Annotated in this window: 238 protein-coding genes, 1 tRNA gene, 2 pseudogenes and 2 riboswitches (2 of these 243 running past the window's edge); of the genes and pseudogenes, 66 read left to right on the top strand and 175 right to left on the bottom strand. The window is 36.5% G+C overall.

Annotated features, from left to right (window positions below; all coding sequences use genetic code 11):
- The 3 genes from HCB38_RS02865 to HCB38_RS02855 form a co-directional block, all read right to left on the bottom strand.
- Positions 1-1360, bottom strand: partial view of a 2-hydroxyacyl-CoA dehydratase gene (locus tag HCB38_RS02865; RefSeq protein WP_185607605.1) — the start only. Its footprint begins 3068 nt before the window's first position; only the first 1360 of its 4428 coding nucleotides appear in the window; it begins with the start codon at positions 1358-1360; its stop codon lies beyond the left edge, outside the window.
- Between the two features lie 262 nt (positions 1361-1622).
- Entirely contained in the window at positions 1623-2999 is a 1377-nt protein-coding gene (locus HCB38_RS02860) for an amino acid permease (protein WP_185318236.1), read from the bottom strand.
- A gap of 194 nt (positions 3000-3193) precedes the next feature.
- Positions 3194-3829, bottom strand: a complete 636-nt coding sequence (locus HCB38_RS02855; RefSeq protein ID WP_185318235.1) for an FMN-dependent NADH-azoreductase — start codon at positions 3827-3829, stop codon at positions 3194-3196.
- A 193-nt stretch (positions 3830-4022) separates the two neighbouring features.
- On the opposite strand from HCB38_RS02855, the gene HCB38_RS02850 reads away from it, so the two are divergent.
- The 5 genes from HCB38_RS02850 (at position 4023) to HCB38_RS02830 (ending at position 9919) form a co-directional block, all read left to right on the top strand.
- Positions 4023-6839, top strand: coding sequence for a sigma-54-dependent transcriptional regulator (locus HCB38_RS02850; protein WP_185607604.1), 2817 nt, complete (start codon positions 4023-4025; stop codon positions 6837-6839).
- Between the two features lie 288 nt (positions 6840-7127).
- Entirely contained in the window at positions 7128-7562 is a 435-nt protein-coding gene (locus tag HCB38_RS02845; protein ID WP_185318233.1) for a mannose/fructose/sorbose PTS transporter subunit IIA, read from the top strand.
- The gene (locus tag HCB38_RS02840; RefSeq protein WP_185318232.1) at positions 7562-8047 is read left to right on the top strand and encodes a mannose/fructose/sorbose PTS transporter subunit IIB; all 486 of its coding nucleotides are present in this window, start codon (positions 7562-7564) and stop codon (positions 8045-8047) included. The genes HCB38_RS02845 and HCB38_RS02840 overlap by 1 nt, the downstream gene beginning before the upstream one ends.
- A 161-nt stretch (positions 8048-8208) precedes the next feature.
- The gene (locus tag HCB38_RS02835) at positions 8209-9021 is read left to right on the top strand and encodes a PTS mannose/fructose/sorbose transporter subunit IIC (RefSeq protein ID WP_070753454.1); all 813 of its coding nucleotides are present in this window, start codon (positions 8209-8211) and stop codon (positions 9019-9021) included.
- Positions 9022-9040: 19 nt separating this feature from the next.
- Positions 9041-9919, top strand: coding sequence for a PTS mannose transporter subunit IID (locus HCB38_RS02830; RefSeq protein ID WP_003761108.1), 879 nt, complete (start codon positions 9041-9043; stop codon positions 9917-9919).
- 175 nt (positions 9920-10094) lie between these two features.
- On the opposite strand, the gene HCB38_RS02825 is transcribed toward HCB38_RS02830, so the two are convergent.
- Positions 10095-10442 (bottom strand): hypothetical protein, encoded by a 348-nt coding sequence (locus HCB38_RS02825; RefSeq protein ID WP_185607603.1) that lies wholly within the window; start codon positions 10440-10442, stop codon positions 10095-10097.
- Complete coding sequence (locus tag HCB38_RS02820; protein ID WP_185637495.1) at positions 10439-10711, bottom strand: hypothetical protein; 273 nt, start codon at positions 10709-10711, stop codon at positions 10439-10441. Before HCB38_RS02820 ends, HCB38_RS02825 begins: the two co-directional genes overlap by 4 nt.
- A gap of 114 nt (positions 10712-10825) precedes the next feature.
- Here HCB38_RS02820 and HCB38_RS02815 point away from each other — a divergent pair, with 114 nt between their 5' ends.
- Positions 10826-11293, top strand: a complete 468-nt coding sequence (locus HCB38_RS02815) for an Lmo0779 family protein (protein ID WP_185637493.1) — start codon at positions 10826-10828, stop codon at positions 11291-11293.
- Positions 11294-11344: 51 nt separating this feature from the next.
- On the opposite strand, the gene HCB38_RS02810 is transcribed toward HCB38_RS02815, so the two are convergent.
- Entirely contained in the window at positions 11345-11728 is a 384-nt protein-coding gene (locus tag HCB38_RS02810) for a hypothetical protein (protein WP_185318229.1), read from the bottom strand.
- A gap of 156 nt (positions 11729-11884) precedes the next feature.
- On the opposite strand from HCB38_RS02810, the gene HCB38_RS02805 reads away from it, so the two are divergent.
- Positions 11885-12751 carry an ROK family protein gene (locus HCB38_RS02805; protein ID WP_185318228.1) on the top strand — a complete coding sequence of 289 codons (867 nt, stop codon included), beginning with the start codon at positions 11885-11887 and terminating at the stop codon, positions 12749-12751.
- Between the two features lie 38 nt (positions 12752-12789).
- Here HCB38_RS02805 and HCB38_RS02800 read toward each other — a convergent pair whose 3' ends face one another.
- Positions 12790-13122 (bottom strand): hypothetical protein, encoded by a 333-nt coding sequence (locus tag HCB38_RS02800; RefSeq protein WP_185323125.1) that lies wholly within the window; start codon positions 13120-13122, stop codon positions 12790-12792.
- 24 nt (positions 13123-13146) lie between these two features.
- On the bottom strand, positions 13147-14076 hold the full coding sequence (locus HCB38_RS02795) for a diacylglycerol/lipid kinase family protein (protein WP_185618506.1): 930 nt from the start codon (positions 14074-14076) through the stop codon (positions 13147-13149).
- Positions 14077-14253: 177 nt separating this feature from the next.
- On the opposite strand from HCB38_RS02795, the gene HCB38_RS02790 reads away from it, so the two are divergent.
- The gene (locus tag HCB38_RS02790; protein ID WP_185318225.1) at positions 14254-15243 is read left to right on the top strand and encodes an NADPH:quinone oxidoreductase family protein; all 990 of its coding nucleotides are present in this window, start codon (positions 14254-14256) and stop codon (positions 15241-15243) included.
- Between the two features lie 33 nt (positions 15244-15276).
- Here the strand turns inward: HCB38_RS02790 and HCB38_RS02785 are convergent, their stop codons facing one another.
- Both HCB38_RS02785 and HCB38_RS02780 read right to left on the bottom strand, forming a co-directional pair.
- A complete protein-coding gene (locus tag HCB38_RS02785) occupies positions 15277-15927 on the bottom strand; it encodes a GntR family transcriptional regulator (RefSeq protein ID WP_185318224.1) in 651 nt (216 codons plus the stop codon).
- 34 nt (positions 15928-15961) lie between these two features.
- Positions 15962-16714 (bottom strand): hypothetical protein, encoded by a 753-nt coding sequence (locus tag HCB38_RS02780; RefSeq protein WP_185318223.1) that lies wholly within the window; start codon positions 16712-16714, stop codon positions 15962-15964.
- A 159-nt stretch (positions 16715-16873) separates the two neighbouring features.
- On the opposite strand from HCB38_RS02780, the gene HCB38_RS02775 reads away from it, so the two are divergent.
- Complete coding sequence (locus HCB38_RS02775) at positions 16874-17992, top strand: GntR family transcriptional regulator (protein ID WP_185318222.1); 1119 nt, start codon at positions 16874-16876, stop codon at positions 17990-17992.
- Positions 17993-18004: 12 nt separating this feature from the next.
- Here HCB38_RS02775 and HCB38_RS02770 read toward each other — a convergent pair whose 3' ends face one another.
- The 20 genes from HCB38_RS02770 to HCB38_RS02675 form a co-directional block, all read right to left on the bottom strand.
- Positions 18005-19033 carry a glycoside hydrolase family 76 protein gene (locus HCB38_RS02770; protein WP_185637491.1) on the bottom strand — a complete coding sequence of 343 codons (1029 nt, stop codon included), beginning with the start codon at positions 19031-19033 and terminating at the stop codon, positions 18005-18007.
- 3 nt (positions 19034-19036) lie between these two features.
- On the bottom strand, positions 19037-20290 hold the full coding sequence (locus HCB38_RS02765) for an ABC transporter substrate-binding protein (RefSeq protein WP_185318220.1): 1254 nt from the start codon (positions 20288-20290) through the stop codon (positions 19037-19039).
- 20 nt (positions 20291-20310) lie between these two features.
- A complete protein-coding gene (locus HCB38_RS02760) occupies positions 20311-21186 on the bottom strand; it encodes a carbohydrate ABC transporter permease (protein ID WP_185637489.1) in 876 nt (291 codons plus the stop codon).
- Between the two features lie 11 nt (positions 21187-21197).
- Positions 21198-22088 (bottom strand): carbohydrate ABC transporter permease, encoded by an 891-nt coding sequence (locus tag HCB38_RS02755; protein WP_185318218.1) that lies wholly within the window; start codon positions 22086-22088, stop codon positions 21198-21200.
- 16 nt (positions 22089-22104) lie between these two features.
- Positions 22105-23403: a glycoside hydrolase family 125 protein gene (locus tag HCB38_RS02750; RefSeq protein WP_185637487.1), complete on the bottom strand. Its 1299-nt coding sequence runs from the start codon at positions 23401-23403 to the stop codon at positions 22105-22107.
- Positions 23404-23555: 152 nt separating this feature from the next.
- Entirely contained in the window at positions 23556-24545 is a 990-nt protein-coding gene (lplA2, locus tag HCB38_RS02745) for a lipoate protein ligase LplA2 (RefSeq protein WP_185637485.1), read from the bottom strand.
- Between the two features lie 5 nt (positions 24546-24550).
- Positions 24551-25423: a metallophosphoesterase gene (locus tag HCB38_RS02740; RefSeq protein WP_185637483.1), complete on the bottom strand. Its 873-nt coding sequence runs from the start codon at positions 25421-25423 to the stop codon at positions 24551-24553.
- 65 nt (positions 25424-25488) lie between these two features.
- Complete coding sequence (gene hflX, locus HCB38_RS02735; RefSeq protein WP_185618524.1) at positions 25489-26745, bottom strand: GTPase HflX; 1257 nt, start codon at positions 26743-26745, stop codon at positions 25489-25491.
- Between the two features lie 329 nt (positions 26746-27074).
- Entirely contained in the window at positions 27075-27695 is a 621-nt protein-coding gene (locus HCB38_RS02730; RefSeq protein ID WP_185637481.1) for a flavin reductase family protein, read from the bottom strand.
- 9 nt (positions 27696-27704) lie between these two features.
- Entirely contained in the window at positions 27705-28313 is a 609-nt protein-coding gene (locus HCB38_RS02725) for an alpha/beta hydrolase (RefSeq protein ID WP_185637480.1), read from the bottom strand.
- 6 nt (positions 28314-28319) lie between these two features.
- Positions 28320-29279, bottom strand: coding sequence for a ring-cleaving dioxygenase (locus tag HCB38_RS02720; protein WP_185637478.1), 960 nt, complete (start codon positions 29277-29279; stop codon positions 28320-28322).
- A complete protein-coding gene (locus tag HCB38_RS02715) occupies positions 29276-30166 on the bottom strand; it encodes a VOC family protein (RefSeq protein WP_185637476.1) in 891 nt (296 codons plus the stop codon). Before HCB38_RS02715 ends, HCB38_RS02720 begins: the two co-directional genes overlap by 4 nt.
- 126 nt (positions 30167-30292) lie before the next feature.
- Positions 30293-31273, bottom strand: coding sequence for an ABC transporter permease (locus HCB38_RS02710; protein ID WP_185318209.1), 981 nt, complete (start codon positions 31271-31273; stop codon positions 30293-30295).
- Positions 31266-32171, bottom strand: coding sequence for an ABC transporter ATP-binding protein (locus HCB38_RS02705; protein ID WP_185318208.1), 906 nt, complete (start codon positions 32169-32171; stop codon positions 31266-31268). Before HCB38_RS02705 ends, HCB38_RS02710 begins: the two co-directional genes overlap by 8 nt.
- Positions 32143-32964, bottom strand: coding sequence for an SGNH/GDSL hydrolase family protein (locus HCB38_RS02700; RefSeq protein ID WP_185637474.1), 822 nt, complete (start codon positions 32962-32964; stop codon positions 32143-32145). The genes HCB38_RS02705 and HCB38_RS02700 overlap by 29 nt, the downstream gene beginning before the upstream one ends.
- Before the next feature lie 119 nt (positions 32965-33083).
- Positions 33084-34100, bottom strand: a complete 1017-nt coding sequence (gene add, locus HCB38_RS02695; protein WP_185618535.1) for an adenosine deaminase — start codon at positions 34098-34100, stop codon at positions 33084-33086.
- Positions 34101-34118: 18 nt separating this feature from the next.
- Complete coding sequence (locus HCB38_RS02690; RefSeq protein WP_185618537.1) at positions 34119-34937, bottom strand: purine-nucleoside phosphorylase; 819 nt, start codon at positions 34935-34937, stop codon at positions 34119-34121.
- Positions 34938-34997: 60 nt separating this feature from the next.
- On the bottom strand, positions 34998-36416 hold the full coding sequence (locus HCB38_RS02685; protein WP_069888252.1) for a PTS transporter subunit EIIC: 1419 nt from the start codon (positions 36414-36416) through the stop codon (positions 34998-35000).
- Positions 36417-36434: 18 nt separating this feature from the next.
- Positions 36435-37364 (bottom strand): nucleoside hydrolase, encoded by a 930-nt coding sequence (locus tag HCB38_RS02680; protein ID WP_070006258.1) that lies wholly within the window; start codon positions 37362-37364, stop codon positions 36435-36437.
- 151 nt (positions 37365-37515) lie between these two features.
- Entirely contained in the window at positions 37516-38298 is a 783-nt protein-coding gene (locus HCB38_RS02675; protein ID WP_185618538.1) for a DeoR/GlpR family DNA-binding transcription regulator, read from the bottom strand.
- Between the two features lie 188 nt (positions 38299-38486).
- Between HCB38_RS02675 and HCB38_RS15195 the strand changes: the two are divergent.
- A pseudogene (locus HCB38_RS15195) lies at positions 38487-38558 on the top strand (hypothetical protein); the annotation flags it as partial.
- Between the two features lie 117 nt (positions 38559-38675).
- Here HCB38_RS15195 and HCB38_RS02670 read toward each other — a convergent pair.
- From HCB38_RS02670 to HCB38_RS02650, 5 genes are read right to left on the bottom strand one after another with little or no spacing between them, the layout of a single operon-like run.
- Positions 38676-39179, bottom strand: a complete 504-nt coding sequence (locus tag HCB38_RS02670) for a hypothetical protein (protein WP_003731229.1) — start codon at positions 39177-39179, stop codon at positions 38676-38678.
- Positions 39180-39208: 29 nt separating this feature from the next.
- Positions 39209-41209 carry an ABC transporter ATP-binding protein/permease gene (locus HCB38_RS02665; RefSeq protein ID WP_185637472.1) on the bottom strand — a complete coding sequence of 667 codons (2001 nt, stop codon included), beginning with the start codon at positions 41207-41209 and terminating at the stop codon, positions 39209-39211.
- Between the two features lie 14 nt (positions 41210-41223).
- Positions 41224-41928, bottom strand: a complete 705-nt coding sequence (locus HCB38_RS02660; RefSeq protein WP_003727183.1) for a hypothetical protein — start codon at positions 41926-41928, stop codon at positions 41224-41226.
- Positions 41925-42614, bottom strand: coding sequence for an ATP-binding cassette domain-containing protein (locus tag HCB38_RS02655; protein WP_185607596.1), 690 nt, complete (start codon positions 42612-42614; stop codon positions 41925-41927). Before HCB38_RS02655 ends, HCB38_RS02660 begins: the two co-directional genes overlap by 4 nt.
- The gene (locus HCB38_RS02650) at positions 42598-42975 is read right to left on the bottom strand and encodes a GntR family transcriptional regulator (protein ID WP_185318199.1); all 378 of its coding nucleotides are present in this window, start codon (positions 42973-42975) and stop codon (positions 42598-42600) included. Before HCB38_RS02650 ends, HCB38_RS02655 begins: the two co-directional genes overlap by 17 nt.
- A 263-nt stretch (positions 42976-43238) precedes the next feature.
- Between HCB38_RS02650 and HCB38_RS02645 the strand changes: the two genes are divergently transcribed.
- Positions 43239-43898: a Crp/Fnr family transcriptional regulator gene (locus HCB38_RS02645; RefSeq protein ID WP_185318198.1), complete on the top strand. Its 660-nt coding sequence runs from the start codon at positions 43239-43241 to the stop codon at positions 43896-43898.
- Here HCB38_RS02645 and HCB38_RS02640 read toward each other — a convergent pair.
- The 7 genes from HCB38_RS02640 to glmS all read right to left on the bottom strand — a co-directional run bounded on the left by HCB38_RS02640 (position 43895) and on the right by glmS (position 52418).
- Positions 43895-45784 carry a MucBP domain-containing protein gene (locus HCB38_RS02640; RefSeq protein ID WP_185637470.1) on the bottom strand — a complete coding sequence of 630 codons (1890 nt, stop codon included), beginning with the start codon at positions 45782-45784 and terminating at the stop codon, positions 43895-43897. The genes HCB38_RS02645 and HCB38_RS02640 overlap by 4 nt on opposite strands.
- Before the next feature lie 700 nt (positions 45785-46484).
- Positions 46485-48053: a leucine-rich repeat domain-containing protein gene (locus HCB38_RS02635; protein ID WP_185637468.1), complete on the bottom strand. Its 1569-nt coding sequence runs from the start codon at positions 48051-48053 to the stop codon at positions 46485-46487.
- A 247-nt stretch (positions 48054-48300) separates the two neighbouring features.
- Positions 48301-48696 carry a DUF4064 domain-containing protein gene (locus HCB38_RS02630; protein WP_185318195.1) on the bottom strand — a complete coding sequence of 132 codons (396 nt, stop codon included), beginning with the start codon at positions 48694-48696 and terminating at the stop codon, positions 48301-48303.
- 149 nt (positions 48697-48845) lie between these two features.
- The gene (locus HCB38_RS02625; protein ID WP_185318194.1) at positions 48846-49184 is read right to left on the bottom strand and encodes a GIY-YIG nuclease family protein; all 339 of its coding nucleotides are present in this window, start codon (positions 49182-49184) and stop codon (positions 48846-48848) included.
- A gap of 13 nt (positions 49185-49197) precedes the next feature.
- Positions 49198-49677, bottom strand: coding sequence for a DUF6530 family protein (locus tag HCB38_RS02620; protein ID WP_003765864.1), 480 nt, complete (start codon positions 49675-49677; stop codon positions 49198-49200).
- Between the two features lie 85 nt (positions 49678-49762).
- Positions 49763-50500, bottom strand: a complete 738-nt coding sequence (gene ribC, locus HCB38_RS02615; protein ID WP_185637466.1) for an FAD synthetase RibC — start codon at positions 50498-50500, stop codon at positions 49763-49765.
- A 112-nt stretch (positions 50501-50612) separates the two neighbouring features.
- Positions 50613-52418 carry a glutamine--fructose-6-phosphate transaminase (isomerizing) gene (gene glmS / locus HCB38_RS02610; protein WP_045553507.1) on the bottom strand — a complete coding sequence of 602 codons (1806 nt, stop codon included), beginning with the start codon at positions 52416-52418 and terminating at the stop codon, positions 50613-50615.
- 447 nt (positions 52419-52865) lie between these two features.
- Here glmS and HCB38_RS02605 point away from each other — a divergent pair, with 447 nt between their 5' ends.
- Positions 52866-53078, top strand: a complete 213-nt coding sequence (locus HCB38_RS02605; protein ID WP_185618549.1) for an LPXTG cell wall anchor domain-containing protein — start codon at positions 52866-52868, stop codon at positions 53076-53078.
- 40 nt (positions 53079-53118) lie between these two features.
- Here HCB38_RS02605 and HCB38_RS02600 read toward each other — a convergent pair whose 3' ends face one another.
- The 3 genes from HCB38_RS02600 to HCB38_RS02590 all read right to left on the bottom strand — a co-directional run bounded on the left by HCB38_RS02600 (position 53119) and on the right by HCB38_RS02590 (position 57553).
- Complete coding sequence (locus tag HCB38_RS02600) at positions 53119-53847, bottom strand: C39 family peptidase (RefSeq protein WP_185637464.1); 729 nt, start codon at positions 53845-53847, stop codon at positions 53119-53121.
- Between the two features lie 13 nt (positions 53848-53860).
- Positions 53861-55660: a methyl-accepting chemotaxis protein gene (locus HCB38_RS02595; RefSeq protein WP_185318190.1), complete on the bottom strand. Its 1800-nt coding sequence runs from the start codon at positions 55658-55660 to the stop codon at positions 53861-53863.
- A gap of 162 nt (positions 55661-55822) precedes the next feature.
- A complete protein-coding gene (locus tag HCB38_RS02590; RefSeq protein ID WP_185318189.1) occupies positions 55823-57553 on the bottom strand; it encodes a pyruvate oxidase in 1731 nt (576 codons plus the stop codon).
- Between the two features lie 271 nt (positions 57554-57824).
- On the opposite strand from HCB38_RS02590, the gene HCB38_RS02585 reads away from it, so the two are divergent.
- Positions 57825-58472 carry a FusB/FusC family EF-G-binding protein gene (locus tag HCB38_RS02585; RefSeq protein WP_185637462.1) on the top strand — a complete coding sequence of 216 codons (648 nt, stop codon included), beginning with the start codon at positions 57825-57827 and terminating at the stop codon, positions 58470-58472.
- Positions 58473-58516: 44 nt separating this feature from the next.
- Here HCB38_RS02585 and HCB38_RS02580 read toward each other — a convergent pair whose 3' ends face one another.
- From HCB38_RS02580 to HCB38_RS02355, 46 genes are all read right to left on the bottom strand, one after another.
- The gene (locus tag HCB38_RS02580; RefSeq protein WP_185318187.1) at positions 58517-58840 is read right to left on the bottom strand and encodes a DUF1048 domain-containing protein; all 324 of its coding nucleotides are present in this window, start codon (positions 58838-58840) and stop codon (positions 58517-58519) included.
- Entirely contained in the window at positions 58833-59165 is a 333-nt protein-coding gene (locus HCB38_RS02575) for a PadR family transcriptional regulator (protein ID WP_003765846.1), read from the bottom strand. Before HCB38_RS02575 ends, HCB38_RS02580 begins: the two co-directional genes overlap by 8 nt.
- 119 nt (positions 59166-59284) lie before the next feature.
- Complete coding sequence (locus HCB38_RS02570; protein ID WP_185637460.1) at positions 59285-59929, bottom strand: hypothetical protein; 645 nt, start codon at positions 59927-59929, stop codon at positions 59285-59287.
- 13 nt (positions 59930-59942) lie between these two features.
- On the bottom strand, positions 59943-60602 hold the full coding sequence (locus HCB38_RS02565; RefSeq protein WP_185637458.1) for a lytic transglycosylase domain-containing protein: 660 nt from the start codon (positions 60600-60602) through the stop codon (positions 59943-59945).
- Positions 60603-60618: 16 nt separating this feature from the next.
- Positions 60619-61920, bottom strand: a complete 1302-nt coding sequence (gene fliI, locus HCB38_RS02560) for a flagellar protein export ATPase FliI (protein ID WP_185318184.1) — start codon at positions 61918-61920, stop codon at positions 60619-60621.
- Entirely contained in the window at positions 61917-62609 is a 693-nt protein-coding gene (locus HCB38_RS02555) for a FliH/SctL family protein (protein ID WP_185318183.1), read from the bottom strand. The genes fliI and HCB38_RS02555 overlap by 4 nt, the downstream gene beginning before the upstream one ends.
- Positions 62596-63702, bottom strand: a complete 1107-nt coding sequence (locus HCB38_RS02550; RefSeq protein WP_185318182.1) for a flagellar motor switch protein FliG — start codon at positions 63700-63702, stop codon at positions 62596-62598. Before HCB38_RS02550 ends, HCB38_RS02555 begins: the two co-directional genes overlap by 14 nt.
- Before the next feature lie 2 nt (positions 63703-63704).
- On the bottom strand, positions 63705-65354 hold the full coding sequence (gene fliF / locus HCB38_RS02545) for a flagellar basal-body MS-ring/collar protein FliF (protein ID WP_185637456.1): 1650 nt from the start codon (positions 65352-65354) through the stop codon (positions 63705-63707).
- Between the two features lie 67 nt (positions 65355-65421).
- Complete coding sequence (gene fliE / locus HCB38_RS02540; protein WP_185318180.1) at positions 65422-65718, bottom strand: flagellar hook-basal body complex protein FliE; 297 nt, start codon at positions 65716-65718, stop codon at positions 65422-65424.
- A 16-nt stretch (positions 65719-65734) separates the two neighbouring features.
- Positions 65735-66145 carry a flagellar basal body rod protein FlgC gene (gene flgC, locus HCB38_RS02535; protein WP_003721832.1) on the bottom strand — a complete coding sequence of 137 codons (411 nt, stop codon included), beginning with the start codon at positions 66143-66145 and terminating at the stop codon, positions 65735-65737.
- Positions 66146-66156: 11 nt separating this feature from the next.
- Positions 66157-66558: a flagellar basal body rod protein FlgB gene (flgB, locus tag HCB38_RS02530; protein WP_185618566.1), complete on the bottom strand. Its 402-nt coding sequence runs from the start codon at positions 66556-66558 to the stop codon at positions 66157-66159.
- 20 nt (positions 66559-66578) lie between these two features.
- Complete coding sequence (locus HCB38_RS02525; RefSeq protein ID WP_185637454.1) at positions 66579-66860, bottom strand: hypothetical protein; 282 nt, start codon at positions 66858-66860, stop codon at positions 66579-66581.
- Positions 66832-67218, bottom strand: a complete 387-nt coding sequence (locus tag HCB38_RS02520; RefSeq protein WP_185318177.1) for a flagellar export chaperone FliS — start codon at positions 67216-67218, stop codon at positions 66832-66834. The genes HCB38_RS02525 and HCB38_RS02520 overlap by 29 nt, the downstream gene beginning before the upstream one ends.
- 18 nt (positions 67219-67236) lie before the next feature.
- Positions 67237-68526 (bottom strand): flagellar hook-associated protein 2, encoded by a 1290-nt coding sequence (locus HCB38_RS02515; protein WP_010990566.1) that lies wholly within the window; start codon positions 68524-68526, stop codon positions 67237-67239.
- A gap of 11 nt (positions 68527-68537) precedes the next feature.
- Positions 68538-69413 carry a flagellar hook-associated protein 3 gene (locus tag HCB38_RS02510; protein WP_185318176.1) on the bottom strand — a complete coding sequence of 292 codons (876 nt, stop codon included), beginning with the start codon at positions 69411-69413 and terminating at the stop codon, positions 68538-68540.
- 11 nt (positions 69414-69424) lie between these two features.
- On the bottom strand, positions 69425-70945 hold the full coding sequence (gene flgK, locus HCB38_RS02505; RefSeq protein WP_185318175.1) for a flagellar hook-associated protein FlgK: 1521 nt from the start codon (positions 70943-70945) through the stop codon (positions 69425-69427).
- Between the two features lie 19 nt (positions 70946-70964).
- Positions 70965-71393: a Myocilin gene (locus HCB38_RS02500; RefSeq protein ID WP_185637452.1), complete on the bottom strand. Its 429-nt coding sequence runs from the start codon at positions 71391-71393 to the stop codon at positions 70965-70967.
- 9 nt (positions 71394-71402) lie between these two features.
- Positions 71403-71867, bottom strand: a complete 465-nt coding sequence (locus HCB38_RS02495) for a YaaR family protein (RefSeq protein WP_003721824.1) — start codon at positions 71865-71867, stop codon at positions 71403-71405.
- A 106-nt stretch (positions 71868-71973) separates the two neighbouring features.
- Entirely contained in the window at positions 71974-73140 is a 1167-nt protein-coding gene (locus tag HCB38_RS02490) for a hypothetical protein (RefSeq protein ID WP_185318172.1), read from the bottom strand.
- Between the two features lie 22 nt (positions 73141-73162).
- Positions 73163-74548, bottom strand: coding sequence for a hypothetical protein (locus HCB38_RS02485; protein WP_185638000.1), 1386 nt, complete (start codon positions 74546-74548; stop codon positions 73163-73165).
- A gap of 23 nt (positions 74549-74571) precedes the next feature.
- On the bottom strand, positions 74572-76113 hold the full coding sequence (locus HCB38_RS02480) for a flagellar motor switch protein (protein WP_185637450.1): 1542 nt from the start codon (positions 76111-76113) through the stop codon (positions 74572-74574).
- A gap of 2 nt (positions 76114-76115) precedes the next feature.
- Entirely contained in the window at positions 76116-77108 is a 993-nt protein-coding gene (gene fliM, locus HCB38_RS02475; protein ID WP_185318170.1) for a flagellar motor switch protein FliM, read from the bottom strand.
- A gap of 20 nt (positions 77109-77128) precedes the next feature.
- Entirely contained in the window at positions 77129-77365 is a 237-nt protein-coding gene (locus HCB38_RS02470) for a flagellar motor switch protein FliN (protein WP_003721819.1), read from the bottom strand.
- Between the two features lie 13 nt (positions 77366-77378).
- Positions 77379-78614, bottom strand: coding sequence for a flagellar hook protein FlgE (gene flgE / locus HCB38_RS02465; protein ID WP_003721818.1), 1236 nt, complete (start codon positions 78612-78614; stop codon positions 77379-77381).
- Positions 78615-78633: 19 nt separating this feature from the next.
- Complete coding sequence (locus tag HCB38_RS02460) at positions 78634-79056, bottom strand: flagellar hook assembly protein FlgD (protein ID WP_003760952.1); 423 nt, start codon at positions 79054-79056, stop codon at positions 78634-78636.
- A 1-nt stretch (position 79057) separates the two neighbouring features.
- Positions 79058-80104 carry a flagellar hook-length control protein FliK gene (gene fliK / locus HCB38_RS02455; RefSeq protein WP_185318169.1) on the bottom strand — a complete coding sequence of 349 codons (1047 nt, stop codon included), beginning with the start codon at positions 80102-80104 and terminating at the stop codon, positions 79058-79060.
- A gap of 15 nt (positions 80105-80119) precedes the next feature.
- Positions 80120-80530, bottom strand: coding sequence for a hypothetical protein (locus HCB38_RS02450; RefSeq protein ID WP_185637448.1), 411 nt, complete (start codon positions 80528-80530; stop codon positions 80120-80122).
- Between the two features lie 18 nt (positions 80531-80548).
- Positions 80549-80848: a flagellar motor switch protein FliN gene (locus HCB38_RS02445; RefSeq protein WP_003724429.1), complete on the bottom strand. Its 300-nt coding sequence runs from the start codon at positions 80846-80848 to the stop codon at positions 80549-80551.
- A gap of 12 nt (positions 80849-80860) precedes the next feature.
- Entirely contained in the window at positions 80861-82717 is a 1857-nt protein-coding gene (locus tag HCB38_RS02440; protein WP_185637446.1) for a chemotaxis protein CheA, read from the bottom strand.
- Positions 82718-82736: 19 nt separating this feature from the next.
- Positions 82737-83096 carry a response regulator gene (locus HCB38_RS02435; RefSeq protein WP_003721812.1) on the bottom strand — a complete coding sequence of 120 codons (360 nt, stop codon included), beginning with the start codon at positions 83094-83096 and terminating at the stop codon, positions 82737-82739.
- A gap of 263 nt (positions 83097-83359) precedes the next feature.
- Positions 83360-84223: a FliC/FljB family flagellin gene (locus HCB38_RS02430; RefSeq protein WP_003724427.1), complete on the bottom strand. Its 864-nt coding sequence runs from the start codon at positions 84221-84223 to the stop codon at positions 83360-83362.
- A gap of 237 nt (positions 84224-84460) precedes the next feature.
- Complete coding sequence (locus HCB38_RS02425) at positions 84461-85369, bottom strand: chemotaxis protein (RefSeq protein WP_003760944.1); 909 nt, start codon at positions 85367-85369, stop codon at positions 84461-84463.
- Between the two features lie 12 nt (positions 85370-85381).
- Positions 85382-87295, bottom strand: coding sequence for a transcriptional anti-repressor GmaR (gene gmaR / locus HCB38_RS02420; protein WP_185637445.1), 1914 nt, complete (start codon positions 87293-87295; stop codon positions 85382-85384).
- Positions 87296-87317: 22 nt separating this feature from the next.
- Complete coding sequence (locus HCB38_RS02415) at positions 87318-87818, bottom strand: hypothetical protein (protein ID WP_185318166.1); 501 nt, start codon at positions 87816-87818, stop codon at positions 87318-87320.
- Positions 87819-87827: 9 nt separating this feature from the next.
- Positions 87828-88655 (bottom strand): flagellar motor protein MotB, encoded by an 828-nt coding sequence (locus HCB38_RS02410; RefSeq protein WP_185318165.1) that lies wholly within the window; start codon positions 88653-88655, stop codon positions 87828-87830.
- A complete protein-coding gene (gene motA, locus HCB38_RS02405) occupies positions 88615-89466 on the bottom strand; it encodes a flagellar motor stator protein MotA (RefSeq protein ID WP_185637443.1) in 852 nt (283 codons plus the stop codon). Before motA ends, HCB38_RS02410 begins: the two co-directional genes overlap by 41 nt.
- A gap of 26 nt (positions 89467-89492) precedes the next feature.
- Complete coding sequence (locus HCB38_RS02400) at positions 89493-89828, bottom strand: DUF3964 family protein (protein ID WP_185318164.1); 336 nt, start codon at positions 89826-89828, stop codon at positions 89493-89495.
- A 25-nt stretch (positions 89829-89853) separates the two neighbouring features.
- Positions 89854-90642: a CheR family methyltransferase gene (locus HCB38_RS02395; protein ID WP_185618577.1), complete on the bottom strand. Its 789-nt coding sequence runs from the start codon at positions 90640-90642 to the stop codon at positions 89854-89856.
- A gap of 28 nt (positions 90643-90670) precedes the next feature.
- Positions 90671-91450 (bottom strand): flagellar basal-body rod protein FlgG, encoded by a 780-nt coding sequence (locus HCB38_RS02390; RefSeq protein WP_185318162.1) that lies wholly within the window; start codon positions 91448-91450, stop codon positions 90671-90673.
- On the bottom strand, positions 91447-92670 hold the full coding sequence (gene flhF / locus HCB38_RS02385; protein ID WP_185318161.1) for a flagellar biosynthesis GTPase FlhF: 1224 nt from the start codon (positions 92668-92670) through the stop codon (positions 91447-91449). The genes HCB38_RS02390 and flhF overlap by 4 nt, the downstream gene beginning before the upstream one ends.
- A gap of 21 nt (positions 92671-92691) precedes the next feature.
- Positions 92692-94767, bottom strand: coding sequence for a flagellar biosynthesis protein FlhA (locus tag HCB38_RS02380; RefSeq protein WP_003721800.1), 2076 nt, complete (start codon positions 94765-94767; stop codon positions 92692-92694).
- A gap of 46 nt (positions 94768-94813) precedes the next feature.
- Positions 94814-95860: a flagellar type III secretion system protein FlhB gene (gene flhB, locus HCB38_RS02375; protein ID WP_003721799.1), complete on the bottom strand. Its 1047-nt coding sequence runs from the start codon at positions 95858-95860 to the stop codon at positions 94814-94816.
- A gap of 15 nt (positions 95861-95875) precedes the next feature.
- Entirely contained in the window at positions 95876-96637 is a 762-nt protein-coding gene (locus HCB38_RS02370; RefSeq protein WP_185318160.1) for a flagellar biosynthetic protein FliR, read from the bottom strand.
- A 2-nt stretch (positions 96638-96639) separates the two neighbouring features.
- The gene (locus HCB38_RS02365; RefSeq protein WP_003718817.1) at positions 96640-96912 is read right to left on the bottom strand and encodes a flagellar biosynthetic protein FliQ; all 273 of its coding nucleotides are present in this window, start codon (positions 96910-96912) and stop codon (positions 96640-96642) included.
- Positions 96913-96924: 12 nt separating this feature from the next.
- On the bottom strand, positions 96925-97692 hold the full coding sequence (locus HCB38_RS02360; protein ID WP_185637442.1) for a flagellar type III secretion system pore protein FliP: 768 nt from the start codon (positions 97690-97692) through the stop codon (positions 96925-96927).
- Positions 97685-97999: a hypothetical protein gene (locus tag HCB38_RS02355; RefSeq protein WP_003729398.1), complete on the bottom strand. Its 315-nt coding sequence runs from the start codon at positions 97997-97999 to the stop codon at positions 97685-97687. The genes HCB38_RS02360 and HCB38_RS02355 overlap by 8 nt, the downstream gene beginning before the upstream one ends.
- Before the next feature lie 371 nt (positions 98000-98370).
- Here HCB38_RS02355 and mogR point away from each other — a divergent pair, with 371 nt between their 5' ends.
- Together mogR and HCB38_RS02345 are read left to right on the top strand one after the other, a co-directional pair.
- Positions 98371-99291 (top strand): motility genes transcriptional repressor MogR, encoded by a 921-nt coding sequence (gene mogR, locus HCB38_RS02350; RefSeq protein ID WP_185637441.1) that lies wholly within the window; start codon positions 98371-98373, stop codon positions 99289-99291.
- A 20-nt stretch (positions 99292-99311) separates the two neighbouring features.
- The gene (locus tag HCB38_RS02345; RefSeq protein ID WP_003721793.1) at positions 99312-99521 is read left to right on the top strand and encodes a lmo0673 family protein; all 210 of its coding nucleotides are present in this window, start codon (positions 99312-99314) and stop codon (positions 99519-99521) included.
- 40 nt (positions 99522-99561) lie between these two features.
- Here HCB38_RS02345 and HCB38_RS02340 read toward each other — a convergent pair whose 3' ends face one another.
- From HCB38_RS02340 to HCB38_RS02305, 8 genes are all read right to left on the bottom strand, one after another.
- Positions 99562-99984, bottom strand: a complete 423-nt coding sequence (locus HCB38_RS02340) for a DUF805 domain-containing protein (protein ID WP_185618579.1) — start codon at positions 99982-99984, stop codon at positions 99562-99564.
- 545 nt (positions 99985-100529) lie between these two features.
- A complete protein-coding gene (locus tag HCB38_RS02335; protein ID WP_185637440.1) occupies positions 100530-100706 on the bottom strand; it encodes a DUF2188 domain-containing protein in 177 nt (58 codons plus the stop codon).
- A 17-nt stretch (positions 100707-100723) separates the two neighbouring features.
- Positions 100724-101608 carry an SDR family oxidoreductase gene (locus tag HCB38_RS02330; protein ID WP_185318155.1) on the bottom strand — a complete coding sequence of 295 codons (885 nt, stop codon included), beginning with the start codon at positions 101606-101608 and terminating at the stop codon, positions 100724-100726.
- 263 nt (positions 101609-101871) lie between these two features.
- Entirely contained in the window at positions 101872-102642 is a 771-nt protein-coding gene (locus HCB38_RS02325; RefSeq protein WP_185318154.1) for an ABC transporter permease, read from the bottom strand.
- Positions 102635-103570 carry an ABC transporter ATP-binding protein gene (locus tag HCB38_RS02320; protein WP_003765547.1) on the bottom strand — a complete coding sequence of 312 codons (936 nt, stop codon included), beginning with the start codon at positions 103568-103570 and terminating at the stop codon, positions 102635-102637. The genes HCB38_RS02325 and HCB38_RS02320 overlap by 8 nt, the downstream gene beginning before the upstream one ends.
- Before the next feature lie 113 nt (positions 103571-103683).
- A complete protein-coding gene (locus HCB38_RS02315; protein WP_185318153.1) occupies positions 103684-104061 on the bottom strand; it encodes a DUF423 domain-containing protein in 378 nt (125 codons plus the stop codon).
- A gap of 9 nt (positions 104062-104070) precedes the next feature.
- Positions 104071-104334 carry a DUF5327 family protein gene (locus HCB38_RS02310; protein ID WP_185637439.1) on the bottom strand — a complete coding sequence of 88 codons (264 nt, stop codon included), beginning with the start codon at positions 104332-104334 and terminating at the stop codon, positions 104071-104073.
- Positions 104331-104894, bottom strand: a complete 564-nt coding sequence (locus HCB38_RS02305; RefSeq protein WP_185318151.1) for a maltose acetyltransferase domain-containing protein — start codon at positions 104892-104894, stop codon at positions 104331-104333. Before HCB38_RS02305 ends, HCB38_RS02310 begins: the two co-directional genes overlap by 4 nt.
- Before the next feature lie 173 nt (positions 104895-105067).
- Between HCB38_RS02305 and HCB38_RS02300 the strand changes: the two genes are divergently transcribed.
- The gene (locus HCB38_RS02300; protein WP_185318150.1) at positions 105068-105934 is read left to right on the top strand and encodes a Cof-type HAD-IIB family hydrolase; all 867 of its coding nucleotides are present in this window, start codon (positions 105068-105070) and stop codon (positions 105932-105934) included.
- Between the two features lie 25 nt (positions 105935-105959).
- The gene (gene pdxK / locus HCB38_RS02295; RefSeq protein WP_185637438.1) at positions 105960-106775 is read left to right on the top strand and encodes a pyridoxine/pyridoxal/pyridoxamine kinase; all 816 of its coding nucleotides are present in this window, start codon (positions 105960-105962) and stop codon (positions 106773-106775) included.
- Positions 106776-106833: 58 nt separating this feature from the next.
- Here the strand turns inward: pdxK and HCB38_RS02290 are convergent, their stop codons facing one another.
- From HCB38_RS02290 to HCB38_RS02275, 4 genes are all read right to left on the bottom strand, one after another.
- Positions 106834-108477 (bottom strand): MucBP domain-containing protein, encoded by a 1644-nt coding sequence (locus HCB38_RS02290; protein WP_185637437.1) that lies wholly within the window; start codon positions 108475-108477, stop codon positions 106834-106836.
- Positions 108478-108664: 187 nt separating this feature from the next.
- Positions 108665-109318: a cyclic nucleotide-binding domain-containing protein gene (locus tag HCB38_RS02285; RefSeq protein ID WP_185637436.1), complete on the bottom strand. Its 654-nt coding sequence runs from the start codon at positions 109316-109318 to the stop codon at positions 108665-108667.
- Between the two features lie 195 nt (positions 109319-109513).
- The gene (locus HCB38_RS02280) at positions 109514-112003 is read right to left on the bottom strand and encodes a LapB repeat-containing protein (protein ID WP_185637434.1); all 2490 of its coding nucleotides are present in this window, start codon (positions 112001-112003) and stop codon (positions 109514-109516) included.
- Positions 112004-112283: 280 nt separating this feature from the next.
- Complete coding sequence (locus HCB38_RS02275) at positions 112284-112565, bottom strand: transposase (protein ID WP_003765800.1); 282 nt, start codon at positions 112563-112565, stop codon at positions 112284-112286.
- A gap of 232 nt (positions 112566-112797) precedes the next feature.
- Here HCB38_RS02275 and HCB38_RS02270 point away from each other — a divergent pair, with 232 nt between their 5' ends.
- Entirely contained in the window at positions 112798-113694 is an 897-nt protein-coding gene (locus tag HCB38_RS02270) for an Rgg/GadR/MutR family transcriptional regulator (RefSeq protein WP_185318145.1), read from the top strand.
- On the opposite strand, the gene HCB38_RS02265 is transcribed toward HCB38_RS02270, so the two are convergent.
- Positions 113691-114320 carry an endonuclease III domain-containing protein gene (locus HCB38_RS02265; RefSeq protein WP_185318996.1) on the bottom strand — a complete coding sequence of 210 codons (630 nt, stop codon included), beginning with the start codon at positions 114318-114320 and terminating at the stop codon, positions 113691-113693. The two genes, HCB38_RS02270 and HCB38_RS02265, sit on opposite strands and share 4 nt — an antisense overlap.
- A 165-nt stretch (positions 114321-114485) precedes the next feature.
- The gene (locus HCB38_RS02260) at positions 114486-114902 is read right to left on the bottom strand and encodes a hypothetical protein (protein WP_185318144.1); all 417 of its coding nucleotides are present in this window, start codon (positions 114900-114902) and stop codon (positions 114486-114488) included.
- 120 nt (positions 114903-115022) lie between these two features.
- Between HCB38_RS02260 and HCB38_RS02255 the strand changes: the two genes are divergently transcribed.
- Entirely contained in the window at positions 115023-115586 is a 564-nt protein-coding gene (locus HCB38_RS02255; RefSeq protein WP_003724396.1) for a DUF420 domain-containing protein, read from the top strand.
- Between the two features lie 42 nt (positions 115587-115628).
- Here the strand turns inward: HCB38_RS02255 and HCB38_RS02250 are convergent, their stop codons facing one another.
- Together HCB38_RS02250 and HCB38_RS02245 are read right to left on the bottom strand one after the other, a co-directional pair.
- The gene (locus HCB38_RS02250; protein ID WP_185318143.1) at positions 115629-116336 is read right to left on the bottom strand and encodes a metallophosphoesterase family protein; all 708 of its coding nucleotides are present in this window, start codon (positions 116334-116336) and stop codon (positions 115629-115631) included.
- Between the two features lie 73 nt (positions 116337-116409).
- Positions 116410-116619: an Lmo0654 family protein gene (locus tag HCB38_RS02245; RefSeq protein ID WP_185318142.1), complete on the bottom strand. Its 210-nt coding sequence runs from the start codon at positions 116617-116619 to the stop codon at positions 116410-116412.
- 189 nt (positions 116620-116808) lie between these two features.
- On the opposite strand from HCB38_RS02245, the gene HCB38_RS02240 reads away from it, so the two are divergent.
- Together HCB38_RS02240 and HCB38_RS02235 are read left to right on the top strand one after the other, a co-directional pair.
- Entirely contained in the window at positions 116809-117765 is a 957-nt protein-coding gene (locus HCB38_RS02240; protein ID WP_185637995.1) for a DUF975 family protein, read from the top strand.
- Positions 117752-118288: a GNAT family N-acetyltransferase gene (locus HCB38_RS02235; RefSeq protein ID WP_185318141.1), complete on the top strand. Its 537-nt coding sequence runs from the start codon at positions 117752-117754 to the stop codon at positions 118286-118288. Before HCB38_RS02240 ends, HCB38_RS02235 begins: the two co-directional genes overlap by 14 nt.
- An 8-nt stretch (positions 118289-118296) precedes the next feature.
- Here the strand turns inward: HCB38_RS02235 and HCB38_RS02230 are convergent, their stop codons facing one another.
- The 4 genes from HCB38_RS02230 to HCB38_RS02215 are packed head-to-tail and all read right to left on the bottom strand — an operon-like array spanning position 118297 to position 123337.
- Positions 118297-118944: a GntR family transcriptional regulator gene (locus HCB38_RS02230; protein WP_185637998.1), complete on the bottom strand. Its 648-nt coding sequence runs from the start codon at positions 118942-118944 to the stop codon at positions 118297-118299.
- Positions 118945-118989: 45 nt separating this feature from the next.
- Complete coding sequence (locus HCB38_RS02225; RefSeq protein WP_185637432.1) at positions 118990-121680, bottom strand: YhgE/Pip domain-containing protein; 2691 nt, start codon at positions 121678-121680, stop codon at positions 118990-118992.
- 41 nt (positions 121681-121721) lie between these two features.
- Positions 121722-122363: a GntR family transcriptional regulator gene (locus tag HCB38_RS02220; protein ID WP_185618594.1), complete on the bottom strand. Its 642-nt coding sequence runs from the start codon at positions 122361-122363 to the stop codon at positions 121722-121724.
- Between the two features lie 23 nt (positions 122364-122386).
- On the bottom strand, positions 122387-123337 hold the full coding sequence (locus HCB38_RS02215; RefSeq protein WP_185318138.1) for a magnesium transporter CorA family protein: 951 nt from the start codon (positions 123335-123337) through the stop codon (positions 122387-122389).
- Between the two features lie 96 nt (positions 123338-123433).
- Here HCB38_RS02215 and HCB38_RS02210 point away from each other — a divergent pair, with 96 nt between their 5' ends.
- The gene (locus HCB38_RS02210; RefSeq protein ID WP_185618596.1) at positions 123434-123718 is read left to right on the top strand and encodes a hypothetical protein; all 285 of its coding nucleotides are present in this window, start codon (positions 123434-123436) and stop codon (positions 123716-123718) included.
- Between the two features lie 82 nt (positions 123719-123800).
- On the opposite strand, the gene HCB38_RS02205 is transcribed toward HCB38_RS02210, so the two are convergent.
- Positions 123801-124640 (bottom strand): VOC family protein, encoded by an 840-nt coding sequence (locus tag HCB38_RS02205; RefSeq protein ID WP_185637430.1) that lies wholly within the window; start codon positions 124638-124640, stop codon positions 123801-123803.
- Between the two features lie 88 nt (positions 124641-124728).
- Positions 124729-126120, bottom strand: a complete 1392-nt coding sequence (bcaP, locus tag HCB38_RS02200) for a branched-chain amino acid transporter BcaP (RefSeq protein WP_185637428.1) — start codon at positions 126118-126120, stop codon at positions 124729-124731.
- A 234-nt stretch (positions 126121-126354) separates the two neighbouring features.
- Here bcaP and HCB38_RS02195 point away from each other — a divergent pair, with 234 nt between their 5' ends.
- On the top strand, positions 126355-128175 hold the full coding sequence (locus HCB38_RS02195) for an LTA synthase family protein (RefSeq protein ID WP_185618599.1): 1821 nt from the start codon (positions 126355-126357) through the stop codon (positions 128173-128175).
- A 38-nt stretch (positions 128176-128213) separates the two neighbouring features.
- Here the strand turns inward: HCB38_RS02195 and HCB38_RS02190 are convergent, their stop codons facing one another.
- The 8 genes and pseudogenes from HCB38_RS02190 to HCB38_RS02160 all read right to left on the bottom strand — a co-directional run bounded on the left by HCB38_RS02190 (position 128214) and on the right by HCB38_RS02160 (position 135126).
- Complete coding sequence (locus tag HCB38_RS02190; RefSeq protein WP_185637426.1) at positions 128214-128864, bottom strand: transaldolase family protein; 651 nt, start codon at positions 128862-128864, stop codon at positions 128214-128216.
- A gap of 143 nt (positions 128865-129007) precedes the next feature.
- Complete coding sequence (locus tag HCB38_RS02185; protein WP_185318132.1) at positions 129008-129736, bottom strand: DUF2238 domain-containing protein; 729 nt, start codon at positions 129734-129736, stop codon at positions 129008-129010.
- Positions 129737-129834: 98 nt separating this feature from the next.
- Positions 129835-131712: a heavy metal translocating P-type ATPase gene (locus HCB38_RS02180; RefSeq protein WP_185637424.1), complete on the bottom strand. Its 1878-nt coding sequence runs from the start codon at positions 131710-131712 to the stop codon at positions 129835-129837.
- 265 nt (positions 131713-131977) lie between these two features.
- Positions 131978-132895: an aldo/keto reductase gene (locus HCB38_RS02175; protein ID WP_185318130.1), complete on the bottom strand. Its 918-nt coding sequence runs from the start codon at positions 132893-132895 to the stop codon at positions 131978-131980.
- Between the two features lie 63 nt (positions 132896-132958).
- A complete protein-coding gene (locus HCB38_RS02170; RefSeq protein WP_185318129.1) occupies positions 132959-133492 on the bottom strand; it encodes a DUF3267 domain-containing protein in 534 nt (177 codons plus the stop codon).
- Between the two features lie 259 nt (positions 133493-133751).
- Positions 133752-133965: pseudogene (locus HCB38_RS15140) on the bottom strand (hypothetical protein).
- 162 nt (positions 133966-134127) lie between these two features.
- Positions 134128-134493, bottom strand: a complete 366-nt coding sequence (locus HCB38_RS02165) for a hypothetical protein (protein WP_185538193.1) — start codon at positions 134491-134493, stop codon at positions 134128-134130.
- A gap of 21 nt (positions 134494-134514) precedes the next feature.
- Complete coding sequence (locus HCB38_RS02160; RefSeq protein ID WP_185637422.1) at positions 134515-135126, bottom strand: hypothetical protein; 612 nt, start codon at positions 135124-135126, stop codon at positions 134515-134517.
- An 800-nt stretch (positions 135127-135926) separates the two neighbouring features.
- On the opposite strand from HCB38_RS02160, the gene HCB38_RS02155 reads away from it, so the two are divergent.
- Positions 135927-136016, top strand: a tRNA-Ser gene (locus HCB38_RS02155).
- 63 nt (positions 136017-136079) lie between these two features.
- Here the strand turns inward: HCB38_RS02155 and HCB38_RS15065 are convergent.
- The 3 genes from HCB38_RS15065 to HCB38_RS15055 all read right to left on the bottom strand — a co-directional run bounded on the left by HCB38_RS15065 (position 136080) and on the right by HCB38_RS15055 (position 137111).
- Positions 136080-136406, bottom strand: coding sequence for a hypothetical protein (locus HCB38_RS15065; RefSeq protein WP_260483823.1), 327 nt, complete (start codon positions 136404-136406; stop codon positions 136080-136082).
- On the bottom strand, positions 136396-136770 hold the full coding sequence (locus HCB38_RS15060; protein WP_260483821.1) for a hypothetical protein: 375 nt from the start codon (positions 136768-136770) through the stop codon (positions 136396-136398). The genes HCB38_RS15065 and HCB38_RS15060 overlap by 11 nt, the downstream gene beginning before the upstream one ends.
- 170 nt (positions 136771-136940) lie before the next feature.
- A complete protein-coding gene (locus tag HCB38_RS15055) occupies positions 136941-137111 on the bottom strand; it encodes a DUF4236 domain-containing protein (RefSeq protein ID WP_260483819.1) in 171 nt (56 codons plus the stop codon).
- A 246-nt stretch (positions 137112-137357) separates the two neighbouring features.
- Between HCB38_RS15055 and HCB38_RS15175 the strand changes: the two genes are divergently transcribed.
- Positions 137358-137498: a zinc ribbon-containing protein gene (locus HCB38_RS15175; protein WP_376740668.1), complete on the top strand. Its 141-nt coding sequence runs from the start codon at positions 137358-137360 to the stop codon at positions 137496-137498.
- A 63-nt stretch (positions 137499-137561) separates the two neighbouring features.
- Here the strand turns inward: HCB38_RS15175 and HCB38_RS02140 are convergent, their stop codons facing one another.
- The 5 genes from HCB38_RS02140 to HCB38_RS02120 all read right to left on the bottom strand — a co-directional run bounded on the left by HCB38_RS02140 (position 137562) and on the right by HCB38_RS02120 (position 144642).
- Positions 137562-138155, bottom strand: coding sequence for a class I SAM-dependent methyltransferase (locus tag HCB38_RS02140; protein WP_185637419.1), 594 nt, complete (start codon positions 138153-138155; stop codon positions 137562-137564).
- 13 nt (positions 138156-138168) lie between these two features.
- Positions 138169-138585 carry an Rrf2 family transcriptional regulator gene (locus HCB38_RS02135; protein ID WP_185318126.1) on the bottom strand — a complete coding sequence of 139 codons (417 nt, stop codon included), beginning with the start codon at positions 138583-138585 and terminating at the stop codon, positions 138169-138171.
- A gap of 110 nt (positions 138586-138695) precedes the next feature.
- Positions 138696-139400, bottom strand: a complete 705-nt coding sequence (locus tag HCB38_RS02130; RefSeq protein WP_185637417.1) for an HAD family hydrolase — start codon at positions 139398-139400, stop codon at positions 138696-138698.
- A gap of 183 nt (positions 139401-139583) precedes the next feature.
- A complete protein-coding gene (locus tag HCB38_RS02125; RefSeq protein ID WP_185318124.1) occupies positions 139584-139859 on the bottom strand; it encodes a hypothetical protein in 276 nt (91 codons plus the stop codon).
- Positions 139860-139950: 91 nt separating this feature from the next.
- On the bottom strand, positions 139951-144642 hold the full coding sequence (locus HCB38_RS02120; protein WP_185637416.1) for a Cna B-type domain-containing protein: 4692 nt from the start codon (positions 144640-144642) through the stop codon (positions 139951-139953).
- Between the two features lie 488 nt (positions 144643-145130).
- Between HCB38_RS02120 and HCB38_RS02115 the strand changes: the two genes are divergently transcribed.
- The 3 genes from HCB38_RS02115 (at position 145131) to HCB38_RS02105 (ending at position 148071) form a co-directional block, all read left to right on the top strand.
- Entirely contained in the window at positions 145131-146810 is a 1680-nt protein-coding gene (locus HCB38_RS02115; RefSeq protein WP_185637414.1) for a DUF6044 family protein, read from the top strand.
- A 91-nt stretch (positions 146811-146901) separates the two neighbouring features.
- Positions 146902-147603, top strand: coding sequence for an SGNH/GDSL hydrolase family protein (locus HCB38_RS02110; RefSeq protein ID WP_185318121.1), 702 nt, complete (start codon positions 146902-146904; stop codon positions 147601-147603).
- Between the two features lie 18 nt (positions 147604-147621).
- Entirely contained in the window at positions 147622-148071 is a 450-nt protein-coding gene (locus tag HCB38_RS02105) for a GNAT family N-acetyltransferase (RefSeq protein WP_312025794.1), read from the top strand.
- Positions 148072-148094: 23 nt separating this feature from the next.
- On the opposite strand, the gene HCB38_RS02100 is transcribed toward HCB38_RS02105, so the two are convergent.
- The 5 genes from HCB38_RS02100 to HCB38_RS02080 all read right to left on the bottom strand — a co-directional run bounded on the left by HCB38_RS02100 (position 148095) and on the right by HCB38_RS02080 (position 150487).
- Positions 148095-148370 (bottom strand): DUF3116 family protein, encoded by a 276-nt coding sequence (locus tag HCB38_RS02100; RefSeq protein WP_185318119.1) that lies wholly within the window; start codon positions 148368-148370, stop codon positions 148095-148097.
- Between the two features lie 15 nt (positions 148371-148385).
- Positions 148386-148664: a hypothetical protein gene (locus HCB38_RS02095; protein WP_185318118.1), complete on the bottom strand. Its 279-nt coding sequence runs from the start codon at positions 148662-148664 to the stop codon at positions 148386-148388.
- Positions 148665-148747: 83 nt separating this feature from the next.
- Positions 148748-149488 (bottom strand): sulfite exporter TauE/SafE family protein, encoded by a 741-nt coding sequence (locus HCB38_RS02090; protein WP_185637412.1) that lies wholly within the window; start codon positions 149486-149488, stop codon positions 148748-148750.
- Between the two features lie 96 nt (positions 149489-149584).
- Positions 149585-149977 (bottom strand): DUF1398 domain-containing protein, encoded by a 393-nt coding sequence (locus HCB38_RS02085; protein WP_185607580.1) that lies wholly within the window; start codon positions 149975-149977, stop codon positions 149585-149587.
- 54 nt (positions 149978-150031) lie between these two features.
- Positions 150032-150487, bottom strand: a complete 456-nt coding sequence (locus tag HCB38_RS02080) for a hypothetical protein (protein ID WP_185318115.1) — start codon at positions 150485-150487, stop codon at positions 150032-150034.
- A 106-nt stretch (positions 150488-150593) separates the two neighbouring features.
- Here HCB38_RS02080 and HCB38_RS02075 point away from each other — a divergent pair, with 106 nt between their 5' ends.
- On the top strand, positions 150594-151745 hold the full coding sequence (locus tag HCB38_RS02075) for a serine/threonine-protein kinase (RefSeq protein ID WP_185607579.1): 1152 nt from the start codon (positions 150594-150596) through the stop codon (positions 151743-151745).
- 79 nt (positions 151746-151824) lie between these two features.
- Entirely contained in the window at positions 151825-152325 is a 501-nt protein-coding gene (locus tag HCB38_RS02070; RefSeq protein WP_185318113.1) for a DUF5067 domain-containing protein, read from the top strand.
- A gap of 40 nt (positions 152326-152365) precedes the next feature.
- On the opposite strand, the gene HCB38_RS02065 is transcribed toward HCB38_RS02070, so the two are convergent.
- Complete coding sequence (locus tag HCB38_RS02065; protein ID WP_185637410.1) at positions 152366-154117, bottom strand: glycerophosphodiester phosphodiesterase; 1752 nt, start codon at positions 154115-154117, stop codon at positions 152366-152368.
- Between the two features lie 107 nt (positions 154118-154224).
- On the opposite strand from HCB38_RS02065, the gene HCB38_RS02060 reads away from it, so the two are divergent.
- Entirely contained in the window at positions 154225-154467 is a 243-nt protein-coding gene (locus HCB38_RS02060; RefSeq protein WP_185637408.1) for a hypothetical protein, read from the top strand.
- Here HCB38_RS02060 and HCB38_RS02055 read toward each other — a convergent pair.
- The 3 genes from HCB38_RS02055 to HCB38_RS02045 all read right to left on the bottom strand — a co-directional run bounded on the left by HCB38_RS02055 (position 154464) and on the right by HCB38_RS02045 (position 156485).
- On the bottom strand, positions 154464-154997 hold the full coding sequence (locus HCB38_RS02055; RefSeq protein ID WP_185618629.1) for a GNAT family N-acetyltransferase: 534 nt from the start codon (positions 154995-154997) through the stop codon (positions 154464-154466). The two genes, HCB38_RS02060 and HCB38_RS02055, sit on opposite strands and share 4 nt — an antisense overlap.
- A gap of 94 nt (positions 154998-155091) precedes the next feature.
- Entirely contained in the window at positions 155092-156033 is a 942-nt protein-coding gene (locus HCB38_RS02050; RefSeq protein ID WP_185637406.1) for an NADP-dependent oxidoreductase, read from the bottom strand.
- Positions 156030-156485, bottom strand: coding sequence for a MarR family winged helix-turn-helix transcriptional regulator (locus HCB38_RS02045; RefSeq protein WP_185318993.1), 456 nt, complete (start codon positions 156483-156485; stop codon positions 156030-156032). Before HCB38_RS02045 ends, HCB38_RS02050 begins: the two co-directional genes overlap by 4 nt.
- A gap of 168 nt (positions 156486-156653) precedes the next feature.
- Here HCB38_RS02045 and HCB38_RS02040 point away from each other — a divergent pair, with 168 nt between their 5' ends.
- Entirely contained in the window at positions 156654-157280 is a 627-nt protein-coding gene (locus HCB38_RS02040) for an FMN-dependent NADH-azoreductase (protein ID WP_185318109.1), read from the top strand.
- Between the two features lie 209 nt (positions 157281-157489).
- On the top strand, positions 157490-159214 hold the full coding sequence (locus HCB38_RS02035) for a LapB repeat-containing protein (protein WP_221772784.1): 1725 nt from the start codon (positions 157490-157492) through the stop codon (positions 159212-159214).
- Between the two features lie 45 nt (positions 159215-159259).
- Here the strand turns inward: HCB38_RS02035 and HCB38_RS02030 are convergent, their stop codons facing one another.
- The 4 genes from HCB38_RS02030 to HCB38_RS02015 all read right to left on the bottom strand — a co-directional run bounded on the left by HCB38_RS02030 (position 159260) and on the right by HCB38_RS02015 (position 163681).
- Positions 159260-159559, bottom strand: coding sequence for a rhodanese-like domain-containing protein (locus HCB38_RS02030; RefSeq protein WP_185318107.1), 300 nt, complete (start codon positions 159557-159559; stop codon positions 159260-159262).
- 115 nt (positions 159560-159674) lie between these two features.
- Positions 159675-161492 carry an ABC transporter ATP-binding protein gene (locus tag HCB38_RS02025; RefSeq protein ID WP_185318106.1) on the bottom strand — a complete coding sequence of 606 codons (1818 nt, stop codon included), beginning with the start codon at positions 161490-161492 and terminating at the stop codon, positions 159675-159677.
- Positions 161489-163213: an ABC transporter ATP-binding protein gene (locus tag HCB38_RS02020; protein WP_185607574.1), complete on the bottom strand. Its 1725-nt coding sequence runs from the start codon at positions 163211-163213 to the stop codon at positions 161489-161491. The genes HCB38_RS02025 and HCB38_RS02020 overlap by 4 nt, the downstream gene beginning before the upstream one ends.
- Before the next feature lie 6 nt (positions 163214-163219).
- Positions 163220-163681, bottom strand: coding sequence for a MarR family winged helix-turn-helix transcriptional regulator (locus tag HCB38_RS02015; RefSeq protein ID WP_160465110.1), 462 nt, complete (start codon positions 163679-163681; stop codon positions 163220-163222).
- Between the two features lie 166 nt (positions 163682-163847).
- Between HCB38_RS02015 and HCB38_RS02010 the strand changes: the two genes are divergently transcribed.
- The 3 genes from HCB38_RS02010 to HCB38_RS02000 all read left to right on the top strand — a co-directional run bounded on the left by HCB38_RS02010 (position 163848) and on the right by HCB38_RS02000 (position 166120).
- Complete coding sequence (locus HCB38_RS02010) at positions 163848-165188, top strand: MATE family efflux transporter (RefSeq protein ID WP_185607573.1); 1341 nt, start codon at positions 163848-163850, stop codon at positions 165186-165188.
- A gap of 149 nt (positions 165189-165337) precedes the next feature.
- The gene (locus HCB38_RS02005; protein WP_185318103.1) at positions 165338-165682 is read left to right on the top strand and encodes a magnetosome magnetite crystal formation protein family; all 345 of its coding nucleotides are present in this window, start codon (positions 165338-165340) and stop codon (positions 165680-165682) included.
- Between the two features lie 51 nt (positions 165683-165733).
- Complete coding sequence (locus HCB38_RS02000; protein WP_185318102.1) at positions 165734-166120, top strand: hypothetical protein; 387 nt, start codon at positions 165734-165736, stop codon at positions 166118-166120.
- A gap of 47 nt (positions 166121-166167) precedes the next feature.
- Here HCB38_RS02000 and HCB38_RS01995 read toward each other — a convergent pair whose 3' ends face one another.
- The 4 genes from HCB38_RS01995 to HCB38_RS01980 form a co-directional block, all read right to left on the bottom strand.
- Positions 166168-166668 carry a GNAT family N-acetyltransferase gene (locus tag HCB38_RS01995; RefSeq protein ID WP_185637402.1) on the bottom strand — a complete coding sequence of 167 codons (501 nt, stop codon included), beginning with the start codon at positions 166666-166668 and terminating at the stop codon, positions 166168-166170.
- Between the two features lie 105 nt (positions 166669-166773).
- The gene (locus tag HCB38_RS01990) at positions 166774-167874 is read right to left on the bottom strand and encodes a DUF4097 family beta strand repeat-containing protein (protein WP_185318100.1); all 1101 of its coding nucleotides are present in this window, start codon (positions 167872-167874) and stop codon (positions 166774-166776) included.
- A complete protein-coding gene (locus tag HCB38_RS01985) occupies positions 167867-168457 on the bottom strand; it encodes an HAAS signaling domain-containing protein (protein WP_185318099.1) in 591 nt (196 codons plus the stop codon). The genes HCB38_RS01990 and HCB38_RS01985 overlap by 8 nt, the downstream gene beginning before the upstream one ends.
- Positions 168450-168782, bottom strand: coding sequence for a PadR family transcriptional regulator (locus HCB38_RS01980; protein ID WP_003732635.1), 333 nt, complete (start codon positions 168780-168782; stop codon positions 168450-168452). The genes HCB38_RS01985 and HCB38_RS01980 overlap by 8 nt, the downstream gene beginning before the upstream one ends.
- 192 nt (positions 168783-168974) lie before the next feature.
- Here HCB38_RS01980 and HCB38_RS01975 point away from each other — a divergent pair, with 192 nt between their 5' ends.
- From HCB38_RS01975 to HCB38_RS01965, 3 genes are all read left to right on the top strand, one after another.
- Positions 168975-169523 carry a biotin transporter BioY gene (locus HCB38_RS01975; RefSeq protein ID WP_185318098.1) on the top strand — a complete coding sequence of 183 codons (549 nt, stop codon included), beginning with the start codon at positions 168975-168977 and terminating at the stop codon, positions 169521-169523.
- A 75-nt stretch (positions 169524-169598) separates the two neighbouring features.
- The gene (locus HCB38_RS01970; RefSeq protein ID WP_185318097.1) at positions 169599-170291 is read left to right on the top strand and encodes a Crp/Fnr family transcriptional regulator; all 693 of its coding nucleotides are present in this window, start codon (positions 169599-169601) and stop codon (positions 170289-170291) included.
- 212 nt (positions 170292-170503) lie between these two features.
- On the top strand, positions 170504-171838 hold the full coding sequence (locus HCB38_RS01965) for an LPXTG cell wall anchor domain-containing protein (RefSeq protein ID WP_185637400.1): 1335 nt from the start codon (positions 170504-170506) through the stop codon (positions 171836-171838).
- A gap of 42 nt (positions 171839-171880) precedes the next feature.
- On the opposite strand, the gene HCB38_RS01960 is transcribed toward HCB38_RS01965, so the two are convergent.
- Positions 171881-172408 carry an HdeD family acid-resistance protein gene (locus HCB38_RS01960; protein WP_185318095.1) on the bottom strand — a complete coding sequence of 176 codons (528 nt, stop codon included), beginning with the start codon at positions 172406-172408 and terminating at the stop codon, positions 171881-171883.
- Positions 172409-172646: 238 nt separating this feature from the next.
- Positions 172647-172747, top strand: a riboswitch (SAM riboswitch).
- Positions 172748-172855: 108 nt separating this feature from the next.
- On the opposite strand from HCB38_RS01960, the gene HCB38_RS01955 reads away from it, so the two are divergent.
- Together HCB38_RS01955 and metX are read left to right on the top strand one after the other, a co-directional pair.
- Positions 172856-174133, top strand: coding sequence for an O-acetylhomoserine aminocarboxypropyltransferase/cysteine synthase family protein (locus HCB38_RS01955; protein WP_185618645.1), 1278 nt, complete (start codon positions 172856-172858; stop codon positions 174131-174133).
- A 16-nt stretch (positions 174134-174149) separates the two neighbouring features.
- Entirely contained in the window at positions 174150-175256 is a 1107-nt protein-coding gene (gene metX / locus HCB38_RS01950; protein ID WP_185637398.1) for a homoserine O-acetyltransferase MetX, read from the top strand.
- Between the two features lie 40 nt (positions 175257-175296).
- Here the strand turns inward: metX and HCB38_RS01945 are convergent, their stop codons facing one another.
- From HCB38_RS01945 to secA2, 11 genes are all read right to left on the bottom strand, one after another.
- On the bottom strand, positions 175297-176097 hold the full coding sequence (locus HCB38_RS01945) for a formate/nitrite transporter family protein (protein WP_003760764.1): 801 nt from the start codon (positions 176095-176097) through the stop codon (positions 175297-175299).
- A gap of 223 nt (positions 176098-176320) precedes the next feature.
- A complete protein-coding gene (locus tag HCB38_RS01940) occupies positions 176321-176863 on the bottom strand; it encodes a DUF1269 domain-containing protein (RefSeq protein WP_003765692.1) in 543 nt (180 codons plus the stop codon).
- Positions 176864-176989: 126 nt separating this feature from the next.
- Entirely contained in the window at positions 176990-177760 is a 771-nt protein-coding gene (locus HCB38_RS01935) for a DUF1295 domain-containing protein (RefSeq protein WP_185637991.1), read from the bottom strand.
- The gene (locus HCB38_RS01930) at positions 177760-179526 is read right to left on the bottom strand and encodes a DAK2 domain-containing protein (protein ID WP_185637989.1); all 1767 of its coding nucleotides are present in this window, start codon (positions 179524-179526) and stop codon (positions 177760-177762) included. The genes HCB38_RS01935 and HCB38_RS01930 overlap by 1 nt, the downstream gene beginning before the upstream one ends.
- Before the next feature lie 2 nt (positions 179527-179528).
- On the bottom strand, positions 179529-179942 hold the full coding sequence (locus HCB38_RS01925) for a DUF2177 family protein (RefSeq protein WP_185318092.1): 414 nt from the start codon (positions 179940-179942) through the stop codon (positions 179529-179531).
- A gap of 137 nt (positions 179943-180079) precedes the next feature.
- Positions 180080-181483: a cryptochrome/photolyase family protein gene (locus tag HCB38_RS01920; RefSeq protein ID WP_185637396.1), complete on the bottom strand. Its 1404-nt coding sequence runs from the start codon at positions 181481-181483 to the stop codon at positions 180080-180082.
- Positions 181484-181595: 112 nt separating this feature from the next.
- The gene (locus HCB38_RS01915) at positions 181596-184061 is read right to left on the bottom strand and encodes a hypothetical protein (RefSeq protein ID WP_185637394.1); all 2466 of its coding nucleotides are present in this window, start codon (positions 184059-184061) and stop codon (positions 181596-181598) included.
- A 17-nt stretch (positions 184062-184078) separates the two neighbouring features.
- Positions 184079-185104, bottom strand: coding sequence for a WxLIP family cell surface protein (locus HCB38_RS01910; protein ID WP_185637392.1), 1026 nt, complete (start codon positions 185102-185104; stop codon positions 184079-184081).
- A 70-nt stretch (positions 185105-185174) separates the two neighbouring features.
- Entirely contained in the window at positions 185175-185888 is a 714-nt protein-coding gene (locus HCB38_RS01905) for a WxL domain-containing protein (RefSeq protein ID WP_185318088.1), read from the bottom strand.
- A 270-nt stretch (positions 185889-186158) separates the two neighbouring features.
- Positions 186159-187328 carry an AI-2E family transporter gene (locus HCB38_RS01900; protein WP_185318087.1) on the bottom strand — a complete coding sequence of 390 codons (1170 nt, stop codon included), beginning with the start codon at positions 187326-187328 and terminating at the stop codon, positions 186159-186161.
- Positions 187329-187443: 115 nt separating this feature from the next.
- Positions 187444-189774: an accessory Sec system translocase SecA2 gene (gene secA2 / locus HCB38_RS01895; RefSeq protein WP_185637391.1), complete on the bottom strand. Its 2331-nt coding sequence runs from the start codon at positions 189772-189774 to the stop codon at positions 187444-187446.
- 424 nt (positions 189775-190198) lie between these two features.
- On the opposite strand from secA2, the gene HCB38_RS01890 reads away from it, so the two are divergent.
- On the top strand, positions 190199-191599 hold the full coding sequence (locus tag HCB38_RS01890) for an invasion associated endopeptidase (protein ID WP_185637389.1): 1401 nt from the start codon (positions 190199-190201) through the stop codon (positions 191597-191599).
- A 90-nt stretch (positions 191600-191689) separates the two neighbouring features.
- Entirely contained in the window at positions 191690-192874 is a 1185-nt protein-coding gene (locus HCB38_RS01885) for a class I SAM-dependent rRNA methyltransferase (RefSeq protein WP_185637387.1), read from the top strand.
- A gap of 36 nt (positions 192875-192910) precedes the next feature.
- Here HCB38_RS01885 and HCB38_RS01880 read toward each other — a convergent pair whose 3' ends face one another.
- The gene (locus HCB38_RS01880) at positions 192911-193570 is read right to left on the bottom strand and encodes an alpha/beta hydrolase (protein ID WP_185318990.1); all 660 of its coding nucleotides are present in this window, start codon (positions 193568-193570) and stop codon (positions 192911-192913) included.
- Positions 193571-193591: 21 nt separating this feature from the next.
- Positions 193592-193801, bottom strand: a complete 210-nt coding sequence (locus HCB38_RS01875) for a YdbC family protein (RefSeq protein ID WP_003741632.1) — start codon at positions 193799-193801, stop codon at positions 193592-193594.
- A 164-nt stretch (positions 193802-193965) separates the two neighbouring features.
- On the opposite strand from HCB38_RS01875, the gene HCB38_RS01870 reads away from it, so the two are divergent.
- The gene (locus tag HCB38_RS01870) at positions 193966-194718 is read left to right on the top strand and encodes a threonine/serine exporter family protein (protein ID WP_185318083.1); all 753 of its coding nucleotides are present in this window, start codon (positions 193966-193968) and stop codon (positions 194716-194718) included.
- Positions 194719-194731: 13 nt separating this feature from the next.
- Positions 194732-195190, top strand: coding sequence for a threonine/serine exporter family protein (locus tag HCB38_RS01865; protein ID WP_185318082.1), 459 nt, complete (start codon positions 194732-194734; stop codon positions 195188-195190).
- 105 nt (positions 195191-195295) lie between these two features.
- Here the strand turns inward: HCB38_RS01865 and HCB38_RS01860 are convergent, their stop codons facing one another.
- The 3 genes from HCB38_RS01860 to gmuD form a co-directional block, all read right to left on the bottom strand.
- Positions 195296-197083 carry a MucBP domain-containing protein gene (locus tag HCB38_RS01860; RefSeq protein ID WP_185637385.1) on the bottom strand — a complete coding sequence of 596 codons (1788 nt, stop codon included), beginning with the start codon at positions 197081-197083 and terminating at the stop codon, positions 195296-195298.
- Positions 197084-197426: 343 nt separating this feature from the next.
- On the bottom strand, positions 197427-198155 hold the full coding sequence (locus HCB38_RS01855; protein WP_012681135.1) for a GntR family transcriptional regulator: 729 nt from the start codon (positions 198153-198155) through the stop codon (positions 197427-197429).
- A 43-nt stretch (positions 198156-198198) separates the two neighbouring features.
- The gene (gene gmuD, locus HCB38_RS01850; protein WP_185637383.1) at positions 198199-199593 is read right to left on the bottom strand and encodes a 6-phospho-beta-glucosidase GmuD; all 1395 of its coding nucleotides are present in this window, start codon (positions 199591-199593) and stop codon (positions 198199-198201) included.
- A gap of 121 nt (positions 199594-199714) precedes the next feature.
- Positions 199715-199816: riboswitch (purine riboswitch) on the top strand.
- 93 nt (positions 199817-199909) lie between these two features.
- Here gmuD and HCB38_RS01845 point away from each other — a divergent pair.
- Positions 199910-201205, top strand: coding sequence for an NCS2 family permease (locus HCB38_RS01845; RefSeq protein WP_003765667.1), 1296 nt, complete (start codon positions 199910-199912; stop codon positions 201203-201205).
- Positions 201206-201246: 41 nt separating this feature from the next.
- Here the strand turns inward: HCB38_RS01845 and HCB38_RS01840 are convergent, their stop codons facing one another.
- A complete protein-coding gene (locus tag HCB38_RS01840) occupies positions 201247-202278 on the bottom strand; it encodes a nucleoid-associated protein (protein WP_185318079.1) in 1032 nt (343 codons plus the stop codon).
- Between the two features lie 75 nt (positions 202279-202353).
- On the opposite strand from HCB38_RS01840, the gene HCB38_RS01835 reads away from it, so the two are divergent.
- A complete protein-coding gene (locus HCB38_RS01835; RefSeq protein WP_185318078.1) occupies positions 202354-202650 on the top strand; it encodes an MGMT family protein in 297 nt (98 codons plus the stop codon).
- On the opposite strand, the gene hisJ is transcribed toward HCB38_RS01835, so the two are convergent.
- The gene (gene hisJ / locus HCB38_RS01830) at positions 202635-203462 is read right to left on the bottom strand and encodes a histidinol-phosphatase HisJ (protein ID WP_185318077.1); all 828 of its coding nucleotides are present in this window, start codon (positions 203460-203462) and stop codon (positions 202635-202637) included. The two genes, HCB38_RS01835 and hisJ, sit on opposite strands and share 16 nt — an antisense overlap.
- Before the next feature lie 151 nt (positions 203463-203613).
- Here hisJ and HCB38_RS01825 point away from each other — a divergent pair, with 151 nt between their 5' ends.
- The 10 genes from HCB38_RS01825 to gdhA all read left to right on the top strand — a co-directional run bounded on the left by HCB38_RS01825 (position 203614) and on the right by gdhA (position 211906).
- Complete coding sequence (locus HCB38_RS01825; RefSeq protein ID WP_185318076.1) at positions 203614-204792, top strand: ATP phosphoribosyltransferase regulatory subunit; 1179 nt, start codon at positions 203614-203616, stop codon at positions 204790-204792.
- The gene (hisG, locus tag HCB38_RS01820) at positions 204792-205433 is read left to right on the top strand and encodes an ATP phosphoribosyltransferase (protein ID WP_185637382.1); all 642 of its coding nucleotides are present in this window, start codon (positions 204792-204794) and stop codon (positions 205431-205433) included. Before HCB38_RS01825 ends, hisG begins: the two co-directional genes overlap by 1 nt.
- Positions 205430-206713 (top strand): histidinol dehydrogenase, encoded by a 1284-nt coding sequence (gene hisD / locus HCB38_RS01815; protein WP_185637381.1) that lies wholly within the window; start codon positions 205430-205432, stop codon positions 206711-206713. The genes hisG and hisD overlap by 4 nt, the downstream gene beginning before the upstream one ends.
- Positions 206714-207298 carry an imidazoleglycerol-phosphate dehydratase HisB gene (hisB, locus tag HCB38_RS01810; RefSeq protein WP_185637380.1) on the top strand — a complete coding sequence of 195 codons (585 nt, stop codon included), beginning with the start codon at positions 206714-206716 and terminating at the stop codon, positions 207296-207298.
- A complete protein-coding gene (gene hisH, locus HCB38_RS01805) occupies positions 207299-207925 on the top strand; it encodes an imidazole glycerol phosphate synthase subunit HisH (RefSeq protein WP_185318072.1) in 627 nt (208 codons plus the stop codon). It abuts the gene before it with no gap.
- On the top strand, positions 207904-208626 hold the full coding sequence (hisA, locus tag HCB38_RS01800) for a 1-(5-phosphoribosyl)-5-[(5-phosphoribosylamino)methylideneamino]imidazole-4-carboxamide isomerase (RefSeq protein WP_185318071.1): 723 nt from the start codon (positions 207904-207906) through the stop codon (positions 208624-208626). Before hisH ends, hisA begins: the two co-directional genes overlap by 22 nt.
- The gene (gene hisF / locus HCB38_RS01795; protein ID WP_185608093.1) at positions 208616-209371 is read left to right on the top strand and encodes an imidazole glycerol phosphate synthase subunit HisF; all 756 of its coding nucleotides are present in this window, start codon (positions 208616-208618) and stop codon (positions 209369-209371) included. Before hisA ends, hisF begins: the two co-directional genes overlap by 11 nt.
- Entirely contained in the window at positions 209368-209685 is a 318-nt protein-coding gene (hisI, locus tag HCB38_RS01790; protein WP_185318069.1) for a phosphoribosyl-AMP cyclohydrolase, read from the top strand. Before hisF ends, hisI begins: the two co-directional genes overlap by 4 nt.
- Positions 209686-209997, top strand: coding sequence for a phosphoribosyl-ATP diphosphatase (gene hisE / locus HCB38_RS01785; protein ID WP_185318068.1), 312 nt, complete (start codon positions 209686-209688; stop codon positions 209995-209997). It abuts the gene before it with no gap.
- A gap of 532 nt (positions 209998-210529) precedes the next feature.
- The gene (gene gdhA, locus HCB38_RS01780; RefSeq protein ID WP_185618689.1) at positions 210530-211906 is read left to right on the top strand and encodes an NADP-specific glutamate dehydrogenase; all 1377 of its coding nucleotides are present in this window, start codon (positions 210530-210532) and stop codon (positions 211904-211906) included.
- Between the two features lie 44 nt (positions 211907-211950).
- Here gdhA and HCB38_RS01775 read toward each other — a convergent pair whose 3' ends face one another.
- Positions 211951-212856 (bottom strand): magnesium transporter CorA family protein, encoded by a 906-nt coding sequence (locus HCB38_RS01775; RefSeq protein WP_185318066.1) that lies wholly within the window; start codon positions 212854-212856, stop codon positions 211951-211953.
- Between the two features lie 394 nt (positions 212857-213250).
- Here HCB38_RS01775 and HCB38_RS01770 point away from each other — a divergent pair, with 394 nt between their 5' ends.
- The gene (locus HCB38_RS01770; RefSeq protein WP_185637378.1) at positions 213251-214291 is read left to right on the top strand and encodes a lactonase family protein; all 1041 of its coding nucleotides are present in this window, start codon (positions 213251-213253) and stop codon (positions 214289-214291) included.
- Between the two features lie 42 nt (positions 214292-214333).
- Here the strand turns inward: HCB38_RS01770 and HCB38_RS01765 are convergent, their stop codons facing one another.
- The 4 genes from HCB38_RS01765 to HCB38_RS01750 all read right to left on the bottom strand — a co-directional run bounded on the left by HCB38_RS01765 (position 214334) and on the right by HCB38_RS01750 (position 218616).
- Entirely contained in the window at positions 214334-215029 is a 696-nt protein-coding gene (locus HCB38_RS01765) for a histidine phosphatase family protein (RefSeq protein WP_185618695.1), read from the bottom strand.
- Positions 215030-215737, bottom strand: coding sequence for a histidine phosphatase family protein (locus HCB38_RS01760; protein ID WP_185318063.1), 708 nt, complete (start codon positions 215735-215737; stop codon positions 215030-215032).
- Between the two features lie 127 nt (positions 215738-215864).
- Positions 215865-217382 carry a peptide MFS transporter gene (locus HCB38_RS01755; protein ID WP_185318062.1) on the bottom strand — a complete coding sequence of 506 codons (1518 nt, stop codon included), beginning with the start codon at positions 217380-217382 and terminating at the stop codon, positions 215865-215867.
- Positions 217383-217434: 52 nt separating this feature from the next.
- A complete protein-coding gene (locus HCB38_RS01750; protein ID WP_185618697.1) occupies positions 217435-218616 on the bottom strand; it encodes an iron-containing alcohol dehydrogenase in 1182 nt (393 codons plus the stop codon).
- A 209-nt stretch (positions 218617-218825) separates the two neighbouring features.
- Here HCB38_RS01750 and cbpA point away from each other — a divergent pair, with 209 nt between their 5' ends.
- Complete coding sequence (gene cbpA / locus HCB38_RS01745; RefSeq protein ID WP_185637376.1) at positions 218826-219461, top strand: cyclic di-AMP binding protein CbpA; 636 nt, start codon at positions 218826-218828, stop codon at positions 219459-219461.
- 52 nt (positions 219462-219513) lie between these two features.
- On the opposite strand, the gene HCB38_RS01740 is transcribed toward cbpA, so the two are convergent.
- The 5 genes from HCB38_RS01740 to HCB38_RS01720 all read right to left on the bottom strand — a co-directional run bounded on the left by HCB38_RS01740 (position 219514) and on the right by HCB38_RS01720 (position 224580).
- Positions 219514-220545, bottom strand: coding sequence for a WxLIP family cell surface protein (locus tag HCB38_RS01740; protein WP_185637374.1), 1032 nt, complete (start codon positions 220543-220545; stop codon positions 219514-219516).
- A 76-nt stretch (positions 220546-220621) separates the two neighbouring features.
- On the bottom strand, positions 220622-221464 hold the full coding sequence (locus HCB38_RS01735; protein WP_185318058.1) for a WxL domain-containing protein: 843 nt from the start codon (positions 221462-221464) through the stop codon (positions 220622-220624).
- A 44-nt stretch (positions 221465-221508) separates the two neighbouring features.
- Complete coding sequence (locus HCB38_RS01730) at positions 221509-221802, bottom strand: LPXTG cell wall anchor domain-containing protein (RefSeq protein ID WP_185318057.1); 294 nt, start codon at positions 221800-221802, stop codon at positions 221509-221511.
- A 19-nt stretch (positions 221803-221821) separates the two neighbouring features.
- Positions 221822-223897 carry a LapB repeat-containing protein gene (locus HCB38_RS01725; protein ID WP_185318056.1) on the bottom strand — a complete coding sequence of 692 codons (2076 nt, stop codon included), beginning with the start codon at positions 223895-223897 and terminating at the stop codon, positions 221822-221824.
- A gap of 29 nt (positions 223898-223926) precedes the next feature.
- Entirely contained in the window at positions 223927-224580 is a 654-nt protein-coding gene (locus HCB38_RS01720; RefSeq protein ID WP_185637372.1) for a cyclic nucleotide-binding domain-containing protein, read from the bottom strand.
- Positions 224581-224942: 362 nt separating this feature from the next.
- Between HCB38_RS01720 and HCB38_RS01715 the strand changes: the two genes are divergently transcribed.
- The 7 genes from HCB38_RS01715 to HCB38_RS01685 all read left to right on the top strand — a co-directional run.
- Positions 224943-225890, top strand: coding sequence for a sugar-binding transcriptional regulator (locus HCB38_RS01715; protein ID WP_185608090.1), 948 nt, complete (start codon positions 224943-224945; stop codon positions 225888-225890).
- A 256-nt stretch (positions 225891-226146) separates the two neighbouring features.
- Positions 226147-227397 carry an NAD(P)H-dependent oxidoreductase gene (locus tag HCB38_RS01710; RefSeq protein ID WP_185637370.1) on the top strand — a complete coding sequence of 417 codons (1251 nt, stop codon included), beginning with the start codon at positions 226147-226149 and terminating at the stop codon, positions 227395-227397.
- Positions 227398-227451: 54 nt separating this feature from the next.
- Entirely contained in the window at positions 227452-227832 is a 381-nt protein-coding gene (locus HCB38_RS01705) for a transcriptional regulator GutM (protein WP_185318052.1), read from the top strand.
- A gap of 25 nt (positions 227833-227857) precedes the next feature.
- Positions 227858-228379, top strand: a complete 522-nt coding sequence (gene srlA, locus HCB38_RS01700; RefSeq protein WP_185318051.1) for a PTS glucitol/sorbitol transporter subunit IIC — start codon at positions 227858-227860, stop codon at positions 228377-228379.
- Between the two features lie 20 nt (positions 228380-228399).
- Positions 228400-229386: a PTS glucitol/sorbitol transporter subunit IIB gene (gene srlE / locus HCB38_RS01695; RefSeq protein WP_185318050.1), complete on the top strand. Its 987-nt coding sequence runs from the start codon at positions 228400-228402 to the stop codon at positions 229384-229386.
- Between the two features lie 19 nt (positions 229387-229405).
- Positions 229406-229756, top strand: a complete 351-nt coding sequence (locus tag HCB38_RS01690) for a PTS glucitol/sorbitol transporter subunit IIA (protein ID WP_185637368.1) — start codon at positions 229406-229408, stop codon at positions 229754-229756.
- A gap of 110 nt (positions 229757-229866) precedes the next feature.
- Positions 229867-230686 carry the 5' portion of an ABC transporter substrate-binding protein gene (locus HCB38_RS01685; RefSeq protein ID WP_185318048.1) on the top strand. 101 nt of this gene lie beyond the right edge of the window, so 820 of the gene's 921 nt are visible here — the first part of the coding sequence; the start codon lies at positions 229867-229869; the stop codon falls past the right edge of the window.

The raw sequence follows: 230686 nt of genomic DNA, 5'->3' as shown, positions 1-230686 counted from the left end.
AAGTTTCGAGGAACGAACCACATCCGGCCGAACAAGCCTCATTAAGCATTAAACTATCGAGCGCACCTTTTTTAATTTTCATGCATTTCATATCTTGTCCGCCAATGTCTAAAATAAAATCCACATCAGGCAAGAATTCGCGAGCAGCACGGTAATGCGCCACTGTTTCAATTTCACCAACATCAATTTTAAGTGCGGCTTTAATAAGCGACTCGCCATAGCCTGTAATTCCAGACTGTGCAACTCGAACTTTTTCCGGTAAAATTTCGTATAAATCACTCATTGCATCAATAACAGATTGAAGTGGATTCCCATTGTTGCTAGAATAAAACGAGTACAAAATTTCATTGGTTTGACTCATTAAGATTAATTTGGTCGTAGTTGATCCAGCGTCAATGCCTAAATAAGCATCTCCTTCATAATCTTCTAGTTTCGCCCGTTTTGCTTTCATTTGATTATGACGTGCGCGGAAGGCTTCTAAATCTTCTTCCTTTTCAAAAAGCGCAGGCAAAATCACCGTGTCGGTCGCCATTGTTGTCATATCCATATTGGAAAGTCGGTGAATCATATCATCTACTTTTAAAGGAATATCATTAAGCCCTGTGAAGGCAGTTCCCAGTGCAATAAAATATTCTGCATTTTGCGGCGCAATAATATCGCTATCTTTCATTTTAAGTGTCTCTGTAAAACGATAGCGCAACTGATCAAGGAAAGTAAGTGGTCCTCCAAGAAACGCCACTTTTCCGCGAATTGGTCGTCCACAAGCAAGTCCACTAATTGTTTGCGTCACCACACTTTGAAAAATCGAAGCAGCGATATCTTCTTTTCTAGCACCTTCATTAAGTAGTGGTTGCACATCTGTTTTGGCGAACACACCACATCTAGAAGCGATTGGATAAATTGTATTCGCATTTTGCGCCAGTTCGTTTAAACCTGTTGGATCTGTTTGAAGCAGGGTAGCGATTTGGTCAATAAAAGCGCCAGTTCCGCCTGCACAAGCATTATTCATTCGTTGCTCAATCCCACCACTGAAATAAATAATCTTCGCATCTTCCCCGCCTAGCTCAATTACTACATCTGTCTCTGGAATTACCTGCTCCACTGCTTCCGTACAAGCAATTACTTCCTGCACAAATGGCACATTTAAAAATTTAGAAATGGCTAGTCCTGAAGATCCCGTAATTTTGAATGTCATTTCCGTCATACCACATTTTTTTTGCATATCTTGCATGATTTCTAAAGTTACTTTTTTAATGTCTGAATAATGTCTTCTGTAGGTTTGAAATAAAATATCCCCTTGATCATTAAGTGCTACGGCCTTTGCTGTTGTTGATCCCACATCTAATCCTGCATGAATCATCTTCTCATCCCTTTCGTTACGCGCTACTTAATATGTATAAAATTTCACATATTATCCGTTGATTGTACTTAAATTCACATGAACAGTTGTCATGAAAATGAGTGAGTACTCACTCGAAATGCATGAATGCGACAAATCGCTCTAAACACCTCTCATTCTACACGATTTTTTTTATTTGTAAAGAATTTCGCGGTGCTTTTTTATGCCAAAAAAAACAAGCATTCACTAAAATAGCTTTGTTTAGCGAATGCTTGCTTGATTGTTAATTATGTCGAATTTTTGTCTTTCGATTGGAGGCTTTTAAAATTTGATAGGCGATACCTAAGATTAAGAACCAAACAGGTGTAACAAAGAGAGCGATTCTTGTATCAGCTGCAAAACCAAGGATAACTAATAACCCTCCGAAGAAAATTAAGCTAACCCAGTTCATTAAAGGAGATAATGGCATTTTAAATTTACTTTTTTCTGCGATTTCAGGATGCTTATGACGAAAACGTAAATGTGCCACTAGAATAACGCCCCAAACCCAGATAAAGCAAATCGTCGCGATACTCGTTACTAATATAAATACTTGTTCTGGTAGGACATAATTTAAAAACACACCGATAAGTAAACATGCTGTAGATGTAATTAACGCTGTTGCTGGAACCCCATTAGAGCTCAAATGATGCATTTTTTTTGGTGCTTTTCCTTCTGCTGAAAGAGTATAAAGCATCCGGCTAGTACTGAAAATCCCACTATTACATGAAGACATAGCAGCAGTTAACACGACAAAGTTAATAATTCCGGCAGCTGCTGGAATCCCAATCATTGTAAAGACACTTACGAATGGGCTTGTGTTCGGATCAATATTGCTCCATGGATAAATCGACATTAATACGAGGAGCGCACCAATATAAAAGATTAAAATCCGAATGGGAATATTATTAATTGCTTTTGGAAGTGTCCGCTCTGGGTCATCCGCTTCTCCTGCAGTAACTCCAACAAGCTCAATTCCTACAAAAGAAAATGTCGCCATTTGAAATGCTAATAAGAACCCGGCAATTCCATTTGGGAAAAAGCCACCATAATCTACTAAATTAGAAAATGATGCGGTACTTGTGCCATGTTTGTATCCAATAAATACAAGTACAAATCCAATAACAATCAAGGCAATAATGACAACCACTTTAATAATTGCAAACCAAAATTCAATTTCACCAAAAGCTTTAACAGTTGCTAGGTTAAATAATAGAAGTATTAAAACACAGGCAAGTGCTGGAATCCATTGTGGTAAGTCGGGCACCCAAAATTTCACGTACATTCCGACCGCTGTAATTTCTGCAATACCAGTTACAATCCAGCAGAACCAATATGTCCAGCCTGTAATAAAGCCCGCCCATGGTCCAATAAATTGCTCTGCAAATTCTGTAAAAGATCCTGTTGTTGGGTTATGTATCAACAATTCACCTAAAGCTCTCATAACAAAAAATAAAATAGCCCCAATAATTAAGTAAACTAACATGATAGATGGACCTGCCAAATGAATTGACTTCCCTGCCCCTAGAAAAAGCCCTGTACCAATTGCTCCGCCAATCGCGATTAACTGAATGTGTCTATTTTTCAGCCCTCTTTGCAATTCTTCTTTTTGCTCTTCCATCTCTATTCATCCCTTTCGAGTAACTAAACAGAATAAAGTGCCGAATTGATTCAGCACTTTATTCATCAATCTACTTCTCTACTTTACCAATTTATAAAGGGATTAGCAATCTTTTTATATGATTTTATTGGTCTAGACAGTTGATAATACTATCTTAATATTTAATAGTAAAAATTATTTTTCACAAACTTTTTCTAGAACTCAGCAGCACTTTCATACGCTACCGCTTTAGCAGCTGCCACTATTTCTGCTTCTTTGCTTGGATTGTGGTCAATACCTTCAACAAAAATCGATGGTACCACATCAATGCCGATAAATTGTAAAATTGTGCGCAAATAAGGTTCTCCGTGAGTAAATGAACTTGTTGGTCCAGCAGAATAAATACCACCGCTACCATGAATTAAAATCGCTTTTTTATCTTTTAGAAGTGCTTCGGGACCATGTTCTGTATAGCGGAATGATTTACCAGCAATAACAAAAGTGTCTACATAAGCTTTTAAAAGTGGTGGGATTCCAAGATTCCAAAGTGGGAAAACGAATACATATTTGTCTGCTGCTAAGAATTGTTCTGTAAGCGAATTGTAGGCATTTAATCTTTTTTGTACCTCTGGCGCTAAGTCAGTAAATGATTTACCAGCTTGTAATTCCCGACCAGCTGTCATTAATTCTAAATCTAATAACGGAACTTCTGTATTATATAAAACTAATTCTTCTACTGTATCAGACGGATTTTTTGCTTTGTATTCGTTGATGAAAGTAGCTGCTACTTGAGAACTTCTCGATACTTCATTTGGAAGTGGTGACGCTTTAATAAATAGTACTTTTGACATTATGAACACCTCATTGATTTTATTTGTTCCTTCTATATAATAGTACTATCCGTGCGGGGAGTCAATTTGATTTTAAGCAAATAATCATTGACATTTTCACTAGGAGTGCTAAGATAAATACAGAATTCTAGAGTGTATTAGCATCATTTAATACACACTCCGTTTTTCAATACACTAATTGGAGGTATTATAATTGAAGCGTATTGACCGCATTTATGAATTTATTTTAGAAACCCCTTCAACTAAGTCGATTCGTGAGCAACTAGAAAATAATGAAGGTTTTACTGCAACTACTATTTCAAAAACATTAGATATTTTAAGAAATAACGTCAGCATGGAATTAAATGAACTCCATAGACAAGGAAAAATTATTAAAATCGTTGGGCGGCCAGTGCTTTATTTTCCGAAAAGATCTGTGGAAGAAGAAATTGGCCGTGTGCTTTCAGATAATGAACTAGAATTTGAAAGTTGCGAAGCGCTTTTGAAAATTTTGAAGCCAAGTATCGTTGAAAGAAGCCCTTTCGATGATTTAATTGGCGTAAATGATAGTCTTAAAACCCCTGTCGAACAAGCCAAAGCAGCAGTACTTTATCCACCAAACGGCTTACATACAATGATTCTTGGACAAACTGGCGTGGGTAAAACATTGTTTGCTAACTTAATGTATCGTTTCTCGCAACATGCCAAACGATTGCCGGCTGATGCCCCATTTATTATTTTCAACTGTGCCGATTATTATAATAACCCGCAACTCTTGATGTCTCACATTTTTGGTCATGTGAAAGGTGCCTTTACCGGAGCTGAAAATGATAAAGGCGGACTCGTTGAAAAAGCAGAAGGTGGTATTTTATTCCTTGATGAAATTCATCGTCTCCCTCCTGAAGGCCAAGAAATGATTTTTTATCTAATGGACTCTGGCACTTACAACAAACTCGGTGAAACTGACCGAACACGAAAATCCAATGTTTTAATTATTGGAGCAACGACAGAAAATCCGGAATCTTCCTTATTAAAAACATTTATGCGTCGCATTCCGATTATTATTACTTTGCCAAGCTTAGAAGAAAGAACTGCTTTTGAACGGGTGGAACTACTTAAATACTTACTTTCTAGCGAGGCGCACCGTGTAAATAAACCGATTCGGATTGAAGATGAGGCTGCCAAGGCGCTGATTGGTAATACTACTTATGGTAATATTGGCCAGTTGAAATCTAACATTCAACTCGTTTGTGCGCAAGGTTTTTTAAACAGTTTTGATAAAGACGATGAAATTTTAATCGATTTTAAAACTTTACCGATAAATATTAAAGATGGCTTTTTCCACTTTAGTAATCGACGCAAAGAACTTCAAGCCATCGCGGAATATCTAGAGCCTTACACGACTATTTTCCCTGAGCTAAACAACACGTTAATCACATCTGACGAATATGAGCCAAACTTCAATCTTTACAAAATTATTGAAGATAAAGCTTCTATTTTAATGGATCAAGGTGTTGAAGATGACGATATTAAGAAATTTATCAAGATGGATATTGATATCCACCTTAACAGTTTCTATAACAAATTCAAAAACACCATCCATAATCGCGAAAATATTTTAAAAATCGTGAATGAAGAAATCCTTAATTTTGCAGAAGGTATTGAACAAAGAATCGAGCATCAGCTAGGCAAAAAGTTAAATGAGCGTTTCTTACTCGCTTTTAGTCTGCACTTAACTTCCTTTATTAAACGTATTGAAAGTAACAAACCGTTAAAATACACGAATATCGAAAATGTGGTTAATGATCAACCTGAAGCGTACGAATTATCTCGTGAAATTAAAGATGATATTGAGGCTACCTTCCACATTCGCGTTCCAAATATGGAAGTAATGTATCTAACCCTTCTCATTAGCTCGCTACTCAAAGAACAAGAAAATGCGCGAGTTGCTGTACTTGTTGCTACTCATGGAAATAATACCGCTAGCAGTATGGTTAGCGTTGCCAAAAAATTACTCGGCGAAGGATTAGTCGAAGGAATTGATATGCCGCTTGATCAAAGTCCGAAAATCGTTCTAGATAAGCTGACTGAACGAGCGAAGGAAATGGATATGGGACGCGGTCTACTTCTACTTGTTGATATGGGATCGCTCACAAGTTTTGCTCCAGTTATTTCAGAACGGACTGGTATTCCGGTTCGCTCAATTGATATGGTTTCAACTGCGACAGTTATCGAAGCTGTTCGTAAATCAAACATTCTTGATATGGAACTAGATAGTATTTACGATTCCCTGAAAGATTTCCGCGGCTACGGAGGCTATAATTCTGATGATGATACACTCGATTCTAATCAAAAGCCACACGCTATCGTTACTATTTGTGCGACTGGCGAAGGAACAGCTGAAAAACTTCAACTATTTATCGAAAATATTTTAGATACCATCACAACCGACGCCATTAAAGTCATCCCAATCGGCTTACATGAAATGGACACAAGATTAGAACAGCTACAAGAAGAAAACGATATTCTAATGGCTGTCGGAATTCAAGATCCCAAAATTCAAATCCCCTTCATACCACTTGAACGACTTTTTGGCATTGATGGTGAAGAACAACTAGTTAGCCTTGTGAAGCAACGCAATATTATAGTTAAAAAGGGCGAAACGGGTCGAATCGCAAAAGAAATTATTGAAGAAAGCCTTAATGAATTTCTAACCTATCTTAATCCAAAGAAAACCATCGAAATTCTGAGCTCTTTTGCAAGTGTTTTAGAAAAAAAACTAGGCTACAAACTAGATAATACTTTTAAAATCAATTTACTCATCCATGTTGGTTGTGCCTTAGAACGAATGGTTCTAAATGATGGTTTAACCTACCGTGAACCAAAAAATATGCTAGAAACAGATATTTTCACTGCCTTAGAACAAACAAATAAAGAAGTCATCTATAAAATGAACTTAAAACTTACAAATGATGAACTATGCTATTTATATGATATTTTGAACGAAATTCAACCAGAAGTACTTTCATAAACATCAGAAAGCCAACAAAATTCTTACGTTGGCTTTTTTTATTTTCAACTATTGCGTTTTCTGCTACATTTTTTAGGGTAATGTTGTATGTATGTCTAAGATAAGTATTTAGTGTATTAATGTAGTTATTTAGCGTATTAAGCTCCTATTCACCTTTTAGTACACGCTTACAGAAGCCTTGAACCACTTCTATTAATAAAGGGGGGCGTTTGATACAGAAAAGTTGGCACAGTTTTTGCGTTAGTATTAATGGATGCTTTATATCCACGCTTTAAGGAGGAGATACTTATGCCAGTTGCAATTATTATTGGCACACATGGTGAAGCGGCGCGTGAATTGCTCAAATCAACTGAAATGATTATTGGCAAACAGGATAATGTTGAATTTATTACATTTGTACCTGGAGAAAACACGGATACGCTTATTACCAAGTATAAAGAAAAACTAGATAAATTAGATACTTCAGAAGGTGTTATTTTTATGGTCGACTTATTTGGTGGTAGTCCTTATAATGCATCTAGCCAAATTGCCCTTCCAGAAGAAAATATGGATGTTGTAACGGGCGTTAATATTCCAATGTTACTTGAAACACTTTCCATGCGTGCAGCAAGTAATCAAAAAGATCTAGTAGAGACAGCTTTAACAGCAGGAAGTGATGGCGTTAAGTCACTGAAAGCATCATTACCAAAAAAAGAAACAGAAGTCGGGGAGGACGATTTATAATGGAAATTCGCTTAGCACGTATTGATGATCGCTTAATTCACGGTCAAGTGGCAACAGTTTGGACAAAAGAAACACAGGTAGAACGTATTATTGTTATTAGTGATGATGTAGCAAAAGATGAAGTACGTAAAACCCTTCTTACACAAGTAGCACCTCCAGGAGTTAAAGCAAGTGTTGTCGATGTACAAAAAGGAATTCGTGTATATAACAATCCTAAATACGCTACAACACCAGTAATGCTTTTATTCACTAACCCAACAGATGTATTAACTTTAGTAGAAGCTGGAGTTAATATCACTACAGTAAATATTGGTGGTATGGCATTCCGCGAAGGTAAACATATGATTACTAATGCAGTATCTGTTGACGAAGCTGACGAAGCAGCATTCCGCAAACTAGATGAAAAAGGAATCGAACTTGAAATCCGTAAAGTCGCTTCTGATAATAAAGTAAAACTTATCCCGCTACTCGATAAAGAAAAATAAGCTTTCATTTTTAACATAGAAAGATATATAAATGTTTAAAGGAAGACCTTTAAAGGGGTGATTCATGAATAATAGCTCATGTAACAGACGCTTTCATTATTCAGTCATCATATTGAAATTATCTTTTTTATCATTTTAAAGAAAAATTGGGAGGGAAATATATGTCAGCAATACAATTAATCCTTGTATTCCTCGTATCATGTATTAGTGGTATGGGTAGTATTTTGGATGAGTGGCAAACGCACCGTCCATTAATTGCCTGTACGTTAATCGGTCTTGTTTTAGGGGATATTACAACCGGTATCATTATTGGGGGAACACTTGAAATGATCGCGCTTGGCTGGATGAACATCGGAGCTGCTGTTGCACCTGATGCTGCACTTGCATCTATTATTTCTACTATCTTAGTTATTACAGGGGGACAAGATATCAGTGTAGGTATTTCGCTAGCGATTCCTTTAGCTGCTCTTGGTCAAGTACTTACAATTCTAGTTCGTACAATTACAGTTGCTTTCCAACACATGGCTGATAAAGCTGGTAAGGAAGGTAATCTGCGAAGTCTCGACTGGATACATGTTACTGCACTACTACTTCAAGCAATGCGTATCGCAATTCCAGCCGTTATCGTTGCGGTAACAGTTGGTACTAGCGCCGTAGAAAATTTACTCAATGCCATTCCTGATGTTATTGTTAATGGTCTTAACGTAGCTGGCGGATTTATCGTTGTTGTTGGTTACGCAATGGTTATTAACATGATGTCAGCTAAATATTTAATGCCTTTCTTCTTCTTAGGCTTTGTTGTAGCAGCATTTACTGCCTTCAACTTAGTAGCACTAGGTGTTCTAGGGCTAGTTGCAGCAATCGTATATATCCAACTAAATCCTAAATATCAATTGAAAGAAGCTATCCAACAATACGGCGGGGGCGGCGGCGGACGATCAGCAGATGATCTCGACGACGATCTTGACGACTAAGGAAGGGGGGAGAAAAAATATGAGTGAACAAATTACAGTTAATGAAAAGAAAATAACGAAAAGTGATTTAATGGGCGTTTTCATTCGTTCCAACCTCTTCCAAGGGTCGTGGAACTTTGAACGTATGCAATCTTTAGGTTTCTGTTTCTCAGTAATTCCAGTAATCAAACGTCTTTATCCAGAAAAAGGACCAGATAGAGAACAAGCTATCAAACGTCACCTTGAGTTCTTTAATACCCATCCATATATGGCCGCACCTATCTTAGGTGTAACGACCGCAATGGAAGAACAAAAAGCCAATGGCGCTGATATTGATGATGGTGCTATCAATGGTATAAAAGTTGGTCTAATGGGACCACTTGCCGGTGTTGGGGATCCTATTTTCTGGGGAACTGTTCGTCCGGTACTTGCCGCTTTAGGTGCAGGTTTTGCCACTGATGGTAGTATCATCGGGCCAATTTTATTCTTCGTATTATTTAATGCAATTCGTCTAGGTTTCCGTTATTGGGGCGTATTCTACGGATATACAAAAGGTACAGATGTTGTATCTGATATGTCTGGCGGTCTGCTCCAAAAACTAACTGAAGGAGCTTCCATTCTCGGACTATTCGTTATGGGTGCCCTCGTTAATAAGTGGACAACAATTTATGTTCCACTTGTAGCTTATACAACTGAAGACTCTAAAACTGGTAAAGACGTTCCAACTACTGTCCAAAGTATCTTGGACCAACTAATGCCAGGTCTTCTTGCCCTTCTTCTAACATTCGCTTGTATGTGGATTCTGAAGAAAAAAGTCAATGCTTTATGGCTAATTTTGGGACTATTCGTTGTTGGTATTCTTGGTTACTGGTCAGGTATCTTAGGACTTCCACCAGCTGGGTATTCACCGCTTGGGTAATGGGTGGTTATAATAATTTGGAAAGAACCGGGATTAATCCCGGTTCTTTTTTGTGTCTTATCTACATTTTTTCTCATTTCTTTATCCAGTCCAGCAAATACTTACTTCGCTTTGCCATTTCCATCAACACTTTTTTATTACTTATTCGTTTCTTCTACGCCTCCTATACTGGCTATTATCCAAGAGTTTTTAATATTTCTTTTCCTTGTTCCCTACATTCAGCCCACTCAATACTTGTTTCTAATGCTTCATTACTCCACAAATCTTTGTTGTTTGACATACCTTCTAATTTTTTATCTACAACAAGAAACATATCCAGCTGTTCTTTTGTTAACCAACTGTGGTCAAATAATATTTTTGCATATTGTAATGCAATATCGGAAAAGTCTGATGCCAATTCATCAGTAACAGCAAAACCTTTTAATTTTTCCATTTGTTGTTTGGCAGGCATAGAAAATTCTTCTAAATTTTCAATAATTCTTTTATGCATTAGCATGAGTTCTTCTACATCTTTTTCTGTCATTCTAGCAATCCTCCTTCTATATTAATTCGTATCGTTCCATTTTTAGGAGATGATACTTTATAGTATGCTCCCTGCCCATGATGAGCGCCACCAGGACGATACTGGATGTATAGAGAACTTCCAGAAGGTGCATTCTCACTGTAGCCTCCACCCTCCGAAAAAAGCAGCCCGCTTTTACTTCCCTTCTTTAATGGTTGAACTATCCAGCCTTCTCTTATAGCAATTTCAACAATATCTTCAGGATTTGTACCACTTAATAAACTTGGCATATCTATGGCTGCATTAGAGGAAATCAATCTTGAAGCCAGTTCTCCCTTTTCCTCGCTTAATTATGTTACAATATGACTAAACTATACCAATGATAGATTGTGAGTGATAACTAAATGGTTTGGGATGCTACTAATATCTTTTTATTCATTGCCAACATATTGACGTTACTGTATATCTTGTATAATGATGCAGTAATTCCTCTTTCAAAAGGCAAAACAGTCTTAAGTGTCAAATTGCGTTCTCGCGGACGTTGGGATGGCTATATTTTCGTTGGAATCATTATTCTTTTATTTGTTTCCAATACATTCTTTCGTGAAGGTCCGTTCTCTACTTCGGTATTACTTGCAGTTATGGGTGTATTATTCATCTATATTTGTTTCTTCCGTAGTTCAAAAGCCGTTTTTAAAGAAACAGGACTTTATTATGCCCTTCTATTCTTCCCATACGCTAAAATCGAACGGATGAATTTATCGGAAGACGGTGTGTTAGTCATTGAAACTAATCGCCAACGTTTGATGCTCTTTGCAAGATCTGAAAAAGATTTAGAAAAAATGCTCGCTGTATTTACTACATATAGCTAAAAAACGCCGCGCTCACCTTCCCTTTTTAAGAGAATGGAGCATGGCGTTTTTTTATATACCAACATTACTTAATTCTATTTCTGGAATAACAAATTCAACAAATCTTCCATGGAGCATTTCGATTTCTTCGCTGAATTTTGTATCAAAACAAATAATACTTTCTTCTAGACGGAGTACCGCAAAGCCATCTTCCTCGTAGTCCTCTAACTTCCCAACTACATGAACTAAGCCATCTTCATCTATTTCTAATACACAATGTTTTTCTTCACTTTCATGCAAAAGTTCCGCGGTAATCATATCAGGTATCGTAATTTCTACCGTGTAAACCCTACTTGGTTCTGGGTCTTCATCGGCCCATATACCAACGCATTCACCATATTCACTACTAAAAGCGATTCTGCCGTCAGTCAATTTTTTTTGAACCTTTATCTCCACTAACCATTTCCTCCTGCGCTTCAAATTCTTGCTTTATTATAGCACAAAACTCGAAAGTGACGGTAATTTTTAGCAAAGTAATTTCACTTTTTATTTGTCATTTGTCTTATTTAAAAGTATGATAAGTATATACTTTTTATAAAAGGAGACTGGGTTATGACGATACTAGCATTTGATATGGGTGGTACCGCAGTGAAGTATGGCGTTTTAACAACAGAAGGTGCAATACTAGAAAAAGGTAAATTTACAACTCCGGATAATTTGGATGAAATGATACAATTATTGGTGGATGTGAAATCTAATTATGACTATTCTTTCCAAGGTGCCGCTTTTAGTTGTCCTGGTGCAGTAAATAATGAAACCGGCATCATTGGCGGAGCGAGCGCAATTCCTTACATACATAACTTTCCTTTCAAACAATTACTAGAAGAAAAACTCGGGCTTCCAGTTGCAATGGAAAATGACGCCAACTGTGCGGCTTTAGCAGAAGTTTGGATTGGAGCAGCTAAAGAAAAACAAGATATTATTTTTATGATACTTGGAAGTGGTGTAGGTGGCGCGGTTATTCGTGGTGGTAAAGTACATCATGGCGCGAATTTACATGGCGGCGAATTTGGTTACATGTTGATGGACCGTGACGGACACACACTTAGCGAGCTTGGTACTGTCGTAAATGCTGCTAATCGGATTTCAGAACGTCTTGAACTCCCTGCTGATGAAGTGGATGGCCATCTTGTCTTTAAGCTTCGATCAGAAGGAAATGAGGTCGCCAAAGAAGAACTTGAGACAATGTTTTATTATTTAGCTCGTAGTATTTTTAATTTGCAGTATGCGCTTGATCCTGAGATGGTTGTGATTGGTGGCGGTGTGAGTGAACGTCCTGATTTTATAACTGAATTAAATAACTATGTGGATCAAGTAAAGGCGAGTGTTCCAATTGCTACAATCCGCCCAAATGTAGTTAGTTGTCAGTTTGGAAATGATGCCAACTTAATCGGGGCAACTGCCTTTCATTTAACATAAAAAAAGGAAGCTGGACACTTTGTTGCGCCAGCTTCTTTTTATGCTAATTTTTCTGGTTCGCCGCGGCTTTCTAATACTTTCGCGACTGCTTCAAGCCATTTCTTTTGTTTATTTACAACAAATTGATACTTCACACCTGAAATCATATCTACTTCTAAAATGTTGGATAATAGTTCTTTTCCAAGAATTTTTGTTCGGACTCCGCGAATTTTAGAGACCCGATTCAATGGAATATTAATTTCTTCGTCAAAGTAATCATTCGGCTTGTGTACGATATAAGTTTTGGTTAAATAAAGCTTCCCTGGGACCGCTTTAAAACCATTTTTCGCATTGGCAAGACCTTTATGAATGACTTCTAATTCTTCTTCCATAAAGCTTCTCATCTCCTTATTCTTTTACTTTTTCAGTATGAATGGACCGAAACGTTTCTTGCCACTTTGTTTAGGTGCGAGGATGTTTAAATGGCTCCCTAAGACTTCGATTTCAGCAGGGACACCTGGACCCGGATCGCCGTCTACATTGATACTTAAGTCATCTCCGCTTGCATCGATCTTTAATTTCTTTGTTTTAATATAAACGACACCATCACTATTTTTTAAATTCCCCCGTATTAATTGCGGAATCATATTAGCTGCATCAAGTAGTCCTAATTTAGTTAAAACGATGACATGAAGATGACCATCATCAATTTTGGCATCGGGAGCCCATGATTCCATCCCGCCGACAGATTTTGTTAAACCAGCTACAACAAGTGCCGCTTCACCTTCCCATACTTCGTCATCATATTCTAGTTTAAAATGGAGTAGTTCATTCCTGTTAAATGCTTTTAGTCCTTCTAAAAAGTATGCTACCGAACCAAATTTTGTTTTTTGTTCTACGCTCACTTGGTCAACAGCTTGCGCAATCATTCCAATGGCTAATACGTTCATAAAATATTGATCACCAATTCGTCCAATGTCCATTGGAACTGCTTTTGCTTTTTCCAGTGCTTGAATCGCTTTTTCTGGTTTTAACGGTATGCCCACTGAACGTGCCAAATCATTGACAGTCCCAAGTGGAATAAAGCCAAAGTCAGGTCGTTTTTCATGGATTGCTAAACCATTTATAGTTTCATTTAACGTTCCATCGCCGCCCATTGCGATAACTGCATCGAACCCTTGTTCAGATGCCCAAGAAGCAAACTCAGTCGCATCACCTGCTTTTTCCGTTAAACGTACTTCTACTTCCTCATATCGCTTTTTTAATACTTCTTCTGTTTTTCCTTGATACGTTTTTCCTTTTTCTTTACCTGATGATGGATTCACAATCAATAGTGCCTTACCCATCGCACTCACCCTCTCTTACAAAAAATTTCTATTTATATTTTCACACATAATATAGGCATCTTCACTACTATAGTTTACCTTGAAATAGGGATTTGTACCAGTCACAGCCTTGAAAAATGCCGAAAAAAGTCGTAAAGTGAAGATGAACACAAAATAGAGTTGTGGAGGAATTTATAAATGAAATCATTTCAAGCACTTTTCATTGAAAAAGAAGCAGATAATACTTCCCTTCATTTTAGAGAAACTACTTTAGATACCTTGCCAGAAAATGAAGTAACGATTGAAGTACATTATTCTGGTATTAATTACAAAGATGGACTGGCTGTACTTCCTGACGGAAAAATTGTGAATGAATACCCTTTTATTCCAGGAATTGATGCAAGTGGTGTCGTTGTTGAATCAAAATCAGACCGTTTTAGGGCCGGGGATGAAGTTATCGTGACAAGCTATGATTTTGGTGTTAGCTATTTTGGCGGTTATAGCGAGATTATCCGAGTTCCCGCGGAATGGGTGGTCGCTTTACCAAAAGGCTTAACACTCAAAGAAGCTATGATACTCGGAACAGCAGGCTTCACAGCAGCTCTCTCTGTCGACGCGCTGGAATTTAGTGGCGTCACACCAGATACCGGAAAAATTGCTGTGAGTGGAGCTACTGGCGGAGTTGGTAGTCTTAGTACAGCCATCTTAGCTAAAAGAGGATATTCAGTCGTAGCTTCTTCAGGAAAAAAAGATGCAGAAACATTCTTACATAAACTAGGCGCCAGAGAAGTCGTTTCCCGAGAAGCATTCCAACCAGAAAAAATCCGTGCTCTAGATACACAACTATACGCAGGAGCGATTGATTGTGTTGGTGGAAAACCACTTTCGTACTTACTAACTGCTGTAAAGTACGGCGGGGCAGTAACAACATGTGGTATGTCAGCAGGAGGAAAATTAGATACAACTGTTTTCCCCTTCATCTTACGTGGAATTCAACTTTTTGGTATTGATTCTGTTCTCTGCCCAATGCCAAAACGAGAACGCATTTGGAATCGGCTTGCAACAGATTTTAAATTAACTAATTTAAACGAATTAGTCACCGAAATTGCTTTTTCAGATTTACCAGATGCCCTTCATCAAATCATGCATGGTGGAATAACCGGAAGATATTTAGTAAAAATAAAATAAAAGCATTGTCCCTTTTTAGTGGGACAATGCTTTTTACCGATAAGCGACTAATACATGAGCATCAATGACCTGATCAATGATGGCCATACATTCATCATAATTTTGTTCTTCCAGTGCATCAATAAAATGCTGAATATTAGCGATTGTTTTAACACAAGCGTTTTGAGCGATTTTAATTACTTCCTCATCACCAAACTCTTGAATATTATTAAAAAAGTCATTACTGATTTTTAAGTAGTAATTATTTTTCATATAGGTTAATAAATCATTAACAAACCATTTCTCATATTCAAAATACACTGTTGGATCACTTGGTTCTACTTCACGTTCAATTTCTACTAACTTAGCGACCACACGCATCTTATTGAAACTAATTTTTTTTGTACGAATTTTTTGAATGGCTTGTTTTAAAAATAAACCAATAATCTCTGTCATTTCAAAATAGCGTTCTTTATTAATAATGCTATCCCTAACAAAAGCACCGCGAAAATCATTGTATTCCACATATCCATCTGCTGCAAGCATCCCGATAGCTTTACGAATGGGTGTCCGGCTAATTCCCAACTGCTCAGATAATGTGTTTTCTATTAAGCGATCGCCTGGCTTTAGCTCCCCGTTTCTAATCTTTTGTTTAATTTCCCGATAACAAACACTTTCTCTCGTCTCTTTGCGTTTGATTGTCATGACTTTGCCTCCTAAGTGTGCCTAAAAAATTATGTTATAAAAAGGACCGTGATGTAATAATCTCTTTCAAAAAATCGTTTTCATTCACTTTTTTCTCCATCGCTAAAAAAGGATGGTAGCTTGTATTTTCTGTGACAAGCATAGCTGTTTGAATAGCAATTATTTCTTTTGTTAGTTCGTGCTCTTTTTTTGCATTTATTTCTGATTTAGAACGAATAACTGACATGATCGTAATCCCGAAAAAATACAATACTATTGCCATGACGATAATTATCACTGCCGCAATGAGTCGTTCAGCTACGTCATTCATTAAAAATAGAAAAGACCCGCCTAATATAGCTAGAAATGCAGCGATAAAAACACCTATCATCGTACTAAGTGGTTTATAGTTCTTTTTCTCTTCCGCCATTTCAGAGTGAATAAACCGAAGTAGTTTTTCTAAGTCATCTCTTGAACTGAAACCACTTTTTTCTAAATAAGCAAATAATAAATAGCGACGCATAACTGCTAACTCTTTAAAATTACGCAACTGATAGCGGGTTTTAATAAATTTTTTCGCCCGATTATAAATCAACAGATAATAAAAAAGTGGAATACAGAGTAAACTAATTAAAATTATTGGAATAAAAAAACGATTATCCAATAAATTCATGACTATAATGTTACCAATAATTAAAAGTAGCACTAATAAAAATAACGCTCTCCAAAAACCTTTCAAAAAGCTATGTATTAAATTCCAGCTACTAAGTTTTTTAAAATAAAAATCATTTAATTTTTTTATAGCCATTTCTACACCTTTTCCTTTTTTCCTAAATTTAAGTTTAACATGAGTTATCCATTTATTAAAGTTTGTAAAGAGAATTTCACTTTTTTATTGTAATTAGTTTACATTGCAGCTAAAATTAAATATAATTAATACTATAAAATATATTTAATGGGTGAGTAAATGAAAACACTACTATATCAAAAAGTTTATAATCAGCTTAAATTATCCATTCAAGAAGGCAAGATTCCTGTTGGCAACAAAATGCCGACTGAAAATGAATTAATGGCTCAATTTGATGTGAGCAGTATAACGTTAAAAAAAGCGCTGGAGTTATTAAAAAAAGACGGGTATATTTCAAGACGCCCTCGTGTTGGTACTTTTGTTATAAATGCCTCCCCTAATAATGAACAAACAGAAACCAGGAAGTTCGATAAGCCGCTTTTTGGTTGTATTATGACAAACTTCGACGATACTTTTGGAACCATTTTATTATCTGGTATGTTAGAATATAGTGATTCTAAAGCTCATATTATCGTAAAAAAATCACTCGGAGATACTGAGCGAGAAGAAGAAATCCTGCAAGAGTTTATAGAAATGAATGTTGCAGGGATACTAATTTTACCTGCTAGCTCTAAGTTTGTTTCACCAACCTTACTGGAGCTTGCTTCTCAAAAGTTCCCTTTAGTTGTGATAGATCGTACGTTAGAAGGTTTACCGATATCTTCTATTAGCTCCGACAATACAGAAGCTGGTCGAATTATTACGGAGAAATTATTTGAACTGGGCCATAAGCACATTGGAATGATAACATCTACTAGTCCCGTGTCTACGCTTGATAGTCGAGTGAATGGATTTATTCGTGGACATGCATCTTTTCACACAGCTTTTCATTCTGATTATGTTTTTCGTGAAATTGAATCAGTGATGCCAAATTCAACTGTTTCCATCCAAACAGATATTGATAAAATTGCTCATTTTTTAAAAACACATCCGGAAATTACTGCCCTAGTAGCAACTGAATATAATATCGCACTTTTGATAAAACAAGCTTGTAGTAAGTTAGGCAAATCCATTCCTGCTGATTTATCAGTTGTTTGTTTTGATCATCCAGATAATTTTTTTGATACCTCAGCCTTTCAGTTTACCCATATTAAACAAGCCCAATACGAAATAGGCGTTAAAGCAGTTGATATGCTTTTAAATCAAGTACTAAAACCAGATACGATAAATAAAGAAACTTTACCTCCACTGCTTGTAGAAGGAGATTCAGTCGAGCCGCTAAAAAGCACCTCCAAGTAGGAGGTGCTTTTTTTACTGTTCTAATTTTGCAGCCATTTCAAGTGCGATCATTCCACTTAATTCTGCTGAATAAGGAATTTTTCCAGAAGGTTTTTCTTTCCAGTTCATTCCCATTAACAAATATCCATCTACTTTTGCATTTTCAACGAGTATTTGACAACTATTTAGTACAAAATCCCGGTAAGTTTTATCTGCTGTTTCTTCTATTAAATCTGTAAAATATCTGTAAAAGATTCCTTTGAAAAGCCCTTCGTCTCCGCCATTTCCTTCATCTTTAAATATACCATCTTCTGTTAATTCTTTTAATGATATACTCGCCGTTTTATTCGCTGTGTCTAAATATTTTGCTTCTTTAGTAATACGATATAATTCTAAATTAGCTCCGATATAAACACCTTGGTTATAAGTAAATTTCCATTCATAATCAATAGCTCCATCTTCTAAACGATTAATTCCATCTTCCACAAAGCCATCTTCGCGTACAAGGACTTTATTTTGCCATTCGTAGGTCTTCATTGCCCACTCTAAATATTTCGTTTCATTAAGTTCATTATATAACCAACAAGAAAGAATAATGAACGGTGCATTCACGGGCGTGTTTTTATAATACATTTGTGGTCGACGCCATGCAAAGCCACCTCCCATGATGTCATTCCAACCAGTATCCACTAAATCCTGCCAAACCAACTGTGCATCTTCTAAATAAATTGGTTTTCCAGTCGCTTTATATAGACGATAAGCCGCAAGTGAGTTCCAAAGCATATCATCATAAAAATCATGAATAAGCGTTTCACCATTTCTGTTTTTATTATGCCGATATGTTTTTTCGGCTATCGCCAAATCCGCTTGTTTTTTTGTGCGTAAGTAAGCATCTAATCGTACTTCAACCAAGTGAGCTAGCCACCAATAATTAAAAACTTTATTATCTTCTTCGGGGTTTTCTGTCGGATAAAAGTTATTTAAAAATTGTTCTTTTGTATCGGCAAGATAAAATTTTTCTAAACTTTGTTGAGCTAAATTTGCATATTCGGACCATTTCATCGTTTATTTATCTCTCTCTTCTTTTAAAATTTGGTTTCCTTCTTTTTCAGCTTGTGATAAAGCTTTTTCAGCTGAAATATTACCATTCATGAATTTCTCAAATTGAGGTTTCATTGCTAAACCTTCTACATCTGCATAACCTGCCACAGTTGGACGAATTTTAGCATATTTCATTGTATTTACAAAAACAGAATAATTGGGGTCTTTCGTAAAGTATTCATCTTCAGCAGCAATTTTGTTTGCTGGTAACCAACCACTAATTTTGGCAAATTCTACGCCATTTTCTGGTTTCGTTGTCCACCACTTCATAAAGTCCCATGCGCCGTCTTTATGTTCGGCTTGTTTAGGCATTACTAATCCAAACCCGCCCATGATAGCGCCTTTATCACCATTTGGTCCTTTAGGCGGTTCTACTACACCATAATCAAGGTCTTCTACTTTATTATAATCTGCTAAAGCCCACGGACCGTTGTATGTCATTGCTTCTTTTCCAGCTGCAAAAGCATCGGAACCATCATCAAAACCGCGTTGGTACACTTTTAAATCATTTTGCATTTTATCCCAATAATTTAGTACTTCTAAACCTTGTTCTGAATTGAATGCTGTTTTTTTATTATCAGAAGTTACTAGCTCCCCGCCTGCCTGCATTAAATACAAGTTAAACAAACCAACATCTTGAAGTGACATCCCTGCTTGCGTCATTTTACTTCCATTCCATTTCGTTGTTTTTTGCGCTGCAGTTGCTAATTCATCCCACGTAGTTGGTGGTTTTACGCCAGCTTCTTGTAATAATTTTTTATTATAAAATAGAATTCGGTTATCATTTAATAGTGGTAAACCATATAATTTATCACTATAGGTCATTTCTTTCACCGATTCTTCATAAAAATCATCCATCTTTACTTTGTCCTCTTTGACAAGTTTATCCAGAGGTTCAAGCACCCCTTTTGGTGCATAAAGAGCTGTTTGATAGCGATCCCACATTATAATATCAGGGAGTTCGCCACCCGCAATTCCTGTTAATAATTTTTCTTCCACATTTTCTTGCATCACATATTTTACTTTATATTTATCTTGTGACTTATTATAACTATCGATTTGTTTCTCTAACTGTTTAATTTGATCCCCTGACCAAGAGCCCCACATAACAATTTCTTCTTTCCCGCCTTTATCTTTACTACTGTCTGAACCTCCACCACAAGCTGCTAAACTGAGCAACAATACCATACTAAGAATCGCTAACAATACTTTTTTCATCCTATACACTCCTTTTTAGTTTATTTACCACCGTTATGCGCAATACCTTCTACAAAATATTTTTGTGCAAAAATAAAAACAAACAATACAGGAATGGTGGAAACAATTGTCCCAGCCATTAAAGCCCCATAATTGGCACTTTCATTATATTGAAAAGAGGCGAGTCCTACTTGAACGGTCATCATTTTTTGTGAATTAAGAACAATTAAAGGCCACATAAACTGATTCCAACCTGCCTGGAATGTCATTATTCCAAGAGTAGCTAGTGCAGTTTTAGCAAGCGGCATATAGATTTTCCAAAAGATTTTAAACTCCGAACAACCGTCTATTCTTGCAGCTTCAGAAAGTTCATCTGGCAATGTTTCAAAAAACTGTTTCATGAAAAAAATCGAGAATGCACCAGCGGCTCCTGGAATCAAAATTGCCCAATAAGTATTAATAAAACCCATTCCCCCATGACCAGTAATATCATTACCACCCATCAATGGAAAATTCTTTAATACTAAAAAAGAGGGAATCATTGTTACTACTGCTGGAATCATCATGCTTCCTAAAAATGTCATAAAGAGTCCTTTTTTTCCTTTAAAAGGAAGTTTAGCAAAAGCATAACCTGCTAATGATCCGAAGAATAAATTAGTAAGGACTCCACCAAGTGCAAGTATTAGCGAGTTTACTAGATAGCGGGCAAATGGCGTTGTACTAAAAACATCTTTGTAATTATCCCAAGTAAACATTTTAGGAATTAAGTTCATACCATTGCTTAAAATTTCACTCGTTGGTTTAAAAGAAGTAGATACTGTCCAAATAAGTGGAAAAACAGTCACTAAACTAATTAGAAGTACTGCAATATACCAAATGAACGACTTGCTCATTTTTTTTAATTTCATGGTATTCATATCAAACCTCCTTAAGCTGTTCTATCTTCTTTATTTACACGCATGTTGATAATTGAAAATACTAGTATGATTAAAAATAACACAAAAGAAATTGCGGAAGCATAACCCATTTTTAATCCGCCAAAGCCTTCATTATAAATATAGTAGACAAGTGTGATAGTTGAGTTTCCTGGACCGCCTTTTGTTAATACATATGCTTGGTCAAACACCTGAAAAGCATTGATAATTAGCATTGTTGTTACGAGAAAAGTAGTCCGAGAAAGGGATGGCCAAGTGACATAACGAAATGTCTTCCATCTTGAAGCGCCTTCAATTTTAGAAGCTTCATATAAGTTAGCTGGGATACCTTGAAGCCCAGCAAGAAAAATCATCATATTTGTGCCAAATGTCATCCAAACACTCATCAAAACAATTGCAAACATCGCCCAGTTCGAATCATAAAGCCATGCTGGACCATTAATTCCAAACCATCCTAAAACACGATTAATCAAACCATACTGCGGATTAAGCAACCAATACCAGATAGTCGCTGTTGCTACCGTAGAACATAATACCGGCACATAAAAGAATGTCCGAAACAAACCTGCTCCTTTTTTATTCATATTAATCAAGATGGCAGCCCCAAGCGATGCTACAAGACCAAGTGGTACAAACAGAGCTGTGTAGATAATCGTATTTTTTAATGAAATGAGAAAATAAGGATCTCTAAACATTTTTATGTAATTGTCAAAGCCGATCCAATTGGGAGAATTAACAATATCATAATCTGTAAAACTGACAAATAGAGCCATTCCAATTGGAAGAATCATAAAAATCGCTAGTAATAAAACAGGAAGCGCAATAAAAAGGTAAGCCATTCGTTGTTGATGTATTTGAACAGATTTATTTCTAATCGTTGCCATCATTAAGCCTCCTTCGTTAGTTCTTTAAAACACTTGCCATCCGAAATCCGGCTACATCAAGAATTAATTCGCAAAACATCATATTCGCCCAAGAAAACCATTCACGCGTAAAGTCTTCCGGATGGTCTGGATGAAACGATTCATGCATTAATCCAGTCCCCGCATCTGTTCTTAACAACATTTGTAAAATTTCTAGTTTTTCTGATTTATCTCTTGCAGTCAACCCTTGAATCGCCAGTCCAATTGGCCAAATATATCCTGCTGGTGTATGCGGACTACCAATTCCTTGTGCAAGCTCACCTTCAAAATAATACGGGTTTGACTTACTTAAAATAAACTTCCTCGTATTTTGATAAATTGGCGACTCTTTCTCAAGATATTGGATGATTGGCATAGAGAGTAGACTTGGAACATTTGCATCATCCATCAACAATTGATTTCCAAGACCATCTACTTCAAAAGCAAATATTTCACCGAAAGTCGGATGATTATATGTACCAAATTTTTCTATCCCTAATTGAATATCATTTTGTAAGGTAGTAGCTTGTTTAATCGTTTCTATTTCGTTTGGATAAAAAGTTTCGATAATTTCTTTAGCATAGCCTAAAACTACTACTGCAAACATATTTGAAGGAATGAGATACCCATATTCACAAGCATCATCACTTGGTCTAAATCCTGACCAAAGCATACCTGTGTAAGCAGTTTCTGTTCCTAATCCGTTTCTTTTTAAAGTATCAGAAGGAACACAGTCCAGCCGTTCAAAACGATAAGGCGATTTTGTTTCATGATGTTGTTCTACTTCCCATAAAGCAAAAATCGTTTGTAACATCTTGAAGAATGCAGCGTCAAATTGTTCTGTTCTTCCAGTAATTTTCCAAATAAAGTATGCTAATTGAATCGGATAGCATAACGAATCAATCTCATATTTTCGTTCCCATACTTGTGGATGCATTTCCGTTTTATCAGCTTGATGCCCAGCTCCATTTGGCGTTTCATTGAAAGCGTTAGCATAAGGATCAATTCCAACTAAACGGACTTGTTCTTTGCTAAGACCAATCAACATCGACTCAATTTCTTCATTTTCTTTAGCGAAAAGAAGGAACGGTCGTACTTGGCATACAGAATCACGTAACCACATTGCTGGAATGTCACCTGTTAAAATAAATGTAAGACCACTTTCCCGAATTTTAATGGTAGTATCTAATGTATTTTCCATACACTTTTCATACATTTCAACTAATTTTTGATTGTTTATTTCTTTTTTTATTTTTTCCTTACTTGTTTGTATAAAAGCACGATTTGCGATAACCAAATGTTTCACTCCTTTTAATTAATTATATTTAATCACCATTTATCATATTTAAATAATACTATATATATTTAATTCCTGTCAACATAAAATTGAAATCGCTTTCTTTATACATTAAAAAAACTCTGAGAATCTGTATCTCAGAGTTTTAAACCTTATTCAAACAGCATATCTAAAATAGCTTCTTTTTCAATTCCACCAAAATAGTCTTTCGCATTTATTTCTTGCCAAGCCTTTTGAATAGATTTTCGTTCAAAACGACAACCGATTATTTTTTCGGCTAATTGAGTAACATCCTCTGTACCGAAAAAGTCCCCATAAATCGTTGCTTCTTTGACTTGACCTTTTTCTAGTGAAATTTGGAATTCAATGGTTCCAGCAGGAAATCTTTTTTTTCGTTTTATAATAGCTTTTGGTGACTTCCCGTACGTCCAGTCCCAGTTCCGGTAACGCTCTGTACGCAATTTTTCGATACCCTGTTTATCTGCTTCCGTAAAAGTATAACGCGGGATATCTTTCGTTTCAAAAATAGTTTCAAGTAGAATTTGCTTAAAAGTCAGAATATCGATATCTTCTGCTAAATGTTCGCGAATTGTTGTTACACGACTGCGTACGGATTTAACACCTTTAGACAAGTATTTCTCAGGATCTACTTGTAATGCTTTTTCGAGCATGGATAAATCGACATCGAAAAGTAAAGTCCCATGGCTATAAAGTCTACCCTTGGTTGCAAATTGTGCATTGCCACTTATCTTTTTGCCATTTACTTCAATATCATTTCGACCACTCAGTTCAGCATTTACACCAAGATTGCGAAGCGCTCGAATAACTGGTTCTGTGAACTTCGCGAAATTTTGAAAACTATTTCCGTCATCTTTTGTGATCATGCTAAAGCTAATATTGCCTTCATCGTTATAGACAGCTCCTCCACCAGATAAACGGCGAAGAACATCAATATGATTTTTTTTGACAAAAGCATGGTTAATTTCTTCTAGTGTGTTTTGATTTTTACCAACAATAATCGTTGGTTTCATCCGATAAAACATAAAATACGTTTCATTTTCGTCTAAAGAACGAAGCGCATATTCTTCCATAGCGAAGTTGTACGCTTGATCGAGCACATCTTCATTGTCTAAATAAATCACTTTTCTTAAGCATCCCCTTTTGCTTTAAGCGTAATTCGAATGATTTCCGGGTCATTAAATAAGCGTGGAAGTTTCGTTACGTTGCCTAACCCGCGGCTAACAATGAGTCTTTTTCCGCTAGCGTGGTGAATCCCAGCTGTCCATTTTGGCATGAGACCTTGTCCCGGTGCGAAAAGGCCTTCTGTTAAAGGTAGTCTAAATTGACCGCCGTGCGCATGTCCAGATAATACTAAATCAATTGGATAGGCTTGGTATAGTGGCCAAAACTCCGGACGATGCGCCAGTAATATCGTAAAGTAATCCGGTGATAAATTAGCTGTCGCATCGTCTAAAGCTTCCTTTAATGCCGCTTCTTCCCAAACTTCTTTTGGTAGTTCTTTTTCTGCCCAGTCATCTCTTACAAAACGAGGATCTCGGACGCCTACTACCATGATTGCGGCGCCATCTTTTTTTAGAAAATAGCGTTCATTTTCAAGGACAGTAACGTGATGTTTCTCCATGTCTGCTTTAAAATCTTCGTAAAATGCGCTTCGACCCTCATGATTTCCACTTACATAAAAAACCGGGAATTCTTTAGCTAATTTGCGTACAACTGCCATCGCTACATATGGCGCCTCATCTCCATCAATCATATCTCCCGTTAAAAAAACGGCATCCGGAGCTAGCTCATTCACCATACTGAGCAACGGATTATTATATAAACCAAAACTTGCACTATGCAGATCAGACAGCTGAATAAAAGTCGCGCCGTCCCATTCTGCTGGAATTTTATCTGATACTATTTCATAATCTGTTACAGTTAAATGTTTGGTTGACCAGTATGCATATCCTGTGAAAGCAGCAACTGCGCTAAGTAAACCCCATCCAGTTTTTTTCATAGTTAGAAATCTCCTCACTTAATTTGCTGTAGGTTTCATTATAGCAAATTAAGTGGGAACTCGCTTTACTCAACTACTTGGTATTCTGCTAGTTTTTGTAAATCAGCTGGACTCACTTCTGCCACAATCTGTGTGCCATTTTCCAAGTACTCGGTCTCTAACACATTAGCATGCTCATTTAAATAAGCGACAACTTGCCCCGCTTCAAACGGAATTAAGAAGGTTGCTTTTTCATAACTGGCGAACAATTCTTGACGAATCACTTCAGTTAGAAATTCTAAACTTTCTTTTTCACGTGCTGAAAAGACAATCGTATTTTCTGTTTGTTTAGGGTATATCTCGTCTTCTAAAAGATCCGCTTTATTGTACGCATAAATAACTGGAACATCTTCCACACCAACTGCTTTCAACGTTTCTTCAGTCGTCTTCATCATTATTTTATAATTGGGATCCGAATAATCTACCACATGAATGAGTAAATCAGCGTCACGCGCCTCTTCTAGCGTGGAGCGGAATGCTTTCACTAATTGATGCGGAAGTTTGCTAACAAAACCAACTGTATCTGTGAGCAAAAATTGCTTGTTATCCGGTAAAACAATTTCGCGTACACTCGTTTCTAGTGTAGCAAAGAGCATATCTTTCTCAAAAACTTGTTTGTCTGCAGTTTCGCTATATGCACGCACTAAACCGTTCATTGTTGTTGATTTTCCAGCGTTTGTATAACCGACGAGTGATACCACCGGAATTTCATTTTTCTTTCGTTTGCGACGACGTACTTCACGGTCATCCACGAGCATGTCTAACTCTTTTTGTAAATGGCGAATTTGATGTTTGATGGTACGGCGATCGGTTTCGATTTTCTTTTCACCTGAGCCACGGTTGCTGAGCCCGCCTTTCCCACTTTGTTGGTCCATATCTTCACCTTGTCCAAAGATACGCGGAAGCTCATATTGTAATTTGGCAATTTGGACTTGAAGTTGTGCTTCTTTTGTTTTTGCTCGGTTCGCAAAAATAGCCAGAATCAACCCCGTTCTATCCATTACGTCCAGTTCTAACGCTTCTTCTAGGTTTCTAATTTGCGATGGCGAAAGTTCATCGTTAAAAATAATCAAGCGGGCATCCTGCATTTCTGCTAAGCCTTTGATCTCATCCACTTTTCCCTTTCCAACATAAGTAGCACGATTTTCACGGTCGATATTTTGCCGTACTTCGCCCACTACTTCCATATTATTTGCAGCCGCTAAATTGGCTAATTCTTCCATTGAATAATCAAAATCTTTTTGTTTCTGGCTTATACCAACGATTAATACTTTTTTCTCCATAAAAAAGGACCTCCTGAAAATAGATTCAGCGCGGTCAGGGTTTTTGAGTAGATGAAAACACAAAAATAGCATCTCAAAGATACTAGCTTGCTTTCAAATGAAGCGTATTCCTCCTTCATTCTACCCATATTTATTTTGGGTGCCATACATGCACGCAAGACCAATCCCGTTACCCATACTAAATAAGCATGGATATTCCCGCACTATTAAATTAGTTGCATAGATTTTTTGGGAAACGTAGTCTAATATAACGCATGATGGGCAACCCTCCGTTCATTTTAGATGCCCTTAGTTTAACATGGGCGCTTTTGTTTCGCAACTATTTCTCGTTAATTTGGTCGTTCTATCTCGCAAATATCCCCCAGTTTCACATAGTCATTTCCTGCAAGCCTGGCAACTGGTGCAAGCTTTTCTGGCAAAATATAGTGATGCTCAGAATCAAACACTTCGTCGGCGAAATCATATGTCAAAATACGTGCCAGAATTAAATCGGAAACAACCTCACCAGCATCATTCTTAATCGGAATGATTTGTTCTAGTTTAGTTGTAAGTATGATATTGGCCTCGGAAATCTTCGGAGTTTTCATTCCAGGAACTTGCTCTAAATGCAAGTTTGTTTTATCGATTTCGCTCACATCAGATGCAAGTCGCGCGGCAGTTTTATTCATTTCTTCTACAAAAGATTCGCTAACGATATGAATATTTAGTTCTTTCGTAAAAGCCACATTTCTAGCTGTATCTTTTTGCTTACCATCCGCGCGTTGAACAGCTATCGAAACTATCGCTGGATCGCTTGAAACAACATTAAAAAAACTAAACGGGGCGGCGTTGACCGTCACCCCATCATCAGCAAGCGTTGTTACAAAAGCGATTGGCCTGGGAATAATACTTCCAGTTAAAAATTTGTAGTTTTCTTTTTGAGATAAATCAGCACTTTTAAAAATAGTCATCTACTTTCCTCATTTCTGGTTGTTTTGATACCATTTTTTCGCTTCTTCTAGTTCTTCCATAGTTAGTGAATGCCCAGCTGCTGTCCAAACTGTTTCAACGTTTGCACCACGCGATTCAAGGATTTTAACCAATTCTTCGGAAGCTTTCGCTGTAATAAGCGGATCATTTAAACCAGCAGACAGAAATACACTACGATGGCTAATCGAAAATTCGGGTTGTTTGTTTCCAGCTGACATTGCATGAAATAAAATCGCTTTATGAAAACTATCCTCTGCTTGAAGAAGTGCATTGGCGGCAATGTTTGCGCCGTTAGAATAACCTACCGCAATGATTCGCTCAAAATCCAGTTGATATTTTTTAGCCAGTTCGCGCGTTGTAGTGATTAATTCCAAGGTTTTGCTTTCCAAGTCTTCTAAATCCAAACTGCCATCATGAAATCTTTTGAAAAATCGATTTGCTCCGCCTTCTTTAATGTCACCACGTAAGGATAAAACAGCTGCATCACCCGAGATAAACTCCGCTACTTCGACAAGCGACTTTTCATCGCCACCTGTCCCATGAAGTAGTAATAGTGGAGCTAATTCTTTATTTTTTCCTGGAATATAAATATGTTCCATCGTTTATCAGCTCCGTTTCGTATTAATTGGTCGTACCATTTTTTCAATTTCTGCGCGTTTTGGTTCTAAAAATGGTGGCAGGGCTAATTTTTCACCGAGTGTTTCGTATGGTTCATCACTTGCGAAGCCCGGGCCATCTGTTGCAAATTCAAATAAAATACGTTCGGAAACTGGTACATATAAAGATTCAAAGTAGAAGCGGTTTACATAACCAGAATTAGGTGCCTCGATTGTATTCATGCGGTCAATCCACTTTTGTAACTCCTCGTGGTCCTCTACTCGGAAAGCTACATGGTGAACACCGCCGTAGCCTTGCATTGCAGCTGGGATATCGGTACGTTCTTCGACAATCACTTGCGCCCCGTTACCACCTTCGCCTACTTCATATAAATGAAGTCCATCTTCTTCCGCCACTTTTTTAAAGCCAAAAATTGTTTGCAAAATCGCATCCATATTTTTCAAAGAAACAACGGTTAAAAATACTGGTCCTAAACCATAAATCGCATATTTTTCTGGAACTGGCCCTTTTTTCCAAGGAGTCCCCGCTGCTACGCCTTCGTTATTTTCATCAGAAATTAGTTGTAATTGTTGGTCATCAAAATCTTGGAAGGTGAGATATTTTTTGCCAAATAGAGTTTTAATATCGCTATGCGGAACTTCTAATTGTTCAAAGCGGTCAAGCCAGTATTCCAGCGCCGCGTCACTTGGTACTCGGAAAGCTACGCGAGAAATACTATCTGTTCCGTGGCGTCCTTTTGGTAAATTAGGGAAGTCAAAAAATGTCATATCCGTACCCGCTGAACCTTTGTCATCTGCGAAAAACAAATGATACGTATGAATATCGTCTTGGTTAACAGTTTTTTTCACTAAACGCATCCCTAAAACTTCTGTAAAAAACGCATAATTTTTCTCGGCACTACTTGTCATTGCTGTTACGTGGTGAATTCCTTTTAAATCTTTAATCATGATAAATCTCCTCCAAAATAAGTTTCTATTTCTGTTCTTTTTTCTTCTAAAAAGCTTGGTAAGGCTAGTCTATCGCCCAATGTTTCGAGTGGTTCATCAATTGTAAAACCGGGGCCAGCGCTTGCGAATTCAATTCTTAAGCCACCTGGTTCGCGAATATATAAACTTTTAAAATACTCGCGGTCAACGAATTCTTCAATTTTCAAGTCGTTTTTCATTGCTAAATCGTGAAGTTCATCAACAGCTTCTTTCGTTTCTAAAGTATATGCAATATGATCGATTGTTCCGCGTCCTGTGCGGGATTTTTTGTCTGAACTCGTGACATGTAATTTCGTAAAACTCATCTTGTCCTTATCTACTAATACCCCATTATGACTTTCTAAGCCAAAAAGATTCGTGAAAAATTGGCTCGTCGCGTTCGGGTCCGGCACGTGATAGTCTGCGCCGATAATCCGAACAATTTGTTTTTCAGGCGGGATATCGGTGTGGATGGTTGGGTTAGAAATGGTTTCTGGTATTTCCGTTAGGATAATGCCCATTGTATCGGGATCTTGCAAGGTTAAAGTCTGTTCTTCTTTTTGGAAAGAAACGGCAAAATCGTTTAGCCTTTTTTCCCAGTAAGAGCTTGTGCTGTTTGGTATTCCTAGGGTGATATTTCCGAAAAAGGCGCGCTCGTTGTAGCTTGAGCCGATGCGAGGTACTTCGAAAAATGTTAACAAGGTGCCCGGGCTTCCTGTATAGTCCCCGTAAAATAGGTGACGCATGTGAATATTGTCTTGATTTACTGTATTTTTTACGAGCCGTAGCCCTAATATGTCTGAATAAAAACGATGATTTTCGCTGAATGATTTCGTTAGCGCGGATACGTGATGGATTCCTTTGATCATTTGTTTGTACCTCCTTCTTAATTACTAATTATAGTTTATAACTAAACTATCAAAAAGAAAAGTTTTATGCTCACAAAAAGTAAGTAACTTTTAATAGTCGCAAAAAAGAGCGCCACTAAGCGCTCTTTAATACACATCTCTTTTGGTGAAAATAAAATAGGATAAAACGAATGCGATTAGCATCCACGCACTTAACACAATCATCGAGAAACTCAATGTCATGCCTTCAACTGGTGGGCTGGAGCCGTTCAAGTAATTCGTTAGTTGTAAATTAACCATAAATAAATATTTCGCGCTCGGCCAAGAGCTGACGAGGTTGGTTAAAATCGTTCCGGTGATAAGGGAGGCAAGCATAATCCCCATAACCGCTGCTGTGGAGCGAACTAACACGGATACAAACATTGTTAACACGCCGACCACAACACTGACAAACCATGCGAGTCCGAACTCCATGAGTAGTAGTTGCCAAACCGGCAGTTGGTACACGTCCATTGTGGTCACAGCGCCATCTTTCATCCCAAACCCGGTGAGAACTGGTGCATCCCAGCCACCGTAACCAAAGACAATCCCAGAAATCAGATAGGCAATAACGGCGGATAATACCATAATTGCGGAAATCGAGAGCAACATTGAAATATATTTACTCGTCAAAATCCGCCATCGCTTCACAGGCCTTGTCAGCAGAAACTTCATCGTTCCCGCACTTGTTTCAGCACTGATTAAATCGGCTGCTATAACCATAATAAAAAGTGGAAACAATAAACTAATACCATTTTCGACGAATGTTTTTAAGAAAGTTGGTGCTCCAGGGGCGTTGGGATTGATGTCATTATCTAAGTAATATTGTAGTTGCCCGACAAGCACTTTGAAATATTTTTGATATTCTTCGGGAAGACGGCCTGTACCGAGTCTATTTTCAAGGTCGACGATTTGTTGCTGGGTCTGCACATGCCAATCGCTTGTCCCAGCTTGCTTTTCATCTTCTTGATGCTGCCGGAACTGTGCGTACGTAAAAATCGCTACAATAATTGCCACTAGCACCAAAATAACGATAAGTCGCTTTTTACGCCAAAGTTTTAATTGTTCATTATAAACTAAATTAATCAATCGAATGACCTCCTGTTAACTCAAGAAACAGGTCTTCGAGAGATGGTTTTTTCTTGTCAATTTCATGGACTTGAATGCCTTTTGCAACCAACTGTTCGTTCCATTCGGCGCTATGTTCATTCACTGCGGTCACGAGGTATTCGCCGTCCACTTCTACTTTGGTTACACTTTCCAAAAATACTTTAGCTTGTTCAAAAGGAGTCGCCCGCCAGCGTAATTGTGCGCGAGAGCTAAGAAGATGTGAAACTTGATCGGTTTTAATAATCGTCCCGTCCGTCATAATCGCCACCCGGTCACATAAAAGTTCAATTTCACTTAATAAATGAGAAGACACAAGTACGCTAATACCTTCATTTCTGGCAAGCGCACGGATAAAGTCGCGCATTTCATGAATTCCAGATGGATCGAGACCATTTGTTGGTTCATCAAGAATTAATAGTTTCGGACTGGAAAGTAATGCTTGAGCAATGCCTAAACGTTGGCGCATACCAAGTGAATAAGTAGAAACTCGGTCATTTATCCGTTTTTCTAGCCCCACTAGCTCGGTTACTTCTTGAATGCGTTCTTTTTTTATCGAAGAATCCATTCGGGCAAAATACGCTAAATTTTCTTGTCCTGTTAAAAATGTATAAAATTCCGGATTTTCTACGATGGAACCAAGACCTCGCATTGCTTCGGTAAAATTTTTCCGGATATCTTTCCCACCAATTAAAATCGTTCCAGATGTTGGTTTAATTAGGCCGACAATCATTCGAATCGTCGTTGTTTTGCCAGCTCCATTCGGTCCAAGAAAGCCAAAAACTTCTCCGGGCATTACTTCAAAAGAAATCCCTTTAATAATTTCTCGTTTACGAATTTTTTTATGCAGATTAGTTACTTGAAGTGCTCGCTCCGTCATCGTCTTCTCCTCCTCCCGTCTCTATAACCTGTGTCACCCGATTACCGATAAACTGGTATCCAGCGTGATTTGGATGGAATTTATCACTCGCTAAATAAGCAGCCCCATTTTGCTGAAATAAATCAAAAGTCGGAACATAAATGATATTTTTCTCGTTTTGCGATAGATTTTGACTTTGCATGTTCCACTCATTCGCAACCGCTGACATTTCGCTCGCATTTTCTAACGACATAAACGGATTATACAGCCCAATATGAAAAACTGGCGCGGATGAATTTAATTTTCGTATCGTTTGGTAAATTTGTTTTAGATTGCTCGTATAACTTGCTTCGGCTTGTTTAATCGCATCACTTTTGAAATCATCCAGTGCTTCCCCGCCGCGAAATAAATCATTGCCGCCGATTGTCATTAAGACTACATCAGCTGATTTTATTTGGTTTTGCACTTCTTTTTGTTCTAATTGTTTGAGTAGTTGTCCTGATTTCGCCCCGCTAATAGCAAGATTGACGTTCTCGACATTTTTCTCTTTTTGTTTGTAGAAATTCTCCACCACTCGGACATACCCGCCGCCTTCTGTATCACCAACGCCATATGTAAGTGAGTCGCCGAGCGCCGTTATTTTAAAGGTATCTTGTTTTTTCGTTACAGTAATATCTTTTTTTGCAGCTGAATTTGTATTATTTGCTTGATGATTTTTTTGCCCTAACCAGATGGAACCAACACCAATAATGCTTAGAATAAACGCTATAACTGAAAAAAACAGCAAAAATTGAACTGTTTTACTTTTTTTCATTGACTAATCACCTGCCTTATTATGAGGTTTATTTAGGACTAAGTATACCAGACATTCTCGAAAAGCACCTAGTAAAAAAGCACCTATATCATTCGCATAGGTGCTAATTTTATGCTATTTCATATTATATTGTTTGGTAAAATTAATTTTTCCTTTAGCATCCGTTTACTATCTTCATCTATAAAAGAATAATCCAATGCTATTTCAGTCTGCCTAAGTATCCATTCTGCTGATAAAGTAAAACTATTTTGATTCACTTGTAAATATTCGTTCGTTAGTGTTGTATTGGAAACTGTACGATTATCCGTATTAAAACAAATCTGAATTCCGTTTCTATGAAAAAGTTCTACAGGATAGCTTTGCCAGTTTTGTGCAGCCCCTGTTTGAATATTACATACTGGACACATCTCAAGCAATACTTGCTGTTTAGCTGCTCGTTCCATCACTTTCTTTGATTGAGCTAGTGCTATACCGTGACCAATGCGTCTAGCTCCGAATTCCAATGCTAATAAAACGCTTGTTAAATCACCAGTTTCACCTGCATGAATCGTGTAAGGCATACCTATTCGGCTAGCATAAGAAAATAATGATTGATAGTCTTTTGTAGGATACTTTCCTTCATCACCAGCTAGATCAATTGCTACTACTTCTTTTCCTAAGTATTTTTTAGCTACATCAATTACTGCTAAATTAGCTTGCTCAGATTGTCTACGCATACAACAAAAAATCAAACCTATTTTTATTGAATAAACTTTTTCAGCAACGCGGCTCCCGTCAATTAAAGTCTCAGCAACTTCTTCCATTGAAAAGTTAGTGGTTACTAGGTGTATAGGAGATAGCCTAATTTCAATATAGATAATGTTCTCTAGTGCTGCTTGTTCTGCTAAATCCAAAAGAGCTAAATATATCGCTTCTTTTGTATGTAAACCTGCTGAAACTAATCTAAAACAATTAATATATTCTGTTAAACTGCATCGATTAGCAGCAACTGTCATTCGTTGTAACTTTTCTTCTGATAACATTAAAGGGTTACCTTGTAACTCATAAAGCTTACGAAGCGTTTTTAGCCGAATGGAACCATCTAAATGACAATGAAGTTCTACTTTAGGTATTTTTTTAACTTGTTGCTCATTCACTAATAGTCGCCTCCCTTCTTACAAATCATATAATACTTCTTTGATGAGCATACCAAAGCCAATTTTTGCTTGCTGAGTTGTTTTTACTACTTCTTCATGATTTAAGTTCGACTGTAAACCTGCTGCTAAATTCGTAATACACGAAATTCCTAACACTTTTATTCCTGCATGATTAGCTGCTATTACTTCTGGGATGGTTGACATCCCAACTGCATCTGCCCCTAGCCTTCTCGCCATTTGTATTTCTGCAGGAGTTTCATAACTCGGACCGGAAAACGCCATATAGATACCATCTTTTAAAGGAATATTTAAATTTCTAGAAGCTAAGTGCGCTTTTTCAATATAGTCGCGGCAGTATGCTTGACACATATCTGGAAAACGCGGACCAATCTCTGCTTGATTTTCACCTATTAAAGGATTCGCTCCCATAAAATTGATATGATCAGTAATTACCATCAAATCTCCTACAGCAAAATTCCTATTCACTCCACCTGAAGCATTGGTCACAATTAGTGATTGCACTCCTAACGCTTTCATTATTTGAACCGGATAAATAACTTGAGACATTAGATTCCCTTCATAAAAATGAAAGCGCCCTTGTAATGCCAAAATAGTTTTCCCTGATAAGACACCAAAAATAAGCTTTCCACTGTGTCCAACCACTGTTGTTGCTGGAAAATGAGGAATGTCTTGATACGGAATTTCTATTTTATGTTGAATTTCTTCTGCTAAATCACCTAAACCAGATCCTAAAACTAAACCACAGGCTACTTTTTTAATACCTTTTGTTTGGAGAAAGAAAATCGTTTCCTTCATTTTTTCAGTTGCTAGTTGCATCATTTTCCTCCTTGTTATTTATTACAAAGCCAAGCAAGAAATTTCTTGCTTGGCTAATTACTATGCCTCTTTGAAAGTAAAGAAGGCTAATAAAAATGAAATTAACATTGTTGCTAGTGAAGCTAATGCTACAACAATCACATAAGAAACATCGCCTGTTTGAGGATTGATAAACCCACCAATTCCTAAAACACCAATTGTACTAGCAAAATTATGAACTCCAGCTACTGCAATAATAAGCGCCCCTATCGCTGTTCCAATACAAGTAAAAACAAATCGTCTTTTCACTGGTAAGGTAACTCCGTAAATTGAAGGCTCAATGATGCAAAAGAAATCAGAAACCATTGCAGGAACACAAATTTTCTTAACATCTGGATTCTTCGTTTTCAAATAAACTGCAAATACGACAGCCATTTGAGCTAATGGAGCTGTAAAAATCATTGGCAATAAATAATCGGTCCCTGTTGTTGCGAGATTATTTATTCCTATGGCAACTAATGGCCAATGTAATCCAAGAATAACCAGTGGTGTATAAAGAATACCTACGAACAAGGCTGCTACAACTGGTGAGAAACTAAACAGAGCTAAAATCGCACTAGAGATAATACTACTTGCTATATTAGCAATTGGACCAAATACTAAAATTGTTGCTGGAACACCAATAATTAAAGTAAGAAATGGGACAAAGGTGAAATGTAATGATTGAGGAATAATTTTTTTGATAAAATGCTCAAATTTCGATAGAAAGAACATCGAGAAGATAATAGGAATAACTGTTGATGTGTATCCATTCGCTGGAAAAATAATAGGGATACCTAGAAAATCACTATAAATATCCATCTGAAGAAAAGTACCATTAAACAACTGGTAGATTGCCTCTGGTCCAACTAAATCATTAAGTAGATTTGGGAAAACAAGTGAAGCACCAACAATCATCCCAATAAATGGATCTGAGTTAAATGTTTTTGCACTAGTGTACCCTAAGATAACTGGAAAGAAAGTAAACAAAGCATAACCAATTGCATTTAAGATGACAAATGCGCCATCCCCTGGGCTAATTACTTTAGAGGCAACTAAGAGTGACTCCACACCTAAAATCAAAGAACAACCAATCATTACTCCAAGTGTAGGGGTAATGATTTTAGTTATTGTATCAATGAAACGATTTAATAATGTTTTCTTATCTTTATTAGTAGAATCATTAGTGCTAGTTTCCTCATTAGTATTCGAAATAGATAATTTAGATAACATTTCTTGATAGATTTCTCCAACTTGCATACCAACAACTACTTGATATTGACCATTTGCAGATTGAGCAGTCATAATTTTTTCATGATTTATCAGAGCATCTCTATTAACTAAACTTTCATCTTTTAGTGTAAAACGTAATCTAGTCACGCAATGTGTTAACGCAATTATATTACTATCTCCACCTACATTTTCAATAATGAACGCATTTAATTTATCATATTTTCCCATATGCAATTTTCTCCATTTCTAATTATTGTCAATCTTGGCGAGTTTCTCAAATAAATCTTCCATTAATTTATCTCTTTCAACAAAGTAAACATATTTTATAAAATGGCGTCTAAAGTCTTGGCTGTAATAATGATTATCTTGCATAATGGGACTATTAACCAATTTATCTTTCATAAATTCTTCACCTAATAGCCAACCAATAGGAACAACATCCCATAATGCCCGTGACCAAACCTTTCCACCATTTTTTAGATTAGTTATTTTCGCTTCTTCTTCCGTTCTTGTCACCATATAATCACAAAATTTATTTTTTCCTTTTAACCAATACTCTAACTCCGGCCCGGTTGTAGCAAAAGCAGAAATAACTCCCATCCCTGGAAACTGAACTAGTGGCATCGGGGTATCAAGTAAAACTCGAGCAGCTACTAAATCTTGTCGACAATTAAAGGATAAATTATTATGCCATTCATAGCCCAGTCCACCTAACCATAAAACAACTATATTTTCTGTTATTTTTGGTTCTAGTAAAATAGCTGTAGCAATATTAGTAGCAGCGGCAATTCCAATGACATAAAGAGGATTTTCTGAACTATGCGCTAATGCTAACTCAATCAAATGTTGGACAGCATCACTCATTTTAGGTTTTGAATTAACTAAAAAATCAACTGATCCTTTAAAAGTGATTTTTTCTAATTCTGGACGGTTCAATAATTTATAAACCCTAAGAATTTCTTCATAACTTTTTTCCATACCGTCTTTCGGCCCATTAGAATGATGATTTAAAAATGGTGCTGCATACACTCCTACCACATTAAATTTTTCTTTTGACTGAATCATATAGGCTAAAGCATATTGATCATCAATTTCGTTAAATGTATCTGTATCTAATACAACATCAACCTTTCCTGATGGTCTTTCTAACATTTTTAAAATTTGGCTATTATCCATTCTTATAAATCCTCATTCCTTAATATTTTATAGAAAGCGCTTTCCTTAAATTCATAATAACATTAATTTGGTTATTGTCAAATAATATTTTGTTTTAACCAAATTAAAAACCAAAAAAAAGATAAATTGGTTTTTAGCAATTTATCTTTTTTTAAATATTTAAAATCTCTATTTTTGCCTTGGATAAAGTTTCTAACTGCTCTGTAGTAAAGTCCACTTCTGTAATAATGGTATCGTAATCCGTTGCATGATTTACTTTCCACATCGCAATACTTGGGTACTTACTGTTTTCTATAAGCAGAATATTTTTTTGTGAATTTTTCATGATTGCTTTTTGCAAATCGGCATCTTGTTCTTTATAAGCGGTAATTTCTAAATCTTCATCTATCGCACCTGGGCTTATAAAAGAAATATCCGCTTTTAGCTTTTTCATTTGATGGATAGTCATTGAACCGAAAGAATTTTCTTGGTTTAAGCTAAAAGTTCCGCCTAAAAAAATAATAGAAAGCTCTATCTTTTTCTCTTGAACATAGTGCATAATACTAAAGGAATTCGTAATTACAGTAATATTATTTAACAACTGTGGATATTTACTAAGCATATGGATAAGCATAACTGAAATGCTATTATGTTCAATGGCGATTACTTGACCTGGACTCACTAATTGACATGCTTTATCCGCTATTTTACTTTTAGATTTTGAATTAATTTCTTTTCTAAATGAGTATGGGACATCTCTAGCAATGGTGGTATGAGCAATAGCTACACTACCATGAGCTTGAACTACTTTTCCAGCGAGTTGTGTGGATTTCAAATCGTTTCTAATTGTTTCTGTCGTTACATTAAGAAATTCAGCTAAGTTAGCCAATGACAAAATCGAATTTTCATTTAATATTTCAATTATTTTATTTCTTCTTGACTCGACTTTTCCCATCTAATTCTCCTTTTCTCTTCAATACTAAAGTTAGTATACCTTATTTCGGTTAAAGTTTGTATGAATTTAATCATTTATATCCAAAAAAGCTAACTCGTTAGCGCCCGTTAACATATCCTTACGTATTATCAATCAGTCAGGTTTGTATCAAAATAACTTTGGGTTCTCTGCTGGTTCATTTAGGTTATTTCATTTCTTCCAAACACTATCAAGAAGCATTTGAAGCAATTGAGGCTTTAATTCATGCTGGTGTAAAAAACAACAAACAAGTTCGAGTATCTTTTCATTCCTTTATTTAAATGACAGTAATATAAAAATAAGAGGCTTGGACATAGGGGATTTTAGCGCCCCTTATGTCCAAGCCTCTTCTGCTATTTTTATTCTGCTACGATTGCTTTTGTTAAATCGTCGACAAAATCTTGTTTGTTTTCTGCTTTCGATGCTTCGGAAATTGCATCAATATCTTTCGGTTTATCATCCCAGCGACCAGAATCTGCTGTTACTGCAATATGGATACTTTTATCTTTATTGTCATTCATAAAAGTGGTTACGTTTTCTGGGATATCATCGGACTGTACTGTAGTGAATAGAACTACTTTGTCATAATCATCTGCTTTTACTTTGTCTAGTTTTGTTGTATCAATAATGGAAACATGTACGTTTTTACCTTCCATGTCTTTTTTCACTTGGTCCATTACACTGTCTTTAAATTTACTACCTTGAGTTGCAAGTAATACATGATCTCCTGTAGCTGATTTGTTTATTTCGGCATTTTCAGTAACATCCATTGATTTAATAAAACGGTAGGATAACATTACTCCTGCAAATATTACTACTGCAATTCCTACGACGATTAAGCTGATTTTTAGTGGTTTTTTCATTATTAAGTTCCTCTTTTCTGTTAGTTGGGTCATTCTGATCTTAAAGCTTCTGCTGCATCTAATTTTGCTGCTTTATTACTTGGATAAATCGAGAAAATAAAGCCAATTGTAATTGTTATTGCGAGTGTGACAAGGAAATTCCAGAACGAAATGTGAATCATATCTTCAAAGCCAATTTTCGTTTCTAAAATAGGACTAGCTATTTTTGCAATTGTTACAGCGACAAGACTTGATAGTACATTAGCTAAAATAATAATATAGCTTGCTTCCATCATGAAAAGTCCGCGAATATGACGTTTACGATAACCAATTGCTCGGAATACACCGATTTCTCTTGTTCGTTCAACCACACCGATATAAAGCACAATAGCAATCATCACGCCAGCAACTGCAAGCGAAAGACCTGCAATAAAGGCAATCAAGTACACAATAATATCGGTAAACTGGCTAAATGTATCTACGAAAGCATTCGCATTAGTAATCGAATAATTCGCCCAGTCTTTGTCATCCTCATATTTTTCAACGATTTCTTCTGCTTGTGCTGTTGTTTTTGTGAATGCATCCACAGATAAAATCGGTTTTTCAATACCAGTTGTTTTAATAAAGTCGTTCATTGTTTTTGTTGAAACATCAAATCCTCTAGCAAAGCCTTCTTTAGATGGGTTAGTAATACCAGATATAGTTGTTTCTATTTTGACAGTATTTTTTGTGTCACTATTTCTTCCGGCATAAACTAAGGTTATTTTTTTACCAATAAGTTTATCACCATCACTTTTTGTTAATTCATCAGAATCCTTTTTTCCAAGAATTGCTCTTGCTACATTAGAAGGGATAACTGCTCCGGCTTCATCACTTGTTACCATTTTCCCGCTTAGAAGATATTCATCTTTGACAGTCAAATCTTCATAGCGTGATGGCTTAAAGTTGGCTTCTTGCATTTCACCAGAAATACCTTTCAAGTATTCGCCATCGTATTCAAATTTAATGCCTTGGACAGTAGTGCGTTCATATATTTCTGTAATATTTTCATCTTCATACAGCTGCTTAATTTTCTTAATCTCACTACTTGTTAGTGGAGTGGTAGGTTCAGGTGATTTCGAGCCACCATCTTCTTTATAATAAGTCGTAATCTGATTGGGTGAAAAAGTTGTTCCAAAAATCTTTGAAAGACTTTGATTCACTCCATTTCCAAGTCCAAATGCTAACAAAATAGCGATAATACCAATCGAGGTTCCAAGTGCTACAAGCAAATTCCTAAACTTTCTATTGAAAAAACTTTTAAAAGAAATTTTAGCAGTAGCCCACCAGTTTAGTCTTAACTTTTTTTCGTTTTTGTGACTAACTTTTTGGATGACTTCTTTTTTTCTTTCAAATGAAATTACTTCTCCATCTGCTAAGCGTAATACTGCATCAGTTTGGTCCGCAATGTTTAAATCATGGGTTACAACAATAACGGTTGTACCTTTTGCTGCTAAATCCTTAAGCAGTTTAATAATTTCATCTGATGTAACACTATCGAGTGCTCCAGTTGGTTCATCTGCTATAATCATATCTGGATTATTAGCGAGAGACCTTGCAATCGCCACCCTTTGTTTTTGTCCACCAGATAGTTGTGTTGGTTTTTTACTAGCAAAGTCTTCTAGTCCAACTTGTTTCAGCAAATCAAGTGCTCTCGCATTTCGATCACTTTCTGATAATTCAGGATTCAAATATAAAGGAACTTTTACATTTTCAATGACTGACATATGATTGACTAGATGAAAGCTTTGAAAAATAAAGCCGATGTGATTAAAATGATATGCATCTAAATCAATATCCTGTAAATTTTCTCCATTGTATAAAACTTGACCTTCGTAGTCAGTGTCAAGTCCACTAATAATATTTAGTAACGTAGACTTCCCACTACCACTCTTTCCTATAATTGCTGCAAATTCTCCGTCTTGAATGGTTACATTGATATTTTTCAAAACTGGTGTTTCGTTTTTCTTTCCTAACTTATAAGACTTTTTAAGGTGTTTAACTTCTAACATTTATTCTCCTACTTTCAAATAGTATCCATTTTTTTTGATTTCATATAGATGTAACTTCCTGCAATCACTGAACATAAGCCAATATTCCAAACAATAGATAGAAGGGAAATATCAAAGTGTCCATTAGGTAAAATGGAAATGATTCCAGCACTGTTATAAATATGCAAGTAGTATTCAGCTAGTAAATTGACAATTAGGATAGCAAAAAGAAGTAGAATAACTGCCGCTTTTTGAAGAGAACTTGCTTTCACATGATCTTTTAACCACCCTACCGGAATAACGAAGTAACAAACAAACATAGCGATAAATAAGAACATCATCAGCGTTCCAGATACAAACGATAACGCATCGCCTGCTTCCATACGTCCTGTTTCAAAACCGTAATACCAAATAAAGGCACTTTGAAGTAAAATTACTGTTATTGCTGATAAATAAGCAGCAAATAGTTTTCCAAAAAATTTCTTTGTTTCCGAAAATCCAGAAAGTGAAGCGAGCGTTAAGTTTTCTTTCGATGTGTCGAGTTTCGTGATTTTCCAAGTAGTGATAAGAACTAGAATTAAGCTCATCACCGTAGTTCCTCGAATCGCTCTAAAAAGCAAATCCGATCCCTCCAGCAGATTCATTGTGAACCCTAGAAAGTTCAGCCCTAAGATAATTGCAAGTCCAATCAAAAGAATAGGACTAATTTGTTTTAAATAAAAAGTAATAATTTTTGTCATTTGTTCATTTCCTCCTTATAGAAATCGATTAATGAGTTGCCTGTTTCCTCGCGATAAGATTCTGTTTCTATCGTTTTTAATGTGTTATCTTTAATTAACCAAAGTTTGTTATATAATTTTTCCGTACCTTCTAAATGATGCGAAGAAATAATCGTGATAACATCGGGTTCTGTTTCGCTAATAATAGCTTTCATTACTTCTGAACGAGCCATAATATCAATACTTGCAAAAGGCTCATCATAGAGATATACTTTGGCTTTTCTTGCTAATACACTGCCAATCTTTACTTTCATCAACATGCCTGTCGATAATTCACCAAGTTTTAGCCGTTTATTAATGCTCCATTTAGAAAGTAGTCTTTCCCACTTATCTAACTCCATGTTTTCAAAAAGAAGTGCATGTTGTTTCATAAATTCTTCTATAGTAGTACTTTTTTTAGCGTAAAGTTCATTGTTCAAGTATGCAATTTTCTGGCGGATATCATTTGTAGTAAAAAATTCATTGTCTAATTCTAATGTACCGCTATCCGGTTTTTTCAAATTTGCCAACATATCTAGCAAAGTTGTTTTGCCGCTACCATTTTCACCAGTGAGTACAATCATGTCGCCTGGTTTTGCTTCGAAATTCAAGTTTTGTAACACTAGTTTATTTGGATATGATTTAGCAATATTATTTCCCACTAGCATTTGCTTCAGCCCCCTCTACTTTTTTCACCCAAGCAATAATTTTTTCTTTATCAATTCCTAGTTTACTCATTTCATTGATAAAATTTTCGGTAAGTTGTTTTGCGATGTCATTTTCCAATTGCTCAATTCTCCTCTTATCTTCTGTCAAATATTTACCAGTACCTCGAACGGTGAAAATAATTGCCGCTTCTTCCAGTTCCGCATAAGCTCTCTGGATGGTTGTCGGATTTACTTCTAACTTTGTTGCTAATTCTCTTACAGATAGTAGCTTGTCACCAGCTTTGTAAATTCCTGTAACAATTTCTGTATGAATATAATGAACGATTTGTTTATAAATGGGTTTACTATCATCAAACTTCATAATTTCCTCCTTTCGCCTGTCTGTCCGTATCACCGTACCACCTGGGTCACACTGGCTATGAATGTACTATATCAAATGAAAATCGCTCCTTTTATACATTAAATATACCTAAAAGACTTTTTTTATTGCTCCAAAAAAAATTTTTGATTATAAATGTATACAATAAGCCGATTTAAACAATGTCACAAACTGTTCATAATTCTTTTTTTTAAGAAATAGCGTATAATAAAATGGTAATTATTTTAAAATAAGGGGGAACTATAATGCCAGAGAAACTTAACACTGTGCTTGGTTATTTAAAAGAATTTCCAGATTACTATAAATATGTAACGAAGAAAACCTATACTGTAAATGAAAAAATAATTTTTGAAGAAGAAAAAGCGAAAAATATCTTTTTTATCGTGGAAGGCTATGCTGCAGTTGAATTAGAGGATAATTTAAGAAAAACAAACTACATTTCCATCTTTGTTCTTCCATATAATGTTTTAGGAATCGATGCATTTTCCTCTTATCCAAAGAAAAAACATAGTATTACTGTCATGAGTGAACATTTAATGCTCTATAAAATAGATGCTGACTTTTTACTCAACATATTATCAATCAAACCTGATGTAAATGATTTTCTTTTAACAAGTATTGCGGATGTTTTTGCTCGCCACTATGCACTACTTGGAATGATTGCAAAAACGCCTAAAGAACGGATTTACATGGCTCTAGAAAATCTTGCTGTAGAGATGGGTACTGAAGATGAAGAAAGAAATGAAATGGTGTTACCAAACTTTATCAATCAGTCAGTCCTTGCAAGATATTGCCGCACAACCCAGCCAAACATATCCAATTTACTAACAGAACTTGTGGAAGAAGAATTCTTAATCAATAAAAAAAGCCCTTATCGGATAGATAAGGACTCCTTAGATATTTAATTTTGTTTGTGCTTACGGTGTAATAGTCTAAGAGCTGCAAATACAAACATTAAACCAAACATACTATACAAAACGCTATCCCAAAGTTTATCGCCAGTAGTTGGAAGTTTTAATTTTTCAGCTATAGTTGGTTTTTCGCTTTGGGTTGGCGTTATTTTTATTGTTTCAGTCTTTTCAACTGTTGCTTGGTGTTTTGTAACTGGTGTAGTTTCGTTGACTGATTTTTCTGGAATGACAGGATTTGATGGTGTAACTGGGGGCGCTGGAATAGCTTTTTCTTTAACCGTTACCTTAATCGTTATTGATTCGCCACCAAAGCTATAAGTTACCGGATAAATACCTGCTTTCGTGGTGTCAACTTTACCGTCCACTTGCACCTCACTAAAGGAAACAGCGGTACCGACTGAATCTATCGCACCATCAAAATTGTCCTCTCCGCTCCATGCATCATCTACATAAATCGTCGAATCGTGTGCTTTAATTTTCGCAGGTACTGCTTGATAAACATAAGTGACTGTTTGCGCGTTTGTTTCGAATACGCCACTTGCATTTGCTGGTAGTTTACTTTCATCTAATGTAAATCCAGCAATTTCTTTTGCTCCAGCTTGATACGTATCATCTAGTTTCCCTGTTAACATATCTGAAGTGGTTAGTTCCTCGCCATTTTGGTTTACATATTTTACAGTGACTGGTGCGCCGTCTGCTTTTTTATATACATAAGTGACCGTTTGCTCGTCTAAGCTAAGTGTACCGGTCGCATTTCCTGGGAGTTGGTCCGTATCAAGTTCATATTTATCAATTGATAGTTCATATTCAGGTGTCGTCACATCGTAATCATCGCCTACATTACCACTTACTGTTTGCGGCTCATGAATTTCTGCTCCTGTTTCATCCACATACGTAACCGTCAGATCCTTTGCTTTAACTGGTAAAATATCAATTAAAAAAGAGGCTTGGGTTTGAGGGTTGTTAGTCGCATGATCAAGAACTACATTAATGACGTGTATACCTGATTTAAAATTAGTTAATGGAATGCTTACATCTGAAGTGAGCACCCCGTCATAAAGTACTTTACCATCATTCATATCAGTAAGCGTCACATCATGTCCATCAAACAATTCCGTGTCAAACATAAATACTGCTTGTAAATTAATAAATGTAGTACTATTTTTTTTAAATGGTGTAAGTGTCATATCATTAGTTAGATTAGAAATAAAAGAATTATTTGCTTTAATATGCCCACTATATTCTGGTGTACTAGCTGGATAAATAAACGTATATGCTGAATAAACGCTTGGTTCTGGTGCTTGACTGTTAATCGTCACTTGGTTTCCTGAAACATTCACTTCATTTGCGCCAGTCCTATTTTCATACAAACTTAAAGGTAGTTGCCCGACTAATTTATTACCTTGCAAAGCGATGGAAGGAATATTTCCAAGGCCATCCGGAATTTTTCCTGAGAATTGATTATAATCTAAGCGCAGTTCTGTTAATTTTTGTAATTCACCTAATTCACTAGGAATCTCCCCTGATAAATTATTACTATATAGTAACAGTTTTTCGAGAGACACTAGATTTTTAATTTCTGGTGGGACTTCTCCCGTAAGCGACCTATTGCTTAAAGAAATGGTCTTAATCTTAGCCAAATCCTCAAAAGTTAGATCAACACCGACTTTTTTCGGCGCTAATTGTCTATTTACCTCATTGATTAACCACGCTTGACTTCCTAAATCTTCAGAAGTAACAATATCTGTATTACTTTGATTTAAATTAATTGGTTGATTTGTTTCTTTTGTTGTCTCTGATGCTACTCCAGAAATAGGATGACCCCAAACAAAATTTAATGAGAGAACAACAGCAGAAAGACAAAGAAAAGCTTTTTTCATTAGTGTATAACCTCCAGTGTTTTTGATTACTCCTAAAATTATACGCTAAACAATAGTATTAAAATGCCTTATAAGGTACCTAAATTCACCATTTGTGAACATTTTTTGAACTTTTTGCACCATAAAATCCGCGACCCTTTTGAATTCCAGGTATTTTCCTTTGACAAATCCACCCAAAAAATCGAAAATAATTGCCACGGACAAAAAAGATTATCCTGAGAATTAAAAGCATACAATACATTGATATTACTTGTTTTACTATTCGAAAAAGAGTTTAAATTAATACTTTCCAAATAGTTCCCTTCATCCTCAAGAGCATCCAAAATAATTGCAAAACAGTTAAAATCATGTCTTAATTTAAACATCCCCTTTTTTCGCGATTTTCATAATTAGTCACTAAATAGTCACATTTAAGAAACTATATGCAGTTTTCAAGTCTGATTTTAGTGCTTCGATAATATAGAAAAGGACTAAAATCAACTCATAAATTATAATAAATCTATAATAAAAGCAGACTCATGCACGATAGATATGCCAAAACTTTCAAAAAATGGTGATAAGCGTCCATTAATTTCTTCATTAGTAGGAATGTTCTTTTTAAGTTCTGCCATTATTTTTTGGAGAAAAAATCATCTGTAATTCCGAATAATGGTTAATAAAAAAAGACGATAAACCTCGGTTTATCGTCTTTTTAAATGGTTTAAATATGTTTTTTCTTCCAAAGTAAACCAGCAAATCCAATAAATAATAGACCAATCAGCACCAAGTACAAGTTAGTGTCACCAGTCTTTGGTAATGTACTTTTTTCTAATTCTGTTTGTTGTTTTGAGTCATCTAAAGAAGTAGCGGTCTCTGATGCCGTTGTAATTCCAGATTGTTCTTCCTTAATTTCCAGATTTCCTGACTCTTCGGAGTAAACTGTTTCTGCCGGTTTAGCTGGATTATTAGGTTCTGTTGATTCTGGTGGATTTATTGGGGTAACTGGATCTGTTGTTAGTTCTTCATACTGAGCATATAGTGTCATATTGTTTGCTGGCATTTTATCTATAGTGAAGTTCCATTTCTTGCCACCAGTTTTTGCATCGTACCAACCAGTGAATTTGAACCCGTTTTTACTAGGCTCTGTGGGCTCAGTTACTAATTCATCACTGGCAAAAGTCTCTGCAGATAGTATTCCTTCATTGTCAAAGGTTACTGTATACCCTTCAACAAGGGATTGTGTGACCTTCCCACTAAATTCCCCTGTCGATCTGCCAATTTGAGTTGTTTCAGAAAAAGAATAATCTAGATTTGCTACAAAGCTTGGAAGTTGCCAAGATAAGATATCGTCTGAATAAATACCATTATTACTAATATTCTGCGGTGTCGCAGGTGTTCCATCGATATTTTTTACTTTATTTTCCAGTGTGAAATTTGTAGAAAAAGCTTTGGGTTGATTGATAATACTCTGATCCTCTGCGAAAAAGTAATCTAATTTGCCAAGGTCAGCATTTTTTAATGAGCTAATATCACTAATGTGGTTGTTACTAATGTCAATATAAAAGTTATCTGTCCATGAATACTCTGAGTATAATGTCATCATACTCAATGGACTAATATCACTTATTTCATTATCATTAAGCGTTAATTGATGAAATGATTTACCAGCAAGCGGGCTAATATCTTCAATTCTATTATTATCCAAATAAATATAAACAAATTGGTCTGCTGGAAAATCTCTTAACACACTTATATCACTTATACTATTATTATTTAGTTCTAACACATTTATATTTGGACATGAGCTAAGTGCACTTATATCACTTATATTGTTACCCGATGCGTGTAATATTTTTATGTTTGGAGATTTACTGAGTGGTGATAAATCACTAATTCTATTTTCCGAAATATATACAGTTTCTAACTGTGATAATCCTTCTAGCGGTGAAATGTTACTTACAGACTGCTCAGAGATATTAAATTCCAATAAATTTTGAAGATATTCTACACCTTCTATAGAATAAATTATTGGTCCTGGCATTCGGTCTGAGTTGCTACCATCTAACTTTGTAATCTTATCTAAATCTGCCTGAGATACTTCATCTGCTGAACTACTCTTATAGGTCACTTCAGCTATTATTTTAGCCAAATTTTCATCAGGAAAAACTTCATTTATTGGCTTCGGTGATGTTAATATATCTTTTTCGGACGCATTGGCATTTGGAGAACTAATAAAACCAATTAAGATGAGAGATATGACTAGTAGCGACATTGTTATTGTTTTTTTCATTTAGTTAATCATTCCTCCTAGATGTATAAACGATTATATATGCAATTCGCATTAATTATTATACAATCAATACAAAACTATTAAGTGCTAATATTAGACTCCATTTTCTAAATTAAATTAAAAATGTGGATAAAATACGAAATTTAATACATACATACTGATTTTTTAGTAGTTTTTTAGTAAAAAAATAGACTGTAAACAAAATGATTTCTCAAATTGTTACAATCTATTTTTCCTAAGGCCCCTTTTAGAAAGTTTGTACTTTTCTCGCTAGACACATAATACCTGCGATAACTGCAAGTACACCTGGAACGATCCATAGTAAGCTAACTAAGAAGAAACCACCTACGCCAGCTACTAGCGTTAAAATACCAAATACTTTCGCATTACGTTTGATTAATACTGCGAAAACAATTAAAGCAATACCAATGACTAAAGCGACTGCAGATAAAATTACAGCAAAACCACCGGCAGCAGCAAGTGCTTCTGTATCAGTAGTAGACATTGTTGCTGCGCCAGATAGTTCTTCGCTACCAGATAAAGCAGCAAGAAGACCTCCACCTGCGATTCCTGTAATACCAGCGATAATACCTGTAATTCCTGCTATTAATGTTAGAATGAATTCTGGTTTTCTTGGATTCATGTTGTTAAAACCTCCCTTTTTAAATAGTCATTTATTAGTATACCATTAATTCACACGAAAAATGTAGACATTTAGTGTATTTTTATTTAAATTATCTTTTTATTGTACAATTTCAATTCTTTAAAAAAGACCTCTCGTCTGGAGAGGTCTTAAATATCTTCGCGTTCTAGCCATAAACTGAGTAGAACATCATTTTCTTCTTTAATATCTTCTTTTGTCATTTCGGGTTTAATGTCTACTTTTTCAAGAATTTCAAATTGAATAGTGTCAATACCATGTTCAATTGCTTCCTTGGCCATTTCTGGTGGCAGCATATTTCCCGCTCCAATTTTCACTCCGAAAGCAAGCTTATTGGCTATTCCTTTTAAATCCATTGTATTATCGATGAAGTATTTGCCAGTTTTTGTACTGATAAAACGGTATACTCCAGCGTCAGGCGCTTTTTCTTTATATGCGCGAATCAGCTCTTTGCGGTTTTCTTTATCCATTTGTTTCACATCCTTAATACCCTGCTTCTTGTAAAAGTTTGCTAAGTGTCTTGAGGCGTTCGCTGAGGAGTTCATCATCATTTTTTAATGCTTGTTCAAATAATTGAATGTCTTCGTCGATATACTCGTTATCTTCACAAACAGCAATAGTCAGTGCATCCCCTTGCAAGCCGATACGGTCAAGCGTTGGATTTTCTTTATCGTAAAAATTGGGTAGACGATAAGCATCTTTGAAATGAACCTTTGTTCTTGCAATTAAAATAGCTAAGTCAAGTACGCGATGTAAAGGAAGCTCTTCAGATTGGCGCGACCATTTATCTCCCGTATGACGCCAAACTTTAGCTGAAATATCTACTTTTCCGCGATCGTTCCACTGTGCAAGTCCAAGTGAAAGACCTTTAGCATCCGAGTGATACGCACTTTTACCGTCTACTTCTTCGTAATTTTCGGCAACAATCACTGGTTTATGTTTTAAGGTAGTTGGAATCTTCATTAGATTTCTCCTTTTAAATTTTAGTAATTTACTAAATTAGTATATTACTAATTTTATAAAATGTAAAGAAAAACTTTCCTAATGACTAGGAAAGTTTATTTTTCATATGTAATTGTTGTAGTCCGTCTGGCAGGTCTACTTTGATGGTTCGACTATTTGTAACTTTTACGAGGTCCTTGTCGGTTTGATAAGTGCCGGTTGCAGGAAGAACATAATCATCTAAGCCGACCATTTCACCATTTTCTACCATTCCGGTAATGTACCACGGGTGACCAAGAAGTTGTTCAGCTTCTAGGAAATGACCGCGCCGAATAAAAGCTCGAATGTTCGTGGAGCTGATTTTTGTTTGGTTTGTTTCAATCACTGGGACAGAAGTGACGCCGATACCATAGGGCTTACAAAGGTCCCGCAGTAAATCCACATCAGAATCGCGCCCTTTTCCAAAATTAAACTCAGAACCAACGATGATATGCGATAGTTGTAAATTGGTCAAATGGTCCGTAACAAACTCTTCTGGCGTGGTTTCCGCATACCTTGGTGTAAAAGCTGTTTCGATGAGATAATCTACACCATAATGCGCGAGCCAGCGTTCTTTTTCCATTCTTGGTGTGAGCATTTCGCGGTATATTTCGATTTGTTTTAAAGCCCAAAGCGGATGTGGACTGAAACTAATAGCAGTCAAAATTTCGTTTTCTTTTTTGATGGATAAAGCTGTATTTAAAATGGTTTGGTGACCAAGATGAACGCCGTCAAATTTACCGATTGTTAATACTGCGGGGCGACTATCTTTATTTGGTTCGAGTGTTACGTGTGATACTTCCATTGGCTGATTTCCCCCATTCCTCTCTAAGTTTATAGTATAACAAGGGCATCGTGCAAATTTATTGATTGCATAAAAAAAGACCTTTTCTAATTTCGAAAAGGCCTTGAATATTTTATTCTACTGTGACACTTTTTGCTAAGTTTCTTGGTTTGTCAACATCGCAGTCACGGTGAAGTGCTGCGTAATAAGCTAATAGTTGACACGGGATAACGCTTGCGAGTGGTGTTAATAATGGATGTACTTGTGGAATAACAAAGCGGTCACCTGGTTGCGCAACGTTTTCCATTGCAAATACACAAGTTTTTGCTCCACGCGCTAAGACTTCATTTACATTTCCACGAATATTCCAATTGATTGACTCTTGCGTGATAAGTGCTAAAACTGGTGTACCGTCTTCAATAAGCGCAATAGTACCATGTTTTAATTCCCCACTTGCAAAACCTTCTGCTTGAATATACGAAATTTCTTTTAGTTTAAGTGCTGCTTCCATCGCTACGAAATAATCGATATTTCTACCTAAGAAGAAAGCGTTACGAGAAGTCGCTAAGTATTCGCCAGCAATATGTTCGATTACTTCTTTACTAGAAACCATTGCTTCCATAGCAGTTGCAACGATACCTAATTCAGCAGCCAAGTTAATGCTAAGTGCTTCAGCATCACCAATTTCACGACCAAGTGAAACTGCAAGTACTGCTAAAACCGAAATCTGTGCGGTGTATGCTTTTGTTGATGCAACCGCAATTTCAGGTCCAGCATAGAGATACATCGAATGATCTGCTTCACGGTCAAGCGTAGAGCCTGGTACGTTCGTTAATGTCAACGTCCGGTAGCCCAGTTCTTTCACTTTTACAAGACATTGGCGGCTGTCCGCAGTTTCCCCACTTTGGGTAATGAAAATGAATAACGGCTTTTTAGACATTAGCGGTAAATTATAGCCAAACTCACTAGAAACATGTACTTCTACAGGAATTTTCGCCATTTTTTCGATTAAATTTTTTCCGACTAAACCAGCATGATAGCTCGTGCCACAAGCGACTATATGAATACGGTCAGAAGATAAAATTTCATCAAGGATTGTTTGATCAACATTGATTTCCCCAGCTTCATTTTGGTAAGCTTGGATGATTTTACGTGTTACTGCTGGTTGTTCGTCGATTTCTTTTAACATATAGTGTGGGTATGTGCCTTTTTCGATGTCAGATGCATCTAATTCAGCAGTGTAGCTTGCGCGGCTAACTTCTTCCCCTTCTAATGTTTCTAATGTAAAACCGTCTTTTGTAACGATAACGATTTCTTTATCCATAATTTCCACGAATTCATCGGTTTCTTTAAGAACAGCCATTGCGTCACTTGCAATAACGTTGAAATTTTCGCCTTTTCCGATTAGTAACGGGCTTTTGTTTTTTGCTGCGTAAAGTGTTTCTGTATCAGTTTGGTCAATTAAGCAAATGGCATATGAACCGTGAAGTAATGATAAAGCTTTCTTGAAGGCTTCTTTTGTAGAAAGATTTTCAGCAAATAATTCAATAAGCTGCACGATTACTTCTGTATCTGTATCACTAATAAATGAATGATTTTTTAAATATTCTTCTTTTAAAAGTGTATAGTTTTCGATTACACCGTTATGAACAATCGTAAAACGGCCTGATTTGCTTTGGTGCGGGTGAGCGTTCTCGTGATTTGGTTTACCGTGCGTTGCCCATCGTGTATGTCCGATTCCGGTTGTACCGAATGCATCACTTGGTACAAGGCTAGCAAGGTCTGCAATCCGTCCTTTTTCTTTTACAACTGTTACTAGGTCTTTGTTTTGTAAGGCGATTCCTGCTGAGTCATAACCGCGATATTCTAATTTTTCAAGTCCTTCTAATAAAATACCTTTTGCATTGTTTGTTCCAATATATCCAACGATTCCACACATAATAAATTCCTCCAATAATTAGCTTGAGGGCAGACTTGTCCAATTTCAAGCCCTCTACATTTTTTGGTTTCCTTGGAGGGTTCTTGCACATGTTTCATTACTACTCTGTCCACTTGGTCACCCAAATGATTTGTAAGTAAGACTTAACGACTGCATGCACAGCCGGGAGACTCCCGCCGAAATTTCGATTAATCTCCTCCTCGTCAACTGATCCGTTACTTTCCAGGAATTTCACCTTTAAGCATTTTCGTCCCAATCAGTTCTGGCGCTTCTATTCAGTTGTACTATCCTCCTTCAATACTTTTCAAGGAAACAAATTCATTTTACAATAATATGTATACTAGGTCAAGCATTATATATAGCCGTTTATTCAAAATTGGTCTATACATTGACAAAAAATAACAAATGACTAATAATATAGTTATGATAGAAAAAGGAGCGAGCCGTATGGTTTTATCAAAAAAAATAGTTTCTAGTATTGCTATATTTTTTTCGCTAAGTTTTATTTATTTTCGTGTGAGCACAGTTCATGCAGTCGAGCATACAAGTAATGCATCACTTTTACCTTCAACTGGAGATGCATTTTCGGTTTGGCCGATTGTTATCGGAGTACTTCTAGTAGTCTTAGCAGTCGTTCTTTTCATTAAGAAAAAAATATAAAAAAACGTTTGGAAGCTCGATTATGCTTCCAAACGTTTTTTTATGATTTGCTTAAATAAATAGCTTGTTTTCCCATGGCGGACCAACCTTCTTCTAAGACAGCTCTTTTTACAGCGCGATTTTTATGTCCGTATGGATCGTTGATATAAAAATTTTCCTTATCAAATCCAGTAATGACAACGCTATGCATGGAATAAGTGATTTTCTTTTTGCCTTCTTTTGTTTGTACCGTTTGCCAATTTTTTGGTGCATGGTAATCGGTTGTTGTGATAATCCAAACGGGTGCTCCTGTGCTAAGTACGGTAACGATATCGGTTATATCATTCCCGCTAATATCATGTACATGCGCTTCGTTAACATACTTAGCAGCAAGTTTAGCGATGGGAGCATGATTCACCCCTAGTCCTTTACTATCTCCACTGATGCTCCCAACAAATGCTTTATCAGGATTTCCGTGTAAGCCGTTTTGTTCAATAGGCGTGGTTGGAAGGGTCGCTGCTAGTTCATTTTTGGTAACATTTTTCCCAGTGAATTGTAAGAGCATTGCAAGACTTGTTACTTCACAGCCGTTAAAAAGAATAGGCGCATCCATTTGATTAACGAGAGGAACATCGAGTCTTACATTAAAAGTTTCATTGTCTAATTTATAAACTACTTTGGCGCTTTCGAGTTTGACGGTTGGTGAATAAAAGGTATATTTCGTATTTAGAAGGGTCAAACTAAATATACAAGCTGTACTAACAAGTAGTGATTTTATCCAAATTCGCATTTGTACATGCTACCTAGACATTTTCGGCTAGGACTGGCTCTCCGGGTTCTTTTGTTTCCAGTTCTTCTTCTACTTCGACCGCTTCTTCGCTTACTTCGGTATTGAAGTTAGCGATATACCCTTCTAATGAGCCGGAAATTTTTTGCATTTCTTCTGAGATAACTACTAGCTCGTCCACTTTCATTTTATTAACTTCCGCGAATTCAAGTGCGGCTGTTGATTTTTCACCAATTTGGTTAGAGATTTCTGTGACATCACTAATCGATGTGTTTACTTCTTCAATTCCAGCAGCCATTTCTTCTGTTTCTTGTGAGACGTTTTGCATTTGTGCAGAAATATCGTTCACACGGTTGAGTAAATCTGTAAATGTCGCTTCTGTTTCAGAAATGATTTTTTGACCTGCTTCTGACTCAGAAAGTCCAGTGTTCATTACTTCAATCGTTGTTTTTGATTCAGTTTGGATTTTTTTCAGTACCGTATTAATATCTACAACAGCAAGACGAGATTGTTCTGCTAACTTACGGACTTCTTCAGCTACAACTGCAAAGCCGCGGCCATGTTCTCCAGCACGTGCGGATTCAATTGCAGCATTTAAGGCTAGCAAGTTCGTTTGGTCAGCGATATTTGTAACGGTATCAAGTGCTTTTTCGACTTCGCCAACGCGATTAACGAGTTGAGATACGACGTCTGTGCTCGAACGCATAACACCGCTGATACGATCCATTTGTGATACTAAATTGTTAATAACAGCAATTCCATCATTTGTTTTTTCTGCGGAGTCTTTTGTTAAGTCAGATACTTTCAGGGCATATTCCGCAACGTTTTGAACGCCACCTGTCATTTGATCCATGGCATCGGTACTTTCTTTCATGCTGCCGATTTGCGTTTGGATTTGTTCGCCCATCATTTTCATTTCGATGTCCATTTCTGTTGTCATTGCTGAAATAATTTCTGAACTAATAATAACGTTATCACTGGAAGATTTAACGTCTGTAGATGCTTTTTTAATATCTTCAATCATTAATCTTAGGTTTTCGCTCATTTCGTTTAGGTCATTTGTGATGTCACCTAATTCATCTTTACCATTGTATGTGCTACGGTATGACAAGTCCCCACTCGCTACTTTATGTACAGCCGTTTGCAAGTGACGAATTCCTTTTAAAATAACTCGTGTAATATAAGCGTTGAAAATGAATAGCGAAATAAGTACAGCAATGATAACCGCTGTGAAGATTAGACTAATTTTCACGCCAAAATCAGAAATGGCTTGCGAAGACTTTTCGACTTCATTATAGTTCATTTCATTTAAAACGTTTAATTGTTTTGTCGCATCGTCAAATTTTGTTTTAACATTTTGGTAATATCGATTTTGTGCTCCTAAAAGTTCTGCGTCGTCCAGTGCACTTGAAGTATCACTGATGACAGAGGATGCTGCTGACTTCATATCCGCTAATTTTTCTTCAAAGTAAGCTAATTGTTTTTTATCCTCTGTTGTTAAATCTGCTTTTTTGAAATTATGGATTGCTTGGTCATTTTCAGCATAAAGCGTATCAATTTCTTTAATAAGGGTTGATTTTCCGTTAATAGTGTCGAACATGGTCAGGATGTCGATATTGATTTGTGCCATGTTTGTTTGGATTTTTGCAATTTCTTTCATTGGTGCTACATTATTATCAACCATATTATCTGAAAGTGTTGCAACATGACGAAAACCTAGGAAGCTAGTTGCGCCAAGTCCGATTAACATGATGGTCGTTATAACAATATTGATGCTTAGTTTTGTTTTCAATTTACGATTTTTAATTAAATTCACCCATTCCACACTCCTATTCTCTAATTCTAGTTCATTATCTCATATTTTTTAAAAAAACTCCATATTTTATTGTAAAATAATTAGTTTTAATAAAAAAACGTTATAATTATTAGTGAATATTGGCATGAAATGGGTGAAAATGTTATTTTTTTATTTATTTTTTTATAAAAATCTACGTAAAATAGTTTTAAGTGGTGGCATTTTGGCGAAACGATGGTCTTCTAGGACTGATTGGATTTCGAATTTGGTATAACCTAATGCTTCGTCCATCACGATTTTCCCTGGTAGTGGAGCGGCTGCGCTATCTACAGAAACATCAATGATTACTGGTTTTGTTGCTAGTTTGGCGTTTTCGAAAGCAGTTTCTAGGTCTGCCATTTTTTCTACTCGGAAGCCAATTCCGCCACAACTTTCGGCGAATTTTGCGTAATTGATGTCCGGAAGGTCGATTGCGTAATTTAATTCTCCGGCAGATTGTTGTTCATATTTAATAAATGATAGTTGTTGGTTATTTAACACGACGATAATCATTGGCATATTTAATCCTACAGCCGTGACGAAATCTTGCATAACCATTGAAAAACCACCGTCACCGACAATCGCAATTGCTTGGCGATCTGGAAATGCTTTTTTTGCAGCGATGGCTCCTGGTAAGCCGCAGCCCATAGTACCAAGCCAGGCAGAAACGATAAAGTCACTTTCTGGTGTTAAATGTAAATAACGTGTACTCCAAACAGTCGCAGTCCCAACGTCGATAGAGAAAATGGCATCTTTGTCCGCGATTTTTTGGATGTTAGCCATCACGACTTCTGGAGCAATTGGGTCTGTTGTTTGCGAAATATCTTCCTCCAACCATTTCCACCATTCTTGCATATTTTCTTGGCATGCTTGAAGGAATTTCCGTTCTTCTACGGGTGCTATTTTAGCCGTTAGATTACTGATTATTTCCCTGGCATCGCCAACTAGACCTACTGTTGCAGGGAAACGTTTGCTAATTTTGGCTGGATTAATATCAATTTGGATACATTCAGCTTTTTTAGGTAAATAGTCGGTATAGGGATAATCATTTCCAAACATTAAAAGTAAATCCGTTTCTTGCATGGCTTCATACGCTGGTTTCGTACCTATTTTACCAAGGTTACCAAGTGCATTTGGATGGTCATCTGGAACGATTGTTTTTGCTGGTAAAGAATGAATAATCGGGATTTTCGCTTTTTCCGCAAAGGCGATTAACTCTGGTCCAGCGTGTTTTGTTCCTAGGCCTGCTAAAATGACTGGTTTTTCAGCTTTATCAATTAATGTTACAGCTTCTTGAATTGCTTTTTCGTCTAGTTTTGGAATTTCTTGTTCAAATTTTACTGGTTTTGCTTCTAGGCTCGCTTTAATTTCTTGAGATGGAATATCATTTGGAATTGTTAAAACAGCGACTCCTTTTTCTTGATAGGCAGTCCGAATCGCTTCATCAACAACATCCGCGAGCGTTTCAGCATTATCGATTTGTTTATTATAAACGGCAACATCTTCAAAAATAGCTGGTAAATTAACTTCTTGGAAAAAGCCTGTATTTAAGACGTCCGTTGTCACTTGGCCAGCTAAAACGAGCATTGGTACGTGGTCCATTTTTGCATCATACATGCCGTTTAGAAGATGAATGGCACCAGGGCCGCCGATGGATAAAGCGACACCGATTTTGCCAGTTAATTTGGTATAGGCTGCTGCTGCTAGTGATGCGACTTCTTCGTGACGCACATGAATAAATTCAATTGCCTCTTGTTCTTTTCTGAGTGCATCGACCACGGTATCAATCGAATCACCAGGTAAGCCGTATACATGGTCGATACCCCAATTTTTTAATGTTTGTACGAGTGTTTCACTTGCTTTTACTTTTTTCATTTTACTTTCTCCTCCCATGGATGTTTTCTCTAATGTCCAACAGTTTTCGTTTACCCTGTTTTTAGAAGAATATTCATGAAAGAGAATTGACGAACAATTCAGAAGTGCTTATAATGAAGGCAAGGTGGTGATCAAAGAGATGCAAACAAAATTGCACTGCTCTCTACTTTCTAACAACGGCTTTAGGATTGTTTAGAAAGTAAGAGTGAAAATAAACTCTTCAGTCCTTCAGCTAGTTTAACCAAAATTAAACTATTAAAGGAGAATCATAATGAAAGAGTTTATCGAACCATACCAATATAATTTTATCAAAAAACAATTAGAAAATGTCTCACGCGCTTATCGGTCCGCGAATGATAAATCCACTTTGAAGGCGTTAAAGTCTTTGACGGAGGAGAAAATCAACGAACTATTTCCGGAGAGCGTGCTAGAAGAGCATAAGGAACTTTTTAGCGAGCTCCATTTGATAACTTCAACCAAAGAAGCAGAGCCGTTTTTAGAGGGGTTAAAAGCCTATGTGATTCCTTTCGCTCCGCCTAGCGATGTGAAACTTAAAAAACTTTTTGCGAAAACGAAAAAATTAAAGATTCCCGCATGGTCGAAACTTGATTTGCGCGATTATACTTTTTACGGCTGGAATGATATTGCTCAGCAGCGTAAATATATCGTGACTTATGAGGACGGAAATTTGGTTGGCGTAAATGGAACTATTTCTTCGGAGATTCAAAAGGGTGTTTGTTCTATTTGCCAAACGCATTCCAAAGTGTCACTGTTTATGGCAAAAACGAAATCTTCCAGTGATGGCGTTTATACGACAAATGGTAATTATATTTGTTACGATAGCGATGTTTGTAATCAGCAAATAAAAGCCCGCGAAACATTAGATGAATTTATTGAGGTTGTTAAGAAACGTAAATAAAAAAACAGCAAGTCTCTCTAAGTATAAGAGAGGCTTGCTATTTTTTATTTGATGGAATCACGTAATTTTGAGCGTTGTTTATCCATCCAAGTTTCTTCTGGATATTCGTTTAGTAAGCTGTCTGCGAATTCGGCTAGGTCATCGCCTACAACTGCTTTTAATTCTAATTCATCAGCGGCCGCGTTTTCGAACATTTCGAGGACGTTTTTTAAAATTTCGTACATACCTGCACCTTTTGCAAAGTTCCATAAATAGGTTTCAATGGCTTTCATGGCAGTTTTATAGTCTTCTGGGAGCGCGGCGATTCTTTTTTTGTATAGTTTATAGTCTCGTTTTTCTTCGCGATATTTTGTGTACCATTTAAACATATGCTGGTCCTCCTTTAATTTGGACGATTTTTGATTGGATAAAGTCCCATCGTTTCCAAAAAGTTGCTAGTTCTTCTTCACCGGCTGGGCTTAGTGTGTAAAATTTTCTTGGTGGACCCAATTCTGATTTTTTCTTTTCGATATTGACTAGCTCTTTTTTCTCGAGACGAACGAGAATGGTGTAGACGGTTCCTTCAACGATTTCATCAAAACCTAGGTCATTGAGATACTTGGTGATTTCATAGCCGTATGTTTCGCCTTTAGAAATTCGCTCTAATATCATTCCTTCTAAACTACCTTTGAGTAACTCGGTAAGTCCTTTCATTTGAATTCACTCCTCTACTAGTTGTTACTAGGTACAAGTATATAGTAATACAAAGTAGATTAATTGTCAACCCCTACAGAAAAAAACTGCTCTCTTTTACTGAAAGCAGTTCACTTATTTTACATAAAAAGCACTTCGGGATTTTGTTTCATTGCACTTAAATTGGCAATGTTAATCGTTAAAAATTTCTTTTTTGGCGCTTCTAAGGTTTCGAGCCATTCGTTTATTATATTTACAGCAAGTTCAGAAGACTCATCGTTTTGGCAAATGAAACCAATGTTTTTATATTGGCATTTTTCATCAAGGATGTTGTAGTGGTGGGCTTTTTCTTCGTCAGGGTTAAAAATATCCATGTAGAAGTTGCGGTTGCCTTTCAGAAATTGCATATGGTTTTCGTTCGAGTCAACTAGGTTAAAATCACGTTTAGTAAATTGATTAATTGCTTCTGATTTTAGAATAGACAGATCGAAAATTACTTTTGTACTTGGTTTTTCTAAGTTTTGAAGTTGGCTTGCTTCGAATGATTTAGACGCTTCTTGGTCGGATGTGAAGGCTTGAAGTTGTTCTTCGACTCGGTTCATTTTTGCTTCAAAATCAAGTTCGTTTAGGAGATTTTCGGTTTGTCTGATGACATTAATTGCTTCTTCAAATTGGTCATCTTTTATATAGAAAGTCACTTTTTCTGCTGCTTCGATTTTAATTTCTTGCTGCATTGTTGCTGTCATATCGCGCCATGATTCCCATTTTTTTTGCCAGTTTCCCATCGTTTATTCTCCCCTACCCGATAATTTTCGTTAAATAGTTTTGTGTTTCTTTGAATGGTGGGACCCCGCCGTATTTATGTACGTTGCCTGGTCCAGCATTATAGGCTGCTAATGCTAGTTTGAGGTCGCCGTCATATTTTTTGATGTAACCAGCAAGTTGCTTTGTCCCTGCGTCGATATTAGTCGCTGGGTCGGTTCGATTAGAACCGTACATTAATTGCATTAAGCCAGTAGCACCAGCACTTGAAACCACATTCGGATTAAAATTAGATTCTACTTGGATAACTCGTTTGATAAGCGCTTCTGGGACACCATATTTGGTTGCTGTTGTTTTAATTAAATCGCTATATTTGCCTTCGTTCTCAGCGCTAATTGGTTTAATTTGGTAGTTGTTCCATTTAGTTAATTCGCTGGTTGATGTTGTGGGAGTTTCAGTTGTCGTGGTTGCAGTAGACTTGGTTTCGGATTTATTGATTAACGCTTCGTATGCTTCTCGGGCACGCGCTAGTTCAGCATCAGTAACAGTTTGCACGTTTGTTGTTTTGGCACTTGTGGTCACATTTAAACGTTCATTTAATTTCGTTTCAAAAGTGGTAGCCGATTGTTTCGATGCTTCGAACGCGCTTTGAAACTCGGCTTGTCTAGCACTCATTACTTGTTCTACTGGATTCATCCACGGCACTCCTTTGTTATACTAATGTTTCCATCAGCTTACTTGTTTCCTCAAGTGTTACACTTTCATCTCGCAATTGCTTTAAAAATTGATAGATAAAATAGGACTTTTCTTTACTAGTAAAAATAGCCGCATTATCGCTTGTTTGCTCGATTGTTCCAAGTTTGAAATATAGTTCATTTTCTTGATAAATACTCATCCATTCGCGAAGTTTTGACGCAGTTTTCCACTGGCTTTCTGGAACGATTTCTTCCATTACCCGGCTAACGGAGCTAAGGACATCAATGGCAGGATAGTGGTTTTTGGTTGCAAGTTCACGGGTGAGAACGATATGTCCATCTAAAATCCCCCGCGCTAAATCGGGTACTGGGCCATTCATATCATCCCCATCTACGAGTACTGTATAAATGCCTGTAATCGAGCCGTTTTGCGTTTTACCAGAACGTTCTAGCAATTTCTTCATATACGATTCCATTAGTAAGGTTTTTCCACCGATTGGTAAATCTTTGACTGCAATATCAACACTTCTTCTTGCATCGGCGAAACGAGTGACAGAATCCATCATTAATAGGACGGTTTTTCCTTGATCGCGGAAATGTTCTGCAATGGAAGTAGCAAGTTTGGCAGCACGCAGTTGCATGAGATGACTTTCATCCGAAGTGGCTGCGACAATAACGCTTTTACGCAACCCTTCTTCACCAAGATCTTTACGCAAGAAATCTTTTACTTCACGACCACGTTCTCCGACTAAGCCGATCACATTAATATCTGCTTTGGCGTTACGAGCAATCATTCCAAGTAAAGTTGATTTACCAACACCCGATCCTGCAAAAATACCAATTTTTTGCCCGATACCAATGGTTAGCATTCCATCAATTGCTTTGATGCCAGTTTCAAGTGTCTCCGTAATTTCTGCTCGGCTAAAGGCATGGATTGGCGGTGCTTCAAGTGGCATCTTTTGTTTAAATTTAGCAGTTCCAGCTTCTTCGTTTAATATGTCACCGGATGCGTTGAGGACTTTTCCAAGGAGAAATTCGTCGGCTGGAATAGTGATTTTCGTATCTGTTACGTACACCCAGTCACCATACGCCACTTTATCGCTTTGATTAAATGGGAGTAGCATATTGTTTTCTTTTTCGATAGAAATCACTTCGCAGAGCACTTTATTTTCGCCGACCATCACAGTGTCCCCAATTTTTACTTGGGGGCCTTTGGAAATATAGACTTGTTCTTGGACGGTATGAATTTTACCTTTTTGAATGTATGGGACGGTGTTTTTTAGTTCTTGCCAAGCCTCGGTTTTTGGCGACCAGCTCACGGTTTATCGCCTCCTAGAATTTTCCGTTCTGCATTTTGCTTATGTAAGGTTTGGAAAATTTCTGTGATGCGGTAGTCGAAGTATTCTTTTTCTTCTTCTACAGTGAATTCGCCGTACTCAAGTCGCATATCGAAGTTCCAATGGATATTTTCTAAAAGCCAGTCGTATTTTGTGCCTGTGTTTTCTTCTTTGAGTGCTTTCAATGTTTCTGGGTGGGTGGTGACATTTAGTTTGTCGAAAGCTACTGGGAGTTTTTGAATAACTTCGGTTAGCATTGGTAAGACTTCAATTTGGCGGGTGTCAATTGCTTGGTGGACGATTCTTTCTGCGAGATCAATGCTTTCATCCCACAAAAAGTCGGTAATTGTTAGGTAAAGCTGTGTTTTTTCTTGTTCAAAAGCTTGTTTGTTTGCTTCGATTTCAGCTTCAGCGTCTCGTCTTAATTCCTCAAGGGCTTGGCGCTCAGCTTTTAGTGCCGCTTTTTCATTTGCTAGCTTTTGTTGTTCAATTTCAATAGCTGACATATGCTTTTCGAGTTCTTTTTGATGGTTTTCTAGTTGTTCAAGTTCTTTCGAATATGGTGACTCGATTTCTTCTGTTTCTTCTATATCATCTAAATAAAACAGTTCCATTTTCACGTCGGATAAAGTGACTTTACCTTTTGGGATTCGCGGATTAGATAAGGACATCCTGTTCCCCCCGTTGGATAACTATTTTGCCATCTTTTTCCAGATTTTTAACGACATTGGCGATATCTTGTTGGGCTTGTTCGACATCGGAAAGTCTGATTGGACCAAGGACTTCTAGTTCTTCGGTAATCATATCGCGACGGTTTTTTGATACGCAAGAAAGGATTTTTTCTTTGAGTTCTTCTTTTTCATTTTTAAGTGCACGAGCGATTTTGTTGTTATCTTGAATTTCTGCTAGCACTTGTTGCAAGGTCATGTTATCAAGCAGAATAATATCTTCAAACATAAACATTTTCTCTTTGATACGTTCGGAAAGTTCTGCTTGTTCGGCGTCGAGATGTTCGAAAATTGTTCGTTCTAAACCGCGGGTAACGTTGTTTAAGATATTTGCAACATTTTTTATGCCGTCTGTTTTGTTCAATGAGCTATTCGACATTGTGTCGAGCTTAATTCTTAATAAGTTAGATACGTTTTGCATGACTTCACTATCAAACTGTTCTAAGCTCGCGATACCAATAACGGTGTTAATCATTTTTTCTTCCGGCAATAAGGCTAGAAGTTTCGATGCTTCTTCTGGTTTCATATATGAGGCTATCATCGCGATAGTTTGTGGCGATTCATCGCTAATAATTGTAAACAAGGAATCAACATCATCAATTTCGCGTAGAATATCTAGCGCGGTTTCGCCAATACGTGATTCTGCTTCTACACCATAAATGAGTTGATTTAGTTCTTCAGTTGTCATGTCTGGGAACAAGCGTTGTAAGTGTTCACGGTCGAGTTTAGCAATTCCTCCAGAAAGAAGTTCTAATTCTCCTAAAAATTCTCTCGTTGCTTCTTCTACTGCACCGCCGTCCATTTCTTTCATTTTGGCCATTTCTCGTGCAAGGCGTTGTTTGGATGCATCAGGGAGCAAATCTACCACTTCGGTCGCGATTTGTTCATCGAGGCTCCAAATAATAAGTGCGGCTTTTTCACGTCTTGAAATACCTGAATCTGCGGAAGTAGTTGTTTTTTCTTCTGTTTCTTCTACTTCGACAGTTTCTAGTTCAGCATTTGTTCCTTCTAAGGTTTCTTTGAGTGTTTCTGCCATTTTTATTCCTGCCTTTCATTGAGCCATTTTTGGATGACTGCTGCGGCGCGCCCTGGGTCTTCTTTGGCCATCTCACCGAGTTTATTTTTCAAGCTTTCTTTGCGAGCTTTTAATTCTGGTTCTGATAAATCAAATGCGTCTGTTTGGAAGTTGAAGTCTGGATGCTCTTCTGGATTAACTATCGCCTCTTCAGCTGGGATGAAGTCTTTCTCTTCTACTTCTAAGGCTTCTTCTATTTGTTCTTTACGTTTCAAGAAGATGATATAGGCAATTATTCCAGCTGCAATTAGGGCAAATAGTAAACTTCCTACAAGCCACCAAACCCAAGCTTTACTTGCTGGTTCTGCTTTTTCGGTAGTATCTTTTTCTACTGGTGTTTGATTATCTAAAAATTGGATTGGCATAATGGTCACGTCGCCGTTTTGGAAGGTTCCTTCAAATGTTGGTGTGGCTGCTTCACCGCCTTCACCAGCTTCTTCGATCGTCATGTTAGGTGTGAGTCCTGCTGAAACTCCAATAGCTTTCGTAAATTCAGCCATATCAACACCATTTTTATTGAGCGATTGTTGGTCCACCCAAACAACGACATTTGTTTTTGCCAAGGCTGGATGTTTTTTTATTTCTTGAATAGTAGAATCTAATTCATAATTCGTTGTTTCGCTTGATTTTTCGCTTGTATATGTGTTTGTATCGTCACCATTTTGTTCCGTGTAATTTGGTACGTCAGCGTTTGAGGCGGTTCCTGATTCCGTCGTATTGGTGGAACCTTTTGATGTGTCTGTTGATGTATCTTTTTGGTTGCTACGTACTTTGCCGTCGTTTGGATAATGTTCGGTATTTTGTTTGATTTCGTCAAAATTAACTGTGACATTTGTATTTACTCGGAAATTATCTAGCGCAAAAATGCTTGAAAGTGTACCTTCGATATCTGTTTTCACATTTTTTCCAATCGCGTTTTGGATATCGACTTCATTTTTATAAGCAGAGCTACCTTCTTCTTTGGATGTGTCTGCTTCTGAGATAACGCCATTTTTCGTATCGATAATCGCTACATCATCACTAGCTACGTTTGGTACTGCTGCGCTGACAGTGCGCTGAATGCCGAGAACTTGTTCGTTTGTTAAGGTTTGATTATTTTTGGTTTTGAGTGTTACTGCGGCAGTCCCTTTTTGGCTTGCTTCTTCAAAAATTGAACTCGATTCTGGTAAAGTTAGCTGTACAGAGGCGCTATCAATGGTCGTTCCGTAACTTTGAACAATTTCTTTTTCTAAATTGACTTTTGTACCAACTTTTTCTTGCATTTTTTTATCTTCTTCGCTGGCTCCTAGCGAGCTGTTTAGTAGAATATCATTACCATCTTGGCCTGTATAAGGGATTCCTAAGTCAGCAAATTTGTCACGAACAAGCGTCTCCACTTTTTCATCAACTAGAATATTGCCACTTTTGTCAACAGTATAATCAACGCCCATTTTGGCTAGTTGATCGGTGACTTGTTGTTGGCTTGTTTCGGACAAATTTTTATAAAGGGTAACTTCTGTTTTGGGCGTGTTCATGTAGAGTAATAACACCGTGACTACGACAAAAAGGCCGACTAAAATCGCGCCTTTGTGCCAATTCTTCAATTTCGAATACATTGTTTTTATTTTTGCCATCTTAAAAACTTCGCTCCATTTTTCTCGTGTGGACGATTGACTAAAACTCCCCCGACTAGTCTAACCGCTACACTTGCATATTTAAAAGCTGTTTGTAGCTTTCGATTACATTATCCCGAATGACCGCAGCAGTTTTCATTTCTGATTCTGCTTTTTTCATTTGAATGAGTACATCACTTGCGTTTCCTTCTCCAGTTGTTAAAAGGTTCGAGACGGAATTTTGCGCACTTGATTGTGTATCACTCATACTATCCAGCATTTGCGTAAAGGTATTTCCGGCACCTGTCGCATTGTCTGTTTTCGCGGTTTCCCCAAGCGTCACTTTAGGTAAGACGCTTGCTGCATTAATACTTTCAATTGCCATTTCTTAAAACACTCCTTTATACTTTGCCAATTTCTAAATCTTTTTCCATCATTTTTTCATTCGCTTGCAAAGCGGAAGTGTTTGCCGCGTACATTTTTTGTCCAACCATCAAATTGGTCATTTCTGCTGTCATATCCACATTCGCGTAATTGACGTAACCTGCTTCATTTGCGTTAGGATGGGTTGGATCATATACCCGTTTGACGCTTCCTGTATCGCTTGATATTTCGCTTACTTTAACACCTTTTGTACCTGTTAAAGCTGTTTCAAATGGTGTAATTTCGGATAATACGACGCGTTTTCTAAGGAAAGGTGTTTCACCAGGTGCGGCGCTTGAATCAGCATTCGCGATGTTATTGGAGCTTACTTCCATCCATTGTTTCGCAGCATTTAACGCAGAGCCGCTTGTATTGATTCCTTCAAACATAGGTCTTCACCTTACTTTCCACGGGCTGCTGTGTTGATGGATGAATTGTAGTTGAGTGCACTGATAGCGAGCGCGTACATTTGGTTATTTTTAGTTAAGCTAATCATTTCAGAAGTGACATTGACATTGTTGCCGTCTTCGTTGATGGAGCCGCTTTTGGTGGTTATTTTTGCATTTGTTTCGTCTATATCGGTTCCGGCTAAATGTTTTGTGTTCGTTTTCGTTAAATTTCCCGTTGATTCGATATTGTTCGAACCGGATGCTCGCAAACTCGAGCCAAGTGATTCTTCAAAACTCGCTTCACTTGCTTTAAAATTTGGCGTATTGGCATTCGCGATATTATTTGAAACTACTTGGTTCGCTGTTTGAAGATAGTTCAAGTAGTTGCCAATATGCGTGGTATAATTTTCCACTTGTGATTTCCTTCTTTCTTTTAGAAAAATTTCGCATAGTTCAAGTTGGCGGCATTGCGACTTTTATTTTCAGAAAAAGCATTTTCAGTGGATTCTAATTGTTTTTGGGTGAAAAGAATACCTTTATTTATAACATCTCTCGTTTCTTTTAAAATGACTTCTTTTGTATCTTTCGGTAGATGTTCCGCACTTTTTAATAGTTCGTTTAGTTTCGCCTGATATTCTTCTAGAGAAACGTTTAATTGACCTGTAGAGTGAAACAGTGCTTTTAACTCAGCCAAATGTGTCTTTGCTTGATTCATGTTTCATCACTCCCTCGTAGCCTTCTTTAAGCTGCGTGATAACGTGAATGATGGTATCAATATTAACAGGTTGTTTTAGTAGTTGCATTTGGCGAATTTGTTCAGAAATCCATTCGTATAAGCCAAAAATGTTATCGTAAAGTTCTTGGCCGGCTTCTGGATTTAATTGTAATTTTAATTCTTCAAAGATTTTTTCCATTTTATCAAGAATAAGATCGGCTTCGGAAAAATGTAGTTCTCTGAGTGCTTTGTCTAATTTTTTAAATTCAATAATACAACGTTCGTATATATAAATGGTGTTTTTAATGGGGTTGCTCGTATTTAATTCATTTTGCGTGTATCGTTTCCAAGCTTGCATTTTTTTCACCTACCATTTTTATTTATTAGAACTGTTCATGCCATCGATGAGTGCGTCTAGCGTCATGGCGTCGCTTTGCATAGCTTGCATCATTTCAAGCCATTTGTTGTACTGGTCGGTAATATTCGTTAGTAAGGTATCATTTCGGCTAGTAATGTCGGTTAGTTTGAGATTTAATTTATTAATTTCATTCGTCATCGAAGTTGTTTCATCACTGATAAAGCCTGTCGAGCCAAATGTTTTGTTCAAAGATTGATAAAGTTCATCGCCAATTCCACCAATGCCAAAGAAAAATCTTTCGACGGCGGTTGGATCTTCCGCTACCATTTTTTTCATCGCAGTTTCATCTACTTTTAAAACGCCTTCTTTATCGACGCTTATCCCAAAATCAAATAATGTATTTCCGTCTTTTTTATGTTGAAATACGTTGTTTAGGGCGCGATTGGCTTCGAGGTCGGCAGCCGATGCTTGTAAAATGGTTCCTTTTCCCGTGTACGTTTTCATTGTGCTTGTTAATGCATTGTATGTATTTACAAAACTGGTAATCATGCTGGCTGCTTTTTCATCACTTTGATCTTGAATCGTTAATTTTTCAGCGCCAGTTGTTTCTTTTTTGAGGTTGATTGTTACGCCTGGAATGTAGTTGGTTACTTTGTTTGTAGCGCTTGTGACAGTTGCTCCGTTGATTCTCAGTTTAGCATCTTCTGCAGCTAAATGATCTGGTGAATTTTGTACTAAACCAAGCGCTTCTAAAACTGCCGAATCACCTTCAAATTTAATGCTGTTCTCAACACCAGTAGTGGAAGCTGTAACGACCATATTTTCGCCTAGTGTGTAGATGTTTACTTTGGCACCAGCACTATTAATAGAGTTCATGACATTTTTCATCGAGCTATCCGCATCAACTTTAATTTCTTTGCCGTTGATTTTAATTGTTCCACTTACACCAATTTTCGCTTCAATATCAGGTACTGCTTTGTTGTAAGTGTCTGCGGTCGCCAAGTTTTGTACTTCGATAGAATAACTGCCGTTAACGGAGCTACTAGTTGATGAAACGGTAAAACTTGTTTCATTGGATGAAGTCGCGAGTTTGGTTTTACTTTCATAAGTAGTAAAAGAGCTCATCGTTTTGAGCGAGTCAGACAAAGCATTTTTTAAACTAGCGTAAAGATCAATCCGTGATTGGTAGCTAGAAATTTGGTTTTGATAAGGCGTTTTCGCTTTTTCTAAACTGGCTTTTTGGAGACTGATAAATTGCGAATAATATTGCGTTGGATCCATTAAACTACTTGCAATCGAACTTCCCACTTGGTTTCACCTCACATATAATTTAGAATGCTTAATTTTTGTACCATCACACTGGATTGCAGTGCGGCTTGGTAAGCGATAGACGTTTTATTTAAATTACTTACAGCTTCTGGCATATTGACTTCTTCGACATTAGATTTTCGTTCGGAGAAATCAACAATTTTGCTAGAAAGTACATTGTCATAGGCTGTTACACCGTTTTTCTGTCCACCGATATTTGTCATCGAATTGGTAATGATTTCGATATTTTTACTATTTGTTTCTTGCAGGGCAGACAAAGCATCTTTATCGCCACTTTTCATTGCGTCAACGATTTTTTGAATGTTGTTAAAAACATCCGTCATTGCGCTGCCATCATGGAAAACTTCTACTTCTAATGTGTCCGTTACGCGGAATTTTTTATTTTCTGTCGTTCCGTTATAGATGATTTCTCCAGTTGTCTTATCAGTTGTAAATGGCTTCACGCTTGTACTAGAACCACTAAAAACATATCTGCCATCGTCTTCTGAGTTAGCAACAGAAAGAAGAACATCAAGTAAACCTTTGATTTCTTCGGCTGATTGCGACATATTGTCTTTATCGCTCGTACCGTTAATTGCTTGCAAGACTAAAGCATTTACCCGGTTCATCGATGTAGACATGGACGAAAGGGATGTTTCTGCCGTATTTAATAGTGATTTCGCTTCGGTTACGTCCGTTTTTTCGCGATTTAGCTGACTAAGCACGTGATTATAGGATAAAATTTGCGCTGTAGCACCAGGGTTTTCGCTCATCGATTCATACTTTTTCCCAGAAGATACTTGTAATTGGTATTTTGCAAGGTTTCCTGAGACATTATTCAGCTGATTAATTATTGAATTTGCTTGTTGATTCGTTGAAATTCGCATTATTTTCCTCCTTATAACATGGCTAAGAGAGCTTTCATCATATCGTTCACTGTGTTCATGGCTTTCGTATTGGCCACATAATAGCTTTGGTATTGCATGATATTGGTCATTTCCTCGTCAATATTAACTCCTTCAAGAGATGATTTTGATTCAGAAAGGGAATTTAAAGCTTGCGTGTCTGCTGTAGAAGTTGCGCTACTTTTACTCGCATCTGTTGCAACTTCTGTAATGATTCCATCCATGAAACTTGGGAAAGTCGTTCCTTGAATATTTTTATCGGTTTTTAAAGATGCAATATCTGGCGCAATAACACCTAAGAATGGCTTGTTTTCAGCATTGCTAGTGATTGCGGGATTCAGAATCCATTTACCAGAGCTTTGGGTGAAAATTGGAATCGAAAAATCTTTCACATCAGTTACATATGTACTTGTACCAAGCGTGTCAATCGCGTGGTCAACTCCGCCAATCGTCAGCGTATCACCAGAACGAGTCACACCAGGGAATTTTTCTAATTGACGTAAGAGTTCTTCGCGGTTGCTAAGTAATTTTTCGTCATTCGGATTTGCTTGGAGGGCATCATTGATTTTTTGCAAGTCGTCCATTGTCTTATTGACGTTTTTGACTTGAATATCATCTAATGCTTTTGCTAAGCCATTTGAAAATGTTTCGATTTTTTCTTGGTAAGATTTAATTTCATTTTGGTTAACTCGTACAGAAGCGATGATGGAACCTTCTGGCATATTGAGTTTTTGACCGTCCACGGAGAATTCGAAGCCTGTCGCTGTTCGTGTCGAGGTAATTTCAGTTGTTTCATCACCTTGTACGACAAGTCGCCCGCCAATTGTCACATCGTATACATCTGGGTTATTTGGGTGAGTGCTAACAGAAATACCAGCATAGCCCGACATCGCACTAAGCAGTTGATCGCGCTGGTTAAGTAAATCGTTCGGCGGATTAGAACCTGCATTTCCGATTGCTTTATTGATACTACCTAGTTTTTTAATCAATGTATTTAAATCTTGAATCGCAGCGTCTGTATCTGCTGCTATCGTTGTTTCTAATTCCTTTAAGCCAGAATGAAGTTGATTTAATTGATCAGTAAAAATCGTCATACTGGATAAAAGTGCTGTTGTATTCGTTGCTTGATCGGGATTTTTTGCTAATGCAGCCCAAGCGGTGAAAAAGTTATCTAAATTATCACTTGGGGTATTTTTCCCGGGAGTACCAAATAAATTAAGTGCTTGACCGAGCGCCCCACTTTGATATAACGAAGCGGATTGTTTGGCGATTTGGTTATTGTATTGTGTCGTAAGCGCTGTATTTGTTAGACGTTTAATGTCTGTCACTTTGACTCCGTAGCCCGTCTGTTTCCCACCAAGCAGACCACCGTCACCGTAAACCGCTGTCTGATCCACAGCTTGTCTAATATAACCTGGCGTATTCATATTACTAATATTTTGCTGAGCGACCATATTAGCGATTTGCGCCGCTGACATGCCCGATAATGACGTATTAAAATCACTTAAACGCACAAAAAATCCCTCCGTTTACTTAAAAAGTTTCGTTAATCATCATATTATTTTCTGCTTGTGTTTCCGCGTGGTGCCCCGTAATAACATCAACCATATGTTCCGAAAAAGCTAATTGCATTTCTGTTCTAATTTGATTTTCAGAAACGGCTACTCGTAAAAAGCTTTCTTTTTCAAGCAGCATTTTTTTACGTTCATCAATAAATGTATTTTCAGCAGGTGTCCATGTTTTTTGTAAGTTTCTAAGTGTATTATTTTCGCCAATAATTGTTTTTAAAACATGATATTCGTTTTGTAAACCAGCAAGTTCGCGCTGAAGCCCTAATTGGCGCTCTTCTGCTTCAATCCAGTTCTCTTCTTGCACTAATTTACCTAATAAAATCGCTTCATCAGTCGCTTTGACATTTTTTTCGATTAAGATTTCTAATTGATTGATTAATTCATTTTGCATTCCCATCACCTACAATACGACATCGAGAATCATGCCAGTAATCTCACCAATTCGGTTTAGCATATCTAAATGTCCAGTTTTTGTATCAATTAAATTCATTACATCATCTAGTTCATTGGTTTGTTTTTCTACTTGCTTTAAAATCGTCATTTTTTGCGAAAACCCGTATTTGGGATGACGGCTTTCGATATTGTCGTAATCCATCACATTATTCACATAAAAATTCAAAAATGTTTGGACTGCTTTTTTATAGCTCAAAACATTATCTACCGTCATATCCATTTCAACGAGTGACTTTTTATCTGTGACATTCGTGATTAGTTCGTTAATTTCAGTCAGGGAAGGAGTTTGTTTCTTGCCATTTGCCTTCATTTGTTCAAAATAAAGTTGTTGTGTTTGATTTAATTCTTGTATTCCCCTAACTACATTCGTCTGTTTGGACTGCGAAATTTGGCCAATTGAAACATTATTCATCCTTTTTCCCCCGAAAAACTCATTTTCGCTTTCTAAACCTTATTTTTCTATTTAATTATACTGAAACAACCTGAAAAAGTATATATTTTTTCAAAAAATATCTTTTTTAAAATAAAATAATTAATAATAAAATAATAAATATAGCAACTATCATAAAAAATATTGGTTGTTTAGAGACACTGCGGAAGTCTTTTACTAATAAATCAAAAAAAGACATTTCCTGTTGTGCAAGTAGCATCATTTTCGTCATATCGCTCGCAAATTCTGCGTCCACACTGCCTAAAATTCGTTCAGTATCTGTAAAGCCCGCTTCAATTTCCATTTTTTGAAACAGTTGTGCAAGTCGTGTAAGTTGGCCTTGCATCCGGTCTAAAATAATGGCGATTCCACCTTGCGTCATTTGCCCGTCCGCTAATCTTTGCAGTTCTTGAAAAAGTTCTGTTAACGGCTTGGTTGCTTGTTGGTGAAAAATTTTGATATTCCCGTTTGGAAATGCACCAATTTGAGGTAAAAGTTGGTTCATTAGTTTTAAATATTCACTACCTAACTTCCAAATATTGATGTTTTCCGCCTGCAATTCATATGGTAATAAGTGGCGCGATTGGAACATATTGCCAAATTCACGTAACACTTTAATCATCCAGTTTGTTTCTTGTTTAGCATCAACAATGGGATCTAGTCTCGTCGCATGCTCAATATGCCCTTGGAACTCACGCAACATTTGAACTCCTGTCTCCATATTGCCAGAAGCTATTTGCATCATACGTAAAAAATCATATTTCCCAGTTGTTTCAAATGTTAAAGTTGGTAACATTTTGAGCAAAAAGGAAATTTCGTTCATAATTTTTTGATTGGCTAAAAATAATTTTTGGTTGGCTGGATTTTCAGAAAAGTATGCTTCAAAATTGTGTTGTTTCATTAAGATGGTGCTTAATTGGCTGCTGATTTCGCTTCTGACTGTTTGCCATTTTGCCGAGTCAGTTGGATTTTTTATACCTGCGCGCATGACGTAAAAAATTAAGTCATTCGCTTTTTTGGCGTTATTCATCATTAATTTCATATATAATTCTAAATTTGCGGTGGTTGTGCCGTTTAATTGCAAACTGCTTAGTTCTTTAAAGGAAAATGATACTGGTGGCGTTTTTGGTACCGCGACTTCTGTATTCATTTGTGCCTTTGCACTACCTTCTTTTAATAATGGATTTTGTTTAATTAATTCCCGTTCGAGCTGATTACGATTTTCTGCGGATTCTTGAATGCCATCTATTTTCATTCCGTCCACCTCACTTCTGCTTTTATTTCATTGCTCTATTACCTGAAAAAATAATAACGCCTATAATCATGAGTGCCGGAATCCAAAACGGGATACTACTTGACTTGTTTTTAGTTGAGGTTTCCTTTTTAGCCTGCTTCTTTGGAGTTTTTTCGCTGGATTCAGTAGATGGTTTAGGGGCAGGTTTTGTAAGTATTGGCTCTTTTTCATTTGGTATAACTGGTGGTGGTGCAATTATTTCTTTATCTGGTATAGGGATCACTGGTTTGATTTCTTGACTCAATTGTTTAGCATAAGCCCGGCCGTCCCAGTCAATCCAGTGTAATATGATTTTTCCGGTTGATGAGATTTCCGCACTTTTGAAACTATTATCCGTTCTAACGGTGCGGAATGTTTGACCATTTACTTCGACGGATAAAGCTGAAATTAAAGCAAAATCCCGATTAATTAGTCCAGTTAAAATCGTATTATTGATTAAATTAATCTCCGCAAATGGCTCACTTGTGGAGCGAACAAGCATTGCAATATTCATTCCTTGAAAATGGATAATTTCACCGGAAAATTCTTTTGTTAAAGTGAGACTTCCAATCCATTCGTTGGCGTTTTTTTGCCATTTTAGTGGAATTTTTATACCACTTTCCGTTTCAGCTTCTGGAAATTCGGTTGTATATTTGTCGAGCGTTAATTTGATTTGATTGCCAACTTGGACGATTTTTTTCTCGTCGTTGGTGATGTCAACGTCGTCATAACTTAGATGAGGCTCTTTCGGCTGATACATCTGAATCGTGTTTTCTAAGTTAATCGTGATTTCATTCTCTGCAAAATCAACTAATTTCAACTGAAAAGTGAGTTTTTCTCCTGGTTGAAATTTTTCTAATGGTACTTTGCCTTCAAATTTCCCAGTCCAATTGTTTTGTATTAGTTCAGCTTCTGCATCATTCAAATCACTATGAACAACTAATATCGCTTGTTTTATACCTGTTTCTACATCGACTAAATCCAGAGACACATGAAGGATACTCGTATTTAAAACATCTTTGTCATGTGTGATGGTAATATCTGTTAAACTAGGCGCCGTTTCATCTTTTTCAACTTCCTTCAGTTGTCGCACTTGGAATAAATCATCTACAGTAACAATGGCTTCAGGGTTGTCGTTTGCGTAAAATTCTGCGCGGTAACTTCCCTCCAAATCAAAGTCAGTCACCGTATATGTTTGGTCTTCTAGGAGTCTTTTTTGTCCTTGTTCATTCACTAAAACGATTTTCATCTTTTCCGCATTTTCGATATGAAACGAAATCACTTCACCTGACGTAAAAATCTGCTGTTCCTTTTCAAGTGAAATCATCGGAAGTTCCGGTTCTGCCGCGAATACTTGAACCGAAAAAAACATCCAAAATAAAATTGTCATCAGTCCAAGTTTTCGCACATTTTTCACCTTACTAACTCAGTCATTTGTATTCCAAAATGATCATCTACGCGAACTAAAATCCCTTTGCCAATCGTTACGCCGTTTAGCGCTAAGACTAGCGGTTCGTTCATGCTTTCTTTTAGGATAATCACGTCTTTTTCACACCATGAGATAAATTTTTCAAGTTTTACTTTAGCTGTACCGAACACTACTTCAAGCGTTACAGGAATATCTTCCAAAATTTGTTCCATTTCAGATAGTGTTTCTTTTTCTTCCATTACTACTTGTTGCGCTGGCTCTTTTGTTTCATGCTCCATTATTTCTACTGGTGTTGCTTCTTTTTCCTCGACTTCTTTTGCTTGAATCCCGAGCATTAATTGTGCCATTTCTTTTGCTGCTGCCGGATTAAAAATTTGATACATGGGAGTTTTTAATAAGCCTTCTACTTCAAGTGGGAAGATAACTTCGACGGTTTTTCCTTCTGCGATATTTTTTTGAATCATCGTATCACCAAAATTGCAGAATTCCATTGTTGGCGGGCTAATATCAATCTTTGTTCCAAGCATTTCTGACATTGCTGTCGCTGAGAAGCCCATCATTTGATTCATTAATTCTTGCACCGCACTGACTTCAAGTTCTGTTAATTCCGCATCTTCTTGAACGATTCCGTCCCCCATCATCATTAAGTCCGCCATGATTAACGCGGCATTTTTACTAATGATAAAGGTGTTACTTGAACGTAGTCCTTCGACAAATTCCACACTGGTTACTAAGCACGGTCGTTCATTAAACTCGAATTCTTTACTATCAATCACGCGAGCTGTCGGGATTTGTAGCGAGACTTTACGATTAAGTAATTTCGATAGAACAGTTGATGCAGAGCCAATGCCGATATTACAAACTTCTAAAAAGACATCTAATTCTTCGGCAGTTAAGCTAATTTCTTCTTTTACAGGTTCTGGCTCAGGGATTGCGTCGCCAAGCAATCTTTTCGCAAGTTCACGACCTTTATCAACGGGAATAAGTTGCATTAAATTCGATGTAATTAAGTCGCCAATAATTAAATCAAAGCCGACTTTTATCATTGTTTGGTCGTTTGTGTCTTCCAATTGTTCTTTTAACGCGATTACTTTAATGTCAGGTGTTGTAATATCAATCATTTCACCAAACATATTGCTCATTGCGGTTGCAGAATGCCCCATCATTTGGTTCATCGCTTCTTGTACGGCGCTGAGATGAAGTTCTGAAAGCTCTTCGTTTGGATCGATATTCCCATCGCCCATCATCATTAAGTCCGCGATAGCCGCAGCCACTTCTGATTGCAGAACAAATAAATTCCGCATTTCGATTCCTTTGTGAAAATTCACTTCTAACACGACATGTGGAATATCAATGTCTTTCGTATTATATAACTCAACAATCTCAACTTTTGGCGTCGAAATGGTGACTTGTTGGTGTAGTAAATCAGATAAGACCGTAGAAGCTGAGCCAAACGAAATATTGGCGATTTCTCCTATCACATCTAGTTCCATTTGCGTGATATTTTTCTCTAGTAATTGCTCCACTTCTACCTCTCCTGCTCTGTCCGCCCTGTATGACGCATAAATTTAACGGCTTTTTGGTTACCACTTTTTCCCATATAGCATTCAAATTTCCATTTCTCGGTGACGTAACCCTTTAGTGTGTCACGTATATGAGTTTCTGTTAGAAGCACGTCGCCAACTTCTAGCATATTAAGCTCTTTCCAGGTTGTTTTAATTTCCCCCACCCGAATGCGCGCTTCTTTCTCAACTTGATGCAATTCTTGCTCCACTTCTGCATCGAAGTTCCGTCTTTTATCAAACGTATACTCAACCACGTTTTCAAGTTTATTCATAATCTCTTCCACTGAGAAAAATGGCACACCAATCCGCATCGTACTAATCCAGAATTCCGATTTAATATCAACGCTGATAAGCGCCATCATATCGTTTGGTGATGTGACACGTAGAAGCGCTGGATTGGTTTCGATATTAACGATTTCTGGTGAGATTGGATGCACTGATTTAAAGCTATCTTTAAGTGCTTCACAAAATTTCTCTAAAATAGATTTTAACGTCAACTCTTCAAAAACGGATAACAGTCTGCGCTCGCTTAATTTTCGTTTTGGATTCCCGCCAGATAAGCATTCATGGATATAAATGATATAGGCTAAATCGAGTTCAATAATAATTTGGCCGAGCTCCGGATTACCAAGATCGATAATGCAGAAAATATAACTATCATTTGGCATTGTTTCAATATACCCGCTCGCAAAAGAAACTTGATCTGCAAGGGTTGCTTCGGTATGAATTGGAATCCGGATACGCTGGGAAACAAACTCCATGCTTTTTTTCGTAAAAGCGGATGCAATCGTCTTTAAGCTTTCGAGGTGTTCTGCACCAAATTTCTCTGGTTTATGAAAGTCATAGGGATGAAAGCGCCCAAAGTCGCCAATTTCCGTACTTTCATCAACCACCTTACCTTCACTCATTTGGGAAAGCAGGGCGTCAATTTGTTCTTGACTTAATTTATCGCTCATTTTTTGTCACTCCCTAGCTCTCATGAAGAACTTCCCTCTCCTAATTTCGTTATTTTGACAAACATCTTGCCATCTTTTGTCAAAATTTCGCCGTAACCGATGCATTTGCCTGAAATAGTAATTTTGACCACATTAGCTGTTGAATCTTCTAACCGAAAAACGGTCCCTTTTTTTACATCTAGCAAACTACCGACTGGCTGTTTCGTGCGTCCTAACTCGAAGTCGATTCTGAGTGGAATAGTATGATTAATTTTCATTTAGCTAAACTCCCTACTGAATCAAGTTCACAATTTGTTTCATCACGTCATCTGCCACACGAATAACTTTTGTATTGCCTTGGAAACCACTTTGGTATGTCATTAAGTTAACGAATTCGCGGGATAAATCTACGTTTGAGCCTTCTAATGAAGAGCCGCTAATTCCGCCAGCACCATTTTGGCCAGCAACGCCGTAAACTGCATCTCCAGAAGATAATCCTGGAACATATTCGCCGTTCCCCATTTTGACTAAACCGTCTTCATTGGAGAAAGTAGCCACCGCAAGTTGAGCAACTGGGATAACTGTACCATCTGAGTAACTCACTGCAATATAGCCAGAATCGGTAACTGCATAATCTTTTACAGTCGCAGCGCCTTTACCATCAGAAGTTGGTGAGAATACTTGGTTTGTTCCGTAGTTGGTTAATCCACTTAGGTTTAAGCCCATGTTGACTTGTTTGCCGTTTACTGTGGAATTGATTTGAATATTTTTAAGTGCGTCTGGGTTCGTTAGTTCACCCTGCGCATTGTAGTTAAGTGTTCCTGTCACTGGAGGAGTTAATGCTTTGCCGTCCATTTGAATTTCATATTCGTAGGAAACATTACCGCTCGCATCTGGTGTAGCAGCTTTCATATTGACTTGAAGTTTATGTTTTCCGCCAGCATTATCATATACAGAAAGCTCGGAAGAAATCGTATCTTTTTCGCCCCAATCAAGTGGGATGTTACCGCTTAAACTACCATTTTTTGTTGCTTCCCCTGGAATTGCGCTATTTAGCGGGATTTGAATTGGTTGCAAGTTGCCGTTTAAAACGTTGCCATTTTTGTCCGTTGCATAGCCCATTACGTATTTTCCTTGCTGGGTAGTTAAATAATTGTTGTCGGAAACTGCAAAGCTACCGTCACGTGTATAAACGATATTCCCGCCAGCGTTATCGCCAGCAATGAAAAAGCCGCGACCTTGTAATGCTGCATCTTTGTTTCTGCCAGTTGAAGTTGGGGAACCTGCTGTATAATCGGTTAAAATCGCCCCAATTTTCGAACCGGAACCGAAGCTCATTGGGTTTGTTCCCGCATAAAGTCCGCCTGCAACAGATCCCATTGTGTTTTGGTAAAGTAAATCATTGAAAACGACGCTTTGTTTTTTATATCCTGTCGTGTTGGCATTGGCAATATTATTTGATGTTACTGATAATGCTTGTTGGAACGCATTCATCCCAGAAATAGCTGTATACATAGTTTGATTCATAATTCACACTCCCAAATTTTTAATTAATTTCTGTTACATAAGTCATTGGCACGAGGCTATCTTGATCTTTTATTTTCAGCATGACGCCGTTTGTTGTTTGTTGAACGCTTTCGACTTGGCCGCTAATTACTTCACCGTTTAGTGAAACTCCTTTTATATCTTTACCGATGAAATTAACCGCGGATTGTAAAGCGGAGTTTTGTGCTTGTTCAGAAAGTTTATCTACGGCAGTGGTCATATTGGCAACTTGTTCCATTAAGGAAAGTTGCGCCATTTGTGACATCATTTCATTCGTATCAAGCGGGCTCGATGGATCTTGATATTGTAAACTTGTTAAAAATAGTTTCATGAAGTCATCTTTGCCAAGGGTTTTTGATACGCTAGATGTTACTGCATTGTTTGTATCCTGACTCGCTCCTGATAAACTACTAATTCCGTCCAAATTACGTCTCCTCCTCTAAATCAAATGCTTCTTGTTTAGCTCTTTCTTGATGTGGATTTTCGCGTTCTTTTTCTTTTTTAGATTCGCCTTGAGGTCGTCCATCTGAGCCTTGGTTATGCTCTTTCGGCGCTTGTTTTTCCGTCATTGTCACGGCAACTTCTACGCCACGATCTCGAAAGCGATTATGTAAATCTTGTGCCAACTGTTCTAGCTTTTGTTTCGCTGTTTGCTCCTGATATTCGATATGTACAAATATTTTATCGGGCATTTTCTTAAGTAAAACTTCGACTTTTCCGAGTGATTCCGGTTGGATTGCGAAAAAGGCTTTGTTTTGCTTCACTTGAAATTTTTGCAGCTGTTCGATTTGATCTGTGATGGTTTTATCGAGTTGTTTCAGCGTTACCGGGACTTCGGGTTTGGAAGCTGGTGTGAGTTGTTTAGCCGTTTCGTGCCAAATATTGTTGGATTCTGCGGGCTTTTTGACGGCAACTTCTTCTTTTGCTGTTAGCGGTTCTTTAATGCTCGCTTTGAAAAGTTGTACGCCTTCTTTTTCTTGTGGTAATTTGGCTAGCACTGGTTGATTTTTTGCTACTGTCTCCGCTAACTTAGATGGTTCTTTTGTAGGCATGATAAGTTCTGGTGGCGGTTGTTGCTCTCTGGTAGCGTTTTTTGTGGCTTCTTTCGGTGTATTTGTTACTGGAGTCTGTACAACTTGCGGGGCACTTTCTATTTTGGGTTGTTCAATTGCTTGTTTGGCGATTGCCGCAAGTGTATCTTTTACTTCTTTGAGTTCGAGTGGTGCTTCTTGCAGTTTCGTTTCTGGTGCATCGCCTAGTAGTTTGGCTGAAACGAGTGGTTGAGCGATTTCTTTTAGTGGTATCGTAGCTTGTTCCCTGTTATCCGTTTCTCCCTTTAAGAGCGGCGTGGGGCTATTTTCCATTAAAAGGGAAATAAAAGGGAGTTCAACTAATTCTTCTGCTAACAATTCTTTTGGTTCGACCTGTTTTTTTCCAACGAGTGGTTGTAGCAAATTATCTGGGATTAGCATGCGTTTTCCTCCCTTTTACTTTAATAGCACCATTTTTAAATCGCGTAAGGTTTGTTCTTCTCTTTTATTTTCAAGCTGTTGCCATTTTTTTCGTGTGTCATCGTACATTTTTTTCGCCTGTTTCCCTTTTTCCTCGAGTTTTTCTAAGGTTTGTTCATTGCTTTTAATGTACTGGCTAATTTGAGTAATTTCTCGCTCCATTTGTTGAATGCGGCTCGGCGAGAAGGCATCAAGTTGCATACTTCCGGCTAATACCGCCACTTGGAGTCTTTCTTTTTTTGTTCTTGAGTAATACACTTCTTTTTCATGCGCTAATTTTTCTGTAACTTTTTCCCGTTTGGATAGTAATAATTGCAATTCCTTCAAAATGGCCGTTTTCTCTTGGTCCACTTTCATCTTCACTGCGTTATAAGCCTCTTGCTTCAAATCACTTGCCTTCTTTCTTTAGTCGATTTCTGAAATAACGATTCCGAAGTTCTCGTCCATTAAAATAGCTTCACCGATGCCGACTTTCTTTTCATCGAGGAAAATTTCGACTTTGTGGCCAGGTTTCTTCTCCACTTCGAGGACATCGCCAATGCTTAACTCGGCAATGTCCCCTACTGGCATTTCTTTTTTTCCAAGGCGGACGATTAAGTTAACGCCAATATTGTCAACTTGGCGGATAGAGCCTTTTTCGCGTCCTTCTTGGCTCGGTTCTTTCGGTTCCCATTCAGGAAGTTCTACTTGAAATACTTGTTCCATCATGGTCCCTCCTTAAAATGTTTCTAAATTTAAAATTAATACAACACGGCCATCACCTAAAATCGTCGCACCAGAAAAGGCAATTTGACTTTCGCTGAAAAAGCCGCCAAGTGTTTTTAAAACGATTTCCCGTTGACCGATAATATCTTTAATAATAAGTCCAAAAGTTCGCTTGGCATTTTTCACGACGAGTAATAGTAATTCTTCCGTGTCTTTTAAAGGTGTTTCATGGAAGCATTCGCCTAAATCGAGTACTTCAATAATGGTTTCGCGGTAGTTGATTAAGTCTTTACCGTGAACGTGTTGAATGTCCGCTGGATTGATTGTAATCGCTTCTGCCACATTTGCCAGTGGTACAGCATAGCGGCGTTCAGATGTGGCAACGAGCATTGACTGGATGATGGATAATGTTAGTGGAATCTCAATTCGAAACGTCGAACCAGCATTTTCACTTGATTCTACGCTGATTTTTCCGCCAATTTTAAGAATCGTATTACGAACCACATCAAGACCAACCCCTCGTCCAGAAAGGTCAGATACTTGGTCCGCGGTACTGAAACCGGAATCAAATAATAAATCAAAAATTTCCGAGTCCGTCATTTTCGTTGATTCTGCTCTTGTAACGACATTTTTTGAAATCGCTTTTTCTAACACTTTACGTTTATTGATTCCCGCACCATCATCTGCAATCTCAATCACGACATTGTTGCCGCTATGAAAGGCTTTTAGATTAATTGTGGCAGTTTCATTTTTCCCATTTTTACGCCTCACTTCAACTGTTTCTGCCCCGTGGTCTACTGAATTACGGATTAAGTGAACAAGTGGGTCGCCAATTTCATCAATGACAATTTTATCAACTTCTGTATCTGCACCTTCAATCACTAAGTCGATTTTCTTGCCTAATTCTTTGGCAAGCGTACGTACCATTTTTGGAAAACGATTGAACACACTATCCACTGGCACCATACGCATATTTAGTAAGCCGTTTTGAATTTCTTTGGAGATGGAACTGAATCGTCCTAAGTGTTCCATCAATTCTTTGTTATTGGTTTTTTCTGCGATTTCATCAATTCTCGCCCGTTCAATGACGCTTTCTTCAAAAACGTTCATTAGCTTTTCGATTTTTTCAAGTTGTACACGAATGGTTTTATTTTCTAATCGTTTGGTTGTTTGTTTGGCGGCTTTTTTGATTGGTTCAATAATTTGAACTTCTTCGACTTCTTCTGTTACTGTCACTTTTTCGATTTCAGAAATAGCTAGAATAACCGCTTCGATTTCTTCTTTTGTTTGCGCCGACTCTAAGACTACTTCAAACGTCTGTTCAAACTCTTCTAGCTCGATTGCTTCTCTATCTGGTGATGTTTCTGAGATAATTCCAATTTCTGCAAGTCGTTCTAAACACATTACCGCCCGCACTGCTTTCAAAATGGCTGCTTCTTCAATTTGAATGGCAATACGATATGTTTTCTCAACTGTCAAATCTGTTTCTTGTTCTGGATGTAAAAGTGCTTCTAAGTCAGCTACAGTTTTCGAAATATCCGCCGCGCCTTGCCCGCCGTGCTGGATATCTGAAACCATTGTTTCCAAATGAGATGTACATGTAAAAATAATGTCTACCAAATGTTCTGTTACAGCCAATCGATTATTGCGTACCTCATCTAGTACATTTTCCATTGCATGCGTTAAATCAGCCACCTGCTGGAATCCCATCGTTGCGGACATCCCTTTAAACGTATGTGCTGAACGGAAAATTTCACTTACTAACTGACCGTTCGTCGGGTCTTTCTCAAGCTGTAACAGATTATCATTTAGCGCCTGTAAATGTTCTGAAGCTTCTTCTATAAACAGGTCTAACATATTTGTAGTCATGCTATCCACCTCCATTTCTCTACTTAGCTGCTTTTTCTAACGCCTCTAAAACTCGGTCCGCCTGGAAAGGTTTTACGATAAAGTCTTTCGCACCTTTTTTAATGGCATCAACAACCATGCCTTGTTGTCCCATCGCTGAGCACATTATTACTTTTGCCGATGGATCTTTTGCCATAATTTGTGCAAGTGCTTCTAAACCGTCCATTTCTGGCATCGTAATATCCAGTGTCACGATATCCGGTTTTACTTCATCATACTTTTTCACTGCTTCCAGTCCATTTTCCGCTTCTGCAACTACTTCAAAATCGCTATCTTTCACGATATTCTTAATCATCGTACGCATGAACATCGCATCGTCGACAATCAACAACTTCAACATAAAATACAACTCCCATTCCTATACCTATAAATATTTTTTAAAAAAATCGCATAATATCATTTTATAATAAAAATAAGACAATTTCTACCTTTTTCTTAAAAAATATCCATTTTTTATAATAAAATTAGTTAATCTGCTTAACTTTGGCTCTGCGTCCTATTTATAATCCAAAAATATTTTTATAAATAAAAAGAAAAGCCTCTCGTCCGGGGTGACGAGAGGCTAAGGGTAAACAATGTTCGATAAATGAATTTGATATGTTATTAGCTGTTAATTAATTGAGTTAACATTTGCGGTGTTTGGTTTGCTTGAGAAAGCATGCTGATAGATGTTTGTGTAAGAATTTTGTATTTAGTCATTTCGGACATTTCAGCAGCCATATCTGCATCTTCAATAGAGGAAGCAGATGCTTTAGTTGCGATGGATTGGTTGTTCACGTTAGATACATTGTAGCTAAGGCGACTCATACCAGCACCTAGAAGCGCACGACCGTTAGAGATGTTATTGATTAATTCATCAATAGCTTCAGTTGCTTCTTGAGAAGAATCAGCATCAGCAACGGATAATGCACTATAACCAGCAACTGTAGAACCACTACCTAAAGTGATTGTTCCAGCAGAAAGACCTTTCGCATTGAAAAGATCGATATTGATTAAGTCATTAGCTTTATCAGATGCTTGGATGCTTACTTGAGTTGCAGCACCAGTAGCAGTTTGATCTAGAAGTTTAATGTTGTTGTAGTTAGTAGTATCAGCAACGTGATCAAGTTCTTTAATCAAGCTACCGAATTCAGCAGTATATTGTTTACGATCTTCGTCACTGAACGAACCGTTAGAAGATTGTACTGCTAATTGACGCATACGTTGCAAGATTGAACTCATGGAGCTAAGAGCTGAATCCGCTGTTTGTAACAAGTCGATACCCATGGATGAGTTTTTGCTTGCTGCATCTAAGCCTGTAGATTTAACGTTCATACGAGTAACAACTGCAAGACCAGCAGCGTCATCAAGAGAACTGTTAATACGTTTACCAGATGCTAAACGTTCTTGCGCTTGAGTCATTCCTTCGTTGTTTTTACGAAGATATTCTTGTGTTTTCAAGCTAATGATATTAGTATTTACTTTCATTTGTGTTTCCCTCCTACATTCGGTTTAGAAAAGACTTCTCTTCTCTATATGCTTTATTATATCTTCATTTTTTTAAAAAATCAAATGTTTTTTGTTAAAAATGTAAAAATAAGTTGTTTTTATTTATATAAAAATGATTAAACAGCTCAACATCAACGTTTTTTCGTTTTTACAAATTATTTTTTTAAATAAAATAAAGAAGTGTTTGAACAGAAAAGTTTGTCCAAACACTTCTTTTTATAAAACTAGTTCATCTAAAATATTAATGAGTTGATGAATATTCGGCTTACTTACTTGCGCATCGGCTCCAACACCAGCACCTTTATGTTCCAGATCTTCTGTAATTAGCGAAGAGAAAATAACAACTGGTAACTCACGACCAATTTCATCTTCTTTTATTACTTTGGTTAAATGGTGTCCGTCCATTTGTGGCATCTCAATATCCGTGATTAACAAATTGACATTTTCAAACGTTTGCTCTTTTTGTTCTTTGAGCAGTTTGAAAATATGTTCTTGGGCTTCACGACCATTAGCAAAGAACTGCAGATTGGTATAGCCAGCCTCATGAAGTGTATCTTCCAGTAATTGACGTAGCATTTGCGAATCCTCGGCAATGAAGATTGTCTTCTCTTCGCGGTTTACTTTTCGAGTAATGCGATCTTCACCAGTAACGGCAAAATCGGCATTTCCGCTAATTTCATAAATGATTTTTTCATAATCAAGTAAGAGTACTAAATTACCATCTAGCTTCACGATTCCAACAGCTAATTCTTCTAAACCAATCGATAGTTTCTCTGGTTCTTCAATTTGTTCCCAAGAAATGCGTTGGATACGGTGAACCTCATCGACACGGAAAACAATTTTCATTTGGTTTAGTTCTGTGATAATGAATTTCGTATTTTCTGGTTCGATTTCTGGTAATTTCATCACACGCGCAAGATTGACAACTGGCATAATTTCACCACGAACTTGGGAAACGCCTTCAATTGCTGGATTCGAATCTGGTACAGGCGTCACTTCTAGCGGATGAATAATCTCTTTCACTTTTAAAACGTTAATACAAAATAAATTTTCGCCTACTGTAAAAGTAACAATTTCTAATTCATTTGTTCCACTTTGTAGTAGAATTCCTTTTTCTTCTGTCATATTACTGGCCTCCTATCGATTGTTTGTAACTGTATCTTGTAGCATCGTAACTTCATCTAACAATTTTGCTAAATAGCGGTTATTTGGGAATTCGTCCATTGCTTCGCTGATCCGGTTCGCACGATTTTCGGTATCAATTTTGATTGCCCAAAGGTAGAAACGGAAATCGGTACCAAAATTATCGATGCCTCGTTCTGCAATCGCAAGTGCCTCATCCAGTACATCGGCATCTACTAAATAATTGATTAGATTGATATAACCTTGCTTCGTCACCTCGTCCGCATCAACAATATTGTAAAAATCAAGCGCAATATCGGCAAAATCATATTGGAAGAACAAATCAGCAATGTGGCTATTAATACTATCATGGTACACATTACGAAGCGCAAGTAAGTAATCAGCAAACTCGCCTTTTCCAAGTGCAATCGCTCGTTCTAATACAAATAAATAACGTTTTTTGCTGATTTTCGGACCGTTTTCAAAGATAAAATCATAAATTTCACCAACATCGCTATTTTTCATGACGCGTTCGATTGGTAATTGCGGATTTTCATAGTGCCACAAGCATAAGTCAGCAGCATCAATTAACTCTTCCTTAATCCCGAATAAAATGGCCGATTCGCTAATTACTGGGAAGACATTACGAATGGTCGCGATTTTCACTTCGGTAGCTTCTGCAACTGGCGGGTAAACATCCGTTAGTGACTGAACGATGAGTTCAGATAGCTCCGCGTATCCTTGTTGTGTTGTCATTGAAAGTAAACGCAATCCTGTTTCCGTACTAGAAATAAAGTTATGACGTTCCATAAATGCGAAAATTTCTTTTGGTTGATGGAATTTGCTAAGTAACATAATCATTTGGAACATCACGCCGTAATCAGAACTATTTTCCGCATATGCTTTGGAAAAATGAGTCATTGCTCGTGTATAATCTTTTTCTTCTAAGTAAATCGTTCCTAGCATTTTGTGCGGCATAAAGTTCGTTGCTTCGTATAAAACAATGGGTTGATAGTCAATCACAGTATTTTCTAGCAAACTTTGATAAATTTCTTTCGCATCCTCAAGTTGGTGATTAACGTATAAGATGTTTGCTTTTTTAAGTGGAAATTCTGGTACATTTGGCCAAATGACTTTTGCTTCTTCAATAATTGCCAAACTTTCATCGTAGCGTTTTTCTTGTTCAAGTAGTTCGGAAATATGATAAGCACTTAGTTTTGCCCAAATATAATGGTTGTTATCACGCAAACGGAAGGCCTCCGAAAACTCTTTTAAGGCTTCTTTTTTGTTCCCAAGACGATTCATTTCTTGTCCAATATTGAAATGAACAAATCCACTGTTTTTATTATTTTTAACTTCTTTTTCTAATAAGCGTAAATTACGGTCTGATTTGTCTTGTTTTTCAACAATTTCAGACATATAACCATAATGATAAATTTTTACTTCGGCAACACCTGCTTCAATCGCATGCTTATCAACTGCTTCTAGTTGTTCGTGAATGACGCCGCGGAAACAAGTGGTTCCATCATTTTTATAAACCCGTGCCATTTGATTCGTTGTTGTCACTCGCCCTTTTTCCCCTGTAAAACTAATAATTTGTACCATTTGAATTGGTTCGATTGGTGATTTTAATTGTTTTTCTAATTTGCGATAACTTTCTTCTTCTAAACATTCATCTGCATCAATCGCTAAAATCCATTTTCCTGTTGCATGTTTGGCTGCAAAGTTTCTTGCATCAGAAAAGTTGCCTGTCCATTCAAAGTCATAGACAAAATCAGTGAATTCTTTTGCGATTTCCTTGGTGTCGTCAGTGGAACCTGTATCTACAATAATGATTTCTTCTGTAAATTTTCTAAAAGACGCTAAACTTTGTCTTAAAATATGTGCTTCATTTTTGACTATCATACAAATCGAAATTAACGGCCGCATGAATCTTCCCTCTTTCTATCAATTAATTCACTAATTTTATTTTATCGCTGCTCGCTCGGTGTAGTAGATGTTTTTTCGCTTTAGGTAAATCATAAATCATACTTTGCACATCGAACGATTTCGCTACATCGACTGGTATCACATCAGTCGGCTTATCCCCGTTATAAAAACAACAAACCAAATCCATTTTACTAACAATTTGTGCTAAAAATTTCTCATAAGTCGGCTTTGTAATCACCGTATCAAAATAACTAAATGATTGATAGCTACTACCCAGGCGCTTCAAGTAGTCTATCGCGGATAAAAATGGCTCTGGTAAACATTCTTTTGGTGCAAGTGTATAAATCGATAATCGCGGAGCCAAATGCTCTTTTTTTAAGAAAAATTGTAAAACTTCATTTTCAATCGACTTATAACAAAGCAAGTGAATGTGGTTCACTGGTGCAAATTTATCGAGGTATGCTTGTATTTCTTGTTTGTCATAATCGGTTAACATATGCGAACCGCTTAAAAAAAGTTGCATTACTTTCACCTACTCATCTTCATCTAGCGTATCGCGATTAATTGGGCGCACCATTATTTCTACACGCCGATTTTTTTCACGATTTGCTGCGATATCATTTTTGGCGACGGGCCTGAATTCTCCGTAACCACGAGCGCTGAACTCGCCTGGGTTGACTTCGCTATTTTCTTGGATGATTGCTTCCATGAAATTAACAGCACGAGCTACACTTAGCTCCCAGTTGGAAGAGTAAATGGAGGTGCTTATTGGCACATTATCGGTATGTCCAGAAACAATTCCTTCCATCGTTCCTTTACCTTGCGCAAATAGTTCGCCAATTTCTTTTGCTATTTCTCGCTTCCCAGCAGATAATTCTGCACTCCCCGACTGAAATAAAATATCATCACGGATAGTAATCAATAGCCCTTCATCCGAGTATTTCGTCGTGATTTTTGCTCCCAAATGCTCTGCCGCTATATAGCTATCGATTTGTTTTTTAAATGCTTCAATCTTTTCTTCGTTTTGCTTTTTAAGTAAGGCCGCTGCTGCTTTTTTGGCTTTCTCTTGTTCATTTGCTTCCTTCTTTTTATCCTGCTCTTCCATCGCCTTCAAGACAGCATTCACATTGGGATCATCTGGTCCTTTTTCTTTGGATACATATGCTTGGTTGCCTGCCGCGCCTTCCTCGACAATTTTCTTAAATGCATTTCCCATTTGTTCAAATTTCTTTGCATCAACGGAACTGGAGGCAAACAGAACGATAAATAGCGCAAGTAAAAGTGTCAGCAAATCACTATATGGAATTAACCACGTTTCATCAACGTGTTCCTCCTGCGGTTTCTTGCGACGCTTGGCCACGCTCAATTTCCTCCACTTCTCTCGTTTTCTTCCCTTTTCCATTTCGCAGCACATCTTTCTCTTTTGGACTTAAAAAAGATAATAAACGTTCTTCCACAACACGTGGTGCATTTCGCTCTTGAAGCGCGACGACTCCCTCAATCATCATATATCTCAAATGCACTTCTTTTTGTGATTTTACTTTTAATTTATTGGCAAATGGCGTCCAAAGTACGTAACCAGTAAAAATACCGAAAATCGTACAAACAAACGCCGCGGCTATTGCTTCGCTAAGTTTATCTGGATTCGACATTTCGCCCATCGCATGAATGAGTCCCATTGCTGCTCCAAGTACACCGAGCGTCGGGGCATATGCTCCAGCTGATGCAAAAATCTTGGCATAAGCAGCATGACGTTCTTCCATGCTCGCCACTTCTTCTTCCAAAACATCCCGTAAAAATTCTGGGGAAGATTGTCCATCTACAACTAGACGCATGCCTCGTTTCATAAATGGATCTTCAATTTCATCGATAGAGTCTTCTAGCGCAAGTACGCCGCTACGCCTAATTTCATCAGCATATTCCTTGTACTGCACAAGTATCTCTACTTTGTCTGGCATCTTTTCTTTAGTGAAAAGAATTTTAAACAGTTTCGGCACTACTTTTACATCACTCCATGGGTGCGCCATCATAACAGCTGTAATTGTCCCAAGAATGATGACAATTAATGCTTCTGCGCTAAATAACATCGCCAGTGATATATTTTGAATCATAAATGAACCCGCAATGACTATCACTGCCAACACAAGCCCTATAATCGTTGTTATTTCCACGTTACTTCATCTCCCACCTACTTTTTTCAGCGAACTAATTCCACTTCGTTTAACCAAAAAGCAATTAACTCATTCTCCATTTCTGGTAAATGAACGAAAAACGCTTTAGCATCCGCTTCACTTGCAAATGCTTGCGAACGGTAGTTATCTTCTTCCACGCCTTTTAAAGCGAGAAAATAAAATGACTCGAGCCGACCAAGAATGACTTCTTTATCCCCGATCTCGTAACCTACTGTTTGTCTAATTTCAAATTCATTTGGTAAAAAAAGTTGCTCTTTCTTTTCAAGCATGAGAATTTGTTCTGCAAGTCCAGGTTTGTCCTCGAAAAACGCTAAATTTTTAATGTTTTCTATTCGTCCCATCTAACCAACTCCATTTCTTTTTTTGCTAAGTTTTTATGTAGAAAAAATTATTTAATGTGGCAAGTCCGTAGTCAGCTGGGTTTAAAATCTGTTCTGATCCTCCGATAAAAAGAACGCCACCACGTCTTAGTGAATCTGCAAATTTTTGGTACGCTTGATGTTTTCCTTCTGCCGTGAAATAAATCAACACATTACGGCAAACAATTAAATCAAAGCCTTTTTCATAATAATCGGTCAGCAAATCGTGCCGTCTAAAACGAATTGACTTTCGATATTTAGGCAAAATCTGATATGTATCCCCTTTTTCGATGAAAGAACTACGTCGTTCTTGTTCGTTTAATTCTTCCATTTGGCGGCTTTGATATTCTCCAATGACCGCGCGTTTTAAAATTGCCGGCTCAAGATCCGTTGCTAAAATATCATAATGTCCTGTGCCAACGGAACGTTCCATCATTATTGCTAGCGAATACGGCTCCTCCCCCGATGAACAAGCCGCGCTCCAAATCCGAAGCTTCCCGCGGCTATCTTCAAGTAACCTTGGAAGGACTAGTTTTTCCAGCGCATCCCAACGATTGCGATTACGGAAAAACGACGAAACATTAATCGTAATCAAACTAATAAATTCATCTAAAAGTCCAGCATCTTTTTTGAGATGTTTGAAAAATTCTCCAAACGTTATATATTTTTTCTTCACAATAAATGACAAAATCCGACGTTTCATTTGTGTTTCTTTATATAGCGCTAAATCTAAACCTAAGTCCCTTTTGACGACACGAGTAAAGTAAAGATAATCCTTTTCCAAATCTGGAATCATTCTTTTTCCCCTCCCCTTAGCTAGGTCGTTACTGACGAATTAATCCGGTTGCTTCTTTGTCGTACACTTTATCAAACATATTAACGACATTTTTGGAAGCTTGTACCATGCGCTGGTTATCCATCAGTTGTACCATCTCAACGCCTAAATCGACATTGGACGTTTCCAGTACACCGTTTTGAATATTCCCTTGTCCAGCTGGTAGATTCATGGTGTTTATTCCATTTACATGAAGCCTTCCTTCTCCGTCTTTCACTAAGTTGTCCACTTGATTTGCTGAAACAAATTTTGTTCCAAGACGTCCCAAGTATTGATTAGTTTCTGCATTATATAAATCACCGTTTGCCTCGGCTCGAATAGCTGTTTTTTGGCCAACTTGAATCGCTTCTCCTGTTGAGCTGAGTATATTGGCGCCGTCTGCCGTCCGCAAGAAACCAAATTGATCAGTATGGAACTGTCCGCCTCTTGAAAGAGAAATCTCACCATTTTTGGCAGTAATAAAAAAATTACTTCCTTGTTCTGGATTTGTGTCTTGCATAAAGAAATCTCGGTCGCGGTTCGTAATGTAACTTGATCCAGCCGTTAAATTAATATGTGCCGCAGCTGGTCGAACGCCGTAATCAATCGTTCCAACTTGCTTAGCGACAGGACTGTTCTGATAGTTCACCTTATTCCTCGAAATAATTTCACTTGTGAGCTGATCAAATTTAAAACCTGGCGTCTGCGCATTTGCCACGTTATTAGAATGAACCTGAATATGTTGCATATAGTTCATCATTCCAGCTGCTCCAATGTATAATCCTTTCATTCCAGTACCTGCCTCCTATCCGTCCCAACAAATCGTTCTGCCAACCAACGACTTTTTGGTCTGAAAATGTTTTCAGTTATATTTTGCCCGTCAGTCATATAGAGCACCGGCAAATTCGTTTCTTGCATCACCGTGTATAAATCACCAATTCGGGTTGTTTCATCCATTTTTGTAATAATAAAACCATCGATTGGAATTTCTGCTAGTTTTGGTAAAATCGTCATCACATCAGCACTTTTCATGCCAGAAGAAAATGTAAAACACGTTAAGTCTGGATGAACGACATTCGTATATGCAGCGATTTCACTTACCGATTCCTCCGCCAAATAATTCCTGCCAACCGTATCAATCAAAATATGATCCACACCACTAACATACGTCATGTACTGCACGGCTTCTTCTAGTTCAGCCGGGCTCGTCGCAACGATAAGTTCCACATCGAGTTTGTCCGCATAACCTTGAAATTGCTCTACTGCACCTGAGCGGAAAGTATCTGTTGTGATAAAACCAACTGTCCGGTTTTGTTTTAAGAGCTGCCATCCAAGCTTTACAAGCGTAGTCGTTTTACCAACACCCGTCTGCCCTATTAACGAAATGATTCGGTGATTACTTAAATCAAATGAATCTTCCACCGCTAATTTTCCGGATAAATAAGGGACAAACCAATCTGTAATATCATCCAAATGCGCTGTTTCTACTTGCTTAAATTGCTTCCGACCCGCCTGCATAAAGTCCGCCACATACGTATCACTTATTCCTCGGCTCTTCAAAAATTTCACGAAATCACTGTTTTGCTCACGTTCTTCCCGCATTTTCACAGCAAGCTCTCGGTTTAACGCTGCCAGTTCAAGGCGCATAGTCGAAAGCTCTTCTTCCTGTGTTTTGCGTTCCTCAAGGAGTGGTGTTGACTGAGCAAGTTCCGCCCCCGCGGCAAGCATCTCTAGTAGTTTTTCCTTTTTTAATAAATCGTCCGTTTTTGGTCTCGTTTTCACAACCGATTTTTGAAACGTTTCCTGGAAGTCCATTCGACCATCAGCTATCGCCACTTCACTCATAATGACCGCCGTCACTTCATATTGTTTCTTAAAAATCCCAAGCTTTGTGACACGTTCATCCGTAATTTTATATGGCTCACTTGTCGCTAAGCGTATCTTTTTATGTATTTCTCGCTTAGAGTTCGCCTTAAAAATTTCCATCTTTTCTACTAAATGTTTTCCCATTTCTACGGATTACCTCCCTCATCAAGTTGGTTCAATCAAAGCAATTTGCTCCACTTCTGTTTCCGGCGACAGTTCACTAATAGAGAGCACCGGTACATCCAATTGATACCTTTCTAGAACTCGTACAAAGCCAAAACGAAAATCTTTCCGTCTTGTTAAAATGACTGGTTCGCGTCCAGTAAGTTGCGCTTTATTTACGGTATCTCTAACTTTTTGGATGATTGGTAGTTCTTTATCGAGCGCCCAGTTCAGCGCGTAGCCATAATACGGCGTGTTAACAATTTCCGTATCCATCTCAATCGAATCTTGTAAAAGTAGCGCGTAAATTTTGCCATCTTGGTTTTTCGCTTGCTCACAAATGACTTTTGAAATCCGCTCCCTGACAAAAGCTGTAATGCCATCAAGATCATTCGGATAAATCGTTTGTCCATCAATAATCCCTTCGACAATCGTTGGCAAATCGCGAACCGATATCCCTTCTTTCAAGAGTTGTCGTAGCACCCCTTGAATTAGCGAATAATCAATTTCTTTTTTCTTAATTTCATCAATTAAAATTTGATTTTCATCAGCAAGACCATCAATTAAATCTTTAATTTGCTGGCGCATCAGTAGTTCATGCAAGTTCTTCCTTAGCACAACATCCAAATGCGTAATTAAAATACTAAGCGGCTCGAGCACTTGATAGTTTTTCATTTGCGCGTCTTCTAACTCTCCTGGCAAAATCCAGTAACCATCCTCCCCGAATATCGGATCCTTGGTCGGCTCCGCATCGAGATCCATCATCACACCCGGCGTTTTCAGAGCTAACAAATGACCCGCTTTCAAAACGCCACTCGCAACCGCCACGCCTTTGACTTTAATTTCATATTTTCCGCGCGGCTGAAAACTCGTATTATCTTTAAAATTAATCCCCGGAACCCCAATACCTAAGTCTTGTAAAATCGATTTCCGCATTAAGACAACTTTATCTTTCGCCGTTTCTCCGTTCATTTTTTGTTTCACGAGTGCCGCGATATTTAAGCCAAGTTCAACAACCACTGGGAATTTTTCTCGCGCTGCGCCAAATGCTTGGTTATGCTCTGCCTCAGCCGAATTTGTTTCCGACTGAATAAGTTCCATTTCTTTTTCCAGTTCCAACTGTTCTTTTTTCTTTAAATTGAATTGCGTACGATAGCCGATTATTCCAAGTACTACGCCAATCCCGACAAATGGAATCGTTGGTAGTGGGCTAAATACACCCATTAAGATAAACATGGCAGCGAGCGTATAAACGACCACCGAGTTTTGCATTAATTCTTTGAAAATCCCGACTGCAACGTTATCATCTGATCCGTCAAATACCCGAGTAACAATAACCCCTGCAGACATCGCCATTAAAAGTGAACCAATCTGGCTCACGATGCCGTCCCCGATTGTTAACTCCGTATATTTCACCGCAGCTTCCCCGAACGAAAGCCCACCTTGGACCATACCGACAATTAAACCAAACACAATATTAACAACAGCAAGCAAAACGGTAAAAAGAACGTCCCCTTTTACAAATTTCCCAGCTCCGTCCATTGCCCCGTAAAATTCGGTTTCCATATTCAAGTATGCGCGTTTTTCTTTCGCTTCCGGTTCTGTAATCAACCGTTGATTCAAATCCGCATCAATCGCCATTTGTTTACCCGGCAAAGCATCCAGCGTAAATCTTGCTGCTACTTCTGCTGTTCGCGAAGAACCATTTGCCACAATAAATTGAAAGACAATTAGAATAATAAAAATTACAATCCCAACAACAAAGTTACTGCCAATAACAAAGTTTCCGAATTGCTTAATTACTTGTCCTGGATCTCCAGTAGTCAAAATCGCTCTCGTTGTCGAAATATTTATCGAAACCCGAAATATCCCCATCAAAAGTAGCAAAGAAGGAAATGACTTTAATTCATTCCAATCTTTAATTGATGTGGCACGCATGTAAACTAACACAGAGAACGCCAAGATCGTCACAAGCACTAAATCCAACACAAATGGAGGTAATGGCACAATAAGTGCAATAACAAACGAGACCGCAATCAAGATAGCAAAATATTTTTTTATAGCACCTAAATTCCCCATTTTGAAACCTGCCTTTTCTAAGTTTAGAAAGGTCGCTCATATGTTGTTAGAACTTGATTTTGTCTGCGTCCATCAATTCTTTCATCACTTCAATAACATCTTTATATAAATCTTCTTGTATGTATTCATCTGGATTCGTCGTATAGTAAATACTTCGTGCCAGTTGTCTATTTGTAATCATTGGCACCCCGTCCGTATCCGCCACCTGACGAATAAATAGTGCCAGCTCGTCTTCCCCTTTAACGAGCAATTTCGGTGCATGATCTTTTGTTTTGTCATAACGCATCACAACGGAAATATGTGTCGGGTTGTTCACCACAAAAGTCGCGTCCGCCATTTTTTTCGTAATCGAACCTTGGAGAAGCCCACGCGCAATGCTTCTTTGGCGCTGTTTCACTTCCGGTCGACCTTCTGAATCTTTCATTTCGTCCTTAATTTCTTGCTTCGACATCCGCAAGCCTTTTTTATAGTCATAGCGCTGGTAAAAGAAGTCAAGCAGCCCAATTACCGCGATTACTAAGAATAAAGCTAGAAATTCATTTTTGAATAAAGCGAAAATTTGCCCGAGGGAGTAAAGCCAATTTTGTCCGGTGTAACTAATGAGCGTATCTAAGTGATCCCGAAAGCCAATGTAAGCTACATAAGATAGTAGTGTAATTAACAGTAAGGCTTTCACAACCTCAACAATTCCTTTGACACTAAACACACGCTTAAAGTAGTTCGCTGGATTTAGTCGTTTGAATTGAGGTTTCACAGCCTTCGCGGAAAATAAAATCCCGACTTGCACCCCGTAGTTCATCAATCCGAAAATCACAACCATCACCATAATTGGCATCAACACTTTGCCAAACTCCATCAAGTAAAACAAACTGTAACTTTCCATGTTCGCAAGCTTTGGAGGCTGTTTCAAAAGAGCAACAAATGCTTGGATTGTGTTTTTAATAAACATTTCTCCAAAAAAATAAAGAAGCCCAGCTACAATCAGCAGTGAAAAAGCATTATTAAGTTCTTTACTTTTCGCCACATTACCTTCGTTTCGAGCTTTCTTAATGCGGCGCGGCGTTGCTTTTTCTGTCTTATTATCCTTCGCCAAGCTTTTTTCTCCTCCCTATTTTTTCAGTAAATAATCAAAAAACGACACATATTGTTGAATCATCTCATCTGTCAAATTTTTAAAAACTGTACTCAAGATAGGAACCGCGCACGCAAGGATGAAAATCCCAAACGTAATTTTTATAATAAATGCATTCATAAAAATGTTGATTTGCGGAGCGCTCTTAGAGATAAAAGCAAGAATAATATTAACGATAAAAATACTACCCATAATCGGAAGTGCAATCGAAACCGCTGATGCGAGCGCAAAACCAAGCGTCCCGAGCAGCAAATCAATAAACCCTTTTTCAAATAAAATCGAAACCGAAGCCGTAAATTCAAACGATTTCATTAAGTAATAAATTAAGTAATCCATGCCTTGAAGTGACAAGAATATTACGACAAAGAAAGTATCTAAAATCGCAGCAGTAATCGAGTTTTGCGTCCCGTAAGATGGATCAATCAAGTTTACTTGCGAAAAACCTAAATCATAATCAATCATAAAACCAGCCATTTTTGGAATTACCGCAATAATTTCCACTAATTTCGCCAGCGCTAATCCAAATACCACTTCAGACGTTACCCGGAGTAGTAAATCAGGTAGCGTTGTAATGTTAGAAACATCCACCCAGGTTGCAACTGGAATGGAGATTGCCATTCCGAATACCACTTTGACACTGTTCGGAATGTTACGCCCTTTTAAAAGCGGAAAGAAAAATAAAAAACTGGCAACTCGGCTGAAAACAATCACTACAGCAAGGAAAAATTCAAACTCCATGTTTACACCCTAATCATCAGGGGTAATTTGGAAAAGATTCCTACAAATAAATCCGTCATGTGTTCAAACATCCACGGTCCAAGAATAAAGAGCGCCACTACAAAAGCAATAATCTTCGGTAAAAACGTCAGCGATTGGTCTTGAATCTGCATCATCGCCATCAAAATCGCTACCACAATTACGACCACGATACAAATGAGCGACACCGGCAAAATAAGCGCCAGCCCACTATAGAAAAAATCTTGAAAAATTTGCGTAATCGGCGTTAAATTCATTTTGCTACTCCCTTAAAAGTGAATTGTTTGAAAAATCATGTTGGTAATCAGTCCATATCCGCCAATGAAAATAAAAACAAGAATCTTAAATGGTAAGCTAATGGTCATCGGCGGCACCATCATCATCCCAAGATACATCAATAATGTACTAACAATTAAATCTATAAAAATAAACGCTAAGTATATAAACATCCCAGTCAAAAAGCCTTGGGTAATCTGTGTCAAAATAAACGCAGGCATTAAAGCCATAAGAGGGGCATCTTCTTTTTTAGTTACTGGGTCTTCTCCTTCTGCTTTCAACATCATGTTAATATCATGCTTATATGTATTTTCCGCGACATATTTTGTTAGAAGTGGTTGTGTTTCGTCCCATACTTTGGATGCGCTCCACTCTTCCTTTTGCGAAGGTTTATATACATCGTCATACCAAGCTGTAATTAAAGGTTGCATCATAAACAAAGATAAAAATAACGCCAGCCCTACAAGCACTTGATTGGGCGGTAAGTTTGTCGCACCAAGCCCCTGCCTCGTTAAACCAAGAACGATAATACAGTAAGTAAAGTGTGTGAACATTAATACAATCGATGCAGACAAAGAAAGGACCGTAACTAGTACAAACAGCGCCACACTAGAATTAACTCCATCCGTCCCATTCACACCAAGTGAGTCCAGCCAACTTTCGGCATGCACATTCACACCTGGCCAAAAGACAACCAATGAAATTGCAAAAATAACAATAAAAGATACTTGAAATACTTGTCTAGAAGCTATCTTACGCATTTTCCTTAGTCTCCTCTTTCAAAAGTAATTCTCGGAAAAGTGCTTCATTTTGGTCATTTTTTCCTTTTAATGACACTGTTCGAATATCATTATTGGAAATAATCGCCAGCACTTTTTCCCCATCTGCCTCTAGAAGAACTGCACGTAACTGATGAGAGATTAAAAGGGTGTCTTTCAACTTTATAAGGTCATTTTCGCTTTTTCTCGTGCGATTCGCTTGCTTGTTTTTCTTAACTAAAAAATAAGAAATTCCAGCAAGTACTGCTAAAAGTACAATAATTTTTAAAAGTGACAAAAAATATTCCATTCAAATAAGGTAAATTCACCTTTCACTCCCTTCATCAGATTACAAAAATAAATCATTTTTTCAAAATATATATCAATAAAGTGTTTTTTGTAACTGCAATATAAAATTTTACACCAAATCCTGAAAAAATCTATACTTTTTTTAAAAAATGAAATTGTGTGTAAAAATAAAAAAACAGCCATTGTAACAGCTGTATCAAAGGAAAACTTCTCATTATTCGATTTATATTTTTCTATTTAACTCAAAAAAAGGTTCTTCATACCCAATCCTTTTGACCTACTCACGTTCCCTTTACACAACCAACATATATTGTTATTATAAAAATAAACAGAAAATCAATAATACTATAGGATAGAGAGGTATGTGATTGTATGCCTAAATCAGAAATAAGAAAATTACTTCAAGAAATCAAAAAACAAGTAGATAATCCGGGGAATTCATCTACTACTGAAATTAAAAAAATGGCTTCAGAAGCTGGCATTAACGAACAAACTGCCGCAGAAATCTACCAATTACTCACTGAATTTTATCAAGCCGTGGAAGAATACGGTGGAATCGAAAAATATATGCATTCCAATATTAGTTGGTTAAAAATCGAATTAGAACTACTTTCCGCATGTTACCAAATTGCTATTTTAGAAGATATGAAGGTCCTTGATATCTCTGAAATGCTTAGTCTAAACGATTTGCGGATTTTCCCAAAGACTCCAAGCCAACTACAAAACACCTATTACAAACTAAAAAAAGAACTTATCCAAGTAGAAGATATTCCGAAAAATAAGCCAGGAAGAAAAAGAAAAACACAAAAGAATACGAAAAAAGAAAAAACCAACATTTTCGGAAAAGTAGTTCCAGCTGAATTCAAAGCGCCAACTTCCATCAAAGAACAAATCAGCTACGACAAATCACGCGAAAAGAATCTAGTTGATTTACTTTCCGGCGTTAAAAGCAATGTTCAACTTTTAAGTGAAAATCAAGGTGAAGAAAACAATGTATATGACTTACTAAAAAGCATCTACTCACTCTCTTCCCTTGCCGTACAAAAAGAAGAACTCGACAAAAAATATCAAGATCTTCAAACAAAATACCATGAATTGGAACAAGAAAACTCCTACTTAAAACAACAAAACGAAACAATGACCGACTCGTTCCATACACTAGTGTTACAAGTAGCTGATTTCGCTTATGCCAGTGATTTAGACCAAATCCAAGCACTACCACTTTTCAGCCAGCAACTTGTTGTAACACTGAATCAACTTGGTGTATTCAAAGAAAATTATAAACAAATGTAAGTTAGGAGAGGGGTGTTACGATGTATATCGAGATTTATACAGTAAATGGTGAATCAATTCGTCTTGATGACGATGCAAAAATTAATAACATCAGCATCCACGAATTATCCAAAGCAGACCTAAAAAACCTTTTTAACGAAAAATGTATCGAGTTAACGAAATACGACTTAACTTACTTTATTAATACAAATCAAGTGAATTGGTTCCTTGTAAGCGAAGGAATCCATTAAAAAAACGAGCTAGAATTAACTTCTAGCTCGTTTTTAATATTTAAATATCAAATTCACTATCTAAATCACCGTATTGGTTTGGTCCATCACTTTCAAGACACATAAAGACAAGCATAATAATTCCACCAACAAACGGAATTAAATTAAACAATACGAATAAACCACTTTTCCCTGCATCATGTAAACGACGAACCATCAGACTAATTGTTGGAAGTAATATCGCTAGTAAGTATAACCATACAAGAACCATCATAAAGAGCGCCCCACCACTACTCGCAATACCAGTTCCCCCGAGAGCACTTTCCATAAATATAGAAATGCCAAAAATAAGAGCTAAAAAGTATAATACTGCAAAAATAATTGTATTCCAAAGAACGACAAACCAATAGGCAGACCGCGGAGCTCGCCCACTAAAGTTAACGTAATTTTTCCAAAATGATTTATAAGCTTCTAAAAATCCCATATTTCCTCCTATGTATATAAATTTACTGTTCTTCTAAGAATATACGTCCCCACTCCATTATACAAGCTTATGCTATAAAAATTCATAAAATGGACACAATTCAATTTCCCTAGAAAACCGAGTCTATATTCACGGGTCTTTAAGCCTATAATTAGCAGAAATAAGGAAAATTTAAATATAAGCAATAATAAACCTTTACATAAAAAGAACAATTTAAGATGGCAATAGTTAACAACATAAAATCAATTCCAGACCGCCGTTATTTTTCCACAAAAAAATACTCCTAGTGGTTGCTAACAACCGCTAAAAGTATAAAAGGGAGTTTAAGGTAAGTAAGACAACCCACTACAAAAAAGGGAGAAAAAGTAATGGCATTGTCGTTGCTTATGGTTATATAATACCCGCCTTACTCAATTCCAACCCTTTTTTAGTATTAAAATTAGATGACGAATTTAACTAAAATGCAACAGAAGCTCTCTATCAATAAACGATTACAACAAAAAAAGCACTTGGATAAATATTTCATTCCAAGTGCTTTTTTTAATTTACGATTCCTTATGATTTTTATACCATTCTTCTGCTTTTGAAGTGGCAATTGGGATGGCACGACTTTCTGGGTAGCCATCTTTTAAGAGCGCATTGCCGATTTCAATAGCTTTTTCGCGTTCGGTCTTTCTTAGATTTTTCCACGAATCTGGATAATCATTTTTTGTCCACGGCACGAACTTTCACCTCGCTTTTAATTAATAGGAGCACCGCCAGTAATTCCGTATACTTGACCGGTTGTATAGCTTGCTTCATCTGATGCCAGTAGTACATAAGCGCTCGCAAGTTCCGCTGGTTGACCTGCTCTTCCAAGGGGCTGATCTTGGCCAAATTCTGGAATGCTATCTTGCGGTTGCCCACCAGAAATTTGTAGCGCCGTCCAAATTGGTCCAGGTGCAACTGCATTAATGCGGATTCCTTTTTCACCTAGTTGATCTGCTAAACTTTTTGTCAGCGAAATTAAACTGCTTTTTGTCATTGCATAGTCAACAAGGTGAGCGCTTGGTTTAACGCCTTGAATGGAGGACGTTAAAATGATACTTGCTCCTGCTTTTAAGTAATTAAGTGCTTCTTGAATTGCGAACACAACAGAGAAAACGTTCACTTCAAATGTATCACGCAATTGTTCAGCTGGAAGTTTTTGAATATCTAATTGATATTGTTGTAGTCCAGCATTCAGTACTAGAATATCTAGTCCACCTAACTCGTTATATGCTTTTTTCACTAAATCTTTCGCTAAACCTTCTTTTCGTAAATCACCTGGTAATAAGATACATTTCTGTCCAGCTTCTTCAACAATTGCTTTAACTTCCTGTGCATCTACTTCTTCATCCGGATGATAATTTATCGCGACATCAGCACCTTCTCTAGCATAGGCAATAACCGCAGCACGACCTATTCCGGAGTCGCCCCCTGTTACAAAAGCTTTTTTCCCGGTAAGTTTATTAGCGCCTTGATAACTTGATTCACCGGTATCTGGTACAGGTGTCATTTTACTTTGCAAACCAGGATAATCTTGCCGTTGTTTTTCAAATTTTCCCGTATAGTATTTGTTTACTGGATTTTCTTTATTCATCATTATTCCTCCTATATTTTTGCAACGTAACCCATTACTAGATAAGCTACGAAGATTATTAAAATAGCTAGTATAAGTATCCACCAAATATTAGCACCAAGTTTTCGCTTCACTTTCTTATTCCCCATTTTAATTACCCCCTCTTATTACTTAGCTTTTCCCTAGTAGTTTTGAGCTAAAACGCAAAACATCGAATTGAAAAAGAATTGTAGCAAACTTGAAAAAAAGAGAAAACGGAAGCCCGCTCTCTCTTTAAAAAATTTCTATTAACTTCTCAGTCCTCTTCCTTTATTGATTAAATACCAACAAATCGAGTAAAGTACTACAATAAACAAAATGAGAATTGATAACGAAACTACCACTGGTACATCACTAACACCTAGAAAACCATAGCGAAACCCAGAAATCATATAGACAATCGGGTTTACTTTAGAAATAGCTTGCCAAATTGGAGGTAGCATAGAAATCGCATAAAATACCCCACCTAAATAAGTTAATGGCTGTAACACAAAAGTCGGAACAATCGATACATCATCAAATGATCTAGCAAAAATCCCGTTGATTAACCCTGCAAGTGAAAATAAAATGGCAGTCATTAAAAATGTGATAATTCCAATTGACCATGAATGAATGTGTAATGGCACAAAAACCATCGAAATAAGTGTAACGAGCGCCCCAACTAAAACACTTCTACCAATCCCGCCAATCAAAAAGCCCCAGATAATAATATGGGTTGGTACCGGCGCCACAAGAATTTCTTCAATATTTTTCTGAAACTTCTGCGAGAAAAAAGAAGATGATACATTGGCGTAAGAACTCGTAATAACAGACATCATGATCAGCCCAGGAACGATATATTCCATATAAGAAAAGCCGTTCATATCACCAATCCGACTACCAATCATTTTCCCAAAAATAATAAAGTAAAGCGACGTCGTAATGACTGGTGGCACAAGTGTCTGTACCCAAATTCGCATATAACGGTTGGTTTCTTTCGCCGCTAAACTTTTTAGCGCTGTATAATATAGATTAAACATGTTTCTCCCCCACTTGATGTTTTTCTTCTGTAATTTTTAAAAATAGTTCTTCCAGACGATTCGATTTATTACGCATCGAAAGCACTTTAATACCGTGTTCGCTTAGTTGCTCAAAGATATGATTGACCCCTTGGTTTCGTTCCACCTCAACAGATAATGTTTGTTTATCTTCAAAAACATGATTATAGCCCGTAATTTCGAAAGCTTCTTCATATGGCTCTAAATCGAAAATAAACGTCTCAAATTGTAATTTAGAAAGTAGTGATTTCATGCTGGTATTTTCAATCAACTCCCCAGACTGAATAATACCGATATTACGACAAAGCATTTCCGCCTCTTCTAAATAATGCGTCGTCAAAATAATCGTCGTACCGCTTTCGTTCAATTCTCTTAAAAACGTCCACATCTCACGTCTAAGTTCAATATCAACACCAGCAGTAGGTTCATCTAAAATAAGCAACTTCGGTTCATGCATGAGAGCACGCGCAATCATCAAGCGACGTTTCATCCCGCCTGAAAGCATCCGCGCACGTTCATTCCGTTTCTCCCACAAATTCGATTGCTTTAAGTATTTTTCGCTACGTTTGATGGCTTCCTTCCGAGAAACCCCGTAGTATCCAGCTTGATTAACGACGATTTGTTGAACTGTTTCGAATGGATTGAAGTTAAATTCTTGCGGAACCAGCCCGATTTGCTGTTTTGCCCGGACAATATCTGTATCGAGATCATAGCCAAATACGCTTACTTCACCTGATGTTTTATTAACTAGCGAAGTAATAATACCAATCGTCGTTGATTTCCCGGCACCATTAGGACCAAGCAGTGCATAAAAGTCCCCTTCTTCTACCGTTAAATCTACACCGCGTAACGCTTCGACCCCAGTGGAATAAATTTTTCTTAACCCTTTTATTTCAAGTGCATAAGTCATGTAATTGCTGTCTCCTTATAAATTATGATTCCTTTATTTTAGCACTTATTCGCTAATAAGAAAAAATAATCGTCTTTTCACTGAAATGAACGCGAAAAGACGATTATTTTGATTTAATATCTACTCATCGTTCTTCTTGATACTCCTAAAATTAGTAAGAACCAGCCAACGACAAAGCAAACACCACCGATAGGCGTAATCGCACCTAAAACGGATACTTTGGAAATACTTAAAATGTACAAACTGCCGGAGAAAAAGACAATTCCGATCGAAAATAAAATTGCTGCCCAAGCATAAAGCCGACTAGCTTGTTTTTCCATTAGTAATCCAACGATTAAAATACCAACTGCGTGAAACATTTGGTACTGAACCCCTGTTTCCCAAGTACTCGCATAACTTCCAAGCATGTCTTTTAAAGCATGAGCCCCGAAAGCCCCGAGTAAAACTGCCAGCCCTGCAAAAACAGCTCCAGTAATAATTGTTTTTTTCATACTTTCCCCCTAAAAATCAAGCAACGAATCTCCGTTCGCGCCGTCTTCTAACTCTATTTTTTTACCATCCATACTTGCGATTTGCGCCGGTTCTGTTGGCTGTATAGCTATCGGTTCTACTGCCGTACTTCTCTCATCGCTCGTTTTTGCAAGCTGAACAAGCAACATCAAACCATGCAAGTGCTTATCTTGGCTCGCTTTGGTAGTTGCTGCTTTTGCTTTCGCTAATTCACTTTCCATTTGTTCAAAAATCTTTGAATCTGAAATAATCATTTTTCCGCAACCTCAATTGTTTTAATTACGCGAGCTGGATTACCTGCGACAACCACATTATCAGGAAAGCTTTTCGTTACAACTGCTCCTGATGCAACCACGACATTATTTCCAAGTGTAACACCCGGATTAATAATTGCTCGACCACCAATCCAAACATTATCGCCAATTTCCACTGGTTTACCAAGTTCAAGCCCACTATTACGTTCTACTGGATCAAGCGGATGCGTGGCTGTATAAATATGAACTCCTGGCGCCATCATACAGTTATCACCAATATGTACTTCACAAACATCTAAAATCACACAATCAAAATTAGCATAAAAATTTTCGCCAACATAAATATTAGAACCGTAGTCTACTCGAAAATCTGGTTCGACATAAACATTTTCTTTCGTTCCGCCAAATAGACGTTTCAGCACGCTTTTACGAGACTCTGAATCCATTGTATCGTTAATCTCTCTGCAGAACTTACGCGCACGACTTCTTCCGTGTACAAGCTCTCTGTCGCTAGGATTATACATTTCTCCTGCAATCATCTTTTCTAGTTCTGTCTTCATCCTGACACATCCAATCCACGTTTTATTCTTATCCATTATAACTAAATGAAAGACAGAAATATAGTAAAGTAATCGCAACACCCAAAAAACTACGCGCAGCTACCTTTTGTGCATTTTTCTTAAAAAAATGATATTCTAGTGAGGTAGGTAAAATTGGGGAGGAATTTAATATTATGATTAAAGTTATTGCTTCAGACATGGATGGCACTTTACTTAACTCTGATATCGAGATTGCACAAGAAAACGTCGAGGCAATCGAAAAAGCTCGCGCCAAAGGAATTCATTTCGTTCTTTGTACTGGGCGTATGTATGATGATGCCATGGGTTTAATTAATAAAGTTAATTTATATGCACCAGCTATTTGTATGAATGGTGCAGAAATCCGCGATGAACATGGCAAAATAATTTTACAACATCCGATAGATAGAAACTTAGCACGAAACACTTACAACACCTTGACAGAACTTGGCATGTATACTGAATTTTTCACTGATATGGGCCCAATCACAACAGATAAAGCTCGCGGTAAAGAATTCATGATTGAAATGCACAAACGCATACACCCAGACATTCCAGCAGAAACGATTATGGATAAAGTAGAAGAACGCTTTGAATCAAAAGACGTACACGAAATTCCTGATGTAGAACGCATTTTAGGCAATAAAGATTTAACGATCCTTAAATTTATTTCCTTCTCTTCTGATAAAGATATTCTTCTAAAAGCGAAACAAAAATTAGAAAAAGAATCCGAACTATCCGTAACATCTTCTTTCTCCGATAATATTGAAATCACGCACCGCGAAGCACAAAAAGGTATTTCTTTACAATATTATGTAGAAAAATTAGGCGTAACACTTGATGAAACTTTTGCAATTGGAGATAATATGAATGATATTTCAATGCTAAAAATGGCTGGTTATAGTGTTGCTATGGGTAACGGCGAAGAAGAGGTAAAAGAATTAGCAGAACACGTAACCCTTTCCAATGATGAACACGGCGTTGCAGCAGCTATTTATAAAATGTTAGAAACAAATGACTAATATTTATTCTTAGGAGGAAATACGAATGACAATCAAAAAAACATTAACCATTGCAGGTTCTGATTCAAGTGGCGGTGCTGGTTTACAAGCAGACTTAAAAACATTTGAAGAATACGGCACTTATGGTTTTAGCGCAATCACAACAATTGTAACAATGGATCCAGACAACAACTGGGCACACGGCGTGACACCAATTGATGCGCAACTTGTTCGTGAACAATTAAAAACAATCCTTTCTGGCGGCCCAGTTGACGCAATGAAAACAGGAATGCTTGGTTCAATTGACATCATTAAAGCAACTCGAGAAGCCATCGACAAATACGATTTAAAAAATGTTGTAATCGACCCAGTTATGGTTTGTAAAGGTGAAGACGAATTAATCCAACCAGAAAACGCCGAGGCTATCCGTGATTTGCTGCTTCCAAAAGCAACAATCACAACACCCAATCTATTCGAAGCAGGCCAATTGTCCGGTCTTGGTAAATTAACTACATTAGATGATATGAAAGAAGCAGCAAAAAAAATCATCGAATTAGGTGCTAAATACGTAGTTATCAAAGGTGGAAAAGCTCTAGAAAGCGACAAAGCAATTGATTTACTATACGATGGTAAAGAATTTACTATTTATGAAGTAGAAAAAATCTCTCCAAGCCACAATCACGGTGCTGGTTGTACTTTTGCAGCCGCTATCACAGCTGGACTTGCAAAAGGATTAACAGTTGAAGAAGCTGTCGCAAAAGCAAAAGATTTTGTCACTGCAGCTATCAAAGGTGGATTTGCACTAAACAAATTCATCGGTCCTGTTTGGCATGGTGCATATAATAAAGCCGAAAATAGATAATACAAAAACCGCCCAGTGCTCGGGCGGTTTTTTGTTTTCTAAAAATACCATTCTATCTTTATTTTACTTTTTTAGTTCTATGAAGGAATACAAATAATCCACCTAACAAAAGGATGCCCAAGCCTACTAATAAGCTGCTTTCTAATACGTTATCTCCAGTTTTTGGAAGTGATTCTTTTGGTTGTGTTGTAATTTTATTAGAAGCCTTTTCTTGTGTGGTTACTTTTTCTGCTTTAGGACTTTTCACTTGGGGTTGCGCTTCTTCTTTCACTGTACTGTTACTATTATCATCTGTTGCTTTCCTATTATTGGTATCATCTGTTGTCGAAGTATTATCGGATGAATTAGTTTCATCATTTGTATCTGCTGAATTGTCAGGAGCCGGTGTGACATCTGTATCATCATTTTTTTCATAAACATACGTAACCGTTTGTGCCTCTTTACTAAACACTCCAGTTGCATTATTAGGTGTTTCCTTTAAAGTCCAACCATCAATCGTTTTTGCTTCTGAAGTATAGTTATCATCCACATTACCACTCAATGTTTCAACAGATGCTAGTTCATTTCCTTCTGTGTCAACGTATTTTACAGTAATATCCGCTCCAACTTCTACTTTCTTAAATGGTACTTGCAAATAAACTTGATCACCATCTTGTTCAAAAGTGACTAATTTACTTAGATTTTCTTGATACATTGCTTCATCAAATTTATATCCTTCAAAGTTTCGTGTAATATAATCTAAATCAAAATTCGCTGGTGTTAGCCCAACTGCCTCTTCAAATTGAGCGGCATCTATATCTCCGTTCATGTAATCTACCATATAATGTAGCAAATCGTTCCATAAAATAGTAGGCGCTTCGGGAGTATTTCTCAAATCTTTATAAGTCGTATTTTTCGCTAAATCACCGAATGTTACGGTGTCAGATGGGACACCATCTGGGTAGGCATAACTTAAGTCTAATGCGGACTTAAGTTCTCGGCGGCTACCATCAGGAGTATAAAATGAAATACCAACCGTTCCTTTATTTACTTCACTTTTCGTTTTTGAGTAGGTGTACGTAACTGTTTGATTAGTTTCAGCAAACTGACCATTTTGATTGCTAGGAAGTTTTGTTTCGTCTACTTCATATCCATCAATCGTTTTTGGTTCTGAGGTATAGGCTGTATTTAAATCACCGGTTTTCACTGTATCCTCTGCTAATTTATTTCCATCACCATCTACATATTGGATAGTTGTTTTAGATTTTGTGTTTACCGAATAATTGAAAACTCCACCGTTACCTGCCCCGTCGTAATATTCAAGGCTAATGCTGCCTGTTCCAGCTTTTGTTGGTGTTCCTGAAAGTATTATGTCTGCATATTGATAGTGCGTGCCGTCTTCACTTAGCGGTCCATATTTCACATCATAACTAATTCCGTTCATATTAGATAATGTTACTTTCACGTCAGAAATATAGCTGCCCCATTCACTATTTGGTAATGCTTGATCTTGAAGATGTATCGTTTTGGTAATTTCTTCTCCAACCGTTTGTTCTAAATCACTGGTAGCAGTTAAGGCTTGCTTGTTTACGGATATTTTTGGCACAGTAGCTTCTTTTTTTACCTGTTCTTCTCCATTTAAACTTGTTGCGAAAACTTGGAATGGTGTCTGGAAAACTAAAGCTGTACCGAGAAATATTGCTCCTATTTTACCTAATTTCATTTTTTTGCCCCTTCAACTTTATAATTTCAAGTTTTCTAAAAGTTGTAATTATCGTATAGGTCTTACTTGATTTGTAAAGTATATCAAAGCTGAAGAGAGCTAATATGTGTAAAATACACTCCATAATATCAATCATGTGTCGTTTTTTCGAATTATTAATTTCGCCAGCAATTGCTGCTTTTTTATTCTATAACCAATCCACATTCTCGCTATTTATAAATCGCGAAATGCGGACAAGTATTTGATTACCATTGATTTTAACCTGTCCTTTTCTTTCTAACTTTTGTAGGTATTTGTATAAACTTTTCCTCGAAATATTACTATAAAGCGACAATTTATTCTTATTAATATAATCAGGCAGTAGATAAAACTCATTTTTCACTTCTAATTCTAAACTTTGGCATAACTGCTGCAATGAATATGCTAATCGATCCTCTGATTTAAGATCATTTTTCATTAATTCGAACATAAAACTCGCGGAATTATCCATAATCGCTCGCATTAATTTTTCAGAATAAGAAGGTTTGTTCGCTGCATGATTAAGAAAGAATTCACGATGTAGTAAAACAATTTGAGCAGGAGTTTCAGCAACTAGCTTTAATTTATTTTGCACTCTTAATTCGTATGGAGATTGATATATGACATTATTCTTCCTAAAATAATGCAGAATTTGTTGATGTTCATTTTCCATACGTAAGACACCTTCTAAAACTAAAATAAAATGCGCCTCTAATTTTTGTATTTCAAATACTTCCGATATATTTAGGTCTTCTCTAATAATCCAAACTTTTTCTAGGATATTATGTTCTAACTCTCCTATCAACGTTGACCAGTCGTCCATTTGCCTCACCACCATCAAGTTTATATTTTCCTAACTGCATTCATATTTTGTTAATATACCCTTTTATCCATAAAAAAATCGTTTCTCGTGTTTCTAAAAATACGAATGATTCAAATTTGCAATTTATCTCTTCTCTAGTGGTTTTAAGCTGCAACCAGCACAAAAAACGCAAGTGAATTCACTTGCGTTTTTTGTCTATTTTCTTCTAAGCAAATACCATGCTCCCAAACAAAGAACCCCACCTAAGATAGCTTTCGAATGTGTATCCCCTGTTCTCGGAAGTTGCGTTGTTTTCTTGATAACAATATTCTCTTTGGTTTTTTGCTTAGTAGGCTTAGTAGGCGTCTCAGCTGGATTTTCTTCTATAACAATTGGCGCTTTTTTTGCTTCTACAATATGCACGATAAACGTTACTGGATCAGCTGGGATACCATCTTCATTTACTGCATTCAGTGTCACAGTATAGCTTCCCGGCGTTTGCCATTTCACTTTATCAGGAGCATCAGAAGTAATAGCTGAGTTATCATTAGTATCTGCGCGAACTTCTTTTAATAGCTCTGTTTCATTTTTTATTATTGTGGAATCATAGGTTATATCTGGATCCACCGTAATAATTGGTGCTGGACTCTTTAAAATATGAACGATAAATGATTTTGCTTCTGCTGCCACGCCGTCTTCATTTACCGCATTCAAGGTAACCTCATAATCACCTGGCACACTCCATTTTACTTTATCATTCATATCTGAAACAAGAGGTGAACCATCGTTTGTTTTGGCGTTCACTTCTTGAAGGAGTTCCGCTTCCGTTTTAGTCATTGTTTTCGGATACGTTATTTCTGGGTCTACTGTAATAATTGGTGCAGGGCTTTTCAAAACATGAACGATAAATGATTTTGCTTCCGCTGCAACGCCATCTTCATTTATCGCGTTCAAAGTAACTTCATAATCGCCTGGCACGCCCCATTTTACTTTATCGTTAATGTTAGAAGTTATCGTCGAATCATCATTTGTTCGCGCATTTACTTCATTTAGTAATGTACTCTCATCTTTTGTCACTGTTTTATCGTAAGTTATTTCTGGGTCTACTGTTATGACTGGTGCGGGATTTTTGGAAATCTTAATTGTTACGGGAACCGGATCTGCTACTTGATTATCCTCATTCACTGCGGTTATAAGAACTGGGTAATCTCCCGGAATCCCCCATTTCACATTCGCTAAATCACATTTTATATCAGCTGGAATATCTGTTTTTGCTTCCACATCTTCTAAAAACTCTTCCATTGTCCTATTCACTGTTTTACTATATTCGATTTCAGGAAGTGCGCTAATGACAGGTTTTTGGAGTGCTTTTATTTTGTATAAAACATCATTTTGGTAGCCACGCTTTATTTGAATACTTAAATTATCCGCTGTTTCAGATAGTTTATTAGGAGAAGTTACCTCTAATAATTTATATTTATTAGTATTCAAAAGAGTATCATAGGCGTGTTTATCCACGTTTTGGACGGAGTTATGTAAAAAAGGTTCTGCTATTTCAAATTTACCGTCTTGATTGACTTTTCCTGGGGTTGTTACAGTACTATAATCATCAAAAGTAACCGGATTGCCTAATTCATCCTCAAAACGTGTCGTTACTTTCCCAAAAAAAGCAGCTGTCATTTTTGTATCAGCATTATTCACTGGATAGAATTCTAATGACTTAGTAGCTGATGATACGGAAGAAAGACTAACCAAGTATGGATCTGTTGTTCCAGGTTTCCCGTCCACATTCGTATCAATATCAAAACTAACACGTGTTTTAGTAGAAATACCTTTAAACGGAATAGTGCAATTCATTTGGAAAATAGGACCGCCTACAAATGGAGTTCCAACATCGTATGTAATCGTGCCATAATCCACGCCTTCTATACCAACTCTATAAATCTCCTTTGCTTCATCCCAAACCTCAACTTTAATATTTTGCACATTTCCAAGCGGAATTCGTTTTTCAAAAAGCGGATATGATACTAAAATTTCTGTTTCGTAATTCACTTTGCTACTCGGCTTTTCATATACTAAAATCGCATGATATAAATCGCCACTTTTTTTAGAAAAATCGCTAATTCCAACTGGTGGCCAGTCACTTGCCATATTTACGTTCAATTCCACACTGCTCGTCCCAATATTTTTAAAATTTTTCGCAGCGCCACTATAGGAAAGATTAATAACGTTTTTATCGCCATGCGCCGGCATCACCTGTATTTTAAAATTCGCATCAAAGCTTTTTATAAAAAAAGACTCTGAATCTTCTGTAAAAACAAAGTGCAATGTTGGCGAGCCGTTAATTTTTTCTACAGTAACCTTACCAACTACTTGTTCGTTAGTTCCCGCTGTTGGGTCAACATCCACTTTCAAATCATAGGCTTTCTCTGTAGAGAGTAAAGCGTCAGATGATAAAGTAATATTAAAGTAGTCCCCTTTTTGGAAAGAATTCCCTCCAAAAGCTACTTCTAAAAAATAATTGAGTTTTTCATTATAGTTTTCCTTCGCCGTTAGATTTTGACCATTTGATTTATAAAAACTGACAGATTTAATGAGATCATCTCTCTTATTATTACTGTCTGCTTTTGCGGACCAATCCACCGGCGCTAAAATTATCGAACAAACTACACTAAGCGCGATAATAATATGTAAAATTTTCTTCAAATACATCTCCTCCTTTGTAGTATGGTTTGTCTGCCTCAATTTCCCCTGTTTTCTTACGTATCCTTGTAGCTAACTAAGAACAATTATACCTACTATGAGGCCCGTTTCAGTCCATTAATATAAGCAATTCCATCTTAAATGTGACTAAAAATCAACAAAAAGTACTCCAAAGAAAACATTTCTCTGTTAAACATAAAAAAACAGTTATCCTCTATTTATAATTAAGAGAATAACTGTTTTTCGTGATTTCAATGCAACCACTTTCATTCCAATACAAAATTCAATCTTTACTAGGGGGATTTTCAAAAACCGCAATCGCTTCTGTCAAAATAGACAACTCTTCCTCAAGTAATACTCGCTGTTTTTTAAGTTCCTGTGCTTGCAAGATATTTAAGATTTCGTTCGATTCAATATTATCATCATTATTAAATTTTTTAACCCATTTTCCAAAAGTTGAGTTAGGGACACTAAATTCCTGACAGATACTATGCTTCGTTTTTCCTCTGCGATATAAAGCAACCAAACTTTTTTTAAAATTCTCGTCATATTTTGCTTTAGCCATAAAACTTCCTTCTTTCTATAGTTAAATATAATAAAAAAAGATCTAAACGAATCTGTTCTTCAGTCCTAATATATCAAGTTTTTCAACCATTTTTTCATAAAGTCCTAAAAATAGGACTTCTTCCACCAAATTTTCTATGCTACGATTTAAAAGTAAAATGGCTGTTAAGCTCCTTGCCACACCTCTTAGATGCAGCCCTCATCTAAATTTTGAAACAGAAGGAGTAACTTGAATGAATGGGTATGGAAAAACAGTGAGAGATATTCGCACTTCGAAAGGAATACATCAAAAAGATTTATACGATAATATCATTTCCAAATCCTTCGCTATCGAATTTGAAAAAGGAAAGCATGATATCACTCTAAGCTTATTTGAAAAAATATTAAAACGAATGAATATGGATTTAGATGAATTTTTCTATATCCATCGAGAGCTTTCTGAATCGGCAGAAAAGAATTATTTGTGCATGAATCAAGAACGAGGAAACATCTATGACCTTGCGAGTTTAGAGCTACTTTATAGTCAATTGTCTCAATATAACGGAGAATTAGCAGAAGTATGGAAAGCGTTTGTTCGCTCAAGAATAAAAATGGTTGAACATCTATTTAAATATAATGAATTCACCGTTGACCTCATTACACCAGAAGATAAATGTACCATCCAAAAATATTTATTTTCGATTGATACGTGGACATTAGAAGAACTCAAGATTTGCGCTAACTCCATCTATTTTTTTGAAGAAGATTTACAAATTCAATTTTTAAATCAAGTCATAAAAGCAATTCATCCTTATAAAAACTACGACCGGGCTAGACGTGTTTTATGTACGCTTTTAATTAATACGATTGAAATGTTTATTTCGCGTGGTCAAGTATCCTCTGCCAGCAAACTCATCATCCTGTTAGACTCTTTATGTATTTATAATGAAAGCGCCTTTTACCGAAATATTTCCCATTTTTTAAAAGGATTAGTAAAAATGCAGAACAATCACATCCAAGAAGGTTACAAGCAAGCAAAAAAAGCCATTCAAATTATGAATGACCTCCGTTTTGAAGAAATTGCTTATTTATATGAAATTTTATTAGATCAGTTTATCAGGTTAAAAGGTATAGATATTCTTAAGAGCTAGCTTTCTAACAGCCACGATTCATTCATACTTTTGTCTTTCCCAAAGTGCTTTCCGTGAACATCAATGACTGAGTGCCATTCTTTACACAGTTTATGTGGAACATTTTCGGTTATCGGCATAAATTCTTCGCGCATTTGTTCGTAGGTTTTAAATTCGCCAAAGCCTAACCTAGTAAATAGTCGTCTAGCGTATAAATCAGCAATAAAAACATTACGTTCAAAAATATACAGCAACATTGCATCGGCCGTTTCTTCCCCTACACCTTTAATACCTAGTAGTTCTTTGCGCAAATCTTCTGTTGCATAAGATCTAAATTTATCCAAACTAGCCCCGTGACCAACAAACCAATCGATAAGTGCTTTAATATAAAGGCTTTTTTGTTTATAAAAACCCGCTGGATAGATTAACTCTTCTAGTTGCGCCATATCCATTTTGGTTAAACTATCTAAATCTAAATAAGGTGCGAGATTGGCTAAAGCTTGATTGGCATTTTTCTCGGTTGTACGCTGGATTAATATCATCGAAAGCCAGTCAGCAAGACGATTGTCATCTTCCCACCAATCTTGATAACCATAAAGCTCAACTAAATTATTTAAAACCTGCACTTTTTGCTTATTTATATTCAACCGCATTCACCTCTCACCAAAACTAGCCTATTAATCCTTTCACTGTAGCATAATATTTTGCTAATATCTATTATCGTTAACCCCTCAAAATGAACAAAAAAGAGAAAACATTCACATGTTTTCTCTTTAAATAATCTAGTTCTATTTAATAACGTACTTTCCTCATCATCCGATAACCCGGAATCCGTCCTTATTACCTATCATATCGGGCATTAATTCAAATAATTTCTTACTATTATCCGGTTTATTTCGAACAATCACTTGCATAAAATAATCATGCACCATTAATGTGTAACCATGTTCTTTTGATGTGATTGCGTATCCTTCTACATCATTTTCAGAAATAAATAGCCAACTCCACTGATACTTTTCACGGACAGCTTCTCCATACAGCGACCCTAAAATATAACCAAGTTCCTCCGCCAAATCGAAGTCTGGCGAGTTATCTTTTAAATATTTGGCTATTTTTTCAATTCGCTCTTCTGGAGTTCCGTCCGTTTCGAGCATCACTTCGCCTTCTTCTTTTAAACGGATAATTTCTGCTTCTTCCGCTTTTGTTAGTTCTCGCGCAATAATCGCCATTAGAAACACCCTTTCCTAACCCATTATACCTTAAAAGTTCAATCTTTCGCATCCGTTATGGTCGTCATGTATAATGAAAGTAGTACAGCAATTTTTTATATTTAGGGGGCTATTTTTTTCATGGAACAAAATAAAGAAAAACTCACAAAACCGACATCAGAAAAAAACTATTTTTGGCCGATAATGATTATTTCATTTGTTGCGGTTGTAGTAATTTTACTACTCTTCTTCTCACCGATTGGGTATCAAGGAGCAGTACATTTCGACATTACTATCTTCCCACGCATGAACGCCATCTTTAATAGTTTTACCTTTGTATTTTTAGTTATTGCACTTTGGGCGATTATAAAAAAGAAAAACATTAAGATGCACCGTGGCTTTATTTTAGCAGCATTTACATCCACTTTATTCTTCTTAGTAACTTACTTAACGTTCCATTATCTCTCAGCAGAAACTTCTACGTTTGGCGGAACCGGGATTATCCGACCAATCTACTTTTTCATTTTAATTACACATAGTTTCTTAGCTGCAATCGTCGTTCCATTAGCGCTATTTGCACTTGTTTGGGGTTGGACGATGCAAATTGAGAAACACAAAAAAATCGTTCGCTGGACTATGCCGATATGGCTATATGTCAGCTTAACTGGCGTACTAGTTTACTTATTTATGGCACCTTATTATTAAAAAAAGCATCAAATGAGCTCTTTTAATGAGCTCATTTGATGCTTATTTTTTTACTGAAAAACTTTTTGTAATGACATTTTCCTCCACAACAACTCCGTGAAGTTCCCCGCCAAAAACAGCGCCGCCATCAATATCAAGTCGAGTTCTATCTTCAGAAACCCATATTCTAGCACTTCCATCATTATGTAAATTTTGCACGGGAGTATGCCCAAAGATAAAGACTTTCCCGGTTTTATTTTTCCCAAATAAAAATGGTTCCCGAATCCAGAAAAAATCACGTTCCTCCGTATCTTGCCAATTTGGTTTAGAAAAATCTACTCCCGCATGGACAAATACATATTTACCTTCTTCATAATAAAGTGGCAAATGTCGAATGAAATCAATGAGTTCAGAAGCTTCTTCTTTTACGCGTTTAGCTAATCCTTCTGGCGTCATTTTTTTGTCTGAAGAGTCAGCGATTAAAGATTGGATTGTTTCCATCCCACCTTGGCTTAAATAATAATGCATTTTTTCAGAAGGGTTATCTAGAAAATCAAGCAACATTTGCTCATGATTACCTTTTAAAACTATCACTTCTGTCTTATCAGCTAGCTCTTTCACGCGTCTAAGTACTGCTGCCGGATTTTCCCCGCGGTCAATTAAGTCCCCTACAAATAAAAGCCGCTCTTGCTCTTTATTCCAGTTTTCTAGTAGCTCATCTAAAAGTGTAATTTCACCATGTACATCTCCAATAGCAAAAATAGGCTTCATCGTTATACCTCCAAACCCTCGTAAAAGAAACGCCCTTTCGCTAACATAACATTAGCAAAAGGACGTCTTTTCCTTATTTGGTATTACCTTCTACTTTTTTAATTTTTTTCTCTACTTCAGTAATTTCGTGACGTAATGCACTTAATCTTACTTCAGCAGCGTTAATTGGTCCATTTTGAAGTTGTGGATCTTCAAATTCTCGTGTTTCACTTAAAGCTTCTTGATATTGTTGCCGCAATGCAATTAATTGATCTTCTAACTCTCTTAAATTCTCATGGGCCATCTGCGCCACCTCCAAATTATTCATACCATATAACGTTACTTTTCCCTTATTAAAAGAAAATTAATCCTATTTTAAACATTTTTTTATAACACTTCATATTGCTGTATTAGTGCCTAAAAGTATGCTATTTTAAAAGTAGGTATTTTCGCTATTATACTTAAAATAAATTAAAAAGGAGTTTTCATTATGATGACTATTTCACAAGTAAAACAGACAGCGAAAGAGTCGCTACGTGGCAACTGGGGTATTGCCATTGGGATATTTGTTCTTGCATGGTTAATTGAAACTGTTGGCGGAGGGGTACTTGGTTGGATTCCTGTTGTTGGCTGGATTGCCCTGTTTCTATTGACAGGACCACTTTATACGGGGGTCGCTTGGGTATACTTAGCAATTAGCCGCCGTGAACAACCTGATGTTGCCTATATGTTTAGTGGCTTTAAAGAATTTGGTCGTACGTTTTTAGCTTACTTACTTATTTCCATTTTCACATTCTTATGGAGCTTATTACTCATCGTACCTGGAATTATTAAAGCTTATTCCTATTCGCAAACATTCTTTATTTTACGAGATAATCCTAACATCTCGGCACTTGATGCTATTACAGAAAGTCGCCATATGATGAACGGACATAAAGGCAGACTATTTGGTCTTTCCCTTACATTCCTTCTTTGGTATTTAATTCCTTTAGCTGTAGCAATTGCAGGTTCTGTCATCATTGCTGGTGGTATGGCTACTACTTCTTATACAACTGATCCTGCTGAATTAGTTACCGCACTTGCTGCCGGAGCTACATTTGGTGGTCTCGTATTAATACTTGCCTCTTGGTTAATTACTCTTGGTATTTCACTTTATGTTTATCCGTATTTAATAACTTCTATCGCTGTATTCTATGATGATTTATATGCAGCAAGCGAAGGCACTTATACTGAAGAAACAGTTATTGTGGAAGAAGAAATTGATCCATTTGGTACAAGAGAATCTGATCCTTTTGTAGAAGACACTCATCCAGAGGGATTTGGACCTGAAACAAAGGTAGAACCCGAAACACCAGAAGTTCCAGAAGCTCCTGAAACGAAGGAAGCACCAGAAACTCCTGAGACTCCAGAAGCTCCTGAGGCTCCAAAAGACAATAATGAACCAAAATAAAATAACAGCTGGCGGACTGGAATTTCTAGTCCGCTTTGCTTTGCCAAATGATCGTTCAGCAATAAATAAATTAATGGTAAATACTGCGCGCTGGTTAAAAGAATCGGGTTCGACCCAGTGGAGCGATATTTTACATGGATTTGATGTTCATAATATTGAACAACGGATTGAGCTTAGCGAGGTTGCACTTTTTGAGGCGACTGATGGAAAACTAGCTGGAGTAATGATTATCAGAAAAACGCCGAGTGAATGGGATACGGATTTATGGGGTGATAGGCATGAACAATCAGCTTATTACTTACACCGAATAATGGTATCAAGAGATTTTAGTGGCATTTCTTTAAGTAAACAAATGATTAGTTTCGCTGAACAATTGGCACTTAACATGTCTGTTCCGTTTGTTCGGTTAGATTGCATCAAAACAAACAAAGCCCTTAATCAAATGTATCTGCGTTATGGCTTTATGTTTTCTGGTGAGAAGAATGGGTTTAATTTATATCAAAAAGAGCTGTCACTTTTGTGACAGCTCTTTTATCGATACGCTTGAATTGTAAGTTCAGCAAACATGGATTTAATTGTCTTCCTAGCTATTTCGGTTTTATCTTGCGCGAGTAGCTCATATATTTGGTTGCTTTTTTTATTGGTCCATTCTCTAATTTCAACTGATTTAAAAATATTAATACCATCCGAAAAATGAACCATTTGAAAGAAAATATCTTTTGCAATCTTCACTTGGTATGGGTTTTCAGCGAAACTAATTAAACAAAGAATAAAACGATGATGAGCATCAAAATAGCTTTTGACATCTGTTAAATAAGAAAATCGTTCCATTTCTTGTAAACGTTCATATAGTTTTTCTATTTCTACCTTCAAACCGAAGTGTTCTACTTTTGCTATTGCTGCATCAACTAAAATATCAATAGTGTCCATTAATTGCACATAGCGATCTGAATCAATAAGTACATCATTTAAAACGGCCCCACTATTTTCGTGATAGCTAACAATACCTTGAGCTGTGAGAGTAGCAATTGCTTTTCGAAGTGGGGAGCGACTAACTCCGAATTCAGTAGCAAGTTTTTCTTCAGCGAGATGTTCATTACAAACTAAATCGCCTTTTTTAATCTTTTCGAGAAGTAAGTTATAAACCATTTTATCTAATGTTTTATATTTATTCACTATTAATTCCGCCCCCTGTTCGCTAGTAATTATATCATAGAAAAATTGTTAGTGAATAAGCTTGCTTCGTTTTGCTTTTTCGGATAGTTTTGGTACTATTTTGTCGAGCGGTTTTTTGAGTAACAAGCCTAATGCAATAAACAAGATGGCAAATCCAGCAAGAACGCTCATGTCAATCCAAACAGTTGGCATATAAAGCCCGCCTACACTTTCCCTGATTAAACTAACAGCATAAGTGAACGGCAAGAACGGATAAATCGCTTGGAAAAATGGCGGTGAAACTTGAATTGGGAAGTTTCCGCCTGCTCCTGAAATTTGTAGTACTAACAAGATAATCGCAATCCCTTTTCCGACGTTATTAAATAAAGATACGAGTGTGTAGACAATCGTCATGAAGACTACACTGATAAACATGCTAAAGAGCACATGAAGTAAAGGTTCGGCGATGGAAACACCAAGCAAGAATATGTTTCCAAGCGTAACAATAAGAGCTTGCATTAACCCGATTGATAAGAACGTTAATAATCGGCCAAAATAACGATGGTAATGACTGAAAATACCCGCTGGCACCTCTACATCAACGCGTAGTAATGAAATAAGTAAGAGCGCCCCAACCCATAAACAAAGTGCTGTATAAAATGGCGAGCTTGCCGAGCCGTAGTTTGGAATCGGATAGTAACTTGTTTCTTTTAAGTTAACTGGGTTCGCAATAAAGGAACTATCTTTATCGGCATCATTTCTAAGCATTTTAATAATACTTTGCAAATCATAATTTTTATCAAAATCGGTAATTTTATTGGCGGCATTATTAATTGCTTTTTCAAATTCTGGCAGTTCTTCTCTGGAAAGATTTGCTGCAATTTTAATGGCTTTTTCGAACTCTGGCATTTTTTCTTGAATCAGATTGGATGCTTGATTTATTTCTTTTTCGAGTCCTGGTAAATCATCGCGAATGAAGTTGGCTGCTTTTTTGATGTTAGCTTTTACGTTTGGATAATCGTTTTGATAAAAATTAGCTGCTTCGTTAATACCCGCGATAATTGTATCTAGTTTCGTATTAATAACTTTAGTTGCTTCATCCAATGTTTTCTGAATTTCTGGCAGTCGCTCTTGAAATTCTTTTAAATACGTTTGCCCAGTTTGCAGTGTTTCTCTGGAATCTTTCAATACTTGAGTAATTTCTGGGATTTTTGCTTGCAAGTTTTGTAGTAATTTTTGGCTGTCTTTTAAGTCACCTTGAATTTGATTTAAGCCAGTTTTGATTGCTGGAACAATCTCCGAATCATAGTTTGCTAAAATTTGGTCTAATTTTGCGCTAACATTTTTGGCTTGTTCATTCAATTGATTTAAAAGTTCCTCAGCCGGTTGTTCGCCATTTTCTAGTGCTGTGCGTATTTTTGTGATTGTTTCTTTTTGTGCGCCTAGTTGGCTATTAATCGTTTTTAAGTTTGCGATTAAATCTGTAAATGGCTTATTCGGTAAAGTTTCATTTAAGCTTTCCAAAGTCGCAGTTTGTTTTGTAATCATTTGTTGTAAGGAATCAATGTCGTTTTCCATTTTCTTCAGTTCTGAAATCGCTTGTTCGGAGTTGATAGAACCATTTTTGATTGCTTCTGTTACTTGATAAATATTATCTGCCATTTGCTTCATTAGCGTTAAGTTTTGTTTAATGGCAGGCGCTAATGTATCAAATGACTTATTAATTTCGTCTGCAAAATCGGATACTTTATCGACATATCCACTACCATTTTCAGCAATTTTTTCAACAGTCGGAATCGCCGCTGTCGCAGTATCAATCACATCAAGCGCCTTGCCTGATTCATTTACTGCGTCATTGACTGTTTTTTTGATCGTTCCGAAGTTTTCATCTACTTCTTTTACTGACTCTGCAATTTGTTTAATTTCTGGGATTTTCTTTTGGAGCACAAGAATATCTTGACCAAGTTGATCGATTTTCGGTAGCTGTTCTTCTACTAATAAAACGTTTTTTGTCGCTTTATTTAGTTCAGGTATTTTTTCATTTAGCTCAACAATTTGGTTCGCTTTTGTTTTTAGTTCAGGTAATTTGGCTTCAATTTTAACAGCCTCTGCGCCCATTTTTTTAAGTTCTGGTAAAGCATCTTGTACTTGGAATACTTTGGTCTTTAAACGTCTAATTGTCGGAAGCTCGTTTTCAAGGTCAATCCCTGCTTTATTAAACTCTTCTAAAACAGCCTTACTCACCGTCCCTACAAACTCGGAACTAATTTGGTTAACAATCGTTGTTGCTCCACTTTCTGTCATTTTTGGTGCGATAGCATTGATTTTTTCATTAACCGAGTAGTTAATTGTTGGTTTTTTGACGTTATCACTTACAACCGAAACCATATCCTCTGAGAAATTTTTCGGAATATGAATTGAAGCATAATATTTTCCGCTTTTTACACCTTTTTTCGCTTCTTCTTCACTAACAAAAGTCCAACCAAGTTTTTTATTTTTCTCCAGTGTTTTCTTAAGCTGATTCCCAACGTTCACTTGTTGAGGATTTTTTCCTGGTACGTCTACTTCTGCGCCTTCATCATCAATCGAAACAGCTACTTTGATTCCTGATGTATTGGAATACGGGTCCCAAAGAGCTTCAATATTAAACCATGCATATAACGACGGCAAAATAATTAAGGCAATAACTAATAATAAAGCTAAAGGCGCTTTAAAGAGACGGCGCCAGTCTAAAATAAATATTTCGTATACTTTCCGCATCAAAAGCACCTCCTGTATATAAGCAAATCATTTTAGAAATACTATCTAAATGTACGGATAATATACAAATTCACTAATTTTTGCATTACCTCTTTTGCTAAGTCATATTTCTTTTCTACCATGTAAAAAGTAAGTTGTTCTAACGTATCCATCGTTTCTTCTTCCAAAAGCACTGGTATTATTTTAATATCTTTTTGTGCTTTATTAAAGAAATCACGTTTCATTTTCCGTACAATATCTTCTGCATAACTATTAGCTAGTTGTGCGACAAATTGTAAAAGCCATTTGCTCAACAAAGTTAAGTAAGCATCCACGTTCTCTTCTTTTTGAATAATCCTCATTTCTTTTAGCAATTCATTGCCTTGTTCCGGTTTGTAAGTCAAATTTTTACTTCTACATTTTTCAATGGTTTGCGCGACGAGTATTTCTGCCATTTCGAGTAGTTCGATAAAACGACCAGCGCTCATGCTACTTTCAATCACAATTGCCCCCCGGTTCAGCTCATATTCGATTAATTCTTCGGATACTAAAACCGCAATTGCTTTTCTGACAGGAGTTCTACTGATAGATAATTCTTTTGCAATACCCGCTTCTGAAATATGTTGCCCAACATGAAGCTTCCCACTGAGAATTTTTTCTTTGATTGTATAATATGCTAATTTTTCGTATGTTTGTTTTTCCATGCTCATCCCTCGTTTTCTATATATTAAAAGTATTTTCTACGCCAAAAAATCACTGTTACCCCCGTTGTGATTAATAACGTAAATAAAAGAATTAATGCAAACGCGTGATCATTATGCATAAATGGCAACTTAATATTCATCCCGTAAACGCTCGCCACAATAGTTGGTAAAGATAAAATAATCGTAAAAGATGTTAAAAATTTCATCACGATATTCAAATTATTAGAAATAACAGAAGAAAACACGTCTGACATGCCACTAATAATTTGCGTATATGTATCAGTCATCGCAATGGCTTGTTTATTTTCAATAATAACATCCCTAAGTAAATCATGGTTATCTTCTTGTTGCATAAAATGTTCCACATCTTCCATTTTATCGAGTATTGCTTTATTCGATTGAAGTGCTGTTGCAAAAAAAACTAAACTTTTCTGAACTGCCATAAACGCATACAGTTGTTCATTTTTCATCGACTGTTTAATCTGTAATTCTAAATTATTTGTTTGTTTGATGATTTGATTTAAGTATTTGAGGTAATAATAAGATACAGCGTACAATAATTTTAACAAAAATTGTTTATGGTTCGTTGTATCGTAAGTTTCTAGTTTCATGGTACGAACATCTTCTAAGATAAGTAAGTCGCGCAAAGAAATCGTGACTAGATAGTTCCTCGTTAATATGATACCTATAGGCAATGTTTCATACATCGTGTAGCCAAGTTCATCCTCTGATTCATATGGATAGTCGACAATAACTAAGGAGTGTCTTACATCTTGTTCTGCTCGTTTTAATTCTATTCTTGAGCGTTCCTCTGAATCAAGGGCATCTAAGATATAAGGTCTTGGCACATCCATTTCTTTACTTAATTGCTCAATTTCTTCTTCTGTTGGAGCGGTTACCTTTACCCAGCAACCATCTTCTAACTCGGATAATTGCTCCATTTTTTCGTTCGTTGTTTTAAAATATTCAATCATTTGTGTATCTCCTTTCTTCTAAGTTCTTTACAAAATATTTCATTTATGTTACATTATTATTAATAATAATTCATTTATGACAAAGGAGCGATGAAAATGGAATTTATGTCAATGATACTTACTGGAGTTGTTTTAGCAGCAATTATCTCAGGACTATCTTTTATAGTTGGTAAACTAGGTGGCTTATCTTGGTTTTGGATTGCTTTTTGTGCAAACAGCGGTTTCTTTATCATTTTTATCCTTGTACAAAACTCATTTCCAGATAATGCAGCTTTAGCTCTTTCATATTTAAATCTTGGAATCGGCGTAGTTTTAATCGCTTTAACACTTTTCCAATCAAGCAACTGGCTTTTCAAGAAAACAATCCAACGAAAACATTAAAATAAATAATCTAATCTACCTTTCCCTTATTATCGCATCAAAAAACTGTTTAAGCTCATTTTTCGCTTAAACAGTTCTTTTTTTATTTAAAGTGTATCATAATTCCATTTGAATCGGTAACTGAAATTGCTTCGTCTAATTGTTTTACTTCATAACCTTGTTGCTTTAAATTCGTTGTTATCGCTTCTTTGTCTGGGGTGGTAATTGTAAACCAAGCTAGGCCAACTTCATTCTCACGACGATTTTCCAAATTACGCCCAGCCCACATATTTGAGCCAATATGATGATGATAATCACCTGCTGCAAAAAATCTTGCTGATGGAATGGCTGTTGTTAAATTCATGCCAAGCGCTTCTTTATAAAATTGCTCTGCCTTGTCTGCATCAGCTACCTGTAAATGCACATGCCCAATAATTGTCCCACTTGGCATTCCAGTGAAAGGTTTTCCAGTTGCGATTTTTAATAAGTCATCCACATCTACTTGCTCTGTTACCATGGGTAAATTCCCAGCACTATCACGCATCCAACTATTTTTTGGCCGATCAGCGTAAATTTCAATACCGTTTCCTTCAATATCATGTAAGTAAAGCGCCTCACTATATGCATGGTCCCCCGCTCCGTCAATCGGATAACCTGACTGAGCTAAATGCACGAGTACATCTGCTAAACTTTCTCGACTTGGTAATAAAAATGCAGTATGGAATAATCCAATCCTCGGTACTTCTGGAACAACGGCACCCTCTATTTTTTTTAGAACTAGTAATGCCTCATTCGAACCATTTACTCCTAATCTCACCATTCGATCATTTTCTTCTAATAAAGTTAGACCAATTACTTCTTGATAAAAACCTGCCATCTCTTTTAAATGACCTACATTTAAGACAACTTCGCCTAATCGTAATTTTTCATTAATTTTCACCATGTAAAAACGCTCCTTTTATTGTAATACATTCATTACAACACAAGGAGCGTCCAAATACCAACAAAACGACTTACAAAAAGTAAGTTAATTATTTTTTAAGTAATTCACTATGTTTTCTACCATATGCAAAGTACACAATTAATCCGATTACAAACCAAATCCCGCAAAGAATCCAAGTGTGAACAGATAAGCGGCTTATGAGAAAGGCGCATAGTAAAAATGAGATTATTGGTAGCACAGGATAAAATGGCACTTTGAAGCCTGCTTGTTGAATGGAATTATTTTTGCGCAAGAAAATAATTCCGATAGACACCATCATAAATGCTAAGAGAGTTCCAATATTGACTAATTCAGCCAATCTATCAAGTGGTACAAGTCCACTAATAATTGCCACAATGACTGCAAAAATCCAGGTGTTTTTGACTGGGGTTTGATATTTTTGATTAATTTCTGCTAGTACTTTTGGTAATAAACCATCACGTCCCATTGCAAAAATCAATCTTGTAGCACCGTAGCTCATTACTAAAATAACTGTAATCATACCAACTACAGCTCCGAGTGATACAATACCAGCCACCCAATCTTGATTAATCACTTGCAAAGCATAAGCCACTGGATCAGTAACATTTAAAGCAGTATATGGTACCATTCCAGTTAGAACAGCTGAAACAGCTACATATAAAATAGTACAAATAAGTAGCGATCCTATTATCCCAATTGGCATAGTTCGTTGCGGGTTTTTCACTTCTTCTGCGGCGGAGGAAACAGCATCAAAGCCTAAATAAGCAAAGAATACAAGTGCAGCTCCGTTCATTACACCACTAATCCCAAACGGCATAAATGGTTGCCAATTATCTGGTTTCACATAAAATACGCCAACTACTAAGAAAAGTAAAATAACACCTACTTTGATGGCTACCATAATTGTATTCACACGTGTTGACTCTTTTATTCCAAGTGTTAATAAGAAAGCTATCACTAGAACGATAATAATTGCCGGCAAATTAATAAATGTACCTACTTCTGGATTAAAAGACCCAGATACTGCTTCAGGGATGGAAATATGAAAACCTGAAAGTAACGCATTTAAATAAGAAGACCAGCCACTTGCGACAGATGCCACAGCAAGCCCGTATTCTAAAATAAGTGCCCAGCCAAGCAACCAGCCGATTAACTCGCCAAAGACAATATAGCCGTATGTATAAGCGCTCCCTGCAACCGGAACACTAGATGCAAACTCTGAATAACACATCGCAGCAATCGCACAAACAATCGCAGCAATGACAAAAGAAAATATAATCGCCGGTCCAGCATTTTTTGCAGCTACAGTACCAGGTAAAATAAAAATCCCGGTTCCAACAATTGCTCCAACACCTAGTAAAGTTAAATCTAGTGGTCCTAACGTTTGCTTTAAATGGATGCTTCCACTTTTATTATGCATTAAATCTTCTATCGGTTTTCTTCTAAACAATGAATTCATTTTGTCGCCTACCTTTTTACGATCTTCTAAAATAGTATACTTTTACGCTTTAAAGGTCAATAGAATTGTGAAAAAAAATACAAAAACTAATTATAACTTCCTAAACTAGAACCTATTACCCATATATATCTGAATCATCTTTCATGATTTGCACTGTAAGCATGATTAGGCTAAAATTAGAGAGAATGGATTTGTGCGTATTCGGCACAAAGCATGCTAGAAAGAGGAATTCAATTGATTTTATTTTATTTTTTATTAATTATTAGTAAGTTCACTTTTGCCTATTTCCAGATTTTTAAAGACCCCAATTTCTTGGCGCTCGGAATGGACCTGCTGTTTATCGTATTACTTCTTGGCTTAATTCATTTATTTGCTCCGGTTCGTTCTCACGTTTATTGGTATGCTGGAATGTCTTTATTTATCGGCATTCTTATGCTTGTTTGTGTACTTTATGCCCGCTTTTATAATGAAGTGCCTACGTATCATAGTTTCTCGCTTATCGGCGAAGTTGGTGTTGTAAAAACAAGCGCTTCTAGTTTACTCAGTGGAACTGATTGGCTTTACATCATGGATATTATATTACTGCCATTTATCCTCTACTTCAACATAAAAAAAGGCCATGAATTTCCATCATTCCGCCTAACTAAACGTATTTATGGTGTATCTTTTTTAAGTACTTTGCTAATGCTTAGTGGATTTACTTATTTCATGATGCAACAAAATATTATTAGCGATTCGAAACGAGCAAAGCGGATGGGGATTTTTACATTTAATATTAGTACTGCTCTTGCTGGAACTGATCACGTGAAAGCTGCAGATATTACAGCAAAAAATGTTCGTGATATTAAAGGCGTGAACCTAAAAGAAAAACCTGATTACTTCGGAGCCGCCAAAGGGAAAAACTTAATTATCGTGCAATTAGAATCATTTCAGCGTAACTTAACTAATATTAAAATTGATGGACAATCGATCACTCCTACGCTAGATAGTTTACAAAACGAAACAATGTATTCCAATAAATTTTTCCAAACAGTTTCTAAATCAAATACAGCTGATGCAGAATGGTCTGTTTATACATCGACTTTCCCAAGCGGTTACTACACAAATACCCAAACTTACGGCGACCGTGTCATTCCATCTATGCCTCGACTACTTGGTAAAAATGATTATACAACATCCACTTTCCATACAAATGACGCTAGTTTTTATAATCGAGATGAATTTTATCCTGCAGTTGGTTTTGATAAATTTTATGATCGTAAATTCTTTGGTGATGAAGATGTAATTGGCTTCTCTCCAAGCGATGAAGTATTATATAACAAAGCGTTCCCCATCCTAGAACAGCAATATAAAAACAATCAAAAATTTTATGCGCAATTAATTAGTGTAAGTAGTCATATGCCATTTAACATTCCAGAAGAAAAACAAGAAATCAACTTACCAAGTGACTTAAAAGATACAGAACTTGGCAATTATTTTGAAGCAGTTCATTATGCGGATAAACAGCTTGGTGATTTTATTCAAAAATTAAAAGACAGCGGCATTTGGGAGGATTCTGTAGTTGTTTTCTACGGTGACCATCATATTATCAAAACAGATCAACTCCCTGAAGAGCAAAAAAAATATGTTAATCGTTCTACGGAGCTTAAGGCAGATCCAGCAGATGATTATCGTATTCCATTCTTCTTACATTATCCAGGAATGAAAAATCCTGGCGAAATCAAAAATGTTGGCGGCGAAATTGATATTATGCCAACTGTGATGAATTTATTAGGTATTAATACAGGCAATCAAATAATGTTTGGTACGGATATTCTTAATTCAACAAACAATTATGTTCCCGAACGATACACTATGCCTGAAGGAAGCTACTTTACTGATTCTTACATGTATCAGCCCGACGAGAGTTTCGAAACAGGGGCAGCAACAAATTATAATGGAACAAATAAAGAACTTTCAGAAGAAGTGAAGAAAAGATTCGATACAAGTCGCAAACTCTTACAGTATTCTGATAGTTACGTAAACAACTTACCGTTACGTGATGAGGACAAATAAAAAAGTAAGTATCCATGATATTGGATACTTACTTTTTTTCATTTAGGTAAAGCTGCATTATGTTCGTTAAATTTTTCAATGCTTTCGAGCGCCAGTGGTTTATTCATCATTTGTAAGAACAAATCATAACCAATTGTCACTGTGTCCGCCCCACTCGCTAATGCTTGCATAATTTGACGGCTGTTTTTAAAGCTCGCCCCCATGATTTTTACATCTTCAAGACCTTGTAAATCTAGAACATAGCGCAATTCTTCGATCGTTTTTGCTGCATCTAACCCGCTTACTTCCATGCGGTTATAGTATGGTGCTAAATAGTCTGCCCCAGAAAGAGCCGCTATATAACCTTGCTCAGATGAAAAAATTGCCGTTGCTAAAATAATCGCTTCCGGAAACTTAGCGCGAACTCTAGCAATAACTTTTACTCCAGCTTCATGAGCAGGAATTTTCAAGCCAATAACAGATCCTTCAGCTGGCTTAATTTCTTGAATCCGCAGTACATCTTCCCAAATTTCTTCTTCTGTTAATCCCGCGGCTTGAACAAATACTAATTTTGCTGGAATGTGAGCAATATGGGTTTTCCTTGGCTGATTTTCTTTCAGTAAAATGGTTGGATTTGTAGTTACACCTTCAAAAAACGGAAATTGAAGCGCTCTCTTTATTTCCTCTAAATTCCCTGTATCTAAAAACATTTCCTCACTCCTTTAAAAGTTTTCTTCTCAATTTAAGTGTAGAAAAGTTCTAAGAAGCAGTCAATCATTTCATGGCCCCAAAGTTGTCGGCGATTTTGTGCAACTAAAAAAGCATTTGAACTTACTCAAATGCTTTTTTTATTTTATTTTTTCTTGGGTTCTTTTTTCCAATTTTTTCGTTTAAATTCAAAACGTTCCATCCAAGGACGACCTTTTTTCAGTGCGAAATAGCCAACAATGACGATGAATAGCGCACCTATAATATCAACAATGATGTCTGTCATCGTATCTTCTAGAACTGCTCGACCAGTTAGTGGTGTACCGTTTGACAGGTTGTAGCGTTGCATATTTAAGTTCATAATCCCGTCAAAAGTATATTCATACACTTCCCAGAATGCCCCCATCGTCACAGCAAAACAAAATGCAAAGACAGCGATAAAACCAGGCTTCAGTTTCATCACTACTTTATCATTCGCGTTTAACAAGCTAACGAACGAAAAGCCAATAGCTCCGAGCATTGCCCCACTAAAAGTATGTAAGATTTTATCCCAGTGCGGCACGGTTGAATAGAATTTTTGAACGGTTCCAAGATAAATCGAGCCGTACAAAAAAACAATAAACAAAATATAAACAAGTCCAGGTATTTCAAATTTAAAACGTCGTGCAATAATCGAAGGTAATAACAAAATAAAAATTCCTAGTAAAATTTCAAATAGTAAAAAGATATAATCCCCTCGTAATGTCACATGCGGCCCAGTTGCTGGTTGCTTTATCGGCGCTGTAAAAATTTCATAGATAGTAAAAACGACTGAAATTCCCATTGATGCAAAAACAAATAGTGCTATCCATTGTGTCCAGTTAATCTTTCTCATGCGCTCATCTCCAATCTATCATGCAATACCCCTTTTTTTCTAAAAAGAAACTGCTCATCTATCTTAGACTAGAGATAGACGAGCAGTCAAATGAATCACTATTTCCGGTTGGACTTAAGTAGTCTAAGCCCATTTAAAATAACTAAAATCGTACTTCCTTCATGCCCCACTACTCCAAACGGCAAATTGATTGCTTGAAAAACATTCGCTATGATTAAAAGAACAATTACAGCAATAGCAAAACAAATATTTTGCCAACTAATCCAGTGAAGTCGTTCGGAAAGCCTGTAAGCATATGGAATCTTTTCTAAATCATTCTTCATTAAGACAACATCTGCTGTTTCCATTGCAATATCTGTGCCCTCTCCCATCGCAATGCCAATAGTCGCATGAGCTAGAGCAGGAGCATCATTGATTCCATCCCCAACCATTGCCACGCTTCCGTAAGTAATGGACAGTTCTTTTAAAACATCTACTTTTTTCTCAGGTAAACAACCGGCAACAACCCTATCCATGCCAAGTTCAGCTTGGATTGCAGCGCCAGTTTGTGCATTGTCTCCTGTCACCATAATTGTTTTAATACCTTTTGCTTTTAGAGCTTGAATGGTCCGAATCGCCTCAGGTCGGCAAGTGTCTTTGAGTGCAAACATTGCAAGTATTTCGCCTGCTTTAGCGACATATACAATCGTCTTCCCTTCGCTAGCAAGCCGTTCAAACACGCCATTTGAAAACTTGGCAGCATTTTCCACCCCAACATAACCGGCTTTACCGACTTGCCAAGTTTCGCCTTTGTAACTAGTTTGCACTCCCCAACCCGGCACATCTATTACTTCTATTTCTGTTAGTTTATCCGTTACTTCTATATCCAAAGCTTTAGTGATTGCTGCGGCTAATGGGTGCATTGACTGCCGCTCCATTGCTGCTGCCACATTTATTACTTGCTGTTTATCGATGTGTTCCTTAAATATTTGGTCTGTTAGTTCAGGTGTTCCGTTTGTCAAAGTTCCTGTTTTATCAAATGCAATTGCTTTTACACCGCGCAAATTTTCTAAGTGTACGCCGCCTTTGAATAAAATTCCGTGACGCGCTCCATTAGAAATAGCTGCTAAAGTCGCTGGAGTCACCGAAGCAACTAGCGCACATGGAGAAGCTACAGTAAGTAAAACCATCGCGCGATAAAAAGTTTCATTCCAAGACCAACCGAGCGCAAAATGCGGTAAAAACATCATCACTAAAACAAATAATAATACTGCTTTAACATACGCATCCTCAAATCGCTCAATAAAACGAGCGGTTTTTGAAGGTTCACTCTGGGCGGTTTCTACTAAGCGAATAATCTTGCTGAAAATCGTATTATCAAAAGTTTGCGTTACTTTAATGGTGATAGCACTGCTGACATTAACTGTCCCACCAAACACCTCAGCATCAACAGCTTTCTCAACTGGAACCGATTCACCATTGATTGCTGCTTCATTCAAAGTTGTTGAACCACGAACAATCACACCATCAATTGGAACACTTTCCCCAGGTCGAACAAGTACTCTATCATCTAATTGCAAATCTTTTGCCGCCACTTCTTCAACATCACCATTTGAAAGAAAACGAAAAGCTCGTTCTGGTTGAAAAGCCATTAATTTCGTGATTTCGCGCTTACTTTTATTCGTCGTATATGTTTCTAATGCCCCACTAACCGAGAAAATAAAAATAAGTATGGCGCCTTCAAACCAATAACCGATAATTGAAGCCCCTGTAGCCGCTAATATCATCAAAAGCTCTACATTAAGTTTTTTCGTTTTAATCGTCGCCTCTATCCCTTCCTTAGCTTGTTCAAATCCGCCAATAACAAAGGCACTCAAGAAAATCACCGCTGTCCAAAAATCACCGACATCATTCCCGATTAAACTACCAACAACAATTAAAATCCCACTAATACCAGTCGTTACAAACTGCCAATTCCGCTCCATCCAGTCTTTCATAACACTCATCCTCTCCAAATGATAATGATTCCCATTACCCTAAAAAACACAAAAATCTGCTTTCGCAAGTGCGAAAAACAGATTAAACAATAATTATTATAATTAAATTCCGAAGAAAATAGCTTTAACTCACTTGTTATTATAGCATTTTTTAAAAATCATATCAAACTAATTGATAAAATTAATTTATAATTGAGAATGAATTTCACTATCATTATTGCACATAAAAAAACACTTGAGCAAAAAGCCCAAGTGTCTGTTTACTTTAAGGTAATTGGTTTCCAGCCGCACGGTAAATTTCATACCATTCTTCGCGACTAAGTGTTACATCAGAAGCTTTTGCAATATCAGCGATTCTTCCAGGATTCATTGTACCAACCACTGTTTGGAAGCTTGCTGGGTGACGCTGTATCCATGCAACCGCGATTACCGAATTAGTCACGCCTTTGTCAGCAGCAATTTTATCGATTGTTTTGTTTAATTCAGGGAATTTATCGTTATCTAAAAATACACCTTCAAAGAAACCATATTGGAACGGAGACCAAGCTTGAATAGTCATATTATGTAAGCGACTATATTCCAAAATCCCGCCATCGCGATCAAGAGAAGGATCAATCGTCATATTTACGTTAAAACCAGTATCAATCATTCCTGTATGCATAATACTAAATTGCAGTTGATTGGCAATTAATTCTTGGTCTACGTATTTTTTCAGTAATTCGATTTGCCCGGGATTTTGATTACTTACACCGAAATGACGAACTTTCCCGCTTTTTTCAAGCTCTGTGAAAGCCGCTGCCACCTCTTCTGGTTCAAAAAGTGTATCCGGACGATGAAGTAATAGTGTATCTAAATAATCTGTTTTCAGGCGTTTCAAGCTACCTTCCACAGAAGAAATAATGTGCTCTTTTGAAAAATCAAAGAATCCTTGACGAATTCCGCATTTTGATTGAAGAATCATTTTTTCACGAACAGTTGCATTCATATCAATTGCATCAGCAAAGACTTCCTCTGATTTACCGCCGCCATAAATATCCGCGTGATCAAAAAAATCAATACCGTTTTCAAGTGCTGTATTAATTACTTTATTCGCCTCTTCTTTACTAAGATCTGCCATTCTCATACATCCTAGCGAAATTTCTGAAGCTGTTAAATCACTATTTCCAATTGTTATTCGTTTCAAATCAAGCACCTCTTTCTAAAAGTATATCCTTATTCTAACACTTTGTTGAAATCGTTACCAAACTTAACCTTCTGAATAAAAACTAATTCCTTTATCCGTATCCTCCACAACGATTCCGGCTGGTTGATTAATCAAAAGAATGCAGTAATAAAAGTCCCCGACGCAACCAGACGTATGTAGCGCAAAAATCAAATATAGAACAGCTTCGTTTACTCCAAGAAAGCGCAGAAAAATGAACAATCCCGTAAGAACGATAAATGGCGCAATCGAAATAATAAAGAATTGTGCTCTCGAATAAAATGCTCCTGGACTTCCCGCATAAGCCATTCCATTTTTAAAACCAAATTTCACTTTTGCTTTTGGACAAAATGCTTTGAAGAAAATCCCGTGTACGGCTTCATGAAGAACAATAGCTACTGCATAACCACCAAACATCCAAATAATCCCCATAAAAGCATTCGTAATTGCAAAACCACCTGAAAAAACAAATCCTAAAACAGTTAATACAAGCACAATAACAATCGCAACAATATTCAAATTCATAACCAATTTTTTATTTTCTAGTAAATTAATTTCTTGAACCAATTTTCTTTCCATTTAGCACGCTCCTTTTATAAAAAACACTGGTATTTTAATTATACAGTACTTCTTGTTGGCATTCTATGTCAAAGTAGAGAAATACCCAATTACGGCTAAAGAGGATGATAAGTTTTTCTTTTGTTGCTTTCTACAAACCTCTAAAATGCCTATTTAAAGCTACTTTCAGAGGTTGTATTTATCTTCTTTTCTGGCAATCATCTAAACTTTGTTGTAAAATGATAGTCAAAAATTTATAGATGTATCCAAAATCATAAAACTATATACACTCAGTCAGAATCTTGCAACAACCAATATTTTCTATAATTAATGTCGGTTATTCGTTTGTCAACACATTGTAGTTGAACTATGTTTCTTTCGTTATTAATAAAAACTACATACTTGTATCTTCCGTGATGATTATTCTAAAAAAAGTATTTCTATTGACTTATTTCTTTTTAATGCGTCTGCTAACATTTCGAATGTTCTAAAATATCATCATCTTAATTATATATTCTTGTCATTTCTTATTCGCATTTCGAGAAAAAATAAGAAAATGTACTCTACTTTCTTAAAATTAAAAAGCATGCTATTAAGCATACTTTTTAATTAGACTTTATTTAGTTCTATCTAGTAATCTTACAGTGTAAAAATTACTATTGCTTTTGATTTGGTTGCTCAGCAGCTTCCGATGCAATGTAATACTTACCATCCTCTTTATACAAAATGGTTCTAGGATAATCTTCCCCATTTTTCGCTTTATAAAGTTCTGATTCCTCATCTAATAAATTAGAAGTAAAATCTTTGTCTGGTGTTTCATATCTTTTTATTTTTTGCTTTATCTCACCAATTTTTTCCAAAGCATCTTCTTTCTTCGCTTGTTCATTCGTCATAACATACACAAGTCCTTCAACCTGTATCATTCCAACGATGTTATTTCTATCGACCAACCACTTTATCCCAAATACTGAAGCGCAAATAACTATTATCAATAATATTAAAATTAACCACTTTTTTTTCATTCAATTAGCTCTCTTTTCGATTTATTTATTACGGCTTTGGACATACGTACTCGAAGCAGTACTTGTATATTTTGTTGTTGACCCTGTATATATTCCAGCACCATTATATTTTTTTACTGTATATTTTGCAACATCTACATTTCCGTATATGGCAGGTCTTGTCCACTTTTTAGGATTCGCTTTAACAATTTGTCCGTTTGAACCTGATTTTGAAACAGACATACTAAACTTGCCATAACCAATGCTCGCGGAGACAGACATTTTAGCCTTACTAAAATAATATGCGGAAACGTTATATTGGTAGTTTTTCCAGCCAGGGTGCCATGCAATAAATCCTTTTGATACTTTTCTTGTTGTTGATACTTTTGTCCATTTTTCATAGCCTAGACTTGCACTTTTTAATAGCTGTTTTTCTTGGTTAAATGACTCATTTGAACTGGTTTGATCTCTAACAATGAATTCGTCTGGTAATTGATCGCTATTATCTTGTATACCACTTTCAACTTCTTTTTGAGTAATAACTGGAGTTGTATCAATATTTCTTACTGCTGCAGATACATGTGTAATCGGACTTATTACCAAAAGCCCAACTATTATTAATCCCATCAAATGCTTAGAAAAAAACTTTTTCATAATATCATTTCTCTCCCTTTTATGTTTAATCTAGTTTTCAAAATGAGTGTATCATAAAAAAACGATGTATAACCAAAAATGTAATGAAATGTCCGATTCTTGTCATGAACGACTAAAAACCAGACTTGTTTAGAATTATTATTACACAATATGTGTAATATTGTTTTTTTTGCTAAAATACAATACTCATTTCGGGTTGTTATGCATGATTTATGCACTATCTTTATATGATGTCACAAAAATTACACATGTATTCATTTAACTCAAATATAAATAGGCTAATTTTATGCATTTAATTTAATTATTTATCACTTCCTCTGTTATCCGAATGAATAAAAGTGTATAATTATTCGCTAATGCTTAAAATTATTGACTCTTAGCAAATGCTCAAGTAATAATTGCAGAAATGTTTATTGTATCAGTAATTTCATTCAACTACTCACAATTTTATATGGTCGCTCCCTTGAGTCTCATGTTCGGAAAATTCTTTGCATTAAAAACCCCTAACTCGCGGGTAAAGTATTATGTCTTTCTAGTTCTTTGAAGTAACTAAACTCTGACAGTTAAAAGTTTTTTCATATTTCAGGAAAACCATCATTTCCAGTTTAATAACTTTTTGATATTGCAGATATATAAACAACACCTAACATTTATACCCAAGTCACACAAGAAAAGAAAGATTCCACAGCTTCTCTTTTTTTCGATTTTATGCTAAAATAAAATCTGTTGAAATTAATTTGATAGTCAAAATGATAGTCAAAAAAATTCACACTTATTTCGAAACGTTGATATATCAACATGGAGAAATACCCAAGTCCGGCTGAAGGGGACAGACTCGAAATCTGTTAGGCGGTGTATGCCGCGCCGGGGTTCGAATCCCCGTTTCTCCGTAGAAATAAAAAGGTTCATTGCCGTTTTAAGCAATGGACCTTTTTATTTTTATGAAAGTAAAATCACTCTTTTTTCAATACTTTATTTACAAAATGTTCCATTTTTTCAATTGTATCAGAGTTAGAGCACATTAATTCAACGTGCAACGAGCTTCCTGATTCAATTAGAACCGAGCCGTATTGACAAACTGGTACTTGATGATTGTTTTTAAATCTTCTATCCGGAGTTCCATTTTTATTCACTTTTAACCAAGTATAATAAAGAATATTTGCATCTTTTGGTACTGGATCAGTTTCAACAAAATTTGTTGTACCTAAGTCCATATTAATATCTGAATAGTTTAAAGCCCCAACTTTACGTCCCGAAATTATTAGTAACTTATCCGGCAAAAAATAGTTTTTGCTTTCGTAGCTGTAATCCAAATGGTTTAACATTTGCTTTCAAGAAATATGGCATTCTATTAATTGCTTTGGAAGATATACGGTCAATACCACGAGAAGCTCCCCCACTAAATCTTTCGTTTAGACTACTCGCTGAGATAGTTTGCCAAAACCTGCTATTCTCATTTAAACTCATCCAAATTTTACACAAATTATCATAAGAATCTTTACTTTCTTCATCAAAATTATAGTCTAATCTAATAGGTAATTTCACATAAACGTATTTCTTTAATACAATACCTGCAATTCCTGTAATCAAGAAAATAGGTGTTACAGCTAGAAGAATGGTGAAAATCAAAATTGTACTGAGCAAATTAATGTTTTGAACCCTTCGGATACTATTCAGTAAATCTTTATATTCCGCCGGTTGATACGCATTAACATTAACCTTTTCTGTACTTTCAAAGTCAATATCTACTTCATAAGTATTTGGATTTATTCTTCTATCAGAATTTTCATTTTCTCGATTTCTTTTTGTCTCATCTACATATGAAATTCCTGTTCCTGGTATTGAAAAAGTTGTTCTTGTATTCCCGTTAGCTTTTTAGTGACTCTAGCTCCCTTAACCCCCCAGCTATAACCGATTCCACTTTTACTTACATTAACTCGGAAACCGCCACCTAAATTAATACTTTTTCTTAACCTAATTCCCATAGTTTTTCTCCTTTTCAAACATATTAAATACAACATCCATCGGTGTGTTATTTTCTGTTTACCTATCATTTTAATAAAGAAATTTTTTCTTTGTGAAATATGTATCAAGAAATATTATATCATGAAATTTGCTGTTTTTTCCCTATTTATAAAAATTTCAAATTTGAAACAAAAAATGTTCTTATTTGCACAAAATAAAGTTTTATTAAAAAAATAATTTATATTAATACCAAGAGGGTGATATAAATGGCAATGCATTCAACTGGCGAAAAACCTGGTACTGGAACTTACACTTGCACTATGTGCGCTCAAAAAGTTGTTCTTAATGATAGAACTGATAAACTCCCACCATGCCCTAAATGCCAGAATACTAATTATAGTAAATAAGCAAAAAAGAGTAGACTTAGCACCTACTCTTTTTTAATACAAAATGCAATTTGAGTGGATTTGCTATTGCTTCTTCTCCGCAATACTCACATACATTCCCTCATCAAGCTCCCAGTTCTGCACTACTTCAAATCCAACCTCTGCAAGCTCTTCCTTCAATTTTTCAGCTGAAATTTGAATTTCCATTGGGGGACCTTTCAAATCCGTTCCTTGTGTATCAAATTCTATGGTAGCAAAGTAGCCACCTGGTTTCACGACTCTACTTACTTCACGCAAAACATCCAGAAGTGAACCCGCTTCATGTAACACGAGCGATGCCAGCACAACATCCACCGAACTAGCTTCAAGCGGAATATCATCCATGCTCGCTTCTAATGTTTTTACATTGGTTAATTCAGCTTTTTTCGCTTTCGCCTCAATTAATTCTAGCATTTTCGTATCTAAATCTAATGCAAAAACGGTATTTTCAACCAATTTCGCGGCTGGAATCGTTAAAAATCCTGTTCCCGCTCCTAAATCTAAAATACTCGCTGTTTTTTCCATTGGGACTTTTTGTAAAAGTTCCTCTGGTGACAGCACTTCGCTTCGCTCTGGTCGATCCAAATAAGCTACTTTCCTCTTAAAACCAGCTTCCCCGTGGTGATGGTGGTGATTCATTTTTAGCACTCCTTTAATGTTGATGTTTTTCAATTTCTACGACAATACTACCTACTGTCTGTTTGCTTAAATAGTCTTCCATTTGTTGCTCCGCTTTATTCATCACTTCGCCGATTAAGCAGTGCGGCTGACTTTCGCTATGGTTTTTAGGATCACAGTGAAATAAAGCGCCTTTCCCTTCAATAGCATGAATTACATCTAAAAAACTAATACTACTTGCTGGTTCGGCTAATTTATAACCGCCATTGACACCTGTTACTGACTCAATGAAACCAGCTTTTACTAGCATTGTTAACACTTTAGAAAGATACGTCGGCGAAACATTTTGCTTTGTCGCAAGTTCTTTCACGCCTACCGATTTTTCTGGAGACAAATTCGCTAAATAAACCATCGTATGTAGCGCATAATTGGTGGCTTTTGAAAATTTCATACTTTCACCTTCTTAATTAAAGACTTAATAACTCTATAATATCCTTATTAAACAAATTTGTCAATTTACAACAAAAAACCTTCCCCTAAAAAAGGAAAAGATTTTAGCATTTAAAATAAATCTTGCAATAAAGCAGCTAGTTCTTGTTCATTTTTAATACAATAATCTGGTTGGTAAGCGGCATTTTTAGGTTGTATGTGTTGTCGTCTGTTCAGCCAAATTGATTTCCAGCCGGCACTTTTTGAACCGATCACATCATTTTCAAAAGAATCACCAATATAATAGGTTTCCGCGCTATTAATACCGATTTGTTCCTCTACTAGCTTAAATATTTTCTTATCTGGTTTTTCGATACCTACTCCGCCAGAAATAAAAGTATGTTCAGCTGGAATATAGTCGTTTATTTGTAAATCATTTATTTTGTGTTGTTGATGGTCTTTGGGTCCGTTTGTAATAATTCCCATCGTTATATTTTCCTTTTTAGCCCATGTGAGGATTTCTTTAATTCCCGGGGAAAGTTCGATTTTACGTTGGTTTTGTTCATAAGCGCGTTGAAATGCTTCTGCTTCTTTTTTCGTAATTTGGTAATCAAAATCGTTCAATGCTTGTGTAATTCGATAAACGTGCATTTCTGCTTTTGGCATTTCACCTCGAACAACCTTGTGATACACTTCATCACTATAAAATCGACTTTTAATATATAAATTTTCAATTTTCAGGCGGTCAGTTTTCCCAAAAATGGTTTTAAAGGCCGCTTCAAATGGTTTTAATTGGTCATAGACAGTATCATCAATATCAAAAATTAAATTAATCATCATTTCCTCCTGCAAAATTCGCTTCTTTTACTCTACCATTAAATTAAAAAAGTAGAAAGAGCCTAAGCATGATACCAAGGCTCTCTCATTTATTTTGCTATTTTATTTAAATCTAATTGTGGTGGATATGTTTGGTGATATATTTTGACCGTCAAAGCTATTCATAGCTTTTCCTAATTTCTATCACCCTGCTGTTGGCGCCACATAAGCTTTCCAGCCGCCAATCATTTCATCTTTTTCTGATTTACTTAGTAGTTGCATACCGATTACTTGGTTGATATTCACTGCCAAGCCTCGACTAAAGCGATTCACTCTTGAAGCTGATATGCAATTAATATATACATCGACCAAACGAATCAATTCTCCTTTAGTTTCTACAATCCCAACAATGTATCCAATAGCTGTCACAAGTAAAACTGGCTCTCCAACTTCAATTGCTTGTAGTAGTTCTTCTTTCATTATGAAGCCCCCCATTTCATTTCTTTTTATATACCCGATTTTAATTCGTTCAAAAAAGCCGACCCAAAATTACTTGGGTCGACTCCGCTCTTTATTTGACACTTTTTCTTTTAAGGTATAGACCTAGGAATAATAAGGCTACTCCACTAACAAATAACAACATACCATTTGCATCACCGGTTCCAGGTAATTTTTTCGTTTTACTTGGTTTAATAATTTTATTGGTAGAATCTGTATTTTTTGGTGTTATTGTTGTAGTTTTTGTGTTCGTTAAGTCCATGCCTTTTACTTTTGCGCTGTATCCAGCTACTTGTTTTTCGGACACAGTGTAGTTGTATTTCTTGCCAGTTGCGTCTTTTTCCGGAAGATTAGTAAAGCTGTATTTCCATTTCATTTCTTTGGTTACTTTGATTGGCGTTCCATAAGCTTTACCATCTTGTAAAAGTTGGACTTCGATGGAATTTGGGCGTGTTTTTGCATTGTCACCTACCCACGTTTTTGTACCGCTTGCTGTAGTTACATTTTTATCATCTGTTACTTTAGTATTGGTTAAGTTCATTCCATCTGTCGTTGTTTTATAACCTGGAACTGCTATTTCAGCAACAGAGTAACGATAATCTTTATTCGTAGCATCCGCTTTCGGCAAATCTTTAAAACTGTATTTCCAATCGTTTTCTTTTGTTACTTTGACCAAATCACCATATGCTTGACCGTTTTGTAAAAGTTGTACTTCAATATAGTTTGGACGGTCTTTAACTGTGTCATTTTCCCATGTTTTCTCACCAGAAACAGATGTCTTAGGTGTATCTATCTTCGTATTTATAATGTTCATGCCATCAACTTTTGTTTCATAGCCAGAAACGGCTTTCTCTACAACTGTGTAAGTGTAAGCTACGCCATCATTGGTTGTTTCAGGCAAGTTTTTAAATTCGTATTTCCAGTTATTAGCTTTTGTAACTGTAACTGGGAAACCGTAATCTTGACCATTTTGTTGTAATTGAATTTCGATTGATGCAGGACGGTCGTTCTCTGTATCGTTTTTCCATGTTTTTTGACCGTCAAGATTAATCATTTTTATATCTGGTTTAATTAATGTGTTGTTGATATCGAGACCAGTAACAGTACTTGTATAGTTAGTGACGGTGTTTTCTAGTACTGTATACGTGTATTTATCTCCATTTGCATTTGTTTCTGGAACATTTTTGAATTCGTATTTCCAGTCGTCTGCTTTTGTGACCGTCACGGAACTCCCATATGCTACACCATCTTGTAAAAGCTGCACTTCAATAGAATCTGGACGGTCGGATTCTTTATCACCAGTCCATGTTTTTTCCCCATTCACATCAATCATTTTTACGTCTGCACGATTATCAATTACAGCGGTAGTTGAACCATTTACATCATTGTTTATTTTATAATTAGGTTCATTAATAGTTGAAATACTCAAATTACCTGCTTCATCACTCTTTACTGTAAGTGGGAATTCTTTGTTTTCATTTGATTCATAACCAGTTGGTGTTTTTGTTTCAACAAGCGCTATTTGCCATTCTTGATTGGCGGCAGAAGTCTTATAACCATCTGGGATAAATGAAGCCGCACCAGTAGTGTCAGTTATAGTAATCTCATTGCCATTAATATCTTTTACTGGCTTCGTTAAATCTGCCTTCCCATTTTCATCGGTATAGTAAGTTTTGAATTCATAGCCTGTCAGTGCCACTTTGCTAATATCGTCTTGTTTCAATATATTTAATTTAAGTGGTACTACCGTGTTTACTTCTGAACCAGCTGCCCGGTTAACTAGTTTTGTTCCAAATTTCACGTCTTTATAATTTACTTTAAATAAAACATTATAAAGTTGCATTTGAGGAATATCAATCGGATTGGTGATAGTTAATTCATCGCCATTTACAGAAGCATCTAAAGCATAGTCACTTATATCTAAGGCTTTTGGAGATTCGAGCTCTCCATTTTGTAAGAAACCGGTATTAGCTGTTGCTTCAAATCCGTTAATTGACACATTTGAAATAGATTTGAAGTTGGAAGCCGGAATTTTATCGTTAATATTAATAGCTGCTTTATCAAATTCATAAGCACTTCTCACACGGACTTTATAATCTACAGATAGATTACCATTAGCATCCGGTGTAGCAATGCTGTACTGACTTCCCCCTAAATAATTATTCGTTTTATCATCTAAAACATATTTTTTAGCATAAGCAGTCCCGCCGCCAGCAGCCCAACTCATTTCACTATTTTCATAAGAAACAATTTCTTTTTCATTATAAGTGTAAGTTGCTTTATTTTGCATGATACTACTGTAATCAATTTCATTAGGATCAATAATGACAATCATGTACACTTTATACGCAGCTTTTGTTTCATTATAAAACGGATCCGTCGATGGCTGTCCAAAATTAAGTGTTAATGTACGAGCATCATTTGTTACTGAACCAGTCACACCCATTTTTTCCGCATTATTTCCGAAATATCTAACGCCGATATCATTTAAAGTACTATTCGCAATACAGACTTGCTTACTAGAGTATAATCCGTCTTCATAAACAATGACATCATCTCCATCTGCATTGGTATATTTCGGGGTCCCCTCATACTTATTCATTGTAAAGCCATATATATGTTTATTACTTGAATTTAAACTATTAATATCATATTCCAACATTTTTAACCCTTTTGGTAAGGTATCAGTAATAGTGGAATTTAGTGTATCTTTTATGCCATCTGGATTAATGTCCATCTCATAAACCATATATGTTTTTGGAGAAGTAATCACTCCATCATCAGCTAGCGGAACATAATCCTTTAACTCTTTTCCAACAATATCCACACCTAACAAATTACGTGCAGTTTCTTGTGCTTTTGCGGCAGATAAGCGTTTTTTCTCAAGTATTTTACCGTTCGTTGGAATCACTACTGGTGGTTCAATAAAACTTACATAATCATAATCAAAATCATCTTCATCCTGCAAAACAGTGGTTGATTTGGCGTTTTGATTAATTACATGTGCTTTTTCTTTTTCAAAGTTATCAATTGGTTTTACTGTTCCGTCAACGTTACTTAATAAATCATTACCCGGATTCATATCTGGCGTAGAATCTACATCTGTAATGCTTCCATCTAGCGTAGTATCCCCATTAAAATTAGAGAATGAGCCAATTTCTCCAGCTATATAAAAATCAGTTGACTCATATGAACCATCATCTGGCATACCTTGTGCTTTTGCATAGAGTAAAGCAGATTTATTTCCGCCCGATTCTATCCCGCTTGGTAATGTGTAAGAATAGACTTTGATATCGCTCCATACTCCATTTCCTTTATCTTTGGAAACTGTTTTTTCATATTTCCATTTTTGATTGGCTGTTTTAAATGTATCAGTTTCGTTATTTAGTTCGAAACCTGCTGGAATATAGGCATAGATTACATTATTTTTCGTATAATTGCCTTGGTTAACTGCTGTATAATTAATACTAACTGTTGCTCCTTCTGAAATAGAAACAGGTGTAACATCTGAAGCAACTTTACCTACAAATTTATTATTTTTATCGTAAGTTTCAGTAATTTTGGTTTTTAAAGCCATATCATAAATATCTTCTCCACTAGGAGTTACGGACCCTGTGGAACCTTCTCCGCCAGCTGAAGGAACTTTTGCAATATTAGTTAAGTCTTTGGTTACGTCTACTACTTTAGCCGCAAGTCCTCTATTCTCTCCTCCATTAGGTGCAAATTCTTTTGCTGGATCATATGGAAAATCATATCTTTTTGCTCCTGGTGCTAGGTTCGTTTGATCATCAGATAATTTCCAGCCTCTTTGTAATTGACTTCCGCTTGCCTTTATTAACGCCTGCCATTCCGTAGAATCTTCTTCAAGAATAGCGTAACCTGAAGGAAGTTCATCCGTCATTTTGCTAACTACTGCTGTTTTTCCAGAATAGTTATTTGTATAAATATTGAAATACACCAAATCCCCATTTTGCGGAACATAATTCTCAGGATTATCCGCTATTTTTATATAATTTCCAGTATTTGAATCCATTCGCCAAGCAGATTCCAATTTCTTAACTGTACGCATCACTCCATCTTTGTCATCTGGAGTTATCGGCGTTACTGGTATTTCAATTTCACTAATCTTAATATCACTATTATCTTCAATAATAATTGGTGTATAAACATCTTTTTGAGAGATTGTTGAGCTTAATGTAAAGAACATATCAAATTTTGCATTCGTTAATGGCTCATTTGCATACTTCTCTAAAACTTCGGGGTTTTTATTAAATTGAAGTGTATAACCTACATATTCAATTCCATCAATTATCTTGCTTCCAGTAGGATTCTTGATGGAATCTTCTGTGAATATATACTGCTTCGGCGTCATTCCGTCAATCACTGGATTAACAAAGGTTGCTTTATCTCCTTGGAAAAAGGACTTTTGCATCCAAAATGTATACGTATCATTTAACACCGACTCCGAATAAGATGGGATCGCTATACTTACTGCCAACTTGATAGTATCTCCTGGTTGGTATTCTGCTTTTGTATTCCCGTTAACATCAGTTACTTTATTTGAAAACGTCCAATTTGTCCCGCTTTTTAATAGCTGATTATTTTGGACTGTAGTATCTATCTTCTCTTTATTTTCTTTTGTACTTACAGTTTCTTGATTATTTCCGTTAGCATCTGCAAAGATATTTGCCCACGGTACTAATTGGAAAACTAATGCTATCGCAACGATTGCAACAAACAGTTTTTGCCAATTATATTTCAACATAGTAATCCTCCCCCACTGGAACATAACAAATTGACTTCACCAAAACTTTAAAGTAATATTTGTTATTCTCCTTTTGTAGTATTGCTTATTTGTAAATTATTGTTTCCAAAATTTATGCTAAGCTACAATACTTATCCAGTATGATACTATTTAAAAACACTTAAGAGAACTAGATTACAAAGCAGGATTTCCTCCAAAGCAAATTAAATTGTGTCTATTTTGACATAAATGAATTTGCTGTTGGTATGAAGCCATTTGTAAAGATAAAAACAGAAATTTATTTCACGAGGTAAACTTAAATTAGTACTAAAAAAGACTAGTAAATAAGTTCACCCAAATTCGTTCCTCTTCCATACTTAGCTTATAAAATCTTGGGTTTTGCTGACTTAACAATACAATTCATAATGAACAAATGTAGTTTCTTTTGGTATAATTGAAAATAGTTTTCTTGGGTACATATATAGTAGAGATAAAGAAGGAGGAGAACTATGTGGAAAAAGCATAAGTGGCTAATTATTGCAGTATTATTATTGGTAATTTATGTCGCTCCATTGTTTATTCTTGGCGGGAATAGTCACGTGCGGATACATGATAATTTAGATTCTAATGTAACATGGTACAAAATGGTCTTGGATAGCGGGGACTATACGGCCAAAGTTGGGACAGCAAATATTGATCAAATAATGGATGATAGTGTTCCACGAGATTCATTTGATTCAGAATTTGTTGGAATTGATTGGCTTTATGTGATTTTCAGTACACCTATTGCGTTTGCGGTGAGCCAGTTGATTACTCGTGTATTTGCATTTTTAGGATTGTTTTTATGGGCAAGGGATTATCTTATAAAAGATAAAAAATATCTCGTGCCACTTTATTTTGTTTCTTTAGCTTTTGCACTCACGCCTTTTTGGCCATCAGGTATGCTTAGTACGCTAGGGATGCCACTAGCTTTATGGGCATTTTTAAACATTAGAAATAACAAGCGGCGGATATGGAATATAATTATACTGACACTGCTACCATTTTATTCCAGTCTAATTTTAGGATTTTGTTTCTTTTTAGTAATGGTTAGTTGTATTTGGTTATATGATGTCATTAAGGAAAAGAAGGTTAATATTCGCTTTTTGCTCAGTATGATTTATATGGTTTTGTTGTATGCACTTGTAAATTATCGTTTTATTTACGCAATGTTTTTGAACCCGATACCAGATTCAAGAAGCGAATTTAGTTTACCAGGGTTATCATTTTTAAGTTCAATTCGACTTAGTTTTAAAAATTTCATTCTAGGGCATACGCATGATCAGGCATTGGCTGGATATGTTATTTTGCCCATATTATTACTTGTGCTTGTGTTAATCATTATTAATCGAGAATGGGTTAAAGAAAAGCTTTTTTTATGGTTATTAGGGTTAAATGTATTTTTATCATTTTGGTACGGTTTTTGGTGGTATCGTGGCTGGAACTGGATCAAAGAAAATGTAGAAATCATGCGGACATTTAATTTTTCGCGATTCCATTTTTTACAACCATTTTTATTTTATGGTTTATTCGCAATCGCAATCGTTTATTTAATCAAAAAAGGAAATTGGTGGCGCAAATTAGCGTATGTAGCAATTGTGTTGCAACTTGTCGTCGTTTTCGCGAATAACTCTGAGATTTACTACCGGGTTGGAAATGGTTCCCCTACTATCAATCAATTTTATGCAACAGAGCAATTTACAGAAATTAAAAACTATATCGGTAAACCACAATCAAGTTACCGCGTTGGTAGTATCGGACTCCATCCATCTGTTTCTCAAGAAAATAGCTTTTACACTGTGGATGGCTATGTTAATTCTTATCCGCTTACTTATAAAAGAGCCTTTCGGAAAATCATCGCTAAAGAGCTAGACAAAAGCCCCGTTCTAAAAGATTATTATGATAACTGGGGAAATCGTTGTTATTTATTTTCTGCTGAGTTAGGGAAAAATTACGATTTCGGCAAAGATTCGAAAAAGCATATTAAAAAACTAGACTTTAATATAGATGCATTTAAAGCAGTTGGCGGCGAGTATATCTTGTCTGCCGTTCCAATTGACAATGCTTCTGATATTGGACTAACATTCGAAAAAGCATTTAATAACAAAGCATCTTACTGGAAAATTTATTTATATAAGGTTACAGATTAAAAAGCAGAAAGGCTCGTTTAATCCTCTTTTTAGGATGCAAAACGGGTCTTTTGCTTTTTTTATGGTATGATAAATGAAAGGAGTGATGATTATGAAGAAAACCATTCAGTCAGTTGGTGTTTGGGGCGATAGTATTATGAAAGGCGTTCTTTTCAATCCAGAAAAAAACCGCTATACTTTGCTTAAAAACAACTGCATTAAACGAGCATCTGAAAAACTTGGCCTGACTTTTCAAAATCATTCCACAATGGGTCGAACGATAACAAAAGGTCACGAAATTCTGACAAAAGACTTAGCGAAAGATGCGACAAACGATATTGCCATTATCGAATTTGGCGGAAATGACTGTGATTTCAATTGGGCAGAAGTGTCCGAAAATCCGACAGCTGAACACATTCCGCGTACACCAATTAACATTTTTGAAACCCAACTTCTTGAAATGATTGCACGACTAAAAAAACTGGATATTAAACCTGTTTTAATGACATTGCCCCCTCTTCACGCGAAACGTTATTTTGATTTCATTACAAGAGATGGGCTGAACAAAGATAATATTTTGCGATTTTTGGGCGGCGATGTAGAGATGATTTACCGCTGGCAAGAAAGATATAGTAATGCTATTTCGCAGATTGCAGCCGAAACAGGCAGCCACCTTATCGATATTCGCGATAGCTTTCTTGCCGAATTCCATTATGAAAATTTACTTTGCGCTGATGGCATTCATCCGAATGAAGCAGGCCACATTAAAATGTCACGTAAATTCATCCAATATGCAAGTTTTCATCGAGCATAAATAAAAGGAGGAAATCCTATCTTACATTTACAAAAAATGACCGCTTCTGATTTAGAAGATTTTTTAACTACAGCAATTCCAGACTATGCCGCAGAAAAAATAGCAGCCGGCACATGGACCAAAGAGGAAGCCTTAACCAATTCAAAAGCTTCTTTCAACAAATTACTATATGACGGAATTACTACACCGAATGAGCATCTCTATAGTATTTTCACTGACCAAAAAATCGGTTATTTATGGTTTCATGTCGATGAAAAACAGGCTTTCATTTATGAATTTGTGATTTTCGAAGCATTTCGAGGAAAAGGTTTTGGTACGAAAACACTTGAGGCGCTAGATGTTCTTGCAAAAGAAATGGGCATTACTAAAATCGAACTTCATGTTTTCGCTCATAACCAAACCGCCATTAAATTGTATAATAAAGTTGGATTTAAAAATACCGACATCACTATGGCAAAATATATATAAAGAAAGGCTTGAAGTCCTATTTTTTAGGACTTCAAGCCTTTCTTTTTTTCAAGTTCTAATTCTGCCAATTTTTCATGACCTTTTGTTGTTCGAAAATATCTTGTAGTGTGATTTTCTGTATTTCGAAAAATATAATGAAACATTTCTAACCAGTAGACGCCAAGAAGTAATTCATTTTTCGTAAATGCAGCGGCTCCCGGAAATTGCATCATTTCAAAAACTAAGTGATCCATCGTCGCATTTTTTTCTTCTGTTTTAGATAAAATTTGATAGATTACCGCTTCCGTAGGCTCATCCATTCTATCAACCTCCGCTTACAACATCCCTATTTCCCCAATATGGTATACAAAATAAATTAAAATGAGTAATAAAATATTAAAACCAAGCAACATCCATTTTATCAATTTTTCTTTCACAAAAAAGACACTAATTGTTGAAATAATTCCTAAAAAAAGTGGAATTAATTTATAAAAGATACCTTTCTCTCCTCCTGGTACAATATCTGAAATATGTAATCCCCAAGTTAAAATTATCCAAGTTACAGTTAGGATTGTTAGTAAAAATGCAACAAAATCTTGCCAGTTCCTTTTCATCATAACCCCTCCTACTCCTTCTAAGCTTAACATAAAATTGGATGACAACAAAAAACAAGCTAATTTTCATAGCTTGTAAATCGTTAAATTCTAATTAAATTTAAGGCAAAAAGAGTTACAAGTAAAATATTAAACAAAATGGCAATCCATTTTTCATCCAAAAGTTTATTTAACCTTGTCCCAATAAGCGCACCTAGTACCGCTCCTGGTATCATATAAACACCAATAGAAAAGTCACTTCCACCAACAATCACGTAAGAGCCTATACTAGCAAGAGAAGTAAGAAGCGTCACATAACTTGATGTCGCAGAGGCAGTCTTTTGATTTAGCATAAAAATAAGTAATAAAATTGGTATAACAATTGGCCCGCCACCGATTCCAAATAAACCAGCTAAAAATCCAATAATCACCCCAAATAAATAAGGCATTATCCGATATTTACTTAAAAAATGAGGCTTTTCATTGTTGCGTCTCTTTTTCCAAACCATCAAAAGTAATAAAATCACGATTAATGCACCATACATAAAACGATAAACCGCTTCCGGTAACATTTGGTTCACGATTGCACCAAGAAAAGTAGTTGGAATACTCGTTATAGCAATTTTTAGTGCTAATCCTACGTTTCCTTGCTTCCGTTTATAATAAATACTACAAGTAAAAATCGCCATCGTGAAAACTGTCAGCGCAGAACTAAAAGCCGCAGTTCCTTGAGCCACGCCCATTAGCAGTAAAATTGGCAAAAGAATTACTCCGCCACCAATACCTAAAAAGCTCCCCACAACACTTGTACTAAGCGCTATTAGAAAGTATGTTATCATATCCATTTTCCGTTACCTCTCTTCTTTCACCTTTTTCAGCTTAACATATTTCCCCGTTTTTAAAAGTACTAAAAAAAGACAATAAATTATTGTCTTTTGAATTTAAATGCTAGGGATTGGTTCAACCATCAAATTATTACTAGCCTTATCTATATATGTTACTTTCATTGCAGTTAAATCGGCTTCCCACAGTTCGATTCCTGCCAAACCTGCTAATTCAATAAATTTCTCAAAATCTATTCGTCCCGCTTGTGCTTGTTTTATTGCCTCGCGTAATTTTTCTACTGAACTTTCTTTAGAAACAGGCATAGCAACTCCATTTAACTGCGCTTCTACCATGTTATTTTGATTGTCCCAAAATACATAAACACCTTTTTGAACTAAAAATTGATATTTAATAATACCTAATTCTTTAAAACCTTGAATAACTTGCGGAAAATCACTAGCATTTTTTTCACTTGTTGCTGCTTGCAAAATCATTTGTTTGTTTATCATAACTAATCTCCAATCAAGTAAGTTTTCTATATTATACCTGATTTCTAGCTTAATCTAAACAAGCGGTTTTTCTTCTTTAAAAGTTTCAATAAGTGCTTCTTCCAAATCATATAGAGAATCATTAGTTTGGTCTAAAGTATAACCGTGATCCAGCGCAAAAATAATAATGGCATCGCGGCGATTTTTTGCATATAAAGGTGGATATTCGGTATATTTTAATAATCTACTCGCTTCATTACCTGAAAGCTTAAAACCAAACGAAAGTGCAATGGTCCGGTCACGAGAAGGTCTTCTAACTCCACTAAAAATCTGATAGCCATATGTTTCATGGAGCCTTGCCGCACGAATAACACTTGCTTTTGTTAATTTTTTCTCTACTAATAACTCTTTTAAATATGTTACCATTTCACTTGATTTAAATTCCGCCTCGTTTTCATCTAAAACCTGGCGTAGATTTGTCGCTTTTTTTAATTCATGAAGTAATTTACTTGTCTCTTTTTCCCCATCCATAAGGCACACCCCCGATTGTTTTTTATATTATATCATGAAATAAGTACTCGACTACTATGCTTCATGCTATAATTTTACTATAAAGTGTAGAAGGGATTTTAAATCAATGGGAGAAATGACACTCGCTTTTATAGAAGAACAATATAAAGAATTAGATAATCTAAATAATAAAGAAAATCCTGCTGTACTAACGCGTAATACCGCAACAGGAGAATTATTAGTTCGTAAAATAATCCCTATTAGTTTCGCTCCAGTTTTAGAGGAACTTAAAAAATTATCAAGTAACTATTTGCCCAAAATTGAAGTGATGATTCCAAATGGCAGCGAACTGATTGTATATGAAGAATATATTAATGGGAAAAACTTAGCTGACTTAATGAAAGTAAATGCGCCCTTTGATGCAGATGAAGTGGCACGACTAATGTTGATGCTTTCTGACGCGCTTACAGAACTTCATACAAATGCAATTATCCATCGTGATATAAAACCGTCCAATATTATGATTTCAAGTGATGGCGTTTTAAAATTAATTGATTTTGATGCTTCTCGTGTTTTTGAAGTGGGAAAAAATCAAGATACAGTCAATCTCGGGACGATTGGATACGCTGCTCCTGAGCAATATGGATACTCGCAAACCGACGCTCGTTCAGATATTTATAGTATCGGCGTCCTCATGCTTGAACTTTTACGTGGAAAAAATAATTTACCTGACAAAGAAACCGCTACTTCTTTAGAAAAAATCGCCATGCAAGCAGCATCATTCGATCCAGTGCAGCGTTTCCAAACCATCCAAGAATTCCGAACCGCTATTAAAAATGATTCGCTTGGACCTACCTTTGTTTCCGAGTTAACAGACTTAGGCGACTTCGCTACCATAGAAGACAGCTCAGACGAAATAAACTGGGCAACTCAAACAAATGAATACGAAAAAGATTTTATTCCCTGGTATAAACATATTCCCGGTTTTAGAACTGGTCATACCTGGAAAATGGTAGTTGCAATATTAGGCTATATTTTCATGGCATTTGGATTATTTACCCCACCAACAGAAGGCGTTAAAATGAATAACATCGAAAACTTTTTTGCTAATTTTTTCTTGATATTTCCTGCCTTCATTATATTTACTAATTTATGCGGCATCTGGTCCAAATTACCTTTACTTAAGTCCTCATCTAAAGGAACAAGAAAAGCTGGAATTATCGTATATATTTTTGTTTGTATTATAATTTATGGAATTTATACAGAAATCTTTTCTTAGTCCTATGCCCGTTGCATAGGACTTTTCTTATCTCCGCATGGTGTAATAGAAACAGATAAATTAAGAAGGAGAGAAGAAAATGAAAAATTTAAAACGCGTTTTACTATTAATGGGGATTATTACTTTTGCCCTAGCCCTAACTGCATGCGGTGGGACAGAAGATAAAACAAGTACAGAAAAAACAGAAACAGCAAAAGCAGAGACGAAAGAAAAAAAGAAAACAGATCCAAATACACTTGGCGATTATAAAGTGGAAATCCTTAGTTCTGAAGTCGTAAAAGACTATGCCGGAAACGATGCAATTGCAGTCAAAACAAAATTCACAAATAACAGTAAAGAAAATACTTCCTTTATGGTAGCCATCGATCAACAAGTTTTCCAAAATGGGACACAATTAGAAACAACCGTATCCGCTGATGGCAGCATGGGCGGTGTAGATAAAGATGTTCAACCTGGAGCTACTTTAGAAATAACCGATTACTATAAACTACAAGATACACAAAATAAAGTAGATGTTGAAGCCAAAGAATTAATTAGTTTCAGCAAAAACACAGTCAAAAAATCATTTGAATTAAAATAAAAAATCGGCCGCAGACAATCAATGTTTGCGGCTTTTTAATTTAAAATCCTAACCTATTCTCGATACGGCTTCGCAAAGAATCATTTTCATTAAATGATTCCCTAAGTTCTATCGCTTTTTTAGGATAATTGGTGATGATTCCGTCTACATTTTTCCGTAAATACATTTGCATTAATTTTTCTTTATTTACCGTCCAAACAAACACCTTTTTATTATTTTGCCTGGCTTGTGTAAGCAATCGTTTATTGATGGAAAAATCTTCTAAAACAATAAAATCAGCTGATGTTTTTGGTAAGTTTCCAATATTAAGCGCTAATATAACACCAGTTTCAAGTGTAGGGTCGGCCTGTTCTATTTTTTCGATAACTGATTGGTCCAGCGATTGGACTAAATATTTATCAGTTACTTTTTCTTTCTTTAACAATGTGACAAGACGTTCTACCATATCGCTAGATTCCCCGCCATGCAACTTCACTTCCACGAGTATATCTATCTTATTCTTTTTCGCTGTCTTGATAATTTCATCGAAAGAAGCTATATGAGACGAATAGTCGCCACTCTTCACTTTAGTTTGTTGCAACTCTTTTAAAGTCATATCTGCGACACGCTTAGAACTGCCAGCAAGTCTTCTCAGTGTCATATCATGGAAAACAACGAATTGATAATCTTTGGTTTCTTGAATATCAATTTCACTGTAATCTGCCCCGGCCTTTGCAGCTGATTCAATTGCTTCCACCGTATTTTCAACAGCATTCATTGTTTCACCGCGATGGGCTATTATTTTTGTGTTTGGTTCATATAAAGTCGCATTTACTGTATAAATATTAAAACCACTAAAAATAATGAAAACGATTATCGCTACAATAATAAATCTCTTTTTATGCGGAAACTGGTTGCGCGCGACAGGAGCTGGTTGTCCTTCGATAGCAAAGGCATTCTTCACTAATAATTGCGCAATGATTCCTTGAAAAATCCCAGCGGCAAAAAAGCCTATCACTTGCAACATGGTTAAAGTAATACCAGCTATAACAACCGCAATTCCCGGAGTTATTTTTTCTACTAAGAGAAGTGGTAACATAATAATCGTCGCAATAATAGATACTAAAAAGCCAATCACAACAATTATTAAAACCCATTTTAGTAACATGAAAAACAAGTGTTTTTGCGGGTATTTCCAACTTTTTCGGATAGCTCCACTTATTTTGAGTGATTTATCTTCAATAAAATATGGTAATGCGAATACGAGTCTCGCGCTAATATAGAAAATAATCGCCATTACAATAACATATAGCCACGTTCCCGTCGTCGTTTTCATTAATTCATCTGCAATAAAGTGCGGCAAATAGAGGTTTTCTGTAATCGTAATTGGTAAAGATAATCCTGCAATTGGCAAAAGTAAAAAGAAATATAGCAGAAAATAAATCGCTTGATAACTAAGAAAGTATTTCGCTTTTACGTTTAGCCTTTGTATGATTTTGAATACGGTATAGCTTTCTCCCCGCAATTGATAAATGGCCATCATTATAAAGAAACCCAGCTCATAATATACAAACAGTAAAATGAGTAAAGCTAAAATCAGCAGCATAATAACAGCAACTGGGCTCGAAAAAACTTCTCCGAGATTGGCGTCTGTAATTCCTGGCACTCCGATAACTCGGAGAATAAAGAAAAAGAAATAATAAATAAAAGGCCCAATCACAAATGCCTGCAAAATCGTCAACAACAAGGTTACTTTTAGGTAATCTGTCTTAAATTGATATAAAATTTTCAAACTGTCTTTTAAATCTTTCATTTGCTTCTCCCTTTTTTGTTCAATTTTCAAGGCTTTATAGTTTATCAACGAAGCAAATTTAGTTATAATTAATTCATAAAGTTAACTATTTAAAAAGAGGTGATATAATGCATCCGATTGAACAATTGTTAGCAAATAAACATATTACTACCATTGATATTGAATCAAATACTCGCTTAAAAGAAGGTAGTTTGCAAAAACTTATTGATAAAGATATTCGCACTTCTGATATTAGTCTTCGTGTTCTCAGCCAAATAGCTATTTTTCTTAATACGGGAGCGGATATCGTCGCTAAACAACTTAGCGATTTAGAAGTAGCTAATGACCTCGCCTTTCTTGTAGAGGATTAAAGAACTAAGTACATCATTGTTACGTCCAAATACCGCCCTTCCACTTGCATTAATGCTGGAATCTCACCAGCTTCAATAAAACCGAACTTTTTGTACAAATTAAGTGCTCGCTTGTTTTCAGAAACAGCTTCTAAGTAAACGAGTTTTAAACGTTCAGTTTTTTTAGCATGTTTTATTAATTCTTCCATAATAATCGACCCTATCCCTAAACCCCAAAATTTCTTCTGTGTAGAAATAGTTAGCTCACATGTATGTAATTCTCGCTTTTTTGTATGGCCAATAAGTTGAGAAACACTTGCAAGTTCATCTTCAATAAAACTTAATAACATTATAGAGCCAGGGTTTTTAGCCGATTCTTCTATGTATTCCACTTCTTCTTCTACGCTAAATGAAAAATCACCTTGCCCAAAAGATAAATAATCTGTCTCACCTGCTACTTCATTCAGATAAGTAACAATATTGCTCGCATCCTCTTTCGTAGCCTCTCTAATCGTCAGTATTTGTCCGTTCTTAAGTTCGCTAGTTTCCATACAGACACCACCTTTTTTGCTATTATAGCCTATCCATTCTACACACGCAAACAGCAAAAAAAGCTAGATGCTGTCATCTAGCTTTCCGAAAATCTTATTTATTAAAAGAAATTACTATTTTTCCAACTGCATGGTGAGTTTCACTTAATGCATGTGCATCGAAAACCCCTTTTTCAGAAAATGGGAAAGTTGCGCCAACAATTGGTTTCACTGTTTTATTTGCAAGTAATTCACCTAATTTTTTCAGTTGTTCGCCGTTTGGTTGAAGCCAAATTCCATTCGCAGTCACATTTTTTTCTTTCGCGCGGTCTTCATTTGAAATACCAACGATACTTACTAAACGACCTGTTCCTTCTTTTAATACATCATAGCTATCAGTTTCGATTTGACCACCCATTGTATCAAAAACAACATCGATGTCTGAAAGGACATCTTTAAAATTCACTTCTTTATAATCAATAACTTGATCTGCGCCAAGAGATTTTAGTAATTCATGATTTTTCGCGCTAGCTGTTGTGATAACTTCTGCTCCAGCATATTTTGCAAGTTGAATTGCAAGTGTTCCAACGCCGCCAGCTCCAGCATGAATCAATACTTTCTCACCTTTTTGAAGTTTTGCGTGATCAAATAATGCTTGCCATGCTGTTAAACCTGCAAGTGGAATCGATGCTGCTTCATCAAAACTAATACCTTCTGGAAGAGGTGCAAGTAAGTGATCATCTACTGCTGTATATTCAGCATACGTACCAAAACGCGTTGTTTCAGGACGAGCAAATACTTCATCACCAACTTTCCAATCTGTTACACCTTCTCCAACTTCAGAAATAACACCCGCTACATCCCAGCCTAAAATAATTGGGAATTCCCAGTCCATCATTTGTTTTAAGTATCCTTCACGAAGCTTCCAATCAATCGGATTAATTGACGTTGCGGCTTCTTTTACGATTACTTGATTTTTACCCGCTTTTGGCATTGCTACTTCTTTTTCTTTTAACTCTTCTTTACCACCATAATTTTCAATTACAACTGCTTTCATTTTAACTTCTCCTCCATTTTCTCTACATTATTCATCATTTTTGTGACTGATTTAAGTAACGCACTGACTTCATCCTCAGAAAATTCTTCTAAAGCCCCACTTTGGAATTTTTCTTTTTCCGTAAGTAAAGAAGCTAATTCTGCCTCGCCAGCTGGTGTTAAAAATAAATACGTATAGCGTTTATTCTCATCTTGCTTTTTACGAACGATAAGCCCTTGCTCTTCCATTCGCTTCAAATGACGGGTAATACTTGCTGAATCAATATACAGCTTTTCTTTTAATCTGTTCTGACTTTGACCAGGCGTTTGTTTAATATGAAATAAAATCTCTACTTTCGTAAAGCTCATATTCGTTTGTTGTTCAAATACATGACTTATTTCTTTAGATAACAAATGCATCCGGTAAAGCAGTTCCGAATGTTTCGTACATGGTTCCAGCATTTCCACCTCCATAGTTGACATGTCAAATGATATATCAACTATTATACGCTTCCTTTTTTAAAGCACAAAATATCTGCTCAAATATTAGTGGCTAATTTTTTGTAAGCAATATACTTGCCGTTAACTGCTAAAATAAGCTACACTTAATAGATAATTCAAAAAAAATGGAGGCAAGATGTAATGACAAACGTACTTTTCATCAAAGCAAATGGTTTACCTGCCGAACGCTCAGTCAGCGTGGCACTATACGAAATTTTCCTAACTGAATACAAAAAGTCCCATCCGGACGATAATGTAACAGAATTAGATTTATTCGAAGCGGATCTACCTTATTATGATGTAACAATGATGAGTGGATTACATAAAGAAGTAGCTGGTGAGACTTTAACTCCGGAAGAAAAACGATTAGCTGATATTGCAAATGGGTATTTAGATCAATTTTTAGCTGCTGATAAAATCGTTATGGCGTTCCCACTATGGAACTTCAGTATCCCAGCACAATTTTTAACTTACTTATTCTATTTAAATCAAGCTGGAAAAACCTTTAAATATACAGCAAATGGTCCAGTTGGTTTAGTAGCAGATAAAAAAATTGCTCTACTTAATGCACGTGGTGGTATTTATTCAGATGGTCCAATGCAAAGCTTTGAAATGTCTTTAAGCTATGTTAAAAATGTTCTAGCGCACTTTGGTATCTCTGAACCAGAAATGGTTATTGTAGAAGGTCACAATGCTAAGCCAGATCAAGCAAAAGATATTATCTCTGCTGGAGCAAAAGAAGCAGTAGAGTTAGCTAAAATATTTTAATTTTAAAAAGTCGCCAAAAAGATTTTCTCTATTTGGCGACTTTTTTCGATTTAGCTCGTTAACATTTTCGACATATTTTTGTTTACAATACTATTAAAAGTGGAATTGGAGTAAGACACTATGTGATAAAATATTATAAATACAACTAAAGGAGGTTACAATCTGTGAGAAAGGTAGTTACCAAAATTGGTATATATACTCTCTTAATTATGTCATTTACTATTTTATTTTCTATGGATGTCTCAGCTGAAGAAAAGAGTAATGTGAGAGCTGCACAAGATATTGTAAACATTCCTGATCCTGTTTTAAAAAGTTATTTAAATGGACTTTTAGGGCAACCTAGCACAAGTGATATTACCGAAGCGCAAATGGATACTATTATAAACGTTACTATTAATAACAGTAGTTTGAAAGATTTAACTGGGCTTGATTACGCCCACAACCTAATTTTTTTAAATTTAACAAATACTGGTGTGACTGACTACTCTCTCGTTACTAAAATAACTAGTTTAACTAATCTTAATATTTCTGGAGATAACTTAACTACTAATTCATTACCTAATTTAAATGGTTTAGAAAACTTAAATAACTTAACCTTAACCTCTGGAAAGCTCGACAATAGTGCTTTGACAAAATTTAATAAAATCCCCAATTTAACTTTTTTAAATTTAGACAGCAATCCTGCTATCACAAATGTCATGCCTCTCAAATTACTCCCAGATTTAACCACCTTATTTATCCAATTTTGTGGGGTAAATGATTTCCGCGGAATTGATTCTTTTCCAAAATTGACTAATTTATCAGCCTATGGGCAAAATGTTGGTAACGCTGTTTTAATCAACAGCAAAATTAAAAGCTCATCTTTAAATTATAATGAAACAAACCAAACTATTTTTGTGCCATTTACTTTAATGACTGAACGTAGCATTAATTTTGATGGTTATCTATTCCCCTTTACAACTAATACAGGAAGTTCTAATACTTATTTCACTTTAAATGGTGTACAAATTAGTGGCGACCGCTTAAGTATTACTGATACAGGTATAACTGTAAATGGTATTACAAAGGATTACTTTGATTCTATTACTAAAATGGAGTATAATGCCCGTTACGATAATCCTGCTGGAAGTTATCCAACCCCTCCTAATTTTAATAGGTATTCTGTATCTGCTGGAACATACGACCACTTTTTTGACATTGAGCATTCTCTAACTATTACGAATGATTCAACCATAAGCTATGCAGAGCAGAAGATTGTTACCGAAGAACAGTTTTTAAAAGATATTCATGCTGAAACCGATGACGGAACACCTGTCACCAGTGATTTTGATACTGTAGTAGATTTTAATAAACCTGATGTTTATACAGTAACATTAAATGCCGAAAATGCGGCTGGTTTAAAAGCGGCTCCGACACAAGTATCTGTGACTATCCTTGCAAAACCAGTAATTACAGCTAATAAGAGCATTTCTTACGTAAAAGATACAACTAAGACAGCGCAACAATTTTTAAAAGATATTTCGGCTAAAACAAGTGATAATAGCCCAGTTACAAGTGATTTTGATAGTGTTGTTGACTTAACTAAAGTCGGAACATATAAAGTAACTCTAAATGCGATAAGTGCTGATGGGATTGAAGCAGACCCAGTTATTGTTTTAGTAAATGTGGTAACGGGTACTGAACCACCAACGCCACCTGCTCCTTCCCCCACACCAGACCCTATGCCAGATCCTGATAATCCAGTTGTAGTTGATGATAATAATGATCCTATTCTATCGGTTGACTCAGCAACTACTCCGATTACTGAAAAAAAAGCTTCTAAAAAAGCAACTCTCCCGGATACGGGTGACTCAAACCAAGAAATGATTGTATTAATCGGTATCATATTAGCAGGTATAGCCGTTATCTTTTTCCGTAAAAGAAAACATAGTTAAATAAAAAGCAGTCGTGACCTAAAATTTAAGTCACGACTGCTTTTTTTATTTAGTTACTGTACCGTGAAAGGCACCCATACCGCCCATTACATTCGTTACTTCAAAACCTTCCGCTGCTAAAAACTGACTTGCGCGCTCAGAACGACCACCTGCGTAACAAATAATCGTATAAGGTTTTTCTTTATCCAGTGTTGCTAGTTTTTCTGGAAGTTCATTAATTGGAATATTTATTGCGTCTGGAATGTGTCCTTCAATAAAAGCATCCGCATCTCTGACATCTAAGATATAATGCTGTGACTTTTTTAATTCTTGCTCTAAATCATTTGCCGTAATGGACTCATACATCTATTTTCACCTCTTCAATTTCTTCTTTAACAACCATACCTCCTAATTCATTATCAAACAAATTTTCTGCTCAAAAAAAGACAATGCGGCTCTCTGCCACATTGTCTTTTTAAATTTAAACGGCCTGAGCTCCAGTAAACTGACTGTTATAAAGGTCAGCGTAGAAGCCTTTTGCATCAAGTAATTCTTGGTGGGTACCTTGCTCGATTACGCTACCATGGTTCATAACGAGAATTAAGTCCGCATCACGAATGGTTGAAAGTCTATGCGCAATAACAAAGCTTGTGCGCCCTTCCATCAAATTGCCCATCGCAAGTTGAATATTTAATTCTGTTCGAGTATCTACACTGGAAGTTGCTTCATCTAAAATTAAAATAGATGGATCTGACAAAATTGCACGAGCAATCGTTAATAATTGTTTTTGACCTTGTGAAATATTAGAACCTTCTTCATTCAAGATAGTATCATAACCATTTGGAAGTCTTCGAATGAAATCATCTGCATAAGCTGCTTTTGCTGCTCCAATAACTTCATCTTTCGTTGCGCCTTCGCGACCGTATGCGATATTGTCGGCAATCGTTCCATTAAACAACCAAGTATCTTGTAGAACCATTCCGAATTTTTCGCGGACAGCTTCTTTGGTCATATCGCGAGTATCAATACCTTTCATACGAATCTGTCCACCATCCACGTCATAAAAACGCATCAGCAAGTTGATAATCGTCGTCTTACCAGCACCAGTAGGACCAACAATCGCCACCATTTGCCCTTCTTCCACATGGATATTCAAGTCAGTCATTAATGGTTTGTCTGGCGTGTAACCGAATTTCACGTGGTCGAATACTATACTATGTTCTTCACCAGCAACCTGATTAACATTAGCTGGAATTTCATCTTTTTCTTCTTCTTCATCCATCATTTCAAATACACGTTCTGCCGAAGCAATAGTGGATTGAATGATATTAGCAATATTGGCCACACTAGAAATTGGTTGTGTAAATAATTGGACATATTGCGTAAATGATTGAATATCTCCAACTTGAAGCGTTCCATTAGTAACAAAAATACCACCAGCCACACAGACACCTACATAGCCTAAGTTACCAACAAATTGCATCACCGGCATCATAATCCCGGAAATAAATTGCGCTTTTTTCGCTGCTTTGAAATAATCTTCATTTACTTCATCAAATTTTCCAAGCGTCTTCTTTTCTTGACCAAAAGCTTTAATAATTGTTTGACCACCGTAAGTTTCTTCTACGGTATCATTTAAAATACCAAGGTTACGTTGTTGTGCACCGAAGTAACGTTGTGATCTACCAGCAATAATTGCGACTAAAATAATACTGATTGGGACGGTTACTAAAACGATTAACGTCATTTGCCAGCTAATCGTTAGCATCATGATTAAAACACCAATCATTTGAACAATCGCTGTAATAGCTTGTGTTAGTGATTGTTGCAAAGTATTCGCGATGTTATCCATGTCATTAACAGAACGACTTAGAATATCACCATTTGAGCGCGTATCATAATATTTCAGTGGAAGACGTGCCATTTTTGCTTTTAAATCTTTCCGCATATCATAAACAGTTCGCTGCGCAACGCTCGACATGACGTATTGCTGAATGAAACTGAATAAGGAACTACCAAGGTATAAGACTAAAACAATCATTAATATATTGAAAATCTTATCGTTGTCAATCCCAGCTGGACTCATAACACCTTTAAAAATTTCTGTTGTCGCTTTCCCGAGCTCTTTCGGGCTAAAAATATTAAAAATCGTGGATAAAATCGCAAAGATAAAGACGACAATAATTGCGACAGAACGAGGTTTCATATAGCCAAGAAGCCGGAATAGTGTTTGTTTAAAGTTCTTTGGTTTGGCGGCCGTTTGCATTCTCATGCCACCACCTGGACCTGGACCACTCATGCGATTTCCTCCTCTGACAGCTGTGACCTCATAATTTCTTGATAAATTTGATTTGTTTCTTTTAATTCTTCATGTGTTCCAATGCCAGCAATCTTACCTTCATTCATAACAATGATTTGGTCGGAATTGACAACAGATGTAATTCGCTGTGCCACAATGAGTGTCACGGCTTCGGTTGTTTCAGCTTTCAGTGCCTCACGTAGTTTCGCATCTGTTTTGAAATCAAGCGCTGAGAAACTATCATCAAAAATATAAATTTCTGGTTTTCTAATTAAAGAACGAGCGATGGAAAGGCGTTGTTTTTGTCCACCAGAGAAGTTGTTACCGCCTTGCTCTACACGACTACCAAGCCCATTCGCAAGTTTAGATACAAAATTTTCCGCTTGAGCTGTTCGAAGTGCTTCCCAAATTTCTTCGTCGGTTGCATCTTCTTTACCGTAGCGCATATTCGAAGCTATTGTTCCAGTGAATAAAACTGCTTTTTGCGGAACAAGTCCAATTTTTTGGCGCAAACTGGACTGATCCATTTCACGCACATCAATTCCATTAATTTTAACAACACCGCTTTCGACATCATAAAAACGTGGAATCATATTAATTAAAGTAGATTTACCAGCACCAGTACTTCCTATAATAGCAACCGTTTCGCCAGCATTAGCTTCAAAAGTAATATCTTCAATTACTGGTTTTTCAGCCCCTTCATAACGGAAAGTCACATGTTCAAAAGAAAGTTTTGCTGGTGGTGTACTTGTTTTTGGATTTTCTGGGTTAAGTATTTCTGCATTCATGTCTAATACTTCATTAATACGTTCAGCAGAAGCTCCAGCACGTGGAATCATAATAAATACAGCAGAGAGCATCATAAAGGACATCATAATTTGCATCGCGTATTGAATGAATGCCATTAGGTCCCCTACTTGCATATCACCATTTCCAATAAAAATTGAACCAATCCAAACAATCGCAATAGAAGTTAAGTTCATAAGTAACATCATTAATGGACTCATTAGGGAAAGCAACCTGTTGACTTTAATTGCTGTAGTCGCGTAGTCAGCATTTGCTTCTTCAAATTTTTCAAGTTCATCTTCATTGCGGTTAAAGGAACGAACGACACGAATTCCTGTTAAACCTTCGCGAATAACACGATTTAATTTATCCATTTTCTTTTGTAGTGATTTAAACATCGGCATTGCTTTTCCGCCGAGAACAACTACTAATAGAAGCAGTAATGGTAAAACAACGACAAAAATAAGCGATAATTTCGCATCCCTACCAACTGCCATAATAATACCACCAAGCAACATAATTGGCGCCATTACCATTAGTCGCATCATCATATAAAGAACATTTTGGATTTGAACAACGTCATTTGTCGTTCTAGTAATTAGGGAAGAAGTTCCTACTTTATCAAATTCTTGTAAGGAAAAGTCCTCTACCTTTGTAAAAATTTTATCGCGTAAATCTTTCCCGAATCCCATTGAAATTCTGGATGCAAGATAAACTACGGTAACCGATAAGATAACAGAAGCAAACGAGATTAAAAGCATCTGCATCCCAGTGCTCCAAATGTAATCTGTATCGCCTGTTACGACTCCTTTGTCGATAATATTCGACATGAGTGTCGGCAGATAAAGCTGTCCAATAACTTGCCCGAAAGTAAGGACTAATACGGCTGTAATGCTCAGCCAATAAGGTTTTAATCTTTTCATCAATTTCATCATTTGCGTTTATGCCTCCTTATTTTCGGATTTTGTGTTTAAATAATCTGTCAGTTTTTCTAGGAGTGTAATCAATTTTTTCATATCGTCTTCACCTAAAAATTCCTGCATATCTTCAAAACTAGCTTGAAACTCATCAAACATTTTTTTCGATACACCTGCTCCGACTTCTGTTAGTTCCACATACATCGAGCGCTTATCTTCTGGGTTCTGAACTCGCTTAATGAGCCCTTTCCCTTCCAAAGATTGTATCATTTGCGTGACGCTTGGTTTTGAAATTCTGAGCATGTGACCAAGATCGGAAACACGAATTTTTGGCCCTCTGCTTTTAAGCCCACGAGATAAAATAAAAATAAATCTTGTTTCAGATTTACTGTAACCCGGAATTTGGAAACTCTTTATTTCAGCATGCTTAAAATTCATGAAAGCCTTGATTACCGAGTGCCCCAAGTCTTGATTTTTTGAAGACATTTCTCCACTTCTTTCTATTATTTGATTAGTTTACCTAACTAATTATATGAGTTATTCATTTTTTGTCAAGCAATATCTTAGCGTTATTTTAAAATTAATCTATACTTTTAACTTTAATTACCTTATAATGGCTTTAATTGTATTTAAAACGAAGGGAGGGAAACAATTGAATTCAGTGCATAAAGTTGCTAGCCTCAGTCTTTTTACACTTGCTTGGCCGATATTTCTAGAGCAATTTTTACGACTGATGATTAGTTATATTGATGTATTTATGTTGGGGCATTATTCTGATGATGCGGTGGCTGCGACTGGGGTTGCTAATCAGATTCTTGTTATTTCTATTATTATTTATGGCTTCATCAGTGTTGGTGTGCAGATTATCGTTGCACAAATGATTGGTGCGAAAAAACATAAAGAAATCGAGAACGTGATTACTAATGGCTTAGTGGTAGCTTTCTTAATCGGTATCGCGATGAGTATTATTTTCATATTTATGTCGAAAAACTTTCTAACTTGGATGGGAATTGATCCTCATTTAGTCCAAGTTGGTGCGCCTTTTTTAGAAATAATCGGAGGAAGTTCAGTTGTAATTGCCATTCATGCATCCATTTTACCAATTCTCCGGGCGCATGGTTATGTAAGACAATCCATTCTCGTCCCTGTGACAATCAGTATTATCAACGTTGTCGGTAATTACCTATTTCTTTACGGACCACTTGCTTACTTAGATTACGGGGTGGCAGGTGTTGGGATTTCTACTGCTGTCGCGAATTTTGTCGGAATGGTTCTAGCTATCTGGATGTTAAAAAAATACATCGGTTACACTTTTCATTTCAAAAAATTGGAGCAAGTGTCCAAAAAACTACTTTATTCTATTTTACGTCTAGGTCTTCCTTCTGCTGGAGAAAATTTGTCCTATGCGGGTTCACAACTTGTTGTTACCGCAATTATTGCTATTTTAGGTACAGAGGCGCTTACAACAAAAGTATATGCTTCAACAGTTAGCCAATTTGTCGCACTCTTTGCTATCGCGCTCGGCCAGGCCTCGCAAATAATTATCGGTCGTGCGGTTGGCGCAAAAGAAATTGATAAAGCTTATAAGCAAGGTCTCCGCAGTTGGAAAATAGGATTAGTCGTTGCGATTGTGGTTAGTGTTTCGATTTATCTATTTGCCGAACCGATTATGAGTCTATTTACAACCAATACCGAAATCATAGCGATGACGAAAGAATTATTCTTGCTTTCGATTTTCCTTGAGCTTGGACGTGCCACCAATATTATTATCATTAGTAGCCTTAACTCTACTGGTGATGTCCGCTTTCCTTTCATATGTGGACTTATAGTCATGTGGATTGTTAGTTTGCCATTCTCTTATGTACTTGGAATTTCCGCTGGGCTAGGACTTGTGGGTGTTTGGCTTGCCTACATTATTGATGAAGGAGTTCGAGCGGTTCTTATGTACCGAAGATGGCGCAGTAAAGTTTGGTCATTAAAGTCAATCATATAAAGAAACGTCTCTTTGATTTTTTTCGAAGGGGCGTTTTTGTATATGACAAAACTGTCATTTTTAATTTCATATCGTCACCTAATTCGATGGTTCCATTTCTCTTTCCCCGCTATACTAGACTTATAAACAAATGAGAGGATAGAGGAGAAATGTTAGATAAAAAAATTATTAGTGCACTTAGTTATTTTAGTCTTTTCTTTGCCCCAGTTATCACGCCTGCTATTTTATGGTTTACAAATAAAGATAAAGAAATTCGTCACCATGTGAAATGGGCTTTGCTTACACAAACAACATTTGTAGCTGGACTCACTGTAATGATTTTGCTTTATAATAATGTTCCTTTTAGTACAAATAGTGCGGATACTATTAACTTTTTAGCTCTAGCTACCGTCTTTTTTATCGTTTTTCTTAATGTATCAATACTTATTTTTACTTTGATTCGAGGTATTACACGTATCGTAAAGCATAGTGACGATAACTGGGCTAGATGTTAAGCTAACTTCCTAATTTATGCTATAATATAGTGTACTTTAGGAGGTTTTTTGATGCGTTTTATTATTGCTTATTTATCAATATTTGTTTTAGGTATTTTTTCAGCACTTTTAATCGAAACAATCCTCTATGAAAATGTTACACCTCAGCTTGTTTTTTCAGCAATTCTTTTTGCTGCCCCCGTAATTTTAGTCGCTTCCACGTTAGGTGAAATATTTTATGGCTTTAGCAAAAAATCGAGCTACTTAACATTTGCGGTATGGGGATTTGTCTACGGCGTTTTTGTAACTGTCATTATCCTTAGCATTATCCAAGTTTCTGGTATGCTGATTTCTGTTGGTATTTCTGTTCTTGCAGGGGTAATTATGGCAATTTTAGCTGTTATTTTCTTCTTTTTGCGAGGTGGGAAATCGACAAGTGGAAAAGCTGCTACCAAATAAAAAATTGTCTATCCTAATTGATTCATTCAACTAGAATAGACATTTTTTTATTCTTCTTCAAACGCATGATGACTCAAGTTAAAACGAATCGTTTGAAGAGGATAGCCATAAAAATCTTCGGTAAATTCCTCCACTTGCACAAACCCTTTCGCCTTATAAAAATGAATTGCTGTTTCATTACCTTTTTCCACGTTAACAAACATTGGCAGTGGTACGTGAAATAGAGTCATCCCCACTTCTAAAAGCTCTGTTCCAAGCCCGCGTTGTGTCACTTCAGGTAGTAAATAAAAAGCCGCGAGTTCACTTTTCCCCTTTTCAAGCTCAATAAAATTCGCAAATCCAATTACTTGGTTTGCTTGTTCCACGACTGCAAAAGGAGTTGCTGAAATACGATTATGAAGCGTTTCAACATTATAAAATCTTTCCAAAAAATCATCTTGTACATCACTTGGAATTAAATCTTGATAAGTATGATGCCACGAAGTAATCGCGACGTGCTGAATGGCTTCGGCATCTGAATTAGTTGCTTTTCTAATATGAAAATCCATCATCCATTCTCCTTTCAATTGCGCTAATTGATGAAACAGTTTATCTGACTTTACCCCTTTTTAACAAAAAGAATGCGCTAATTAAATAATTAGCGCACTGATTTTTTATTTATCGATTTTAATGTCTCCGGAACTAGTTTTCACCGTTACGCGGTTATCGGTATTCGAATCACTTGTTGGTACTTTAACGCTACCAGAATTACTGCTTGCTTCATAAATAGCTTTAAAATTACCTGGTATTTCAATCTCTACCTCACCAGAATCTGTATTGATTTCGATGTTTTTCACTTGTTTGATAAATGCTACATCGATATCTCCTGAGCTCGTTTTCGCCGTTATGTTATTTGTTACACCTGCGAGTTCAATTGTTCCTGAATCGGATTCAGCTTGTACTTTACCTTTTGTATTTGCATCAATATCTCCAGAACTAGTGGTTAAAACAGCCAAGTCGGTTACAGCACTATTTGTCAGTTCGATGTCACCGGAATCAATAGCAATTTTAAGTTTTTTCGCTTTAACACCAGTAGTATTAACATCCCCTGAACCGCCATTTACCTCTAAATCACCCGTCAAACTAGTAAGCTCAGTCTTTCCAGAGTCTGTTTCAATCGATGTATTTGCTTTAATTTTCGATAAATCTAAATCTCCAGAAGAAGTAGTCATTTGAGCACTATTCGCTTCTAAATTATTCACTTTTAACTCACCAGAATTTGTAGAACTAACAAATTTCTTTACTTTAAAATCGGTAACATCAATATCTCCTGATTGAGATTTTACTTTTAAATCAGCCACTTTTGTATCTTTAGTTAAAAAGACAGTTACTTTTTGCTGCCCATATGCATAGATTTTCCCAAAATTGTTATACCAAACATTTTCTTCTGGAACTGTTATATTGAATGAAGTGCCATCTTCAGAAACTGGTTTTAATTTTTGAATTGCTTTTTTATCCTTTGCAGAATAATTTCCTTTCAGTTCGATATAATTTTTCCCAGTTGTACTTTCTTTCCATTCAATTAGTGCATCTCGCTCGGAAGAAAAGGAAATTGTATTAATATTTTCAGATGACAAGTCCCACTTTTTAGTAAGTGGTTCCCCTTTTTCAATCATAGTACCTGAGTTCATTGTGAATGCTACGCCAATAGCACCAATAATAAATAGCACCAAACCGGCGAAAAATAATTTCTTACTTAAATGATGTTTACGCATTTTTCCCGCCTCCTTTGACTGCATATTTGTGCCACTGGATAATTCCCATAGTTGTTTTACTTGTAAACTTAGTAAGTGCATTCGCTACAAAAAGCAGCATGAGACCAAGTCCTACAAGTCCTATAGACACAAACATTTGATAGAATTCGAAGTCAGCGCCAAATAAAAGTTCTACACCGAATAATACTGGCGAAAGGAGAAACGCACCAACCGTTACCCAAAGTGAAATAACTACCGACCATAACGTAGCCATAATTGGAACAACAAGGCAAATATCCAGGAAGAATAAACCTATGCCAATTAAAACTTGTTTACTAACTGTTCTATTTTCATTTTGATTTTTTCGAGGTACATAATAATAGTCTGTCTCCACTTGTTCCTCGCGGATATCCCTTTCACTTAAAATATCTGCTGCAATTTCTTCAGGTCTTCCGAGGTCAAAGACGATTTGTTCTTCGCTTTTCCCTGCCTCTACACCATTTCTAAAATGCTCTTGGTAATCAGATAATAGTTCTCTCCGCTCTTTTGGATCCAGCAATTCTAGGCGCTGGTTTAATTCATTTAGAAAATCTTGTTTATTCATTTACTGCTTCCCCCTCTGTTAAAAGCTTAGCGACACTATCTGTAAAATTATTCCATTCAGAGATAAGCTCATTCAAGTAAATCTCTCCTTTTACCGTCAGCTGATAATATTTTCTTGATGGACCTTCATTTGATTCTACTAAATAAGTGGAGCAATACTCTTCTTTTACTAATCTTCTAAGTACTGGATAAATGGCTCCTTCTGCAACTTCAATATATTTAGACACTTGATTTGCTAATTCATAACCATAACAATCTTTTTTTTGAATTAAAAACAAACAACAAAGTTCTAACACACCTTTTTTGAATTGCGGGTTAACTTCCATGCTAACTCCTCCATTCTGCTAAATTACCACTAGTAACAAGTAATCACTACTATATATTATTCACTACTGCTATAGTTTATCATACACTAGTGTTCATTGCAAGGTACTGCCTAAAAAAAATAGTATTGTTTTTTCACTTAATAAATGTTAACCTATTTTAGTATTAAGTTTACATTAAGGAGAGATAAGTTTATGCGTGATCAGAAATTGAAATTTTTAGTCGTAGATGCTTTATTCGCAATCATCATTGCTTTACTCGCACAAATTGCTATTCCACTTGGTCCTATTCCTCTTACTGGACAGACATTTGCCATTGGTTTAGCTGCAACAATTCTTGGAGCTCGTCATGGTACGATATCTGTTTTAGTTTATATTGTTCTTGGAGCAGTTGGTATTCCAGTTTTCCAAGGCATGACAGCAGGTATTGGAATTCTTTTTGGTCCTACTGGTGGATTTATTGTCGGATTTATTTTTAATGCACTCCTTACAGGTTGGCTACTTGAAAAAACAAAATTCACTGTTCCATATGCTATCGTCGCTAATATATTAGGTGCTATAGTTACGCTTATTTTCGGAGTTTTATGGCTTAAAGTTAGTACTGGTCTTGACTGGCCAACTGCCTTTTTAACAGGGATGGTACCATTTATTATCCCAGGTATTATTAAAGCGATTTTTGCTGCTCTATTAGGTATTCTCATTCGTGATCGTTTAATTAAGGCAAAACTACTCAGAGCATCATAAGTCCCATTAATACACATTTTGATTCATCTCCTATATAATGATAATGATTAGCACTGAGAAAAGGGGACTCGGTATATGTCATTACTGAATGATGAAAATAGCTTTTACAACACAGATTTACTTGAGTTATTAAAAGATTCAAATGAAGCGGTTCTTCCATATAAAAGAATTCGTTTTAGACGAAATCAGAAAATCTTAACAGAAGGCACAGAAACAACATACTTTTATATTATTGAAGACGGGGTCGTCTCGATGAGTAAAAATACGTGTAAAGAAGATAGCATTATTAGTTTCTTAGGTAAACATGATTCTATCGGTCCGCTTACATTACTTGGAGGAGCTCAATCACCTGCAAACTATACCACTATAAGCGAAGTGAGTGTTTATCAATTTGAACGTAAATATGTTCTGAATAAGCTCTTAAGCTCACCAGAGGTATTCTGGCAAATGAATAACCTTATGCAAAGTATGGTTGCTCCAATATTGGAACGAGAAGCTTATGTGAATTTACCTTCTAGCGAGAAAGTCTTGGCAGGATTAATTGCTTGTGGGGAAAGGTTTGGAAGAATGGAGTCAGATGGTTCTTGCCTAATTCCATACTATTTTACACAAAAAATCTTAGGCAATTACTTAAATTTAGCTCGAGCTTATGTTGCTACCAACTTGCGGAAACTGGAAGAAGATGGTGTGATTGCTTTATCGCCGAAACCTTGGCGTATAACTGACTTCGAGAACCGCAAACAAAATTTAAGCAATACATATAAATAGTTTTAAAGTCGCATATTTTAAAATATGCGACTTTTTCATATTAAAAAAAGAGATAAAATTTAGTATTTAAGTTTGGCAAGGTAATTTCTCGGATTTTTGTAACATTAAGGTAATTTTTTCGTAAAATAAATTTAATATTCTCTTTCACAAAGTTAAATAATATTGTATAATTAATTAGCAACATAAAATAAAAAGGGAATTGGGGATATAGAATGAAAAACATCAAAAAAAAGTTAATCGTAATTTTAGCATTTGGACTAATTTTATCAATTAGCACTCCTGTTTTTGCTACAGAAACCGGAGAACAAAATGAATCGACAACAGAAATAGCTCCACCAACAGAAACAACTACGAAAAATAATTCGGTTGAAGAACAAAAAACTAAAAAAGAACTTTTAAAAGCCAACGCAAATGCAGTAGTAGGAAAAACAAACCTTTCTTTTAAAATTGGAGATACGCCCGCTGCACAAGATTTTGTAACAGTCAATGACGCATCAAATAATCCAACATTTACTTTTAAAAACGGACAACCTGTAACAAATGCTTCTGGAAACTACTCAATAGAAATTCAGGTGACTTTCGATGATAATACTTCTACAGATATAACAGTGAACTACATAGTAAAAGAAGCCGCACCACTTGCAACGCTAAAAACAACAACACCTGTGATTGAATTAGGCTCCAAACCAACACCGAATCAATTCGCAACACCTGCAGCAGGAGCAAAATTAAGCTTTAAATCCGGAGCGCCTTCTACCAAGAAAACTGGTACTTTTACAACAACAATAGTAGCTTCTAAAGATGGAAAAACTATTGAATTAATAGTTACTTACAAAGTTCTAGATCAAGAACCACCAAAGATTAGTGTTAATCCAGACGACTATCCGTTTATTATCAAAGGAGAAACTATAACGCCCTCTACATTTGTAACAGCTACTGATAACTCGGGTAAAGTTACTTTAACTTTTAAACCTGGATATGAACCAACATATTCTCGACTTGGTATGCATGCCTTTGTTGTTATCGCAACAGATCCATCAGGAAATACAACAGAGTTTTATTCTTACTACGTTATCGTTAGTGATAAACCCACACTTAAAGCACCTACTCTTGATTTGAATAGAAGTACACCTTCCATCCTTTACGGAGTTACTATGCCTAACTTAGGTGTAATTGCAGAAGATGAGGACGGAAATTTGATTGGATGGTCTATAGAAGATGAAAAAGGAAACTTCACCATTACATTCGAACCCCCCTTACAACCAGGTGATATATTTGTTTTATATAGCAGTACTGAAGTAGAATACAGTGAAGAAACATACTATATTTATGACCCAGAAACGTTAAAAATTAGAGAACTAAATGAATCACCCTTTGAAGTAAAAACGATAAATACTAAAAATAGTAATACTACAAATAGTAATACTAAGAATAGTAATGTCACACAAAAAATCATACCAAAAACTGGCGATGCGAATCCAAATCCATTCACACTTTTTGGTTTTATCTTAATTAGTAGTTCAGTAATTATTTTACGAAAAAAATAGCACAAAAAAGTGAAACCAGTTTAAAACTGGTTTCACTTTTTATTAATAATTTTTTCCCATAAAGAAAAATGTTGCGATTGCGCCTATACCTTGAACGATGAAGAAAATCGCTACAATAAGTACGATACCAATTGCGGAAACAACTGGATTGAATAGAGCAATGAAGCCAACAATGATACCAATAATACCAATAGTTAATATCCAGCCCCAGCCTTGTACGTTGTTTTGTTTAGCTGTAAATGCGCCTATTGTACGCATAATACCAGCAAACAACACCCACATACCAAATAGCAATACAAGCGTTAAAGTTCCATCAAATTCATTAAATAATAGCAAGAAACCTAATAAGATTGATAAAATTCCGTCAGCTAGCACCCAACCAGAAACATTTTGCGACTTTCTATCTGAAAAATAAGAGATAGTGTGGAAAATACCTGAAATCAGTAGTAAGAATCCGATCATCAATGTTGAGGTTAATAATGAAATACCTGGATGGAATAAAAACCAAATCCCAAGTACAATCATTGCAATCCCTGCTAATAAAACAAGAATTCGTGTAAATGTCTTCATTTTTTTATTTCAACTCCCCTTTATTTGTTCTAATACAACCTCACTTTTAATGAAATATAATTAGTCTTAACTATAATAGCCTAAAAAAACGATTTTAAAACCTTTTTAACGTTAAATATTAACCTAAAAATAGCTTTGTCACAAAAACTCCATACAAAAGCACTATTTTGGGACTTTTAAATACTTAGTTGACAATTTGTTTCATCCAGCGTAATATATAACTTAATTTAATAGTATTTTCTTATCACGAAAGGTGGAGGGACTGGCCCTTTGAAGCCTTAGCAACCGGAATTTATTTTCACGGTGCTAATTCCAGCAGTATATTCTGAAAGATAAGTCGGAAATCCAAGTTTAGGAAACTCTATCCTCTCTGGCGGCTTATATACTGCTAGGGAGGTTTTTTGATAGAAATTACTGATAAATACATATTAAAGAGGAGTGGATTTTATGAGTAATGAGTATAAATTCGAAACAATTCAAGTACACGGCGGGCACACACCAGACGGAGATACACATTCTAGAGCCGTGCCAATCTATCAAACGACATCATATACATTTGATAGTCCGGAACATGCCGCAGCCTTATTTGGTTTACAGGAAACTGGAAATATTTATACACGAATTATGAATCCTACTACAGCTGTATTAGAAGAACGATTAACTTTACTTGAAGGTGGCATTGGTGCGGTTGCAACGGCTTCTGGCATGGCTGCTATTACTTACTCTATTTTAAATATTGCTGGTTCCGGAGATCATATCGTTGCAGCTGCAACACTTTATGGTGGAACACACACTCTTTTCTCGCATACATTTAAAACGTTTGGAATTGACGTTACTTTTGTCGACCCTAACGAACCTGAAAATTTTGAAAAAGCAATTAAAGATAATACGAAAGCTGTCTTTGTTGAAACAATTGGCAATCCTGATATAAATATTGTCGATATCGAAAAAGTAGCAGAAATTGCACATGCATCCGATATTCCACTCATCGTTGATAACACATTCGCGACCGCTTATTTAAATCGCCCGTTTGATTTCGGCGCAGATATTGTCGTTTACTCAGCAACGAAATTTATCGGCGGTCACGGGGTTGCAATTGGTGGCGCGGTCATTGATTCCGGTAAATTTAATTGGACAAATGGTAAGTTTCCAAAGCTAGTTGTACCCGACGACAGTTATAACGGCTTGTCTTATACAAATGATGTTGGCGCAGCGGCTTACATTACTAAACTACGCGTCTCACTCCTTCGTGATACTGGTGCAGCGCTTTCTCCTTTTAATGCATTTCTACTCATTTTAGGGCTAGAAACGCTATCTTTACGTCTTAAACAACATGTAAAAAATGCCAAACAAGTGGCTAATTTCTTAAATGACCACCCTAAAGTAGCTTGGGTGAATTATCCAGGTTTAACAGACAATCAATACCATGAGTTAGCCCAAAAGTATTTACCAAAAGGCCCTGGTTCCATTTTCACATTTGGTGTTAAAGGTGGTTACGCGGCTGGGAAAAAGGTTATCGAATCTGTAGAATTGTTCTCGCATCTAGCCAATGTTGGTGACGCAAAATCGCTTATTATTCATCCAGCATCCACAACTCATCAACAACTAAGTGAAGAACAACAATTAACAGCTGGTGTGAAACCTGAGTCCATTCGTCTTTCTATTGGAATCGAGAATACGGATGATATTATTCAAGACTTAACGAAAGCGCTAGAGCAAATTTAGGAGGAAGTGAAGAGAATTGACCTTACAACAAAAAGAACTATTTCAAAAAAGTCCTCTTCTACTTGAAAACGGAGAAACGTTAAGCCCTGTTTTAGTTGGCTACGAAACATACGGGACCCTTTCTGAATCACGCGATAATTGTATTTTGTTAGAACATGCGCTCACTGGGACAGCTCACGCGGCGAAGCATTTTGAAGATGATGCTCCTGGTTGGTGGGATGATTATATTGGACCAGGGAAAACAATTGATACAGACAAATATTTTCTGGTATGTACGAATGTATTTGGTGGCTGTAGTGGAACGACTGGCCCCTCCTCTATTAATCCAAAAACAGGTGAGCCATTCCGGTTACAATTTCCCGGGTTTTCTATTAAAGACATTATTAAAGTGCAGCGTGAACTTTTGGAACAACTTGGAGTTACGCGGGTTATTTCGGTGATTGGTGGATCAATGGGTGGAATGCAAGCCACAGAATGGGCGATTGATTATGCGGATATAACAGATAGCATTATTAACATCGCTTCCCCACTCGCTGCCGGACCTGATGCGATTGGCTATAACTTAATTATGCGGATGGCGATTCTGAATGATCCCGATTTTAATGGCGGCAACTATATTGGTCAACCTGAGGGCGGACTTGCGACTGCGAGAATGGTTGGAATGATGACTTACCGGACGAGCGAACTTTTCTCTAAACAGTTTGAACGTTTCACTGTCGCCGAGTCTTCTCCTGCTGCTTTCTCAAAAGAGCACTTTCAAATTGAATCGTATTTACAATATCAAGGGGATACTTTTGTCGAGCGGTTTGACGCAAATAGTTATCTATATTTAACAAAAGCGATTGATTTATTTGACGTTACGGCTCCCACGAAAGATGATTTACCCGCTTTTTCAAAAATTAAAATTCCGTATTTGCTCATTGGCATTACGACCGACCAGCTTTTCCGAATTCATGATTTACGTCGTGGTTACGAGCTTTTAAAAGAATGGGATGTGCCGGTTACTTATCATGAAGTGGCCTCTGAATACGGTCATGACGCATTTCTAGTGGAAAAGGAAGTACCGAAGTTTGAGCCGCTCATTCGGTCATTTTTAAGTAATTTACCTGTTAAAAGCATATAAAAAAAAGAGACCTCTAAAAATTTCAGAGGTCTCCTTTTTATTAGTCTTTGTAAATAGATTTCGTTCGGTTAAGCCACGCATAGCCTAGTCCGATAACAAGGCCACCACCTACAAAATTCCCAAGTAAAGCAAGGACCAAATTGACGGTCACATTGCCCGCTGTCATTGCAGCAAGTGTTCCACCAGAAGCGAAAAATGCTAATGAGAATGATGAGAAGTTGGCGATAACGTGCTCGAATCCTAAGAATGCAAAGATGAAAATAATGAAAATCATCGCAATGACTTTACCAGCATCATCTTTCATTCGGAGCGTACAAAGCACAGCCGTATTTACAACAATATTGGCGAAAATACCTTCTACAAAAATTTGTAGTGGCGCTTTTTCAAGTTTACCGCTAACGGCAGTAAATAAGAAATGATCCGCAGGCAAATTATGGAAGACAGATGTCAGAGAAACTAAATACCCTGCAAGAATTCCACCCAATAAATTACAAACAATACATAAAATCAAAATTTGTAACGCTTTTCCTGGTTTAACAATTTTTTGATAAACACCAGTTGTCATATACATCATGTTAGAAGTACCAAGCTCGGCATTCATATAAATAATCATCACGAGTGACCAACTAAACATAAACGCATACGTGATTTTACCAAGTCCTGGAGCAAAATGATCAACTTTATCACCAATCATTACAGCGACCGCAGTCCCTAGTGTCAAGAATAAACATGCTAACATCGCGCGCACGATATAACGAAGAATACTATTATTTACTAAATCAATTTTTTTGCGCGTACTATAATCAATTTTCTGCATTAATGGACTACTTTCCACATCCAAATTATTTCATCTCCAAACAAAAAATTTTCTTGTGAAATTCACAACTTGTTTATTGTAGCATGTTTTTAATTTGATGCAAATAGTTTTCAGAAAATAAAAATGAGTTAAGCGTTATCATCTTGAATTTTTTTTCATCTGGAAGTTTTATGTTGTTAATTTCCCCGTTTTATCATTATTAAAACCAAAAAAAGAGAACAGATTTCTCTGTCCTCGTTTAGCTGATTTATTTTCCAAACCAATGTTTTTTAGCTGAATCTTTTGCTTTTCCTTCTGTTTCTTGAGCACTTTTGATTTCTTGAGCTACAATTGCTTCATCCATGCGTTGCACACGACCATGTAACTCATCCATTACTACATCGTTTACATTTGCTAATTCTTGCTCTGTGGCAATTAGGATAACGCCTGTCGAACCTTCTGGGATTGTTTTTAGCGTTCTTTCAAATACGGATAGAGCGTTTTTCACTTCACCAGCATCTTGCATAGAACCAACGATTGCTCCGACCATCCAACCAATTAAAATACCGAATGGACCGCCTAAAATACCAATTAACATACCAATAAGGCTATCTTTCATATTTTTATCGGCACCAGTAAAATCAAGAAAATCTTGTGCAACAAGTTTATTTCCTGGCTCATGTTTTACAACCGCCATTTGATAACCAATGATTTTGCGTTCTTGGTGCAATCTTTTCATTTCAGAGAAAGCTTGATAAGAAATACTTTCTTCATCGAAATTCATAATTAACACTGTTTTTTCTTTTTTCATCTGTTGTACCCCTCTCGCCTCATAAAGCATTGTATTTAGGCATGTTTTTTCATACCCAACTCTTATTCTACTCGCACTAGTCGGCAAATAGCAATTAATAGCACCTTCCTACTTAAATCAGTACTTTTACAGACCTTTTTTACCAATAAATGGGAAGAATTTAGAGGTTTTATTGGCATAAGCTTGAAAGTCTCCGCGGTCTCGATATTTTTTTTCAAGTAGTGGGACACCGGAAACAAATAGTAATAATAAGGTGATAACAATCGGACTCGTAATCAGCCAAAGATCTGTTATTTGTGTTAACGCGACTAAAAATACACCCCACCAACTAAGAGCTTCACCGAAATAATTAGGATGCCTTGTAACAGACCAAAAACCTGTCGTTAGTAGTTTTCCTTTATTAGCTGGGTTCTTTTTAAAGTTTTCTAACTGAAGGTCACCACCAACTTCAAACACAAAACCAATAACCCATATTACGATTCCTGCAATTTGCCACCAAGTAAATTCCGCTGATTCATTGGCAAAACTATGTGTGATTGGTAAAGCGATAATAAATAAGAGAATACCTTGCAAAACGAAAACATTTAAAAATGCTTTTAAATTAACCAATGTCGTTCCCCAGCGTTTGCGCATATTAACGTAGCGATAATCTTCTGGCTTATTCCAATTTCTACGCGCTAAATGCCAAAATAAACGTACGCCCCATAAAGTAACTAAAATAAGAATCGTCAAACTTTGCATCGTTACACTAAAAGTAGTTAAAAACCCGGTCCAAGCAACAACAACAAATCCCCCACCCCAAGCAATATCTACTAGTGAATATTTACCTTTTATTTTTGAAATGATAAACCAAAGTACAAAATAGACAAGTAAAGCGAGTGCTACTATCCAATACATCATATTGTTTCCTCCTTTTTAATCCCTGCGACCGCGACACTAGAAAGTCCGGCACTGATGGCAATTGCAGCTGAACTATCCACTAAATAGCTGCTTCCTCCTATTTTCGCCTCAAGTTCTTTCTGCCAAAGTTTCGCGTCACGTTCTGAAGAAACATGCGTAATAGCAAGCTCTTTCAGTCGTAATTTTGCAACTTTTCTAATGATTTTTTTCATACTTTGTTTTTGACTAAATGACACACCTATTAATTTCCCTTCACCGTTCCTGTCCAGACTAACAATTGGATATAATGAAAGTTTCTGTGCCAACCTGCCTAAAATTCGCGGTATCCGACCAGATTCCACCATTGGCGATAAATCTGCCACTGCAACGTAAATAAATATCTGAGTAGTTAACTGTTCGATTTTATAAGTAACTTCATCAAAAGACTTTCCAGTTTCCACTAATCCCACTGCCTGCTTTACTAGAAGCCCTTGAGCAACGGAATTCAATTTGGAATCAATAACGCGAATCCATTCTGACGACAAATCGCGCGCTTTAATTCGTTGCTTGATTAGTTGATACGTCCCGCTTAATTTAGCTGAAACTGCAATAACCAGTACATGTTGATACTTATTTTCTAAGAACGATAATAATGCGTCAACTGTTCGAATGGTAGGTTGCGCTGTGCTCATTTTATATTGCTGTGTTAGTTTTTGTTGTATCAAAGTTGGTCCAACTGTTAATTTATCGAGGAAATTTTCCTCCCCAGCTAAAATATTCATCGGCAAAACGTGCACTTGATGTTCTAATAAGAAATCTTTAGGTAAGTCAGCAATCGAATCAGTTACAATCGCAATTTTTGCTCGTGGATTTCTCGTTACATCATATTGAAGCCGCATATCGTCTACTTTTTGATAGGTCATTTTTCCGAATTCTGATAGTAAACTTACTATTTCTTGTGGTTCATTTGTATGAATGTGTATTTTTGTTTGTTTTTCATTCCCTGCAATTACCAAGGAATCTCCTTTTGGCGCAAGGACTTCTCGTAATGTTTGATGGGAGATAGTCGCTTCTTTAATAATAAATTCAGAACAATATCGATAAATTGGTTCACTTGTCTCAAAATGGCTGTGTTCTTTCGATATTTCTTGCTCCACATAATTATTTGGCGTAGAAACTGTTTCCCCACAATAAGCATTGGTCAGCCCGGCAATGAAGTAATAAAAACCTTTCGCCCCCGAATCGACTAACCGGTTCTTTCGTAAAATAGCCATTTGAAATTCGGTATTAATTAATGCTTGTTCCGCAACTTTTTGCGCATTTAACAGCGATTGTTGAAAAGAACGTTCTTGTTCATATGTCCCAGCAAGCGCCTCAGACCAAGCCTTCATTACCGATAAAATAGTACCTTCTTTTGGATCTAACAGGGCATCGTAAGCTTTATAAACCGCTTTTTGAAATGCTAGAACTAATCCGTCAAAAGTAGATTCGAAATGATGATAACTTTCCGCAACGGCATTTAAATATTGCGCAAAAATCATCCCAGAATTTCCACGGGCTCCTATTAGTGCCGCGCTGGCCACTTCTTCAAGTAGTTCTTTCGTGGAGTATTCTCGTGGGGAAACATGATCAATAATCGCTTGCATTAATGAAGCTAAGTTACTTCCTGTATCACCATCTGCTACGGGAAAAATATTAATTCGATTTAGCTCATCTTTTTTACTAATTACTTCAGCTGCCCCGTTCAACATGCTTTGTAATAGACGTTTGCTTTCAGACTCCATCATTAGGAACCTACTCCCGAGAAGAAATGTAGATTAATGAAGTAAACAATTACGGAAGTCACAGTCGTCACAGCTGTTCCCCAAATAAGATCAATAATTGTCATCGTAATTGGCCAATCTTTTAATGTTGCTAGGTTCGTCAAATCGTACGTAGCATAACAAACTAAACCAAATAATGCTCCGGCTAAAATCGTGTAACCTAAGCTACCTTTCTCCGTTCCAGGCATTAATACGAAAAAAGTAACCCCAACAACATAAATAAAATAAAAAATTACTGCTGGAGCAAGCCTTACATCCCCCATTAACTCCCCAATAAACTGCTGATACATTTTCTTAGAAACTACGAGTAACCAAAAAAGATCGAAAACTAAGAAAACTACAGCACTTGTTACAAATAGCTTTAAAAATTGCGCCATTTCGACTCCCCCTTATCACTTGATAAGTGAATTTTAACATACCTAGGTTCTTACTCCTAAAAGATTGCTCAAGACCCACTCTTCTTACTTTCAGCCATAAAAAAATCAATCATTTAACGCAATGATTGATTCATTATCTATATATTTCCCCTAGAATGCTCCTTGCTAAACTCGTATCGCGCAATCGCTAATTTTCGTCGCTCTTTATGGTCAATAATCGGGAACGGATAATCTTTTCCTAAAATCAAACCATGCTCTTTTTGCTCTGTTTCAGACATTTTTTCTGGCTGATGAATAAATTTAGCAGGCAAATCCCGTAATTCCTTTACATATTTCCGGATAAATGTACCATCTGGATCAAATTTTTCCGATTGAGTTGTTGGATTAAAAATTCTAAAGTACGGCACTGCATCTGTTCCAGTCGAAGCCGCCCACTGCCAACCACCAATATTGCTCGCTGGGTCGTAATCAATTAGCATCTGTTGAAAATACTTTTCGCCAAAGCGCCAATCAATCAGTAAATCCTTCGTTAAAAAGGAAGCCGTAATCATTCTTAGGCGATTATGCATCCAGCCGGTTTCTTTTAATTGGCGCATCGCAGCATCGACAAGCGGAAAACCGGTTTGCCCGTCTTGCCACTTCTTAAAAAATTCGCGATTATTTTCCCATTCAATAAAACGATAATTTTCTTGAATAGGCTCATTTTTTTGCTTTGGGAAAGAAACATAAATCATATTATAAAAGTCCCGCCAGCACAGTTCTTTTTCGAATGTTGCTCGTCCTTCTGTAGCTTCTTCTTTTTGAAGCGCCTGCCAAACTGTACGAATCGAAATCTCTCCCGTTCGTAAATAGCGTGATAAATGACTCGTTTTATCAAGTGCTGGGACGTCTCTTGCTTTATCATAGTTTGCTAAGTCTTCTTTTACAAAGTTTGCAAGTCTCGTATTTGCTGCTTTTTCACCGGAATCAAAGGCTGGTAAATCTTGAATCAATTCTCTAAACTGTTCCTCATATTTTGGAAATAGGCTTTCTTTCCTAATATTTTCTGGTTTTAAAGCGACTTTTAAAGGTATTTCTTTTATTTCTTCGCGCCATTTTTTGTAGTAAGGAGTGAAAATTTTGTAGTATTCTGTAGCGGATTTTTTCACTTCTTCGGCTGAATGAAGGTAACTATCGTGATAGCTGTGAACTGTGATTTCCTTATCAGCAAAGAATGCTTGAGCTGCCTCATCTCGACTTGCTCCGTAGCCTGTTTCATCGCGGTTGAAGAAAACTTTATCCCAAGTTGGTATTTTTTCTTTTAATTGTTTTAAGAGCTCGATTGGATCGCCAAACATGATTTGCAAATGGGTGTTTTTATTTAGTTCTTGTTTAAAATGGGCTACACTCGCGAAAAATGCTTGGTGACTAGGGCTCCCTTTGATAAATTGCTCTGGATTTACTTGAAATAACAAAATTAAATCTTCTTCTTTACAGGCATGATAAAGAGCTTTATTATCATTTACTCGAAGATCTCTACGAAACCACATTACTGAAGTCATTTGCTCCCACCTTTCGCACATTACTTATCGTTATTATACGAGAAATGACTAGATATAGAAAAACAAAGGGCTTATAACGCAAAAAACCTATTAACTTTAATTAATAGGTTTTCTACGGAGCATCCGTCAATGTCCATTCAATCGTTGTTTCGTAGTCCTCATCCGTATAAGCGTGAGCCGCGTCTGCTTCTACAAGGATGCCTTGATTTTCTGCCCACGTAATGGGAACAATCATGTCATTGGTCGCATTGGACTGGTAAATAGTCATTGGTTCATCCGAAAGCGGTTTTTTCTCGCCATTGTTATCAATGAAAATAAGCCCATTAGGTAATGTGTGTGCTGGATTCGTTGTTGAAGTTAGCGGTGATTTCACTGATGCTGTCACGCTGAACTTGCTACCTGCTCCTCGTGAGTCAAGTACAGATAAATCAAAATCCGTATTTCGTTTCGCGATACTTTTTTGATTATTAAGTTCGATCGATTCAAAAGACATTGTTGCTGGCACATGGTTGAATTTCAGCTCACCAGTTACTTGAATGGTAATTTCTTTTGTCAAAGTTCCAATTTGGATGGTGGCTGTGTATGTTCCGGTTTCTTTTTTTAGATTTGTGCTTGTTACTTTCACATCAGGCGTTAAATCTTTACCAGTTAAGATATTGAACGCTTGTGCTTCCGATTTATCTAGAATGAATTGTTTCATTTCTTCATCATTAAGATTAATGAAGTCTTTTACATTGGCGGAAAAATCTTTTGCTCGTAATGCTTGCTCATCTTGTATTTCTGTCAAATCATCTTTAATAAAAACTGGTACATGAATATCAGCGTAATTATTCGCCTTGTCTTCTAACCTAACAATTGCTTCTGTAGGTCCAAATACATTCGTATCTGGTTCATTTAGTATGGTAATAGTAACACCTTCACCTGTCGTACCATCTGAGTGATCTGTAATGTTCGTAACTAATTTATATGCATCCGGGAGCGAATCCCCTATGTTTAATACTTGCGGAACAGCATCTCCATTTGGTGGAGTGACGTCTTTTACAATAGAAGTAAAATCTATCCTTTTTAAGTCATGTCTGATTCTTACACTTAACTTAGTATACGGTTTTATATAATTAGTTGGGATAGTCATTTGATAATTGCCCATCGAATCTGCTTGCCCATCCATCCATTTTATACTACCACTTTCTGTGTAAGAAATCATTATTACTGCGTTTGGTGTTGCTGTTCCTGTAATTTTATTATCTTCATCTGTTACTTGATTGATTGTACCTTCTATTTGTCCCATTGCTATTGCTCTCGCTGCAAACATATTAAAATTAGTTGGAGTTAAGTCAGCATTCGTAGAAATTATTTGTGTTGCTCCACCATTCGTGTAACTTAAATTCCCAACAACATTTTCGGCGTTTGGTAAACTAAAACTATAATTTGGTAAATCAGGTCTACCAATTCCTCCAGCAGTGTTCCAATAGTTTATAACCTGTGCTTCAAAATTAAATTTATTTGCATAAGGCCAGTAAAATAATGAACCATTTATATTGGAAGTAATGGCAAAACTTAAAGGATTATTAACATTTATTTCAGCATTTGCGTTATCAAATCTAATCATATAACCATTACCAGATATTCCCTCCAAAATAAAGCGCGCATTTGGACTGATGGTAATATTACCAGCTACCCAAAGAAGCGGACCGGTACCAGCAGTTTTTTTTATATTGACATCGGCGCCCTCAGCAATTTTAACTGCCCCACCTGGCGTATCTCGAAAAATATTATTGTTTGAGGTAATATTTAATTTCGCATTCTTTTTTACATCAATATCAATTGGTTTTGCGCCTGAGCGATAAAACATCCCTGTCCCGTTAGAAAGCACGGTTACATCTGCATTTTCTTCAACTGTAAAAGCATTGACATCAGCTGTTCCGCCACCAAACCAGAACGCACTATTCGCATTTCCGCTTGCATGATTAATATTTAGTTTTCCAGAAACGTTTACTCCTTTAATTTCCGCAACTTCATTTACTGCTGCTGATCCGCTTACAACGGAGGCAATCGTTATATCATTTGTCCCTTTGAAATTTGCTATTCCATTTAAATTATAAATCATTTGCGGACCTTGATAATGAACATTTTCATAGTTTTGAACGACGTCTTTTGCAGCCCCATAAACCGAAATAGTTCCATAGTAGTTTTTCCCAATAACATTGATATCTTTTAATGTGGTTTCTTTTGTACCTGTATTTGTGTTAACTGTGATGACACTGCTCTGCGCTCCTGCTGATGCCATTGTTTCGGTTAATGTGTGAATTTCACCAGTTGCTGGATTTTTTCCTGATAAAGTAAAAGTTTGTTTCGAAGCTGGAATAACAATGCCACCAGATAATTCAACATCTGCTCCTAAATAAACAGTATCAATCCCGTTGTTTTCTGAAATAGCTGCTTTCAGTTCCGCGAAATTAGTTACTACCGCTTCATTTGCCGCTAAATTATCACTACCAGTTTCAGCATCTACTACTAGGTTAAAACTTAGAAAAAGAGCCGCTATGGTCAATACAATCATTAATTTTTTGAAAGCCAATGTGCCAGCTCCTTTCTTTATTTTTCTTGGTTATTTCTTCGTTTTCTAATTACTAGAATAATAATTAATACTATAAGTAAAACACCTGCAGCAATCGCAACATACAACCATTGGCTCGTTTGTTTCAAATTCACTGCTTCTTTATTTAAGCCTTGATCTTTTTTACCAATCGTAAATGTTTCATCCCAATTCCAAGTTTCTACGCCATTCGTAGCAGTCATTTTCAATCTGTATTTACCTTCTTTTAATGGTTTATTCTCCCAATCAATTCCAAAGCCAAAACTGGAATTCGGTGCCATCGTCATATCTGCCTTTTTAGTTTGGTACAGCATTTTATCCGAACCATCTTGATAAACTTTTGCATCAATACTTAGATTTTTGATAATAACTGGTTGGTCGTTTTGTAATTTGGCAACTATCGCTGTGTGATAATTGATAAGAGTTGGTTTAATACTTAATAAATTCATATGTGGTTTGACTTGTTTGTCGGTTTCAGATAACTGCATACCAACAATATAGGAATATTCATTTTTTAGTGAGACACCTTTTGTTTTTTTGGTCTCCGTTTGATTTTTCTTTTTGAATTGTACTGCGCCCAAAACAATTCCATCGATTGATTCGTCTGGCATTTCGATTGTAACTTGAACGGTTTTTTTGCCGTTTACAGGTATCGTTAGAAGTTTTTGGTCGTCTGGTATTGTAGCTAATGCGGGTAATGGGTACTTTAGGCTTTTATCTTTTTTAGAAAGGTCGTTTTTCGTGTAATCAATCACACCAGTTCGATTGGTAGTTGCGTAATTGACGGATGCTTCTACTTGAATTTCTTCATTCGAGCTATTCATTACATCTATTTCTACTGTTTGCTTTTGTTTTGGTTTCATCTTCAAGTCAAAGTAGGTTTGTCTTTTATCTATTTGATTGTCCGGAATATTAGCTTGAACGGAATAGCCGACATCCCCTTCTGCTGCTTTTGCTTCTGTAAAATTGCCGAATGTCATTAATAATGGAACGAGGAATAATATGCTAAGAAACCTTTTTTTCAATTAAACCTTCCTTTCATCGCCTTTAATAAAAAATTTTGCGTCTAGAAATAAAATTCTAAACGCAAATTTTTTAAACACCAGGTGCGTCAGATAATGTCCATGTAATTGTTGCTTCATGGTCTCCAAGTGTTGCACTTCCTGCTGGTATCGTTAACTTAACATTGTCATTTAAGCTAGCTACATCATTTGGTGTCGCGCCAAACCAACGATTAATCCATGTTCCCATACCTTCTGATTCTTTTGCCGAAACAACATTTACAATTGAAGTTCCGTCAGCAGGTAATTCCACTGTTTGAACAGCGGTTGGAGTTGTTGCTGTTGTACTGGAAGAAACAGTTTCCCCATTTTTAAATGACAGTTTAGCTCCTGATAGTGAAGCAGCTCCTTCCTCATCTTTAAAAGCAGTAGCTGTTGCCGTAACTGTCCAACCAGCGCCTGTTCCCCGGCGGTCAGATACTTGAATAAACGGCTTTCTAGAAGTGGAAGAATAGCTTTGTTCTGTGGATGAAACTTCATGCTCTCCGAAATTTACAGAAGATACGTAATCCATTGTTAGTGAACCAGTATTTCCAGTTCCAGGGTCAGTCGGATTACTTGGATCTAGTGGATCTATTGGTTTTGTTGGATCTTCTGGATCTACCGGATTAACTATCCCAGTCCCCGCTTTAAATTTAATTGATGCTTTTGAATCCCCTTCTGAAGATACTGCAAAAGCAGACGGTGCAAAAAGTGTGACTGAAGTTATGCCAATTAATCCTACAATTAATGTTTTTTTGAAAATCATTTTGTTTCTCCTTTCGTCATACGTTATCTTTATAATATGATGAAAAGAGCTCCAAAAATATGTACAACTTATGAAAAATGATAAATTTTATCACATTATTTTTTATAAACGTTAAAAAAATTACACAGAAATCGCTCTATTAACGGACTCACCTTGTAAAGAAAAAAATTATGTCTTTTTTGTGAACTTTTTTACTCATTTTTTATTCATCAAAAAAGAGCCCTATTAAGCTAGAAAATACCTTTCTAACCAATAGAACTCTTGTTAGTTTTATTCTTTTTCTTCAGGAGGCGTTACAACGTATTCACTCTCAGGTTGTTCTCCGTAAAGCCCTGAAATTCGTTTGAACCAGATAAATACATGTGTTACAACTACTTTAAGTACAGCATAACCTGGTACTGCAAAAATAACTCCGAGCACTCCAAACAGATTTCCTGCTACCAAAATAACGAATAAAATTGTAATTGGATGTACTTTTAATGTTTTACCCATTACTTGAGGCGAAATAAATTTACCTTCTAATAATTGAACAACACACCATACAATAATTAATTTAATTAATAGCCAAGGAGAAGTTACGATTGCGATAATAATAGCTGGTGTAATAGCGATTGCTGGTCCTAAGTATGGAACAATGCTAGTACATGCAGCAATAATTGCAAGCGTTAATGCGTACGGTAAACCGATAATTAAATAACCAATAAATAGCAGAATACCTATACACAAACTAACAATAATTTGGCCACGAATATAAGAACTAATTTGGTGGTTTGCTTCACCAAGTACTTGACGTGTATGCGCACGACCATTTACAGGTAGCATTTTTAATAGGAAGTCTGGCAACTTTTTCCCATCTTTTAATAAGTAAAATAATACAAGCGGTGTAGTCACAATAGCTAGTACCACTTCAGTTACAGTTCCAACAATACTTCCTATACTAGTAATTGCGCTATTAATAACGGAAGTCCCTTTCGTCGAAAGAGTTTTCATAATATCACTCATATTAGTGCTTAATTTATCTTTTATTTGATCAAATAAGCTTGAACGGCTAAATTCATTAAATTTTTGAGTGATTTGGTCCCAATAACCTGGGAATGATTTAAATAAGCTAACAATTTGGTCTTTCACTGCTGGAATAACAAAACTAAATAATAGAATGATTAAACCGATAATTACTAAGTATAACAAGGCAATTGCCCAGCCTCGTTTCCACTTTTTTTTCTCCAACCAGTCAATTATTGGGTTAAATAAGTAATAGGAAATTCCTGCTAAAATAATTGGTGCAGCAACGGTTTTAAGTATTACCATTAGTGGATCAAAAATAAAGGCAATCTTCGTTAATACATAAATATCAAGCGCTACTAGCAAGAAAATTAATAATCCTAGTACAAACTTATTCTCAATAAAAAACTGTTTGAATTTTGTTAATGTCCCCTTCACTTTTCCACCTTCTTTTGTCTAAATTTATTTTTGTTTGTTACTATTATATAGGTTAATACCCTCGTTCTCACTAAATTACCCATAAATTTGAAAAAAATCAGGCGTAAGTTGTAATTTATCCTTGAATCAATCCATCTGGATCTAATTCAAGTAAAGCATGCGCAAAATAAAAATGATAGTCAGCTTGGAATTTCTCAAATAATTGCGCGCCTTCTTTTTGATACATAACGAGCGGATCTTGTTGTCCATATGCGCGTAAATGAATGCCTTCCCGCAATTGAACCATAGCGTCGAGATGCATTACCCACATTTGGTCCATTAAGTTTAAATACACTTCTTTTTCAATTGCAGTAATTGTTTCAACTGGAAATTTATTACGTTCTTTTTTGTGCCAAGAGACAATTTCTTCCACTACTTCTCTTGGATCCATCAATGTCACTTGATCGAAAGAGATGGGAAATTTAGTGCCACCAAGTAATTCTTTTTGGCGACTATAGTATTTCTCCAGCTCTTCTTCCTCGAGTTCAAGTGGATGAATAAATGAATATTCCGCAACTTCCCGAAGAATTTTTTCCGAAGAGATACCAAGCTTATTTCGTTCTAAAAGTTGGTCGCGCTCTTTATAAACCATTTTCCGCTGTAAATCGATAACTTCATCATAAGAAAGCAAATCTTTCCGAATATCGTAATTTGCACCTTCTAAACGTTTCTGAGCATCTACAATGACAGAGTGAATTTTGCGCGAGTTAACAGGCTTTCCATCACGAGGTGCTTTACGTTTAAGTTTTGTGGACAGTTTTTCCCAACTTTTACTTTCAAATTGCTCTAATAAATCATCTTCTAATGAAATCATAAATTTACTAAAACCAGGGTCACCACGTCGGCCAGAACGGCCCATTAACTGTAAATCAATTCGACGACTCTCATGACGTTCAGTCCCGATTACTGCTAATCCACCAAGTTTATGAACATCCGCATCTAACTTTATATCCGTTCCTCGGCCTGCCATATTCGTTGCTAAAGTTACCATACCGCGCTTCCCAGCTTTTGCAATAATTTCCGCTTCTTGGGCGTGGTTTTTAGCATTTAAAACTTGGTGAGGAATTCCAGCGGCATCAAGTAAACCGCTAATCCATTCGTTACTTTTAATAGAAGAAGTTCCAATTAAAGTTGGCTGACCTTTTTCATAACGCCAAGAGACCTCGTAAACAATCGCTCGCCCTTTTTCCTTTTTCGTATAAAATATATCGTCCGGCATATCTTCACGATTCACGCGTAAATTCGTTGGTATTACGACTACATCCATATTGTAAATCTGCCGAAATTCTTCTTCTTCGGTTTTCGCTGTACCTGTCATACCAGAGAGTCTCTTATACATTCGGAAATAGTTTTGAATTGTAATTGTCGCAAGCGTGCGCGATTCTTCTTTTACTTCCACACCTTCTTTTGCTTCAATAGCTTGGTGAAGGCCATCATTAAAGCGGCGTCCTGGAAGCGCACGACCAGTATGCGGGTCGATAATTAAAACTTCCCCATCTAGAACGACATAGTCTTTATCTTTATGCATCAAAAAATGAGCGCGCATTAGAAGCATTGTAATACGGAGTTCCACTTGTGCTTCCGCGGAATAAAGTGATTCAACACCCCAAAATTTTTGTGCTTTTTCAATTCCTGCATCATTTAACCAGACAAAACGTTTATGTTCTTCTATTTCATAATCATCTTTCATCATTGTTTGCACAAGATTATTCGCAGTTTGATAAAGCGATAAATCTTCTTCTTTACGATCAGAAATAAGTAAAGGAGTTCGTGCTTCATCTATTAAAATGGAATCTGCCTCATCTATCAAAACAAAATCGAGTCCACTTTGTACCTTATCTTCTTTTTGACGAACCATGTTATCACGTAAATAATCAAAACCAAATTCAGAAGCTGTTCCATAAATGACATCTGCTGTATAAATCGCTTTTTTCTGATCTTTATCTAAACCAGATTCGTTTAAAGCAACCGAAATACCGAGATATTCTAACACTTGCCCGATTTCTTCCCGATCCCGTCTTGCTAAATACTCATTCGCAGTAACAAGGTGGACACGGTTGCCACGCATCACTTCAATAAACATCACAAATAATGACATCAATGTCTTACCTTCACCGGTTTTCATCTCTGCCACTTTACCATCACCAAGAACAAGCGCACCAATTAATTGAACGACAACGGCATCCAAGCCAATAATTCTACTTGCCGCTTCTCTTGCTAATGCAAAAATATTAATCTTATCTCGTTCTGTCATTGGTTTTGTTTTAAATTTTTCGCGCCAAAAATTCGTTTGTTCGCGAAGTTCATCTTGGTCCATATTTTTATATAAGCCCTCTTTTCTAACGATTTGACGGGCTATTTCTCTGTACTGTTTCACAATTTTGCGATCATCATAATTCTGTCTCATTATATAACATCCTCCATACCTTCTATTATAGAATACCACAAAGTCATCTGGCAATTTATTTCAGGTTTAGTAAAAACGAAAAATTGATGAGAATTATATTACAAATGTATTAAATTTTTCTATTAACGAACAACAATAGGTTTCTCATAGCGAAAGTTATTGCTTTTTGTTCATATCTTACTTACACCTTAAAGGACTCCCCAGCAGTACATCTCAAGCCCTAAGAATGCACGTTCGCTTTTCCTTTATTACAAATTCATTACAAATAGTTGGTATAGTCCGCTATCTCTTTTTAAAACAGTTTTTATTCATTTGTTTTTTGCGTAAAAACTGGGTAAACTAAGTATTAATCACTATAAAATTAATTCTCAATTACTAATTGCGTACTGAGATTTTCTGAAAAAAAGAGAGGAGTTTTATGAATATGAAAAAAGCAACTATCGCGGCTACAGCTGGGATTGCGGTTACAGCATTTGCTGCACCAACTATCGCATCCGCAAGCACAGTAGTAGTTGAAGCTGGAGATACACTTTGGGGTATCGCTCAAAGCAAAGGGACTACTGTTGACGCCATTAAAAAAGCAAACAATTTAACCACTGATAAAATCGTACCAGGTCAAAAACTACAAGTAAACGAGGTTGCTACTGAAGAAAAAGCAGAGAAATCTGTTAGCGCAACTTGGCTTAACGTACGTTCTGGCGCTGGAGTTGACCACAGCATTCTTACTTCCATTAAAGGTGGAACTAAAGTAACTGTTGAAACAACAGAATCAAACGGTTGGCACAAAATTACTTACAATGATGGAAAAACTGGTTACGTTAACGGTAAATACTTAACTGACAAAGCAACTAGCACACCAGCTGTTGCTACTCAAGAAGTGAAAAAAGAAGTAACACAACAGGCTAAACCTGCTACAGAAGCAAAAGCAGAAGTAAAACAACCAACTACGCAACAAACTGCTCCTGCACCAAAAGCAGCAGAAACTAAAGAAGCTCCAGTAGTAGATCAAAACGCTACTACACATAATGTTAAAAGCGGCGACACAATTTGGGCATTATCCGTGAAATACGGTGTTTCTGTTCAAGATATTATGTCATGGAATAATTTATCTTCTTCTTCTATTTATGTAGGTCAAAAATTAGCTATTAAACAACCAACTAAAACAGTAGCTCCAAAAGCAGAAACAAAAACTCAAGCTCCTGCAGCTGAAAAACAAACAGCTCCAGTAGTAAAAGAAAATTCAAATACGAATACTGCTACTACGGAGAAAAAAGAAACTGCAACGGAACAACAAACAACTACTAAAGCACCAACTCAAGCTGCGAAACCAGCTCCTGCTCCGTCTACTAACACAAATAAAACAACTACAACAAACAACAACACAAATGCAAGTACACCATCAAAAAATACAAATACAAACACGAATACGAATACGAATACGAATACAAACCAAGGTTCCACTAACAATGCGAGTGCAAGTGCTTTAATCGCTGAAGCTCAAAAACATCTTGGAAAAGCATACTCTTGGGGTGGTAACGGACCAACTACATTTGATTGCTCCGGTTTCACTAAATACGTATTCGCAAAATCTGGAATTTCTCTTCCACGTACGTCTGGCGCACAATACGCTAGCACTACAAGAATTTCCGAATCACAAGCAAAACCTGGTGATTTAGTATTCTTTGACTATGGTAGCGGAATTTCTCACGTTGGTATTTACGTTGGTAATGGTCAAATGATTAATGCACAAGACAATGGCGTTAAATATGATAATATCCACGGTTCTGGCTGGGGTAAATATCTTGTTGGCTTTGGTCGCGTATAATTAATTAATAACTTAAAGTAACCTGTGGAGCAGGAAGTTCGCTTCACAGGTTTTTTGTTGGAATTTTATCTTAATGAAAGACGGTGCATGATGAAAAACTCGATAAAACTAAAATTATTTCCTAAATTTACTAAAGGCTATAAAGAAGGCTATCCTTTAATTCTAAAAGAACGTTTCGAAAAATGGCCAAAAGATTTACAAGAAGGCGACCTAGTAGAATTAATAGATACCAATGGTCAATTTATAGCTCGAGGGTATCACGGAAAACAAAACAAAGGCGATGGCTGGCTTTTCACCTGGGATAAAAAGCAAAAACTTGATGAGCACTTTTTAACGACTGTCATTACAACGGCTATCGAAAAGCGTCAATTTTTATTTGCAGATGATTCTACTACGGCTTTTCGGATTTTTAACGGTGAAGGCGATGGCTTTGGTGGTTTCACTGCTGACTTTTATGACGGCTATCTTGTTATTCAATGGTATAGCCTTGGTGTATATTCTTTCCAAAAAATGATTTTAGAGATTTTCTTATCTTTTCCAGAAGTCAAAGGTATTTACGAAAAAAGACGTTTTCAAGAAGATACAAAAGAGGATTTTGTCGCTGGGCAAAAAGCTAGTTTCCCGCTGATTATTAAAGAAAACGGCATTAATTATGCTACTTATTTAGATGATGGTTGGATGACTGGTATTTTCCTTGATCAGCGAGATGTACGGAGACGAATAAGCGAAGACTATGCTGTTTCCAAAAACGTACTAAATACTTTTTCTTATACAGGAGCGTTTTCCGTAGCAGCTCTATTTGGCGGGGCTAGTAAAACAACTAGTGTGGACGTTGCCGGTCGGTCGCTTAGTAAAACAAAAGAACAACTTGAAGTAAATGGGCTAGATCCAAGTTCGCAAACTATAATCGTAGAGGATGTTTTCCATTATTTCAAATACGCTTTACGAAAAAAACTAACTTTTGACTTAGTAGTGGTTGATCCACCAAGCTTTGCGCGCACAAAAAAAGTAACCTTCCGTGCTGCAAAAGATTATCCAGCTATGCTACGTGAAATTATTGATATTACAGCTCCAAATGGCACCATTATTGCTTCTACAAACTATGCGGGATTTGGGATGAAAGCATTTAAAAAACTAATTGCCGAAGCGTTTCAAACAAGTGATCGTACTTATAAAATTGTCGAAACGCATTCACTTCCAGCAGACTTCACAGTAAACAAAAACTTTCCTGAAGGGAATTATTTAAAAGTTCTTTTTCTCACTTTGGATAAATAAAAAACAGCGGCCAATTACTAGGTCGCTGTTTTATTATTATTTTTTTACTGGTTGATTTTGGTTTGGTAAGAAGCTTTCAAACCAGCTGTATAGGTCGTCTTCTTCTGCTTCATTGACATTATGGCCAACAAAATAACTATGTTTTTCTACATTACATCCCATTTTCTCGAAAAACTGAGCAATTTCTTCTGCTTCGGCTATTTGTATAACCGCATCCTCTATGCCATGACCGATAAAAATACGTTTATCTTTTAACATTAAATTAGCTGGTCTTTCTTCTAAATAATGTGGCAAACGACCACTAAGTAGCGCAGCAGCTTTGTATTGTCCGCCATAACTTTGCATTATAGAGATGGTTAACACTGCTCCTTGATCAAAACCTGCAAGAAATATTTGATTTTTATCAATAGAAACATATTCATTACAAATTTCATCAATAAATTGTGCGACTCGTAAGCTAGTATAATCAACCTCACGTGTATTTGGATCGCCCTCTGTTACCATATGATAAAATCCATAAGTTGGTCCATATTCAACGTCCCCTCGCATAGAGACAACAACAAAACGATCCATTAATAATTCTAATCGTCCTGCCATATCAAGCTCATCCCCACCAAATCCGTGAAGTGCGAATATCACTGGAAAAATCTCCCCATCTTTCCTTCCAATTGGCTCATAAATATCATACGCATACATTTTCATTCTTTACACCAGCCCTTAATCTAACAGTTTTTTTAGTACTTCTGCCTCTTCATCAGTTAGTGTAATCCCTTTTCCCATTTTTTCATGATCCTCTGACCAGTCGCGGATATCATATTTAGGCGGACGGCCGTTCCAGCTTATTTTATTTAACTCTTTCCGCCAGCCACGTGCATTTTCGGATAATACGCCTATTTCTTCTATGATTTCATATTCAATATTTGCCAAAATAATCCTTATCCTTTCTGAAACTATATCTACCATACTAACAAACATTTACCCCAATTTACATTGAAACAATCGTGAATTTCAAAAAAACACCCTTCCTACTAGAATTTTTAGATTGATTGCGTTACGATTGAGAAGTACGAAAGGGTTGGAGGTGCTTAGTTATGACGAATGAAACAACGGATTATTTACTGGAAACATGCTTAATGGCCGGTAAAATAATGATGGAAAGTGGCGCAGAAATGTATCGTGTGGAAGATACGATGAACCGGATTGCCACCATCGCTAGTAATAAAAAAGGGATTAGTTTCGTGACGCCAACTGGGCTTTTTATGTCACTTGAAGGTGAGCGTAATGTGCAGTTACAACAAATACCGACAAGAACAATTAATTTAGAAAAAGTATCTATGGTCAATGAATTTTCCAGGGATTTCGCTGAAAAGAGAATTTCCTTAAAAGAATTACATACAAAACTCATTAATTTAGATAAAGATGTTCGCTATTTTCCTATTTGGTTGCAAATTTTCGCTGCCTCGCTCGTTAGTGGCTCATTAATGGTTATTTTTGGCGGTGGTTGGTTTGATTTTATTCCAACTTGTATTATTGGCGCGATTGGTTTTATTATTTTTTACTATACGCAAATTTTTATGAAAGTGAAGTTTCTGGCAGAATTTTTAGCTTCATTGAGTGTTGGACTATTAGCTGTTTTAACAATTTCGATTGGTTGGGGTATTAATTTAGACACGATGATTATTGGTGGTGTGATGCCGCTTGTTCCCGGGGTGCCAATTACGAATGCGGTTCGAGATTTGATTGCTGGGCATTTACTTAGTGGAATGGCACGTGGAACGGAGGCGCTACTTACTTCTTGTGCAATAGGAATTGGAATTGCGGTTATTTTCCGCTTTTTCTTATAAAGGAGGCGCTATGATGGATTTAGTTTGGACAATTATTATTCAATTAGTACTGAGTTATGTTGCAACTGTCACATTTGCGATTATTACAAACGTGCCAAAAAGAGCGCTGAATACTTGTGGTATCACTGGTACTTTTGGCTGGATGGCTTACTGGACCTTAATGCAAATGGATTCTGGAACTGGGGCATCTTCATTAGCTGGAGCTTTTGTTGTCGCTGTACTAAGTCACTTTTTTGCGAAATATAAGAAATTACCGATTACGATTTTTAACGTTCCAGGAATTGTACCACTTGTTCCAGGGGGACTTGCTTACCAAGCTGTACGGAACTTTGTGTTAGGCGACTACACAGAAGCAATTGGTTTTTCCGTGCAAGTTACAGTGGTTGCTGGCGCTATAGCAGCGGGGTTAATGCTCTCAGAAGTATTCAATCATAGTATTAGAGCATTTCGTGAGCGTAAAGAGCACATATAGAGGAAAGCCAATTTTTTAAACTAAAAAAAATACGTATCAAAAATCTACTGGTAGATTTTGATACGTATTTTTACTTTCGTTCAATAAACATGTTTCATTACTTAATCAAGGAGCTGGGATTAATATTGCATAGCCCTCTATTTTGTAAGTAACTACAACATCTTTATCAGTCAAGACGCCTTCACGATTATCTGGTACAGAAGTAATATTATAATAATTAATTATCCCAGTCTGACTATCATCTGGATCGAGGGAAACAAGGTAAGGAACAGGATTACCTTTATCATCTATTATATTAAAAGTCATTCTTGAAGGTAAAGAATAGGTTTCTCCTTCTTTTCCCTGAATAACAATATCTGGCACTAATTGATTTTGATTATATAATTGTTGATTATAATCTAACTTCAATTGATATTGGTTTAAGTTAGGGTAGTTAGGAACAAATTCACCGTTTTTCATGGTTGTGAAATCTGGGACAGTAAATGGATTTCCATTCATATCAACAAACTTAACTGTTATTGTAACATCTGCTAACGGGTTTTTAGTATAGACATAAATTACTTGTTGTGCTTCACTAGTAAATACGCCTGTTGCATTTGCTGGTAGTTTACTTGTATCTAATGTGTAGCCTTCGATTTGGAGTTGGTTAGCTTCTCCTGTTGCATCATATGGATCTCCCACATTACCACTCATTACTTTTGGTTCATGGATTTGTGTACCATCTTGGTCCACATATTCGATAGTTACATTAGCAGCAGGAACAGGGTTCTTTTCATAGATATAAATTACTTGTTGTGGTTCATTAGTTAATACGCCTGTTGCATTTGCTGGTAATTTACTTGTATCTAACGTATATCCTTCGATTTGCAGTTGATCTAGTTCTACTGTTGCATCGTAGGGATCCCCCACATTACCAGTAATTATTTTTGGCTCATGAATTTGATTACCATTTTCATCTAGATATTCAATAGTTAAGTTAGCAGCAGGAACAGGTTTTTTATCATAAATATATGTTACTACTTGCGCTTTGTTTGTAAATTCTCCTGTTGTATTTCCTTGTACTTCTTTAAAATCGTAACCTGCAATATCTTTTTGTACTGTTTGATATTTTTCTCCCACATTACCTTTTAATGTTTCACTTGATGCTATGGAATCTCCTTGTTCATTTTGATAATTCACTGTTACCGTTCCTTGTTCCACAGGCGGTGTTGGCGGCGTAATATCATTCTCACTTGTATGAATATAGCCTACATAAGTGTATCCTTCAATGCTTGCGGGTTTTTTAGTTTCTTTTGTTCCTTTTGTAACAGTCATTGTTTCTTCTGGTTTTATGTTGGTGTTCTCTACTGCTTGAGCAACAGAACCAATCATTAAGCTTCCTCCACTAAACACAACCAAGAACAACAAAAGCTGTTTTGCATGTCTTTTTTTCAGAGTAAGAAGCCCAATACCGCTTCCTAATAAAACAAAACCTAAGATAATTAAGTAAACATCAGGACCAACATCTCCTGTTTTCAGAAGTGTATTCCCATTGTCTGAGTTCCCATTTCCGGAATTTCCGTTGTTTGAATCTCCACCTGAACTAACTTCAGATACAGAAATACCATTATTGTTGCTTCCTCCCGCTTGATTATTATCTGGATTGGGAGAACCACCTGAAGTATTTTTTTTATAAACAAAAGAATAGTTTTCATAGTCATTTGTAAGAACCTCACTTGGGTTACCTTCTATAATACTATCTTTTTGCTCATCGGTTAATGTTTCAAAATCAATATATTTGTAAGTAATATCACTGGTATCACTTTCAGCAGCATATACTTCAGAATCTCCTAAAAGAAAGCCTGCGAATATTAGCATTACTGCGAACAAAAACATTCCTAGTTTTTTGTTCATATTAATTTCCCTCCTTTTTCGTTTTTTAATTTGAGTAAAACATAAACGTACATGTTTTACCTCCAACATTATACTATCCTATGTGTTTATCTACTATGTATAAAGGTAAAAAAAATTAGAACTATGTGAACAATTAGTGTGCAATGTGAACATTTAACGTCAAAAAAGTTAGGATTATGTGAACAGTAAGGAAACTCCATACTTTAAACTGGCATTTCATAGACGTTTAATTATTTTATTCCACTTTTATTCTTAAACAAAACCAAAAACTTGTATTTTTTCACATAAAAAGACTATAGACAAATGATTTCTCATTTATCTATAGTCTAGGAGCTTTATATTTTCACCGTCTAGCAATGTTCACAGTAGTAAAAACAAATTTATCATAACGATGACGCGATTTAGAAAATTCAAAAGCGAGTCCGTTATTTAAATAGACGGTTTGTTCTACTTCGACAACCGGATCATCAGAAGCACAATCGAGATATTGCTGGTCAAGCTGTGTCGCTTTATCCGCGCGAATTTGTTTATAAGAACTAGCAATTTTCAGGTTCAAATCATCTTGAATATATGAATAAATCGACCCTTCCAAAATTTGCTGATTAATGCCCGGGATAACTCCGACTGGCATATACGTATGTTCTAATACATATGGCTCGTCTTTTACTAGCCGAACACGAAGAATGTCATAGATTGGCGTTTCCATTTCAATATGAAGGCGCTCTGCAATTTCTTCAGTTGGAAAAATGACTTTAAACTCAATTACTTTACTTATAACTTTCTTCCCATTCAAAAGTTTAGTGAAGCCGTTTACCTCTTGGTTATGAATCTGCAAGCGGTCCGCGTCCAGCGCCGATTTGATAATGAAAGTACCATGCCCACGTTTACGGTATAGTAAGCCTTCAAGTACAAGGACTTCCAGTGCTTTTTTCATTGTCATTCGACTACAATCAAACTCTTTCGCCAAAGTTATCTCATCAGGAATAGGTTGATTAAGCGGATAAGCGTGATTCATAATTCTTTTGCGGATTTCTTCAGCAATAAAGCTATATTTCGTCTGGTTCTGAGCCACGGAAGTTCACCTCTTTACACATAATACTTTTATTTTATCACATTTAGTCTTCAAAACCATTGTTTTCTGAAAGTTCTTTGTACCAATGACCAGATGCTTTTACAGTACGTTTGAAATCATTGTCCAAATCAACTTCAACTAAGCCGTAACGGTTTTTGTAAGCATTGGCCCAGCTCCAGCAATCCATGAATGTCCAAAGATGGTAACCATGACAGTTAGAACCTTCTTCAATTGCTTTATGCAGCCATTTCAAGTGACTCTTAATGAAATCGATTCGGTACGTATCTTCAATCATTCCGTCTGCATTACGATAACGACTTTCGCCTTCTACTCCCATACCATTTTCAGAAATGAAGAATGGAATATTATCATAGTTGTCACGAAGATTAATCGCAATATCATAAATCGCTCTTTCAAAAATTTCCCAACCACGGTACGGATTCATTTTGCGATACGGCATTTCATAATTATCGAAAAGATGTTCAGGCATAAATGGCGCATTCGGATGAGCTGCGTATTCTTTCGCTTTCACACGGCGCGGTTGGTAGTAGTTTACACCAAGAATATCAATAATGTTGTTTTTAATAATCGCCAAATCTTCTTCCGTATATTCTGGAAGCGCGTCATGTTCGCGAATAATTTCTACAAGGTCAGCCGGGAATTCCCCTTTTGTTACGGGGTCAAGGAAACTACGGTTGAAAATTAGATCCGCAATATGAGCCGCTTTTAAATCAGCTGGATTTTGGCTTCTTGGATATGATGGCGTTAAGTTTAAAATAATACCGATTTGGCCTTCTGGAATTTCAAGGGCATGGAATTCTTTCACAGCAAGGGCATGAGCTAAAGTAGTATGATAAGCAACCTGTGTCGCGCGTTTAAAATCAACGACATTCGGATAGTGCATATCGTATAAATAACCTGCTTCAACAGGAACAATAGGCTCGTTAAACGTGAACCAGTGCTTCACGCGGTCTCCGAACAACTCAAAACAAGTTTTTGCAAAAGTAGCATATGCATCCACTACTTCCCGGCTTTCAAATCCACCTTTTTCTTGCATCGACATTGGCATATCAAAATGGTATAAATTCATAAATGGCTCGACATCATTTGCAAGCATTTCATCAATAACACGATTATAAAAATCAACCGCTTTCGGATTCACTTCGCCAATACCATCTGGAATAAGGCGCGACCACTGAATCGAGGTACGGAAAGAATTATGTCCTGTTTGCTTCATTAAAACAATATCTTCTTTGTATTGATAGTAAAAATTAGATGTGTTTGTAGGACCAACATCATTAAAGAAACGACCTGGTTCGATTTTATACCAGTGATCCCAAATACTTGGTTTTCTACCGTCTACATCTGCTGCTCCTTCTGTTTGTGGGCCGGATGCTGCACTCCCCCACCAAAAATTATCTGGAAATTTATAAGTCATTTTTTTACCTCCAACTATTATTTGATTTTATTATACCTTATTTTTTTAAAAGTATAAACTTATTTATACAAAAGTTTGTTTTTTGTTTTTTATTTCTTACACGTATTGCCAAAAATCGGCTAATCCGCTACAATAATAAAGTCGTATAAGTTCGGTAATATGGACCGTTCGTTTCTACCAGGCAACCGTAAAATGCCAGGCTACGAGCTATTGTAAAATTTAATTGGGATTTTTTTGCTTTTTTTATTTATTATTCCCTTTTTTACCTATGCTCTTTCCGTTATGTGCGACAACATAAATAGGGAGGCTTTTTTTAATGGATAAACTTTTCAAACTACGCGAGAACAAGACGACTGTTCGAACAGAAATACTCGCGGGGCTAACGACTTTTCTGTCAATGGCTTATGTACTTTTCGTCAACCCATCTATGCTTGCAACGACTGGAATGGAATTAAAAGCTGTTTTTGTAGCAACGATTCTTGCGTCAGTCGTTGGTTCACTTGCAATGGGACTTATCGCTAATTACCCAATCGGACTCGCTCCTGGTATGGGATTAAATGCGTTTTTTGCTTATACGGTTTGTGCGCAGTGGGGAATTCCTTGGCAAACCGCGCTAGCTGGAGTGCTTGTTTCTGGTTTAGTTTTCATTTGTTTAACTCTTTCCGGACTTCGCGAAAAAATCGTTAATGCAATTCCAACAGAACTAAAATTTGCAGTTGGTGCTGGAATTGGCTTTTTTATCGCCTTTTTAGGGCTTAAAAATGCTGGAATTATTGTGCCAAATGACTCTACTATTGTAGCGCTTGGAGACTTACATTCTGGTCCGGTTTTACTGGCCGTTTTTGGGATTATTATAACTGTAGCTTATATGACAATTGGTTGGAAAGGTGCGATTTTCTTCGGAATGGCAACAACCGCTGTTGCTGGAATGTTGTTTGGGCTTATTGATGTGCCGACTCAAGTTGTTTCTTCTGTACCAAGTATGGAATCAACATTTGGTCAAGCAATTATTCACTTGCCAGATATTTTCACACCGCAAATGCTCATTGTTATTTTGACATTTTTCTTTATTGATTTCTTTGATACTGCCGGGACGCTTGTTGCGGTTGCGACTCAAGCTGGATTTGTAAAAGATAATAAAATCCCACGCGCAGGTCGTTCGCTGTTTTCCGATTCCTTGGCAACGGTTTTTGGAGCGATTTTTGGGACTTCAACAACTACTTCTTATGTAGAATCAACTGCCGGCGTTGCGGTTGGTGGTCGAACAGGTTTAACAGCTGTCGTTATTGCTATCTGTTTCTCGCTGTCGTTATTCTTTTCTCCGCTCCTTGGCGTGATTACAAGTGCGGTTACAACTCCTGCACTTGTCATTGTAGGGATACTAATGATTGGCAATGTCGCTCATATTGATTGGACTAAATTCGAAGTAGCTGTTCCGTCATTTTTCGTTATCTTAATGATGGTACTTACTTTCTCTATTGCAACTGGTATCGCGATTGGTTTCATTTTCTATCCAATTACAATGGTGCTTAAAGGTCGTTATAAAGAAGTACATCCAATTATGTATGTGATGATGGTGCTGTTTATACTGTACTTTATGTTCGTCGTTTAGACAGCAAAAAAACCGGGGATGCGGAATCCTCGGTTTTTCTTTTAATCGTAATAAACAATCATGTAGTTTTTGCCTTTTTCCTCGTCATAACCTTGGACAAAATCAGTTTCTTCTAGTTGTTCTAAATCTTTCACGACAACTGAAATGTTTTTGCCAAGTTTAATCGTTTTGCGAATTTTTTTCGAGAGTTTTTCCCGCTTTTCTTCATCTAATTGGAAAGTTTCTGGAAAACGGACATTATTTTCTCGTTCGAACGTATCGACCATTGTATTGAATTCGGTAATTTCTTCCGGTTTTTCAATTGTCGTACGGGCAAATTCCGCAATATTTAACGTTTCTTCGCCTGCCAAATATTCGCTCGTCGCTTTCACAAAATTCGATTTATCAAGTAGCGACTCCTCGCGTTGCTTAATATAATCAGTACAAACTTCCACAAAACCTTCCGTATAAAATTTCTCATCCGTTATTTTATCAATACTTAAAAACTTATCTTTCCAATAAACAGAATCACCGCGATTAAGCCGATCTAAAATTAACACTTTATTTCCTGTGTCATGATCAACATTAAAGATCAAACAGCCTTTATCCAGATCTGTCCCGGTAATCCCTTTATCATAATCAATTTGAAATTCTCTGCCGTTGAAATCATTTTTAAGAAAGACTTCTTTATTTTCGACTTTGAAAATCCCGATACCGTTCGTAAAATCGCCATCTACAACACAGCCTTCAATAAAGAAAATCCAAACATCGCCACTTTTAATATTTGGGTGGGTTGTTTCGCTATATAAATGCTCTAAAATCTTCTTGGATTCATCCAAAAATTCTTCTTCCATGGCAAACATATTCGCAGCAAAAGTCCGGACTTCATTAAAATCCAAGTCTGTTTCATGGGTAAACTTAAAATATTCATCTTTGGTAAATGGCTCTAAGAAAATAGAAGCTAGTGTTTGATTCATTTCCGAACCTATATCAGCGAGCACGTTCGCCGAGACTTCCGTTCCCTCTTCTCTCGCTTTGTTTCCAGCAAAATGAACCACGAGTTTGGTAATTTTTGCGTATGAAAAATCTGGCATTCCTTTATCATCCTAACTTTTATAAAATAGATATTTCCTGTATACTAAATTTATTATGAAAAACGGAGGTGCGTAATGATTCCAGCAGATTTTGAAGACCGCGTTTATACAGTCGTTCGCCAAATCCCGCGCGGTAAAGTGACCACATACGGTCAAATCGCCTATATGATTGGTTTTCCTAGAAATGCGAGACTTGTTGGTACTACGCTGAAACATTCGAAGCGTGACCAAATTACACCTTGTCATCGTGTTGTAAATGCAGCAGGTCGGCTTGTCCCGGGTTGGGAAGAACAGCGCGACCTCCTTTTATCAGAAGGTATAACATTTAAAGAGAATGGACACGTAAAAATGAAAGATCATTTTTGGCAATAAGTGTTATAACCACGCCCAATATCTTGAACGCCGTGTGAGTCCGACCCATAGACTAATGGAATCTGTAACTCTCTAGCTAACGTCACGATTTCTTTTGGTGGGTATGTTTCTCCGCAAAGTGGTTTAAATAGACCCGCCGTATTAAAATCAAGCTCATAGTCACGTTTTTTCACTAAAGCAAAGATTGTCTGAAATTCCTCTATAACATCTCTTGAAAAATCAGCTGCATCTGCTCCAAAAAAATACTGAAACTTCTGGCACAATGAAATATGCCCGATTCGCCGCGGTTTAAAAGCTCCTAAATCCGCTTCAATGGACCGTTTCACGCCTTCTAAATAAGCAAGTTGCGCTTGTTCAAACCCACCATAGAATTGCACAATTCCTTCATTATAATCTTCCGCTGAAAAATCAATTGAGCGAAAGCCGTCTTGTCCTTTTAAAAAATGTAACGACAATATTCCATCATCCGTTTGCGGCCCGTACTCATTCAAAAAATCTTGCGTAAAATCCTCATAACCAATCAAATAATCCACTTCAAACCCGATATGTATTAATAAATCGCTCGCATATTTTCTCTTTAAATGATTCATTTTCTTAAAATAATAAGGGAGATCACTCATTGCCATACTCGCTGTCGTCACTGCTTCACTATCACCAGCAGTATTTTTCATAAATTCACTCGAAAGTGGCGCATGCTCAACAATAGAATACTCATCAAAACCCAGTTCAATCGCTTTTAAAATCATCTCTTCCACATCATCATGCGAACCATGTGGACAAAATTCTGTATGTGTATGCCCGTCTCTTTTCATATTCAACCCTCTTTCAAAATTCTTTTCCCAAATTACACTAAATGATACACTAATTATACCATAAGCCACTATTTTTCTATTCATCATTTACAAAAACGCTTTAACGTGCTAATATGCTAATAAACTAAAATATTGTAAAGGAGCTAGCCAGATGAACTTAAATAAGAACTTACCAACTGGAACACGTGATAAACTCTTTCGTGAAGCACAAGCTGCATACAAAATTGAGCAACAAGTGAATTATTATTTTGCAAACCGTGGATTTAAGCGTATTGAAACACCTGTTATCGAATTTGGAGATGTCTTTTCTTCTGAACATCAGACCGATACAAATTTGTACCGTTTCTTTGATGAAAAAGGTCGCTTGACAGTGCTTCGGCCAGACATGACCCTTCCAATTGGTCGAGTCGTTAGTACAACTGGTGTGACGCTCCCTCTAAAACTTTCTTATAGCGGAAAAATCTTTCGTGCAAATGAAGACTTTGGCGGTGAACAAAACGAACAAACACAAGCCGGAATTGAAATTATTGGCTACCCTTCCATTAAAGCAGAAGTGGAATGTATATTAAGTGGAATTGGGGTTTTAAATGCTCTAGAAATTCCGAATTTTCAAATTGAACTTGGTCATGCAGCAATTTATAGGCGTGTAATCCATCTTTTAAATCTACCTGAAACTACTGAAACGGATTTCCGTCTACTAATTCAAAATAAAAGCCTTACTGGCATTCGACAATTTGTTACCGAGAATCCAAGTACGCTCGATGATTTTATTCTCGCCTTACCACGCTTATTCGGCCCAGCGACAATTATTTTAAAGCAAGCTAAAAATTTAACAACTGATAAAGGAATTTTGACGGCACTAACTGAAATGGAAACTATCGTGGGCGCTGTTTCTTACGCAGCAGATATTAGTGTCGATTTAGGACTCGTACAAGATTTTCATTATTATACTGGTATTATTTTTAGAGGATATGCCGACCTTGCTGCGGATAATTTTTTAAGTGGCGGTCGTTACGATCACTTACTAGAACAATTCACCAGCTCTTCCTCTCCAGCAGTTGGTTTAGCTCTTAATCTCGACTCCCTCACGACCCTACAAAACCGCGCTGGTATCATCAAAAAACAAACTCCAACAACGCTTTTAATCCACTACGACCTAGATGCAATCCAACAAGCAGAAAAACTCATGCAAGAAACACCGAACAGTGAATTAAGTTTTTTTGAAACTCCAACAAATGCCATCTCTTTCGCAAAAAAATGGCAAATTCCAACTGTTGTTCACGTTGCGCGCCATAGTATCCAAACTATTTTTCATAAGGAGGCGGAATAATGAAAGCTTTAAAAATCGCCTTAACGAAAGGTCGCCTTGAGAAAGACGCGGTCGCTCTTTTAGAAAAAGCTGGTCTTGATTGTTCTTCTATGACAGATAAAAAGCGTAAACTGATTTTCCATAGTAGCACCCAACCAATTTCTTTTATTTTAGTAAAAGCTGTTGATGTCATGACCTATGTAAAACACGGTGTTGCGGATATTGGCATCGTTGGTAAAGACGTTTTAATGGAAGCCTCCAAATCCCATTATGAAATGCTTGACCTTGAAATCGGTAAATGCCAATTCTGCCTTGCTTCCACGCCCGATTTTGACCCAAGGAGCTATCGCCGAAAAATTATTGCTACCAAATATCCAGCCGTAGCCTCCAAATTTTTTCGTGAAAAAGGCGAAGATGTAGAAATTATCAAAATTGAAGGCTCGGTTGAAATTGCACCTGTACTTGGACTTGCTGACGCTATCATTGATATTGTCGAAACCGGCTCCACTTTAAAAGAAAATGGCTTAATTATTTATGAAAAAATGTACCCTATCTCCGCCCGACTGATTGTTAATAAGGCTTCCTTAAAACAGAATAAAACACAAATTTTCCAATTAATTGATCAATTAGAACAAACGATAAAGGAGGAGCACCCGCGATGAAATTTTTAACCGGAACAACGGAGGCTATATTAAAAGAACTGAGTGCTGAAAATTCAAGTAATACCTCAAACCAAATCGTAAGCGAAGTAAAAGCAATTATTGAAGAAGTAAAAAACTCTGGTGACCGAGCCCTGTTCGACTATACGGCAAAGTTCGATGGTATTGAATTAAATGAGTTGCGCGTCCCAAACAGCGACTTCCAAATAGCCAACAACAAAGTCGATCCCGCCTTCTTAGAAGCTCTTAAGCAAGCAAAAGCAAACATAGAAAGCTTTCATAACAAGCAAAAACAATCAGCTTTCCTAGATAGTGAAAAAGACGGTGTCATACGCGGGCAAATCATTCGCCCACTAGAAACAGTCGGCGTGTATGTTCCGGGCGGTACAGCAGCCTATCCATCCTCTGTTTTAATGAATGTCCTCCCTGCCAAAATTGCTGGTGTAAAACGGATTGTGATGATTACACCCCCTGGCGAAAATGGTGTTAATCCACATGTTTTAGCAGCCGCAAATCTAGCAGGCGTAGACGAAATTTACCAAGTTGGCGGTGCGCACGGAATCGCTGCTCTTGCTTATGGAACAGAAACCATTCCTAAAGTTGACAAAATTGTCGGTCCTGGAAATATTTATGTCGCTACTGCTAAACGTGAAGTTTTTGGCGTAGTAGATATTGATATGATTGCCGGTCCATCTGAAATTGTTGTGCTCGCAGATGAAAAAGGCAATCCCGCTTTCATTGCAGCTGACTTACTCTCACAAGCAGAGCACGATACATTAGCCCGTGCTATTTTAATTACTACAAATGAAAAAGTCGCACAACAAACAAAAAAAGAACTATACAAACAATTAGAAAACCTACCTCGAAAAGCAATTGCACAAGAAGCTATTGAAACAAACGGAAAAATTATTATTGCAGAGAACACTACAGAAATGTTTAACATCATGAACGAAATCGCCCCCGAACATCTAGAAGTACAACTTGAAAATCCTATGAACTATCTTTATCAAATTAAAAATGCTGGCTCTATTTTCTTAGGAAACTATGCATCTGAGCCACTTGGAGATTATTTTGCTGGACCGAACCATGTCTTACCAACAAGTGGAACCGCCAAATTCTTCTCTCCACTTGGCGTAGAAGATTTTACGAAACGTTCTGCCTTTATTACTTATACGAAAGAAGCTCTTGCAAAAGAAAAAGATGCTATCGTACTTCTTGCTAACAATGAAGGCCTAAACGCACATGCCAAAGCCATTCAAATTCGATTTGAGGAGGAAAACTAAATGAGAACAGCAAGTAAAACAAGGATTACTGGAGAAACTTCTATTGAACTGTCACTTAATTTAGATTCACAAGCAGAATCTACTATATCAACTGGTGTCGGCTTTTTAGATCATATGCTAACGTTATTTGCGAAACATTGCCGAATTACTTTAAATGTAAAAGCAGAGGGCGATACATATATTGATGCACATCATACAGTTGAAGACGTCGGCATTACACTCGGTATTTGTTTAAAAGAAGCACTTTCTGATAAAGCTAGTATTAACCGTTACGGCTCAGCGTATGTGCCAATGGACGAATCACTGGGATTTTGCGCACTTGATTTAAGCGGTCGTTCCTATCTTGTATTTGACGCCGAATTAACAAATCCAAAGCTTGGCGATTTTGATACGGAATTAGTAGAAGAATTTTTCCAAGCAGTCGCCTTCAACTCAGAAATGAACCTTCACCTTCGTGTCCTTTATGGTAAAAATACGCATCATAAAATTGAAGCACTTTTTAAAGCATTTGGTCGTGCTCTTCGCGAAGCAATCACCATAAACCCTGAAATCAAAGGTGTAAATTCTACTAAAGGAGTCCTGTAAATGATTGTTATTATTGATTATGATACAGGAAACACGAAGAGCCTCAGCAAAGCACTTGATTTTATTGGACTGCCAAATAAAATTTCTAGTACTCACGAAGAAATTTTACAAGCTGACGGCGCTATTTTACCAGGAGTCGGAGCTTTTCCAGAAGCGATGCAAGAACTCAGTCAGCGTGGACTTGATATGACGTTAAGGGAAATAGCAGCAACTGGTAAACCGATGCTCGGTGTTTGTCTTGGTATGCAACTTCTACTTGAATCAAGCGATGAACATCATTTTACTAAAGGGCTTGGTCTCATTCCCGGGCATGTCGAAAAACTACCAGCCGAACCTGGATTTACCGTTCCCCACATGGGCTGGAATCAACTTGAAATAAGACGCACCACTCCGCTCACTAGAAAACTTGGTGGTGAATATGTCTATTACGTCCATTCCTACTATGCAAATTGCCCAAAAGAATTCATCATCGCAACGAGCGACTATTCTATTGAAGTCCCAAGCATGATAAATAAAGGCAATATTTATGGTGCGCAATTCCACCCAGAAAAAAGTGGTCAAATCGGACTTGAAATTTTAAAAGGATTTAAGGAGGTCACTGAATCATGCAAATCTTCCCAGCAATAGATTTAAAAAATGGACAATGCGTTCGACTTTTTCAAGGTGATTTTTCAAAAAAAACGATTGTAAATGAAGATCCGATTGAGCAAGCAAAATCATTTGCTAAAAGCGGTGCAACCTATTTGCATATTGTTGACCTAGACGGTGCATTAGAAGGTCGCCCTGTTAATCTAGAAATTATCCAACAAATGAAAAAAGTAGCGAAAATTCCTGTTCAAGTTGGCGGTGGTATTCGAAGTATGGCTCAAGTTGATTACTATCTTGAGTCTGGTATTGACCGCGTTATTATCGGATCAGCAGCACTAACAGATCCAAGCTTTTTACACGCGGCAATACAAAAATACGGAACTAAAATCGTTGCTGGAATTGACGCAAAAAATGGCTTTGTTGCAACGAGTGGTTGGTTAGATATTAGCAAAGTAAGCTATTTAGATTTAGCCAAAGAAATGGAGGCGATGAATGTCAAAACAATTATTTATACAGACATTGGTCGCGATGGTACGTTAACAGGTCCTAACTTAGAGCAGATGATTGCTCTTCAAAACCACGTTACGGTAAATTTAATCGCTTCTGGTGGAGTTAGTAGCCGTAACGATTTAGAAGCAATTGCCGAACTTGGTTTATACGGAGCAATTGCTGGAAAAGCTCTTTATAATGGAAATATTTCGATGTCAGATATAGTTGAGGTGGAGCAACTTGCTTACTAAACGAATCATACCTTGTCTTGATGTTACAGCTGGACGTGTTGTTAAAGGAGTGAATTTTGTTTCATTGACCGATGTAGGCGATCCAGTAGAAATTGCCAAAGCTTATAATGAAGCAGGAGCCGATGAACTTGTTTTCCTAGATATTACGGCAACCGTTGAACTGCGTCAAACGATGATAGATGTTGTCGAACGGACAGCAGAGCAAGTTTTTATTCCACTGACAGTCGGTGGCGGTATAAATAGCGTGAAAGATATGAAAGACTTACTTCAAGCTGGAGCAGACAAAATATCTCTTAATTCTGCTGCAATAAAAAGGCCCGACCTTATCCAAGAAGGTGCTAGTAAATTTGGAAACCAGTGTATTGTAGTCGCAATTGATGCTAAATGGAACGGCACAAATTGGAGTGTTTTTACTAGAGGCGGACGAGATGATACGAAATTAGATGCTATTGAATGGGCAAAAAAAGCGACTCAACTTGGCGCTGGTGAACTTCTACTAACAAGTATGGACGGTGATGGCACGAAAAACGGTTACGATATCCCACTCACAAAAGCAATCTCCGAAGCCGTCTCCGTCCCAGTTATTGCTTCAGGAGGATGCGGTAGTGCGAGCCATATGGTAGAAGTTTTCGAAAAAACAAGCGCAACCGCCGCTCTCGCTGCTAGTATTTTCCATTACGGTGAACTTAGTATCCAAAATGTCAAAACTACTTTACGTGAAAAAGGAGTGAACATTCGCCCATGAATATTGTTGATTTTTCTAAAGGTTTAGTCCCAACAATTATTTTAGATGATCAGAACGGAGAAGTTTTAATGCTCGCCTATATGAATCAAGAAAGCTATCAAAAGACGCTTGAAACTGGCTATACTTGGTTTTTTTCACGCTCTAGAAATCAACTTTGGAATAAAGGCGAGACAAGTGGACATACTCAAAAAGTAAGAAAAATTTGGACTGACTGCGATAATGATACTTTGCTTATTCGCGTTATTCAAACCGGTCCAGCATGTCATACTGGTAAAAAAAGCTGCTTTTTCAACCTTATAAAGGAGGAATCTTAAATGCTTAGTAACTTATATGAAGAAATCAAACTTCGCAAAAACCAACCAAAAGAAGGTTCCTACACCAACTACCTTTTCGAAAAAGGGTTAGATAAAATTTTAAAAAAAGTTGGCGAAGAAACTACCGAAGTTGTTATTGCTGCTAAAAATAATGATCATGAGCTCATTTCAGAAGTTGCAGACTTAACTTACCACTTACTTGTTCTTTTAGCTGAAAAAAATATTCCATTGGAGCATATAAAAAAAGAACTACAAAACCGTGAAGGAAAGTTAAGCATAACAAGTGATCGTAAAGAAATTAACGATTTATAAAAACATGACATTTTCGTCACCTTAAAGAATGTTATTGTAAGAAAAAGCACATGATTTTAAAGAGCATATTTTATATACTTGTTTATGTGGAGAGCTTTTATTTTTCCCAAAAGAAAGCATGTAATGTTAGAGCAATAATTCTAGTATCCGAATTTAGTCTTATCCCTTGACTCGCTCTAATATTACTACTCCCTAATACTCCCTTTAACCGCATCCCCCTGGTGCGGTTATTTTTTATTACATCGCTTGGCAGTTAAGAAATCGTTTCAAAAAAGATTGTTTTGTCATCATTTTCCATTATTAACTTAAGCAAACGTTCTCATTGACTTGATTTTAAAAAATTTCAGAAAAATTGGTTTTTATGCTTGAAAATATTCTCAACAATGTGTAAACTAACAACATAGGTAAGAAAAGTTGACCTACTTGACGCACGAAAGCCGTTGTTTTTCTACTTTATAACATCGTGCGTATTTGCATTAAGTTTTCTACTTTTCCTTATAGTCAAAATATTTAAACAAGGAGCGATTATAGTATGGCACAAACATCCACTATTCAAAACGACACAAAGGCAGCCGAAGAATACGCAGCCCGTGTGTTTGAAACAATTAAACAACGGAATCCTGGCGAAACGGAATTCCACCAAGCAGTTGAAGAATTCTTAAACTCTGTTATCCCAGCCCTTGCAAAAGAACCTAAATACGAAGCAAATGGTATTTTAGAACAGTTAACAGAACCCGAACGCCTAATTAGTTTCCGAGTTCCATGGGTGGATGATTCTGGCACAGTACACGTAAATCGCGGTTATCGGGTTCAATTCAATAGCGCAATTGGTCCGTATAAAGGTGGGCTTCGTTTCCATCCTTCTGTTACAGGAAGCATTATTAAATTCCTTGGTTTTGAACAAATCTTCAAAAATTCCCTCACTGGTTTACCAATTGGTGGCGGTAAAGGTGGCTCTGATTTTAATCCAAAAAATAAATCAGATGCTGAAGTAATGCGTTTTTGCCAAAGCTTTATGACAGAATTACAAAAACATATCGGCCCAGATACTGATGTTCCAGCTGGTGATATCGGCGTGGGTGGACGAGAAATCGGCTACTTATTTGGACAATACAAACGTCTTCGCGGAGCTTATGATGCTGGTACTATAACTGGTAAAGGGCTATCTTATGGTGGTAGTCTAGCACGTACAGAAGCAACTGGTTACGGTCTTGTTTATTTCACGGTTGAAATGTTAGAAGCAGCTGGTGAATCTATTCGCGGTAAAAAAATTGTCGTTTCCGGATCTGGTAATGTAGCCATTTATGCAATTGAAAAAGCCCATGAACTCGGGGCTAAAGTAGTTGCATGTAGTGACTCTGCTGGTTTTGTTTATGATAAAGAAGGTATTAAAGTAGAAACTGTAAAACAATTAAAAGAAGTAGAGCGTAAGCGTATCAGTGAATATGTAGTACTTCATCCATCTGCTGAATATTATGCAGGCGGCGATGTGTGGTCTGTTCCATGTGATATTGCACTTCCATGCGCTACTCAAAATGAAATAAATGCCGACCAAGCTCGTGCACTCGTGAAAAACGGTGTAATCGCAGTTGCAGAAGGTGCAAATATGCCATCTACGCTTGAAGCGGTTGACATTTATCACGAAAACAAAGTATTATTTGGCCCAGCAAAAGCAGCCAATGCCGGTGGAGTTGCCGTGTCAGCACTCGAAATGGCTCAAAACAGCACGCGCATGAGCTGGACTTTCCAATCAGTAGATGAACACTTACAAAACATTATGAAAGACATTTATAAAAACTCAAGCAATGCTGCAAGCGAATACGGCGCAACTGGTAATTTAGTTGTCGGTTCCAATATTGCAGGTTTCCTAAAAGTTGCAGATACAATGATTGCTCACGGAATTATTTAAATAGAAAAACCCTGCTTTCACACTGAAAGCAGGGTTTTTTTACGTTATCTCATCAATTTTCGTAATATAAAAGAAAGTCCAAACCACAGTAAAACGCTAATAAAAATAGCAACAATCCATCCAAATGCATTATGTTCTAATGGAAGTGGCATATTCATTCCAAAAAAACCAGTGATAATCGTTGGCACTGTAAGCAAGATAGACAACGCCGTAAGTATTTTCATCGTATCATTCAAATTATTATTTAAGATGTTATTATACGTACCCGACAGTTGCTGTAATATTTGCGAGCTAAGTTCTGTCATTTCAACCAGTTGTCTAGCTTCAATTAATGCATCCTCAAACTGCTCTTTTTCCACTTCATTTAACGTTCGAAAGATTACATGTGTTTTCATTTGCTCTAATAAAGCAGCGTTTTGTTTAGAAGCTGATAAAAAGTACACGATTCCTGTTTCTAAATCAGATAAAGAAAGTAAATTTTTCTTCGTCGTTTTAATTTTCAGCTTATCATTAATTGTTTTGCGATCAATATCCATCTCTTCTACATACGGGAAAAACGAATCCATAACAAGGTACAAACTACTAAATAAAAATTGTAAAATAGTCACATCTTCATTCTCTTTTAAGTATTTATTCATTTTTTTTACAATATATTGGTTGTTTTTATTTGTAATAGTTAGCAACTGTTTATCTTTAATAATGTAAACCATTGGAATTGTTTCATAATGATTATCAATTTTTCTCTGGTCAGGTACATTAAATACCACCACAAAAGTATCCGTTTTCTGGTCGTATTCAAAATGAGCTCGTTCGTTTCTATCTAAAGAATAAGCAATGACTTCCTCATCAATGTTATAGGTAGTATAAATATTTTCTAGCTTACCAGCCTTATCCGTATCAATGTTAACCCAATTGTATTTTTTATTCCCAAAAATTGTTTGAATAGACATTCATTTCCCCACTTTCCTAGATGACATAAAAAAAGAGCACCTTTTCTAGGCACCTCTATTCATACATAATTATAGCACAGAACCTGGGAAATTCTGTGCTACAACCATCTTAAAGGAGTGTTTATTTGAAAAAAGTAATTAAAAACATTTCTATGGGGGAAGTGATTTATTTTTAATTAATTCATTTCAAATGACAATCTCTATGGGATAAGTATATCTTACATTACTTTTATTTCCGAGTCAATACTTTTGTTACAAAAACATTTCATAAAAGTCTAATATATAGTTAACTTTATGAAATGTAATAAAAATGCAATAAACATGATGTTTTTCTATCTTTTCTTCACTATGCTATAATTGATTAGGAAATATCTTATATATAGGAGGAATTGGCATGTCAAATAATGAAGCAACTGCTTATATTGGTACATACACCAAAGTCGAAAGCCAAGGCATCTATCGCCTAGTAATCGATAAAACTACTGGTGAAATTAAAGAAAATAAATTAGCTGGAAAAATGGATAACCCAACATATCTTAAAATTTCAGATGACGAAAAATTCGTCTACTCTGTAGCAAAAGATGGCGATAAAGGTGGAGTTGCAGCTTTTTCAATTGAAGAAGATGGCTCGCTTGCTTTCATTAATCAAGATGTTCAAACAGGTAATCCACCATGTTATGTAGATGCTTCAGAAGATGGTTCTATCGTTGTTTCTGCTAACTATCACCTAGGTACAATCGTAAGTTACCCAACAGAAAACGGTGCTTTAAAACCTTCTGTTGCAACGATTCAACATACTGGTAAAAGTGTTCACGAACGTCAAGAAAAACCTCATGCACACTTTGCCGGATTTACTCCAGACCAAAAATACGTTATTACATGTGACCTTGGAACAGACAAAGTAACTACTTACTCCTCTCATTCTGGTAAACTTGAAAAAGTAACTGAATTAGATGTAAAACCTGGGAGCGGTCCTCGTAACCTTGTCTTCCATCCAAACGCTAAATATGTATATATCATGACTGAATTAAATTCCGAAGTTATTTTTGCTGAATATGATAACGCAACTGGTAAATTAAACGTTATCCAAACAATCGCTTCTCTTCCAGAAGGATTTGATAAAGAAAATAAAGGTAGCGCAATTCACATTTCTCCAGATGGTCGTTTCCTCTATGTTTCTAACCGTGGCCAAGATGCTATCGTTAGCTATGCTGTTGCAGAAAACGGTACTTTAACACTTGTAGCAACAACTCCAGTAGAAGGCGTTGGTCCTCGTGACTTTGACCTTAATTACACTGGCGACATTTTAGTTGCAACGAACGAAAACAGCAATAACGTTACTGTTTTTGGTGTTAATAAAGAAACTGGTGCTCTTACTTTACTTCAAAAAGATGTAAAAGTTCCAGAACCAGTTTGTATTAAATTCGTAAAATAATTTAAAAATCCAGAGTAGTGTATTTCGCCACTCTGGATTTTTTTATGCTAAGACTAGCTTTCCTGCTTCAATATAGCTTAAATCATTAACTGCTTCAATCGTCCATTCACCATTTTCAAATCCAAGTCTTGTAACACTCGCATTTGCTAATTCTGGATTAATTTGCGTTATATCAAAGAAAGAAATAATGGTATTAATCGCCATCCCATGAGAAACAACTAATACATTTGCATTTTCAGATTGATTTTCTTTAGCAACTGTTTCCAAAGCATTTTTCAAGCGAGTTACCATGGAATTCCATTTTTCGGACATTCCGGTCTCATCAATTTTTTCAACTGTTTCTGAAATGATTTGATAGCCATCGTAGCCGAATTTTTCAAAAGCTTCCTCCACAGACTGAAAACCAAGGTGCTCGATTACTTTTCCGAACATCACATCTTCATATTCTCCTTCAAACTTACCAAAACCAAATTCACGAAAATCACGCAACTCATTGATTTCTAAATGTGTTTGCTTACTTTCTCGTAAAACAATTCCAGCAGTTTCAATCGTTCGACCGCGGTCACTTGTATAAACAGCATCAAAAGGAATTTCCCTTAGCCCGCGACCTAAAAATTCGGCCACTTCTATTCCTTCATTTGTTAATGGTGTATCTGACCAACCTTGCACACGACGATATGTATTAAACATTGTCTTACCATGCCTAACTAAATACACATTAAGTTTTTCTGCTCCCACTTAAACTCCTCCTTGCGCTTTTTTTCCAGCCTCTACATAAAACATATTTCCAGGTTCTTCAATCGAAAAAACACCATCTTCAAAAATAACTTTTGTCACACTAGCATTTTCGATGGTTCTTAAGTTTTTACTTGCATCAATCATTTCAATAATGCGGTGAATCACCATACCGTGCGCAACGACTAGTACATCTCCACCCCCGCGAGTTTGCGCATCCCGAAGAATTGCATTCAATCCAGTAGTCAATCGTTTTTCAAAAATAGTCGAGTTTTCTGTCATACCGGTTTCATCCATTTTATGCACTGTATCAATGACGATATTAGAATTGTTTTCAGAAGTTTTATCATAATAGTTTTCAATTGACTCAAAACCGTGAGCCTTCGCAACCATTTTTAACACAGTTTGGTTATATTCACCTTCAAATTTACCGAAACCAAACTCACGCATTTCAGCTAATTTTTCGAGTTTTAAATGATGATTGTTACTTTCTTTCATCACAATTCGAGCTGTTTCGATTGCACGTCCACGATCACTTGCGTAAGCGCCTACAAAATGAGTCCCTTTTAAACCACGTCCTAAATCATGGGCAACAAGTGCTCCCTCTTCAGTGAGCGGTGAGTCAGCCCAACCCTGTACCCGATCAAGTGTGTTTAAAATCGTCTTTCCATGTCGCGTTAAATAAATAACTACCCTACTTGAAGATTCCATGTATACACTCCTTTAAATTATCACTTCTCCCTTTAATAGTAGCAATCTTAAGAGTTAATGGCAAACTAATTAATTCTCTATACAAAAAACACTTCCTCCAATTAAGGAGAAAGTGCGTTTAATTCTTTTAATGAACACCCTTCATGTATTTTTTCAAAAATGGTGCGAAAATGAATAATGCTATTGCAAAGGCAATTGCTACAAAACCAGTGATTCCGAAATAAGCAATTTCTGTGTCGGCATTAAAGAATTGTGTTACTTGCGCATTAAATGCTTGGCCCATCGCATCTGACAAGAACCACAGGCTCATTGTTTGGGATGCAAAAGCTTTTGGAGCTAGTTTTGTTGTTGCAGATAATCCTACTGGTGAGATAAACATTTCACCAAAAATACATATGAAGAAACTTAATACTAGCCAAAGTGGACTTACAAGTGTTGTCGTATTTCCATGTAAAATACCAGGAAGCATCATTACAACAAATGATAAACCAGCAAAGAATAAACCTAAAGCAAATTTTCGGGGTGTAGAAGGTTGTCTGTCACCAAGTTTTGTCCAAATCCAAGCAAAAATTGGCGATAAAGTAATCACAAAAACTGGATTAAGTGACTGAAAATTAGCCGGGTTTAGGTTAATTCCCAAAATAGATAAATCTGTTCTTTCTGCCGCAAAAAGGGCCAATGTTGATGAGCCTTGTTCTTCAATCATCCAAAAAAGAACTGCGATTAAAAATAACGGTATGTATGCAGTTAATCGTGATTTTTCATCTGCCTCTGTCTTTTTACTTGTCATCATCATAATAAAGTAAGCAAGTGGAACGCCAACGCCCATCACCGTTACAGCAAGGATAATTGTATTAATTGTCAAACTACCTGTAATCAGAGTTAAAATAGCAATTAATAATCCTATACCTAAAACAATACCAATGATTTTGAATGTAAGACTTTTTGCTTCTGCTTTTTGAAGCGGATTTGGAACTTTTTTGCCTGCTTCTTTTAAGTAACGTTTTCCTGTAAGAACATAAACAATTAGTGCAACTGCCATACCAATTGCCGCTACACCGAAACCAGCGTGGAAACTTCCAGCCCTATCAGATACAGTGGAAACGATTGGTGGGGCAATAAAAGCACCTAAGTTAATCCCCATGTAGAAAATACTAAAACCAGCATCACGGCGATTATCTCCCACTGGATATAAGTCACCAACTACACTGGAAACATTTGGTTTAAGCAAACCAGTTCCTAAGATAATAAATGCCATTGAAACAAATAGAGCCGTTGCTCCACCATTAGGAAGGGCAAGAACAATATGCCCTACCATAATTAATACGCCACCATAAAAAATTGTCTGTCGTGGCCCAAGAACTCGGTCCGCAAACCAACCGCCTATAACACCTGACATAAAAACAAGCGATCCATAGATAGACATAATTGCGGTAGCGGTAGCTTGGTCAAATCCTAGCCCACCTTTTGCAACCGAATCATACATATAATAGATAAGTATTGCTCGCATCCCATAGTAAGAAAATCGCTCCCAGAATTCTGTATTAAATAGGGTAGCGAGTCCACGCGGATGCCCAAAAAATGTTTTTTCCTTTGATGCATTCTCTGTACTCAAGAAAATTCGCCCTCTTTCATCTCTTTTCATATAAAATTAAGTAAATGCAGTTTATGCTAGTTACGAAAAGTTTCATTTATTGTTATAAAGCATTCGTATAAATTTGACGAGATACTTCTAATGTTTGATTGCCACGTTCTGAAATATTTGTTAAACCATGACGTTCTAATTGGTCTACAAGTACATCCACCACTTCTTCACCTAGCCCATAATCACTAAATCTAGTCCCTGCCCCTAAACTTTCAAAAAACTCACGGGTCTTAAGAATGGCTAGATCTATTTTCTCTTCATTACTTCCACTCGTGATTCCCCATACACGTTCAGCATATTGCACTAATTTATCATGTTTTTCATTACGACGTACATTTAAAAGAGAAGGTAGTACAATTGCTAATGTTCGTGCATGATCAATCCCATAAAGTGCAGTGATTTCATGGCCTAAACTGTGGCTCGCCCAGTCTTGCGGAACACCTCTGGATAACGTCCCATTAAGTGCATTTGTTGCAGACCACATGAAAGTAGCACGTGTATTATAATCATGATTATCTTCCTTGATAACATCTGGACCAATTTCAATTAATGTTTGTAGTAAACTTTCAGCATAACGGTCTTGTAGTAATGCACCCACTGGATAAGTCATATATTGTTCCATTACATGCACATAAGCATCCATAATCCCATTCGCTAATTGACGTTTTGGTAGTGTATATGTAAGTTCTGGATCAAGTAAAGAGAAAACCGGGTAAGTATAAGCACTACCAAAGCCAAGTTTTGCTTTCTTTTCAACAAAAGTGATTACTCCACCACTATTCATTTCAGAACCAGTTGCTGGGAGGGTTAAAACGGTCCCAAAAGGAAGTGCCTTTGTGATAGGCCGTTTTTCACCAATACCGCTACCAAAAATATCCATTGGCTCGCCGTCGAATAATGCTCCAGCTGCAACGAATTTTGTTCCGTCTATCACTGAGCCACCACCGACCGCAAGTAAAAAGTCATAATTTTCTTCTTTAACTAGTTGGATAGCTTTAATTAATGTTTCGTATGTGGGATTCGCTTCAATACCACCAAATTCGCCAACTTCTCGTGATTTAAGAGCTGCTTTTACTTTATCTAATGTGCCAAAACGCTCTACACTTCCGCCCCCGTACAAAATCAATACTTTTTTATCTTGAGGAATCACTTCATTTAATTCTGCTAAACGATTTTTACCAAAGATAATATGCGTAGGATTATAATAATCAAAATTCAACATTTCTTTTTGCATGTTAACGTCCTTCTTTCTGTTTACAAAATTACATAGCATAGTTAATAATACACTTTTTCAAGAAAAATTAAACCTTTACACAAAAGTTTCCATTTATATATGTAAATAATCGCTTTTATTCCGAATAATCGTCCCTGATAATAGTGATTTTCTATACAAAAGACCTACTTTAAGTTAAAATGAAATAGAAAAAGAATGGAGTGAATAACATGTTGATAAAAAACCTTTGTATCCCTAAAATAAATTTAACAACCGTTCCTGGAGATGCTACTTTACAAGAGGCTATCAATTTACTAGAAGAATCTGGTTATCGCTGTGTTCCTGTACTAGATGAAAAAGGCGAAAAGTTCCTAGGTAATATTTATAAAATGCATATTTACAAACATGCAGCAAATGGTGGAAGCCTGAGCGATCCTGTAATGAGCTTAATCAAAAATGCAACAAAACACATTTGTTTGAATGCATCTTTCTTTGAAGTATTCTTTACAATTAAAGAACTACCATATATCGCTGTTTTAAACGAACAAGGTAATTTCTATGGTATTTTGACGCATGGTAAGCTACTTGGTCTTCTTCAAGACGGCTGGAACGTAAAAACTACTAGTTATGTACTTACGATTGCAACCGGTGAAGTACAAGGCGCCTTAACTAAAATCACTAAAATCATCGACCGTTATTCGAGCATCGCGAGTTTGATTACACTCGATAACCAAACAGAAGATTTCATTCGTCGCGTACTTGTTTCCTTGCCAGTTGGAGTAACCGAAGATAAGAAAAACGAAATCATCACTCATTTAGAACGTAAAGGTCTTCGTGTTGTAGAGACAGAGAAAATTAAAAAATAAAAAAAGCTTGAAAACGACTTTTCATCTCGTTTTCAAGTTTTTTTATACAAATTTATTTTTCATCATCTTTTTTCTTTGCTGCCCTTTTTCCAACAAAGTAAGTTGCGATAATGATTAGAATGAAAAGTAGCAATCCGCCTACAATATACATCCATGTGTAATCTTTCTCTAGTCCTAATGCTTTTTTATTAGCTTTTTTCGCCTCATCTGATGATATAGTAAAATCTCTCGTCCACTCCCATTTGTCGTCTTTATTTTTAGCAACTAAATGTAATTTATACTTTCCTGGTTTTAATTCTTGATTTTTCCAATCCACGCTATAATTAAAATTGGAATTTGGCGCCATTGATAGGTCTGTGCGCTTTGATTCATGTAAAACTTTTTCGCTACCTTTTTTATATATTTTGGCATCCACGGCCAGTCCACCAACTAAGGTCGCTTTTGTATTTTGCAAGTTTATTTCGACTACATTTCGGTAGTTCCTACTTCCTGCTTTAATTTGATTTAATACTAGTTCTGGCTTCACTACAGTCGTTTTTTCGGTTAATTTCACACCAATTACATAGGCATATTCATTTTTAATTTGAACTTCTTTTTCTTGCTTTGTTTCTTTCTCTGTTTTTTCTTTAGTCTTTTCTTTAAAATGTAACCCGCCTAAAATAATTCCATCATAGCTTTCTTCAGGCATCTGAACAGTTACTGACCAAATTTTAGTCTCATTTGGTTCTAGTGAAACTTCAGAGTCACTCTCTTCTGTTATATATGCAAACGGATATTTAAGCGTTTCGTCCGGTTTCGTTTTCGGTATCGAGTAATCCACATATCCCATCTCATTGGTAATAGCCGTGTTGGCAACGCAATTAATAGTCGTTTTTTCTTTACTTTGATTGGTAATTTCCACATCTAGTTTTTGCTTCTGCTTCGGTTCCATTTGTAAATCGAAATAAGTCACACTAGACGCCTGATTATCAGGGAGAACTGCTTTTACAGAAAAATTATTACTTTCTGCTGCATCTACTTGCTGGACTGGAAAACAAAGAATAGCAAGTATGCAAACAAAGATGAGAGTCCATATTTTTTTCAAATCTCTTTTTCCTCCTAATTACTTAATGTAAAAAGAGAAAACAACATCAAAAAATGAAGTTTTCCCTTATAAATTATTAGATTGCTGGTGTATCGCTTAAGGTCCAAGTTAATGTACTTTGGTATGTTCCTTCCGCTACTGCCACATTTTTAGGAATAGTTAATTTTGGTTTAGTTGTTTCCGTTGCTGATATTTGTGCGGAACCAAAGCTATCCGTCCATGTCCCCATTCCTTCATCATCGTTAAAGTTAGTTGGTGTAGCTGTTTGTTTATCTTTAGCTGCCATTACAGGAACTGCTGCCCCGCCAGTCATGGAAATTGTTACATTATCATACCCAGTTGGAGCTTGGGCAGTAGAATCTCTCGTACTGACAGTAGATTTTGGAATAGTTAATTCAGCACCAGCAATTTTTTTAGCAGGCGTGGAAGAATCTTTGAACTCACTACCTGTTACAGAAAGCGTCCATCCATTATTCGAACCACGAACGTCACTAATTTGGGCGTAAGGAGTTACATCTTTAGTAACAGAAACTTCTCCTGGTAAATCTTGTGTACCATTTCCATTAGTATCTACATAAGTATTAATCGTTTCATCTTTTGCATGCGCGGTTATTGCACCTTTAGATAATTTTGATACATCATGAGAGCCAAAATCCCAATCAGATACTGATAAAATCCAAAGACCATCAGTACCTACTGGAGGAACAGTTGGATCTGGAATAATCGGGTCTGGATCAACCGGATCTGGATTTACCGGATCTGGATCTGGCGTTAAGCTTTTATCAAATTTCACAGTCCCTTTTGAATCATGTGTTACGGATGTAGTTGCTGAAGCACTATCACTAGAAAGTACTGGTGCCACAATCAATCCTAACGCTAATAAACTTGCTGTTGTTACTTTTACTGTTCTACTAATCATATTATTCTCCTCTTTCTGTTATCTTTTTTTGCCTTGCCAAACAATTAACTCTCTTTCCTCACCCCCTTAAAGTGTTTTTTACCTATAAATAAAATTAGGCCAATCCCTAGAAAAACAAGAGTGAAATCACTTGAACCTCCAGTTTTTGGAAGCCTTTGGGGGATTTTCGTAGGAAAAGTGCCTGTTTTATCATCTGTTCCACTTTTACCTTTATGAGGGTCTTTCTTGATTACAACTCCTGCTTTACTAGTCGCTTTATCCATTGCTTTTACTTCTACATAAAATGGGGTTATGCTTAAGAATAAACTACAAATTATAATGAATCCTATTTTTTTCAAATCAAATAGCTCCTTTTGATTAAGGTCTAGGTGCATCTTCTAAAGTCCATGTAACCTTAGATTCATAAGCATCATTCACTAAAGCATCATTAGGTTGGATTTCTATTGTTAATCTATCTTCTAAGTCGAAAATAGTAGAAACAAAACCTGATTCTGTAGTTGTTGCTTGTTTTTGCTCAATTGGCTGGTTTGTATTATTTAAGTAAACCGGACTACTCGCAGGTAAGTTACTTTGATACTTTAGTGAACTTTGAATAATGTCTCCACTGCCATTTGTAAATGTTGTCATTGAACCTGTTATCGTCCAACCTTGCTTCGACTTTCTTCTATCTATTACCTTTAACTCCACTTGTTCTCCTACTTGATAGCATTTCAATGTTTGTTTTTCATTTGAAATTGGAACCGAATCAATATTTGTATCAATATCCATCCGAAAATCACTAGGAATTTGCAGTTCTAGACTTTCTCTAACGTGAACTACTACAGTTACAGGGATAGCCGTTTGAGAATATGGTGGATTGCCTGGAGATGATAGCGTTACAACATAATCTCCAACTTTTTTTAAATCTACTACTGAGTCAAAATCATCCACAAGCGAACCAACCCCAGTCAAATTTGCATTAACATCTAGCCTAAATTGATTAGCATCAATACTTTCACCGACTAAATAAGTATATTCTTCATCTGCAGTTATAATAGGTGGCTTTGGTTGAAATATGACATTCACATTCACCGAGTCTTCTCCATCTATATTAGAAGCTTCGATTGTAACTACATAATTAGTAGGATTTTTTGAACTCGGTATTTTTTCCTTAAAATTAGTTGTAATTTTCGCTGGTTTATCTGTTACAACTTTTGCATCTTGTAACAATTGTTCTTCTGTTAGCGGTGTATCTATATCATAAATAAGCTGTTTTTCATATGATATAATCTTCGGAGCTACTATATATTCTAATGGTTGGTAAAAATATCCTGAATACATCAACTGACCGCCATTATCATTAATAGGTGTAACTTCTTCCCATCCATAAGAAACACCCTCTTTAATGCCACCTTCTTTTAAAGGTATAAACGGTTTTAATTTTACTACTTCTTGTGCCCAAGTAATCATGGAGTTTGTAGAGTCAATTGTCGCAGCTGGGTTAAAGCGAGACATTGGGATTGATTTGGTTGTACCTATAGCCTCTTCTGCCTTTATAGTAAAATCATATTTGGCAGATAGTTCCTTTGCTTCTAAATAAATTTTTTGATTTTCACAAGTTATTTCCACTAGATTCAGCATAGATGTATTTTTAAGGCTTGATAAATCAGCAATATTATTATTATTTAAATGAAGCCACTTTAGTTCAGTACTAGAAAATTCTGCCAATGGTGAAACATTTGAAATATCATTATAGTCAAGCATTAGTTCCTGTAATCGAGGAAGCGCATCAGGGATACTTGCAAATTGAGATAAATCAGTGATATTATTTTTCGCTAGATTTAGTTGCTTTAACATAGGTGCATTCATTTTTAAAATCGGCGAAATATCAGAAATCCCTCCTTTTAAAATACTTAAGCTGTCCAGTTTTTGAAAACCATTTGGTGCTTTTAAAAAAGCTGACATCCCTTGTAAAGATTCGTTAGATATAATCCTTAAGCTTTTTAAGTTAGATAGATATTGTATGCCTTCGATATTTTTAATAATTACTGTCGACTCATCAGCAATAGAAGAAATATTATTCAAATCCGCTTCAGTAACAACATCGCTAACTACCCAATCATTTTTATAAGTGGTCTGAAAATTGAGGTGTCGTGCTACTGATTCTGCCAGTTCTGGATCTGGGAATAAATCTGCTATCGTACTATTTGCAGGAATTGATAAGGAGTTGGCTTTCAGTTTTTTCGGTTCAATTAGTGTTTTTTTCGGTTCATTTTCTTCTTTTTTCAGTGACTCTGGTGTCACTTCTTTTTTTTCTGAAGCTTCCTCTATTACCGATTCCGCTGTTTGTTGCGGCAATATACTTTTTTCCGTCTCCGTAGCTTTCGAGTAGACAGGTACAATGAGCGCTAAAATTAAAACAAAAACCAGAACCATCTTCCAATTTATTTTCATTATTTTAAGGTCTCCTTTTTAAATGCTAGTTAACTGTTTTCATAATGTTTTGCTACCTTTTTTTGGACTAAGAAAGTTTTTTTGTGTGGCTTCAAAATTTCTTGTTCTATTAAGCGAATACGTTGTCTGTAAAAAGCTGCCTTTGATAAGGTACTATATTCAATTAAGATTTTAATTGTAATTTCTGGTGGTAATAAAACATTACCTTTTTCATCCTTTTCGCCAATGAGCATTCCTAAGTACTTTATCGCATAATATAGTTTTTCTTGATGCTCTTTACCATTAAGTAAAGTCCTATAGTATAAATGACGCCCAATCATTTTTAAAAAGAAATATTGAAAGCCAAAGTTTTCTGGAAAGAGTGATAATGCGTATTCTATATCCTCTTTTTTGTACTCATATACTATACATTCTTCTGAAAGAGCGATATTCGTTACTATTGGTGGTGAATTTTCTAAAATGGAATAACTTAAAAATATACCCGGTTCAAAAATAGATAACAGTTTTTCAGGCGACTCACAAGTATAACTGCTAATATAACCCTTTATTAATAAAATGGCACTGTTCGGATTTGAAGAATTGGTCATTACATTTTCATCACGTTTTAATTTACGTTTTTGATGTTTGATACCATATTTTTGCATCATTTTGATAAATTCTTTATATGTATATAATTCTTCCATTAAAATCCACTCCTCTTCTAAAATGAGCTTTTAAGCAGCTCATTGTTTAGCTTGTCAAGAACTAAACTTATACTACCATGCGTGAATTGATGTTGTTTCTCCAGAGAGAACAAATAACAAACTTTTCATTCAAAAATTATAAAGAATGGTTGCAAATTTCCTCGTAAATCCCAAAATAAAATTGTTTGTTATTTTGTCACAAATTAGCAAAAATCATTTTTCAATTTATTTTCTCTTATAAAAGTGCTCTATATACCTCTGATACCTTTCCAGAAGGTTCATTCTATGATACTATTATCATAAAACATTTGTGATAGATGGTAACTTTTGTTCCAATATAAAGTAGGATGGAGGTAATAAAGATGAAATGGGAAGAAAAAAGAGATATGGTGAAAATCGCTACTTGGTATTATCACTATGGTTGGACCCAAGCACAAATCGCCAAAAAAATCGGGATATCTAGATCTATTATTTCTAAAACTTTGCAACGCGCAAAAGACTTAGGTATTGTTGAAATTTTTATTAAAGACGAAACTTATTATACGGTGGACTTAGAACAAAAGTTAGAAGAAAAATTTGGTTTAGAGGAAGCAATTGTCGTGGCAACACATGATATGTCTGAGGAAGAGGCGCTAAATTTCCTCGCCAAAGAAGCAGCTTACACACTAAGTAAAAGAATTGCCAAAGTGAATACCCTCGGGATTTCATGGGGGAAAACAATTCGTAAATTCGCCAATGAATTCCCGTATATCCCTCATAAAGATTTAACGATTATTCCGCTAATCGGAGGCATGGGATCAAGCGATATCGACCTCCACTCCAACCAAATTTGCTACGATTTAAAGAAAAAAATGCAGTGTCATAGTAAATATTTATATGCACCTGCCCTTGTAGAAGATACAGAAATGAAAGTGGATTTATCTAAAAATAAATATATTAACGAAGTCCTTAAAGAAGGTAAAACTGTTGATATGGCTATTGTTGGTGTATCCAGTCCCTACAACCAAAGTACAATGGAAGAAATTGGTTACATCACACCTGAAGATATTGAAGAACTACGTTATAAAGATGTGGTTGGTGATATTAATTCACGTTTTTTCACGGCAAATGGGGAGGAAGCAAATACACAAATAAATACACATGTGATTGGACTCAGCTTAGAAGAACTTAAAAAAATTCCAACAGTCGTCGCTTTAGCAAATGGACTACAAAAAAAAGACGCCCTTGTTTCAGCACTCAATGCTGGATTGATAGATGTGATTGTGATTACTGATAGAATGGCCGAATATATCCTTCAAAAAAACGATTAAGTAAGATTTCATCCGTGAAAAACACACAATCTCAAAAGCACTCTCCGACAATGGATTGGGCTTTTTTTATTTATTTTAAACTAAAAAAATCCAATATTTCATTGACGAAAAAATATTAAAGTGTTATATTTAATTTGTGAAATACGACATTTGTCACAATGGGTGACAAATGTCACCAAATTCATTTATTGGATAAAATAGCTTTATCCGGAGTTTTATTTTAATAAATGAAAACGATTACTAGGAGGAACTTGAAATGACTTTATATAGACAGTTACTTGCTCGTGAGAACGAAAATAATCCGATTCGCGTTGGTGTTATCGGCGCTGGTCAAATGGGATTCGGTATGATTTCGCAAATCGCCGCTATTCCGGGTATGACTGTTGTTGGTATTAGCGACATTCATGTAGAAGCAGCACAAAAAGCAGCGGACGCATATAACGCCACCGCTACAAAAAAAGAAAAAATTCTACTATCCAATGATTTTAAAGAAATTATCCATTCTAATCTGGTAGAGGTAATTGTTGATGCCACTGGCGTTCCAGAAGTCGGCGCAAAAATTTCCCTGGAAACCTTACTTGCTAAAAAACAACTCGTTTTACTTAATGTAGAAATTGATATCACTATTGGGCCGCTAATGAAAAAATTATATGATAGTGCTGGCCTCGTTTATACTGGCTCTGATGGTGATGAACCTGCCGCAATAACTGAACTTTACGAATTTTCCAAATCCATGGGTATGGAAGTCCTCGTCGCTGGTAAAGGGAAAAATAATAAACTTAAAATTAGCGCCAACCCTGATAGCTGTCAAGTCGAAGCCGATGGGAAAAATATGGCCTCTCACATGCTAGCTGCTTTCCAAGATGGTACAAAAACAATGGCAGAAATGAATTTGCTTTCTAATGCTATCGGTTATGTCCCAGACGTTGTTGGAATGCATGGTATTTCAGGTGACGTTGATTCGGTCATCAAAGACCTAAACTTAAAAGATCAAGGTGGTATTTTAAATAAATTCGGCGTTGTAGAATATGTAGATGGCTTAGCACCGGGTGTCTTCGTTATCGTAAAAGGACAAAATGAAGGCGTTAGTCACGAACTTAGTTACCTCATGAAAAAAGGTGACCGCGATCATCACATTCTTTATCGTCCCTATCACCTAGCTAGCCTTGAAACACCTTTAACCATTGCAAAAGCTGTGTTGAACCACGATCATGCTATCGTTCCAATGGGAGCACCAGTTTCCGAAACAGTTGCAGTTGCTAAAAAAGACATGGTTGCCGGAGAAAAATTAGATGGAATTGGTGGTTTCTGTGTACGAGGTGTATTGGAGACTCACGTCGATATGGCAACGAATGGTCACATTCCAATCGGTTTAATCAGCGGTGATGTGGTAGCCCGCAGAAATATCAAAGCTGGCACATTTATTACTGACGAAGACGTTTCATTAGATGAATCTACTACTGTTTGGAAACTTAGAAAACTGCAGGATGAAACATTTAGTAAATAAATTCAACTTGGTGGGAAGGCGAATCTCTTCCCACCCTCTAAGGAGGAAAAGTAAATGAATATTGTCCTTATTGCTTCCCTCATTTTCATTGCTCAGACGTGTCTTGGCTTTTTCCAAGTCAGGTATTATCAACATCATATGAACAAAGTTGCGAACAAATATGCTGGAAAAATCGGTTATCATCTTTATTCTGAAATGGAACGACTAAAATTTCGTACGAGTGCTGTAGCCATCTTAGTCGTAAATGAAAACCATATTGTTCATGAATGCCAAATTTTAACCGGTAAGACAATTTTTGCACAGTTCAAAACGTTCACCAACTACCATCATAAGGAATTATCCGAAATATTAATGGAACTCAGTAGTAAAAATAAGAATACAATTCAAGAAAAAGCCATTATTAAAACTGTCAACAGTTGTATGAAAGCGCTTTAAATAACTAAAAAAGGAGTGTTTCCTAGTGAATTATATTGAATGGTTTGGAACAAACTTTATCGGTCTATTTGAGGCTGGTGGCAAACAGTTTGTAAGTTTTATGACAGGAATTGTCCCTCTTTTAATTGTCCTATTAACCTTTACTTACTCGATTATCGCCTTTATCGGGGAAGAGCGAGTCAACCGAGCAATCCAATTTTCAGCCAAGAATATGATTTTGCGTTATACCTTAATGCCCATTTTATCCGTCTTGATGTTAACGAATCCTATGGCTTATACATTCGGTCGATTTGTTAAAGAGCATCAGAAACCAGCTTTTTATGACTCTGTGGTATCATTTTTGCACCCAGTTACAGGATTATTTCCGTATGCAAATGCTGGTGAATTATTCGTTTACCTAGGTATTGCTAACGGTGTGGTCGAAGCTGGATATAGCATGTCAAGCCTTGCTGTTCGTTACTTCCTAGCTGGCATCGTCGTTATTTTAATGCGTGGTGTGATTACAGAAACAATTACAAAATTCTTAATGCGAAAAGAAAAAGTCTGATATAGAAGGAGGCAAATTAAATGTATCAATCAATTCATGTGAACAAAGGTCAAGGTGGTTGGGGAGCTGGACTAGATATTACTCCGAGCGAACCGAGAACAAAAGTTGTTTCTATTACTGGTGGTGGTATTCATCCCGTAGCACTGAAAATTGCTGAATTATCTGGCGCTGAAGCCGTGGATGGCTTTAAAAACTCGATTCCTGAAGAAGAAATGATGTGCGTTGTTATTGATTGTGGTGGTACTGCGAGAATTGGCGTCTATCCGATGAAACGTATCCCAACCATTGATGTTCTCCCTTCTTCCCCATCAGGCCCCCTCGCAAAACATATTACAGAAGATATTTTTGTTTCTGGCGTCAAACCTGAAGATATTGAACTTCGAAATAGAAGCGCTGAAACTGGAAAACCATTTGACAGAGAAAAGTTCAAAGAAGATTATGCCAAAATTAAAGAAGACCAAAAAGAAGCAAGCGAACTAAAGGAAGGTTTCCTCGTGAAATTTTCTCGCGGTATTGGTAAAGCAATGGGGGTGTTCTATCAAGCAGGACGTGATTCTGTGGATATGCTCATTAAAAACATTATCCCTTTTATGGCATTTATTAGTATGATTATCGGTATTATTAATTACACCGGCATTGGGAAATTAATTGCGAATACGCTCTCTCCTTTAGCTGGATCCCTGTGGGGAATGTTATTAATTGCATTTATTTGTAGTTTGCCTTTTCTTTCACCAATTCTCGGTCCCGGAGCAGTTATTGCTCAAGTAATTGGCGTTCTGATTGGTTCTCAAATTGCAATTGGTGCTATACCAGTTACTTACGCCTTACCAGCACTATTTGCGATTAATGCTCAAGCTGGTTGCGACTTTATTCCAGTAGGACTATCTCTTGCAGAAGCTAAGCCAAAAACAGTTCAGTTCGGTGTTCCAGCCATTCTTTATAGTCGAATGATTACTGGTGTCCTTGCTGTTGTTATCGCTTGGGTATTCAGTATCGGTATGTATTAATTTTTAGGAGGAACTTGCTATGACTATAAGTAAAATTATTGAAATCGGACCACTTGTCCCTGCTTTTGAAGAAGAAAAAATCGTTATCTTATTCGGACCAACAGCTACTAATGAATTGCGCGAAATATCGGTTATTCACGAATTCCAAGATCCACCAAATAACACCCTATCTAAAGGGAATACATTACTAATCGGCAAACAAGCGTATATAATAGAAGAAGTCGGCACAGAAGCTAACAAAAACCTCGAAGAACTTGGTCATATTTCTATTTATTTCCGCTCAGGACAAAATGAAGTTTTACCAGGAGCAGTGGTTGTTTCTCCAGAAATTTTCCCAACGATTACAGTGGGTGACAGTATTCAATTTTAAACCCCTGAAAAAAATGTGTTATCTTTCACCTTGTCAATCCTCCCTGTTTTCGATATAATTACTTTTATAACGATAATGAAAATCATTTTCAATTAGGGAGGAAATACAAAATGTACCAAAAGCATAAATGGGCTGCTATTTTGATGACTGTTCTTTTAGCAGTAGTTCTAACCGCTTGTGGCAGTTCTTCGGATAAAGACTCAAGCAAAGAAAAGGAATCCGCAACAAAAACGGTCACTGATACAACGGACCGCAAAGTAGAAGTTCCAACTACGCCAAAAAGAATTGTCGCACTTCAAAACGTAAGTGAAATGGAAATTCTTGGCGTTAAACCTGTTGGTACAACTGATTATTACATCACTACATACCCTGAGGCAACTAAAGGGACAGAAAGTGTTGGTAATGACAAACCTAGTATTGAGAAAATCGCTAATTTAAAACCAGACTTAATTATTATTAGTGATTACCAAAAAGATCTTTTAGAGAATTTAGAAAAAGTTGCACCAGTTTACATCTCGCATTTCGGTGATACTCCGGACAAACAACTTTCTAATATCGCAAATCTCTTAAATAAAAAAGAAGAGAAAGAAAAATGGGACAAAGATTACGCTCAAAGTTCTAAAGAAGCTAAGGCAACGTTAAAAGATGCTGGCGTGGAGAACGAAAAAGCTGCTGTGATTCAATTCTACGGCAAAGAAATCTATGTTCATGATGCTAAAGTATTTGATGGCTTATTCTCTGGGGCTGGTTTTACTCCTACTGATGGAGCTAAATCCAACAAAGAAACAAAAGCAATTTCAAGTGAAGCTATACCTGAATATGCAGCAGGTGCAGATCGTTTATTTATCTTAATGCCTACAGATGGTAATGAAAAGTCTGTAGACGAAATGCTTAACGGTGTTTGGAAAGATATTCCAGCTGTGAAAAAAA

Source organism: Listeria farberi, from assembly GCF_014229295.1.
Classification (GTDB): domain Bacteria; phylum Bacillota; class Bacilli; order Lactobacillales; family Listeriaceae; genus Listeria; species Listeria farberi.
Note: the sequence above shows the minus strand (reverse complement) of the source record. Positions and strands in the feature narration are given on the sequence as shown.

Excerpts from the sequence above, each read along its gene's own strand:
- HCB38_RS02860 (WP_185318236.1), bottom strand. The coding sequence starts at position 2,999 with ATGGAAGAGCAAAAAGAAGAATTGCAAAGAGGGCTGAAAAATAGACAC.
- HCB38_RS02855 (WP_185318235.1), bottom strand. The coding sequence starts at position 3,829 with ATGTCAAAAGTACTATTTATTAAAGCGTCACCACTTCCAAATGAAGTA.
- HCB38_RS02845 (WP_185318233.1), top strand. The coding sequence starts at position 7,128 with ATGCCAGTTGCAATTATTATTGGCACACATGGTGAAGCGGCGCGTGAA.
- HCB38_RS02840 (WP_185318232.1), top strand. The coding sequence starts at position 7,562 with ATGGAAATTCGCTTAGCACGTATTGATGATCGCTTAATTCACGGTCAA.
- HCB38_RS02835 (WP_070753454.1), top strand. The coding sequence starts at position 8,209 with ATGTCAGCAATACAATTAATCCTTGTATTCCTCGTATCATGTATTAGT.
- HCB38_RS02830 (WP_003761108.1), top strand. The coding sequence starts at position 9,041 with ATGAGTGAACAAATTACAGTTAATGAAAAGAAAATAACGAAAAGTGAT.
- HCB38_RS02825 (WP_185607603.1), bottom strand. The coding sequence starts at position 10,442 with ATGACAGAAAAAGATGTAGAAGAACTCATGCTAATGCATAAAAGAATT.
- HCB38_RS02820 (WP_185637495.1), bottom strand. The coding sequence starts at position 10,711 with ATGCCAAGTTTATTAAGTGGTACAAATCCTGAAGATATTGTTGAAATT.
- HCB38_RS02815 (WP_185637493.1), top strand. The coding sequence starts at position 10,826 with ATGGTTTGGGATGCTACTAATATCTTTTTATTCATTGCCAACATATTG.
- HCB38_RS02805 (WP_185318228.1), top strand. The coding sequence starts at position 11,885 with ATGACGATACTAGCATTTGATATGGGTGGTACCGCAGTGAAGTATGGC.
- HCB38_RS02800 (WP_185323125.1), bottom strand. The coding sequence starts at position 13,122 with ATGGAAGAAGAATTAGAAGTCATTCATAAAGGTCTTGCCAATGCGAAA.
- HCB38_RS02795 (WP_185618506.1), bottom strand. The coding sequence starts at position 14,076 with ATGGGTAAGGCACTATTGATTGTGAATCCATCATCAGGTAAAGAAAAA.
- HCB38_RS02790 (WP_185318225.1), top strand. The coding sequence starts at position 14,254 with ATGAAATCATTTCAAGCACTTTTCATTGAAAAAGAAGCAGATAATACT.
- HCB38_RS02785 (WP_185318224.1), bottom strand. The coding sequence starts at position 15,927 with ATGACAATCAAACGCAAAGAGACGAGAGAAAGTGTTTGTTATCGGGAA.
- HCB38_RS02780 (WP_185318223.1), bottom strand. The coding sequence starts at position 16,714 with ATGGCTATAAAAAAATTAAATGATTTTTATTTTAAAAAACTTAGTAGC.
- HCB38_RS02775 (WP_185318222.1), top strand. The coding sequence starts at position 16,874 with ATGAAAACACTACTATATCAAAAAGTTTATAATCAGCTTAAATTATCC.
- HCB38_RS02770 (WP_185637491.1), bottom strand. The coding sequence starts at position 19,033 with ATGAAATGGTCCGAATATGCAAATTTAGCTCAACAAAGTTTAGAAAAA.
- HCB38_RS02765 (WP_185318220.1), bottom strand. The coding sequence starts at position 20,290 with ATGAAAAAAGTATTGTTAGCGATTCTTAGTATGGTATTGTTGCTCAGT.
- HCB38_RS02760 (WP_185637489.1), bottom strand. The coding sequence starts at position 21,186 with ATGAATACCATGAAATTAAAAAAAATGAGCAAGTCGTTCATTTGGTAT.
- HCB38_RS02755 (WP_185318218.1), bottom strand. The coding sequence starts at position 22,088 with ATGGCAACGATTAGAAATAAATCTGTTCAAATACATCAACAACGAATG.
- HCB38_RS02740 (WP_185637483.1), bottom strand. The coding sequence starts at position 25,423 with ATGAAAAAAACTGGATGGGGTTTACTTAGCGCAGTTGCTGCTTTCACA.
- hflX (WP_185618524.1), bottom strand. The coding sequence starts at position 26,745 with ATGGAGAAAAAAGTATTAATCGTTGGTATAAGCCAGAAACAAAAAGAT.
- HCB38_RS02730 (WP_185637481.1), bottom strand. The coding sequence starts at position 27,695 with ATGACTATTTTTAAAAGTGCTGATTTATCTCAAAAAGAAAACTACAAA.
- HCB38_RS02725 (WP_185637480.1), bottom strand. The coding sequence starts at position 28,313 with ATGGAACATATTTATATTCCAGGAAAAAATAAAGAATTAGCTCCACTA.
- HCB38_RS02720 (WP_185637478.1), bottom strand. The coding sequence starts at position 29,279 with ATGATTAAAGATTTAAAAGGAATTCACCACGTAACAGCAATGACAAGT.
- HCB38_RS02715 (WP_185637476.1), bottom strand. The coding sequence starts at position 30,166 with ATGATCAAAGGAATCCATCACGTATCCGCGCTAACGAAATCATTCAGC.
- HCB38_RS02705 (WP_185318208.1), bottom strand. The coding sequence starts at position 32,171 with ATGACGGAGCGAGCACTTCAAGTAACTAATCTGCATAAAAAAATTCGT.
- HCB38_RS02700 (WP_185637474.1), bottom strand. The coding sequence starts at position 32,964 with ATGAAAAAAAGTAAAACAGTTCAATTTTTGCTGTTTTTTTCAGTTATA.
- HCB38_RS02690 (WP_185618537.1), bottom strand. The coding sequence starts at position 34,937 with ATGCAACTAGCAACTGAAAAAATGAAGGAAACGATTTTCTTTCTCCAA.
- HCB38_RS02685 (WP_069888252.1), bottom strand. The coding sequence starts at position 36,416 with ATGGGAAAATATGATAAATTAAATGCGTTCATTATTGAAAATGTAGGT.
- HCB38_RS02680 (WP_070006258.1), bottom strand. The coding sequence starts at position 37,364 with ATGGATAATAGCCAAATTTTAAAAATGTTAGAAAGACCATCAGGAAAG.
- HCB38_RS02675 (WP_185618538.1), bottom strand. The coding sequence starts at position 38,298 with ATGGGAAAAGTCGAGTCAAGAAGAAATAAAATAATTGAAATATTAAAT.
- HCB38_RS02670 (WP_003731229.1), bottom strand. The coding sequence starts at position 39,179 with ATGAAAAAACCACTAAAAATCAGCTTAATCGTCGTAGGAATTGCAGTA.
- HCB38_RS02665 (WP_185637472.1), bottom strand. The coding sequence starts at position 41,209 with ATGTTAGAAGTTAAACACCTTAAAAAGTCTTATAAGTTAGGAAAGAAA.
- HCB38_RS02660 (WP_003727183.1), bottom strand. The coding sequence starts at position 41,928 with ATGACAAAAATTATTACTTTTTATTTAAAACAAATTAGTCCTATTCTT.
- HCB38_RS02655 (WP_185607596.1), bottom strand. The coding sequence starts at position 42,614 with ATGCTAGTGGGAAATAATATTGCTAAATCATATCCAAATAAACTAGTG.
- HCB38_RS02650 (WP_185318199.1), bottom strand. The coding sequence starts at position 42,975 with ATGAAGTTTGATGATAGTAAACCCATTTATAAACAAATCGTTCATTAT.
- HCB38_RS02645 (WP_185318198.1), top strand. The coding sequence starts at position 43,239 with ATGCCAGAGAAACTTAACACTGTGCTTGGTTATTTAAAAGAATTTCCA.
- HCB38_RS02640 (WP_185637470.1), bottom strand. The coding sequence starts at position 45,784 with ATGAAAAAAGCTTTTCTTTGTCTTTCTGCTGTTGTTCTCTCATTAAAT.
- HCB38_RS02635 (WP_185637468.1), bottom strand. The coding sequence starts at position 48,053 with ATGAAAAAAACAATAACAATGTCGCTACTAGTCATATCTCTCATCTTA.
- HCB38_RS02630 (WP_185318195.1), bottom strand. The coding sequence starts at position 48,696 with ATGAATCCAAGAAAACCAGAATTCATTCTAACATTAATAGCAGGAATT.
- HCB38_RS02625 (WP_185318194.1), bottom strand. The coding sequence starts at position 49,184 with ATGGATAAAGAAAACCGCAAAGAGCTGATTCGCGCATATAAAGAAAAA.
- HCB38_RS02620 (WP_003765864.1), bottom strand. The coding sequence starts at position 49,677 with ATGAAGATTCCAACTACCTTAAAACATAAACCAGTGATTGTTGCCGAA.
- ribC (WP_185637466.1), bottom strand. The coding sequence starts at position 50,500 with ATGGAAGTATCACACGTAACACTCGAACCAAATAAAGATAGTCGCCCC.
- glmS (WP_045553507.1), bottom strand. The coding sequence starts at position 52,418 with ATGTGTGGAATCGTTGGATATATTGGAACAAACAATGCAAAAGGTATT.
- HCB38_RS02605 (WP_185618549.1), top strand. The coding sequence starts at position 52,866 with ATGGTTTTATCAAAAAAAATAGTTTCTAGTATTGCTATATTTTTTTCG.
- HCB38_RS02600 (WP_185637464.1), bottom strand. The coding sequence starts at position 53,847 with ATGCGAATTTGGATAAAATCACTACTTGTTAGTACAGCTTGTATATTT.
- HCB38_RS02590 (WP_185318189.1), bottom strand. The coding sequence starts at position 57,553 with ATGAAAAAAGTAAAAGCAAGTGAAACACTCGTACAAACATTAAAAAAT.
- HCB38_RS02585 (WP_185637462.1), top strand. The coding sequence starts at position 57,825 with ATGAAAGAGTTTATCGAACCATACCAATATAATTTTATCAAAAAACAA.
- HCB38_RS02580 (WP_185318187.1), bottom strand. The coding sequence starts at position 58,840 with ATGTTTAAATGGTACACAAAATATCGCGAAGAAAAACGAGACTATAAA.
- HCB38_RS02575 (WP_003765846.1), bottom strand. The coding sequence starts at position 59,165 with ATGAAAGGACTTACCGAGTTACTCAAAGGTAGTTTAGAAGGAATGATA.
- HCB38_RS02570 (WP_185637460.1), bottom strand. The coding sequence starts at position 59,929 with ATGGGAAACTGGCAAAAAAAATGGGAATCATGGCGCGATATGACAGCA.
- HCB38_RS02565 (WP_185637458.1), bottom strand. The coding sequence starts at position 60,602 with ATGAATCCAGTAGAACAAGTAATGAGTGCTAGACAAGCCGAGTTTCAA.
- HCB38_RS02555 (WP_185318183.1), bottom strand. The coding sequence starts at position 62,609 with ATGTCCTTATCTAATCCGCGAATCCCAAAAGGTAAAGTCACTTTATCC.
- HCB38_RS02550 (WP_185318182.1), bottom strand. The coding sequence starts at position 63,702 with ATGGCAGAAACACTCAAAGAAACCTTAGAAGGAACAAATGCTGAACTA.
- fliF (WP_185637456.1), bottom strand. The coding sequence starts at position 65,354 with ATGGCAAAAATAAAAACAATGTATTCGAAATTGAAGAATTGGCACAAA.
- fliE (WP_185318180.1), bottom strand. The coding sequence starts at position 65,718 with ATGGCAATTGAAAGTATTAATGCAGCAAGCGTCTTACCTAAAGTGACG.
- flgC (WP_003721832.1), bottom strand. The coding sequence starts at position 66,145 with ATGTTTGAAGGAATCAATACAAGCGGCTCTGCGTTAAATGCTGCGAAA.
- HCB38_RS02525 (WP_185637454.1), bottom strand. The coding sequence starts at position 66,860 with ATGAATCAAGCAAAGACACATTTGGCTGAGTTAAAAGCACTGTTTCAC.
- HCB38_RS02520 (WP_185318177.1), bottom strand. The coding sequence starts at position 67,218 with ATGCAAGCTTGGAAACGATACACGCAAAATGAATTAAATACGAGCAAC.
- HCB38_RS02510 (WP_185318176.1), bottom strand. The coding sequence starts at position 69,413 with ATGCGAATTTCAACGAATCAACAAGCAAATTCAATAATTAATCAGCTG.
- HCB38_RS02500 (WP_185637452.1), bottom strand. The coding sequence starts at position 71,393 with ATGCAAAATGAATTAATCAATCAATTAGAAATCTTAATCGAAAAAAAT.
- HCB38_RS02495 (WP_003721824.1), bottom strand. The coding sequence starts at position 71,867 with ATGAATAATGTTTCAATTGGCCAAATTTCGCAGTCCAAACAGACGAAT.
- HCB38_RS02490 (WP_185318172.1), bottom strand. The coding sequence starts at position 73,140 with ATGAAAATAGATGGCATTCAAGAATCCGCAGAAAATCGTAATCAGCTC.
- HCB38_RS02485 (WP_185638000.1), bottom strand. The coding sequence starts at position 74,548 with ATGACAATTTTATTTTGGATGTTTTTTTCGGTTCAAGTATTCGCGGCA.
- fliM (WP_185318170.1), bottom strand. The coding sequence starts at position 77,108 with ATGAGCGATAAATTAAGTCAAGAACAAATTGACGCCCTGCTTTCCCAA.
- HCB38_RS02470 (WP_003721819.1), bottom strand. The coding sequence starts at position 77,365 with ATGAAAATTAATCATACTATTCCACTCAGAATCGACTTCGAGTTAGGA.
- flgE (WP_003721818.1), bottom strand. The coding sequence starts at position 78,614 with ATGAATCAAACTATGTATACAGCTATTTCTGGGATGAATGCGTTCCAA.
- fliK (WP_185318169.1), bottom strand. The coding sequence starts at position 80,104 with ATGCTAATCCCAGATAATTTGCTACAACCACTCGTTGGAAAAAAACAG.
- HCB38_RS02445 (WP_003724429.1), bottom strand. The coding sequence starts at position 80,848 with ATGGAACAAGTATTTCAAGTAGAACTTCCTGAATGGGAACCGAAAGAA.
- HCB38_RS02440 (WP_185637446.1), bottom strand. The coding sequence starts at position 82,717 with ATGACTACAAATATGTTAGACCTGTTTATAGAAGAAGCTTCAGAACAT.
- HCB38_RS02435 (WP_003721812.1), bottom strand. The coding sequence starts at position 83,096 with ATGTTGAAGTTGTTGATTGTCGACGATGCGATGTTCATGCGTACGATG.
- HCB38_RS02430 (WP_003724427.1), bottom strand. The coding sequence starts at position 84,223 with ATGAAAGTAAATACTAATATCATTAGCTTGAAAACACAAGAATATCTT.
- HCB38_RS02425 (WP_003760944.1), bottom strand. The coding sequence starts at position 85,369 with ATGACAGAAGAAAAAGGAATTCTACTACAAAGTGGAACAAATGAATTA.
- gmaR (WP_185637445.1), bottom strand. The coding sequence starts at position 87,295 with ATGCGGCCGTTAATTTCGATTTGTATGATAGTCAAAAATGAAGCACAT.
- HCB38_RS02415 (WP_185318166.1), bottom strand. The coding sequence starts at position 87,818 with ATGCAACTTTTTTTAAGCGGTTCGCATATGTTAACCGATTATGACAAA.
- HCB38_RS02400 (WP_185318164.1), bottom strand. The coding sequence starts at position 89,828 with ATGGGACGAATAGAAAACATTAAAAATTTAGCGTTTTTCGAGGACAAA.
- HCB38_RS02395 (WP_185618577.1), bottom strand. The coding sequence starts at position 90,642 with ATGATTCCAGATTTGGAAAAGGATTATCTTTACTTTACTCGTGTCGTC.
- HCB38_RS02390 (WP_185318162.1), bottom strand. The coding sequence starts at position 91,450 with ATGAAAGGATTATACATTGGAGCAGCTGGAATGATGAACTATATGCAA.
- flhF (WP_185318161.1), bottom strand. The coding sequence starts at position 92,670 with ATGGGAAAACATTTAGTAGAAAAGATGGAAATTTTTAAGGCGAACTCT.
- HCB38_RS02380 (WP_003721800.1), bottom strand. The coding sequence starts at position 94,767 with ATGGGGAATTTAGGTGCTATAAAAAAATATTTTGCTATCTTGATTGCG.
- HCB38_RS02370 (WP_185318160.1), bottom strand. The coding sequence starts at position 96,637 with ATGGAGTTTGAATTTTTCCTTGCTGTAGTGATTGTTTTCAGCCGAGTT.
- HCB38_RS02365 (WP_003718817.1), bottom strand. The coding sequence starts at position 96,912 with ATGAATTTAACGCCGATTACGCAAATTTTTCAAGATTTTTTCTATAGT.
- HCB38_RS02360 (WP_185637442.1), bottom strand. The coding sequence starts at position 97,692 with ATGCGTAAGATAGCTTCTAGACAAGTATTTCAAGTATCTTTTATTGTT.
- HCB38_RS02355 (WP_003729398.1), bottom strand. The coding sequence starts at position 97,999 with ATGGAATATTTTTTGTCACTTTTAAAAATTATTGTACTTTTAGCAGTA.
- mogR (WP_185637441.1), top strand. The coding sequence starts at position 98,371 with ATGCCTAAATCAGAAATAAGAAAATTACTTCAAGAAATCAAAAAACAA.
- HCB38_RS02345 (WP_003721793.1), top strand. The coding sequence starts at position 99,312 with ATGTATATCGAGATTTATACAGTAAATGGTGAATCAATTCGTCTTGAT.
- HCB38_RS02340 (WP_185618579.1), bottom strand. The coding sequence starts at position 99,984 with ATGGGATTTTTAGAAGCTTATAAATCATTTTGGAAAAATTACGTTAAC.
- HCB38_RS02330 (WP_185318155.1), bottom strand. The coding sequence starts at position 101,608 with ATGATGAATAAAGAAAATCCAGTAAACAAATACTATACGGGAAAATTT.
- HCB38_RS02325 (WP_185318154.1), bottom strand. The coding sequence starts at position 102,642 with ATGTTTAATCTATATTATACAGCGCTAAAAAGTTTAGCGGCGAAAGAA.
- HCB38_RS02320 (WP_003765547.1), bottom strand. The coding sequence starts at position 103,570 with ATGACTTATGCACTTGAAATAAAAGGGTTAAGAAAAATTTATTCCACT.
- HCB38_RS02315 (WP_185318153.1), bottom strand. The coding sequence starts at position 104,061 with ATGAAAAAAACAATTATTACTGGAGCTGTTTTTGCAGGGCTGGCAGTT.
- HCB38_RS02310 (WP_185637439.1), bottom strand. The coding sequence starts at position 104,334 with ATGATTATTTCAGATTCAAAGATTTTTGAACAAATGGAAAGTGAATTA.
- HCB38_RS02305 (WP_185318151.1), bottom strand. The coding sequence starts at position 104,894 with ATGAAGACAGAACTAGAAAAGATGATTGCAGGAGAAATGTATAATCCT.
- HCB38_RS02300 (WP_185318150.1), top strand. The coding sequence starts at position 105,068 with ATGATTAAAGTTATTGCTTCAGACATGGATGGCACTTTACTTAACTCT.
- pdxK (WP_185637438.1), top strand. The coding sequence starts at position 105,960 with ATGACAATCAAAAAAACATTAACCATTGCAGGTTCTGATTCAAGTGGC.
- HCB38_RS02290 (WP_185637437.1), bottom strand. The coding sequence starts at position 108,477 with ATGAAATTAGGTAAAATAGGAGCAATATTTCTCGGTACAGCTTTAGTT.
- HCB38_RS02285 (WP_185637436.1), bottom strand. The coding sequence starts at position 109,318 with ATGGACGACTGGTCAACGTTGATAGGAGAGTTAGAACATAATATCCTA.
- HCB38_RS02275 (WP_003765800.1), bottom strand. The coding sequence starts at position 112,565 with ATGGCTAAAGCAAAATATGACGAGAATTTTAAAAAAAGTTTGGTTGCT.
- HCB38_RS02270 (WP_185318145.1), top strand. The coding sequence starts at position 112,798 with ATGAATGGGTATGGAAAAACAGTGAGAGATATTCGCACTTCGAAAGGA.
- HCB38_RS02260 (WP_185318144.1), bottom strand. The coding sequence starts at position 114,902 with ATGGCGATTATTGCGCGAGAACTAACAAAAGCGGAAGAAGCAGAAATT.
- HCB38_RS02255 (WP_003724396.1), top strand. The coding sequence starts at position 115,023 with ATGGAACAAAATAAAGAAAAACTCACAAAACCGACATCAGAAAAAAAC.
- HCB38_RS02250 (WP_185318143.1), bottom strand. The coding sequence starts at position 116,336 with ATGAAGCCTATTTTTGCTATTGGAGATGTACATGGTGAAATTACACTT.
- HCB38_RS02245 (WP_185318142.1), bottom strand. The coding sequence starts at position 116,619 with ATGGCCCATGAGAATTTAAGAGAGTTAGAAGATCAATTAATTGCATTG.
- HCB38_RS02240 (WP_185637995.1), top strand. The coding sequence starts at position 116,809 with ATGACTATTTCACAAGTAAAACAGACAGCGAAAGAGTCGCTACGTGGC.
- HCB38_RS02235 (WP_185318141.1), top strand. The coding sequence starts at position 117,752 with ATGAACCAAAATAAAATAACAGCTGGCGGACTGGAATTTCTAGTCCGC.
- HCB38_RS02225 (WP_185637432.1), bottom strand. The coding sequence starts at position 121,680 with ATGCGGAAAGTATACGAAATATTTATTTTAGACTGGCGCCGTCTCTTT.
- HCB38_RS02220 (WP_185618594.1), bottom strand. The coding sequence starts at position 122,363 with ATGGAAAAACAAACATACGAAAAATTAGCATATTATACAATCAAAGAA.
- HCB38_RS02215 (WP_185318138.1), bottom strand. The coding sequence starts at position 123,337 with ATGATTGAATATTTTAAAACAACGAACGAAAAAATGGAGCAATTATCC.
- HCB38_RS02210 (WP_185618596.1), top strand. The coding sequence starts at position 123,434 with ATGGAATTTATGTCAATGATACTTACTGGAGTTGTTTTAGCAGCAATT.
- HCB38_RS02205 (WP_185637430.1), bottom strand. The coding sequence starts at position 124,640 with ATGGTGAAAATTAATGAAAAATTACGATTAGGCGAAGTTGTCTTAAAT.
- bcaP (WP_185637428.1), bottom strand. The coding sequence starts at position 126,120 with ATGAATTCATTGTTTAGAAGAAAACCGATAGAAGATTTAATGCATAAT.
- HCB38_RS02190 (WP_185637426.1), bottom strand. The coding sequence starts at position 128,864 with ATGTTTTTAGATACAGGGAATTTAGAGGAAATAAAGAGAGCGCTTCAA.
- HCB38_RS02185 (WP_185318132.1), bottom strand. The coding sequence starts at position 129,736 with ATGAGAAAGATTAACTGGACACAATGGATAGCACTATTTGTTTTTGCA.
- HCB38_RS02180 (WP_185637424.1), bottom strand. The coding sequence starts at position 131,712 with ATGAAAGACTGGATGGAGCGGAATTGGCAGTTTGTAACGACTGGTATT.
- HCB38_RS02170 (WP_185318129.1), bottom strand. The coding sequence starts at position 133,492 with ATGGAAAGAAAATTGGTTCAAGAAATTAATTTACTAGAAAATAAAAAA.
- HCB38_RS02165 (WP_185538193.1), bottom strand. The coding sequence starts at position 134,493 with ATGAAAAAAAAGTGGTTAATTTTAATATTATTGATAATAGTTATTTGC.
- HCB38_RS02160 (WP_185637422.1), bottom strand. The coding sequence starts at position 135,126 with ATGAAAAAGTTTTTTTCTAAGCATTTGATGGGATTAATAATAGTTGGG.
- HCB38_RS15055 (WP_260483819.1), bottom strand. The coding sequence starts at position 137,111 with ATGGGAATTAGGTTAAGAAAAAGTATTAATTTAGGTGGCGGTTTCCGA.
- HCB38_RS15175 (WP_376740668.1), top strand. The coding sequence starts at position 137,358 with ATGGCAATGCATTCAACTGGCGAAAAACCTGGTACTGGAACTTACACT.
- HCB38_RS02140 (WP_185637419.1), bottom strand. The coding sequence starts at position 138,155 with ATGAATCACCACCATCACCACGGGGAAGCTGGTTTTAAGAGGAAAGTA.
- HCB38_RS02135 (WP_185318126.1), bottom strand. The coding sequence starts at position 138,585 with ATGAAATTTTCAAAAGCCACCAATTATGCGCTACATACGATGGTTTAT.
- HCB38_RS02130 (WP_185637417.1), bottom strand. The coding sequence starts at position 139,400 with ATGATTAATTTAATTTTTGATATTGATGATACTGTCTATGACCAATTA.
- HCB38_RS02125 (WP_185318124.1), bottom strand. The coding sequence starts at position 139,859 with ATGAAAGAAGAACTACTACAAGCAATTGAAGTTGGAGAGCCAGTTTTA.
- HCB38_RS02120 (WP_185637416.1), bottom strand. The coding sequence starts at position 144,642 with ATGTTGAAATATAATTGGCAAAAACTGTTTGTTGCAATCGTTGCGATA.
- HCB38_RS02115 (WP_185637414.1), top strand. The coding sequence starts at position 145,131 with ATGTGGAAAAAGCATAAGTGGCTAATTATTGCAGTATTATTATTGGTA.
- HCB38_RS02110 (WP_185318121.1), top strand. The coding sequence starts at position 146,902 with ATGAAGAAAACCATTCAGTCAGTTGGTGTTTGGGGCGATAGTATTATG.
- HCB38_RS02100 (WP_185318119.1), bottom strand. The coding sequence starts at position 148,370 with ATGGATGAGCCTACGGAAGCGGTAATCTATCAAATTTTATCTAAAACA.
- HCB38_RS02095 (WP_185318118.1), bottom strand. The coding sequence starts at position 148,664 with ATGAAAAGGAACTGGCAAGATTTTGTTGCATTTTTACTAACAATCCTA.
- HCB38_RS02090 (WP_185637412.1), bottom strand. The coding sequence starts at position 149,488 with ATGGATATGATAACATACTTTCTAATAGCGCTTAGTACAAGTGTTGTG.
- HCB38_RS02085 (WP_185607580.1), bottom strand. The coding sequence starts at position 149,977 with ATGATAAACAAACAAATGATTTTGCAAGCAGCAACAAGTGAAAAAAAT.
- HCB38_RS02080 (WP_185318115.1), bottom strand. The coding sequence starts at position 150,487 with ATGGATGGGGAAAAAGAGACAAGTAAATTACTTCATGAATTAAAAAAA.
- HCB38_RS02075 (WP_185607579.1), top strand. The coding sequence starts at position 150,594 with ATGGGAGAAATGACACTCGCTTTTATAGAAGAACAATATAAAGAATTA.
- HCB38_RS02070 (WP_185318113.1), top strand. The coding sequence starts at position 151,825 with ATGAAAAATTTAAAACGCGTTTTACTATTAATGGGGATTATTACTTTT.
- HCB38_RS02065 (WP_185637410.1), bottom strand. The coding sequence starts at position 154,117 with ATGAAAGATTTAAAAGACAGTTTGAAAATTTTATATCAATTTAAGACA.
- HCB38_RS02060 (WP_185637408.1), top strand. The coding sequence starts at position 154,225 with ATGCATCCGATTGAACAATTGTTAGCAAATAAACATATTACTACCATT.
- HCB38_RS02055 (WP_185618629.1), bottom strand. The coding sequence starts at position 154,997 with ATGGAAACTAGCGAACTTAAGAACGGACAAATACTGACGATTAGAGAG.
- HCB38_RS02050 (WP_185637406.1), bottom strand. The coding sequence starts at position 156,033 with ATGAAAGCAGTTGTAATTGAAAATTATGGTGGTAAAGAAGAGTTAAAA.
- HCB38_RS02045 (WP_185318993.1), bottom strand. The coding sequence starts at position 156,485 with ATGGAGGTGGAAATGCTGGAACCATGTACGAAACATTCGGAACTGCTT.
- HCB38_RS02040 (WP_185318109.1), top strand. The coding sequence starts at position 156,654 with ATGACAAACGTACTTTTCATCAAAGCAAATGGTTTACCTGCCGAACGC.
- HCB38_RS02035 (WP_221772784.1), top strand. The coding sequence starts at position 157,490 with ATGTCATTTACTATTTTATTTTCTATGGATGTCTCAGCTGAAGAAAAG.
- HCB38_RS02030 (WP_185318107.1), bottom strand. The coding sequence starts at position 159,559 with ATGTATGAGTCCATTACGGCAAATGATTTAGAGCAAGAATTAAAAAAG.
- HCB38_RS02025 (WP_185318106.1), bottom strand. The coding sequence starts at position 161,492 with ATGAGTGGTCCAGGTCCAGGTGGTGGCATGAGAATGCAAACGGCCGCC.
- HCB38_RS02020 (WP_185607574.1), bottom strand. The coding sequence starts at position 163,213 with ATGATGAAATTGATGAAAAGATTAAAACCTTATTGGCTGAGCATTACA.
- HCB38_RS02015 (WP_160465110.1), bottom strand. The coding sequence starts at position 163,681 with ATGTCTTCAAAAAATCAAGACTTGGGGCACTCGGTAATCAAGGCTTTC.
- HCB38_RS02005 (WP_185318103.1), top strand. The coding sequence starts at position 165,338 with ATGTTAGATAAAAAAATTATTAGTGCACTTAGTTATTTTAGTCTTTTC.
- HCB38_RS02000 (WP_185318102.1), top strand. The coding sequence starts at position 165,734 with ATGCGTTTTATTATTGCTTATTTATCAATATTTGTTTTAGGTATTTTT.
- HCB38_RS01995 (WP_185637402.1), bottom strand. The coding sequence starts at position 166,668 with ATGGATTTTCATATTAGAAAAGCAACTAATTCAGATGCCGAAGCCATT.
- HCB38_RS01990 (WP_185318100.1), bottom strand. The coding sequence starts at position 167,874 with ATGCGTAAACATCATTTAAGTAAGAAATTATTTTTCGCCGGTTTGGTG.
- HCB38_RS01985 (WP_185318099.1), bottom strand. The coding sequence starts at position 168,457 with ATGAATAAACAAGATTTTCTAAATGAATTAAACCAGCGCCTAGAATTG.
- HCB38_RS01980 (WP_003732635.1), bottom strand. The coding sequence starts at position 168,782 with ATGGAAGTTAACCCGCAATTCAAAAAAGGTGTGTTAGAACTTTGTTGT.
- HCB38_RS01975 (WP_185318098.1), top strand. The coding sequence starts at position 168,975 with ATGCGTGATCAGAAATTGAAATTTTTAGTCGTAGATGCTTTATTCGCA.
- HCB38_RS01970 (WP_185318097.1), top strand. The coding sequence starts at position 169,599 with ATGTCATTACTGAATGATGAAAATAGCTTTTACAACACAGATTTACTT.
- HCB38_RS01965 (WP_185637400.1), top strand. The coding sequence starts at position 170,504 with ATGAAAAACATCAAAAAAAAGTTAATCGTAATTTTAGCATTTGGACTA.
- HCB38_RS01960 (WP_185318095.1), bottom strand. The coding sequence starts at position 172,408 with ATGAAGACATTTACACGAATTCTTGTTTTATTAGCAGGGATTGCAATG.
- HCB38_RS01955 (WP_185618645.1), top strand. The coding sequence starts at position 172,856 with ATGAGTAATGAGTATAAATTCGAAACAATTCAAGTACACGGCGGGCAC.
- HCB38_RS01940 (WP_003765692.1), bottom strand. The coding sequence starts at position 176,863 with ATGAAAAAAGAAAAAACAGTGTTAATTATGAATTTCGATGAAGAAAGT.
- HCB38_RS01935 (WP_185637991.1), bottom strand. The coding sequence starts at position 177,760 with ATGTATTGGATAGTAGCACTCGCTTTACTTGTCTATTTTGTACTTTGG.
- HCB38_RS01930 (WP_185637989.1), bottom strand. The coding sequence starts at position 179,526 with ATGGAGTCTGAAAGCAAACGTCTATTACAAAGCATGTTGAACGGGGCA.
- HCB38_RS01925 (WP_185318092.1), bottom strand. The coding sequence starts at position 179,942 with ATGGCGCAATTTTTAAAGCTATTTGTAACAAGTGCTGTAGTTTTCTTA.
- HCB38_RS01920 (WP_185637396.1), bottom strand. The coding sequence starts at position 181,483 with ATGACTTCAGTAATGTGGTTTCGTAGAGATCTTCGAGTAAATGATAAT.
- HCB38_RS01905 (WP_185318088.1), bottom strand. The coding sequence starts at position 185,888 with ATGATTTTCAAAAAAACATTAATTGTAGGATTAATTGGCATAACTTCA.
- secA2 (WP_185637391.1), bottom strand. The coding sequence starts at position 189,774 with ATGAGACAGAATTATGATGATCGCAAAATTGTGAAACAGTACAGAGAA.
- HCB38_RS01890 (WP_185637389.1), top strand. The coding sequence starts at position 190,199 with ATGAAAAAAGCAACTATCGCGGCTACAGCTGGGATTGCGGTTACAGCA.
- HCB38_RS01885 (WP_185637387.1), top strand. The coding sequence starts at position 191,690 with ATGAAAAACTCGATAAAACTAAAATTATTTCCTAAATTTACTAAAGGC.
- HCB38_RS01880 (WP_185318990.1), bottom strand. The coding sequence starts at position 193,570 with ATGTATGCGTATGATATTTATGAGCCAATTGGAAGGAAAGATGGGGAG.
- HCB38_RS01870 (WP_185318083.1), top strand. The coding sequence starts at position 193,966 with ATGACGAATGAAACAACGGATTATTTACTGGAAACATGCTTAATGGCC.
- HCB38_RS01865 (WP_185318082.1), top strand. The coding sequence starts at position 194,732 with ATGGATTTAGTTTGGACAATTATTATTCAATTAGTACTGAGTTATGTT.
- HCB38_RS01860 (WP_185637385.1), bottom strand. The coding sequence starts at position 197,083 with ATGAACAAAAAACTAGGAATGTTTTTGTTCGCAGTAATGCTAATATTC.
- gmuD (WP_185637383.1), bottom strand. The coding sequence starts at position 199,593 with ATGACTTATAAATTTCCAGATAATTTTTGGTGGGGGAGTGCAGCATCC.
- HCB38_RS01845 (WP_003765667.1), top strand. The coding sequence starts at position 199,910 with ATGGATAAACTTTTCAAACTACGCGAGAACAAGACGACTGTTCGAACA.
- HCB38_RS01840 (WP_185318079.1), bottom strand. The coding sequence starts at position 202,278 with ATGCCAGATTTTTCATACGCAAAAATTACCAAACTCGTGGTTCATTTT.
- HCB38_RS01835 (WP_185318078.1), top strand. The coding sequence starts at position 202,354 with ATGATTCCAGCAGATTTTGAAGACCGCGTTTATACAGTCGTTCGCCAA.
- hisJ (WP_185318077.1), bottom strand. The coding sequence starts at position 203,462 with ATGAAAAGAGACGGGCATACACATACAGAATTTTGTCCACATGGTTCG.
- HCB38_RS01825 (WP_185318076.1), top strand. The coding sequence starts at position 203,614 with ATGAACTTAAATAAGAACTTACCAACTGGAACACGTGATAAACTCTTT.
- hisG (WP_185637382.1), top strand. The coding sequence starts at position 204,792 with ATGAAAGCTTTAAAAATCGCCTTAACGAAAGGTCGCCTTGAGAAAGAC.
- hisD (WP_185637381.1), top strand. The coding sequence starts at position 205,430 with ATGAAATTTTTAACCGGAACAACGGAGGCTATATTAAAAGAACTGAGT.
- hisB (WP_185637380.1), top strand. The coding sequence starts at position 206,714 with ATGAGAACAGCAAGTAAAACAAGGATTACTGGAGAAACTTCTATTGAA.
- hisH (WP_185318072.1), top strand. The coding sequence starts at position 207,299 with ATGATTGTTATTATTGATTATGATACAGGAAACACGAAGAGCCTCAGC.
- hisA (WP_185318071.1), top strand. The coding sequence starts at position 207,904 with ATGCAAATCTTCCCAGCAATAGATTTAAAAAATGGACAATGCGTTCGA.
- hisI (WP_185318069.1), top strand. The coding sequence starts at position 209,368 with ATGAATATTGTTGATTTTTCTAAAGGTTTAGTCCCAACAATTATTTTA.
- hisE (WP_185318068.1), top strand. The coding sequence starts at position 209,686 with ATGCTTAGTAACTTATATGAAGAAATCAAACTTCGCAAAAACCAACCA.
- gdhA (WP_185618689.1), top strand. The coding sequence starts at position 210,530 with ATGGCACAAACATCCACTATTCAAAACGACACAAAGGCAGCCGAAGAA.
- HCB38_RS01775 (WP_185318066.1), bottom strand. The coding sequence starts at position 212,856 with ATGTCTATTCAAACAATTTTTGGGAATAAAAAATACAATTGGGTTAAC.
- HCB38_RS01770 (WP_185637378.1), top strand. The coding sequence starts at position 213,251 with ATGTCAAATAATGAAGCAACTGCTTATATTGGTACATACACCAAAGTC.
- HCB38_RS01760 (WP_185318063.1), bottom strand. The coding sequence starts at position 215,737 with ATGGAATCTTCAAGTAGGGTAGTTATTTATTTAACGCGACATGGAAAG.
- HCB38_RS01755 (WP_185318062.1), bottom strand. The coding sequence starts at position 217,382 with ATGAAAAGAGATGAAAGAGGGCGAATTTTCTTGAGTACAGAGAATGCA.
- HCB38_RS01750 (WP_185618697.1), bottom strand. The coding sequence starts at position 218,616 with ATGCAAAAAGAAATGTTGAATTTTGATTATTATAATCCTACGCATATT.
- cbpA (WP_185637376.1), top strand. The coding sequence starts at position 218,826 with ATGTTGATAAAAAACCTTTGTATCCCTAAAATAAATTTAACAACCGTT.
- HCB38_RS01735 (WP_185318058.1), bottom strand. The coding sequence starts at position 221,464 with ATGATTAGTAGAACAGTAAAAGTAACAACAGCAAGTTTATTAGCGTTA.
- HCB38_RS01725 (WP_185318056.1), bottom strand. The coding sequence starts at position 223,897 with ATGAAAATAAATTGGAAGATGGTTCTGGTTTTTGTTTTAATTTTAGCG.
- HCB38_RS01720 (WP_185637372.1), bottom strand. The coding sequence starts at position 224,580 with ATGGAAGAATTATATACATATAAAGAATTTATCAAAATGATGCAAAAA.
- HCB38_RS01715 (WP_185608090.1), top strand. The coding sequence starts at position 224,943 with ATGAAATGGGAAGAAAAAAGAGATATGGTGAAAATCGCTACTTGGTAT.
- HCB38_RS01710 (WP_185637370.1), top strand. The coding sequence starts at position 226,147 with ATGACTTTATATAGACAGTTACTTGCTCGTGAGAACGAAAATAATCCG.
- HCB38_RS01705 (WP_185318052.1), top strand. The coding sequence starts at position 227,452 with ATGAATATTGTCCTTATTGCTTCCCTCATTTTCATTGCTCAGACGTGT.
- srlE (WP_185318050.1), top strand. The coding sequence starts at position 228,400 with ATGTATCAATCAATTCATGTGAACAAAGGTCAAGGTGGTTGGGGAGCT.
- HCB38_RS01690 (WP_185637368.1), top strand. The coding sequence starts at position 229,406 with ATGACTATAAGTAAAATTATTGAAATCGGACCACTTGTCCCTGCTTTT.